Source organism: Acinetobacter genomosp. 33YU, assembly GCF_001990725.1.
Lineage (GTDB): Bacteria > Pseudomonadota > Gammaproteobacteria > Pseudomonadales > Moraxellaceae > Acinetobacter > Acinetobacter seifertii.
On sequence record NZ_LFZQ01000005.1, the window covers coordinates 57,672 to 288,357 of the forward strand.

A 230,686-nucleotide genomic window follows, 5' to 3' on the forward strand; every position below is an offset into this window, starting at 1 on the left:
TAGTTGTTCAAATAAATTCGTCTGTACAGAAAGATTTTCTATAAACGATGGACTCTGGTTAAGTAATGCTGCGTTGGTCGCCTGCTCTTGTAAAAAATATTCAATATCGGCTTGTAGATCTTTCTCTTGTTCTGACATAGCAACCTCGTCTTATCATTTATCTATATTTCATTTTTAAATAAGCAATTTCAGTGCCACTTATATATCTATAATACTTATTGGCTTTCATTGTTATAACTTTCTTCTAAATTTTAGCATTGATTGTAACGGTAGCCACAAACTGAATCTGACAAACTTGCTAAATGTGTAAAGTTTTTTTATTGTGGTGACACCAAAGCAATTGGATATAGATTTATTACGCTTATGTCTGTAATAGAAAAAGAAACTTCAAATAGTTTATATCGCCAATGGCAGATTTTATCTCGCCTCCCTACCGGTAAATGGATCGGAACTCGAGAATTACAAGAAATGCTTGAGCGTGAAGGTATTGAAATCAGTTTAAGGACAATTCAGCGTGATTTAAATCAAATTGCTCAGCGTTTTCCAATTGAAAGCAATAAAGCCGTACCTCAAGGCTGGCGTTGGCAATCAGATGCTCCAATTCAAAGCTTACCGCATATGACAAGCTCTCAAGCGGTGACCTTTATGATGGTTGAAGAACATCTCAAACATTTGCTTCCACCTAGCCTACTAGATGAAATGGGGCCTTGGTTTGACTTGGCAAAACGGAGTCTATCTACACAGAATAATGTAAGGCAATGGATTAATCGTGTACGCATTGTGCCAGCAAGTCAGCCGCTTATTCCACCTGTAGTCGATCGTGCTGCTCAACAAGCTATATACGAAGGCTTGCTACAAGACAAACAAATTGAATGTGTATATCAAGCTCGTGTAAACCAAGGAGAAGACAAAACTTATATTTTAAATCCACTTGCTTTGGTCCAAAAAGGTGCTGTCATTTATTTAATTTGCACCCGACATGACAAAACTGAAGTACAAACATTTGCTTTGCACCGTTTCAGATCAGCAAAAGTTTTAGAAAGTCGTGCGCTTCACCCCGTCAACTTTGATATTGATCACTATATTGACTCAGGTGCTTTAGGTTTTAGAGTAGATTACAACCAACCTACAGAGTCTATTCAACTCACATTAACAATGACTGAGCAAACCGCTAAAACTTTTTATGAAAGCCAGTTAAGTAAAGATCAAACAATTACTCCAATTGAAGAAAACATTGTCGAAGTTACAGCAACCGTTCCATTTACATCTCAACTCGTGTGGTGGTTACGAAGTTTTGGGAAAAAACTACTACGTATCGAACCTATTCAAGTAAACAATGCTGTACGAGAAATTGACTCTGAGAATAAATAGATATAAAAAAGAGAACCATAAGGTTCTCTTTAGATTTTGAATTATCATTTTCTTAATTTTATATTGGCTCTTATATTTATAGTTGTTTCAGATCAATCTGTCCCCCCGCCAAAACTGATCTGCCTCTTGTTTTGCGCTATTTTGAACATGAGTATTGGCATGCCATTTCATCTCTATTGTAACGAATCGATTTCATTGTCATATTTAAAGCCCTCTTGTTTGAACGTGAATTCAATATAACTTTCGTTTTGAAACCTGTGAAATAAGAAAAAAAGGAAGTGAAATCTTTTTTCTTCCTTAGGAAGTTTCCATATATTTTTTGATCAGAAAATAAAAAAGCCCAGTATAGACTGAGCTTTTTTACATACTAAAATAATTAAGCTGTTTTTCTCATCATGTTATTTTTACGAATCGTGATCATTACAAGCTGAACAGCAGCTGGGGTAACACCAGGAATACGACTCGCTTGAGCTAACGTTTCTGGAAGAACAGTTTTCAATTTCTGAGTAATTTCACGCGATAGACCAGAAACAACATCATAATCGAAATCGGCTGGAATTTTGGTTTCTTCAAGACGCTTTAATTGAGCTACATCTTCATGCTGACGGTTAATATAACCTTCGTATTTAACAGCAATTTCAATTTGATCACCAACTTGTTCAGAAACTTCCGAACCTGTAAGCTCTGCAATTTGAGCAAAACTAATATTAGGACGTTTGAGTAAATCAATCGCACTACATTCTTTGCTCAGGTCAGCACCAGTCATTTCGACAAATTTCTTACCCATTGGATTGTTAGGCGCCGCCCACAAATGTTGTAAACGCGATGTTTCGCGCTCAACTGCTTCCATTTTTTCACAATAAGCAGCCCAACGAACATCATCAACCAAACCAAGTTCACGACCAATTGTTGTTAAACGTTGATCGGCATTATCTTCACGTAACATCAAACGATATTCCGCACGGGAAGTGAACATACGGTATGGTTCTTTTGTACCCAAAGTAATCAAGTCATCAACCAATACGCCCATATAAGCTTGGTCACGTTTAGGTGTCCACTCTTCTTGTTCCCAAGCACGGCGTGCAGCATTTAAACCAGCAAGTAAACCTTGAGCACCCGCTTCTTCATAACCGGTAGTACCATTAATTTGCCCTGCAAAATACAAGCCGTTAATTGCTTTGGTTTCAAGGGTGAATTTCAAAGCTTGCGGATTGAAATAATCATATTCGATTGCATAACCCGGACGCAAAATATGGGCATTTTCCATACCACGAATTGATCGAACAAGTTCAAACTGAACATCAAATGGTAATGAAGTCGAAATACCATTTGGATAAAGCTCATGAGTATCGAGACCTTCTGGCTCTAAAAATACCTGATGTGAGTCTTTATCAGAGAAACGATGAATCTTGTCTTCAATTGAAGGACAGTAACGTGGACCTACACCTTCAATGACACCGGTATACATTGGTGAACGATCTAAACCACCACGAATAATGTCATGTGTTTTTTCGTTAGTATGCGTAATATAGCAGTTCACTTGTTCAGGATGCATCGAAGCATCACCCATGAATGACATCACTGGAGACGGAAAGTCACCCGGTTGTGGTGTCATAACAGAGAAATCAACTGAGCGCGCATCAATACGTGGTGGTGTCCCAGTTTTTAAACGACCTACTGGTAGTTTTAATTCACGTAAACGTTGAGCAAGTGCAATAGAAGGAGGATCTCCTGCACGACCACCGCTTGATTTTTCTAAACCAACGTGAATAACACCGCCTAAGAATGTACCTGTAGTTAACACAACAGTTTTTGTGTCAAAACGAATACCCATTTGGGTAACAACACCCTTAACGGTATCGCCTTCAACAATCAGGTCATCAGCCGCTTGTTGGAAAATATCAAGATTTGCTTGGTTTTCTAAAGTTTCACGAATTGCAGCTTTATAGCGAACACGGTCAGCCTGAGCACGCGTTGCACGTACTGCCGCACCTTTACGTGAGTTTAAAATACGGAATTGAATACCACCTTTATCGGCAGCCAAAGCCATCGCACCGCCAAGCGCATCAATTTCACGTACTAAATGTGATTTACCAATACCACCAATTGCTGGGTTACAGCTCATCTGACCCAAAGTCTCAATGTTATGGGTCAAAAGCAAAGTCTGTCGTCCCATACGCGCCGCAGCAAGTGCCGCTTCCGTACCTGCGTGACCGCCACCGATAACGATAACATCATAAACTTTAGGATAGTGCATGAGTACAAAAACACCAGAAAAAAAAGACGGAACATTATAGCAAAATTATCTGGTTATTGATGTACATAATTACAAAATTGTCATCACATGATTTACGCTACACCACATGTTTTGACATTTTGTTGCATGAATTCAATACAAAGTGAATGTTTTTTGAAATATTTCATTTTAGAATAAAAATTGTACAGCACTTATATGACTTTAAAACTAACGTAACTAGAAGGAACACAAAATGAAAAGTACCATGTTAAAAATCTTAACTGCATCTCTCCTTTGTTTTTCAGGCGTAACGTTGACCCACGCTGCGACCAATCATACTGCAAAGTCGACTCATACGGCTAAATCCAGCAAAGCAACTCATCATGCTGCCGACTCAAGCAAATCAGTGATGCAAAAAGAACTGAGAGCTTGTGCTAAAAAACGTCAGGGTGAATGGGTATCTTATAGCCATAATGGCGCAACTTTTAACGGTACTTGCCAACCAAATGAAAACGGCAAATTACAGTTTAAAGCCCCTGCTCCTTAATGTAATTTAAATTTAATATGTAGAATAACGTTTTAGTTTTTCTATAACACAGTATGATTTTCAAAAAGCGGTCCATTAAAGATGGGCCGTTTTCTTTTTTAAAATACTCCAGTCGGCTACAATAGACCTTTAAATAAAATTTTAGGTCCTTTTCGTGAAGTGGTTACAAATACACATTACCGTTGATCAAGAACAAGTTGAATTCACAGAAACACTATTAATGTCTCTAGGTGCGGTAAGCGTAACTCTGGATGATGCCGAAGATCAGGCTCTACTTGAACCATTACCAGGCGAAACACCTTTATGGAATAAAGTCATTGTTACAGGTATCTATCAACAAGACGAACAAGACCCAATTGATGTCGATACATTAGAAGCTTTCTTAAAAGCTCAACTTCCAGATGTGCCAATGCGTCATGAAGAACTTGAAGACCAAGTTTGGGAACGCGCATGGATGGATTATTATGAACCTATTCAAATTGGGGAAAAATTCTGGATCGTACCTGAATGGTTAGAGCCACCAGAAGCAGACGCGACCAATATTAAACTTGATCCAGGTCTAGCTTTCGGCACAGGTAACCATGCAAGTACATTCTTATGCTTACAATGGTTAGGCAAAACTGATGTTAAAGATAAAATCGTAATTGATTATGGTTGTGGTTCAGGCATTTTAGGTGTTGCAGCTTTATTATTAGGTGCTAAAAAAGTCTATGCGACAGATATTGACCCACAAGCTGTTTTAGCAACAAAACAAAATGCTGAGCTCAATGGCGTTCTAGATGGTTTATATGTTGGCCTCCCTGAAGAGTTTGATCAAGAATTCAAACCTCAACAAGCAGATGTTTTAGTTGCAAATATTTTAGCGGGACCATTAATGGCACTTGCGCCAGAGTTTGCAAAATTAGTTAAATCTGATGGTGAGTTCGCACTTGCTGGTGTAATTGAAGAGCAAGTTGCTGATGTTTCAGGTGTTTATTCTGAATTTTTTGATATATTAGATATCGAAAAGCGCGAAGAAAATTGGTGTCGCATTTCAGGAAAACGCAAAACAATAAACTGAGACTATTTAACTCATGAATGAAAAACAAACCCGCTGCCCTAAGTGTTTAACAGTTTATAAAGTTTCTCTTACCCAGTTAACTGTTGCTCAGGGTATGGTTTGTTGCCCTAAATGTAATTTAAATTTTAATGCTCTTACCAACTTGGTTAGTGTTGAACTGCCAGAACCAACAAACTCATCTGTTTTAGCCAATGGTTCTATTCAAACACGATATATGACTCACTCTCATGTATTAGATATCTTTGATCAAAAAGTTGAAAACTCTAATATTGATCTTCTGACATATTTAAATAATTTAAATTATTTTCATAATGAACCAATCAATGCACTACCGAATCTCAACTTAGCAGAGCAAGCAACCTCCCCCGAACAAGATCATGGTAAAAAACATAGTTGGTTATATTATACGCTTTGGAGTTCGGCAAATCTGATTCTGATTTTGGTTTTCACTTTTCAGATTCTCTGGTTTAACCCAAAACTCATGCAACAGAGTCCTGCTATTAGTCATGCATTTAATTATGTATGCAAAATTTTGCATTGCAGTAAGTCAGCTGAACAATACGAACTTCTTAATATAGAGAAAGTGAAACTACGTAGAATTGATTCAGAACACACTCAAGTTTCAGGTGTTTTGGTCAATCAAAATAATAAAAGTATTGAGCTACCAAGCCTAAAACTCAGTTTTGGTTCACAAACTGATCAAGAACAAATCATTTTTACACCTAATCAGTACTTGGTAGAAAATTTACGTGGAATTCAACGTATTCCAACCAATACACCTTTTAGATTCCAATTTGTCTTAAATAAAAGCAAAAAGAGCTTACTAAATTATCGATTAGAAATTGTCCACCCCTAAATTGTAAAAAAAGTGAAAAAAAAAATAAAAAAAATGCAGTTAATTTGCTCACTTTTTCCTAGACAATGGTATGATACGCGCCACGAAAGCTTTGACTCATATACTCCTCGCTCTCAATTCAAAAAATATACTGTTAAGCATGTGTGCTTTTCTAAATTAAGCGCATAGCCTAACTTTTTTTGTTTTTGAGGGGGCTGTAACAAATATTTAACTATTGTTACGCTTATTTTTTACTCAATACGAAGATTTATGGCAAGCTAATTGTTCTTATGTTTTAGAGTCACTGTTTTAGGATCTAAAACAGGACTCCGTATTTTAGACCACATTTATATACTACTTTACCCAAGCTAGTATTTGATTTTCGGATTAACTCGCATGAATAGCAAATCTCCTATTTTTACTGCACAATCTGATGTTGCTCTTCGCATCCACGTGGATCGCGCAGTTCGTCATTATTTTGCACAATTGCAAGGTGAGCAACCATCTCAGGTATATGACATGGTGCTAGCAGAAATGGAGAAACCTCTTTTATCTGTAGTTCTTGAATATACTCGTGGCAACCAGACACGTGCCGCAGAAATTCTTGGACTAAACCGCGGCACTTTACGCAAAAAGTTAAAAGCTCACGGTTTAATGAGTGAATAAATGATAAAATGCTCACGACGTCGTGGGCATTTTTTTATGCTTCTAATTGGTTTTAATCCGTAGACTTGAAATTGTTGACTTGAACATCATGACTATTAAACGTGCTTTGATTTCTGTATCAGACAAAACAGGAATTGTCGAATTTGCTCAAAACCTTGCAGCTTTAGGGGTAGAACTATTATCTACAGGCGGCACATATAAGTTGCTTAAAGATAATAACATTGCTGTTGTTGAAGTATCTGAACATACTGGTTTCCCAGAAATGATGGATGGCCGTGTAAAAACACTACATCCAAAAATTCATGGCGGCATTTTAGCTCGTCGTGGTCTAGACGAAGCAGTTATGCAAGAACACAACATTGATCCAATCGATCTAGTTGTAGTCAACCTTTATCCATTTGCAGCTACAGTTGCTAAACCAAACTGTTCACTTGCTGATGCTATCGAAAATATCGACATCGGCGGTCCAACAATGGTTCGTGCTGCTGCTAAAAACCACGCTTCTGTGGGTATTGTTGTAAATGCTTCAGATTACGATACAGTGATTAACGAATTAAAAGCTGCTGGTTCACTTTCTTATGAAACACGCTTCGATTTAGCTGTTAAAGCATTTGAACATACTGCTCAATATGACGGCATGATCGCTTCTTACTTAGGCGCTCGCGTTGGTAAGACCGAAGGTGAAGCTGATTTATTCCCTCGTACATTCAACACTCAATTAAATAAAGCACAAGATTTACGTTACGGTGAAAACCCACACCAATCTGCTGCTTTCTATGTTGAAGCAACCGCAAAAGAAGCATCTGTTTCTACAGCAAAACAATTACAAGGCAAAGAATTGTCTTATAACAACATTGCTGACACAGATGCTGCACTTGAATGTGTTAAATCATTTGCTAAACCAGCTTGTGTAATTGTAAAACATGCTAACCCTTGTGGTGTTGCGGTTTCTTTAGACGGCATTAAAGCTGCTTATGATTTAGCTTATGCAACAGATCCAGAATCTGCTTTTGGTGGCATTATTGCATTTAACCGCGAGTTAGATGTTGCAACTGCTCAAGCAATTGTTGACCGTCAATTCGTTGAAGTTATTATTGCTCCAAGTATTGCTGATGGCGTACTTGAAGTGACTGGTGCGAAGAAAAATGTTCGTGTTTTAGTATGTGGTGAATTACCTGCAATTGATGCACGTGCTCCACAACTTGACTATAAACGCGTTAACGGCGGCTTACTTGTTCAAGACCAAGACTTGGGCATGATCACTAAAGATGATCTTAAAGTTGTTACTAAAATCGCTCCAACTGAACAAGAAATTGATGACCTTATTTTCGCATGGAAAGTTGCGAAATATGTGAAATCAAATGCTATTGTTTATGCAAAAAACCGTCAAACTATTGGTGTAGGCGCGGGTCAAATGAGCCGTGTTAACTCAGCTCGTATTGCTGCAATTAAAGCAGAACATGCTGGTTTGGTTGTTGAAGGTGCTGTTATGGCTTCTGATGCATTCTTCCCGTTCCGTGACGGTATCGATAATGCAGCTAAAGCTGGCATCAAGTGCATTATTCAACCAGGTGGTTCTATGCGTGATGAAGAAGTTATTGCAGCAGCTGATGAAGCTGGAATTGCAATGGTTTTCACTGGTATGCGCCATTTCCGCCACTAATTTAAATTTAGTCCTCCCTAACCCTCCTTTTATTCAGGAGGGTTTTCCACAATAATGGAACTATCTCTCCACTTTGAGAAATAGAGGGGGATGAAAAAGGATTAAAGTTAAGGAACAAATTAAAAATGAATATTTTAGTTTTAGGTAGTGGTGGCCGTGAACATGCTTTAGCATGGAAAATCGCGCAAGATACCAAAGTTACTCAAGTTTTTGTTGCACCTGGTAATGCTGGTACTGCAACAGAAGAAAAATGCGTTAACGTTCAACTTGATATTTTAGACAACCCAGCAATTATTGCTTTTGCTAAAGAAAATAATGTTGAACTCGTTGTTGTTGGTCCAGAAGCACCATTAGTAAATGGTGTAGTAGATGCTGCACGTGAAGCTGGTGTAAAAATTTGGGGTCCAACTCAATATGCAGCACAACTTGAAGGCTCAAAAGCATTTGCTAAGCATTTTTTAAAACGCCATAACATTCCAACTGCTTTTTACGATGTATTTACTGAAGTTGATGCAGCGAAAGCTTACGTTGAAAAAAATGGTGCACCAATCGTTATTAAAGCTGACGGCCTTGCTGCTGGTAAGGGTGTAATCGTTGCAATGACCAACGAAGAAGCTTTTGCAGCGATTGATGACATGCTTGCAGGTAACAAATTTGGTGATGCTGGTTCACGCGTTGTAATTGAACAGTTCCTTGCTGGTGAAGAAGCTTCTTTCATTTGTATGATTGATGGTAAAAATATTTTACCAATGGCAACTTCACAAGATCACAAACGTATTTTTGAAGGTGATCAAGGTCCAAACACTGGTGGTATGGGCGCTTACTCTCCTGCTCCAGTTGTAACTCCAGATGTTTTTGAACGTGTAATGACTGAAATCATGCGTCCAACTATTGATGGTATGGCTGCTGACGGACATGTTTACACTGGATTCTTATATGCGGGTTTAATGATTGATGAACAAGGTCAACCACGCGTAATTGAATTTAACTGCCGTTTTGGTGACCCTGAAACTCAACCAATCATGATGCGCTTAAAGTCATCTCTTGTTGATTTGGTTGAAGCAGGTATTGCAGGTAATTTACCAAAAGAAGCTGAGTGGGATGAGCGTAAGTCAATCGGTGTTGTACTTGCAGCAGAAGGATACCCAGATAGCGTACGTAAAGGCGATGTGATTTCTGGTATCGGCCAATCACCTGAAGATACTAAAATCTTCCACGCTGGTACTGCAACTCGTGAAGATGGTCACATTGTGACTTCTGGTGGACGTGTGCTTTGCGTAACTGCTTTAGGTGACAGCGTTCTTGAAGCACAAATTAATGCTTTAGAAGTATGCGGCCAAGTAACTTTCACAGGTATGCAATACCGTAGTGACATCGGTTACCGCGCGATTGCTCGTGAAAAAGCTGAATAAAAGTTAGCATAAAAAAAGCTTCCTATTTAGGAAGCTTTTTTTATTTTGTGCACCAATAGAAGAAAATGATATAAATTTTTAGAAGATTTATTAAGATATCAACAAATAGAAAAAAGCCCTCTATATCAACTACATTTTTATTGCTATCATTAGTACATAGTTGTAACTGTCATCAGACACTGCTGTTTTAATAATTTCCATAAAGACTTGCTCTACAAATTATGCCTGTAGAGAGTTTTTTAATATTCTAAATTTATGAATGCTCGTTTGGCTACTGTTGGGGATGAACTGTTTGGGGAAACAGTTTTTGTTTATTAAACAATTACCCTCTGTTATAGCCAAAATATGCAAGCAAATTATGGAACCCCAGAAAAAGATCACAGAGTTTAGACTAGTTGTAATTCCAACTCCTCTCTTTTCATATTGATATAGATCAATCGTTATTGTTCTATATCTTAATCAGGACTTTTTTAAATGAAAAAGCTGATCAGCCTTTTTTTAAGCATGTCAGTAGTATTATTGACAGCATGTAGCAAACAAGAAAATGCTCAACAAGCCGAACAAAACAATGATAGTACCAAAGTACAAACGGTAGTAATTGCCTCTACAGGTTCGGATGCTGACATTTGGCGTTATATCGCATCTTTACCTGAAACCCAAGCTGCTGGACTCAAGTTAGAAGTAAAAAACTTCTCAGACTCCGTTTCAATGAATACAGCAGTTGCAAATAAAGAAGTAGATTTGAACGCATTCCAAGCTTATTCTTATCTTACTGTATTTAATAATTCAAACCCGGATAAGATTGCAGCGGTTTCTACCACTTATATTGAGCCAATGGGGATTTATTCAAGTAAATACAAAAAAATTGAAGAACTTCCTGAAGGTGCAATTATTTCAATCCCGGATGATGCTGCCAGCGAATCTCGTGCGCTACTCTTGTTACAAACTGCTGGCTTAATCAAGCTTAAAGCTGACTATAATCCTATTCAGGGCAGTCCAATTGATGTTATCGAAAATCCCAAAAAGATCAACATCAAACCAATCAAAATGGAAACTGCATTACGTCTTAAAAATGAATTTGATGCAGTTGTATTAAATAATACCATAGCACTCGAGGGAGGTTTAAACGTACTCAAAGATTCTATGTTCTATGAACCTATTGATCAAATCTCAAAAATTAGTGTAAACGTTCTAGCAACTGCTGAATCACGTAAAAATGATCCTGTCTTGCAAAAAGTTGGTAAGCTTTACCATAGTGCAGCTGTTAAAAAATACATTGAAGAACACTTTGGTGGAACAAAAGTTGACGTAGACAAACCAATCAGCTATCTCTCAGAAGCTAAATAGTAATATAATAGCCCAAACGTGAAACAGGCAAATTATCTTTGCCTGTTTTTTCTTTCAAGCATAGTTTCTGACGATATGATTCAATTTAAAAACATTTCAAAGCACTATCAGCTCAAAAGCCAAACCATACGCGCACTCGATCAAATCAATTTAGAGATTCCAGAGGGCAGTATTTTCGGCATTATTGGCTATAGTGGTGCAGGTAAAAGTACTTTAATTCGCCTGATTAATTTACTCGAACGACCAAATGAAGGTCAGATTATTATTAATCAAAAGGACTTCACTGCTTTAGATGCACGTTCATTACGTCAGGAGCGTGCAAATATTGGTATGATTTTTCAGCATTTCAATTTGCTTCAAACCAAAACAGTTGCTGAAAATATCGAAATGCCAATGCGCCTGCTAAATTACAAAAAAGCAGAACGTGAAAAGCGTTTAAATGAATTATTAGAGTTTATTGATCTTAAGCATAAAAAAGATGCCTATCCAGATGAACTGTCTGGCGGTCAAAAGCAACGTGTTGGTATTGCTCGTGCATTAGCAAATCATCCTAAAATTTTATTATGTGATGAAGCCACATCTGCACTAGATCCGCAAACCACTCAATCAGTTCTAGAGCTTTTAAAGAAAATCAATCAAGAACAGAAAATCACAATTGTTATGGTTACTCATGAAATGGATGTCATTGAATCTATTTGTGACCATGTTGCAGTTATGGAAGCTGGTAAAGTGATTGAGCAAGGCTCAACTATTGATATTTTTAGTAATCCTCAGCATCCAACAACTAAAAACTTTATACAAACTGTCTTACATCAGCAGTTACCAGTTAACATTCTAAATCAATTAGAAAATCAACATCACCACAGCATCTATTGCCTACAATTCTTAGGGCGTTCGGCTCAAGAACCTGTAATTCAGTCACTTATTAAACAATATGATATTAGTTTAAATATCTTATTTGCCAATATGACTGAAATTAATGGCACAGTGATTGGTCAAATGTTTGTACAGCTTTTAGGTGACCCGCAGTTGATCAGTCAAGCGATTGAGTTTTTAGAAAAAAATGAAGTGAGCGTAGTTCAATCAGGAGATCAAGTATGAGAGATTTAATCGTACAATGGTTAACTGAACTTACTCAGCCTTTCTGGCAAAGTTCCCTTTCTATGGACCAGTTTGTAACTGCATTACAAGAAACCTTTAATATGGTGTTCTTTGCGCTTATATTTGGTGGTATTTGGGGCTTCATCCAAGGCATTATTCTGCTTGTAACTCGCCCAGAAGGGATCTTACCAAACAGATTCATTTATCATTTGCTTAACCCAATTGTAAATGCATTGCGTTCTCTGCCATTTATTATTTTACTTATTGCAGTTATTCCACTCACCAAGTTCTTGGTAGGCACTTCAATTGGTACATGGGCGGCAATCGTTCCTTTAACGATTTATGTTGGACCATATATGGGCCGACTTATTGAAACTTCCCTACTTGAAGTAAATGAAGGAATTATCGAATCTGCTCAAGCAATGGGTGCAACACCTTGGCAGATTATTTCACGCTTTATTTTACCTGAAGCTCGTAGTTCTCTTATTTTGAACTTGACGACTGCTACGATTAGCCTTATTGGTGCAACCGCCATGGCTGGTGCAGTTGGTGCTGGTGGTATTGGTGACTTAGCCATTTCTTATGGCTATCAACGTTTTGATACAAGCGTTGTGATTTTAACAGTGATTATCCTCTTGCTTTTGGTACAGATTGTACAGACTTTAGGCAACTGGCTCTCTAAGATACGCTAAGTCATTTATATAGAAAGCTCCCTAAACGGGGGCTTTTTGTTTTTATAGTCTCCTGTTATTAAAAAGTTGAGTACATGGCTTAACACCTTTTTCTGTTATCATCAAAATTAGTGGTTACTCTTTGGATTTGGTTTCAGGATAAAACAATGCGTTATAGAATTCATTTTATTGATGTGCAAAATGCCCTACAAAACTATATCTGGATTTTAGAAGATACTGAAACTCATGAAGCCGTTGCAGTTGATCCAACAGAAGCTGAGTTAGTCACTCAATTTTGCAATGACCATCATTTAACCTTAAAGCAAATTTGGCTTACGCATTGGCATAAAGATCATATCGGTGGCGTTGCAGATTTAACGGCTAATTCCACTCTAACTGTATATGGTCCAAGAGATGAATTAGGTAAAATTCCCGGTATTACTCATCCCCTTCAACATGATGACCATCTAAAATTTAATGATTTAAAAGTAGAGATTATTGCAACACCAGGTCATACCTTAGGGCATATTGTGTATTTTATTGAGGAACTGAATGCCCTCTTTTGTGGTGATACTTTGTTTGCAATGGGGTGTGGCCGACTATTTGAAGGTACGGCAGAGCAAATGTATCACTCATTAAATCGACTCGCAGCTCTTCCAACCACAACCAAAGTCTATTGCACGCATGAATATACACTTTCTAATGCTGAGTTTGCTTTAAGCGTAGAACCTGAAAATCATGCCTTACAAGAACGTGCAGAACAAGTTCGTAAGCTTCGCACGGAAGGTAAAATTACCCTACCAAGTAGTATTGAACTTGAATTGGCAACTAATCCATTTTTACGTGCTGAAAGTGTAGATGAGTTCGCTCATTTACGTAGTTTAAAAGATAATTTCTAAATTTATGGGCTCTATAGAAAGATACAGTTTCATTTTAAGAACTGTATCTTTTTGAATAAAGCATGTTTCATGAAATTATTTTTTACATTTATTGATTTTAAATTAACTTGTTTTGATTAAATTTCACCCTAATCTTTTTATTTTAAAATAACTATAAAAATTAAATACTTAAATTTTATTAGTACAAAAATTGATTACATAAAAACTGAATAAATTTATAAAATGAAGAAGATTACTTTATCTCTTTTACTTTTTTTACAAGTTGCAAAATAAAACAAAGTTTTCCCCCTTTAAAAAATCTAGGTAAATCCCTATTAATAAATAAGGTGTAAGACACGGATAGAAGAAGGAGTTCTCACGTGAAAAAGGTTGTTAAAGCTAAAAATTTAATTGCGTTCCGTATTTGGTTAGAAAAATTAGGATATTCGGTTAAAAACTTGGCCGATGGAAAAGGTTTCACTTTCAGTTTTAAAAAAGAGTATGGCTTAGTCACGTGTGATTTGGCAGGTAATGCTTTAGCAATGCAATTAGGTGAAGAATTTGAGGATCACTTAAAAGCGTAAGCTTGAGCTGTTTTGCATATACTATTTTCAGTATTGGCAACTTAAAAGTTCTGTTTTCAAAGTAGATCTATATGAGAGTTTGTGAAAATTTTATATTGGCCTCCCATAATTAAGCATTTACATACAAGATAGTTTTTTTAAATTAAATTTTCGACTAGATATAATAAAACCTGTAGCATGGCGCCTCTCCCAAATTGCCAATTGCTACAGGTTTTTTATTTCGAATTAAAATTTTAAATAATTAATTCGTTTTAGATTTACCTAATGCTTTATCTAGAACGTCCTTGTCCAGAGCTTTGTCCCAACGAGCAACAACAATTGTTGCGCATGCATTACCAATTAAGTTAGTTAATGCGCGACACTCAGACATAAAACGGTCGATACCTAAAATGAGCGCCATACCTGCCACAGGTACAGATGGGACAACTGACAAAGTAGCAGCGAGTGTAATAAAGCCTGCACCCGTTACCCCTGCTGCACCTTTTGAACTCACCATTGCCACTAAAAGTAATGCAAGTTGTTCACTAATGGATAAGTCCACATTACATGCTTGTGCAATAAATAAAGCAGCCATGGTCATATAAATGTTAGTACCATCAAGGTTAAATGAATAACCTGTCGGAATGACTAGGCCCACTACAGATTTTTCACAGCCTGCTTTTTGCATTTTATCCATTAAAGACGGTAAAGCTGCTTCAGATGAACTTGTACCTAAGACTAACCAAAGCTCGTCTTTGATATAGCGAATTAAAGCAATAATTGAAAAGCCATTGTAACGTGCCACTGCACCTAAAATGATTAGTACGAACAGTACAGCTGTAATATAGAAAGTCATAATCAATAGTAATAAATTACCGATTGATTCGATTCCATAAGCACCAATAGTAAATGCCATAGCTCCAAAAGCACCAATTGGCGCAAGTTTCATTAACATTCCAACCAAGTAGAAAACTGGTGCCGTTAAGTTATTTAGGAAATCAGTGATTGGACGTGCACGATCGCCTAAAGCAGCTAAAGAAATACCAAATAGTACTGCCACAAATAGAACCTGCAAAATTTCACCACCAGCAAGCGGACTTACCAGTGTTTGCGGGATAATATTCATGAAGAAATCAGTAATATTGGTGGCATGAGCCTTCTCAACGTAAGTATTTACCTTATCGCTGACTAAGGTTGCTGGGTCAATGTTTAGACCTTTACCCGGTTGAATGATGTTTGCCACAATCATACCAACCACAAGTGCAAGACTTGAGAAAGTAATGAAATACAGCATTGCTTTACCAGTCACACGCCCGACACGACTCATGTTCGTCATGCTGGCAATACCAGTGACCACAGTCAAAAAGATTACGGGAGCAATAATCATTTTAACGATTTTGATGAATGCATCACCAAGCGGTTTTAAGCTCTGTCCAAGTTCAGGGTAAAAATGACCAATTAAAACGCCTAAAATAATTGCAAATATGACCTGTACATACAAAATTTGGTGAAATTTCTGTTTTTTCTGTACCGTTTCTTGGTCAAGGGTATTGAAATCCATTATCTAAATACCTGTTCGATGGGGATAAAAAAATAAAATATAAAGCGGGCACCACAAGCTGCTTTAAGGGAAGTGAAGCCATTGTAAAGAATAAAAAACACCCTGTGTCATAAATTTAAAAAATGTTAAAATCAAAAATCATGTAATTTATTGTATATAAAGTTCATGTTTTTCTGCACTATTTAACAATTAAATTTGATAAAAATTATTGTTAAATCTCATAAGAATATGTTTATTATTAAATTTATTCTGTTAGTGATTTAGCTAAAGACTTTTAAATCTAATTTTGGAACTAAGCGAACATACATTTCAATAATAAATGATTAAAACAACTTCATGTTTATTCTAAATTATGAGAATTTAATTTTTAAATAATAAGAAAAATTGATATATAATTATTTAATAAAAACAAAAACCTATATATTCCGCTATTTAAATTAGCCATTTTCATCTAAAAAAAACGAAGAGGCTTATATGCTTAAACAAATAGGCGTTTTAAAAGACTATGTACGTAATCCAAATTTAGTTCCTGATTGGTAAATAGAATCCGAAATAACATGGGTGCAATTACAGTTTCGATAATTTCTTGGTTTGGTATAGTGAACTCATTTCTTAATTTTGCACGATTTTGAATAATATCGAGTTGTTGAATAATTAAACTTTCACACATACGGGCATTAGAATCAGAATTTGATGTATAGAGCACATCTCGCAATAAATCTTGACCGACTTCGGAAGAATACTCTTCAAAATATTGTTCAACCCAAGCTGTGATATCTCGTTTAAATGAACCTAAATCTTTAGGTTCCATGTCTGGTTTGAGTTCATTTAAAGCTACATCTGAAAATAGCTGATTGATATCGCCCCATCGACGATAAATGGTTGAAGGCGTTACTCCTGCTTGTGCTGCAATCATTGGAATTGTAATTTGGCTTTGCTCGAAATCTTTTTGTAATTCTTTTACAGCATTATGTACCGCAGTTTGTATTCTCTCGCTGCGACCACCAGGGCGTAATCCAGTAACAACTTTTGCCATTTATAAACTCTGTAAAGGGATCAAAAAATTTATAAATATTTATATCTATATACAAAATACACTAAAGCTAAGGATTTGCTTTAGTGTCAAAATAATGTATAAAAGCTAAATATTCGCTTTTATGTTATTCATGTTCTATGAACAATTCAAGTTCAAAACGGTCAAGAGCTGTTTTTCAATTAGATGCTGCAAGCGCTTTGACACTCAACACAATTACGCTTATGACATTTATGGCTGCATCTAGTGCACCAACGCCGCTCTACCGCCTATACCAACAGATATGGCAATTTTCACCGGTCACATTAACTTTAATTTTTGCAACTTATGCTTTTACGCTGCTGGGATCATTACTGATTATTGGTTCTTTGTCTGACTATATTGGGCGTCGACCAGTCATTATTGCTGCCATTTCTCTGCAAATTATCTCAATGAGCTTCTTCTTGTTCGCTTCAGATGTTTCGATGTTATTTATTGCACGAGGCTTGCAAGGCATCGCAACTGGGCTTGCTGTTTCAGCTATAGGTGCAGCAATTTTAGATTTTGGTAAGCTTCATGGCTCACTGATTAATAGTATTGCACCAATGGTTGGTATGGCTGTCGGGATTTTTCTGACATGTTCTATCTTGCAGCTCTCCACTCACCCGTTACAGCTTGTGTTTGAGTTTCTATGCTTTCTTCTTATTTGTGAACTTATTTTAAGTTTTCTTACTCCAGAGACAGTCCAAAAAAGAACTGGTGCACTTGCTTCTTTGAAACCCGCGATGGCTATTCCTCCACAAACGAAAAGTGCTTTATTAAGTATTAGCCCAATTAATATTGCACTTTGGATGGTCAGTGGTTTCTTCTTGTCACTTATGCCATCTTTACTGGCAAAAATTTTCCATACTTCATCGGCATGGCTAAACGGTATTATGTTTATGGCGCTCGCCCTTTCTGGTGCGGCAGGTATATTAACGCTTAGAAAGTCGACAAATTTTCGTATTTTATTAACCGGTACTCTCTCGATTGCTATTGGTGCCATTGTCTTATTCATCGCCATTAACCTAACCAATGCTGTAGTTTTATTTTTAGGTTCTATTATTACTGGCGTTGGTTTTGGTACGGCTTTTATGGGAGCCATTCGTAGTGTAATGCCGCTGGCTCTTCCAGAAGAACGTGCTGGACTTATGGCAGCATTTTTCGTTGAAAGTTATTTGGCTTTTAGTATTCCTGCAATTTTAGCTGGCTATTTTGTGGGTAAGATTGGACTGATGCATACAGCAAATAGCTACATCTGTTTTATTGTCTTACTTTCGCTTGTTGCCCTTTTCATGATTTTTAAAAATTTTAAAAATAAATAACCATATAAAAAAGCCTCGAACTGAGGCTTTTTTTAACATTTACTGGTCACGCCAGCGTTTTAAAAAGCGTTTTATATACTTTTTAAATGGCCACGTAAACTGTTTTACAAAGCTATTTGGAATTTTATAGCCAACCGTTCCATAAACACTTGCCAAGTGATTCGGCATATATACAGTTTTAAATAAGACATCATAGAGCGGAATAAAAGCAGCGTAATTTTTATCAATCGCAGGTTTTTCTGAAGAATGATGCCAATGATGAAATTCCGGTGTTGCGATAAACCAACGTAGATATGGAAAGCGAAAACGTACATTGGAATGAATAAAAATCGCGTGAAACGAAATAAAAATTAAATAGGCAAAAACAGCAGAAGTATGAAAACCTAAAAGGAAAATCGGTAAGGTCGCAATAAAACGAGTCATTAAAACCTCAACAACGTGTAAACGTGACGAGGCTAACCAGTCCATATACTCAGTCGAATGATGAATCGCATGAAAACGCCATAAAAAGTTAACTTCATGCATAGCACGATGTAACCAATACACCGTAAAATCGACCACAATAAGCAATTCAATAAACTGTAGCCAAATTGGCTGAGCTTGAACGTATGGCACAATTGGATTATCAGGTAAATGCGTAATCCAATACTGAATTGGCATGACAGTTAAAAAGCTAAATAGTTGAATACCAATATGGCTGACCATAAAATATTTCATATCGGTCACCCAGCCTACTCTTAAGATCTTTTGTTCAGGATTTTTCGCAAAAAAACCTTCAAGGGGTATAAAAATAAAAGCCAAGATGACTAGGGTAAGTACAAAATAATCAATGCCTGCATAAAATGGTACGCTTGGAATGACTGGAGCATGAATAACACCACAGCCTAATACTGCTGCTATGAGTGCAAAACATAAACCATAAAAACCATATCGATTTTGTCGGATGATTGCGCTAAATGCTCCAAAACCAGCGCTAATAATAATGCCTGTAATTAGTCCATAATAAAAAAGATTATAGTGCTTTGCATAAAGTGGACGTAACTCTGGGGTTGTTAGCACACTGGGAAACAAAAAACATAAAGCTCCAAATAAGCAAAGTAAGCTTAATGCCATGGATATAAAGGCACTAATTTTTCCTAAACCCGCATTAAGCTCTAAATTTTCAAATCTTGCTCTTAATTGATCGGTCATAATTCATATCAACAATTCTTTTTATCTATACGGCGCATGCTAACAAAATTTAATTATTAATTGTAAAAAGAACCTTATTTAGCTCAGACTAAAAAATAGATATATAAATAAAACTAACCAATCAACCCAAAAACAAGATCAATTGGTTAGTTATTATAAATATTTATCTATTTCAGAACGTGGAAATAGGCTATTTATTTTTATATGGAGTCTCATAGGTTGTTTCACCAACAGGTGAAACACGCCAAATTGTATTACCAACATCATCTGCAACTAATACTGCACCCGAAAAATCTATTGCCACCCCAACTGGACGTCCATAAGCCTTACCTTTATCGCTGAGGAATCCAGTCAAAATATCTTGCGGTGGACCAGAAGGTTGACCACCTCTAAATGGTACAAAAATGACTTTATAACCACTGTGCGGCTTACGGTTCCAAGAACCATGCTGCCCGATCAATGCCCCACCTCTAAATTGTGGCATCAGCTCGGCTGCATAAAATGTAAGGCCTAAAGAAGCCGTATGGTTGCCTAGTGCATAGTCAGGTTTAATTGCACGCGCAACCATTGCTGGATTTTGTGGTTTTACTCGCACATCTACATGTTGACCATAGTAGCTATAAGGCCAGCCGTAAAAAGCGCCATCTTGTACCGATGTCATATAATCGGGTACTAGGTCACTACCAATTTCATCGCGCTCATTTACAACCGTCCATAATTTACCGCTTTGAGGTTGCCAAGCCATACCATTTGGATTACGCAGTCCTGTTGCAAATGGACGAGACTGACCGCTTGCAATATCAAACTCTGTAATTTGTGCACGGCCTTTTTCTTGATCTAAACCATTTTCGCCAACATTACTATTGGAACCGACGGTAATGTAGAGCTTTGTCCCGTCACGATTGGCAATTACATTTTTGGTCCAATGATGATTTAAAGGACCGCCCGGTAAGTCTAATACTTTAGTTCCGCTCGCAGTAATCTGTGTTTCTCCTTCTTGATAAGGGAAACGTATGAGTGCATCTGTATTGGCTATATATAAGTTATTACCTACTAAAGCCATACCAAATGGTGAGTTTAAGTTTTGAAGAAATACCGTTTTTTTATCAGCAACTCCATCTCCATTGGTGTCACGAAGTAAAGTAATACGGTTAGCACTTGGATGAGATGAGCCTGCCCGTCTCATCACAAACGTCATGATTTTACCTTTAATGCCTTTGCTGTCTTCTGGTTTAGGCGGAGCATCCGTTTCAGCGACCAATACATCACCATTCGGTAATACATAGAGCCAACGTGGATGTTCAAGTCCTTTAGCAAATGCTTTTACCTTTAAGCCTTCTGCTGGTGTTGGCATAACACCACTCGGCCAACCCTGTGCAGGTGCTATATTTACGGTTGGAATTAAACTTGTTTTTGGTTCAGGTAATTTCGGATCTGTTCCATAACTCTCTGTAATTGGATATTGAGAGGATGAAGCACATCCTGCAACAAGAACGACAACTGTTGTACCTAAAAGTGGCATTAAAAAACGTATAAGCATCCTTTATCTCCATTTATTATTTTTCGCAATAAGCATAGGGTAATGCTTTAGAAGAGAGACTTATAGTTTATTTATTTAACTATACTAAGGAATACCGTCCATATTTTTAAACTTTTAATACATAACTAGTGTTTTCTAGACACGCAGATCAATTTAACTATTAACTTCAAAAGCTTCAGACTAAAACTTGGCATACGGATTTTTACGTAAAGTATTTATGTTGGCTGATAATAACTTATTAGCTAATTTTGTCGATCTCGCCTATTTTTTAATTAAAAATTCCTTTACCCTGACCTACTTTAACTATTTTTAACTTTTACGTTAGCTCAGGCGTTTAATTAAGTTCATTTATTTTTATGTCAAAAAATTTAGCAACACTGATTGGTTTAAGTGCCATCCTGATGTGGGCCTCTATGGTGGGTTTTGTAAAACATATCACGACCGTCATCGGCCCAGATATTGGCATTACACTGATTTACTCCCTAAGTGCGTTGCTACTGCTTATTATTTTTAGAGTGCCAAACTTTAAGTTAATTTCTAAAAAATATTTAATTTTAGGTGCAATTTTATTCATTGCTTATGAACTCTGCTTTTCGTTTGCACTTGCCTATTCAAAAACCGCTCAACAAGCGATTGAAGTAAGCATTGTGAACTACCTTTGGCCAAGCTTGACGGTTTTAGCTTTTGTCATTTTTAAAGAGCTAAAATTTAATGTATTTATTATTTTAGGCTTAATTATTTCAATTTTTGGCATTATTTTTATTCAGACCGGAAATGGAGATTTTAGTCTAAGTCGAGTTATCGATAACTTTTATAGCAATCCTCTAAGTTATATTTTGGCATTTATAGGTGCCATTATTTGGGCTTTTTACTGTGTGTTGACTAAGAAAATAGGTAAAGGGCAAAATCCTATTTCTATTTTCTTTATTGGCGTTGCTGCGACTTTATGGCTAAAGTTATTGTTTAGTGGCCAAGCTGTTTTGCCATCACTCGATTTAAATACGACTTTATCTCTAGTCTTTGCGTCCACAGCAATTGGGCTAGGTTATGCAGCATGGAATATTGGCATTATTCATGGCAACACCACCATGCTAGTAGTTGCATCTTACTTTACGCCCATCATCTCTTCTCTGCTTGCCATGTTGGTTTTACAAACCGAGTTATCAATCAGCTTTTGGCAAGGAACAGCTATGGTTACAGCAGGTTCACTCATCTGCTGGCTTTCAACGAATTGGACAGTTATTCGTTCTTATTTTAAAAAGGATTAAAAGTTTAGGTCATACTGATACAGATTTATCAGCAACAGAATTAGCATTAGTTTTTTGCTCTAAAGCAAAATTGACAGCTTCTTTTGCATGAATGGTGGTGGTGTCAAATAACGGTACAGAAAATTTAACATCACCAATCAACATACAAATTTCAGTACAGCCTAAAATAATACCTTCGGCACCTTCCGCAATTAGCTCCTCTACCACGGTCATATACTTTTGTTGTGACTCTGGCTTAATTATGCCCAAGCATAATTCGTCATAAATAATGCGATGCACTGTTTTACGACTAGTTTCTTTTGGAATAATCACATCAATGCCATGGTTTTGTAATCTGGCTTTATAAAAGTCTTGCTCCATAGTGAAAGCTGTTCCCAATAGTGCAACTTTTCGGATATTTTGACTTAAAATTTCTTTCGCTGTGGCATCAGCAATATGTATAAAGGGAACCGCAATCGCCTCTTCAATTTGAGAAGCTACTTTATGCATAGTATTGGTACATAACACTATACAATCTACCCCAGCTTTCTCTAAATTCATTGCTTGCTGAGCTAAGTATTCGCCTGCCTCTTGCCATAAACCTTTCGATTGTAAAGCGGCTATTTCTTGAAAATCGACGCTACTTAAAATGACTTTAGCCGAATGTAACTTGCCTAATTTGTTCTGAACTGTTCTATTAATTTGTTGATAATAAAGCGATGTAGACTCCCAGCTCATTCCGCCTATCAAGCCAATCGTTTTCATTCGTTTCAGTCCTTTTATTTGATCTACTCTTTATAGCCATAAAAAACTAAACATGACTAGAAGGAAATTGCTCTCTTTATTAAATCTATAAACTGTTTTATAAAATATATTTTTAAAACTAATTAATAAAAACTTTATGTTAGAAACAGACCGCTTAATCTTAAAACCATTTGTTCAAGAAGATTTATCTACAGTCATTGAGATGTTACAAGACAAAGATTTTATGGCTTTTTCACCTTATGGTCACTTAGCACCTGAAGCTGCAACGACTCGTTTTTTTGAAATATTAGAGCATTATAAAAAGTATAATTTTGGCAAAATGGCTGTGGTCTTAAAAGATACTCATCAAATTATTGGTTATTGTGGGTTTGAAACTTGTGAAGTTGATGGCAAAACAGAAGCTGAACTAGGTTTTAGACTTATTAAAACTCAACGAAATAAAGGCTATATTGTTGAAGCTTCACTTAAGTTACTAGATGACATGAAAAATCGAAATTTTAAGCATGTGATCGCTTTTTCAGAAAAAGATAATTTACCTGCTCACAACCTATTAAATAAGCTTGGTTTTGAAAAAACCAACTCATCTAGTTATATGGATATGGATGTTATCTTCTTCAAAAAAGATCTATTATTTTCTTCATAAGTATTGTTCCTATAGAAAACTTTAAGTTAATGAAGATCTATTTACCTCAAAGAAGCCACCATTAAACGCACATCAAAAAATATAAGAATTCACGCAAATTTCACGACAGCCTCTTTAATTTAACCTTATAAAGTTGGCTAGGATTCATTCATGAAAATTATAACTACTGCCTTAGGGCTGATTACCTTAGTAGGTCTAACAGCATGCAAAAGTGTGCCTAGTTATTCAGGTGATTATGGCAAAGACGAACAACAAATTACTGGTGTTACATTAAATGACGAACAAGCACTAGAGATTGGTAATCACTTTGTTGCTGCGTTTAACACTTTGGGCACACCATCCTTTGTAAGTAATGCAAGTAATCTTTATGCAGATCAGCTCTATATCAACGATACACTCTCACAGTTCTCTCAGAAAAAAGATTTGATTAAACACTTTGAGGGTATGAACACACGCGTCAGTAATGTCACAGTCAAACTCATAAGTGCAACTCATCATCAAGATAGCGCTTATATCCATTGGTATATGACCTATGACTTTAAAATGCTAGGACGCTCTAAAACCATGGCTTCTTACGGAATTAGCCAAATCAAAATTAATGATCAACAGAAAATCATTTTCCAACAAGATTTCTGGGACCCAGCAAACGGTCTTTATCGTTCTTTACCTGTATTTGGAGGAGTTTATAAATGGATATTGCCGTTCAAAAAAGCCGAATCTTAATACTTTTGGGTATTTTAATTGCATCTCACACAAATGGGGCTGAACTAAAGAAATGTAGTTCAGCACCTTTAACGGTAACGAGTCAAAAAGTAGGAAATGTCAGTTACTTTGCTGAGGATTGCTTAAAAAGCTGGCAAAACCAAAGCATAAAAATGGATTTTAGCTATAACCGAGATATTCCCGAATGGGCATTTAAGCGGGCGGCAGCACACTATTTGAAGAAAAATATTAGTGGATTTGATGCAAAATCTCCACTTAATCATATTAATGAGCTTTATAGACCAATTAAGAGCGGAGATTTATATAGTCTTTATTACCAACATGAAAATCAAAAACTGGAGTTAAAATTAAATCAAAAACTATTGGGTTCTATAAATAATCCAAATGCAAATCAATATTTTAAAATCTGGTTTGGTAGCGAACCATTTAATGCTAAATTAAAACAACAACTATTAAATTAATGGCTTAATAAAATCTTATGGGTAATCACTTTATCCTCATGGTTGAGGACCATTTTGAACTGGCGGCAACAGTCTGTGAATTTCTTGAAGTGCATGGTTATGTCATCGATCATGCACGTAATTTAGATGCAGCCCGTTCTTTTCTAAAATCACAGCACTATCATCTTTTACTTCTTGATATAAACTTACCCGATGGTTCTGGTTATGACCTCTGTAATTGGCTACGTACCGAACAAGGGGTTGATATTCCAGTGCTGATGCTGACAGCCAGAGATACGTTAGACGACAAACTTAAAGGATTTACTGCTGGCACAGATGATTATTTAGTTAAGCCATTTGATTTTAATGAATTAGTGATGCGTATTCGTGCCTTAATTAAGAGAGCTGCGGGTGAAGTCGCGAATCATAAAATTCAGATTCATGATTTAATTCTTGATAGCGCAACACAAACTGTAATTCGCGCTGGAAATAATATTGAATTACCACCTATCCAATTTAAACTATTAAAAATTTTGATGCGCCAGTCTCCGAAAGTGGTTACCAAGCAAGAGCTTATGATGGAGCTGTGGGGAGACGAAGAACCTGAAAGTGATGCTTTACGCAGTCATATTTATAACTTAAGAAAAATGGTAGATAAACCATTTGACCCTAAACTATTACACACAGTAGCAGGTGTCGGTTTAAAGATTGCTTTGGAAAATTCGGCCGATTAACTTAGATATACCACAACAATTAAACCTGTTGCTTGTTCTAAGTCTAATTCAGGATGTGTAGCTAAATAGTATTGCCGATCAAACAGTTCGACTCGCCATCCTAATTGTTTGCAAAGCTTCTGTACCAGTTGCAACCCAATGCCATGACCTTTAACTTTTAAAGAAAGCTGTGAATCGCTAAGCTCTTGCACCTTCACATCATTAGGTAAAGAAATTCCTATACCATTATCAGCAATAATCAAACTGTTTTTTTGCTGAATAATATCAATTTGTGAGCCTTGAGAGTAATTGAGGGCATTGCGCAAAATATTACCTAAAACCATTTTGGTCATAGAAGGATATAACCAGCGCGGTTGTTCTGCTGAGTCTGGGTGAATATGAATATGTATACCCTTACTCTCACTCATGACTTGCAAGCTTTCGACTAAGTCTCGCACAATTTGTGATAGGAAATTTTTTTCCGATGGTAGGCTTTTTACTGTATTACGTGCAATTGCGAGTAAAGTGTCGACTAATAATTGCATATCTTCAATCGTATTATGAAGTCGAACTAAGGCTTTATCATCACCGTATCTAGCCTGACAAAGCTGAACATTGCCTTTTAAAATCGTAAGTGGGGTACGAAGTTCGTGACTCACATCTCCAGTGAACTCTCGCTCGCGTCGAATAAACTCACTTAAGACCTGATGATATTTTTCCAAGGCTTGTTTCAGATACTCTGCTTCCATATTGCCATTGGTATTTATATCTTTAAAAGGTGAAGCTTGTGTGTCTTGATGTGCCCAATCAATATTTTCTAATGCATTTGCCAAACGGGTAATTGGGGAAAAATAGCGTCTTGCTCTTCGGTTTGACCACCATAAAAAACTATATAAAACAGATAAACTGAACATCAGTGGAGCAAGTCCAAATAACCAAATCAGCTTATTGACGTTACTCTCACCAAATACCAAAAGTACATGCTGTCCATTACGCTCACCGTATACGGTCATACGTTCTTTACCATCAATAAAGATTCGATGTACCCCACTCTCTAAATGCATATCTTTAAAAGGTTGAGGTGCTATCTGGGTATTCCACCGATATCCATATAAGTTTTTAGTATCTGGCAAATCTGCATTCGGGTTACGATCTATACGTAACCAGTAATGTTCCATTTCCTGTTCTAAAGCGGTTTTAAGCAAAGAACCCTTAATTACCCAAGCACTACAAGCCAACCCGACCACAATCGATAATGCGATTAGAGCAATCTGCAACCAATAATATCGATTGAACATTTTGGCTAATGGATGGCTAGATTTACCATCGCGTCGAGTTCTTATCATATCGTTATCGCCGGGATAGGCTGTAGAAATTACAAAGGTATCTTTTTAAATAAAAAGTGACCAATGACCCATTCTTGTCCTTGCTCAAACCCAAAAAGTTCAGCACAAGCCATGAAAAAAATACGCCAGCGTTGCCACCAAATATTGGCATCTTTTCCATAGATTTTTTTAAATAGCGGTTTAAGTTCTTCCTCTTGATTGTCCATATTATCAAGCCAAGCATTCGCTGTTCTCATATAATGCTCACCTGACCACTGCCAGTGTTGAGCCAGTTCTAAATGCTCTTGAAAATGTAGAAATGTGGAAGTTGAAGGCATTAAACCGCCAGTAAAGAAATACTTGGACATCCAATCATAGTCTGATTTTACTTCAAAAGGATAATGCAAAAAGCGATGACAAAAAATATGACACCAGAGTAACCCATCTGGCTTTAACCATCCCTGAATTTTTTCAAATAGACGTTGATAGTTCCGCACATGTTCAAACATTTCGACCGATACAACACGATCAAATTGGCCCTTGTCTAATTCGAGTACATTTACATCACAAGTGAGTACTTCAACATTGGTAAGCCCTCTCAACTTTGCTTGCCCGAGAATATGTTTTTTCTGAGTCGCGGAGTTTGAAACAGCCGTAATTTGTGAGCGTGGATAATTTTCCGCCATCCATAAGGTTAAAGAACCCCAACCGCAACCTAACTCTAAAATGTGTTGACCGTTTTTGAGTTGTGCTCTTTCACAGTAAAGCTGAAGTGCCAACTCTTCTGCCTGATCTAAAGTTGTTGTTTTAGTTGGAAAGTAACATGCACTGTATTTAAGCCTTTTTCCAAGTACTGCCTGAAAAAACTCGGTCGGTAACTCATAGTGCTGTTCATTTGCTTTATCTGTTTCTACAGCAATTTCACTCTTTTTAAGTAAATTAAGAACGTCCATATAGCGCTGTGCCCCTTGCTCAGGGTCATAACGGCCTTCTTGAATTAAGCGCTTTTTACTTAAAGCACGAATTGCGGCTCTAATTGCATGATCTGGAATCACACCACTTTCAACAATTTTTAGAGACTGATGAACAATAAAATCCATATGAGCACCTATTTTTTTGGTCTTCGCGGAATAAACATTGAAGTTCTTTGTTGATAATCAAGATAATTTTGACCGCGGCTTTTGATTGCTTGTTTTTCACTAAATGGAATACCCGTGACGTAGTATAAAAATAGCCACATCAACACAGGATAAATCCACAATAAATATTCGTCTGCAGCTAAACCAATAATGGGATAGGCAAACCAATGTAACCATTCAAAAAAGTAATTTGGGTGTCGTGAATAACGCCATAATCCTTGATCCATGGTTTTGCCATGGTTTTGCGGATTTAACTTAAATCTGTATAACTGCTGATCGGCAAGCTGCTCACCTGTGAACGCAATCACCATAACTATAGCTGCAATCACTAAAGCGATTTTATATTCACTACTCCATAGGCCTGCTTCTACGTTCAGCAATGTCCACATCGGTAAAAAGAACAGAAACACTAAGAATGTTTGAAATATAAAGAATAATAAAAAGCCAAAATGCTGGAACTTACCCATGGCCTGACGCATATTTGCATATCGACCATCTTCTTTTTGTTCAGACTGATAACGTCTTAACAGGTGCCAAAATAGTCTTAAAAACCATAGACCGCTAAACACGCCGATAAACAGCCTTACTTCAACTGGAGCAACTGAAATGAGCAAAGAAGACACAATAATATTAATTGCCAGACAGAAACTCCAAGCAGCATCTACTATTCCAGCACGACCATTTAGAGTTGCAAGTAACCAGCTTATCAACATGATAACTAAGTCTAGAATGAGCAAATTCCATAACATGTGCTGTCTCCTTGCTAAAGGTGTTTGAACTAGTAACTGGTACTTTCAAACAACAAGTGAACATTGCTTATCACGCCTTCTTTAAAACCGCCCTCGCAATAACATAAATAGAAATCCCACATGCGAATGAAGTTTTCATCGAAACCTAGAGCCAATACCTCTTCCCTTGCAGCTAAAAAACGCTCTCGCCAATGATGAAGTGTTTGCGCATAACTTAGACCAATGTCATTTAAATACTTTAGCCTTAAACCACTCTCAGACGCGGTTTGAGTTAATACACTCACACTCGGAATGAAACTACCGGGAAAAATATAGCGTTTAATGTAGTCAACAGTATTGAGTGCTTTTTTATAGCGAAAATCTTCAATGGTGATGGCTTGAATAAGAGCCAAACCTTTAGGTTTTAAAAGTGCTCTACATTGATCAAAATATGTCGATAGATACTGTGCACCAACTGCTTCAACCATTTCAATTGAAACCAGCTTATCGAACTTACCTTCGAGCAAACGGTAGTCTTTTAATTGCACATCAATACGATGTGCTAAACCTGCTTCATTTACGCGGGTAATCGCTTCATCGTATTGGGCTTGCGAAATAGTAATGGTAGTCACTCGGCAGCCATAATGCTGAGCCGCATAAATTGCAAAACCACCCCAACCACTTCCAATTTCCACCAAGTGATCTAATGGTTTTAAATCCAACTTTTTACAGATAATTTCTTTTTTTAAATCTGATGCTTCTTCGAGTGTCATATTTTCATTTTCAAAAACGGCGCTCGAATACATTAAAGATGGATCTAAAAATAATTTAAAAAAATCATTGCTTAAGTCGTAGTGCTCGGCAATATTTTTACGGCTACCACTTATAGAATTCTTTCTATTTTTATACCAAGCTTTAAGAAAAAACTGGCTTGCTTGGGCAAACATATTTTGATTAAGCTGGTCTAATACATCTCGATTACGCGCCAAGATCTGAATCAACTCTACAAGTTGCTGGCTGCTCCAATCTCCACGGATATAACCTTCTGCTGCACCTAAAACGCCATTTTTTAAAATGAGATCCATCAACAAAGGATTATGTACTTCAACCACAGCATGCAAGTCTGACACTTCACCCACCGTACCATTCCATGCACCCTGAAAAGTAATCTGCCCATGACGTAATTTGAGAAGGCTTTTGAGTAGTAATGGTAGTGAGTCATCTTCACCATACAGAAATGTTTTTATCATGTCTTATCTACCTTGATCTTTTTAGGGTGACGATAAAATGGCACTTTTTTTCGCCACAACTTAAATGCCTCTAAATATATTGAAAACAGCATTTTAAAAGGCGCCAAGCTGTTATTAACAGCATATCGATATTGTTGTGAAGGAAATGTGATGGGTATAAGTTCAAAGCGCATAGTGGCGTCAAAGACTTGATTTTGTTTTTCAAAGAGCTGCATATGAATGACATTTTGTTGATCTGAAAAGCTAAACCGCCAACGGTAAATCAATTGCATAGGCATAAACGGCGAAACATGAAATGATTTTTCAAATTTAAAATCAAAACTTTCATAATCCTTTATGTGACTGTATTGGTTTGTACAATCATGAACATAAACTTTTCGTTCATTCCAAGGGGTGTTGGTAATTTCACTAACAATAAATACAGGTTTTCCAGTTTTAGTTAGAACAAAATAAAATACGACCGAGTTAAAACGAAAACCTAAACATCGAGGTAAAGCCAATACTCTGATTTGCCAGTCTGGTCGGAAATGTGAGTTGTTATTTTGAAGTATTGCTTTCTCTACTCTATCCCTTATAGAGCCACGATACATATTTAAAAAATCATTTTCAGATAGTTTTAGTACATTCCAATGATCGGTAGACCAAAGTGAGCAATCTTTTGAAATTTCATTTAATTGATCTGGATCGAACCACAAATAATTTAAAGTCGAAGTGAATTGGTGCTCTTTAGGGCTATAACGTCTATGACGAATAAGTGCAGGAGCTATAGCAAGTTTATTTAATAACATTTGAGAAGCCTCCTGCTTTTAATATTTATAACACTAAGATTTGCTCTACAACACGAGCTGCACTACGAGCACCATCTTCATGAAAGCCCCATCCCCAATACGCTCCACAAAATGAAGTACGATTATGTCCATTAATCTCTTGCCAGCGTGATTGGGCTTGAATTGCTTTTGCATCAAATACCGGATGACGATACTGACGTTCCACCAAAATATCCTCGGGTTTAATTTTCATATTTGGATTTAAGGTAGAGAAAATTTGAGTTTTGCAGGATAAGTTCTGCAAATTATTCATCCAATATGTAAACCCGTAATGTATAGCGGACGTATCATTTTCAACTTGTGATGTTGGCGTTACATGTACATGCCAACTTGCCCACTGCAAACGGCTTTTAGGCATAATCGAAAGATCACGGTGAACTACCATTCGATTATCTTGATAACCAAATTGGCTTAATATTTCTTGTTCCAGAGATGACGCATCTTTTAATAAACTTAGGCTATCATCAGCGTGGCTTGCAAAAATGACCCAGTCATATTGTGATTGTCCTTCAACGGTTTCAATCAACACCTTTTCTTGCGAACGGCTCACAGCTTTTACTTCTGCAAACTTCCATTCAAGAGATGGACAGTTCTTTTGAATCGCACGAATATAACTTGCCGAACCGTGTTTGACTGTTTGCCATTGAGGCCGTTCATTTAGCTGTAACATGCGGTGATGCTGAAAAAAGCTCACCACAAATCGATATGGAATTTGACCTACTTGCTCAACTGGAGCCGACCATAAGGCACCGCACATCGGATAAAGATGCTCATAACGGAACTCATGACTATATTTGTGTTGGTCTAAATATTCTTCTATGGTTAAAGTAGGCTCAATATCTGCCACATCAATATTTTTATTGTCATCATAAAAACGCAGCAAGTCTGACAACATTTGCAGAAATTTTCGGTTTAAAAAGTTTTGTGGACGTGCAAAGAGCGACCATTTTTTGGAAGGGTTATATTGAAGCCCACTCACCAGATTATTTACCGAAAAACTCATATCGCTACTTTGAGTTTCTACACCTAATTTTTTTAGCATATCGGTAAATAACGGGTAGTTATAATCATTAAACACAATAAAACCACTATCTACCGCGACTTTAGCACCATCTATATCCAGCTCATGCGTGTCAGTATGACCACCAAAATAGTTATTTTTTTCATATACCGCAACCTGATGTTGTTTTGACAATTTCCAAGCGGCATAAAGCCCAGATATACCTGAACCAATAATGGCAATCTTCATAACACTTCCCCATTTTCAATTTTTTCTATTGGTAGATCTTTAATTTTTTTATATTGGTAAACTTTATTCGGTACGGGTTTTAAACCCCATACCAAACCAAATAAAGACATGATTTTGAGAATATAAAAGGTGATATCAATCTGCCACCAATGAAAACCTTGTCGTACACTGCCCGCGTAAAAGTGATGGTTATTGTGCCAGCCTTCACCTAGCGTAATTAGAGAAAGTAGAAAGTTATTACGGCTATCATCTGGGGTATTAAACTCACGTGAACCATAGCGATGAGCAAGCGAGTTAATACATAAAGTTGCATGAATTAGAAGAACAGTAGAAATCACAAAACCCCACACCAAAAGCTGTAAGCCATTAGTACCTAACTCAGGAAAATGTTGTGCGAGCCATGAACCGAAACCATAAATTGCTAAAGCCGTCAAAATCACAATAGGCAGACAAAATCGATCAAGCAAAATTAGTTCTGGATACTTCAACCAGTCTTTAATGACTTTTTTTCGAGTGGCAAAATTTTGCTCATTTAAAAACCAGCCGACATGTGAATACCAAAAGCCTGCTTTCGCTGAATGAGGATCTTGATCGGTGTCGGTAAAGTGATGGTGATAACGGTGATGCGCTGCCCACCATAATGGTCCGCGCTGCGCGCTCATGGTTCCAATGAGTACAAATATGAATTGAACAATTCGTGAGGTTTGAAAAGTTTTATGCGAAAGATAGCGGTGAAAAAAAGCGGTAATCGCAAACATGCGTATAAAATAAAAACCGAGCATAAAGATCACAGCGAACCAAGACACGCCGACCCAAAACGCAGCCAAACAAGCGATATGTAATAAAATAAAAGGAATAATTCTTAACCATTGAATTTTCTTCTCAATGACATATTCGCTAGACGCATCCATTTGCGCATTTTCCGGATCTGACCAGCTATCGATCCAGCGTAGAAAAAATTTAGACATTGATTCGTCCTGATCTAAAGCATTTCTTTTCTGTTTTTAATTTAGAAAATGCGCAATGAATTTTATGTGAAGATCTTAAAATTACGAATAAAATTTAAGATCTTCTTCATCAGTTATTTTCTATTTAGACTGTGTAGTTTTAACAAGTTTAGAAACATCATAACCATACTGTTTCGCAGTTTGCAGATAAGACTGGTATGTCGCTTCATCAAGTTGAGGGCTACGAGAAAGAATCCATAAATATTTATGGCTAGGGCCACCCACTAAAGCAACCTTATAGTCCTGATCTACTCTTAAAACCCAATAATCACCCTTGGTAAAAGGAATCCATCTGAGGCCAGAAGGTAAAAAGCTCACCTTTAATTTACTGTTACCTTCATTTTGCGGATAAGCCACACCTTCAGATGAAATCATTTCACCTTTTTTATTGGTACAGCTATTTAATACACCTACGGTTTTGTCCGCGTTAATAGAATAGTTTGCTGTTGTATTGGCTACACAATTACGCTGAAAAAACATAGGTAAATGTGCAATTTCATACCACTTACCTGCGTATTTATTAATATCAATAGACTCAACCGCGACAGGTTTGGTGTTGTTGTCTGCATACGTACTAAAAGGAAGCGCTACACTAACCATAGCAAGGCCAGTACTCACAACAAGTGATTTAAATGATAATTTCACAATGATCCTCCTATATTTATTTAATATGGTTAACCATACTCCAGAATGCTGTGAACAAAGTGTGAATTTTAAAAATTAATGAGCGCTATTAAGTATTTAATTTAATATTTTTGAAGTGTCTAGAACTGGAAAATCAAGCTCAAAGCACACACCTTCAACCGTGTTATAAACACGGTATAGACCCTCATGTAAATCCATAATTGAAGCGACAATTGATAAACCTAATCCACCTGTCTGGTTCTCATCACTTCGACTTGAGTGGCATTGGTAGAATCTTTCAAAAAGATGCTCAAGTTGATTTTCAGCAATTGAAATACCACTGGTTATCACACTTAGACTCACCACTTTCTTGTGATCAAGTGTCTTATATTTACTTTTAATAAAAATAGTTCGCTTATTCCCACCATAAACTAGTGCATTTAAAATCAAGTTATAAACTGCTCTTTGAAATAGCTCAGGATCTGCAAATAACTTTTGGACTTCTAAATTTAAACTAAAATGGCAGTCTTGCTCCTCGGCTTGATATTCAAAAATTTGGCATAGGTTATCTATAACTTCTTGGACATTTATGTCTTGTTTATTTACAAGAACCATTCTCTGATCGGCTCTTGCCAAGAAAAGCATGCTATCAATCATGCGTTTTAATCTGTGGTAGTCATCTAAATGAGACACCAGCAAATCTTCATATTGCTCAACCGAACGTTCGCCAGTTAAAGCAATCTCGGTTTGCCCAATCAAATTATTTAAAGGCGTACGGAACTCATGAGCGATATCTTCAGAAAAACGGTTGAGCTGCATATAGCCTTTTTCAATACGCTCAAGCATGTGGTTTATATCTTTTGAAAGCAACTCAACTTCTAAAGGAGAATTTGAGAGATTTAACCGTTTCTGTAGCTGGTTTACGTTAATAGAGTGAGTTTGCTTGCGAAGCTCTTGTAACGACCGTAAACCTAAATGGCACGCTAAAATGCAAAGCACAAAGATTGCAAACACGCCCCCGATCACATACATCAAGAGACTTTCTTGAAAAGGTAAAAGGATATTGATGCGTTCCGACCATTGTTTACCTGCAATAAGCAAATAAGGCTCTTGATTAATCGTTATGGTTTTCCAAGCAATTCGAGTTGGATATGGATTATTGGCTAAATCTTGAAATTGAAGACTGTTGCGCTGTGCAAGCTCTGGTAAATGAATATGGAGCGGATTGATATTAATTAAAGTTTTGTCTTTATGGATGAGCAGAAACAAGTTGTCTTGATTGCCAAGCATGTTTTGATATAGTTTAGGCCGCGCAATAATTTGCTCTACATTTTCGCTGTCTTGTAGCAAAATTTCCAAACGGTTAATTCGCTCTGCTAAAGCTTTATCTTGTTGCTTCAATAAAATCTGGTTAATGCCTAAATAGGTCATAAAGCCGACGGAACATAAAATTAAGGCAGAACAAAGCGTGACCAGTAATGTAATACGGACTTCAAGCGAACGCAGAAATTTAAAGTTCATAAGCTAACCGATATTTTATAGCCCAAGCCACGTATGGTATGAATGAGTTTTAATTCATATCCCTCATCAATTTTGCTTCGTAACCGGCGTACAGCGACATCAATAAAATTGGTATCGGTGTCAAAGTTAATATTCCAAACTTCGGAACCAATTTGTCTGCGCGTCACGATTTGCTCTTTATTGATCAATAAATAACGTAATAAGTTAAATTCGGTTTTACTCAGTTCGATTAAGTTGCCACTACGCCATATTTTATGACCAACCAAATCCATTTTTAAATCGCTAATAGACAGCTCATTTTCTTGCAGATATTGCTGTCTTCTTAACAAACTTTTAATGCGTGCCAATAGTTCAATATAGGAAAACGGTTTAGCCAGATAATCATCTGCACCCAACTCTAACCCTTTCACTCTATCTATGACCTGATCTTTTGCCGTTAAGAAAATCACCGGAATTTTTGAAAACTGGCGTAGGACCTGTAATACGCTCCAGCCGTCTATGTCAGGCAACATCACATCAAGAATAAGCAAATCATATTGATCCCTTTTTAGCATTTCCAAACCTTGAAGCCCTAAGTGAACACACTCTGCTTGATATCCGGATTCTTTTAATCCTTTGACCAAATAAGTGGCGATCTTGATCTCGTCTTCAATAATAAGGATACGCATTTTTTAGAGACTCATTTGAAAGATGACAACTTTGTAATGTGATTGTCATGCTTGAAATTAAGCAATTTGTTTAAGATTTTCAAAGCGACATAGAGGCGATCATTATGAAAAAATTGAACTGGCTGATGTTAACAGCCGTGCTATTCGGTAATAGTACTTTTGCACAGCCCCCTGCTTTGAATCAAGTTTATTCGTTAGATCTAAAAACCGCCCACCTTTTAGCTGAAAGTGCTAAAGAGGCATGCAAAAAATTAAATCAAAACATTGCGGTTGTTGTTGTAGATCGCGGCGGTAATCCTTTAACTGCCGAACGGCATGAGCTGGTGGGTCCGCATAATTTAATGGCTGCCGAGAAAAAAGCCTATACCGCGTTATCTACCAAAACATCGACCTTAGTTTTAAGCCAAAACAGTAACCAAAACCCCGATGCAAAAAATTTAACCACCGTAGCGAATTTACTTTTGTTAGGCGGTGGCGTACCTGTCCGTTTTGAGAACCAAGTAATCGGAGCAATTGGCGTTGCGGGTGCTGGCGGTGCACAAAATGACAATCAATGTGCAAGCAAAGCCATTGAAACCGTTTTTAATTCATAAGGAGTTAGTTCAACATGACAAAATCATTTATTGCTTTATCTTCGTTATTTATAGCTTCGGCTACATTTGCACAAACTAATCCGCTGAGTGTGCATGTGTTAAATTTAGAAACGGGTTTACCCTCTTCTCAGGTTGAAGTCGTTTTAGAAAAAAACACCAATAACCAGTGGGTAAAACTCAACCAGCAAGTGACTGATTCAAATGGCCGTATTACTGCACTCTATCCAGAAAATAAAAAACTAGAGCAAGGGGTTTATAAAGTTACCTTTAAAACTGAAGACTGGTTTAAAAAGAACAAACAGCAAACGTTCTTTAGTGAAGTACCCGTGATTTTTAAAGTGGACGGCAGCGTAAACCACTACCATATTCCGTTACTACTTAGCCCTTACGGTTACTCAACCTATAGAGGCAACTAAAATAAAAAAGCCTTTATCTGTTTTTAAGCAGATAAAGGCTTGTGTTAGAAAATTTTACTACGAACAAACACCATTCGTGATCACTATTTTTTTATTTGAATCTAATGCCACAATTGAAGAAGAAACCGAATTAATAATCTGGCCCATCGCCTCACTTGAAGCACTTACAATTGCATCCATTTTCTTAGCTTTCTGATCAATTGGCTGTTTAAACGCAACTCTACAATTGAGCTGAGATCCTGCATTGGTAATGACTTTTGGATTAGATGACTCTAATTGAGTTGGGGGTATTTGACGCTTTACCACCCAAGACACCGCAATATTAATATAGCTTTTATCAACAATATCAAAATGAGAAAAGTCTGTAGAAACTCGATATAAAGGCTGATTGTTTCCAGCAAGCCCACTGCTATAACTGTCAATTGCGCCTAATTTTTGCTGTAAACCTGCCGACAGAGTATCGCGTAATTGTGTACTCATAGTCGATGTCCAGCGCTCATTGTTTAACACCGTAGACTTGCCACTACTGTCTTGTAGCACTAAAGGCGCACGGTCTAAACGGTCTGGAAGACCAACTGGTAGAACTTCAATAACTCGAATACTTGAGCTCACTGCCGGAGTTATTTTAGGACTAATCGTATAGTAGTTCGGCGTTGGTGAACTCGAACAGGCCGTCATAGCAACTACCGTAAAAAACAGACCGCTCCCAAGCAGCCATTTGGCTGCTTTAGGATGTTGAAAAGATAGAGTGTTTTTATTTTTCATCATCGGCCTCTGGTGTCTTACCACGAATAATTGATTCAGGATGTTGCTCAATATAATCTGCCATGAGCTGTAATGAAGCTGCTGCACGTGTCATTTGCTGCAATGCTTTACGTACGTCTTGTTGTAACGGCGCATCGCTCGACAAAATAGACTCAGACGATCTTACAGTTTTACGAACATCGTCCAAAGTTGCTTGTAAACCAGGTGCAACTTTACCATCTAACTGTTTAACCAGCTTGTCGGTAGACTCAATAGCTGTATTCATATTCTTAAGCGTTTTACGAACATCTTGCCCAATTTCAACTAATGGGAATTTAGTTAATTTATCGGCAATTTGAGAAACCTGTGCCTGTAAGCCACTCAACTCTGTTGGAGTGGTTGGAATCACCACACGGTTATCACTCAAAATTTGTAAGCTAGCTGGTTTCGCTTTAGGGAACTTATCTAAAGCAATATAGTTTTGGCCTGTTAAGAGGTTGCCCGTTCTCATTTGCGCACGCCATCCATGCTCAACAAAATCTTTGAAAATGTTGCTATTTGGATTGAGTGCCTGTCCATTTTCAACACGTGACGGATAAATGACCGCCTCAACGCGCATACGAATTTGCTTATAGTTATTATAGAACTCCGCATTAATCGATTTAACATTACCAATTTCAATACCCATGAAATCAATTGGCGCACCAGCAGCTAAACCGCGAAGTGAATGATCGAAGTACATAATCACGCCACGTGGCTGACCATCCGGTTCTTTGAGCGCATCGGATTTTGAGTCCCAAAGATTAAAGCTGCTCTTATTGGCCGCTACAGTCGCATTTGAGTTTTCAGGGAAACCAAAAGCAATACCGCCAGCAACAATACTTGCAAGCGACTGAGTATCTAAATTAAAGCCTGAAGCATTCAAACTCACATCTATACCACTTGCCTGCCAAAAGCGTGTGTCTGTTGTTACAAACTTATCGTATGGTGCACGAATAAAAGTCTGAAGCTGCACACTTTTACCGTCATCAGCTAGCTTATAAGCAGTAATTTGTCCGACGTTAATTCGACGGTAATAAATCGGCGACCCGATATCTAAAGATCCCAAGTCATCGGCTTTCAAAAAGAATTCTTTACCCGGCACATCGGAAGTAATCACTGGTGGTATTTCTAAACCCGTAAATTCAAGTTTTTTCTCGGGTGACTTACCGCCATCTACTTCAATATATGAACCTGACAATAAGGTGTCTATGCCTGAAACGCCACCTGTCCCAATACGTGGTCGTACTACCCAAAAACGTGAATCTTGCGCGGCAAAGTTGCTGGCATTTTTACGTAAATCAATTCGCGCAATAATATGCGAGCGGTCATCGGCTAGATCAATTTGCCGTACAACACCAATATCAACCTGCTTATAGCGCACAGTTGTTTTACCTGCAACTAAGCCTTCTGCTGTACGAAAAGATACTTCAATTGTTGGCCCATTAGAGAGCAACGCTTTCACTGCAAGTGAAAGTGCAATTAAAAGTGCAACCAATGGAACTATCCAAATTAATAGAGGTTTCCACCGATTTTTCTTTTCTTGCGGTTCTGGTAAATCATTCATGTTTTCCAGTTCAACATCAGTCTCATGATGATCTGATGTACCGCCGTTTGTTTTGTTTTCAGACATACTCATTTTTCTTTTATTGACTGGGATTAATGGAATCATTATTCAAGGACGAATGCTCTGCCTGAATAACTGTGGTTTTTTCCGAAGAAAAATCATTGGGTTTATTGGTATTTTGGGATGCGTAAAAATTATCCCAAATAATACGTGGGTCAAAACTTAAAGATGCAAACATGGTTAAGACTACAACTGCACCAAAAGCAATTGAACCTGGCCCTGCTAAAATAGTCGCAAGCGATTGAATCTGAATAAGTGCAGTTAATAAAGCGACCACAAAGACGTCAATCATAGACCAACGTCCGACAAACTCTACAATTCGGTAAAGTTTGATACATTGCTCTGGTGAAAATTTCCAAGCTGCCGATGACTGTATATATACAACCAATAATAGGAAATACAAAATAAATAGCTTAAGCATCGGAATAAAAATACTGGCCATGAAAATGACCACCGACACTAAATAGTCTCCATTTTGCCAAAAATAAATCACACCACTCATGATGGTGTCTTTCTGGCTGCCTAAAAGTGAATCGGTTATTGTCATCGGCAGTACGTTAGCCGGTATATACAAAATAGTCGCAGCAACAACTAAGGCAAAGGTCCGGTTTAAACTTCCCTGTTTGCGCTCATGCAGTACACTATGACATCTAACGCAGCGTAAAACTTTATTCTTTTTAGCAGCGACTACTTTATCTACTTTTGATGAGTTTAATAACCCACAGCAGTGACACAATATCAGCGATAGATCTTTGGCTCGTGGATATTGCTTTAGAACCATATCGGTATTTTCGGCCTTGAGTGCAGTCACTTTTTTTATCGTTTTCATAGTTGTGACCTATCAATTTCGTTCCATATATCGCTCACCTTTATGGACGTAATATAAACCATCAATAGGCTCAAGACCGCAAATGCCCACAAGGCAATTTCTGGAATAACAAGCACCATACCCATTAACTTTACAAGGGTGACCAAAATTCCAATCAGGAATACCTCAACCATTCCCCACACTCTCATAAAATAAAGCGTTCGTAAGGCAACTACTAAAAACTTTGGTCGTCTTTTAAATATACTGACCGTACCCAGTACATAGGCCATTAATAACAAATATGAAAGTGGCACAATAAACGTGGTAATTAAAATTAAGACACCGACAAAAGCCCGATCATAATGAAACATGACCCATACGGCACCCAATAAAGTGGTTTCAGATATATTCCCTTGCAGTTCAATCTTTACAATCGGAAAGCTGTTGGCAATAACAAATACGATTAAGGCCGTTAAAATGAGGGCCAATAAAGTCGTAAATGGCTTAGTATGCCGATAAAGCTCTGCACCACAGCAAACACAATAAGCTCTTTTTCCATAAGCAAGCGGAACTCTACGATAGACGGTATCGCACTCCTCGCAACCTGCTAATTCTTTAAGCTTCATAGGCATACTCTAAGGGTTATTCTTTAACTGTTTTACACAAACTCTTTTATTACTAAGTTAAATTAAAATATAAATCAATCTAAAAACTATACTGGGCAATACAGATTTGACAATAAAAAATTACCGCAGATGCTGTTCAATATATTGTTGAAACTGCTGAATAATATGTACTGATTGTGTGGTGGAATTGAAATAAAGACCAAAGTTTAAAGTCTCCAGTTCAGGCAGTACATCAGTTTCTATGGTCTGAATATCTAGTGGAATTTGAAAACATGATCTTAGACTAATGCCAATCCCCGCCCGTATAGCAGGCCATAGCCCTTGGACTGAGTTACACTCATAAGCAATATGCCAAGCAATACCCTTTTGCTCAAGTACCTCAATCGCCATTTGTCTTAAAATACAAGGTTGCTGTAATACCACAAGTGGTATGGAGGCTCTATTTTCAATGATTTGCAAGATATGGGGATGAGGACAGAATAACCATTTTGTCTCTACACTTTTAAGCTCATGAAAGTTTTCAATTACTGGTTTTTGCTGCCATATAAGTGCTAAATCAAGCTCTTGCTTTTGTACTTTATCAATCAAGTTAAGGTTGCGGTCAACCCGAATTTGAAACTGTACGTTTGGATGCTGCAACATAAACTGAGCGATAAGTTGCTGTAAGGTTCCTTCAGCAAAATCTTCTTGTAAACCAAAACGAATGACTCCACTCGCTTGAGTCTGATGCAGCTTTAAAAGCACAGTATCGTTCAAAGCCAACATGTTTTTTGCATGGCTCAACAATAATTCACCACTTGGGGTTAATTCTAATAGCCGCCCCTGTTTTCTAAGAAGCTGGCAACCTGTTTGTTGCTCTAGCTTTTTTAATTGCGCACTAATTGCGGCAGGTGAACGACATAAGTGTTGTGCTGCTAGCTGATAACTCCCAAGCTCGATTCCTTTAACGAATGCGCGTAAGGCATCTAAATCAAGATTGGTTGGGGGTTTAGTATAATCATTCATAAAAACCGAATTATTAGTTAGAAAAGTTTTGATTTTTTTAACTATACCAAAATGCCATATTAGCAACAACAGCATCAATGTTGAGTTCTAAAATGTTCAGAAAAATTGATATTCATAATTTGGAAATGATTTCGCCCAAACTTTATGAGTTCGGCAAAGACTATTTATTTGCGGATATCTGGCAAAGACAGATAGTTGATACTCAAACACGTTGTTTTATTACGATCACTGCGCTTGTTTTACAAGGGCGTTATTCACAGCTCGAATGGCATATAAAAAATGCCTTAACTAAAGGCATCACGAAAGAACAAATTATTGAAGCCATTACCCATATTGCTTTTTATGCAGGCTTACCTACGGCCATTTCAGCACTTGAACATATGCCAGAGGAGATATGGTCATGCCCATGATTCGCTTTACAACCAGTTATGCATATACAGATCATGAAAAAGCTCAGATATCGAAAATTGTGCAGACTTGTATGGAAAGTTATTTTGATACTCCCCCAAATGATTGCTTTCATTTCTTTGAGCACTTAGCTCAAGGCAATATATATGTTGATCCTGATTACTGGGTGGAATCTTCCCGCACTGAAAAATTCATGCTGCTATACATCACTTCTGGTAAAGCCAGAACAGCTCAGCAAAAATCAGATTTAATGCAGCATGTAACAGCACAGCTCCATCAAAAATTTAAGATTCCAGAGCAAGATATCATGTTTGTGATTGTGCAAAATAGCCCAGAAGATTGGTGCTTTGGTCATGCGCATCGAGCAGATATTTACTTAAAAATGTTAGCTTCGAAACAGTAATTTCAAAGTTTTAAATCGCTATAAACCACTATTTTTAAGGTAATAAATATTTTTAAATATCAAGCTTCCATAACACGAAGCTTTTTATTTAAAAATGAAAATTCCTCAAGTTGAGTTTATATTACTTCTTTAGAATAAGTCTTATTATGAAGATTTATTTAAATATATTCTAAATATATTAAACTTTAAATTATGCTATCTAGTTAACAGAAACTCATTTTTAAGTAGATTGTTTTTTAATTTGAATAAAAACCATTACTTAAATGACAGCAAAAATATTAAATCAATATATATCAATAAATTATAGAGAACATATGCAAAAAAAATTAATTCAAAGACAATTTTATTTCATAAAATATTCTTTATATTATTGTAAAAAAATTTTTACCTTGCATTCAAAATCAAAGCTGATTTAATCACTCAGAATTAGTGACATACATACATCACAAGTACTTTAAACGACTTATTTTCTATAACTAAACTTAAGAAAATCATTAGACTTGAAGGTTTGCTTAAGTAATTTTCATATAGTATTTTAAAAATGAAAAATAAATAAATTTATATATTAAAGATAGATCTAATAATAAAAGTGAGATCAAAATGATTGAATGGTTACAAGGTGTTTTAAAACATAGCCCCGAAATATTATTGTTCTTATCACTCGCAATTGGCTTCTGGATTGGACAGTTCCAGTTTGGAAAATTTCAGTTTGGTGGAGTCGCAGGCTCCCTACTTGTAGCAGTCGTTCTAAGTCTTATCGGTGTACCTGTTGATAACGGCGTTAAAGCAATTTTATTTGCACTCTTCATTTACGCGGTAGGCTTTGAAAGTGGACCCCAGTTTTTTAAATCACTCGGGCCACAGTCTATAAAAGAAATTCTTTTAGCCGTATTTATGGCCGTGTGTGGTTTAGTCACCGTTTTAGTTATGGCTAAAATATTCCATCTCGATAAAGGTTTGGCGGCCGGACTCGCGGCTGGTGGTATGACTCAATCTGCGATTATTGGTACTGCCGGAGATGCTATTTCCAGACTTGATCTGCCTCTGGCTGAGATTCAAAGACTTCAAGCAAATGTCGCGATTGGCTATGCGGTGACTTACATTTTCGGTTCTTTGGGCGCAATCATTGTATGTGTAAATATCTTGCCTAAATTTATGGGTAAAGAAATTCACGACGATGCTTTAAAAGCTCAAAGTGAACGACTTAAAGGTGCTTTTGAACTCGCACCGGGTCAGGAACTGGCAATGCCGGAAATTGTTGGCCGTATTTATAAAGTTAAACAAGCCAATGGGCGCACTATTGCGGAACTTGAAGCAAAAGAAGCAAGCATTACGATTGAACGGTTAAAACGTAAAGATCAGTTTATTGATGTTGCTCCTGAACTCACCTTACAAACAGACGATGTGGTATTGCTGGTCGGTCGCCGTGCCAGTGTCGTTTCCGTAGCCGAGCAAATCGGACCCGAATTGCAATCATCGCAGGGTATGGAAATGATTATGGATACCAGCGATGTCATCTTAAGAAATTCCAAATACATTAACCGCACCTTAGGTGATATTAAGTCCAATACTCCAGCCTATTTGAAGCACGGTATTTATGTACTTGCGATTAAACGTAACGATGAAACTCAACCTTTAAGTGACGACACCATTTTAAAACAAGGTGATGTCGTTACTGTCTATGGTACAAAAAGTGACCTCGATCGTTTAGTGAAAGAAGCTGGTAAAGCCTTACCTGAAAGCCTAAAAACAGACTGGATTTTTCATGGTGCAGGTCTTGTTGTTGGTTTAGTGATTGGTCTTTTTGTGATTCGTTTAGGCGATGTGCCATTAACGCTTGGCGCTGGCGGTGGCGCTTTACTATCGGGTCTTCTATTTGGTTGGATTCGTAGTCGAAATCAGGTACATGGCAATATGCCGTTAGCGGCTTCACAGCTTCTTAAAGACTTAGGTTTGGCAGGCTTTGTTGCAGCGGTTGGCTTACAATCAGGTTTACAGGCCATTCAAACCATTAAAGAAAGTGGTCTTTCACTCTTTATGATTGGAGTAGTTGTAACACTGGTTCCGTTGCTGCTTTCTATGCTGTTTGCTCGTTATGTTCTGCGTTATAGCAACGTTGCGGTAATGGCTGGAGCGCTATCTGGTTCACGTAGTGCAAACCCAGCTTTTGGTGCCATCTTAGACAAAGCAGGCAACTCAATTCCGACTGTTCCTTTCGCAATCACCTATGCCCTCGCAAATGTGTTCTTGACCTTACTCGGACCACTGATCGTAGGCTTAGCCTGATTTTATACATTGAATTAGAAATTTTATTCATCTCACTATAATTAAGGAGACGTCCCATGGGGAAAGTCGATTATTCTAAATACGCAAAACTCAGTCCGTTTGAACTGAAAGATAATTTAATAGAATTAGCTCAAAGCCGAACTGACCGCATGATGTTAAATGCTGGCCGAGGCAATCCGAACTTTCTTGCGACTATCCCACGCCGAGCATTCTTTCAACTAGGTCTGTTTTCGGCAACCGAATCCGAATTTTCGTTTTCTTATATGCCAGAAGGTCTAGGTGGCTTCCCTCGCCCTGTTGGACTCCAGTCACGTTTTGACAGCTTCATTTTGGAAAACCGCGATAAACCGGGCGTTGTCTTTTTAGGTAAAGCCGTATCTTATGTACGCGACCAATTAGGCTTAGACCCAGATCTTTTTTTACTTGAAATGGTTGAAGGTATTCTGGGCTGTAACTATCCCGTACCAGACCGCATGCTTCGAGTAAGTGAAACGATTATTAAAGAGTACGTCTTACGAGAAATGGGCGTACAAGGTATGCAAAAAAGAGACTTAGATTTGTTTGCTGTTGAAGGCGGAACAGCCGCAATGGCCTATATTTTTAACTCATTAAAAGAAAATAAAATTATTAAAAACGGCGACCGCATTGCCATTGGTAGTCCTATTTTTACACCATATCTGGAAATTCCGAAACTTAATGACTACCAACTTGAAGAAGTGCTCATTGAGGCAGACCCTAAACTCGGTTGGCAATATCCAGAGTCAGAGCTTAGAAAGTTAGAAGATCCGTCTATTAAAGCATTCTTCCTAGTCAACCCAAGTAACCCGCCATCGGTAAAAATGAGTGATGAAGGTCTTGCGATTTTGGCGGATATTGTCAAAAAACGCCCCGATCTGATCATTTTGACAGATGATGTTTATGGTACTTTTGCCGATAACTTCAAATCACTTTTTGCGATCTGTCCTGATAACACCATTTTGGTTTACTCATTCTCTAAATACTTTGGTGCAACTGGTTGGCGACTTGGGGTCATTGCACTTTCAAATAACAATGTGCTTGATAAACAAATTGCGAACTTATCGAAAAAAGAGAAGAAAGAGCTTGAAGAGCGCTATTCATCTTTAACTACAGACCCATCAAGTATTAAGTTTATTGACCGTTTAGTTGCAGACAGCCGTAATGTTGCCCTAAACCATACTGCGGGCCTGTCTACCCCACAACAAGTGCAAATGGTTTTATTTGCATTGTTTAATATGATGGACTCACGCCAAAGCTATAAAAAAGCGGTCAAATCTGTTGTACGTGAACGCGATGCAGCACTTTATAGACAGCTTGGTGTCGAGGTTCCAACAGATCCAAATGCTGTGGACTACTACACCCTTGTTAACCTTGAAAATACCTCACGCACTCTCTATGGAGATGAGTTTGCCGACTGGGTGATGAAAAATAAAAATCCGACCGAGCTATTATTTAGAGTAGCAGATGAAACAGGTGTGGTTTTATTGCCGGGTTCTGGCTTCGGTGTGCAGCATCCTTCTGCCCGTGCGTCATTGGCTAACCTAAATGAATATCAATATGCTGCTATTGGTGACTCTTTAAGACGCTTCGCAGATGAAGCTTATGCCGAATATTTAAAAACCAAAAAAGGAAAATAAGTACATATAAAAAGTGAGGCTCTAGCAGCCTCACTTTTTTACGACCTATTTATTCTTTATCTAGGTTTTACAAATAGTCACTCCACCATCGGCGAGTACAGCACTGCCTGTAATAAAGCTTGCATCATCACTTACTAAAAAGAGCGCCACCTTTGCAATTTCATCGGGTTCTGCTAAACGTTTCATCGCATGTATGCTTTTTACAAACTTTAGAACTTCTGGAGAAGGTGCCGCTTCTTGACCCATTGAAGTATTTGTTCCTCCGGGTAAAAGTGCATTTACTCGAATGCCTGACGTTGCATATTCTGCTGCCATCACTTTGGTTAGACCAATGAGTCCTGCTTTGCTTGCAGCATAAGCCGCCATTTGAGGAAACCCGATATGATGACCAACAAAAGATGATGTAAACAGTATTGAGCCATAGCCCTGCTTTAACATGACTTTAAGCTGCTCTCTGGCTGACTGAAACGCACTGGTTAAATTACTCTGAATCACATGATTCCAATTGTCATCGGTTGTGTCGTGAGTCAGTTGATATTCTCCCAACAGACCAGCATTATTAAATGCAATATCTAACCTGCCATAATATTGCGTAGCCATATCAATTGCTTTTTGCATGGTTGTGGGGTCATTAAGATCACCTGCGATAAAGTGCGCAACGGCGCCGTCTCGATTCAAACTATCGCAAAGCTCTTTTAAAACACGCTCACGGCGTGCAACCAGAATAACTTTCGCTCCTTCGGCTACAAATAGCGACGCCGCACTTAGACCTATACCTGAACTTGCACCCGTAATAATAGCCACTTTATCTTTTAATCTGCTCATACTCACAATTCCATCTTTATTAAATTGATGGATATATTTTGAGTAACCCGAAAAAAATAGACTCTCTGATTCTTGCTGTTTTGAAAAAATTAATTTTATAAAACAGCCTACTAAAACAATTTTAGTTTCGTGCCAGTTCTGCTTCTTTCTCTAATAATGCACGTTTACGCTCCACGCCCCAACGATAACCAGAAATAAAACCATCATTTCGAACAACACGATGGCATGGAATAGCAACAGCTAACATGTTTGCTGCACACGCTCCTGCAACGGCCCGAACCGCTTTAGGTGAACCTATTTTTTGGGCTATATCGGAATAACTAGCCGTCTGCCCCGCAGGAATTTCTTTCAAGGCTTGCCATACTCTTTGTTGAAATGCAGTCCCTTGAATATCTAGTGGTAAATCTAATCCAATTTGTGGCGCTTCAATAAACCCGACAATATGCGCAATCAGTTGCTCAAACTCATCATCACAGCCAATTAAATCGGCTTCAGGAAATTTATCTTGTAAATCATTTAAAAGCTTTTCAGGGTCATCGCCTAGCAAAATTGCACAAATTCCTTTCTGGCTTTGGGCAACTAAAATGTCTCCTAAAGAGCACGCTCCTATGGCGAAAAAAATGCGTACCCCCTTACCGCCAGATTTCCATTCTTTCGCGGTCATACCTAATAGCGAATTTGAATTTTCATAGAACTGACTATTTGAATTAAAACCTGCATTAAATATTGCATCAGTCACACTGATATTTTCGTCTAGGTTTTCTCTTAGCTTTTTACTTTTATGGGCATCGGCATAGCCTTTAGGTGTTAAGCCAGTAATTTGCTTAAAAACTCGGTGAAAATGATATGCACTCATTCCTACATGATCTGCCACATCTGATAAAGACAAGTTTTCTTCATGTAGTTCGATGTATCTACACGCTTTCTTGATTTTCTCTACAAGCTTTGGATCGTGTGCATTTGAGAGTCTGTTTTGTATTTTTTGGCTTGCGCGATAACCATTTTTCTCGGCTTGCGCGACGCTCTCAAAGAAAACTACATTTTCTTTTTTAGGCAGCCTTTTTGTACTTGATGGCAGACAATACATACCTGAGGTTTTCACGCCATAAACAAAATATGCATCAGCTTCTGCATTACGATCAACAATTGCTTGCCATCTATCTTCGTCTGTTATCCACTGATTTTTCATTTTGCTCACCTCAATTGCAATTTAATATTTAATGACTTATTTTCGCAACTTTGTTGATAAGCAAAACTCTTGGTATTGCTATTTTAATCTTTTCAACGCAAAAACATTCCAATGCAACTTTACTCCAAGCACACCCAATAAAATTAAAGCTGCACCTAAAATTTGAGTATGGGTCAGAACATGATCAAAGAAGAAATAATCAATTACTATGGTCGATATAGGATAGATAAAAGATAAGATCGCAATGTTATTTAAAGGTATTTTCTTAATTGCCGAGTACATTAAATAGTAAAGAAATGCTGTGTGTAAAACCCCTAACCCAAGTACAAACAGCCATTGTTGGCCTATCGGTGGATTTGCAAAAACCGAAATAAACGGAGTCATAACAATCGCTCCACTTAAGGTTTGTATAAGCACAATTAATAAAGGCGGCGTGTTAGTTAGTTTTTTAGTCATTAGAACCGATATTGAATACAGTGTAGTAGCTATAAGAACCAAGCCTAAACCTGCTAACTCACTGGAGTTGACCGAGGCACTACCTAAACCAATAATTACAATTAGCCCAGCAAAAGCAACTAGGGTCCATAGCACATCATTTTTATTTAGCTTTTCATGAAAGACCAAAGCCCCTAAAAATAAAATCACAAACGGGTTTACGTGATAAACAATCGTGGCTAAAGAGATAGAGGTTTTAGGGAAAGCAGCAAACAGCAGAACCCAGTTAAAAATAATAAGTAAGCCCGAAGTTACCATTAGAAATAGTTCATTTTTGCCAAAATATACTTTTTTAAAATGACCATAAAACAAACAGATGGGTATTAAGCATAAGGCTGATATAAGGCAGCGGAAAAATACGATGTTTATTGGTGATTGACCTGATTTAATCACAAATAGACCAATACTCCCTGAAAGCAGCATCGCTACGACCATTTCAAGTGTGCCGACTTTTGTTTTTAACTTGTGTTCATCCACAGCTTTCTCCAATAGTTTTATATCGTTAATTATTCGGCTCATTTATGTTCATCTAATTGAGTAGATTTTTTTAAGGTAAATCTTTCTAGTTTCAGATATATAAAATTTAAATTATTCAGTTATTTAATATAAAAAATAATATATCTTGCTCATTTAAACTTTAAGAAAAAATAACTATTTAAGAATTTATCTGGAAAATAGAGACATACCGAACGATGTGCCAAATGAAGCAAACATCTCTAAAATTTGATAAATCTCATTAAATTAAACATTACATTTTTATAGATTAGATCATAATCCAAGATATGTGATTAAATACATACAGTTCTGTCTTTCTTTTGTTTAAATTTCAACCATATCGACTAGTCTAACAGTCCCTCTATCAACTAAAATACCAAGCTTAATTCTTCAACAAAATGCAATAAGCCCTTATGAATGCACAAATAAAATTAAAAAAACCATCAAAACGAGAAATTATTCTAAGAACAGCAACTCAGCTCTTTATTCAGGAAAGTTATATTGCTGTCGGTATAGACCGAATTATTGCTGAATCTGATATTGCCAAAGCGACCTTTTATAAACATTTTCCATCTAAAGAAGAACTGGTGGCCGCTTGCCTACAGGAACTAAAACTTGATATCCAGATTGCGGTAGAAGAGCAAATATCTGCACGATCAGTTCCTTTGGAAAAATTAGAACAACTCTATATGTGGTATATCAATTGGGTAAATCAAAATGGTGCCAGAGGATGCCCATTTCATAAAGCACGAATGGATGTAGGAAGCTTATATCCAACTATTCATGTCGTGCTAGATGAATATCGGAATTGGTTATTTGACACTACTAGTTCTATTTTTAAAGAATTAGAAATAAAAGATCCTATAACGCTCACTCATTTATTCCTCTCTCTCCTCGATGGCTTGATTAATGCGTCTGTTTGCGAAGAAAATCCAATTGAACCAGAGAAAACGTGGAACTATATCAATACTTTAATTGAGCTAGAGACAACTTAACTGGAAATCTAACCCTGTATTTTCTAACGAATTGAATTTAAGTGAAAACTTAATCTCATAAATATAAAATTTAATTTATTCAGCTATTTAATATGCAAATTAATTTTGACGTTAAATTTGTTTCTGGTTTAGTAGGTTCATTAAATATTCAAGTGATACCTATGGACCTCGATAGAAATGAAAATTGTATCGACTCTATAGTTGTTGATGAAATTGCTTTTTCACTCGTTGAAAATTTATTTAACCGAGATAAAGAAAAGTTTTTTCATTGGGGAAATACTTTTATAGACTCTGAAAATATCAAAGAAATTATAAAAGATTTGTATAAGCTTCATTCATTTATAAATCAGTTAGATAAATACGATAAGACGTTAAAGCTCATTTTCGAAAAAGAAACAAAATGGTTTGCAAATCACTTCAATTTTTTTAAACCACAAGCTCTCAACATGATCATAGAAATTACCAAATTTCTTGAGAGAGTCGAAAACAAATATGATGGCATTACCGTAATAGGTATTTAGCAACCCAAGCTGAATAGCTTGGGCAGCAATGAGTTGTTAGATTACCTTCATCAAATAGTAATCTAACAACTTAGTTTGTTCTTCAATTTTACCTGAACTTAAAAGCCTCAAAATTGCTCCATCTATCATAAATACCAACAACTCAGCTTCTGTATATGAAGCCATTTTTTTAGTTTCTGCTATAAGGCAGAAAATCTCATTTTTTAGCCAACGTCTATAACGCACAGCACTTTGGTAAGCATGAGGATAAAGTAATTTAGTTTCAAAAACCGCTTTAAACAGTAGGTAATAAGCGCTATTTAAGTCGGCATGTAAAAGATAAATTTGTCTGAGTTTATTAGTCAAAGTGGAATATTGGGTTGTTTCTAGCACCTCTCTTACTTTTTCCATGAGCGTTTCTTTTTGCAGTAACAGGCATATTTCAATAAGGCCTGCTTTTGAGTGAAAATAGTTGTAAAGCGTACCTTTTGCAATTTTGGTTTCTTTAGCAATCAGGTCTACGCCTACATTATGGAACCCATGTATCGTCATGAGTTGAATGGTAGTTTGAATTACATGTAGTTTTTTGGAAGATGTTTCTAAATTTCGCATAGTTTTACCGCTTAAAATAATTTTTTGTTGTATATAAAAGAGATATAAATACCCTCACTCTTAAAATGAGTGCTAAATACAGGCATAAGAAAGCCGCACAATAATGGTGTGCTCGCCTATCTCAGTTTTATTGTGGCTATGATTTTCGGTCGTAACGATTCTTAAGGTGTAGAAAACCTAGAGTCGATTAAACCGTTTTATAGACGTCTTAAGCGGTATGGGCAGAGAGAATTTGGCAAAGGCCAATAAAGAAGAATTAGTACGCATAGAGGACTCCTCATGTCTAAAGAAGTTCTACCGAATCACTGTCAAACGATTATGGTGGCAGAACGAGAGAAGGTTGACAGACTGGTTAGACGCCAGCACACCCGAGGGTGTCCCTCTCCCGTCCTACCGCTACGGGAGGAGACGAGGAGCTTACACACAAGACTATTCCTCAGAAGGAATAATTCTGATGTGGTCTAAATCAGCCTGTCAAAGCCGGCTGGCAATGTAGGCCAGCAGGCAAAGGATAGTGCTCTACCCTATTACAGTCAAGCATACAAAATGACATTTGTTTTAAAATAGATCATTAAAAAGTAAAGATAAATAATTAAAATTTATTGTTAAATTGGGGTTTATAAAGTGATGATCTGTACCGAAAACTAAAAAATATCAGCAAGGAGATACTCAGTCTAAAATTTAAACAATATAAAATAGATTGTTAAATCAAAGGCTAAATAATACCCTTTAATGTTAAAAAACAAGGCCTCTATTAGTTTTTAAAATCAATAATATAGAATCAAATTACTTCAGACTTAGTCACAGAAATACTTTGGATGAAATTTGCCAACCACATAATATACTCATGTTCGTTATCTAAACTAGGCAGCAGACTTAAATCTATTTTGATAACACGTTCTTTCATTGATCGATTTAAGCAGTTTTCGAAATCAATATTACTATACATTAACCTTAATTGATGGATAGCAGCTTCTTTTTTTATCTCAATTAGTAGCTTATTAAGATAGTCGATTCTCCCTTTATTAGACTGATTTTTAAAACTAATATTCCTATAAACACCTTCAGCAACATCAAAATATTTTTTTATATTATCATCCATAATTTTCTCTTTTTAACTTTAATTTCATTAAGTATGCATTATTCATCTAGAAAAGCATACTTAAGTTGTTAAAATATATTTATCAGCAACTAGTTAGAGAATTTTAAACAAAAAAATCAAGCTTATAATTTATATCACTAAATAAATTAAAAACTTATAAATTTAAATAAATTTTTCAAAAAATATTAATTTTTAAAGCTTAAAAAATAAAATATTAATTTATATGTTACATCCTGTATTTAACTAAATGGTGTTTTTACATATATATCAACACTCAAATCAATTTATAGAAATATTATGTCGATAACTAGCCTATTTCTAGAACATAATACTACATAGTGTTCTCACAACTACAGCAATGTAACTAAATTAAAGGTCTAGTATAAAGCTTCCTTACTACTATTATTAAAGAAGTTTAAAATGTCTGATTTTAAAGATTTTTCAAAAAAAGCAACGCAAGAGCAAAATAATTTCAACCCTAAATCAAATTCGGATAAAATTGAAAAACCTATTCAACCCACTGAAATTGATACTCCTTTACCAGAAAATAACAAGAAGGAAAATATACATTAAAATTAATTAGATACACTCTTTAATTAATATAAAAGCCCTATTTAATATAGGGATTTTATATTAAATATTTAACAAAATTCATTGATTTATTATCATTTTTCACAATTTCTTTTCACTCATCTAAAATCTATCAACTATTTTCACAAAGATATAAACCTATAATTTAATTAAATATTTTATTTCTTCTAAATCCATTTCAAAATAAATGATTACTTTTAGCAATATTTACCACTTATTCAATTTGGAAACTGAGTTAAATCCTTTAAGTTAAACTCTGGCTCTATATGTGTTTGGATTAGTAAAATCAGCTCTTCATTGACTTGTCTAATCAGCAGAGCCTGTAATCGACTATCTTCAATTTCATCAAGCAACCGAATAATAATATTTCTAAGCCATTCACACTCTAACTCCTTCTCAGCATTTTTTTGAGTTAGATATTTTAAAAGTTTATCTCTTTCAATTAATTGATCACTCATACCCATACCTGCAACCTACTTTATTTTTTATATTACAATCCCAAAAAGACAAATTCATTAAATTTCATGTATAGAGAAATTTAAAAAATATTTTATATTAATCAATTTACTTTCTATCATGCATTTTTAATTTTAATATTTTCAATATTTATCAAATATAATTCAATTTTCTTTTGAGCTTCAAAAAAGTCTATTTCTTTACTAATCCAAAATGAAAAAATTTGACCATTTAAATGAAAATACTCTTTAGTATATTCGGAGAAACTATCACAATAGTGATTCTCTACTTTAAAAAAGCTTTGATTATCATGTCTTTTCTGACCATTTAGTAGGCCACCAATACAAATATCCATTTTATACCAAAAATTATTTAAAATTGACTATAACACACATACGCTTATTGTTTTAAAAGAGTTGTTATTTTTGATAATTAAACGTTAACCAAAATATTTAAAAAATTGTTATATCTAGTTAAATTTAAAAGGAATAAAAATTTATAGCATATGATTTTTAATAAATTAACTATGAATAATATTAATTTTTTAAAATATTTCTTTTTAACGAGTGTAAATCTCTATATGCTGTAATGAACCACTTATAGAAAATTATTCCAATGGCCCAGCAGACCCAGCTACATGAGCTAAACGCCCGAATTGAATATTACTCTACAAGAACAGACTATCCCTTACGTAGAATTTTGATTGGTTACCGGGCCTATGCAAAACTCATGCTATGCTCATCTTTCTCAGATGAAGTTATGAACTCCGCAATTGATCCAAACAAACGAAAATATAAAAAGTTAAAAATCAAAGTCACCAAAGATGATAACCAACTCGATCTTGAATAATGAAAGCAAAATCTATCAATAGAACTTTGCCTCACTGAAAGGATGAATTTTAAATTGTCTGTGCAACCACATGTATTGTGATTGAGGTAAATGGTATAAAATTAAGCTGATGAATCCGTCTATTTTAATTGATATCCCCATATTTCATTCATTACACACCGTCACTGACAAGTGCCAGCAAGCAAGAAATTACTCAACCTTATAACAATCAATTAGATAAAATAATATTTGTTTTAAATTAGAGCATTAAAAAATAAAGATAAATAATTAAAATTTTATAAAAATCATAAATTATATTAGTAAATTCAAATAACTACATAAATAATAAATTAATAAAAACACATCACTGGTGAGGTAAATATGTAAGTTTATCAGGGCATTTCTTCTTCAAGTGGTTTACGGGTATATGGTATAAATTCTTTTTTGATTGCTCCAAATAATTGAAAATTTTGCTTAGCCATATTTAAACTAATACCATTTGCTCCTCCCATATAATCAGGATCTTCGTTCTGAACATTGTCATCTTCCCAAAAACAAACTGCACAGATATCGAACGAACCATACGGCAACGCATCAAATGTAAGATAACCACAGCAAGGGCATGCGTAAGACATTATTTTCTCCTATCTTTATCTATGTAGACTTATTCAAATATGAACTTGCAAAAAAGCAGCTAAGGTAATATTTTAGAGTAATTACTCTAAAATGAGATTTAATAATGAAAAGTATAAAAATTGGTTCATATCAATGGATGCAAGCTACTAATGGTCAACTCAATTTCAAAGAAAAAATTAAATTAATTCAAAAAATTATGATGCCTAGCATCCTGAATTCTATAAAAATAAATTATTATAGATTTCAAACTAGCAATGATTTTGATATGGGAAAAATTGTAATACCAGATACTCAAATGATTAAAATCGCACTTGAAGAACTAGAATCAAAAGCAAGTCTATCTATCTACAATCATTCATGGCGAACATACTTTTGGGGAGCCGCGCTAGGCAATTTACAAAAAAGACACTTTGATCATGAATCACTCCTAATAGCTTCACTTTTTCATGATATTGGTCTAACTGAACAACATATTCATGATAAAGGTTGCCAATGTTTTACGTATGAAAGTGCTAAACAATTTGAGAAAAAGGCAAAAGAATATAACTTTGATGAGAAGAAAAGCGAAGTGATTAAAGATGCTATATGTCTTCACATGAATGGATATATAGATGAATCTGATCCAGCGGAGGTTATTCTATTACAGCAAGGAGCATCTTGTGATGTGATCAGTGACAATCAATATAGACTGCCCTTATCATTTAGAAATGAAATCTTAGAAAAATACCCTAGAAAGCAATTTAATAAAGAATTTATTGAACTTATTAATCTAGAAAGAAAACATATCCCTAATTCAAGGACAAGTTTATTGTCTAGACTGGGCTTACCAATCATGATTAAGTCAAATTTATATAAAGAATAATTAAAAGTTTAAGTCATGAGAAACTTCAAATTCTTAACTAGAAACTTCAATTCATGGCTGTCTTATCTTTCTAGTGCGAATAGATTTTAAATTTATGCCATTCCATAACTACATGTTAAAAATGGCTATCAAAACATGACTTAAACAATTCAAATCACTATACTTTTATAAGCAAAACTTGCTTAAAACAAAAAAGCCAATTCATTCGAATTAGCTTAATTACAACGGACCAGCTTTACTTGAAAATTGCTTTTTGATTTTGTTGTTCGCAACAATCTTCATCTTTTCTTTTTATAAGCTTAAATTAGCTGTTCATTATGACAAGATGATTAAAAAAAATCGCCCGAAGGCGATTAATGAAAAATTGTACCTATTAAAACAATTTTACTTTCCCATCTTTTTTGTAAAAGCTTGAGAGTTAAAGTATTCGGTTATTTCTTCACCCTGATTTTCAGTTTTTTCATCTGGCAAAGCCACTGAATCAAACTCTAGTCTTAAACTAATAAACTCAGGAATAAACTTCTTAATTGGAGGTGGAGTTTTAGGTCCGCCTTCAGTAATTTTTTCAATAAATCCCGCCAACCATAAAACATACTCATTTTCATGATTGAAATGCGGAATTAGGCTCACATCTATTTTTACATTACACTCGTTAAGTGGTTTGCTAAATAGTTCATTAAAATCAATATAGTTGTACTTAAGTTTAAATACAGTTCCAACGATTTCTTTGCGGATAAATGTCATCAGATGATTAAGATTTTCAATGGTATCTTCTGTGAAGAGATCATTGTCTTTAACTTTCCTATACACACTTTCTGCAATCATCAGATATTGAGGCATTAAAGTATCCTTATTTACTAAGTGGTATTTGGAGTGCTTTTTAGGTAAGTATGATTTATGTTATGTAACAATTTGTAAATATATGAAACATCATGTAAGTATTGTTTGTTTTAAGTTAATATGTATTTCCAATAATTTTCTATTTCTTGCACCATCTTTATTTAAATTATTTTTTGTTAATAAAATCAATTAGATAAATTTTATTTTTTAAATTTCATCATTTAAATGTAAATCTAAATGATTCAAAAAAAAATCTAAATTTTTATAGTTTTTTGGTCTTAGTAAAGCAAAACTAAGACTTAAACATTCTATCTAAAAATGAAAAAATTCATATATTTAATTAAAAATGAAAACTATATCACACTTCAAGCAAATTAGTATTTTGAGTACATATTCCACTAAGCCTGTAAGTCTATTATGCTTGAATTAACGAATTGTTAAATATGTATGATGGAACAGCAAACTTTATTACAAGAACTGAATTCTCTCATTGAATACTATTCAAAAAGAACTGATTGCCCACCTACGCGAATACGCATCGGCTATAGAGCATATGCAAAACTCATGCAGTGCCCGCCCTTTGCAGATGAAGTAATGAACTCGGCACTAGATCCAAATAAACGTAAATATAAAAAGATAAAGATTAAAATTACCAAAGATGATGATCAATTAGAGCTTGAGTAAATTTTTAAAAACTAATGACTTCATTCAAAGAAAAAAAGCCCATGAACTGAGCTTTTATCTTTTATACAAAACAGCTTTTAAAACTCGACTTGTACCGTAACAGCCGTTTAAGAATTTACCATACAAGCAGCAACTATTAATGCTGCAAGAAGTGATTTGTGCATGTTCTTTATATTCATAACCTACATATATTATGATTAGATTTGTAGAACAAAGTGAATCAAACTCGAAAAATAAAATGCGAACAATTTGTTTTATATATAAAACAAACTACTACTTACTGTTGTAATATTATTTTTATAATTTAATAAAAGGTATTTAACTTGTATACACATATTACAAAAAACCATATTGACTCATTTAAACTATTTTTATTTCCTGTAAAAATACCTAACTAAACATCCCCCCTACTTTATAAAAAACAAGGAAAAATACAAAGAAAATTAATATCAACAATCATATCAAGTCAGTCAATATGTTTTCAAATACAATTATTTATAATTCAGCTAAATCCCACAGTTGACATCCTTCATTTAAATAGGTCAGTTGACCCATTTAAACCAGAACCAAACAAAATAAAATAAGTCACCTGACCTATATTATTGTTTTTAATTAACTCATTTTACGTATATTAAAAAAATAATAGGTCACATGACCTAATTTTAGTTTAATAGAATTTAAATATTTTATTTATATTTTTCTAATTTCATGGTTTAGAATGCTTTTTTTTAAATAGTACTTACAGGCTGGATAATGATCAAAATTGATACCTTTGATACTATACAAATTAAGAAGTCCTTTACCACACTAAAAGGACAAGAAAGAATAAAGCAAATCTTAAAAAATGCTGAAATAGTTTTTCTAACCAAAGGTTATTCTGGCTTTAGTATGAGAGGAGTTGCTACACAATCAAATATTAGTTTAAGTACCTTGCAACATTATTTTCCCAATAAAGATATTTTATTACAGGCTTTACTTAATAAACTCATTTGTGACTACATACAAAGAATTGAAATTTTAATCAACTTAAATGCGAATGAACCACCTTTACATCGGTTTATGAATATTATTACCAATATAATATATGAAATAGAACAACCGATTATTACCAATACATTTAAGGAGTTTTTTTCAATTTCAGATCACTTACCTTATGTATATGAATCATTATCAACTATACAAAAGTATAATCTTGAACTTATATATAAGATTATTTTACCTATTCATAATGAAATATCATCAGAAGAATATAAAGAAAGAGCCATTATTATAATTACACAGCTCAATGGATATTTAGTTCAACATTCGAACAAGAATACAGATGAATGTTATAAAGAATTTCTAAGAAATATAGTTTTAAAGAATATATCAAGATTAGTGAGTGAACCATAAGATTAAAAACATAGGAGTCATTTCTCCTATGTTTTTAATATAAAATCAGAATATAACATTTCGATCACTTCTTGCATTACTTTAAAAATAAAAATGATTAAAAAACAGACTATAATTATTTTAGTTGAACAATAAATTAAATAGAAAGATAATAACTTTAGTAATGAAAATTTAACTTTTTAAAATTTTAGAGAACTTTAATGAATAATGCTAAAGCATTAAAACTTATAAACTTTGTGTTAGCCTTCCTGTGGATATATCAGGGACTTGTCCCTAAAATAATTTTTATTAATGTTGATGAAATTTTTGTGTGGCAATCAATAGGTCTTTCCTTTGAATATGCAAAACTTGCAGGCCGTGCAAGTGGTTTAGGCGAAATTATTTTTGGTTTATTGTTTGTATTTATAAACCAAAAATATATTCACTATTTAAGTATTTTGGGGTTGTTGGGTCTATTGCTTTTAATTGGTTCTCTCATACCTTCTACGCTTATCTCACCTTACAACCCTATCGTCATGAATATTTCGATGATAAGTTTATCAGTCATCTATCTGCTTTTATTAAAAGAGCAAACGACTTATTTGCATAAAACTGCTCAATAATGGCCTAAATTTTTTAAAATTATATAGAGATTTCAATGAGTTTATCAAACCGTGAAGTTGGATGTGTGGTGATTACCGGAGGCACTAAGGGTATTGGTTTAGCACTCGCCCACGCATTTTTAGAGCTTGGATGTTCGGTTGTGATCGCTGGCCGTAACTTAGAGTCTCTTAACCATGCACTTAGTTATTTAGAAACTCATTTCAATAAAGAAAAGTTCACTGGCCTATGCTGTGATGTCACACAAATATCAGACCTACAAAACCTATGGGATGTTGCCATACAGCATTTTGCTCAAGTAAATGTATGGATTAATAATGCAGGAAGCTGCCACCCTACCAAGGGCTTTGTTGACCTTCAATCTGATGAATTAAACGCAGCCATTTCTACCAATATTTTAGGCACAATGCTTGGTTCTCAAGTCGCTTTAAAAGGCATGCTCAAACAAGGTCATGGTCAAATCTTCAATATGGAAGGTTGGGGAAGCAACGGCGAATGGAGTGCTGGTATGACTGCCTACGCTACAACTAAAAGAGCGGTAAGTTATTTTAGTAAAGCACTTTATAAAGAGACTAAGTCGACCTCTATTTTAACTGGTACTCTCAGCCCAGGCATGGTGGCAACCGACTTGTTAGTTTCGTCTTGGACAAATGGCAACGTACAAAACTGGAAAAAGATGAAACGCTTATTTTTCTTTGTGATTGACCCACCTGAGGTTGTTTGTGCGTATTTAGCAAAACAAATTCTTCAAAACACAAAAACCAACCGACGCATCGCGTGGATGACCCCTTGGAAGCTTTTCCTTAGATTTTTACAGCCGTATTACTGGCGCAGAAACCCGGTTAAAGGCACGGCGTTAGAGCATCTATAGGTGGGTTTAATATGATTAACCAACTCACTTGATTAAATGACGGTTTGATTGGTAAACCCAGAGAATTTAGCAATTAGCTACTCTTTCCTCTAGAAAAGCCTCAGTAAGAGTACTTCTAAGAAGACTTATTACTGAGGCTTATCATTAATCAATACTCTCATTCTCCGAGACATTATCTTTATTTAAAATCTGTCCTTCTCGTTTTGGTCGAATCAATGGTGCAGTTGGTCTAGGGTGATGAGTATGGGTATATTGCATGCCCACTCCCGCATTTACATCATCTGCTGCAATTTCAGTTTCAAAACGCTCATTATCCAAATCTCGAATTTCTTCGGTAATTCTGTCTACTTCGTCTTCATCTACACCAAGCTCTTGCAAAATAACGCCACCAAACTTAATTGCAGACTCGAACGTTTCACGGATCATAAAGTCCACTTTTTGTTTGACTAAATGCAATGAATGCTCACGGTCATATGAGCGTACTAATAATTTTGCCAAAGGAAATTCGTGGGTCACGAGTTCTACGATTCTATTGGTTGTGTCCTTACTATCTACACAAACCACTATCGCTTGTGCAGTTGCAGCGCCAGAAGCATGTAAAATATCGAGGCGGCACCCATCGCCATAATAAATTTTAAAACCAAACTTTTCGGCGTTTCGAATCATGTCAGTATTATTATCAATAATGGTGACATCTACGCCTCTTGCCAAAAGTAATTGACTAGTTACCTGCCCAAAGCGCCCGAAACCAATCATTAAAACACTACCGCTTAGTCCATCCGCAATATTAATGTTTTCCAATGAAACTTTTTCTTTAGCTTGAGTAAACCGTTTAAAAATAATACCCACTATTGGAGTCAATACCATTGAAAGTACAACAATAGCAGTAAGGTTAGATTTAACGGTACTATCAATAACTTGAGCACTTAATGCAGCAGAGAAAAGTACAAAAGCAAACTCGCCACCTTGTGCCATAAGTAAAGCGCGATCTAAGGCTTCAGTATGAGGGCTTTTCGTTAATCGAGCGACGATATAAATCATGAGTGCTTTAGCAAACATCAGGGCAATTACACCACTCACAATGAGCTGCCAGTTTTGAACAACTACGGATAAGTCCAGTGACATACCAACCCCAAGGAAAAACAGACCCAGTAAAATTCCTCGGAATGGTTCAATATCGGCTTCAATTTGATGTCTAAATGTAGATTCAGATAGAAGTACACCCGCTAAGAAAGCGCCCATTGCCATTGTCAAACCACTGACTTGCATGAGCAATGCGGCACCCAATACAACCAATAATGCTGCAGCTGTCATGACTTCTCGGGCTTTTGCAGCGGCCAAGAGTCTAAATAATGGGTTAAGTAACCAATAGCCTGCCGCAATAAGTCCGGCAATTGCTAGCAAACCAATTCCAATGTTTTCTAAACGTGCCGATGTACTTTCGACAACATGATTTGGTGCCATAAAAGCAACAATAGCCAGCAATGGCACAATCAATAAATCTTCAAATAATAATATGGCTACAATTTTTTGACCGCGAGGTTGCGTCAAGTCGCCTCGATCGCCCAATAACTGCATGACTATGGCAGTCGACGTTAATACAAACCCTGCTGCACCAATAAATGCCACTTGCCATATAAAACCAAATAATAGTCCTACCCCAGTCAAAGCCAGTGCACAAATGATGATCTGTAGCGTACCAAGACCAAAAATTTCGCGCCTTAAGCTCCACAAATGTGATGGTTGCATTTCCAAGCCAATCACAAAGAGGTACATCACAATTCCCAATTCGGCAATATGAAGAATTGCAGTGGAATCTTGAAAAAAAGCAAAACCAAATGGACCAATAATTAAGCCCGCAATTAAATAACCTAATACAGAACCCAAACCAATACGTTTGAAAATAGGAACTGCGATTACAGCCGCTGCCAATAAAACCACTGGGGCAACCAGACTCATTGAATGTGCTTCTTCGCTCATACATTTCTCATTTTATTTATTTGCAATTCATTCTATGTGAAAAAGAGGTTTAGGGGCGATGCTTCGTGATGAGAAAACGTACCCATAAAAAAAAGCCCTTACGGGCTTTTTCTAATTAAGCAATAAATTTCAACATAAGCTGAATCACTGTTGCATTAATTAAGTCGACAAAGAAAGCACCACATAGTGGAACAATCAAAAATGCCTTATGCGAAGGGCCATACATGTTAGTAATAGCTTGCATGTTGGCAACAGCAGTTGGCGTTGCACCCATACCAAAACCACAATGACCTGCTGCCAAAACTGCCGCATCATAGTTTTTACCCATTACTCGGAAAGTCACGAAAGCTGCATATAAAGCCATGGTCAGTGTTTGCGCACCTAAAATAACCACAAGCGGACCAGCTAAGTCGGCAAGTTGCCAAAGCTTTAATGAAAGCAAAGCCATTGCTAAATAAAGAGATAAAGAAGCATTACCAAAAACATCAATCGCACGGTCGAAAATATCAATTTTCAACACGCTTTCTAAAATGTTTCTTAAAATTACACCGCCACCGAGCGCCCAAACGAAGGTTGGCAACTCAAACCATGTTCCCTTACTAAAGCCTGTCATAAATTCAGCAAACGCTAAACAGGCTGCAAACATACCCAATGTAGTAATTGCATTATCGGCTGTAATTAAACGAACTTGATGCGGATTTTCAAACGGCGCGAGATCATCCGAATTTTGTTCAACATGCGTATCACGATTTTGAATTTCCGCATTGGTTTTTGCTTGAGCTAAGCCATAACGATTAATCAGCAATTTAGCTAATGGACCACCAATCACACCACCAATGATCAAACCAAAAGTAGCGCTCGCCATACCTAGCGCTAATGCACCCTGTATACCATGCTGAGTTTCTAAAATTTCACCCCATGCACCTGCTGTACCATGACCACCCGTTAAAGTAATTGAACCGGCAATCAAACCAATAAGTGGGTCTAAACCCAACAAGGTGGCGAGGCTCATACCGACCGCATTTTGCACAACGATGAACGATGCAACACAGACTAAAAAGATAACCAAAGCCATACCGCCTTCTTTAAGCTTCATAAAATTGGCACTTAAACCAATAGAAGCAAAGAACACGAGCATAAAGCTGGTTTGCAACTCACTGCTGAAAACAACGCTATATCCCCACAATGTGTGGACAAGTAAAGACACTACAGCAGCAACCAAACCACCCGCTACAGGTTCGGGGATATTGTAACGTTTTAAAAAATCAATCCGATTGACAAGAAAGCGGCCCAACAGTAGAACAATGACCGCCGAAATTAGTGTATAAAAACCATTAAAAACAAATTCCATATATACTACTTTCTAATTACATTTCTAATCGATTGTAAAATAATTATATTTTATTTTTTCATATGTAAAAAAAACACAAATAAACTTTACAAAATTACCCTAGCAATGCGTTTTTTTACTATTCTTAAAAATAGCTTAAAATTTTTAATAATTTAGAAAAATTTATCTAAAAATTATTATTAACTTATTAATATCAAAAACTTATATTAAAAAATTCATATTTTTATAGTATTTGTGACTTGATATCTTAAGCAAAAAATACTGTCTTTTAAGTCACTGAACTCCCCTATTTTTATCGTTAATATGCCTCAAAACCAGCTCGTTATTGCTCTGGGCAACATCTTTACAGGTTTTATATTTAATGAGTTTATTGCTTAAAGTTCGTCAAAATGTGCCGCAGGTGCAATCGCTTAAAACATCTCTTAAAAAACATGCTGGTCAGAAACTACCGCACATGCTAGCCAATGCATCAGATCTGTTTTTTAGAGGTCAGCAAATTGCCTTGTCAGGAAAAACGCCTTTTGATGTGATTTATAAGCATGAAATTATGAGCTTACGTCACTATAGAAATGAGGCTGAAGTTCCTACGCATAAACACCGCGTACCCTTAGTGATTGTTCCGCCATTGGCAGTCAACATGCTCATTTACGATTTATTCCCTACACGCAGCCTTATACGTTACTTTTTAGCTCAAGGATTTGATGTTTATTTAATAGACTGGGGCGTACCAACACTACATCAGGCAAAATATAATTTCGGTACTTATGTAAAAGTTTTTATGCCTGAACTGTTAAAGCAAGTCCGTGCACATAGTGGACAACAGCAGCTTTCATTACATGGCTGGAGTTTGGGCGGTGCACTTTCACTCTGCTATACCGCGTTATTTAAAGATAAAGATATTAAAAATCTGATTATTCTTGCTTCACCGATCGACACTCACAAAGCAGGCTATATGGGCAAACTCTATGGAAGCCTAACCAAACCTGCCGAATGGGTTCGCAAACACACACCTTTTCGTATTCGCCAACATGTACCAAGTAAAGTGTTCCATATACATGGCTGGCAAAACACTCTAGGTTTTAAATTAACTGACCCGATTGGCAACTTAAAAACTTATTGGCAACTTTTTAAAAATTTAGATAACCGAGAATTTATAGTAGACCACGCCACCTCTAGTTCATTTATAGATAACATGCTGGCTTATCCCGGCGGCGTGATGCGAGACATTATTCTCCGTTTCTGGATAGATAATGAACTTTCAACGGGCGTAGTTAAATTTGGTGAACTCACTGCCAATCTTAAAGATATTGAATGCTCTGTGTTAGCTGTGGGTGGTAGTACCGATATTATTGTGACCAGTGATGCTGTGAAGCCACTTATGGATTTAATTAGCAGCCAAGATAAAAGGTTTAAAGTTGTCTCAGGTGGTCATATGGGTATAGTTTCTGGCAGCCAAGCACCTATTTCTGTTTGGCCAGAAATAAATAGCTGGTTAGCTACACGTTCAAGTTAATTTACCCGTACATCAACACCGGTGTAGCCAATCAAACCTACACTGGTGAATATCAAATTTTGCAAAATTATTCTTTTTAATCACATTTATATTTCAATATATTTTATTCCAAAATTTTAAACCACCTTTATATTTTAAATATATAAATCTACAACAAGATAATATTACTTAGTGTCAAAAAATTATCACAAACACAAAAATCATAAAATTTATTTATAAAAAGTTTATTTTAAGAATAAAATATTTTATCAAACGTTAAAAAATAATTAATCAAAAAACCACATAGCAAGTTAATGCTTTTCTTTCAGAATGAATACCTTCTTAAAGGGGATGTTACTTTTTGTTATTTTTGTAAAGCTTACAACAATAAAATTTTGCAATAAATATTTGAAAAAAAGTACTTTAAAAAATTAAGCTTTGTAAAATTTGATCATTATTTAAACAAATGTAGGCAATGTCTCACAAACATGTAAGCTAAAGCTTACAACACAAGCGATTGTTTTTCCTATAATTAATTTCAGTACATATAAGCACTCTTTACTATTAAATAGAAAGCTGAATATTAATAAAGAGATCTGGAGAAAATGATAAAGTCATCTTTATTAATATAAAAACTCTCAATAATAGAAAAAGAATCTCAAAAATTAATATGTACTATCTTTCCTCTGGAAACAGAGGAAAGATATCTTTTAATTCTTTAGATAGGATATAGAAAATGTTTATCGCAAAAAATATATTTGTATATTTACTATCAATGTTGGCTTTATGCTTAATGATTATTCTTTTTAACTATCTAGGAATGAATGAAACCTTAAACCTACTCATTTCTTCGGCTCTGTTTGGAATATTTATTACGTGGTATTACAAAGGTAGCGGTCTATGTATTGCTCTATTTAGTTTTTTCTATTGGGCAATGTTTGTGATTAGTCAAAGTTTAGAAGTGATATGGATGCTCGCGACTTCGGTTATTGTTTATCTCGTAATGACGAAACTAGTACCTAAGCTCAAGAACATTCATATCGGTATCGCATCTAATAGTTAAAATGGGTTTACTCCCCGATTGACCATTCCAACTTTCTTATCTGTATTAACCTTAGTTTGCTCTGCAACTAACAATTCATTTAAAAAGTTTTTAAGATTTTGTTGATCTAGCGAAATTGGGTTAAAGGTATTTTCTCCCATCTTAAGAAAGAAAGCCTCAATATTTGTATTACGTTGTACATATTTCATTGACCAACGTTGAAAAGCGTTTTGGTCGATGGAATATGTGCATAACCATTTAACATTGTAGTGTCTTTCATCTTTTTGGATCTTTTCAAATAATTGCTCTACCACCTCTTGTTCGCCTTCTAAACATTGAAAAAATGCATTATCGGCATAATAAAGTACCCCACAAATCTCGTTTAGATCATTGAAATCACGAGCTTCAGTCAGGATATCACGCAAATCTTGTAGCAAATCTTCATTTTTTTCGTTTCGTTGGCTGGCATAACACAGTCGAACGTTCATAAGACTTCCGTGAAATATAAAATTTCATTACTAATTGAATTTTTAAATTAACACACCTTTCTTAGAATTACTTTATATTTCTTTCTTATAAAAATCATAACTTTAGGTATTTTTATAAAAAGCCCAAATTTCGTTCAAACTCCCAAGACTAAAAAATGTATTAAATCCCTAGTACTAGATTTTTTGTTTTTCGTGCTAAATATAGAGTACGGTTGTTGAGTTGTTTGAACATTACAAGTCGCAGTTTAGTTATTTTTTAATAAAAAAAAACCACATCGGGTGATGTGGCAAAAGATGTAACGCAATGAACACTAAAACAATCGGTGTAACAGAGGATATATATTAAGAATAAAAAACAATTATTAAAATAAACTTAATAAAATTACCATAATTAAAGATTTTCTAAAAAATTTGATAAACCTTGAGGTGCTCTGCCTTCTAAGCGACTGCTGGTTGTTACACGCACTAAATTACTCCAAGTAATATTGCAGCAATGTCTGGTCAGTTTTTCGATAAATAGATTATCTGTGATCACATATGTGACACCAAAGTAGGAACTGTCGATCATCTAGAAAGTAAAAACCAGTTAAAACTTACTCGTGATGAAAATGATTAACATCATCTTATTTCTACTTCTTGGATTGGTAAGGTAAAAAGCTCCTTTTTCATTAAGGAGCTTTTTATTTATAGCATTAAAATTTTATTTAATATTTTTATAAATTACTCTGATTTATAGCAACCGAGCTAGTTACTTTACGCTTTCGGGTCACAACCAATCCGCAAACCACTACAGCCAAAGTCACACCTAAAGATAAAGTTGTTTCATAACTATATGCTGGTGATAAGAACATATAAGCGAGCACACTTAAAATAATGATAATCACAAACCAAGTCAGCCATGGAAATAACCACATTTTAAATGGAACTTCCGCTCCAACTGCCTCTAGCTTATGTCTTAAACGTAACTGTGAGAACGCAATAACCAAGTACACCAGCAACGCAATTGACCCTGTACTTGAGAGCAATAAGCTAAATACTTTTCCTGGAAATACATAGTTAATAACACAGCACACTAAACCAATAAATGTTGAGGAAAACACCGCAATTGCCGGTACACCCGCATAATTCACTTTAGTGACTGCCTGCGGTGCTTCATTGCGTGTTCCTAAGCGGAATAACATACGAGAAGATGTATAAATTGCCGCATTCATACAGCTTGCTACGGCGATAAACACAACCGTATCAATGATAAGTTTAGTACCCGGTACGTTTAAGCTCATTAAAACGTATTGGAATGTCCCGTACTTCTGTAAGTCCGGTGAACGCCAATCGACAAGTGAAACGGCAATAAACATTGAGACCACAAAGAAAAGAATAATACGGTACAGCACCAAATTGGTGGCACGTCTAATTTTCTGTTTAGGGTTGGATGACTCTGCTGCGGCAATCGAGACAATTTCTACCCCAAAAAATGAAAACGCCGTAATTAAGATGGCAGATAAAATACCTCCCATACCGTGCGGCATAAAACCAGCATTGTTATATAAATTGGCAACACCGCTAACATTTTTAGCTAAAGGCCAAACACCTGAAATTGCCAAAATACCAATAATAATGAAGCCAATAATGGCAACGACTTTGACTAATGAAAACCAGAACTCAAACTCGCCAAAACTTTTGGTACTAAAAAAGTTGGCTAAGCTTAAGAACACAATAAAGCAAAATGCATAAATAGAAACTGAAACACCCGGAAACCACGAATGTAAAATTTCAGCCCCTGCGATGGCTTCTACCGGAATCGCAAGCACCCAAAACCACCAATATAACCAACCAATCGTAAACCCTGCCCACGGGCCAATTGCTTTACGGGCATAGGTAGAAAATGAACCAGTGTCTGGCTCTAAAACGGCCATTTCACCTAACATTCGCATTACCAGAAATACCATAATGCTGGTAATCAGGTATGCAAGAATGACTGCAGGGCCTGCTTTGGCAATTGCCGAAGATGAACCGACAAATAAACCTGCACCAATAACACCGCCAATACTAATCATCGTGATATGGCGATTTGAAAGTCCTTCGCCTAATTTTTTTGTTGTATCATTATTCATATTTCATTCCTTAAAAATATATCCATAAAAACAATCTATTACATGTCAAAATCCTACAGTTATGAAAAAAGGGAAAACTGCTGTTTTCCCTGATAGTAAAAATTAATTTAAAGTTGGCATTGAGAACTGTTTTGCTTCACGGACTTGAGTCGATGGCCAACGTTGTGTAATGGTTTTACGGCGTGTGTAGAAACGGACACCATCTGGACCATACGCATGTAAATCACCAAACAACGAACGTTTCCAGCCACCAAAGCTGTGGTAAGCCACAGGTACTGGTAAAGGTACATTAATACCCACCATACCCACTTGAATGTGACTGCTAAAATAGCGTGCTGCCTCACCATCACGGGTATAGATACAAGTACCGTTGCCATATTCGTGGTCATTAATCAGCTGCATCGCTTCTTGCATGCTATTCACACGCATAACTTGCAACACAGGACCAAAAATCTCTTGCTGGTAACTGGTCATGTTTGGTGTGACTTGGTCAATTAAAGTTGGCCCAACAAAGAAACCTTTTTCATAGCCTGCCGGTTTTGCATCGCGCCCATCTACCACAATCTTTGCGCCTTGCTGCTCTGCACTTTGAATATAAGCCTGCACTTTGTCTTTGTGCGCTTGTGTAATGAGCGGACCAAAGTCATTGCTTGCATCTGCATAGTTACCGAACTTTAATTTTTTCATTTCCTGAGTCAGCTTATCAATTACGACATCGGCAACTTCATCGCCGATAGCAACCGCAACCGAAAGTGCCATACAGCGCTCGCCCGAAGAACCAAAAGCAGCACCTAACAATGAAGTCACCACGTTATCAATATCGGCATCCGGCATAATAATCGCGTGGTTTTTTGCACCGCCTAATGCTTGGCAACGTTTACCTGTTGAAGTTGCTGTGCGGTAAATATATTCAGCAATTGGTGTTGAACCTACAAAGCTGACTGCCTGAATACGTGGATGATGTAATAAGGCATCTACCGCCTCTTTGTCACCATTCACCACGTTAAATACGCCGTCAGGTAAACCCGCTTGTTTTAATAGTTCTGCAAGGTATAAAACCACAGAAGGCGCTTTTTCAGAAGGTTTTAAAATAAAGCAGTTACCACAAACCAGTGCCATTGGGAACATCCATAAAGCCACCATGGCTGGGAAGTTAAATGGCGTAATGCCAGCCACAACACCTAACGGTTGGAACTCGCTCCATGAATCGATATCTGGACCGACATTTTTTGAAAACTCCCCTTTTAAAAGCTCTGGTGCGCCGCAAGCATATTCAACATTTTCAATACCGCGTTGTAATTCACCTTGAGCATCATGAGAAATTTTACCGTGCTCTTGCCCAATCAAAGCGCAAATTTTTTCGGCATTTTGTTCTAATAATTGTTTGAACTTGAACATGACACGCGCACGTTTAATAACTGGTGTATCACGCCATGCAGGAAATGCTTGTTCGGCTGCCTGAACTGCTTCATTTACCGTTTGCACATCTGCAATTTCGACTTCTTTACTAATTTCACCCGTTGCAGGATTGTAAACTGGCTGTTTTCTTGCCGTTTTAGATACAATTCTTCCTTGAATGAAATGCCCTAGCACTTTTTTGGCTTGTTCACTATGCGTACTATTTTCAGTTGAAACTTCTTCATAGCTAAAATCTTCTAGGCCATTTGTCATTGTTGTTACTCCTTACTACAATTAGTTTTCAGATCAAACTGTATTTTTCATTTAGTTCTTAAAAAGCATCTATTCCTGTTATAGAAGCCCATGAAATGTCTCTAAGCCTTACTTCACTTGATAAAGCGCATCACCCACGGCATTCATTAAGCGGTCCATATCTGCTTCTGTACTGTTAAACATTGGACCGAACTGAAGCGTGTCGCCTCCAAAGCGAACATAGAATCCTTCCTTCCAGAGTTTCATACCAAGCTCAAAGCCTCGAATGGTGGCATCGCCATCACGCGGAGCTAACTGCAACGCACCAATCAAGCCACAGTTGCGAATATCTAAAATGTGCGGTGCGCCTTTTAAACCATGCAGCATTTTTTCAAAACTTGGAGCCAACGCCGCCGATTGAGCTAACAAGTTTTTCTTTTCTAAAACTTCAAGCGCAGCTAAAGCGGCAGCGCAAGCAACTGGATGTGCCGAATAGGTATAGCCGTGAGTAAATTCAATGGCATGCTCTGGTAAATCTTGCTGCATAAAGGCAGAGTAAATTTCATGGCTTGCCACCACGCCACCTAAAGGAATAGCACCATTGGTGACTTGTTTAGCAAAGTTCAAAATATCTGGTGTGACCCCAAAATACTCTGCCCCCGTCCACGTTCCTAAACGGCCAAACCCTGTAATCACCTCATCAAAAATTAACAAGATGTCATGCTGATCACAGATCTCTCTTAAACGCTGTAAATAACCCGTTGGCGGCACAATACAACCTGCCGAACCAGAAATAGGCTCTACAATGACGGCTGCAATATTTGAAGCATCGTGTAGCTCAATTAACTTAAGCATTTCATTGGCAAGTTCTATCCCACCTGTTTCTGCACAGCCTTTGGTAAAAGTTAAATTTGGCTGCAAAGTATGCGGTAAATGGTCTACATCCATAAGCTGCCCAAACATTTTACGGTTGCCGCCAATCCCACCTAGACTTGTTCCCGCAACGTTTACCCCATGGTAGCCACGGGCACGACCAATCAATTTGGTTTTGCTTGGTTTACCTTTAATACGCCAATACGCACGTGCCATTTTTATAGACGTATCTGCCGACTCTGAACCTGAGTTGGTAAAGAAAACGTGTTGTAGTTTTTCAGGCATATGCTGAACAATTTTATCTGCCAGCTTAAAAGACAACGGATGACCAAACTGAAAAGCTGGTGAATAGTCTAGCTGACCTAACTGAGCACTTACCGCTTGTTGAATTTCAGGCAAAGTATGCCCAGCACCACACGTCCATAAGCCCGAAAGTGAGTCATAAATTTCACGGCCTGAATCATCAATCAAGTATGACCCTTTTGCACCGACAATCATGCGCGGGTCTTTAGCAAAGTTTCGATTTGCAGAGAAAGGCATCCAGTGTGCCTGATAATTTATATGCATATTATTATTAGGTTGAACAGCATCCAAAGTATGCTCTGAGTCGCTAAATTTATCCGTATCAAACATAACCATTCCTGTTTATTTTCAAATTATGGTTTGAGTGTACATAGCGACATAAGTTTGATAAATTCAAATTATCTTGAGTTTAGATTTAAAAAAACAAAACTAAATGAAACCTAAAAAATTAAATCAAGTTACTGATTTTGATATAAAACTTCTCAAAATATTTAAAACGGTTTGCGACTGTCACAGCTTTACATCTGCCGAAAGTATTTTAGGTATTAGCCGCTCTGCAATTAGTTTGCATATGAGTGATTTAGAAAATCGTTTGGGCATTCGACTATGTCAGCGAGGCCGTGCTGGATTTGCCCTCACCGATGAAGGACGGGAAATTTTAGAATATATTGAAGTGCTCACAGCAGCGATTGAAGACTTCCGCTCTAAAGTCAACCAAATGCATAACCGCCTTAAGGGTGAGTTTAATATCGGGATTATTAACAACCTTGTGACTATGCCTAAAGGCTATATCACCAACACCTTGACTCAACTTGCCGAAGAGCATGCCGAAGTTATTATTAATATTAGTATGAGCACCTTGTCAGATATTGAGTGCCGTGTGCTCGATAACCGTTTGCATGCAGGCGTTATTCCCCTTGTAACGCCTTTGTCTGGTTTAGATTATTTCGACTTATATAGTGAAAGTTCATTTTTATACTGCGGCAAAAACCATCCTTTATTTAACCAATGTAGTAATATTAATTTAAATGAATTAAAAAAATGGCAAGCTATTCTTCCTAATTATGCCATTACCTCGGAAGCAGCAAAGTTGCATCAGCTTTTAGATTGTAAAGCGACAGCAAGTGACCGTGAAGGTATTGCCTTTCTGATTTTAACTGGCAAATTTTTAGGTTTTTTACCCGACCATTATGCAAAAAAATGGGTTGAAGACGGTGTGATGCAACCTGTTTTAAAAGACAAAATGCACTACACTACCCCTATATGCTTAATTACTCATAAGGGTAAGAACCACAATAATATTTTAAAAACATTTGTAGATATGCTTGAGAAAAGAATCAGCAGTAGTTAAAAATATTTATATATAGATGTAAGAATATAGATTATTTATAAATAACAAGCCTTTTTATTTATAAAAACTTCACAATAAAAATTTACAAAATTAAAGCTCCCTAGGGGCTTTTTAGGTAAAAATGACTATGCAGTATATTTAAATATATTTAATATTTAACAAATACAACTTAACAGTCTGTTTTTAATAAATAAAAAATATATAATCACGCCCGCAAAGTAAACATAAATACTTAAGGTTTATTCATGAAAAAAATTTCAACTTTAGCAGTTTCTATTTCATTTATTATGTTAACGGGGTGCGGTGGAGGTAGTTCAAGCTCTAATAATACTGAAAATGTATCATCACAAGCTCAGGAACAATCTACTCAAAATGTATCATCGCAAGCTCAAGGGCAATCTACTCAAAATGTAAATAGTCTAAAGTGTGATAGAGGTATTCTCTTAAATTCTACGCTTTCAACCAATACAATTTTTGATGAAACGCTATATTCTTTAAATTATAGATTTAAGGAAATTTCTTCAGGAAATCCTCCAACTTCAATTCCACAACTTTATGCATATGAAATTAAAAGAAATGATCAAATGTTATATGCTTATCCAAAAGCACTTTACAATATAACTGCTGATGAAATTGAAAGTAGTTTGGCTGAAGATATCGTCCAAAGTTATGACCTTAACTCTTTCGGTCTTTTCACTAAAAAGACCTATCAAAAGCAAAATAATGGTTGGCCTTTAGGTTATGTCGTTGCATCCCAAGGCTCACAAATTACGACTGCTCAATTTAATGATAGTTGTAGTTTAAATTCAGATAATGTGAGTTACGACTACGAAAAAATTGATGTTTCAGGTAAAAAAATATCTGACATTTTCCCATCAAATATTTTAACAAGTCGACCAGAAAATATAGACTACTTATATATGAGTAATCGCTTTGCTGGAACACTTAAAAATAATCAAACAGCTTTTACGAGCTTATTGAATAGTAATGCGACTTTCCCAAGTGGTTCTTTTGTTTATGTACCGAAGTCTGTTATTTATAACAATACCGAATTTTATTTCTTTGATAGCTCACTCACTAGTTTCAAAACCGTAGCTGAATGGCAACAAGCTCTTTATCCAAAGGCCAACTATAAATTTGATACTGTTGCTGGCTACAATGTGACTTACTCTGTAGACAGTGCAGGAAACGAAATTTATTCGGGTGGTAAAGACCCTGCTATTGAAATGAATGGCAAAATTTACGATGGTGAATGGCAAGTTAAAGGTAATGTTGTTTCTGAAACATACGGTGAACCAGCAATTATGTCGACCACTAACTATGAAACAAAAGGAAAATTTGCTTTATACAATAAAGCGAGTTATGACTTTCTTGTTGCCCAAATCCAAACTTACTATAAGTAAAATTTAAAACCTGTATATCCCAAAGTACCTTGCCCATGTACTTTGGGATATTTATCTAAACCACACCAAGCCTTAGTAAAAAGTAATCCAGTATCTTCTCTGTTTCAGCCACATTGCAGTTATCTAACAATTGAATAATCGTGCCTTCAATCACATATAAAAAGAGTCTGGCCTCATTAAATGTTGCATCGGTTTTTAACTGTCTGAGATGGCTATAAATTTCATTGATAAGCCACATTCTATATCTCACTGCGGTCTGAAAAGCATTTGGATAGCTAATTTTTGTTTCAAAAATGGCCTTAAATAATATGTAATATGGCCCTTCTATATCGCTATGTAAAAAGTACAGCTTCTTAAGTTTATCTAGTGTACTTGTAGCGTGGTCATATTCGACCATTTCAATCACTTGTTCTTGAAGACGTTCTTTTTGCACGATTAAACAGATTTCAATGAAGCGCTGTTTAGAGTGAAAATAGTTATAAAACGTCATTTTTGTGACTTCGGTTTCCCTCACAATTTTGTCAACGCCAACAGTGTGAAACCCACCGTGATGGAAAAGATGAATCCCTTTTTTTACAACATTTAAAGCACGTGGTGGGAATGTTAAATTTGGCATAGTTTTACCGTTATAAAATAAATTTTTGTTGTATATAAATGAGTTAAAAAAATCTGTGCCCTTTCTGGGAGAAAAAAAGGCACAGCAAAACCCATAAAGACTGTGCTTGGCACATCTCGAGTTTTATAGTTGCTAAGTTTTTAGTCGTGACGATTTAAAGCCTGATTAGCCTAGTGGCGATCAAACTTGTTAAAAAACTAAGTTGTGTTGTTATAGCTTTTGGCAAAGGCTGCCAAGAAATAATGAATGTGCAAAGCCGACTCCTTTTTATTGGGAGTTCTGCCAGACATTAAAATTATGGTGGCAGAACGAAGGGGGTTCGCAGACTGGTCAAACGAGGCCAGCACACCCAAAGGTGTCCCCCTCCGTTCCACCATAGAGGGGGCACGAGGGTGTACACACTAAAAGAAGAATCTTTTAATGCTCGTTTGATTCGGTCTGCGACAACCGACTGGCGATGTAGGCCAGCACGCAAAGAATAATAGTCACTCTATTTATCGTCAAGCACAAAAAGTGACAACTGTTTTAAAATAAAACAGACAAAGTATTTGATAAATCAGTGGGTTTTAAGATGAACTACAAAATCTATGGGTAAAATCAGATGTTGTTATTTCTATAGATTTTTTAAAAATAAGTGAGTTCAGCAATAAAAGATTGCGCTAAGTTATGTAGTAGTTCATGAGAATAAATTAAAAACTAAGCCTCGTACTCTCAGTTGGCTTGAGGCTTGGTAAATTCATCTCAATAGCACCTGTTTAAAGATGCTACACAAAATAATTAATGGTTCTTTTTAGAGAATTTATGACCTTTAGGAAGTGGAGCATCACATGGTTGATCCGTCTTTACATCGACCATTTTCACTGGCCCATCATTGTAGACCGTTACTTTACAGCCTTTTACAACATATTCCTGTTCAATACCACCGTACCTTTCATCATCAGAAACAGGAGCTACAGAAGTTACACCATAACAAGCTCCATCAGCACCACATTCAACCTCTACTCCACTAACTTCAGCTCCACCCGCTTCTGCCACTTCTGCTCCAGCAGCTTCCATTGCATCAACCTCTTCAACCTGTGCCTTTGCTGCATATGTATTTGAAAGACTCATCATTAGAAAAACTGCAAGAAAGAACTTACTACTGCGATTTATTGAATTCATGTTTTATCCATATCTATTGATTTGAAATTGGTGCATTCTGGGAAGGAAATCTTCAACTTCCCCATTTTTCAAAAATATTAAAAAATTTTAGAAGTCATACAATGTCATATAATTAGATTAATTTGGCAGCATTTTTTAAGCTATCTTAAATTTGATAGATAACTTCATACTGACCAGTTAACTCTTCTCTTAAGAGATCGAATAATTCACTTCCTAATAGTTTGAACTCCCTTTCATCCTGAATCGATTTAAAGGCAGAATTAATAGGATCATCTAAACATAAAGTTTCATCATACATATCAGACCATAACATAAGCTTATCTATTAGTATTTCTGATATTGGTAAATCTTTTGGATTTAAATTAGCTACTAAGCCAAATTCATCATATTCCCATAAAGGATAGCATTGATAATCTGGCATTAATTTAATTAATTTTTTCACATAATTTTCTCTAATCACATAAAAGACCTATCTAGTATTGATAGTTTTTTATAAATTAAAATTTTGCTATTTATAAAAATTCTAATAAACAACAAAATCATCAGGATGTGTATCTAAATCAAGCAATCTTTTTGATTCCTTTAAATAGATATCCAATATTTCCTTTGAAATATAAACTTTTAACCTTGAGTCATAATTATAAGAAAGCATAGCAATTGCTATAGCATTTAAAAATAAAAAAAATTCTTTATCTGCTACTCCTTCACTTTTGCTCAATATCTTTAAGCACAACATTACGTTCTTATTTCTTAAATTCAAATAATCAGTTAAACAGTCAAAAAAAGCATCAGCGCTATTACCACCAAAATAATATTTATTGCCGGGAAATATAGGATTATCATATGGATAATTCTTATAAACATGCTGACCGATATATTCAGTAATATCACCAATAAAATTTAATGATCTGTCAATTATAACTTCTATAATCGGTGTATTTATCTCTTGATCTTCTGCGCAAAAATAAGTGTACAACTTTAGTTCACTCATTTTATTTTCTCCAAGTATGTCTAATTCAATAAAAAGCCTATCAATATTAGATAGGCTTTTTAAAGGATTTTTTAAATTTTTCCATGGACTTAGGTCATAAATCTTTCAACCAATCTGGCTCTTCAACTTCAGCTACATGGCTATATTCTCTATTTTCAACTACTGGAAGCCATCCACTTCCTGATTCGAACATAGACAAGTTTTCAATAATATATAAATCTTTCTCAAGCTTAGATAAAGTAATTAATCCATATTTATAATGAAGATATTCCCCACCAGCACCTGCGGATACTCTTAAATCAATTTCTTTATACTTCCAACCTGTTACAAAACCTGTAACCTGAGGATAAGCGACTAAAAAATCGATTTCAAATTTTTCAGCAATCTTACATAAACACGGTATTTGTGATGTTTTAAGCATATTTTCTGTATGAAGATCATCTTCAAATTTAGCATGAACTTCTAACACTATTTATAACTCCTAGGTATTACAGCTTCACCAGTAAATGCCTTTTTAAAGCTTTCTATAGGAATATAACATATAAAAACTTTCATTATTTATGTAATTTACAACTTCAAAAGAAATAAGATTGCATTTAAATATATTATATATTTATTTTATTTAATTATATAGATAAAATTTAATAAATCACAAAATCTTCAGGTTCTGAGTTTAAATCAAGTAATCTTTTTGATTCCTTTAAATAGATATCTAATATTTCCTTTGAAACGAACACCCTTAATTTTGATTCACAATTATAATTCACCATATTGCTAAATAGAATATATAAAAATATATAAATATCATTATCAGAAATGCCTTCTCCTTTGCTTACTATTTCAATTCTCAGTGAATCACTATTAATTAACTGATGTAAAAATTCAGTTAAACAATCTGAAAAACCATCTGGACTTGCACCAAAATAAGATGTATTTTCAGGTAAAATAGTATTTATATAACGGTATTGATTATATATTTCCTTACCAAAATAGGAATAAATTTCATAAATATTTTTTAGTGTGCTATCAACTTTCAAAACTAACTCATTACTACATTCATATTCTTCAGTACCCAAAAGGCTATATAATTTTATCCTACTCAATTTCCACTCCACTTTAAAAAATTTTATTATGCTAATAGTTATCTAACCTATAAATGGGCTATCTATTCAGTATGATGAACCGATTCAATTTACAAACTCAGCTAGATAAATTTATTGAAGTATCGCGTAATAATACATCCAATAAATCCTCAACCTCATCTTTAGATAACTCAAATTCTTCGCCCATATCCATTGCGGCTAAAATCATAAGTTTTTCAGATGAAAAAGTTGATAATTGCAAAGCATATTCATTATAAATTTCCATAGCTTTAACAGATATTTGTACTGGATCATAATTCTGAAATACAAAATCTTTCAATTTAGATAGTTCATTCTTTAAATCGTAACTCAATTTATGTAAATTCCTTCTTTTTAGCTATGCATCAAAAAAAATGCAAACTCTCATTTCTAAAAAATTGCATAAGTACATATCCAAATTGTGAGCCAATGATATTTATTTATGAAACACTAGTAAAATATTTAAGGTACTAAAATGCAAAACGTTCTAAAGCTTGCAACGTAGAGCTTACTGTTCCTTTCGGTAAAACAACTTCAAAGTAGCTTTTTTCATAATCAAAAGTATAAAATAATCTTTCACTTTCTTTATTAAAACCTAGAACCATACCAAAGCCGAATTGAAATAGTTCGCCAGTATCTAACCATACTAGATCCTTATTATCAATTGAAGAAAAATCTATTTTTTCAATTATTATATCACCTATATCACTATCAAGCGCTTTAATATCTTCAATATTACTGATTAAAACATGAAAAAGAGAGTTTAATGTAATATTTATTCCCTTTGCTGGATAACACGTATCATTTATCCAAAAATTAAACATTCCAAGATTTAAATCATTTTTTAATGGATAAACAACATCCCACTGTATAAAAAAATCATCACTATATTTAACTATCATTTCAATTTACAACCTATTATTCACAACTTTCCAATTTACTATTCAGTAGAGATTTGAGAATCCATATATACCTTCTAATTAAAAGCTGCATGCTCAATTTTACAAACTATCTTTTCTAGTTCATTTTTCTTAATAAAGTACTCATTTATTTCATACTGTTTTAAATATTTTAGAGAGAAATATGTATTAGCTATTTTATAAGAAATTAATCTTACCTCGCCTTTATATCCAATACAAAATAAATCATATCTATCTTCCCCAAACAAACTACTTTCTAAATTAGCACTATAAATAAATTCATTATAATCATAATCGACCCACTCTTTATCCATATACTCAGCTTCACTCTCTGCCATAAAGTTCAAATATCGAATTGATAGCATTTCTTTAAAACACTCCTTTACGTCCATAAAGAAGTATTTTTCGGAATCAATGACATTACAAAGAGCTCCCACCTTTACTGACTCTTTTTGCGTATATAACATTTGAGTAGTCTCCGAACTATATTTATTCCCTTTTATATAAAACCCACAAAAACAATCATAATCTTGCATGCTTTCAATATATAAAATCGGCTCAATAAATAAAGCAAAGGTATCCTTATTTCCAAAAATCATTATTTCTCATCTAATTCCATTAATTTATGTAAATAATCTATAAATTAATAAATGCTTGTACACTTCTCATAGACTAAGCGAACTGCTTGTCCTAGTCCTTCGTCCGTTGCATCACATGGAAGAATAATTTCATCAGCTTTACTTAAGCCTGTGAAACTATAATCTAGCCCATCTTGATGAGAGGGAGAAATAGTATAATTTTCATTAAACTCCACACCTACTTTTCTCATATTTTTAAACAGTGTTTTTTTTGATTTATATCCAAATCCAGCTATTAATTTCTCAGTCCTTTCTTTCATAAATATATCTAATTCGGGAGAAAATAAAAAATCTTTGACACTTTCTGGTGGAATCTTTCTCCCTGCATCTAATGCTATTTTAATTGACTTTCCTAAAGTCGAATTATCAATATCGAATTTCAAAACTAAAGGAATAAAATTTATATTAAATACAGACATTCCACCATAATTCCATGAAATAATTTCAATATATTTGTCATTAAAGTATATTGCTGCTCGTTTCATATCATTTAACCTTTGTTACCTTGATTTTGATACCCTTTTCTATTTGTATATTCAATTGATTTTGTAAGAGTATCTTTATAAAATGTTTCGTCAAATTTGTGGACAACCCCAGACTTGTCCACATCTCTCGAGAATAGTAACCAAAGTAATCTATAAATTAATAAATACTTGTGCACTTTTCATAAGCTAGGCGAACTGCTTGCCCTAGTTCTTCATCCGTTGCATCATTTGGAAGAATAATTTCATCATCTTTACTTAAGCCTGTGAAACTATAATCTAGTCCATCTTGATGTGATGGTGAAATTTTATAGGTATCATTGATATATGTTATGCCAACATTTCTCATATGTTTGAATAATGCTTTTTTTGATTTGTAACCGAACTCTGCCATTAATTTTTTATCTCTTTCCGTCATTAGGCTGTCTAATTCCGGAGAAAATAAAATATTCTTAACATTCTCAGGAGGAATATTTTTCCCTGCATTTAAAGCAATTTGAATAGACTCACCCAAAATTTTATTTTTAACATTTGTTGATAGTTTGATTGGTTCAAAATCTAAATTTAAAAGCCAACATCCACCATCATTCCACGATGTCACTTCAATATATTGAGAATTAAAATATACATTTACATGTTTCATCTTATTTCACCTTAGTAACTTTAATTGTAATGCCTTTCGTATTAGCGTAATCAATTGACTTCTGGATTGCATTTCTTTTGATTTAATATTTTATTTTCTACCTTAAATTTATCTTTTCTTCCATCACTAACAAAATTATCTATCTAATCACTGAATATACTTGTTAAAAATTAAGTAGCATTAAAAAGTCTGCAGATACATTAAAAGTCAACCTAATATACATTATAAAAATTTCTCCAAAATAATTCTGACTGTAAACCCTCATTGCTGCCACAATTGTTTAAGATATGTCCGCTAAGGTTAAATAATCAAAAAGGTAAATTTTTTCAAAAATTACCTATTCATAGCTTAAATTCGTGTTATATTATTAAAATTTATATAAACTATTAATTTACACTCTCTAGGAAGCATCACGTTTGATTATTAATGCTAAAGCTGATACTAGTTTCAACTTTAAATAGTGCAACTCCCTTTATATCTCTATAAGTTTGCTATTATTGTACATAAAAAATGACATTTCCTTTAAAATAAATCAGTCAAAGCATTTGATAAATAAATGGTTTTTAAGCCAATTAACATGAATTATCCTATAAAAATAGGAGGCCAATCCCTCCTATTTTTTACGCATTTATTTACAGGTAAATATTGCTTGCCCTGAATAACGTTCGCCTTTTGCAGAAAGCTGATTTGTATAGCTTGCGATAAGTAGAACTTCTTTATTTAAACCTTGGCCCACTTGCACAAGAAATTGGCCATTTGAATTTATACTTGACGTAGGATCAATCGTTGTTGCGCCAGTAATAATGCCTGAATTTGTAGCAAAGTCAGCTTTTTGGCCTGGACTATACGTTGCAGTGTTTGTACTTCTGCCATTGGTTGTTGTAATACTGATTTTAAAACTAGCTTTTCCATCAGCTAAAAGTTCAAACTCTGCTGTACCAGCAGTAGAGGTTGCTAAATTTGGTAAAGTCGATGATGAACCGTCGCCCCAATTTGTAAGATAAGGTTTAGTAAATGCGCTAACCTCACAGGTCTTTTTACCCACAGAAGTCGCGCCTTGGGTATATGCGTTATAAACAGCATATGTCCAATATAAGTTTTGCGATTTCTGTAAAACGTCTTGGCTTGAAAGCGTTCCATCAGACTTATATTGATTGGCCGTTCCGTATGACCAACGCCCTAACGCAAAATTTTGATTACCCGCAATATCTTTAACTGCTATTTTATCTCCAGTTAATTCATAGTTCTCAAACTTGGTATAGCTTCCATCGTTATTTTGTACTGCTCTATTTGCATCCATTTTACCTAATGTGAAACCATTAAAAGGTATTAGCATCATGCTTGCCGTTGCTGTCGGAACAAATGCTGCAGTCACAGTACCTGAGCTATTACTTCTGTCCGTTTGCTCTTGGCTATCTGAACCCGTATTAGGTGTTTGCGGCGCACTCCAAGTTCCACCATCACTACCAGAACCACCACAAGCAGTTAATGCCAATCCTATTGCAATAGAGATCAATGTTTTATTAACTAAAGTCATTTTGTTTTCCTTTATAGTTACTTTTGAAGTATATAAATCTAGATATTTTAAAGTTCCTCAAATAAGCATTCGCAACTGAGAAAATCAATCGAGTCCACCTATACTGAGTAGTATATTTTATGATATTAAAGAAATATATCGAAAATGATGACTGTTAAATATAAACCTTTCTCAAAACTAATTAGACTGCCCTACTTAGTTTTTATCTGTAGAAAACTTTATTTAGAATTTTCATCTCAATTTAAAAATCAGAATAAATAACGACAAAATTGCTCTTTCACGATAATTGATTCTAATGGTAGATGGACCTCATTAGGATAATTTTTAATTCCATCAATCAAGAAAAAGCCTAACTCTAGAGCATATTTTTTCCAGTTTTCCTCTAAATAGCAAAACTCCACGTACTCAAACCAATTTTCTATTATCATGACTAGATCATGTCTAAAATTAATAAAATCATTTAAGGCATTACTTTTATCAGTTATAAATCCTTTAAAATAATAAAAGTCAGCTTCATCATTAACGTATTTGGAAACCACCTCTTCTAACTCGTTCAGTACATTACTAAACATTTTATTCACTACTTATATATCCTCCAGTTAATAATCAATCATATACTCATAGGCATTAATAGATTATAAAATATGCCTATCTAAAAATTGATAGGCATATTTTATAAAGTAATATTTCCTTTATAACTCTTACTATTTTATGAAAAATCCAACTTCTTTGGCATTCCATCAAGTCTTTGAACAGAACCGTCTAAGGTACTTTCTAATGTAACTTCAATTTCATATTTATGAACGTAATAGTCAATAACTTTATATAGTTCCTCATAACTATAATCTTCTGAAACAGAAATAGACCATACTAATTTGCTAGGATCTCGACTACACACGATAGTATTATATTTAAATTTATTACCTTTCTTTCCTTTTAATATAGCAATATTATTTACATCTTCCCATTTAAGGTTTCTTTTTCTTAAAAACAATGTTCTATAATGCCCACCACTCCCATCAATATAAATAGGAAATATTGAGGACAGCCCTGAAAGCATCATAAAGAACCATCCAACTAAAACCACTAATAAAAAGATTGTTTCAAAATTAAAATCAATGATTATATCAGAAAAACCTGTTAGATAGATTTTTCTTAAAACAAAAAACAAACCTACAAAACCAATTACTGAAGCAATCAGCACACTAACCCTATCAGAATCTTTATGAACATAAGAAGGTGCCGAGTAATCTAAATCATCCATTCTTCTTTCCTTCTTTATTATTTTGCCTAAGATCAAGTTAAGGCTCCGCTATTTTCCTTGGCGGTTTTTATACTGGTCGTGGTATAAATAAATATTAGACCTCTTGCATAATTGTACAAAATAAAATCAAGTCGATGATAAAAGCCTTTGTTTTACAAATCCTAGACTGATCATTTTTTTGATTTATCCAAGAGGTATCTTGACCTACTAAGCCAATATATTTATATAATCCTTTTCATTGCATTCTAGCTAAATGTAGTTCAAATTATAAATCTTTACCTAACAAAGCTCAGGTGTTACCTATACATTTTTGGGAAGTATTCACTTATTTTCTCGTTATCAAATAATCTATCCACAGTAAAATCAACTGTATCAGAGACAGCTATTCCATGATGTAATTCTGTTGGGAAATCATTAATTGATGCATACACTGTTGGCATTAAATATCTAAAATAATCTCCTATCTTCGTTTCTCGATTATAACCCACAGGGTAGTCTTTGCCAGCATTATCGCCCTCAAGACTATGATAAATAAAAAAACCTTTTTTAGAAGGCATATTAATTTCATTTAAATCTTCAGAATCTTGCTTACTTTTCACCCAAAACTCAACATCTTGTCTAGGGTAATTTTCCCCATAGAGTAAAGATGAATACAAATCTAGTATGGTTTCTCCATTTTTTTCTGCAGGATAACTCGCATACTTCTCTGATTCTTGCCATTTATATTCATTAAGATCATCTAATAAATTTTCACAGTTAGGTATAACCAACAATGCTTCCGGTAGCCATCCCCAACAATTATTCACCATTACAGCTATTTTTCCATTTTTATCCATAGCAAACCATGTAAATATTTCACCAAAACCTGGTTCCCAATCACTTCTTGAAATATGCATTATTTTGTTCCTTTCGGCCATGTAACTTGACAATTACTACATGTTTCAATAATTATCTTATGCTTCCTGACGGTTGGCATCAAAATTCTTCGTTACGTCCATCTGTAAATTAATTTCACTTTGAACTCTATCTTTATCAAAATTGTTTTGCAGTGCTACAATATTCTCACGTGTGGTATCTGTGGTTACAAACGTCAATATCTCAGATTTAATTTGTCAGGCAGTTTTACCTGTTAATGCTTGCTGACCTCGTTCATCTTGAATTGTAATGTTTTGGGTTTAATATCACTTTTGGTCACACTATAGGATAACCTTGATTAATTAACTAAGCTCTTACTTTCGATTTGGATTATTAGCTTCAAATGCATCTTTCCCCATCAAATTCTTTTAGTTTTTCTAGAAAAATTTGCCAAGACTCTGGAACACCTTCAACTATATCTATATATAAATCCCAATCCTCTTTTAATATATTATACAGAACAGGATGCATTTGACGAATATCGTTATATAAGGCAGCCTTAAACTCACATAACTCACATGAATCATTACTAGTTATATCTATTTCATTTTCAAAAAAAACCCTCAGCCCAATATAATTTTCTATCATTGACAAGTAGTGATATTTTCCATCAGTAAAATATATAGAACCTACCATCCCTTTCAATCCAGAGTCTTTCTCAATAAATCTCATTTTACTTACTCCAAGCTGGTTTAAGGGTTGTTCTTCATATCATATGCTTTATATGTATACTGATTATATTGATATGGCAAACCACATATTTTAGTGATTCATGCATAAGAATGGATTCGAATTTTTCCAAGCTGAAAATGGAGTTTGATTGGTTAAAGATGTACCATTAGAGTTTATAGCCTTTCAGTAAAATGAGAATTATGCTTCCACTCAGAGGTGGAAGCTTTTTTTCAACAATCCTATCTATATTAGTTTAGATTTTACCTAATTTTCCATTTTATTTAGCCTTTCTCTCAGATATTAAGTTTTGTAAATTAACTAATGTATTATTAATTATATTTATTTCCTCACTAGTGAGAATAAACTTTTTATCTAAACTTTCTTCTTGCCTATCTAAAGCTAAGGCATAAACTGTTTCAAGTGTAAACCATTCCTCATTAAAAGAATTTTCCAACTTTCAGGAACGGATTCCAGAGCATTACATAAGGATTTTAAACTTAAAATAAGTTGCTTAATACCAATCTTCTCATTTTTAAATTCGAAGATCATATCTAACATTAGATTATATTGCCTCTCATTATGTTCATTTCTCCATGAGTTCATCAAAAGATCTCCTCTATATTAATAATTCTCATTTTGGATTTCTTAATTTTATAAAAACCTGTCTAAAAATTGAGTTAGTAGCTCTATACCTGTAAATCTTAACTTCATTACATCACTTACAATAGCTCAGGCATTTTTTTATTCGTACTTCTATATTAATGAAACCTGAGCTATACTTTTTTGGAAGTTATTTATTTTAGGCGTGAAGCTACAACCCTATTCATAACATGACTCTTTTATCTATAAATATGGTAATACTAACCATATAATTTCCAGAAATTCATTCCATTAACAATCCAATATTGATATGAATCTGGAATTAATGACCAAAATTGACTGGATGCCTTTCCTTTCCAATTTTCTGGCAATTGATTTTCAAACTCACGTTGCCAATCTGTATAGAAAAATAAATTCCTATCAAGATTTAAGTAAAATTTTGGCAATCGAGATTCCATTACAGCCCATAATTCATTTTTTATATCTCCTTCCCCAGACATAAGATAGTCTTCCATATAAATATATAATTTTTCCAATTCATCCATATTAGTTTTATATTTAAAAAAATTCTTCATCCAATCAAGCGTTTTAATATTCATTTCAGACAAGCTTGACAAATATAGTGGTAAAGTTTCATTATTTAAAATTGATGCTCCCCCTCTAAATTCCTTTAAAGCAAAACTATAGCTATTTTCATCAAGTATACCTTTTTCTAAATATGAATCATAAAATTGTTTTATATCTATAGCAAAGTTTTCTTTATCATCAATAATGAAATAATGCTTTCTTTGTGAAACAATAATAGCTATTTCACAACTACCTTCAAATATAGAATTTAATAAAAATTCATATTGATTATTATTTTTAATAGTCATTTAAAAGTGCTCCCTAAACTATTTGGTAGTATACCATCTAGCCCCTGTAATCAATATTGTAAATAATAAATATATGATAGAAGATTCTTTTCTATAAGTTAATAAATAGTTATACACTCTTTATAAGCTAAGTCCCTATCCAAGACTCAGATAGGGCTTAGCTTAACAACTAAATTTATTCAAATATCATAAACTTTTTTAAGGTGCGGTATTAAATGAATAATTTGTCCCTTTTCCTCTGGATTATGCTCAGCATATGCTAATGCTATTAATTCTAAAACCGAAGCAAAAACTTTAAATGGCACTTTGCCATCAAATTCACCATTAAAATAAAACTCTACCGCATCAATAATATGTCCCTCATCAACTACATCATCCATGAGTAAATAAGCTGAAGTTTCCTGAATATTAGCCCCTTCACCTCTAATAGCTCTTTTAATAATATCAATAATAGGATTAACCCAAGCAACAGTATTAAAATAATCACTAAAATAATATAATAAAGGTTCTGCTTCCGGATAGCTTTTTAGAATTACACTCCAATTATTACTCAACCAATCACTCATTAATTCATTCATTTAAAAAATCTCCTATTTGATATTTTTAGATTTATATTTTGGTGGAACAACTGGTGATGGCGCATTTAGAATAATTGGAAGTACATTTGATATTTTCTAGTATTTCTCTCTATTTATATTAAATATTATGGTGAATAAAGGAATATTTTGTATGAAAAATTAACATAAAAATTTAATCTCTCTTTTTTTTCAAGCTAAGCGCCTATCTGAAATTTACAGATGGATGCTTAGCTTAACAACTATATTTATTCAAATATCACAAACTTTTTTAAGGCGCGGTATTAAATGAATAATTCGTTCCTTTTCCTCTGAATTATGCTCAGCATATGCTAATACTATTAATTCTAAAACCGAAGCAAAAACTTTAAATGGCACTTTGCTATCAAGTTCATCGTAAAAATAAAATTCCGCTGCATCAATAACATGTCCCTCATCTGTTACATCATTCATAAGTAAATAACTTGACGTTTCTTGGAGGCTAGAACCCTCACCTCGTATAGCATCTTTAAGGATGCTAATAAATGTATACCTTCCAGTAGATGTAACAAAATAGTCCATAAAAAAAATAATTCAGGCTCTGCTTCTGGATATTTTTTTAAATATCATTTCGATTAGTTCTCAACCACTCAATCATAGTGTTAATACTGTTTAGTAAATCTCTTAGTATTTTATTACTATAAGAAAAAAATATAATTATCTTCCTCCTCTTGTATTTCTAAGTTTTTTATTAATTCCCCATTTGATGAATAAAGAACAAAAGATCCCATATCCATATTATCCTCATCTGGAAGATAAAAATCTAAATGTTCCTCTTTTGCTTTATTCTTCAAATTTTCAACTATAAAATCATTATCTAGCTCATCTCCATCAATTATATTTATTAACAAAGAAACATCACCTTTACAAAATTGATAAGTACATATAACCTTAAACTTATTGAAATCGTAAACTGTATTTTCTGGTGTAAAATCCTCATAATGAATAAGACAAAAATCATCCACTCCTAAATTTAAAACATCTTTTAATATATTCCGCAAATTATCTTGATCTAAATTTTGCTTAATGTAAAAATCTATCATTTATTTATCTCTTTCAACGTTACTCGTTTCTCCCACTCCTCAAAAGGGATTGTATTTATCTAATTCATCTTCCCTCAAATCACTAATTGCTTTCATATATAATCCAGGCCAACGATCATCTTCTGGAATATAAGCAAACTCAATATTAAATTTACCTTACTCTGTTAAAGAAATTTTAAAATGTGTCCATTTTTCTTTAAATATTTCGCTACTGTTAATCTTTTCCATGAGATTAATTATTTCATCACCAATCTCATGTGGAATTGCATCAAAGTCGAACCAACCTATTCGATTATTAGATTCTATCCATTCAAAACTGTATGACGTAGCATCTGAATAAATATATCCCTCACAAAAAATTATGTGGGCATTTTCATTCATTATTGACCATAACAACTCACCTAGTTTTTGATAAATCGCTTGGATATTCATAATTATTTACCTGTAGATGTATTTCTTAATGTGTTAGTTATTGGTTTACCACTACCTATTACTTCAGTTATCTTAAGGCTATCATGACGTTTACTATTCCCCGAATATATTGGTTGAATACTTACTTTAACAGATTGATTATTTTCCAAAGCAGTTTTCCATTTAGTTTCTAACTCATAACATGCTCCACCTGAACCATTAAATTTAGCATTCATTGGAACAAGATTGATACCTTCACCTGGCCCGTTAAACATAGATGCAATTAGGTGGCCACCATGATCGTTGCGTATAAAAAAATCCTACCCAACATTGGGTAGGATTTTAAAACTCAAAGTTAATAACTAAAATCACTTATTTATCATAGATAAATTTAGTATGAGCTCTACCATTCTCCTGCCATGGCATTCACACGATCATTCTTGCTTTGACCAACCTGCTTAGCAGACTCCGCTACACTTTGTACAGCCGAGACTACGGGAACATTTACCGCAAGTGTTAAGCCTTTCTGTTGCATCTCATGCTTATAGTCACTTGTGCTTTGTTCTTTAGCTGCTTCAATATTGACCTGTTGCGCCAATATATTCACATCGCCTTTTTGTGATGAAACGGTACTTCCCGTTTGCTGATAGGTCTTACCCGCTACAATATTAGTATTACCGTTTAAGCTGCCTACTTGAGAAGCACTATTGGTGAGTTGTTGTTCGGTTTTTAAAGTAGTTTCTTGTTTTTTACCTAAACTAAAACCAATGCCACCCGTAGACATAAGACCAGAGTTTTTAACAACACTATTAGTTTGACTGTTGTATTGGTTCTGAGCTCCCTCAATATTTGCATTGTCTTTGGCTTGAATCTGCGTCAACTCATCAGAAACAATATTGCTGCCACGGACATTGATATTTCCTGCATCCAATAGCACTTTTTTGCCTTCAACAATGCTACCGACCGCAATATCTGAACTACGATGGCTAAAGTCACTGGTCGTAGAACTGCTCAGTTTACCTTTCTTACTAAAGCTTGACTGATCTTGTTGATCAAGTTTGTTTCGGCCCTCTTCAATCTGTAGTTGCTCTTTAGCCTGTAACGCAGTTAAGCCTTCTGAACTACTAATGTGTGAACCATGAATCTGAATATTATTGCCTTGTAAGCTTAAATCACCTTGGCTCTTAATCTGACTGCCGACCTCGACTTGTCGTGTATCTAAATGATAAGCTTTTGAGCTGCCCACCACATTGTTAGTCACTTCCGTATTCAGGCTACCGACTTTAAGATCACCGCCCGTACGAATAATCGTTTGTCCACCGCTATTATTCTGGATATTTGCAGCCAATATACGAGTATCACCACCCACGTTCATCACCAAGGTTGGCTGATCACTCAACGCTTGCTGTTCTGCTGAACCGACATAAAGGCCAGCAATACGATCTATTCCTATCCAGCTATAGTTGCTCTGACCTAATGCATTTTGACTACTCTGTGTGGTTGACTGAATATTCAGGTTACCTTTTACCTGCAAATTCATGGCTTGATCGGCCTGAATCATACCACCAATATTATTTAAATCTTTTTCAGTACCAAGGCTAACTACACCACCACGGATGTTTCCAGCAAGGTTGTTTAAATTCTGGCTATTAATTTGAACAACTTGTCGTCCAGCAATTGTTCCCGCGTTGGTCAAATCTTTACTTAAATTGAGCTGAATACTATCGGCACTAATTAAAGTTCCATCACCTTTTAAATCACCCACACGCGCTTTAACATAAACTTGCGGGACTAAAGCTTTGGTTTTTGTACCATCTGGTAGGGTAGTTTCTTTTTCTACCAACCAAACAATATCGCTGCTTAATTGAGCCATTTGTTCCGGAGTGAGTGCAATACCCGGACGTAAGTTGTACTGTTTTGCATAGCTCAGCCCATTGTTCATGAGCGCTTTATATTGTTCCTCATCGGAACCATATCCTTGTAAGAAACGGTAGCCTGTTAGTTGAGCAACTTGGTCTTGTACCATACGTTGTTCATAGTAACCATCACCCAATCTTTTTTGTTGAAGCGCTGGGTCAAGTCCCAATGCATTCAACATATAATCTGAAGATAACCAGTTGCGATAGTTACTAAACGCTGGATCTGTTTCAACAAGGTAGTTAGCACGGCTGTCTGGATTTTTACTATACAACGCATTATTCGGAACTTTAACGTTAACGTTGTTGGTGCGAATCTCAAAACCACTACCATCAATCTGTGTTGTTTGTCCCTGAACAGCTGAAGCCTTAGTATCAGTATTTTGAATTTGATCGACTGCGCTACTACTCAAGGCTTTATGATTGGTAGTGTTTGCCCCGACCACGCCTTCAAGCTGTGCCTGACCTATTTTAACTTCATTTGATTGAATACGATCTGTTTGAGCTGCAGTTTGTTGAACAGTTTCTGTTTGATTAACCTGTGTATTTTGCTGACCAACAATATTGGAGTCATGGTTTTGACTCAGCGCCTGTTCAGCCAAATTGTCTTTATTGACTTGCTGGGTTTGGTCTTGCACTTTAACAGGGGTCGCACTGGTTGGATTTTCATAGATAAATAAATCCATCCCTTTGGTAACATCTGCTGGGTTATAAGCCTGTTCAGCAGAAGCCCAGACTCTATCGTGCCCCTTGCCACCATAACTGCCATAACTCGGTGTTACCGTTCCTTCTTCATGTGTAATTTTGGGCCCTTTGGCATCGACATTGTGAATTGCTTTGGCATCTCCAATCAGCTTTTGACCCACCATAATTTGGCTTTTGTCATTATTAATTGTGCCAGTGAAACTTAAATTACCCCCTGCACTGATCACAGCAGGTGCTGACTCATCTGCTACAGTCGTGGTCGTAGTTTGCGTACTTTTCACATTTTCATAATGGTCAGTACTATAGAGCTGTCCGTTATAAACGACATAGCCCTTAAACATGTTGCCAGCAGAGCTATCGTCATAGTTATTTACAATGAAGAAATAACCATCAGGACGACTTAAATAATCCTGCATCGTTGCGTTGTCATAGGAAGTCACAAGTTGTTGTGCAGGCTTTAATTTAGTAAATAAATCTGGACTCTGGCTATAGATTTCCTGAGTAATTAAGGACTGAGGGCCAGGGTTATACCATCCGGCACGCGAATCTGAAATATACATATTCCAGTAATCCAGTTGCTCTGTGGTCTGCTGTTGTTTGGTTATAAAAAAGACGTTCTGGTTATTAACAATATCAGCATTCAAGTCGATATTGCCATTCGCATTAATTACAGAACTTCGGTTATTGACTTGCTGCGCAGTTCCTTGAGCATGCCACTGTGAGTCAAGTGAACCTCCTATGCGCAAGTCTCCCATGGCAATAATTTGCGAACCACTTTGATGATTTAGGTTATTTTCCAGATTATTCAAAACCTGTACGCCCAGATCCAGATCACCTCTTGAGGCAATGACTGGCGCTAAACCATTTAGGCTTTGGTTATTTAAAGTATTCGCCTGAATTGCAATATGGTCACCATAAATACGTCCGGCAATATTATTGAGTTGGCCTGCCTTAACATATGTATTTGAACCATTAATGAGTCCATAGTTATTGAGTACGCCTACAGCTTCAAGTTGAGTTTGCTGACTTTCCAAACTGCCATCTACAGCATTTTCAATTGTATTTGCTGAAATAGATAACTGTCCGTTGCTTTTGATTGCACCATGATTGGTAACTTTACCTTTAGAGCTAAGGCTTAAATTTCCCTGTGCCTGCAACTGACCTTGAGCATCTTGTACATAATCATCATTGAGCTGAAGATTTAGCTGTCCCTGACTTAAGACCTTACCGTCGCCTGTTAAACCTTTGGCCAGAATATTTAAACCTGCAGTTGATGAGCCTTCTTCACCTGCAATAATAGTCCCCTGCTGATTGTTTACAATTAGACGGTTATTATCTTGCTGACCTTGTATTGTTAATTGATCAAGACTACTAATTAAGCCTTTGCTATTATTTAAATTATCCGAAATATTTAAATTAAGTTGCTGCTCAGCAGAGATGCGCCCAGCACTATTATTTAAAGTACTAGCAGCTATTTCTATTTGCCCTGCCTGAATACCTTGGTTCTGGTCATTATTTGAATTATCAATATTTTGACTAACAATTTTGACTTGCTTTGCAGCACTAATGAGGCCCTGCTGACTATTATCGAGTTGGCTTCCGCTCATCAGGCCTGTATTTAGACTAATGTTCTGATTAGCACTGATTTTGCCTTTCTGATTATTAATCGTACCTGCTTGTCCAACACTGTCGATCAGTAAGTCTTGTCCACTGGCTAACAAGCCCGCATTACTGTTATTCACCTTAGGCGCTTGAATGGTTAATCCATTGCCAGCAATGACCTGACCTTGTTCATTATTTAATTCGGACGTTTGTAATAAGACTTGTCCTAAAGATTGAATACCTTGGGCCAACTCTGGCAAGGTAGCATTTAGATAGGTTTGTCGGTTATCAATCAGTTGCACGGCGTTTATACCAAGATCACCCTGTGCAGTGATTAGACCTTGCTGATTGTTCAGACTATTGGTACTAATCTGTAAGGTATTACCGCTATTAATCTGTCCATTTTGGTTATTTAGGCTCTGCTGGTGAGTATCAATCTGAATTTTGCTTTGGTCACTTTTAGTACTACTAATCAAGCCTTGTAGACTATTATCAAGGCCCTGTACATCGAGGTTAATCGCTTGATTCGCCTGAATCTTACCACTCTGATTATTCAATGCTTGCTGAGTCGTCTGGATATTTACGCCCGCATCTACCGACCCAATTTGACCCGCTTGGTTATTCAAAGCAGCACTTTGAATCATTAATTGTTGTTGTGCTGCGATTAATCCCGCTTGGTTACTTAAGGTGTTTTGGCTATTAAACTGAGCATTTTTGGCAGCAAGAATTTGTCCCTGATCATTCAAAATGTCTTGAGCTTTTATATTTAGATCACCACTGGAATGAATATTTCCAGACTGGTTATCGAGTCGTGATGCTGTGTTGAGATTAAGACCTGCTGCGCCTGCGGTCACAATACTACCCATATTGTTTTTTAAAGCACCAGCCTGAATTTCAAGATTATGATTTGTCTGAATCTTGCCATTACTATTGTTTAGAAGGTTTTTAACAATTAATTGGTTAACAATCTTGTCTTGTGTTCCAGCCTCAACAATTTGACCCGCTTGATTGTTAAGCTGCTGTGTATTGATGTTAAAACTATTGAAGCTAAGTAGCGTTCCAGCGTCATTGTTTAACTCGGAACTATTCGTTTGCAGACTACCAGCAGTTTTGATATTGCCCTGATTATTATTGAGGGTATTAGCTATAGCGAGTATAAGTTGGCTGTCTGCTGTACCAGATTGGATAAGACCATTCTGGTTATTTAAATTATTAGCATTTATTTGTAGTTTTTGGCCTAGACTGTCAATTTGCCCGTTTTGATTGCTTAAATTACCCGTCAACAAAATTTGAGTGTCATCTAAACCTGTTTGCTGGATATGTCCTGACTGGTTATTTAAGTCTTTTGCATTAATTTGAACTTTATTCGCCTTTAAATTGGCTTGTTGAGTATCTAGCGTATCTGGAGTGGTTAAATTAAGTTGCTGTGCGGCCTGAATCGTACTTTGTTGAGCGCTCAATTGACCAGATGTACTGTTGAGCGAAATATTTTTTGCTTGAACAAGGCTTTGGTTTAAGACATGACTCGCTGCCTGACTATTTAAATCACTGCTCGCGATCAGTTGCCCCTGCGCACTTATAGCACCTGTAGCATCAATGTTAAGATTACCCTGATTTGCTAATGAACCATCTGATTTTAAACCTGCAATAATGCTCCCTGCAGAAGTCTGGGTCAGAGTAGCCGTCTGTATATTTAAGTTATTTTGAGCAGCTAACTGTCCAGCATTTTTAAGATTTTGAGCAACTTTGAGTTGTTGATCTTGGCCGGCATAAATCAGACCACTATTGTCTAATAACCCAGTCTGAACATCTATATTTTGTGCTGCCTGAATAATACCAGCCGATTTACCCTGCTCAACACGACCATTAATCAACTGATTATTAATATTGAGTGATACATCACCAGTTTTAGCAGCAATTACTCCTGAACTATTATCTAAGTTTGATGCAGAGAGCTTGATATCCTTAGCTTGTATCTGCCCTGACTGGTTATTAATTGACTGATCTGTTTTAAGCTCAAGCGCATTAGAACTAATTATACTGCCTTGTTGGTTGCTTATTCCTTTTCCAGTTTTCAATGTAAGTTGGCCTTCACTCACAATGTTACCCAGATCATTTTGAATATCGTTTTGGCTGACAATATTTAACTGAACAGGTTGTGAAGATGAATCATTTTGAGTGACTAAGATATTCCCACTTTGGTTATTCAGCGAACCTGTTTGAATGTCTAAGCTATGATTACTTTGTAATACACTTCCTTGATGTTGGTAGTCACCATTTACACGAATTGAACTTTGTCCATTTACGGCACTAAACAGCATTTCACCATTACGGTCAGTAAATTGGTTGGCTTGAATATTGGCTTGAGTAGCAGACACTTTTGATTGGTCTAATAGTGCTTGATCGGTGGTAAGGTTAAGTACACCATTAGTTCTCAATTCAGCCTTTTGTGCATGAATATTTTGTATATCCATATTTAAGCCAGCTTGACCCGAATGCAAGATCACACCAGAGTCACTATTGAGTCCCTGTGCTTGAATATTTAGTTGATTTGCATTGGTGAGAATACGGCCTTGCTGGTTATTAATGACTCCTTGAACAGTTAAATTCAGATCATCTGTCGCAGTGTGCTGAATCAAACCTTGTTGGTTATTAATATCTTTCCCAATATTCAGATTCAATTTTTTCGCAAGAATTTGACCACTCTGGTTAATCAAACTTTGCTGGTTTTGTACTGTATTTAATTGAATAGAATCAGCCTGTAACACACCAGACTGATTATTTATGTCTCCATTACGAGCTGTAATATTTATATTTTGAGCTGCTGCCGTTCCTTGTGATAAATCTACATTTGCCCCATCTAAATCAATATTACGGCTTGCAAGTAGTTTCCCGTGATGCTCAAGTGCCTGCTCTGTTTTAATATTTAAATCCGCTTGAGCATTTTGATCTTGCTCACCTTGAGCATTGATACCGACCGCAATAACACTTTTTTCATCACTAACAAGACGCTGACTCGTTAAATCAATATTACCGTAGGCTGAAAGAACACCTCGTTGCTGCGTCATAACACCTGTATTATTAATTTTTAATTGTTGATCAGCACGAATATAACCCTGATTGGCAAGTTGCTGACTATCAATTTGCAGATTTTCATGACTAGATAGCGTACCATTGACTGCATTATTTAAAGATCCAGTTTGAATTTTTAAACTTTGGTCAGCGTAAATCGTTCCAGATCCGTTATTCAAAGCCTGATCTTTGTTTTGAATCGTAATATTTTTTGCAGAAATTTCACCTTGGTCGTTATCTAAACCAAAAAGCGAACTATCCAAGTTATTATTAGTGACTATTTTTCCTTTCTGGTTATTCAAATGACCTGAAAGATTAAGTTTTAATAATTGTTCAGCCTCTAGATCACCCCCACTATTATTTAGGCCCAATCCCTGTAAATAAAGTTCTGACGAACTCGCGATCTGCCCCGCTTGATTTAGAATGTTTCCGCTCGAGATCATACTAATATTATTTAAGGCATTAATTTTACCGCCTTGGTTATTAATCGACTGGCTATTTACATCTAAAGAAGTGAGGGATTGCAGTAATCCTTGCTGGTTACTAAAACTTGAGGTTTGGATATCAGCACTTTTAACCGTGAGCTCACCTTGGTTGTTATTAAAGCTATTCCCTTTAATATGAATAGCACCCAAATTAAGTTGACCGCCTTGGTTATCTAACCCATTTTGGCTGTCTAAATCTACACCACCATTGGCAATGATTGACCCTTGGTCATTATTCAGTTGTTCCTTAACATGGATATAACCTTGGTCATAAGTTTTTGGAGTGGTATCTATTGGAGTGGCAACTTCTAAACTTCCGCCATCTTTGGATGGATCAGTTGGAACTGTCGGAACACTGCCACCTGTCGACCCACCCGTACCACCACCTGTAGTACTTTTGGCAATTCCGATTTTACCGCCAAGGTTGGTCATTGAACCTGACTTTAAATCCAGCCCTTGCAAACCTGTTTGTTCGATAGAGCCACTATTTTTTAGACTACCCGCATCAATAACAACGCGAGCTGCATTCAATGTGCCACTATTACTTAAACTATTCTGTTGATTAAGATGTAACTCATCTGCACTACTGATTAAACCAGAGTTATCTAGACTTTGACTCTCAACTAAAATTTGTGAAGTTGCGCTACTGACATTACCAGTATTTTGAATATTTTGAGCCTTTAGCTGTACCTGATCTTTGTTCGCAATCAAGTTACCATTATTGACCAAATCACCATTTGCATTCAGTGTAAGCGTACTTTGATTACTATTTATCGTACCTGCGTTACGTACACCTAGCCCTTGCTCTGTTCCCACCAAAAAGATTTTTCCAGCATACATCCCGCCCAGTTGGCCTACATCTAAAGCAAAGTTTGGCGGAGGTGTGGTAGTAGCTGCTGTCGTTGCCGTGATTTGAGAAGCTACGTAGTCTTTGACTTGAATATCATTTTGTCCAAGTACCGTATTAAGCTCATTTGCATACAAGCCTGCATTCACTTTTAAAGCACGCGCATAAATATCTGTATAAGGGGTTAAACTTCCATTTAAACCTTTACCTTCAATCGTGACCTGCCCCTCGCGGACGCGGAATGATTCAAGATAACCTTGGTTCATCACCGCTTGACCTGTAGTTAAAGTAAAACGGTCTGCGTTAATCACACCACAGCCATCACAGATCAAACCAGATGGATTCGCAATAACAACTTGTGCTTGTTTTCCGGCAACCTCAATATAGCCTTTGAGTTGACTTGGATTATTACTATTCACTTCATTCAAAATAACTTTGGCTTCGCCTTTTGCGAGCCATGGGTTACCTTGTACCCAGCCTCCTAATTGGGTTTGGGTGTTATTACGAGAGTTATTTAAAATAGCGCCTTCTTGCCCAACATCAAACTGTGTATAAGTATTCCGTGACACACCACCAGCGCTTGGTGTCTGAATATTGACCTGAGTCGTCCCATTTGCGCTATTTAAAATGGTCGGTTGCAGCGATGTAGGTGCACCTTTATCGGCAATAATCTGAGTTTCAGCCACACTGCTCATTGGCAAGCTAATCACCAATGCGCCCAAACAACCAATTACAGCAAAATTAAGTGGATTTAGTTTTTTATAATGAATAGGTAGAACCGAATCTATGGTCGAATCTGTTCCGATTTGCCTCTGACTTTGCCCTGCTTGTTTGGTTTTACTTTTTACAATTTCAGCAACAGCAATAAACATACCACGAGCATGGCTAAAAATAATACGATAACGGTTCTTATTCATTCTAAAATCTCACTAAATCTTTTTTTAATAAAGTTGATTAAGTTGTGGGCCTTTAAACTTGAATTAATAGGTCCAATTCACGCTAAATCCAGTCGTATAATCATCTGTTTCGAAGTGATCTGGCTTTTTCAAAGGCGCACCCACAAAAGCGTCATAATTCAAACGCAAGGGAGCAATTTGTCCACGCAACCCAATAACTGCACCTAATAAACTCGTGCCTGGTAAAGGATTTGGATAATGTGCAGTTTTTCCACCAACCTCTCCGTAATCAATACCTGCATACCAAGAGTGTGGTTTATTCATAATTGAGCCACTCAGTTCATTGCGAACTAAAAAACCGTTATCAGCTAATAAAGTTTGCTCACCATCAAAACCTCTTACGGTATAACGGTTTCCAATTGAAAATCTGTCTTGAGGAGTTAAAGGTTGATTGCTGTGTTGAGTACGCCATTCAGCTAGATATTGCAGATTTTGCTGACCCACTTTAAAAGGAACTTGTAAACTGGCATTGGCTTGTAGAATCCCGACATGCGTATAAGCCTCGCCAAAGTCTTCTTCTGGTGCTCTCATTGCATTCAACCAGCCTGTACCACGCTTATAAGTCACATTGCCGTTTAAAGTGGCATTAGAAAAATATTCAGTATGATCAAGAGTGGCTTTCCAACCTGCAGTTTTACGGCGCTGTACTTCAATTTCTACATCATTAATATAATTTTGTGATTCACGGTACCACCCACCAAAACCTAAGGCTGTTTTACGGTGTGCATCTCGATAAATCACTCGAGATAAATCTGCATTAATGAGTTCGCTTTTACCGCTATATTGATAAGTTTCACTACTTCCAGCCACTGTTTGCAGGTAATTAGAGCGACTATAACTAGTTGAAAATAACCAGTAATCAAATGGAATGGTATAACTTGCATAAAAACCATCTGTACCATGTTTACCAGAGTTTCCACCACCTAAATCATGGTTATAGCTGATATAAAATAGATCATTTAAGGTCAGCAGATGATCAAGCGATAAAGTTGCTGTACCTTGATATTTTCCGGTCGCCTCACTCCCTGAATCATCAATTCCGAGGTGTAAGCGATAAGGTTTAGCTTGTTGCCAAGCCAAAACCACATCACTATAGCCTGGTTCTTTTTTTTGTTCTGCTGGCTGGATTTTAAAGTCAGTCTCAACTGTCGGCACTCGTTTGAGGTTTTCTAAACCTTGCTCCATATCACGAATATTTAACAGCTCACCCGACTTCATCGGTAAAGCATTCCATAAATGTGCACGTTTAGAAGTACCCTCAGCAAACTTAATCTGATCCACTCGTCCGGGAATAACACGAACACGCACCGTACCAGATGCAATATTTTGTTGAGGAAGCAAAACTCGTGTTGTGACATAACCGTTTGCTATAATTTTATTTTGTACAAGATCAAGGGCTTGGTTTAATCCATTTACCCCCAAACAGCGTCCAATAATATTGTTCTTGCCAGTCGTAATCACATGAAAATCTGATATGAATTGATGGGCTTCTTCGCCTTCTAAAAGTATTTTCTTAATTTCAAAACACGGGGTTTCACTGTTAGAGCGTAAATATTGTAATTGCTGAGCTGAAATCTTATTTTGTTCTTGCCCAAGATTTACGTTTACATCTGGTTGAATTTGTTTTTCTAAAGCACTATCGCGTTGTTGTTGTCGAATGGTTTGGTCAGCCTGAATTCTCTGACGAATCGGATCATCCGACTCCGCAGCAGAACTTATGCTCCCCATTACTGATAAACAGATAAATAAGACACTTTTATTAAATTTGTTATAGTTCAACATATATGATTAAACCGTGATTAATATCAACTTAATTTTATTTTAACGAAAACTTAACAAAGTGGAAGCATTTTTTATACAGATTCGTCTGTATGTAAAATAAATCTTATATTTTTAAATATTATTTTTTATAAATCGTTACGTTAAAAGCAAAATTTATTTATTAAAAATCAGCTAGACAAAAAAAAGCTCCCGTAATAGGAGCTTTTTTTGAATCTTGGCAGAGGATCAAGGACTCGAACCTTGACGAACGGTTTTGGAGACCGTCATGCTACCATTACACCAATCCTCTATATGTACAATTAAACCCTTTAGATTTAATCATAAAAAAAGCAAGATCATTGTCTTGCTTTTTTCAATGGTGGGGGCGAAGAGACTCGAACTCTTACACCTTGCGGCGCTGGAACCTAAATCCAGTGCGTCTACCAATTTCGCCACGCCCCCATCTGGGACATTTATTTAAAATAAATGTGGCAGAGGATCAAGGATTCGAACCTTGACGAACGGTTTTGGAGACCGTCATGCTACCATTACACCAATCCTCTTCCAAGATTTAAATGACTTATCATTCAAATCAACTTTAAGTTTTAACTTAAAGTGGTGGGGGCGAAGAGACTCGAACTCTTACACCTTGCGGCGCTGGAACCTAAATCCAGTGCGTCTACCAATTTCGCCACGCCCCCGATGGCTGTGTATATTAGCGATAAGATCTAACAGTGACAAGTGTTTTTTTTCTAAAAAAAACTGACCGTGTAAATTGTATACAGATACTAGATCAATGATTTTTATAAGTTTGAATGTACTTTTAAACAATTTATCGCTTCAAATGCATTTGAAAACCGATTTTTCTGTTGTTTTTGCAATAATCCCGCCAGTAAAGGATAAAAAACTTGAACTGAATCAGGCAACTGAATGTCTAAATTTTGACAATGCAATACAGCCCAATCATGATAACTATTTGCTTGTAAACGCATTTGGCTTAACCATTCATACAAAACAATTCCAAAAGCATATAAATCGCTTTGTATACTCTTACTTGCTCCATGGAACAATTCAGGAGCCATATATCTTGGGGTAGCATCAACGATTGAGTCAGGACTCGATATACGCCGTGTTTTTTCAAAATCAATTAAATAGAGCTGCTGTTCAAACTTTCGAAAGTGTTCCCTTTTTATATCTCCATGAATCCATCCCAACTCATGAAGTGCTGTTAAAGCCTTAAGTGCGCTAAAGACTGTCTCATAAATATCTTTTAAGTTTTGCTTTGCGATGGAACGATCAAACCAATCTTCTGTATCCGGCAAAATTAATATTTTCCCTTCATGTTGTTGTAGTTGAGAAACAGTGTCGGCATCAACTATTTTAAATGGTAAAAGCCAATTTGCGTTTTTATGCTGAATATCTTCATAAAATTGCAATTCATGCAAAAAATCTTGCTCATTTTGAGCATATACGTGCGGCACTTGATATTTTAGCCAGTAGTGATGGGCATCTATAGTACATGTCCATAGATGCCGTCCTAAATCTGCACTTTTAGGTTTTGTCACACTTTTTAGATTTTCTATATGAGAAGCAAAATCATGCTTCAGCATAATAAGACTCTGGTTGTTGTCTCTTTTCTTCAAAACGTAGAACTTCTAAACAATGCTGAATAGTTTTACCAATACGTGCATGAGTTTCTATAGAAGAAATTTTCGGCCAAGTCGCACGCTCACCCTCTCTTTGTAAACGCTTAAACAAATGCGGACGAGGGTTTTGCAATGTATAGGCATAATGTTTTAGGCCATATTTAGCAATAATATTGACATCGCCATAATAGCGCTGCCCTATTACACCATACCCATGATCAAGCAATCTTCTTACTGGAGAAATAGCACCGAGTCTTTGACGAGTAAAGTCCATTACTCCCATAGACAGGACTTTACCTTGGCGTCTTAAAATTCGTTCTGGCCAACTTAAAAGATCTTTACGGAAACGGTGTGCATCATCTTGCATAAATGGTACAACATGCGGATTCACTTGACTGGCAATGGTGTAGTTTAAATTATAAAGCCTTGCCATTCTTTCTTGTGGAAAGTCACTGCGCACACTGCCATCCACCCATTTTGTATTTGCCATATAAGGCGTATGTTCACCATCATAACGTTTACTGGTTAAACGCACAGGTGGAAATAAAACTGGCACAGCACAAGAAGCCAATACAGCACTCCAAACCAAAACGTTGGGTGTCATAATTGCATTCATAATTCGCGGGTTTTCTGTTGCATCATACGGTGCAACGGCCACATTAATATTTAAACCCGATTTTTTAAATGCTTCTTCAAAAGTCAAATTGCCTAAGTTTTCGATAAGGAATTTTTTCAAATAGTGGACATCCGCAATGCCCCCATTCCCTTTTATAAGTTCACGAAGCTTTCTAAAATGAAACGCATCACTAAAAAATTGCTCGCCATTTAACAAGTTTTGAACATCTTCACTGGCAGAAGTTCCTAGCATGCCTGTCATAATCGCGCCAGCACTTGAGCCGGATAGCACTTTTGGCATTAAGTCTTGTTCAATTAAAGCTTTACATACACCTGTATGAAAAAGACCTAAAGTTGCACCACCCGAAAACATAAGCGCGGGTTGCCCATATGCTTTTTCACAATTTTCAAAAAACTCGATTTTTTCTTTTCTTTGAAAGGTAATACATTCACTAGAAGCAATGTAAGCCAAGCTTTGGCTGACTTCTTCGATATAATCTTCAATTAACTTTTTTGTACCTACATGCGTTGCAGCAAACAACATAGGGTGACCAATATTTGCAATATCGTAGGTTAGCCCTTCTTTTAAAAGATAAATCAAATCTAAAGTACGATGTTGCTGACGATATCTTTTCAGTAAGGTGTAACGATAAGAAATGAGCTCAGCATCAAAATAAGGTGAACTATTATCGAACTTCCACTCTTGTGCACCTGTTTCTTCATCCAGTTTTAATGCAAAAGACTTCCACTCTTCATAAGATTCAGCCATGTCTAATTGACGTTGTAATTTTTTGATACGGTAAGCCTGATGCGGATTCATATCACTTCGTATTTTTTCAAACATATTTCGTCCTCATCTTCACAGATGATTTTACTGAATAGACATGACAACACTATGCGCGGTCTGAACATTTCAATCAATTGCAAAACAGATAAACTAGATTGGCAGTATCTTTTTTGTCAGCTTGCAAATTTCGGTGTTAGTATCCTAGTAAATTACTGTTTAACATGATTGATTAACCATGGCTACCATTGATTTACCCGACAATTTAGTTCAAACCTTATCACTTGTATTAAATCAGTTACAGCAGGTTTTACCTGAACCGAAACAAGAAACTGATTTCACTGCACCAGCTTTTAGATGGGAAAACCAGCAACTTAAAGCCATTTATACGCCTAAGAATATTTATCTTGATGACTTAAAAGGCATCGAACGTCAAAAAGAAAAAATCATTCAAAATACTTTGCAGTTTTTAAACGGCTTACCTGCAAATGATGTACTGTTAACGGGATCACGTGGTACTGGTAAATCCTCAATAGTGCGTGCTTTACTCACTGAATATGCGCCTCAAGGATTACGTTTAATTGAAATTGAGCGTGATGATTTAGCAGACCTACCTAAAATTCAAAAAATCATTCAAAACCGCTCTGAAAAGTATATCGTCTACTGTGATGACTTAGCTTTTAATGCTGAAGATGAAAATTATCGTAGTCTAAAAAGTGTATTAGATGGTTCATTACAATCTGGTTCAACAAATTTTATTATTTATGCGACCAGTAACCGCCGTCACTTGTTACCTGAGTTTATGCATGAAAATACGCCTGTAACTAAGGTTGATGTACCTCAATATACCGAACTACACCCTCAAGAAGCGATTGAAGAAAAGATTTCTTTGTCTGATCGTTTTGGTTTATGGTTATCTTTTTATCCAATGGATCAAAATTTATATTTAGAAATCGTAGAACATTATCTTGATAAAGCAAACATGCCTTTTAATGATGAAGTTCGTGCTGAGAGTTTACGTTGGTGTCAAATGCGTGGTCAGCGCTCTGGCCGTGCGGCTTATCAGTTTTCTAAGCATTGGATTGGTTTAAATGCTTTAAAAGAGTTGTCTAACAGTTAAATAAAATGTCCCACAAAGCCTTAGCTTTGGCCTGTAAACCGCTTAGCTTTGGCAGTTGTTTTTCATAACCTAAAACCAAGATCGCCCCCTTTTAGGTTTATATATGAAAAAACAATTGCCAAAATTTTCTACCGCAAGCAAAACTATTGCTAAAAGTTTGTTATTCGCACAAGGCTTTTTAGACCAAGCAAAAAAATATTCAACGCTTCCTTTTACTCAATCTCATATCATTCGCCCACGTGTTGACGAAAAATATTATAGCTGGACTCATTACGGCATCTTTTTCCCCTTTTGCCAGAACCGCATCGCTATTTAAATATTATGATTTTATTAGGCACACCTGGTGCGCTTGCTTTTGATCATGATGATATTATTGTTGGCAATCCCAGAAAAACAGCGACTTTTTTTTCAAGCACAGCCGCCCTTGAACAAGCCTTATTAAAAGCCTATATCATTCCTAAAGATACAAAAATTAATGAAGATGGAAGCTTAATCGAACTAGGTCAGGAAATTTCAATTCAAGGAAAATTTCCTAAAATTCATATTAATGGACATTATGAAAGTCTAGATTTTGACTTTGATATCGATGTGACCTCACATGTTTCATGGTTTATAAAAACGCCTGTTTATGATCATTTGAGTTTATTAGCCAAATTTAAAGGTTTTTTAAATTATCAAGATAAATACATTGAAAGCGAAGGACTTTGCACTTATGAATATGCTCAAGCAGTTGGCCCCCACTCATTCACAAATCAACTTATCCCTGAAAACCATAAATTACCGCTTGATTTTTTCACTTATCAAATCATTAATTTGAATGAAAATACTCAACTTCTGCTAACCAAAGCAGATATTGCGGGTCAAACAGTAACTTATACATTGCATATTAGACATCTTGATCGGCCAGCTGAAATTTATACAGATGTCAGCTTTGATATTATTTCATATCAAATTGATGACTTCATTTCACCAACGGGCAAGAACATGCGACTTCCCAAATACTTTTCTTGGATTGCTAGAAATGATGCAAAACAAATTATTTTAAATATTCAGGCAGAAATTGACTGCCCATTCCGCTATGGTCATGGGCAAGGTTATGCAAGTAGTTATATATTTACTGGTCATTATTTTGGCAATGAAGTGCAAGGCCGTGGTTATATCGAATATATAGATATTGAACACCAACAAGCCTTTGCAAATGAATAATTTTACTCAGGAATAGTAAGTTCAGTCATTGGCCAACGTGGTGTAGTCGTGACAGCCAAGCCATCATGTTGGCCGGCTTTTAAACGCTGATAACCTGCAAATGCAATCATTGCACCATTATCAGTACATAAAGCAGGCTCTGCATAGTAAACCTGCGCTTTAATTTTCGCTAAGGAAGTTTCTAACTGTTCGCGTAGTCGTAAATTTGCACTTACCCCACCAGCAATCACTAAACGCTTAAGCCCAGTTTGCTTTAAAGCTTTTACCGATTTTTTCACCAAGGTATCTACAATTGCTTCTTGGAATGAAGCAGCTATATCAGCATCTCTGTTTTCACCATTCAATTTTTTCAATTGAACAGATACTGCAGTTTTTAAGCCACTAAAAGAAAAATCTAGGCCTTGATGAAGCATTGGTCGTGGAAATTCAAATGCTAGCGGATCACCAGATAGCGCCAGTTTTGCGATATTTGGCCCACCCGGATATGGCAAGCTCATCATTTTCGCAACTTTATCGAAAGCTTCACCAGCAGCATCATCAATAGACTCACCTAAGAGTTCATATTGACCAATTGCATGGGCAGCCATCAATTGTGTATGACCCCCTGAAACAAGCAATGCTACAAATGGAAATTCGGGTGGCTGACTTGAAAGTAATGGAGCCAACATATGTCCTTCCATATGGTGAACACCAATCGCAGGCTTATTTAAAGAAAAAGCTAGAGTTCTTCCAAACAATGCACCTGTCATTAATGCTCCCATTAAACCTGGGCCACGCGTATAAGCAACTGCATCAATCTCTTGTTTCGTTACACCACTTTGTTCAAGCAATTGATTCATTAAAGGAATAAGCTTACGAACATGGTCACGAGAAGCCAACTCTGGAACCACCCCACCATACTCAGCATGAAGTTTTATCTGGCTATAAAGAACCTGTCCCCGCAAGCCGAGTTCGCTATCATAAAGTGCCAACCCTGTTTCATCACAAGAAGTTTCTAAGCCTAAAACAATCATCAAAACTGCCTTTTATATGAGTCAAAATATTGCAATCGCTATTATAGACTTGTGATATGAGTTGTAAATGAGTAAAATACTGACCTTCACTTGTGATCCGGCGCAATGGTGTGCCTGATCTTATCCATAATCTAGAGGATTTTACATGCCACAAGTTAAGTTGAAAGAAGGCGAACCAGTTGACGTAGCTATCCGTCGTTTCAAACGTTCATGCGAAAAAGCTGGTGTTTTAGCTGACGTTCGTAAGCGCGAATTCTACGAAAAACCAACTCAAGAACGTAAGCGCAAAAAAGCTGCTGCAGTTAAACGCTACCAAAAGAAATTGGCTCGCGAATCTGTACGTACTACTCGCCTTTACTAATTAATTTGTGATTGACTGCTGAAATTATGACTACTTTAAAAGACCAAATTACTGATGCATTAAAAACTTCTATGCGTGCCAAAGATATGGCAACAGTGACGGTTTTGCGTAGTCTACAAGCAGCAATTAAGCAAATCGAAGTTGATGAGCGCATAGAGCTTGGCGACGCTCAGGTTCTTGCGGTCATTGAAAAGCAAATTAAACAACGTAAAGAATCGATCAAAGCCTTTGAAGGTGCTGGTCGTGATGATTTAGCTAGTAAAGAACAAGCCGAAGCTGAGATTATTTCCCAGTTTCTACCAGAAGCTATGACTGAGGAAGAGCTTGATTCTATCATTGAGCAAACGATTGCTGCTCAAGAAGCAACTAGCATGAAAGATATGGGTAAGGTGATGAATTCTCTACGTCCGATCATAGCCGGGCGTGCCGATCCTGCTCAAGTTTCAGCAAAAATTAAAGCCAAGTTAGCTTAATTCCCTCCTCTTTCCTTATACATTCTTAGACCAAGCTTTCAGTTACTTGTCAGCTTAAGTAAATTCGTGTCTGCGAAAATCACAAGATTACTCTACACGTCCTAAATTTTCATTCGTCTTTCATCTTGCATTTGCTTTAAGCGGCTATCTATTTTAGCAGACATTGCATGATTGTCTTTTGCAAGTCGCTGTGCATGTAACATCGATTTAATTGCATTTTCTTCACTACCAGACCAAAATTGTGCCTCTGCTCGATAGCGCAACACATTCACCGCCCTTAAAGGCGACTCTTTATCTAAATTAGCGGCTTGCTGTAATAGTTGCCAGCCTTGAATATCTCTGGCATTTTTATTAATAAAACGCTGAACAAGTGTCTGTACTTGCGCATATTTCCCCTGACGTAACAAAACCTCAGCTAACTTATAGCTAAATGCTTTATTTTCAGGCATAGTCATTTGCAATGGCGCAATAGAATTATAGGCCTGATCAAGTTTATTTTGCCCCAAATAAATATCTGTTTGAATTAAAGAAACAAGTGGCTTACCACTAGATTTCACTTGATCTAAGGTTGTTTGAGCTTGCGTATAATCACCTTGTTTTAAATAAAATGCAGACAACGCTAATAGCCCTGCCAGATTTTTTTGCGAGGCTAGACTTTGAAGCTGATTTTCTGTAGCTTCTCCAGCAACCACCATGGTATACCATTTTAAAATTTCAAAATCGACATCATATATTCGACTTTTAACACGAGGCATTTGATTAGCTCTTAGACGAGCCTCACTCATACGCTCAGTCGTTAAAGGATGGGTAAGCCAAAAATCCGGCAGGAAACTTACATGGCTAGTTGCCCTATGCATTGTTTCAAAATAATCTGCCATACTTTGCGGGTTATAACCCGCGGCATACATGTATTGCATTCCAATCCGATCAGCTTCACGCTCTTGATTACGGCTATAGGTAAGCTGCTTATCCAAAAGTGCAGCTTGCGTACCCAACATGACTGCCGCCCCTGCATCTCCACCCGCCTGAGCAGCCAAAGCTACGCCTGCCAGCAAACCAGCCAAACTTAAGAGTGCTTGCCCTTTAAATGCTTCTTCTGAACGACTAAAGTGCCTTTGAGAAACGTGAGCAATTTCGTGTGCCATCACACCAGCAATCTCATCTATATTGCGAGCAGATGAAATAAGGCCAGTATTTAATGCAAATAGCCCACCTGGGACAGCAAATGCGTTAATTTGAGGGTCTTTAATTACAACTAGACCAATAGGTTGCCCAAGCTGGGTTTGACCCAAAATATTAGAGAAGACTTGAAAAAACTGATCTTCCAGCCATACATCCTGTATGACTGGCATTTGCTTATGAACTTCACGAAAAACTTTTTCACCAATAAATTTTTCTTTCTGTTGGTCAAGCAATCCTATTCCACTACCAATATTCGGAATTTCAACTTGCCCAGAAGCTGGTTTGGAATCAAAAGGATCGGCATAAGAGGCATTTGTTATAAAAGCCAAACTTAAAATAACTGGCAAAAATTTCAAAAGTTCTTCTCTATTAAAAATTAGACCAACAAAAAAGCCCATTCATACAATGCTTGAATTATCTTGCATCATATCAATAGGCTTTCACTATAACATTGAAAATAGACTATATTTGCAATGAAGTGTTATTCAATTTTTATTCAAAATTAGGGTTCACCAGATATCTTGGAGTTTTATCTTCCAATGCTTCTACCAAGTTTTTATAAGCTAAGTTTGCCATTTTTTTGCGAGTTTCAGCTGTAGCAGAACCTACATGAGGCAAGGTAACAACATTTGGTAATTTGAACAGTGCCGAATCTTGCAAAGGCTCTTTTTCATATACATCAAGACCAGCAGCAAAAATAACTTCATTCTGCAAAGCCTCAATAAGCGCCTGCTCATCGACCACTGAACCACGCGCAATATTGACAAAAATAGCGTGCTTTTGCATAAGTTCAAATTGAGCTTTACCCATTAAAGCTTTAGATTCAGTATTTAAATCAACTGCTGTGACTACAAAATCAGACTGTTGTAACAACTCATCCAAACTTAAATATTGAGCATTCAATGGCTCGGCCAATTCAGGCTTTTCTCGTCGATTATGGTAAACAATATTCATGTTAAAACCATAAAAACCACGACGTGCAATTGCAGCACCAATATTACCGAGCCCAATAATTCCTAGCGTCTTACCAAAAACATCTAGTCCAAACTGCCGTGGCCCAACTGTTCTTTTCCATTCACCTTGTTTAGTCCAATGGTCTAGAAATGGTACTTTTCTAGCTGCACTTAATAATAGTGTAAAAGCAAGATCTGCCGTAGTTTCAGTCAAAACATGCGGTGTATTTGATAACCAAATTTTCTTTTGGTTCAAATAAGCAACATCATAATTATCATAACCAACTGTCACAGATGAAATAATTTTTAGTTTTTGTGCAGGAGCAAGATTGCTCTCATTGAGCAAGCGTCCCGCGCCAATCATTCCATCAGCATCTACGACTTCTTTTCTTATCTGTTCATTAATATCACCCAGTTTAGGGTTTAATACGACAACATGATAATCCTGCTGTAACCGTGACAAAATTTCTTCATCAATTTGGCTAAAAACCACAACCTTTTTCATGTATATCCCTACTACTCATTGTTATCTTGCATAAGTTGCCACAGCCTTTTTTTAAGGAGAGGCTTATCTAACATTTCTTTTAAACTAGCTAAATGAATAATATTTGTATGTTGAATATAGGCACATTTCCCTAAACACAAAATCTTTTTTTCTGCCGCTACAGCATCTAAAAAACCTTGAATATATGAACCTACACCGCGTTGATCTTGATAAGCTGCTAACGGAAAAGGCCACCTTAATTCAGCATAATGCCCCACTTTGGCCTTTTGTATATTTGCCCAAAGTTGCTTTTCCTCTTTCTCTAATGCAGTTACATCAACAAAGATTACACACTTTTCAAGACAATAAGCCTGCAACTCAAATGGAGCAATTACCTCTCGCTCAACAACTATAGGTTTTTCTACAACCACTTCAGGCTGTGGAACATCTATAATGGCTATTGAAGGCTCCTCAACCACTTTAGCAACTTCAAGCAGTTCAGGATTAGATGGTACCTGTTCAAATGCAGGAATATCTACAACAATAGGTATATTAATTGGAAGATGAGGCTCAACAACCTGATCACGCCATAAAGTATGAGCATTATTTTTTTGGCACACTTGTGTTCTAGGAATCCACACATCGATTCCTAAAGTTGCCAGTATATTTCTTTGCTGCCCAATCATGTTTAAATCAGTACCTCTAATCTACTCACATTCTAACGGGCTTCTGATTTTTTTTCAGCGTTTTCTTTAAATGATCTCTTTTCAAAACCACATATGTTTCTTAAATAATCATAACGCTATTTTTCTTCTGCATTTGCTCTACAATTTCATCGGACTCAAAACCAAATCGCCAATAGAGCAACTCAAGCACATCCAGTTCATCTTGAGTAATAATTCGGTCACTCCATAAGCACATTTCAGCAATTGCCAAAATGCTTAAACGATCACGGAGTAAAAGCCCAGCAATGTCATTTAAAATTTCAGCCAAGTCCAAAGGCTCATCCGAAATTTCATCATAAATATTCATTTCATCTGGGTTTAGCAATGAACGTAAAATACGTTCACGGACTTCCAACTGGTTTGGACTATTAATTTGCTGCACATGAAGTAGTGCATCAATTAAACGAACTATTTGAGGTTTTACTTCTTCAAATGCCGTAGGTAAATGAAGTGGCATCAGATTCAATTCATACTTGACCCGCTCTAATAACAAGGCATCAAGCAATCCTATTTCGCCATCTTCCTGAATAATAAGTGCCAGTTTTGTCAAAAATTGACGCGCAATACTTGCAGGCATATGGCCAATATTTTTACATGCGTCGTGAAATATCTGAATATGAATACGACCATCCAAATTAAGCAAAGCATCAACAATAGAATGACTTACAGGAGCTTCTTGCGGAATAAATTCTCGATATTGACGAATCATTAAAATTGCAACCATCACCTCACGCGAACCAGTGGCTGTTTGCAATGCACGCTGAATGAGCTCCGGGCGTTTTTTATTACGCCGAATATCATTACTTAAAGGTTTAATCGCATCATTTAATGCAAAACTAATTGGAGAAAGGCGCAACAAAGGCAAAGGCTGTGGTGATGACCACGGAATATAAATTTCTGTTTCAGATTCTTCTAATGAACGAAAAAGACTAAATAACGGTCTATTACGAAGTTTCTTTAAATTTTCTAATTGTAAATCTTGCAATAGAGTTGGATTAAGTTCGTAAATACGCTCACGAATACTTGGGTGAATATTCATCCAACTTTGAGGACTAAGTGAGTTTGCAAAACACATATGTGCAATAGATTCAGAATAAGCACTATGAATTTGCGACCCTGAATGATGAACATAAATACGCAATAAAGTTTGGGTATTCGTACTATTTTTTAGCAACCGCATGGTTTTTTGGTCGTTGCGAAACGTACGACCACTTAATGTTAAATATTTAATAAAACGTGTGATTAATACACCCAAGCTTCCTGCTAGCCAGATTACACCTCCAACAGCTACAAAGACTGTTTCAAATTTATGCTTATAACCAGGACTGTAACGTTTAAAACCCTGTTTGGCGAGCTTGCTGCCCCATTGACTGAAAGTTGTTAAACCACTGTATAAAATTTTTAATTTAGTATTTTCTACAGCTTCACCGGATAAAATCTGGTTAAACTCATGACCCAATAGACCATACAGCTCTAGTTCATCTAGATTCTGTAAAGCTCCCCAAGTCAAAATAATGACAATATCGTTTGAGTGAAAACCTGCAGTTAATGCATTCACTCCTACTTCATCAGGCAAAACATAAAGTGTTGGAATATTCAGAGAAAATGTTTGAGCCAAATGTTCGGTAATTTTTAATGCAGCATGTTCTTCTGGTGTACTCTCACCTTTTACCAAACGGCGCGCTTTAAGCTGTTTAGCAAGAGAATGTCCTCCCTTACGCAAAATATAAAGCTCGGTCACTACAGACCAAACCATAATAAAAAGCAAAAGAGCAACAAAATATGGACTTAAGGCATGCCACCAAATTGGCTGGCTATAATCAAAGAAATGAACAAGTAAACCCAAAATGAGATTTAAAATAAAAATAGTTAAAAGCACAGCGACCAAACACATAGTGATGGACCATGCCATATTCTTATTTTCGATTAAATAGTGGCTTACTTCTTTCAATGTAAATAATCCCAATTACATTGTTAAGTTTCATCATAAAAGAAAAAAGCGGGAAACACCCGCTTTTTTCGGCTATTTCTATTCTTCTTTAATACCCGTCAAATCTACTGACGCTGCATCAATATTGACATCAATATAACCATCTTTTTTCTTTTTCGCAGAGTCATTACGCTTCTGCTCCAAATTATTCAGATAGTCAGCATCGATACCGCCAGTTACATAAATTCCATCAAAAACAGAGCAATCAAACTCAGTCAATGTAGGAACCTTACTTGTACGTACGGCGTTCTTCAAGTCTTCCAAATCTTGGAATACTAAACGGTCAGCACCAATAATTTCTTGGATTTCTTCTACACTACGTTCCGAAGCGATAAGCTCAGTCTTAGCAGGCATATCGATACCATAAACGTTTGGATACATTACCTTTGGTGCTGCTGAAGCAAAGTATACTTTTTTCGCACCTGAGTCACGCGCCATTTGAATAATCTCATTACACGTAGTACCACGTACAATAGAGTCATCCACCAATAAGACGTTCTTACCTTTAAACTCTAACTCAACAGGGTTTAATTTTTGACGTACAGATTTTTTACGCTGTTGTTGGCCCGGCATAATGAAGGTACGACCGATATAACGGTTTTTCATAAAGCCTTCGCGGAACTTCACACCAAGAATATTTGCAAGTTCTAGTGCAGAAGTACGGCTGGTATCTGGAATTGGGATAACCACATCAATATCATGGTCTTCACCCCAGTCACGCAAAATTTTATGCGCTAATTTTTCACCCATTTTTAAACGGGCTTTATAAACTGAAATACCATCAATAATTGCATCTGGACGAGCAAAATAAACATATTCAAAAATACATGGACGGTATTTTGGTTCTGCCGCACATTGTTTAGTGAATAATTGACCTTCTGAATCAATGAAAATTGCTTCACCTGGTGCAATATCACGCTCGATTTTAAAACCAAGTGCAGTAATCGCTACAGACTCTGATGCAATGATATATTCCATCTCACCTTGTTCAGTCTCACGCGAACCATAAATAAGCGGACGAATACCATTTGGATCACGGAAACCAACCAAACCATGACCAGTGATCATAGCTACCACGCCATAAGCACCTTGACAGCGCTCATGCACACGAGAAACTGTATGGAAAATATCTTCAGCTGTAGGGTTTAACGTTCCTTTCTTTTGCAACTCATGCGCAAAAACGTTTAAAAGAACTTCTGAGTCAGAATCAGTGTTCATGTGACGTAAATCTGTTTTAAACAGGTCATCATGAATTTCTTCTGCATTGGTTAAGTTACCATTATGTGCAAGTGTAATCCCATAAGGTGAGTTCACATAAAATGGTTGAGCTTCAGCACTGCTAGCAGAGCCAGCAGTTGGGTAGCGTACATGGCCAATACCATAATTACCAAGTAATGCTCTCATATGACGAGTATGAAAGACATCACGCACCATACCGTTATCCTTACGAAGGAAAAGACGGCCTTCATGGCAGGTTACTATTCCAGCTGCATCTTGCCCACGATGCTGCAACATCGTTAATGCATCAAACAACATTTGGTTCACTGGCGATTTACCGGCTATACCAACAACTCCACACATAGCAACCTCGCAGACAAGCTAGGAATTAATAAAAAGGATTCTTTGTTGAATGGTCGGATCGGGTTTCTGATTCATCCGATTCGTCCATTGTTTTTGAAGGGGTGCTTGATGCACTACCTCCAGATGTTATCTGATGATACGCCTCACTTGCTGCATCTTTAGACAATTCTGTTGCTAAAGGCGCATAAGGCAATAAAAACTGTATAAGTATGGACTGTTTCCAGTTTGCTGAACTTTCAACCCAAGGCCCTACGCCTTGCATGGTCACAAGAACAACTAGTAAACCTTTTAAGGAACCAAAAGCACCACCTGCTAAACGATTTAATGGCCCCAATTTCAAACTTTTCAAGAGGCCATTTAAAATTGCAGTGACGATCCAAGTTAAAACAATAATAATGAGTGCAATAAATGCAAAAGCCGCAATCTTTTGAACCACCGGATCCTGACTTAAACCCGACATTGACGGAGCTAGAAGAACAGCATATTTTGCACCCATAATTAATGCAAAAATCCATCCTACCAAGTTCGCAAAGGCTTTTATAAATCCTTGTCGCAAACCGTTTAGCCCCCCAATGAGCAAAAGTATTAGAATGATGATATCAATAGTGTTCATGTTCAATTAGGTCATAGCTTCAACACATTGCTTTACAAGTGTTGGTCCCGTATAGATTAGACCACTATAAATTTGAACAAGTGTTGCTCCAGCTTGTTGTTTCGCTAAAGCCTGCTCACCAGACAATATACCACCCACACCAATCAAAGGAATTTGTCCTTTTAATGATTGAGCAAATAAACGCAAACATTCTGTACTTTTCTCAAATACAGGAGCGCCTGACAAGCCACCTGACTCATTACCGTAAGGCAGGTTTTCAACCCCTTCTCTCGATAAAGTCGTATTAGTCACAATAAGACCATCAATTTTAAAATCAAGTAATTGTGCAGAGATAAATTCAACATCTTCAGCCGTAAGGTCAGGAGCGACTTTTAAAACCAAAGGAACATAATGATTATATTGCTCAGCCAACTCAAGTTGACGTGCTTTTAGTGTTTGCAACAATTCAGTTAACGCATCACCACTTTGTAAACTACGCAAGTTTTTAGTATTTGGAGATGAAATATTAACTGTAATATATGACGCGTAGTTATAAACTTTCTCAAGACAAATTAAGTAATCATCAACCGCCTTTTCAACAGGCGTATCGGCATTTTTACCAATATTGATACCTAAAATACCTCTAAACTTTGAAGCTTTAACATTTTCAATAAGCTTATCAACACCATCATTATTAAAACCCATACGGTTAATAATGGCTTTAGCTTCAGGAATACGGAATAAACGTGGTTTTGGATTACCTGATTGTGGGCGAGGTGTAATTGTACCAATTTCAATAAAACCGAAACCTAATCCGGCTAAGGCATCGATATGAGCACCATTTTTATCTAGCCCCGCAGCCAAACCTACAGGATTAGGGAACTCGATTCCCATACATTTGGTCGGCTTTGCTTGTACAGCCTGACGCATCATGCCTAGCTTATGTGCTTTATCAAGCATGGATAATGTTAATTCATGGGCACGCTCTGGTGCTAAACTAAACAACATCGGGCGAGCAAGTGAATATAACATACCAATCACAATCTACTGATTTTAGGTACGCATATTATAGGCACAGGTAGCACAAAAAACCATGCTTGACATAAGCATATTTTGATATGTTATTGAACTGTCGCTGTTAATTTAATCTGACCTTCACTGGAAACCATTTCCATCTTCTGAATACTAAGACCCATCTGTGCAAGTTGTGTTAAAAAGTTAGCTAAAATTGCATAATTTTGATGTGTTACAATAATTTGTAACTGCTCTCCATTTTGCTGAGAAGTCACAGTTAAGCCTTGTTGTTGAGCGACTCTTTGGATTTTTCCAGACTTATCAAGCTCAAGCTCATTTGCAGGCTTCATAGTAACAGCATTACTTTGCATCCACACCATCAGATCTTTTAAATCATTTAAGCGCTTTTGCTGTTGCTCTGCCAAAGAATGCATTTTCCAAAGCGAAGAGCCAATGATCGCCACCACCACAAAAATTGTAGTAAAGATGACCATAATACGTTCACGGACCGTTAAACGATCCAAATATTGAACAACTTGTTCAATCCACTGATCAAAGCGATTTTGCAATTGAGCTAACATTTTCATTATTGTATTTTCACCACCCCAATTGCACCACTACCATTTGCTTGGACGTTACCGAGCTCAGCCTTAAATCCTTGCTGATTCAATTGTTGTGTCAAAGCTTGTAAATCATCTGCCGATTTTGCTTTTAATGCCATTGTTAGGATTGAAGCATCATAATTAAGTTGCTGAGCCAAAATCTGTCTTTGCATTAAAATAGGCCCAACACGACTTAACAAAGAAAGCGCTTGAGTATCACCCTGCTGGCTCATTCTTAAATGGCTTTCAAATTGACCTTTAATATTTTGTTCGGTTACGCGACTAGATGGCCCAAACCAGTATTTATATTGTTCAATTGTTTGGTCAGAGGTTTGGTTCGCCACTTTTTTCAATTTAACCCAACGCAATAAATCATAGCTAAATTGCACCACAATAATTGCTAAAACAATAGCAGCACAAGCTTTCCAATAGTTAGAAAAAGTACGCTCTTGGCCTTTTGACTTTGGTAAAACATTAAAAGGATGTTGCTTAGTTTTATCTAAAGGCTGGAATTGATAAATAAACTCAGAACGTTCATCAGCACTTGAAGCCGCCACTAAACTTTCGAGCTGCTCTACGGTTAAACCGCTATATTGATAATGCGTTTCGGCTGCCTGAAATTCTAAAAAAAGCCCCAAATCATCAACTGAATTGCCCAACCACTTATTTTCACGTACCAAGAGCTGATGATCAATATTACACAGAATAACTTGCTGAGCTTGTGGTTCAGGTAAAATCAGAAAATCTGGTAGTAAGGCCGCAAGTTTAGTTGGTAACAATGCTAAAGAATGTTGCCATGTCTCAACCATCCCCTGAGCAACACCCAATATAGTTAACTGATCGCCATGAAAATGATGAACCACTTTCATATGATCAATCGGCAAAGTCACAAACTCTTCAAGTAGATATTTAACCCCATCAGCCCCAAGCTGTTTATAGTGGGACTTTGCCATAGTTTGCTGAAGCATTTGAGCATGACGACTCGGAAAAAAGACTGTAGCTTCTTTTCCTTGGTGTATTTGCAAGTCTTGTATTAATTGATCGAGACTTGTAGCCTGCAACCAGTTCTCTCCGTTAGACCAATGCCATGTTCCATTGGTTTCAGGCATCCTTATATACAGCATGTCGGCTAAATAACCTTTTTAATTATATTGTGGGTATAAAACTATTCTTTTGTGTTGATAAACCATTTGCAATAACAGCTTGATCATAAATTCTAGCTTCGGCAAGAGCAAATGGATTGAAGTTCTCATGAGTAAGTAACTCTGCGATATGACCGACAACATTCATATGGCAAACCACCACAATCGACTCATAAGGAATTTGAGACAACCACTCAACCGCTTCTCTTGCATCATCATCTGGCTTAATTTTATCGCATAACAATACAGGCACATCTTTAAAATATGTCTGGATATGCGCTAATGTTTCTTGAGCACGCAGTAAAGGGCTTACAACAAAAATATCTGGCTTAACAATATCTTTTAAAAATGTTGCTGTTTGCTCAGCCTGTGCATGTCCACGCGCAGTAAGTGGACGTTTAATATCATTACCATTTACTGGCGGAGCAGCTTCCCCATGACGAACTAATGTCAGTTGCATAAAATTTCCTTGTTAATAATTCCTGCATTATAACCACAATTTATGACATTTATTCGTCAGACTTCATGATGAGGTAAAACAAACTCAACATCACTACGGTGCCCATTTTTCATAAGTGAAAGCGCAATATTTAATGGTGGAGCACCCTCAAAAATTACTTCATATAAGGCATTGGTGATTGGCATATACACATCCAGTTCTTCTGCTTTACCACGCACTTGAACAATTGTATTAATACCTTCTGCAGTTTGACCCAACTCTTTACTTGCCTGATCAAGTGTCTTACCAGAACCTAATGCATAACCGATTTGATAATTACGACTCAATGGACTATTACAAGTCGCAAATAAGTCACCAACACCAGATAAACCTAAGAACGTAAGTGGATTTGCACCCTGCTTTACCGCAAAACGGCTCATTTCAGCCAAAGCACGCGTTAAGATCATACTCTTGGTATTTTCACCAATTTTATATGCTGCCCCAATTCCCATCGCGACTGCATAAATATTCTTAAGCGCACCGCCTAATTCAACGCCATGCACATCATCACTACCAAAAACACGGAATAACGCACTATGCAGTGCATGTTGTACAGCATAACGAACAAGTTCCGAATCACTTGCAATCACCGTACCAGATGGCATACCTGCCATAATTTCTTTGGCAAGGTTTGGACCCGATAATACACCGTATGGAACTTCTGGTAATTCTTCACGAATAATATCGCTCATGAAACTAAACGTTTTAGCTTCAACACCTTTGGTTAAAGACACGACTGCTTGCGCAGTAATATAAGGCGCGATTTGTTTTAAAACATCGCGGAAAGAATGACTAGGAATTGCGACCAAAATAATATCTCGATCACATACAGCTTGTTCCAAATCCGAAACAGCGCGCAATGAAGATTCTAAAGTGAAGTCTGGCAAATAACGCTTATTAATATGAGTTTTATTAATTTCTTCTGCTGTTTCGGAATCACGAATCCAAATCATGGTATCGCAGCCATTACGAGCAGCCAAATTAGCCATGGCCGTACCAAAGCTACCACCGCCTAAAACAGTAATGCGTAATGCCGTTTTTTTATCGACCGCAACAGGTTCCACCAAATCTGTAAACTTAAATTCAGCCATGCTTTATTATCCTATTTCTTACTTTTACAGACGTTTAAGCCTGCCAAACTTTTACGAATTCTTTACTTTCAATATCTGCACGTGGTGCAATTGCTTTAGCTGCTGTGCCAACGTAAATAATACCTGATATTAAATCATGGGGTTGCAAACCTAAATGCTGTTTTAACCAATTTGATTCGACAACAGCACCACTACGCCACATGGTTGAAAACCCTTGAACTTGCAAAGATAACAAAAGATTTTGTACTGCCGCACCTGTACTTAAGATTTGCTCAAAATGTGGCACTTTGGGATGATCTTGCAACTGAGTAAGCGCTAAAATAAGTAGCGGAGCGCGAAAAGGATGTTGCTTAACGCGTTCAAGTTGAGCAGGATCAGTTTCACCTAAATCTGCTAAAGCTTTTGCTAGAACCTCACCAAAAGCTCCACGTTGTTCGCCAGAAACAATTACAAAACGTGTTGGCTTAAGTCTATGATGATCTGGAGCTGTTAAAGCAGCCTGAAAAGCCAACTCTAATTGATCTGAGTTTGGAGCGGGTTCAATTAATTGGCCAATAGACTGACGCTGATGAATATTTTGGTGAATTATTTGTATTGCTGAATCCGTCATTAATATTGATCTAACTCAAAAATTCGAAATAGATTAGCATAATCTACCGTTAATCCACCATGGAATCTAGCTTATAAACATAGCGAACTCATAGTTTGACATTTTTTAATACAAAACTTCAAAACTCATACAACGTCTTCAAAATCAATTAGAAAACTTATGTTCAAATAGCCCTATCTTTTGGCGGTTAACTTAGGTGAATCATGAAAAAAATAATTTTAGCGAGTGCAATGAGTAGCGTTATTTTATTACTAGGTGCTTGTGCAACTACTCCTAAAAACACTTTAGCAATTCAAAAAGAAAATAATCAGTTTGAAGTAACTGGTATTGGTAAAACTAATTTAATTGCAAAAAACAATGCAGTGACTGCCGCACAAAAAACCTGCTCTAAGAGCACAACCCCAGTTATTGTTGATGAAAAAACTACTTATCACGGTGTATTAAAAGATGTAGTCAGTGAAAAAACTGGTCAAATGGTAGAAGCTGCTGCAGGTGTCATTGGTAGTTTAACTGGTAAAAATGCATCTTTAGCAAAAGATGATGATTACCAAACCACTCTTACTTTTTACTGTAAAATTAATTAAGTGAAAAAAATCCCAATCAACTGATTGGGATTTTTTTATTAGCAATACCCATCTAATCGTGTGAGCGGTAGTTTTTTACCAATTGCTTTTTCAATTTCTGGTAAATAGAAAGCATCATCTTCAGACAAGAAACTAATACTTACACCTTGCGCCCCTGCACGACCAGTACGACCAATACGGTGTACATAATCATCGGACTGTTCAGGCAAAGTAAAGTTGATTACATGCGATACGCCATCCACATGAATACCACGACCAGCAACATCGGTTGCAATCATGATGTTGTGTTTACCTTGCTTAAACTGCTCTAACATTTTCATACGTTTGTCTTGAGCAATTTCACCCGAGAGCATTCCCACTTTATATCCATCTTTTTTCAAATGGTCATATAGGCGGCGCACTTGATCACGGCGATTTGCAAAGATCATGACCTTATCAATCGGTTCTTCACGCAAAATATCTTGTAAAAGACGATATTTATCTTGTTTAGCTACAACATAAACACGTTGTTCGACATCGTTATTGGTCTTTTGTTCAGGTTCAATTTCAACTGTTACAGGTTCAAATAACCACTGTCTTGCCAAATTTAAGACATCGTAGCTAAATGTCGCTGAAAACATGAGGGTTTGTCGTTGTTCCTTACGCGGTGAATAACGAACAATACGCTTTACCGAAGGAATAAAACCCATATCTAATAAACGGTCAGCTTCATCAATCACTAAAAATTCAATTTGATCGAGCCAGACTTCTTTTTGTTCTACGAAATCAATTAAACGGCCAGGTGTAGCAACAATGATATCAACAAAATTAGCATCAAGTTGCTTCTTCTGCTTATCAAAATCGACACCACCCAATAGGGTTACGACATGTAAATTAGAGAATTTTGTGAGAAATTTCGCATCACTTTCAATTTGCAATGCCAACTCACGAGTAGGTGCCAAGATTAAAGCACGAGGCTCGCCACGGAAACGTTGCTCTTTAATTGGATTATTGAGTAAATCATTGATTACACTAATCAGAAAGGCAGCTGTCTTACCTGTTCCTGTTTGTGCTCGCCCAATTGCATCATGCCCGGCTAATGTATATTTTAAAACCTTTTGCTGAATTGGGGTCATTTGAGTAAACCCTAAAGCATCAATCGCCTTTTTAAGTTGCGGATGTAAATTCAAGGTTTCAAAACCAGATGTCATAAATACGTGCTCTAACAAACAATCTCTCGAATGAGAAGATCATTATAAACAAAAACGCTCCAATTCAAAAATTGGAGCGTCCATGATTCATCAAAAAGATGAATTTAGTCTTAGTCTAAAGGCTGAACGTTTTCAGCTTGAAAACCTTTTTGACCTTGTACAACGCTAAACTCTACGCGTTGACCGTCACGTAGAGAACGGTGACCGTCACCTACGATTGCACGGAAGTGAACGAATACATCGTCGCCGCCGTTACGTTGAATAAAACCAAAGCCTTTAGTGTCATTAAACCACTTTACTACGCCTTGTTCACGAGCTGTCATAAGTCAATCCTCAGATGATGAAAAAAGGACCTTCCGGTGTTGCAAACAGCAGAGTAAACAAGGATTTAAAATTTTTATAATCTTAAAGCTTGTAATCATTCTGTAAAACTATCAACAATTTCCGGTTACATCCATTTGTTATAGGTTATTAAAACAATTTAACTGTGTGGTAATCCCTAAAACGGTTCGAGCTTAACACGGGTTTATGACAATTAATAGAATTTTTTTCAAATATTTCCCCTATTTTTTAGCTCTTTTTTTAAACACCTTATGACTAGAATTTTTATAAGAATCCGTGACCTCATAATTTTATAAAACAGCTAGAGTTCATAAAAAAATTTGTTAGAATATTTTTTTTAGTTGTTTTTATGATGAATGAGCACTACCTCTTCTGCTATTACCCCCATTGAAATTAATGCGCTTGGTCAACCATGTCCAATGCCCTTATTAATGTTAAAACGTGAGCTTAAAAAAGTATCTGGAAAGCAACTGTTTTTATTAAAGTCATCTGACCCACATAGTGAAATTGATGTAACCCGTTACTGCAATTTACATCATTTTATGTGTCAAACCATGCAGATTTCGGAAAGAGAATTTCACTATTTAATTGAAACTCAATGATTCTTTGATAAAATAAAAGATTAGAAACTGCATAAAATTTTACATTTTTCTACCCAATTTTCCTTAATTATGAAGACAATTCAAATTAAGATGAATTTATTGGTTAATCCATCCTATCCTATAAGGAGAACTCATGAGTGACAGCAGCAATCAATTGATGCCCCTGTCATTGTCTGCGCCCGGTGTAAACCTTGGTGCATATATCAGTACTGTCAATCAGATTCCTATTTTAACGGCCGAGCAAGAAAAAGAACTTGCTGAACGTTATTATTATGACCAAGATCTTGATGCCGCAAAAATGCTGGTAATGTCGCATTTACGTTTTGTCGTTCATATTGCGCGCAGCTATGCAGGTTATGGCCTACCACAAGGCGACCTTATTCAAGAAGGTAACTTAGGCTTAATGAAAGCCGTAAAACGTTTCGACCCAAATATGGGCGTACGTCTTGTCTCTTTTGCCGTCCACTGGATTAAGGCAGAAATTCACGAATACGTTATTCGCAACTGGCGTATTGTCAAAATTGCAACGACAAAAGCTCAACGTAAATTATTTTTCAATTTACGTAGCCTAAAAAAATCGAGTAAAAAATTAACGCTCGAAGAAGCTCAATCGATTGCTAATGACTTAAATGTAACTCCAGAACAAGTTCTGGAAATGGAAGGTCGTTTAACTGCTTATGATGCTGCCTTTGAGGCACAAGGCGATGACGACGATGACACACCACACACAGCGCCTGCGTTGTATCTTGAAGATAACCGCTACGACCCTGCTCGTTTAGTTGAAAATGAAGACTGGGAAGAACAAAGCACATCTGCTTTACATGATGCCATGGATCAGTTAGATGATCGTTCGCGTAATATTTTGCAGCGTCGTTGGTTAGATGATGATAAATCTACCCTACACGAGCTTGCTGCTGAATATAATGTTTCTGCGGAACGTATTCGTCAGCTTGAAAAAAATGCGATGGAAAAAATTAAAGTCGCAATGTCAGCAAGCTAAATTAAATGAAAAAAATAAAAGGGCGATAAGCCCTTTTGTTTTATCTGGCTATGTTTAGCCAACCTATTCTATGGTAACGTTGCCTTTCATTATTCAGTAGCGTTTTTTGTTATGTGGATTGCCATTTCAGCCCTTAATCTTGCTTTTGCAGTCATGTTGGGTGCTTTTGGAGCACATGGTCTTAAAGCTCACGCGGGTCCTGAGCAACTTGCTTGGTGGCAGACTGCAACCGATTACTTTTTTTATCATGCTTTAGGCCTACTAGCACTTGGTATTTTAAGTAAGGCTCTTCCTCTCTTTCCAATCAAGTTATCTTTCTTGCTTATTCAAATTGGTATTCTATTTTTCTGTGGTTCGCTTTATATCATGGCACTAGGTTTACCACGAATATTAGGCGCAATTACACCAATCGGTGGAGCCTTAATGATTGCTGGATGGCTGATCTTGGCTTGGAATGCTTTCAAATACGCTAAATAATCGGAATGTGATCATGCAAATTTATTTAAATGGCGAATTAACGGACACGCCTAGCCAAAACCTGTTGCAACTCATTCAGGAACTGGCACTTGAAGGAAAACGTTTTGCTGTTGAACACAATCAGCAAATCGTTTCTAAAAGCAAATTAGAGCAAATTACGATTGCTCAACATGACCGTATCGAAATTATTCACGCTGTTGGCGGCGGCTAAGTCGGAGTTATCCATGCAAGACACCCCTCTCATTATTGGTTCACGTTCTTTTCAATCTCGTTTATTGGTAGGAACTGGCAAATATAAAGACTTAAATGAAACGGATTTAGCTATTCAAGCCAGTGGTGCAGAAATTGTAACTGTCGCAATTCGTCGTGTGAATATTGGACAAAATCCAGATCAACCGAATTTACTTTCAGTCATTCCACCAGAAAAATATACAATTTTGCCAAATACCGCAGGTTGTTTTGATGCTGATAGCGCAGTACGCACATGTATGTTAGCGCGTGAACTTCTAGACGGTCACAACTTGGTAAAACTCGAAGTTTTAGGTGATGAAAAAACCTTATATCCAAATGTAACCGAGACTTTAAAAGCCGCTCGTACTTTGATTGATGACGGTTTTGAGATTATGGTCTACACGTCTGATGACCCAATCATTGCTCAAGAACTTGAAAGTATGGGCTGTGTTGCGATTATGCCATTAGGCAGTCTGATTGGTTCAGGTTTAGGTATCTTAAATCCGCACACTATTTCAATTATTAAAGAAAATGCGAAAGTACCCGTGCTAGTCGATGCAGGCGTTGGTACAGCAAGTGATGCCGCTATTGCAATGGAACTCGGTTGTGACGGCGTGCTCATGAATACTGCAATTGCAGCTGCCCAAAATCCTATTTTGATGGCTTCTGCAATGAAAAAAGCTGTTGAAGCAGGACGTGAAGCATTTTTAGCGGGACGTATGCCACGTAAACGCATGGCAAATGCAAGCTCACCAGAAACAGGTTATTTCTTTAAATAATCTATTTCTATGGAATCACTGCTTTCTCAGTGGTTCCTTTACTTTTAGAGATTTTTTTAAATTTTCCACCGAGCCCCTAAGAAAAATTTACTCAATTTTATGATTAGCTATTTAAAATTTATCTATTAATTATACATCTAGGCTGAAGATGGCCTGTCTTTAAACCAAGTTTAGGAGCATTATATAAATTTAATAAAAACTGAATATTGATTAATCTTTCATCTAAGCCCGCTTGCAACATATCCTCTGCCAGTCTATTGATTGAAAGATAATTAGATCGATCTAAAAATTGTTCAGTAGTCAATTTTTTATTTTTAGCAAAATCTTTAATATTAGTTCTAGCTTTTTCCATTACATCAGGAAAATCAGCCCTATCACAAACCTCCTCAATTTTTGTAATTTTAGGATGGTATCTCTTATCTTCACCTTTGGAGTAATCTACAACACGTTCATAATTATCATTATTACTATACTCACTCATAGCCAAAAGTGATGCGCATTTATTATAAACCCCATCAAGATATTCCTCCGAATTCTTAAGGTGACCAGAGAATACACCTTTTCTAATAACTGAGCTTTGTTCAACTAGAAACTGATAATTAAAAGGTAAAGGAATATCTTGTTCAACAATAGTTTTTATTGCATTCACTGCTTCAAAATGTGCATTTTCATCAGCTTTTTTCAATGATTGTTGACCATTGTAAGCTCTTCGATAATGGCTTGCAGTATTTTGGGCAAAATCCCGTAAAGCTCTACATTGAGGGTTATTATATTTTTGCACATGTAACGCACCCAACTCTTGAAAACGCGCCATATCATGACTTGGCTCTGCATGAGCAAAAGGAGACAGAAGTATAAATATATATAAATTTATTTTTTTCATAGCTTTAATGTATATTAATCAACCACCCCATTATAAAGATAAGCAATTAAAAAACTAGCATATTATTATAATCGACAAATCTAAATTCTTATATTTAGCTTAGGCTAAACCTAATGTGCTCTTTAAATTTTGCTTGGCATTTAGCTCAAAATTTTTTTGGAAATATGCAGTTTGATAAAGTGGCTCAGACTGATAAAAATGCATTAAAACTTCTTTTCTTTTGATTGAATATACTTCTGGTTCAACCCACGCATACTCCTGCTGAATTTGCTGTTCATATTGTATGAAACGTTCAGGTGGTGCTGCCAAAATAGCTAAATCGATGTCCAACAAAAATTGCAAATCTGTTTCATCGGTTAATGCATGCTTTTGAGTCGCAAGAATCCAGCGCTTTATTTTCGCTAGAGTATCGGGCAATAAATCTTGAGCCATCAATTGTTCAAATAACTCAGCACTTTTAAGCTCATTATCTGGTGCTTGAGGGTTATAGATCGCATCATGAAACCAAAGAGCCAATGCGACAGCAGAAGGATCATTTAATTCGGACTGAATCGATAGGTGCAAACTCAAACATTCATATAAATGCTGCACGCTATGGTAGGCTCGCTGCTTTTCACCATAAGCCGCAATGAGTTCATCCAAGATTTTTTGAGGCTCAGAAAAGTGATAGTGCTGATGCAGCTCAAACCAAACATGTTCTAGTTTTGATAAATAAAGCTGCATCATCATATTTTAACCATACACAGGATTATTGTTCATCACGTTTAAATACCAACTCTTTTGCAGATGAGTTATCAGCATCAAAGTAGTAACCCTCAGTATTAAACGCTTTGATATCTTCAGCTTTATTTAATTGGTTTTCAATAATAAAACGAGCCATTAAACCGCGTGCTTTTTTTGCATAGAAACTAATGACTTTATATTTGCCATTTTTCTGGTCAAGGAAAACAGGCTTCACAATTTCAGCCTTAATTTTCTTTTCATTGACAGACTTGTAATATTCATCTGAAGCTAGATTTACCAACAATTCAGATTTAATTGCAGCCAAGTCTTCATTAATCTGGTTAGTGATGATATCACCCCAAAATTCATACAAATTATGGCCACGCGTATTTTTTAATTTAGTGCCCATCTCAAGACGATAAGGCATCATTAAATCTAAAGGACGCAATAAACCATATAGACCAGAGAGCATACGCAAATGCTGCTGTGCAAAATTAATATCTTTGTCTTTTAAATGGTAAGCATCTAAACCAGTATAAACATCACCTTTAAATGCATAGATTGCTTGGCGAGCATTTGAGAAATTAAATTCGGGATTCCAATCTCTAAAACGATCTGCATTGAGTGTGGCAATTTTTTCACTAACACTCATTAAAGTCGCAATTTCCGAAGCGGAAAGTTTGCGGCAAACATCAATTAATTGTGCTGAGTTTTCTAATAAGCGCGGCTGAGTAAACTCATCTGTAGGTAACGCTGTTTCATAATCTAAAGTTTTTGCAGGAGAAATTAAAGCAAGCATAGACAACCTGAAAAAATTATTCTTAATACCAACTATAACAGTAGATATTTTTTAATGCTAACTCGTGTTTTCAATGACGACTATCGGTAAAATAGGAATACGTATTGTTATTTATCGATTCTTATATGTCTGAGCAAATTTTCATTCAGGGTCCAGTTGGTAAAATTGAACTTTTTGTAGACCGCCCTGAAGGTGAAATCAAAGGCTTTGCGGTCGTTTGCCATCCGCATCCATTGCAAGGTGGAACTCCTCAACATAAAGTCCCTGCTCTTTTAACTCAAATCTTTAATGAATATGGTTGTATTGTTTACCGTCCTAGTTTCCGTGGTTTAGGCGGTAGTGAAGGTGTTCATGATGAAGGTCATGGCGAAACCGAAGATATTTTAGCTGTGATTGAGCATGTTCGTAAGCTTCATGAAGGCTTACCATTCTATGCAGGCGGTTTTAGCTTCGGTTCACACGTTTTGGCAAAATGTTATGCGCAGCTTAGTCCAGAATTACAACCAGTACAGTTAATTTTGTGTGGCTTGCCAACAGCGACTGTAGTTGGCTTGCGTCACTATAAAACTCCTGAAATTCAAGGTGATATTCTACTCATTCATGGTGAGCAAGATGACATTACCTTACTTTCAGATGCAATTGCATGGGCAAAACCACAGAAGCATCCAATTACGATTTTACCGGGCGCTAATCACTTCTTTACAGGTTATTTAAAACAGCTTCGTCAAATCATTACACGCTTTATTATCATGAAATAAAGTATATTTGATGGGCATAGATTGAGTCTATGTCCATCATTTCAGAAGCACAGTAACTGCTAAAAATTATTCCAACTTAACCCAAAACGCGCTAAATATTTTTTCACTCGGTCGCTATCATTTGTTGTATTACGTTGTTGGCGAGATACCGAAAAGAGTTGTCTTCCCGCCTCTGCCATTGATTTTGAATTTTCACAGACTTTGAGCACACCTCGTAATTGAATCTGATCAAATTCATCTATTTGCTCTATTTGTTCAGAAGCCAAATAGTTCAACAAAATATCTGTATTTTTATCATTGTAAGATTCACCCTGAATAAGCCAAAGTTGCTTTAGGCGCTCAATTTCTTTTTCTACAGCCTCACGACGTATTAACTCACCTTGAGATAAAGTTGCCAAACGAGTTACGCTCGCGGCTAAATCTCTAAAATTTCCTTGCCATGATGCATCTGCCGATTTAGCAAACTTTAAATATGTTTCTAATGCATCACGTTGAAAACGTAATTGTCTTTGATGAATTGCAGCAAAACGCTGTAACTCAAAATCAATATTGGGTGCAATATCTTCTACACGGTCTTTTAAATTTGGTAAAAAGAATGTCCACGTATTCAAACGAGCCCATAGATCTTCACGAAAACGGCCCGCTTGAACTTCATTGCGCAAATCACGATTAGTACCCGCTATTAGCTGAAAATCGGCTTGAATTTCCTTATCACTTCCAACAGGAAAAAAGCTTTTGTCTTCTAGTGCTTTTAGCAGCATAGCTTGTTCATCAAGTCCCAATTCACCAATTTCATCTAAAAATAAAATGCCTTGATCAGCACTTTTTAATAAACCAGCACGAGATGCAGCTGCTCCTGTAAATGCACCTTTTATATGACCAAATAAGGTCGACATGGCACTATCACCACGCAAGGTTGCACAGTTAACATCAATAAAACGGCCGCTTAATTGAAATTTATCTTTCTTTAACTGAAAAATTTGTTTTGCCAAATGGGACTTACCAACCCCTGTTGCACCCATTATTAAAATAGGCGCACTAGAACGAGTTGCAACTAATTCAACTTCCTCAATAAGCTGATTAAACGCTTTATTATGAGTAGAAATATTGGCTTTAAGTTGTTGCCAATTCTGCTTTTGCTCATCATCGAAGCGCTGTTTTAAAACATCGTATCGAGATAAGTCTAGATCAATAATTCTATATTCACCTTCTGATGTCTTGTGTTGGTTAGGTGAACTTTGAATGAGTTGAGCTGGCAAATAATGTGCATCTACCAATAAGTACCAACAAATTTGAGCAACATGCGTTCCTGTCGTGATATGCAGTAAATAGTTATTTTTTTCGACATCAAACGGATAGGTTTTTACAAAGTCATAGAGTGCACCATAAACTTCAGCAAAATCCCAAGGATCTTTTATACTGACCTTATGTCCAGAAACTTCAGTTTGTGGAGAAATCTCTTTAGCATCTGCTGCTATAGATTTAACTAAATTATGATGCTGTCGATCATGTAGAAGTACCAATTCATCTACAAGCAAATCTTCATGCATTAACAGACTAAGTGTAGGACGCCAACGCTGCCAGCGATCTGGCCTTCTCCCCTGATCAAGTGTAGAACCGACAAAGCCAATAACAACTGTTTTCTTTGCATCCGCCATAATTTCTATAAAATTTTATAAGTGTCTATAATATACAATACGCATTTGACCAAAAAATTCCAAGAATATGCTTCATTTTACTTTTTTAGGCACATCTTCAGGTGTACCGACCCTGACACGTAATGTTTCAGGATTAGCAGTTCGTAATAGCAAAAATAAGGACTGGATTTTAATTGATGCTGGCGAAGGGACACAGCACCGTATTCAACAAGCTAAACTTTCACTACAAAACCTAGTTGCCATTTGTATTACACATGTTCACGGCGACCATTGTTATGGTCTAGTTGGTTTATTAGCAAGTGCAGGCATGAATGCCCGTAGCAAACCCTTAATCGTGATTGCACCGAAAGAAATTCAGCAATGGTTTGAAATCACTGCCGAACTTACAGATTTACATTTACCCTATTCCCTTCAATTTATTGATGTGAATGAAGCAACGCAGCCACAACAAATCACTGACGAATTCATTGTTCAAGCACATCCACTAAGCCATCGTGTTCCAAGTTTTGCTTTTAGCATTTATATCAAATCTATTGAGAAGAAGTTAGATACCCAAGCTCTAACTCAGCTTGGCGTACCTCAAGGCGATATGTGGGGCCATTTGAAACGAGGCTACAATATTGAATTTAAAGGACAAACCTTAAAAGCTGAAGACTTTATCAAAATTCAAAATCAACAAGTTCATGCAATTATAGGTGGTGATAATGATCAACCAGAACTATTAGCTGACGCTTGCAAAGATGCTCAACTCCTTATTCATGAGTCCACATACTTACAAACGGTTTTAGATAAAGTCGGCAAAGGTCCAATGCATAGCTCAGCAAAAATGGTGGCTGAATTTGCAGAACAGCAATCTTTAAGCAATTTAATTCTGACGCATTTTAGCCCCCGACATCAGGATAAAGCTGGGCAACAAGCTATTACTGACGAAGTTCGCCAGTTTTATGAAGGTCATTTTTATTTAGCCAATGATTTTGATGAATTTACTTTAAATGAAGCTGGACAGCTTTTAAAAGTCGATAAAAACGGGAAGGCTCATTAAATACATATATCCAAAAATATATTTAAATATCTTTTTGGATATATTTTTAACATCAGAAACCATCAATAAAATTTACTAGATATAGATTAAAATTATTTTTATTTATTATTTTCAATATCTTGGATTTTAATTTACTAGTTTTAAAAAAAGTTGGCACACTCAGTGCAATAGTACAAAGCACACAACATCATTCGGATATTGTGAATAACACCTGCCTGCAAACGCTTGGCAGGCAGGCTTTGAAAGGAAAAGAAAATGTCTGTCATTGAAGAAATTAAACAACAAGCTCAATTTGAACAAAAGCAGCAACAACGTTCTTATGAAGTTCTGCAAAATGAAAAAAGTATGCCAGTCAAAATGTGGACTAAAGGCGTGCTTGTTGATGACAACTCAAAACAACAATTATTACAAACAGCACAAATGCCTTTTATTTATAAATGGATGGCTGTAATGCCAGATGTACACTTCGGTTTAGGAGCAACTATTGGTAGCGTAATTCCAACCAAAGGGGCAATTATTCCTGCTGCTGTGGGTGTAGATATTGGTTGTGGAATGATGGCAACCCGTACAAGCTTAACTGCTTCAGATTTACCAGATAACTTACATGCTCTACGTACTGAACTAGAACGATTAATTCCACATGGAGTGACTAAGCGCGGACGTGATCGTGGTTCATGGGAGACTCCACCAGAAATGGTAGATCAAGCTTGGGCTGATCTTGTTGCAGATTTTGAATACATTTGTGCAAAACATCCACGTTTAAAAAACACCAATAATCGCAAGCACTTGGGAACTTTAGGTACTGGAAACCACTTTGTTGAAATCTGTTTAGATGAGCATGATCATGTTTGGATTATGTTGCACTCAGGTTCTCGTGGTGTAGGAAATGCTATAGGTAATCATTTTATCGAACTTGCCCGTAAAGACATGCAGAAGCATTTCATTAATTTGCCAAATAAAGATTTAGCATACCTAGTAGAAGGAACTGAACACTTTGATGATTACTGGTTTGCTGTAGGTTGGGCTCAACGCTTTGCGATGAAGAACCGAGAAATCATGATGCAATCTGCGATTAAAGCCTTGGCTACTATTGTACCAAAGCCTTTTCAGGCACGTTTGGAAGCAGTGAACTGTCACCATAACTATGTGGAAAAAGAAGAACATTACGGTAAAGAAGTAATGGTCACTCGTAAAGGTGCAGTCCGTGCGCGCTTAGGTGAATATGGAATTATTCCAGGTTCAATGGGTGCGAAGTCGTTTATTGTCCGTGGACTTGGAAATCAGGAGGCTTTCTGTTCATGTTCGCATGGTGCAGGCCGTGTTATGAGCCGTACTGAAGCAAAACGACGTTTTACTGTAGAAGATCAAATTGCCCAAACTGAAGGTGTGGAATGCCGTAAAGATGCTGCTGTTATTGATGAAATTCCATCGGCATATAAACCGATTGAGGATGTAATGAAAGCACAAAGCGATTTGGTTGAAGTGGTTTATACATTAAGACAAGTGGTGTGTGTTAAGGGTTAATCATGGAAAAATATTGTTTAGATATTCGAAGTTATAGAATCAAAGCAAATGAAGAAAAGCATCTGATTCTACCTGAGCAACCCTATTACATAATTTTGGTGGTGAAAACCGATCAAATTCTGCCTGAATGGCGTAATTGGATTTGTAAGCAGATTGTCTATTCCAAACATTGTATTCAAGCGATGGTTACAGGATATGAGTGTTCTATTTGGGATGATGTCCTAGATGAAACATATCTAGTTTTTTATAACTATCAACCACCAGCCGATCATTGTTTTATGACAACTTGGCATGAAGATGAAACGTTAGAAGACATTACTGAATGTGCAAAAATTACTATGCAATTAGAAGATATTTCGAACTTAGTAATTGTACATATTGAATAAAAGGTAAATAAAATGAAACTCGCAGAAGCACTTTTACTTCGAAGCGATCAACAAAAAAAGCTTGCTTCGTTAAAACAACGAATTAATGCCAATGTATTGGTACAAGACGGTGATGAACCTAGTGAAGATCCAAATGAACTGATCAAACAGATATTTGCTTTAACTCAGGAAAGCAATCAATTGATTTGTCGTATTCATTTGACCAATGCACAAGCAAAACTGGAAGATGGAAAAGTATTGTTGTCCCTATTAAGCTTACGCGATAATTATGCTGAACAGCATAAGATTTTAATAGATGCGATTGCCAATACACATCGAGAACCTGATCGTTATAGCTCACGTGAAATTAAGTGGAAGAAAGTCATTCCTGTTTCTAACTTACAAAAGCAGGCGGATGATATCAGTGCGAAACTACGTGACTTAAACGTAAAAATTCAGGCTGCTAATTGGCAAATTGATCTTATCGATTAAACAATAAATTTTGTGAAATCATTTTCACAATCAAAGTTTGGACATACTGGGCGAGTACAAGATCCTGCATTACTCCGATCTGAGGGATTGAAAATAATTCAGGCGGCTATGGCAGCATGTGAGCCGTGCATCGATATTCACTTATCAGGCTCAGCACTATGCACCTAGCAAACCTTTGTCAAAAGCAAAGTCACGCGTTACTTAGCATTACCATGTACTGACAGTATGTTCATTAAATTAGAAAATAAGGAAAATAGAAGTGAATACAGTTTTGGCAAATATGCCAAAAGCCATTCAAATTGATGGTTCACAAGGTGAAGGCGGTGGACAGATTTTAAGAACTGTCCTTGCGCTTTCAATGATTACAGGCCAACCGTTTGAATTAATTAATATACGTGCAGGACGTAAAAAACCAGGTTTAATGCGCCAGCATTTAGTTTGCGTACAGGCATCTCAACAAATTAGCCAAGCTTATGTGGAAGGCGCTGAATTACATAGCCAGCGTTTATATTTCGCACCTCAGCATGTTCAAAGTGGTAAATATCAATTTCAAATTGGTTCAGCGGGTAGTACAACACTGGTTTTACAAACGCTTCTACCTGTTTTGTTATTACAAAATGAAGCTAGCGAACTCACCATTTCAGGCGGTACACATAATCCACTTGCACCAACAGCAGATTTTATTGAACATTGCTTTTTACCTGCTCTAGCGAAGATTGGAATTAACGTAAATTTTAAATTAAATAAAGCTGGCTTCTTTCCAATTGGTGCGGGTGAAATTCAAGTTACCATTCAGCCATGGCAAAATCGAAACAAGCTAAATTTATTAGATCGTGGTGTTTTACAAAGCAATGAGGCTTTTGCAGCAGTATTAAATCTTTCAGAAGAAGCACAAATTGCACAACGCGAATTAACCACATTAAGTAAAAAGCAAAACTTAAGCTCTCAGCAGCAATTTCATTTAAATGGAATTAGCCAAGGCAATACAGTATATGTGAAAGTTACTCATCAATATCACAGCCAACTATTTACAGCTTTAGGTGAGAAGAGCAAAAGTGCAGAGCAAATAGCTGATCATTTAGCAAAAGATGTAAAGCTATATTTATCTTCGCAGGCTGTTGTAGATGAATATTTGGCAGACCAGTTACTGCTACCTTTGACATTAGGTCAAGGGGGTGAATTCACCGCACAATGTATTAGCGAACACACTCGTACTCAAGCGGCCATGATTGAAAAATTTATTGATTGTGAAATCGAGTTTGTTGAGTTAAATCCAGATCATTTTCATGTAAAGGTCAAAATTTAAGAAGCTCATAACTGAGCTTCTTAAACCTAAAAATTACTCTATAGATGCCAAAGCGGTTACCAGTAGCTTCCAGCATTTCTCTACAGTATCTACTTTTACTCGTTCGCCCGGCGCATGCGCCCCTTGAATATCCGGGCCAAAAGAAACCATCTGTAAATCTGGATAATGCTCGGCAATAATTCCACACTCCAAGCCCGCATGAATCACTTTAAGATTTGGCTCAATATTAAATGCATTTTGATAGGCTTGTTGTAGGCACTTTAAAGCCGCCGAGTCAGGATTTGGTGTCCAACCTGAAACTAATGGTGTGAGTATAGAGGCGATATAAAATTGACTAAAATGTGCCTGAATTTTTTCTGCAAAATCTTGAGCTTCTTGGTTCACCATTGAGCGAACCATCAAAACAGCTTTTCCGCCTTCTCTATTTAGTCTCACCACTCCAATATTATTTGAAGTTTCAACTACGTCTGGTAAAGCTTGACTCATACTTGCAACGCCATAAGGACTTGTTGCTAAAGCTTGTAACCACTCGTTTTGCTGTTGTTGGGCAATCACTTCGGTCACTTCAACGCTAGTAGGTTGAATAGTTAATCGCAGGTTGTCATCAATACCCTGCAGTTGGTTTTTCCATACTGCTTGATATTCAGCGAGTAATTTTTCTAATTCGGGTAACTGATTAGATGAAATTGCAATGGTTGCTACTGCTTCTCTCGGTAAAGCATTACGGGCCGTACCACCTGTAAATTCAACAAGGTGTCCACCAAGCTTTGCTAAATACTCATTTAAAAAGCGGGCCAGAATAACGTTGGCATTGCCACGTCCTAAATGAATATCTACACCAGAGTGACCACCTTTAAGGCCAGCAATCTGAATATTTACAACCGTCAAATTTTCAGAAATTGGTTCATACGTGAGTGATTGTTCTACTTCAACATCAATACTGCCAGCACATCCGAGATATAACTCGCCCCACTCTTCTGTATCAATATTAAATAACCATTTTCCCTTTAGTACACCTGCCTGTAAAAGCCGTGCACCACTCATGCCTGCTTCTTCATCGACTGTTAAGAGAACTTCAATTGGCCCATGAGCAATATCATTTGAATCTAATACAGCTAAAGCTAGGGCTACACCAATGCCATTATCGGCACCTAAAGTAGTATCTTTAGCAATTAACCAGCCATCTTCAAAGACTGGACAAATCGGGTCTTTAAGGAAATCGTGTACTGTGCCAGTGTTAGCTTGTGTGACCATATCTAAGTGGCCTTGAAGAATAACGCCAGACACATGTTCTTTACCCGTGGTCGCATTCTTACGGATAATTAAATTACCAACTTCATCTACGTAAGTTTCTAAATTTCGACTTTCAGCCCAGTTTTTTAAAAACTCACGAAGCTGCTGTTCGTGCTTTGAGGGACGTGGAATAGTGCAAAGTGTTTGAAAATGCTGCCAAACCACTTGAGGAGATAAGTTCGAAAAATCAAATGGCACCATATATTTATACTCTCACAAATATTCTTAATAAACGTAGGTTTATTGAAAGATAAGAATTTATCAGCGCAGTTTTAGCTTTTTATTAAAATCGACGCTGATAAATTAAAAAAATGACTTTAAATGTAGAATATATTAGGTATAAAAATCAAAGCTAAATTTCGCGAACCAAACGGAATCCCCACATAATTGAACGAGCTTGTGAAGTTACATATGCATTACGATAAGCAGTTCGCACATTATAAGTGTTATATATCCATGCCCCTCCACGTAAAACAGGGAAATTACACTGTCCATTATTTTCTTCACCCCAGCGACGATTCACACTAGGAGCATTTTCATAATTTGAATGCCAGCAGTCATCCACCCATTCTCGTGCGTTGGCACTCATATCATATAAACCAAAATTGTTTGGTAAAAACTTCCCGACTGGTGACGTAAATGCATAACCATCCGTACAATTAAATAGACTCCAACCACTGGTTTGGGGTATTGCCGCGGCTGTAGTTGGATCTAACACATTTGCATATTTACAAGCTTGATCAAGATTAAGGTCATCTCCCCAATAGTACGCTGTTGTCGTTCCAGCACGCGCCGCATATTCCCACTCAACTTCTGTTGGTAAACGGTAGGTCTGACCTGTTTTTTTAGATAACCATTTCGCAAATTCTCTTCCATCTTCACGGCGTACACATACAACAGGATCCTGAGGTGTTTGATTCATACCCGAATTATTCGGATTTAAATCATCTCGATACCACATATTGAAGACACCATTGCGTGTTTCCCAATTACGACATCCCTCGACTTCCCAGCCAGTTTCTTTTTGGAAAGCCTGAAACTCAGCAATTGTTGTTTCATAAGTTGACATTGCAAATGGTTTTTCGACTTGTACTAAGTGCTGAGGTAATTCGTATGGTCGAGATTGAGCCGGTACATTTTGTTGCTCTTGCTCATTTATATTTCCACCCATTAAAAAGCTACCAGCTGGAATAACCGTCATTTCTGGACAAAAACTATCTGAACAATCTTTGAATTTAGACTTTGCTAGTGTTGATTGATTAATATTGGTGTTGGTTAATGACGCTAATTTAATTTCAGGATTCATATTTGGCGGGTTATTGATTTGACGAATTAATAAATTAATTGTTCCTTGCCATTCACTTAACATTTCCCTTAGCATGGCAGGTCGTTCAATACTTACGCCTGTTCCATCATAGTCTGGAGCATTACACCTCGCTCTTAATACAGTTGACTCATCAGTAAGCTGAGCTAGTTTCGGAATAATTTGATTATCAAGAAAAACTCCTAAATTATTTGAACTAGCGATATTGGCTCTTAGTTCTGCCGCTGATTTTTGAGCAATTGCTGCCTCACTGATCACTTTAGAATAGACACTATCACACTGATTTTCTTGCCATACTAGATTTTGCTTAAGATTCTCTAAAGAAGTAATTGTTCCTTCTAGCAACTTCTGGTTTGTTGAGTTTATGGTCGTATCTTTATCATCACTATTACACGCTGATAATAAGGAGATAATCAATATACCAAAGCCTTTTGAATAATTACTGGAAATTATGTTCATGTTAATTCTCTGTAAAATAATATAAATAAGAAGAGGAAATTGAGTAGTTCTTTGTTAAAAAGCATTTTTAAATTAATAGAAAATTAGTTCAAAATTCAAACAATATTATTTTTTCGTTTGTTAATTTTTATTAAATAATGTCACTACAAAAATAAATAATTCTTATCAATATTAATAAATAAAAAGGGTGAACAAATATGTTCACCCTTACTTCATAAAATATATTTAATTGATCAAGACTTCCAAACAAATTGGGAAAAACTCTGATCGGCTTTCAAACTATTTTCAACGGCCTGTGCAAGCTGGCGAATAATGCTTTGTGTTTCAATTTTCTCAAACCAGTCTTGTTCTTCATCTGGATTGGCAGAAATTTCACACATCAGGTGTCCATCATGGTCTGTTTTTTGACAAGTAATAGACAAAGGTAAAAGATGATTATCAATACTCACTTCTACCTTTTCATGTTCATGCACAATATGCTGTGCATCGAAACCATAATGCCCCAATTGTTTAAATAATAAAGCCGCTACATATTCTTGAGTGATATGGCATTCATTTGGTGGATGATCAAGCACCCCATGTTGTGGGCAACTGGCAATAAATTGTAATTTTTTCATCCTTTGTCCTAACACTATTATCATTATCTGCACTTAGCATAAGCAATAAACAAACAGCAGCCAAGCTTTTAGCTCGCTGCTGCCGTTGCTATTGTGTTAGCAATTATAAAATGTGTTAGGTAAAAAGTTATTGGCTAACTTCGATTGTTAAACCTGCACGATTCGCCAACTCAGTGAAAGTTGGGAAACTTGTAGCAACGGTTTCAGTACCATGAATTGTAATCGGACCAGAATTACGAAGACCTGCCATACTAAAACTCATAGCAATACGGTGGTCGTGGTGTGATTCAATTTCACCGCCAGCGAAGATTGGTGACCAATCGCCAGATTTGCCTTTACCTTCGATAATGATGCCATCTTCAGTTGGCGTGCAGTCAATACCCATGATTTTTAAGCCATCTGCCATCACCTGAATACGGTCAGACTCTTTCACGCGAAGTTCTGCCGCACCAGTTAATACTGTTTGACCTTCGGCACAAGCCGCTGCAATAAATAAAGCTGGGAATTCATCGATTGCTAAAGGTACTTGGTCTTCAGGCATATGAATGCCTTTAAGCGTGCGTGAACCTTTAATATGAATATCAGCAATAGGTTCGCCACCAGCAATACGTTCATTTTGAACAGTCAGATCTGCACCCATCTGTTTCAAAATTTCAATTACACCAGTACGTGTTGGGTTAATACCTACAGCTTCCAAAACAACATCAGAACCTTCAGTAATTGCAGCACCCACCATAAAGAAAGCAGCAGATGAAATATCAGATGGAACCTGAATATCAGTACCTACTAATTTTCCGCCACCAACAAGAGAAATCTTGTTGCCTTCAGTTTTAACTTCATAACCAAATGCACGAAGCATGCGCTCTGTATGGTCACGAGTTGGCTCTGGCTCAGTTACCGAAGTTTCACCTTCAGCCCACAAACCAGCAAGTAAAATACCTGATTTCACCTGAGCAGATGCCATAGGTAAATCGTATTGAATGCCTTTTAATTGCTGACTACCCGTAATGCTTACAGGTGGTGTACCTTTCTCACCTGTAGTCTGAATTTGCGCACCCATTAAGCGTAATGGTTTAGCAATACGTTCCATTGGACGCTTAGAAAGTGAAGCGTCACCCGTCATTACTGAATCAAACTTTTGCGCTGATAACATGCCTGAAAGTAAACGCATGCTTGTACCAGAGTTACCCATATACAATGCACTTGCTGGCGCTTTTAAACCATGCATGCCTACGCCATGAATGGTCACTTCACCATTTTTAGGGCCTTCAATGCTTACACCCATATCACGGAAAGCTTGCAAAGTTGCCAAAGCATCTTCACCTTCGAGGAAGCCAGTTACATGGGTAGTGCCTTCAGCAATAGCACCAAACATAATGGAGCGATGTGACACAGATTTGTCACCCGGTACGGTAAATTTACCTTTAAAAGCCTTATTTCCCGGTAAGATACTGAATTGCTGTGTCACCTTATTTTTCTCCATTAAAGGTTTTTTGGCTAACATATGATTGAAATGCTGACGTGCTGCCTGAGCATGACCGAGTAAACCCATTAATGCATTAGAGTCTTCGCTTTCAATCAATTGTCTAAGTACTGTAAGTTGCTTTTCGAAGCCATCTACAGCATTTAATATTGCTGTTTTATTGGCAAAGAAAATGTCATGCCACATTTGAGGATCACTGGCTGCAATCCGTGAGAAATCACGAAAGCCACCAGCTGCATAACGGAAAATATCAAGATTATCTTCACGGTTTGCAAGTTGCTCAACCAAATTAAATGCCATTAAGTGCGGTAAATGACTCGTATGTGCCAAAACCTCATCGTGCTTGGCAACATCCATACAAATCACTTCAGCTTTAGCAGCCGACCATAGTTGAATCAGTTTATCAACAGCCCATTCTGCACTTGTTGGCAACGGCGTTAAAATCACTTTATGATTTGCAAATAGATCAACCTTACCTGCATGAACACCTGTGTGCTCACTACCAGCAATAGGATGTCCCGGCACAAAACCTACAGGTAAGTCTTCACCAAATACAGCTTTTGCTGCATCAACGACATTACCTTTTGTACTACCCACGTCAGTTACAATCGTAGTTTCTGACAAATACGGTTTAATTTGCTCAAGCACTTTTTGTGTAGCACGCACTGGCAAGGCTAAAACAACTAAATCGGCCCCTTTCACAGCTTCTACAGGATCGGAAAAACCTTCTTGTATTAAGCCAAGTGATTTTGCATCTTCTAAAGTTTTCTGTGAGCGTGTGGATGCAACAACTGTTGTCGCCAATTTTTCTGCAAAAATAATACGCGCCAAACTCGACCCGATGAGTCCTAAACCAATAAATGCAACTTTTTTAAATAGGGGTTGTGACATAACTTCAACTTTGTTTTTGCTCAAAGTGATTTAAACCTCTGAGCAATTTATTTTTAAGCATAATGACATGCTCTATTTGGATACATGCCATTATTCCAACATGAGTGATTAGAGAACAGCAGCAGGATAAGAACCTAGAATACGAAGCTCTTTTACCATTGGACGAATATCATTGATTGCCGCAGCAACGTTCTCTTGATCAATATGACCTTCTAAATCGATAAAGAATACATAGGCCCATTTTTCAGGTAGCGCTGGGCGAGTCTCAATACTCGTTAAGCTGATATTATGTTTTGCAAACGGTGCTAAAATTTCTAATAAAGCACCTGCACGGTCATGTGCTGAGATCAATAACGATGTTTTATCATTACCGCTTTGTGGAATTTTTTCACGACCAATGACTAAGAAACGAGTGGTATTTTCCGGGTTATCTTCAATATTGCTATGTAAGATTTCAAGGTTATACATACCTGCTGCAATATCAGATGCAATCGCTGCTGAATGCCATTCGTTGCGAATACGGCGTGCAGCTTCTGCATTTGAGTTTAAGGCAACACGTTCAACACCCGGATAATGCGCGTCTAACCACTGACGACATTGGGCTAAAGTTTGCTGGTGAGCATAAATCTGTTTAATGCTGTCTTTACGTGTATTTTCAGAGACCAAGAATTGATGATGAATACGCAATTCAACTTCACCAATCACATTTAAGTTAGATGTTTTAAAACAATCTAAAGTATGGTTCACAATACCTTCAGATGAGTTTTCAACTGGAACTACACCGTAATGTGCACTACCCGCTTCCACTTCACGGAACACTTCATCAATAGTTGGTAATGGACGAACAACTGCATCTTTACCAAAATGCTTAAGTACAGCAGATTGAGTAAAAGTACCTTCTGGTCCTAAAAATGCAATACTTTGCGGAGCTTCTAAAGCAAGGCAAGCAGACATAATTTCACGGAACAAACGCGCCATAGTAACGTCAGATAAAGGACCTTGGTTACGCTCCATCACTTTACGTAAGACTTGCGCTTCACGTTCAGGACGATAAAACAAAGGATTCTCTTCGGAAGCAAATTTAGCTTTAGCAACAGCTTCAGCAAGGCTTGCGCGGCGATTTAATAATTCTTGAATCTGTTGATCAACACTATCAATATCTTCGCGAATTTGTTCTAAACTAAGAGAAGTCGTTTTGTTTTGATCATCGTTGATCATTGGAATGCAGCCTCAGTAAAATCATCTTTTAAACGAGAGTATAACAATAGTCTGCTTTGATTTGTTAGGCAATATGGCTGTAAGAGCTTTTTTCATTAACCTTTTTGCGGACATTCTTTTGATAGCTTTATTTGATAATGATTTTCATTTATGATTTGAGTAATAAATTTTATTCTCATCTGTTATGCATAAATCATTTTTCTTTTTTTCTTCTAGTTTTATCTTGAGTACTTTAATAAGCAGTAATGTTCTAGCTGAAACGTCTATACAAAATCAATCAAAAATCGTTTTTCAAAATAATCAGGCACAATTCCAAATCAAATCTAAAAATACAGGCCATGATTATCTCATTCAAATTTATAAACCACCTGTCGCCCCGCCCCAACATGGGTATCCAGTACTTTATATATTAGATGGAAATGCTACATTTCCAAGTGCTGCCAATATTGCTCAGTCGATTGGCGCTGGTTCTACCAAATTAGGACTTGATCCACTTATGATTGTAGCGGTTGGTTATCCTCAGCAAAAAACTTTTGATGTGCAAAAGCGTGCTTACGATTACACACCAAAACCTTCTTCTGAATTTCAGGCTCAAGGTAAATATAAATATGGCGGTGCTGATCAATTTATTGCATTTTTAAATAACGAACTCAAACCTGAAATTGCACAACAGTTTCCAATTAATAGCCAGCAACAAAGTATCTATGGGCACTCTTTTGGAGGCTTGTTTGTACTTTATCATTTTTTTCAAAAGCCAGATGCATTTCAACGTTACTTCGCTGCAAGCCCTTCTCTGTGGTTTGACCAAGGTATGTTATTTCAACAGTTAAAGCATTGGCAAAGTCAAAAATCAAATCATCCCTTACTCATGACCACAGTCGGTACACATGAGCAAGGTGGGCCTCGTACTCAATCTAATAATAAGTTTAATGAAACAGATTTCTTTAAAGCTTTAGAAAACAAACGTTCAAACCAATTTAATTATTGGCATTTTTATAATCCTGCTGAGCAACACATTACAAATTTGTATGCGAGCTTGCCTAAAGCCCTTATGTTTGCTTCGTGCAAAGATCTAGAAAGCTGCAAATCTTTATTTGATGAGCAGAGTGAGAAGGCAACGGAATAAGAAATTACTCAAATTTCAAAATGCTGAACTCATCTTAAAGCCTAGATTAGCTATACTGCTTAAAGATGTTAAAAGAACAGTAAAATAGAATGAATAAAATTATTGTCTTAAGTCTACTGAGTCTTGCAAGTTATAGTTTAACGGCTTGTAGCGGTTGTCCGATAATAGCAGGATGTAATGGTACTGATAATTCTCCGTACTATATGACAACTACCAGCAATCAAGTTCGTGGTATTCAAATCCCAGCCCAAACAAAACTGACCTATCGGTCGCAACACTTCCGGCAGAAATTTGAGCAAAAACATGCTTTAAATGAGAAAAATCTATCAGGTATATACTTGCCAGCAGATACAGCAATTATTTGGGGTGGTATGCCAGTAGACATGTTTATACAATTTTCCAATCCTGAAATAAAAGGATTTTCTGTCTATCCAGCACGAGGATTTAAAACAGAATTATCAAATGAGTTTTTACGTTTATGGAAAAGCTGTGAAAGTGATTTAGACATTAACTTAAAGAATCCAAATGACTGGTCATTTAATCCTGAAAATATGGAAATAACGGGTTGTGGCATCAATCAAAAACGTAGCAAATATACCGAAGACTCTTTTCGTCAAGATGAAGCCGATGCATTTTTAAGAAAGATCAATCAGGCCTTACACAAGTTACCCAAGCAACAAGACTATCCTGTCATTTATCGAACTAACAAATAGCTAATATAAAGAAGCCTACTCAAAGGTAGGCTTCTTTTAAAACTATTTAATTAGGCTTTACCAATTAAACCACGCGCTACGATTTCTTTCATAATTTCATTTGTACCACCGTAAATACGCTGAATACGAGCATCTACAAAGAAACGTGAAATTGGATATTCAGTCATATAACCATAACCACCAAAGAGTTGCAGCAAGTTGTCTGCGACTTTCATTTGCATATCTGTACTGAAGCTTTTTAGTGCTGCTGCTGTTTCCACATCTAGCTTACCTTCTTGATATAGAGCAACGTTTCTCTCGTAAAAAGCAGCCGTAGCAAGCTCATCAATTTTTGCTTGAGCTAAAACAAAACGCGTATTTTGGAACTGAGAAATAGGTTGACCAAATGCATGACGCTCTTTTACATAAGCCGTTGCCAAATCAATTGCACCACGAATAGCGCCAATAGCGGTAGATGCGATGGCTGTACGTTCACGTGGTAACTCTTGCATTAAGTAAGCAAACCCCTGCCCAGCTTGACCGAGTAACTGGTTTTTAGGAACCTTAACATTGTCAAAAAATAGCTCAGATGTGTCTTGAGAATGCAGACCGATTTTGTAGAGGTTGGTACCTTTTTTAAAACCTTCTAGATGAGTATCTGCCAATAATAATGACACGCCTTTTGCACGCGCTTGAGGATCGGTTTTTACTGCAAGCACCACAAGGTCAGCATGTTGACCATTTGAAATAAAGGTTTTTGAACCATTTAACAAATAATCGTCATCTTGCAAAATGGCGCTTGTACGCATTGATTGTAAGTCTGAACCAGCACCTGGTTCAGTCATACCAATTGCACCAACCACTTCACCAGTAACCATTTTTGGTAACCAGTATTGTTTTTGCTCTTCAGTTCCAATATGTAAAATATATGGTGCAGCAATTTCAGAGTGACAAGAAATAGCAGTTGATAATGCGCAAAAACCAGCTCGAGCAGATTCTTCAACCAACATTAATGAATAGTAAGTTGGAACGCCATAACCCCCGTATTCTTCTGGAACATCTACACATAAAAAGCCATTTTCGCCCAGTTGATTCCAAACTGAACGCGGCATAATTCCTTCGTGTTCCCATTGGTCATAATGTGGAGCGATATGCTCATTCATAAAACGTTTAAAATTATCACGAAATAATTCTAAATCTGCATCGTATGCCAACATAATATTTTCCTTCAGCTTTATTGTTTTATCAATTCTCATTGCTGAGCATGCTAATCATTTTTTTAGTTACTGTCATGGCATAGCTACTCATTAAAGCTGTACTTTTCAGTCAGCCAATAAAAAAGGAAGCCGAAGCTCCCTTTTTATCAATCATAATTTTTAGTGAGATGCTTCAGCAACAACACTTTTTGGCTCAAGCATTTTTCTATCCACTTCCTCTGGATTATTTAATGCATCATTTAATTTATCTTTGTCTAAAGCACCTACCCATTTAGCAACCACAATTGTTGCTAGAGAGTTACCAACAAGGTTGGTTAAAGCACGTGCTTCTGACATGAAACGGTCAATACCTAAAATTAATGCCAAACCTGCAACTGGAATATGACCAACAGCAGATAAAGTTGCCGCCATAACAATAAAGCCAGAACCTGTTACACCTGCTGCACCTTTAGATGAAATTAAAAGTACCAAAAGCAAAGTAATTTGATGCTGGATATCAAGCTGTGTATTTGTGGCTTGAGCAATAAAAATTGCAGCCATGGTCAAATAAATTGAAGTGCCGTCAAGGTTAAACGAGTAACCCGTCGGAATAACTAAACCGACGACAGACTTTTCACAACCTGCAATCTCAAGTTTACGCAGCATACGTGGTAAGACTGATTCTGAAGAAGAAGTACCAAGCACAATTAAGAGTTCTTCACGAATTAGACGAATCATCTTAAGGATGCTAAAACCGCTGATACGGCTGATTGTACCCAAAATCAAGAAGATAAAGAGCAGACACGTAATATAGAAGCAAATAATAAGTTGCCCTAATTGTACGAGTGACCCCACACCATATTTACCAATAGTAAATGCCATTGCTCCAAATGCACCTAATGGAGCAAGCTTCATGATCATATTTACAATGTTAAAAAATACATGTGCAATTTGATCAATTAACTTTAAAACTGGACGTCCTGCATCACCTAACTTATGAAGTGCAAAGCCAAATAGAATTGCAAAAAGAAGGACCTGTAAGATTTCACCATTTGCAAATGCACCTACAACCGTGTCAGGAATAATGTGCATTAAGAAATCAACGGTAGATTGTGACTCACCAGAAGTAACGTATTTTTGGATACCTGAAGTGTCTAGGGTTGTAGGATCAATATTCATTCCTACACCTGGCTTTGCAATGTTAATCACCACAAGGCCAATCAGAAGTGCGATTGTTGAAACGATCTCGAAGTATAACAATGCAACACCGCCAGTTTTACCAACTGACTTCATGCTTTCCATACCAGCGATACCACTGACCACTGTACAGAAAATAACAGGTGCGATGATCATTTTAATCAAACGAATAAAAGCATCACCTAATGGCTTGAGTTGCTCACCTAAACCTGGAATATGATGTTCAACACCATTCACTATTTGCGTTGTACTTGGAGAGAAATGCCCTACCAAAACACCCGCAATAATCGCAATAATCACCTGAAAATAAAGTGATTTATAAATCGGTTTTTTAGCCATAACTTTACTTCAATCTATATTTCCAAGTCCGTTGGAAATATCAAAATGAAACGTCTATTCTTTACGAATACACAGCCCTAACCTTTCACATGGACACCGCAAAAGGGAAATGGTTTTTTAATAACAAAAACCTTCCTACTACCTCAACGAAAACAAAAAAGCTGTTTTCTAAAACAGGAGAATACCTGAAGTTTCCAACCACTTTGAGTAGCCAGAAATAACCTCTTACTTTTTCAATAAAAAGCTGAAGATATAGGAGAATCACAGAAAATTATGATATGAGTGCTCAAAAAAGCACATGAAAGTTTACTCGAATTAAATCACGATTCGGTTAAATTTTTGGCTAATACGTATAAAAAACACCCATGCGGCCTTAAGACTTTAGTATGAGAAACGCTTTTGATATTTTTTCAGCAGATTTTTATGTCATATTGATAAGCACTTGCAGACATTTCATTTTGAGCTGCATACCCCTTATTTTTACTGTTTTGAACTGCCATGAATACTAAACGTAATATCTATAAAGATGCTGAACATCCCTTTGCGCAATATGTCCGTATTTTAGGTAAGGGGAAAACCGGATCTCGATCACTGACTTTCGAAGAAGCCTATCAAGCTTTTACCATGATTTTAAAAGGCGAAGTTCTTGATGTTCAGTTGGGTGCTTTTTTAATGCTACTACGTGTTAAAGAAGAATCTATTGATGAGCTTGCGGGATTTGTACAAGCCACCAAAGACCAACTTAATTTTCAACCTTTAGACGTTGACCTAGACTGGTCATCTTATGCAGGCAAGCGTAAACATTATCCTTGGTTTTTATTGGCTGCTCTGACACTTGCGCATCACGGCTACAAAATCGTCATGCATGGCGCTTCTGGGCATACGATTAACCGAGTCTATACTGAACAAGTTTTGGAATATTTAGATTATAAAATTTGCCATTCTGAACAAGAAGTCCGCACACAATTAGCCGAACAGAATTTTGCTTACTTACCATTAGATGTAATTTCACCTGTTTTAAGCGATTTAATTTCTTTGAGAAATGTGATGGGCTTACGCTCACCTATTCACACTTTGGCTCGTCTCATTAACCCATTTAATGCGAAAGCCACCTTACAAGCGATATTCCATCCCGCGTATAGAACCTCTCATCAACATAGTGCGCTTCGCTTAGGCTATCAAAATAGTGCCGTCATTAAAGGTGAAGGCGGTGAGTTTGAGCGAAACCCCGATGCTAAAACTCTCATTTGCGGCATTAAAAATGGTGAACTCTATGAACATGAGTTACCAAAGCTTACGCCTGAACGTAGCCCAATTGAAGAAGAGTTAGATTTAGCAACGTTTAAAGCGGTCTGGCTTGGTCAGCAGCATCATGAATATGGTGAAATGGCAGTAACAGAAACCATGGGTATTGCTTTATATACAATGGGCGTTGTTGCTAGCTTTGAAGAAGCGATGCAAAAAGCAAAAGTGCTATGGGAAACACGAAATTTAAGCAATCTTAATTCGTAGTTAACAGATGCTATCGTGAAGGTCGACATGGATGTCGACCGTATCACTGCGATACAGGAAGTATCGTCAGTGATACAGAGGATTTTTGGTTACTTTTGATCCTTCAAAAGTAATAAAAGCCTATATGCTATGAGTTATGAAAAACATGCTATATAAGGGCTGTATGGAATAACCAAAAATAATTTTTCTGTCTTATTAAGTTTTAAACAAAACGAATCGGTTTAAACTCAGGCTCATGCTTGTGATGATCATCATCACACTCTTCACCCTCTTCTTTCGTTCCGCGGTCAATATAACCACTACGCTGATCTTCCGGTAAGTTCTTTAACTCCCAAGCAATCACAGCTTGCATACATGTTTCGCGCTGTTCTTTTGTCAAGACAACACCATTTGGCCATTTACCAATCTCTACGGCTGTTCTTAAACGCTCGACAATTTCAGGGTTTAAAACAGATAGCATTTGTTCAATATTCATGATTCATCTCTTTGAAAAGATTCAAAATCTTGGTTCCAACCCAGTTTGGTACGACAAGCCATATAGAAATCATAACCTGGTGGGTGTAATAAACTTAATTTAAATGGGTGTTTGCGGATGTGCAAACTATCACCGACATTGAGCGATACACTGTGCTGTCCGTCTGCACTCACCATCGGTAATACCCGGTTTTCGCGAATGACAATTTTAATTTCACTTTGCCCACCGACTACGATTGGGCGTGAAGATAATGTATGGGGATGCATAGGAACTAATGCAATCGCATCCATACTTGGATGTAAAATTGGGCCACCACCAGACAATGCATAAGCAGTTGATCCTGTTGGTGTCGAAACAATTAAACCATCGCTATGCTGACGGTAAACATATTGACCATCAATATTGAGTTCAAAGTCGATCATATGTACCGACTTACCTGAGTGTAGTACGACATCATTTAAAGCAATTGCGTCGTAAATGACTTCGCCATTGGTGCGTACTTCCATTTCAAGCAAGAAACGGCGATCAAGTTGAAAATGACCTTGTAATACCTGATCAAGTTTAAAAATAGCTTCCGCAGGCTTAATATCGGTTAAAAATCCTAAACGCCCACGGTTAATGCCAATAACAGGTGTATTGTAGCGAACTAAAGCTCTGGCTGCATGAAGCAAAGAACCATCTCCACCTACTACAATGACCAGATCAGCGACTTCACCTAATAAGTGACGACTAACAACTTGCGCATGATCATAGGGCACTAATTCGGCAGTTTCCTGATCAAAAATGGGGTTTAGGCCTAAACTTAGCAAATGGTCATGAATTAAACATAGTGTTTCTACAACTGATGATTTATCCGGTCGACCAATTAACCCGACGTTTCTGAAGGACTTATGTGAAATTTGCACGAATGAGTAAGCTCCGCTGCGATTCTACGCTATCATAACATTATCCTGATTAATTTAAAAAAACATAACAACAAGATGCAGTAAAATTCAATTTAAGTTTTCAATTTATTCACAGTTTTATCATTGCAAATTGATGACAAGCTATCGCATCATTAGCGTATTGTTTAGGGTTTTATCTCATTTATATGAAGTTTGAACGTGGTATCGGTTTCTTCGCGCTAATTTTTTCAATTTTGGTGATTGGTGCTTTTATTGCTCTTAGTATCTATCTGATTCGTTTAGATAATATTATTCGTGAAAAATTTGAAGGACAGCGCTGGGACATTCCGGCCAAAGTGTTTGCTCGGCCTTTGGAAATTTATAATAATGCACCCATTACCCAAGCAAATTTCACTCAAGAATTAAAATTATTAGGTTACAAAACTTCAAGTAATTATGACAAGTCAGGAACCTTTGTTGCTCAAGGTAGCAACATGTATGTGCATACACGTGGTTTCGACTATGGTGATAGCGTAGAACCTGAACAGGTTTTAGAGCTCAGCTTTGCAAACGACCAGGTTGCAGATGTACGTAGTACAAAACCATCATCAACAGGTGTGGCCCGTTTAGAACCTTTACTCATTGGGGGCATTTATACCCAGCATAATGAAGACCGTGTCCTGATTAAACTTAATAGTGTTCCTAAACCACTGATTGAAGCTTTAATTTCTACCGAAGACCGCAACTTCTATCATCACCACGGTATCTCGATTCGTGGTACAGCACGTGCTTTGGTGAGTAATGTCACTGGAGGACGTCGCCAAGGTGGTTCAACACTCACACAACAGTTAGTTAAAAACTTCTATTTAACACCTGAACGCACCTTAAAACGTAAAGTGAATGAAGCATTAATGGCTTTACTTATTGAGTTGCATTACAGCAAAGATGAAATTTTAGAAGCCTATTTAAACGAAGTAAATTTAGGCCAAAATGGTAACTATTCAATCAATGGTTATGGCTTAGCTTCACAATTTTATTTTGGTTTACCACTTCGTGAACTGAATGTCGCACAACAAGCTTATTTAGTTGGTTTAGTTCAAGGGCCATCGCTATATAACCCTTGGAAAAACCCTGAAGGAGCAAAAAATCGTCGCGATACAGTGCTCAATAACATGCGTGTAATGGGTTATTTAACTCAAGCAGAATATGAAACTGAAATTGCACGTCCTTTAGGTATTCTAAGTAAACCAAGCCTAGGGCCTGCAAAATTCCCTGACTTTTTAGATATTGTACGTCGTCAGTTACGTACCGAATATCAAGAAAGTGATTTAACCAATCAAGGACTACGTATTTTTACGACCTTGGACCCAATTGCTCAAACTCAAGTTCAAGATGCATTTAAAGCATCTGTAGAACGTCTTAGTCAAAGCAACCCTGCTCGTTTGAAAAACTTGCAAGGTGCTGTGCTCATTGCACATCCAGAAAACGGTGAATTGATTGCAGCTGTCGGTTCGACTCAAGACTTTACTGGATTCAACCGTACTTTAGATGCAAAACGTCAAGTCGGTTCCCTATTGAAGCCAGTGATTTATTTAAGCGCAATGGAGTCTGGACGTTATAACTGGGCAAGCAAGATCGAAGATGCGCCAATTAGCATTCCTGTAGATGGTGGTAAAAGCTGGACACCGAAAAACTATAGTGGCGGTGGTCATGGCGTTGTAAGTTTAAGTGAAGCCTTAGCAAACTCTTATAACCTTTCTGCTGTGCGTTTAGGTCAAGAATTTGGGTTATCTACATTTACCAACAACTTAAAGAAATTTGGTGTCGAATCACCAATTCCGGCCTACCCTTCTATTTTCCTTGGTGCAGTTAATATGTCGCCAATGGAAGTACTCGGTATTTATGAAAACTTTGCTACAGGTGGTTTTAAATATCCAACTCGTGCAATTCGTTCTATAGTAGATGCCAAGGGTCGTTTACTTGATCGTTATGGTTTAAACGTACAACAAACAATTGATCCATCTGTTGGTTATATCATGAACTATGGTCTACAACAGGTTATGTCTTCAGGTACTGGTCGTGCAGCTTATAACAGCTTATCACCTACTTTAAAATTGGCTGGTAAATCAGGTACAACCAACGATACACGTGATTCATGGTTCGCAGGATATTCTGGCAACCATGTTGCTGTAGTGTGGTTAGGTCTAGATGACAATAAAGTAACTGGCTTAACTGGTTCATCTGGAGCATTACCTGTGTGGATTAATGTGATGAAACAATTACGTCAAACCCCAGTAAATCTACGTCAACCAGACACTGTACAGTGGCAATGGATTGATCATGCAACAGGTGATTTGTCTGCACAGGCTTGTGCTGGAGCAATGTATATTCCTATGCTGACGCATACAGTGCCACATCGTGCTACGCCATGTGCAGCACCTTATTATCAAGTTGATCCAACATACGCACCACAAAGTGATAACACAGCACCAGCATCTCAACCGGATAATAGCGATAGCTATATTCGTGATAGTGAAAGTCAGATGGAACAAGATCTGTCGAATAACACACGAGTGATTTCTAGTGGTAGTTATAACAACTAAGTGTTAACAGGAAACAGGATATGTTAAAGAAGGGTGTTTTTTATATTGGTGCTGTACTTATGGTCGGCTGTACAACTTTACCAGATCATTCAGTCCCAAAAGAGAAAACACCACCTGTTGCCGAAAAAAAGAGTACTGAGACACCATCTGGTGTAAAAATTACACCTTATGATCATTCAGATATTCAACGTAAAAGTTTACAGGTGATTGTTCCTCAGCAGAAAAAGCCCCAACGCTTTAATGATGATGGAAGCCAATTACCTGCTTTTAAAACGTTAATGCAAAAAACTGAGCAAGCTTACAAAAACCAGCAATGGTCGGAGGCTGAGCGCTACGCCCTTCAAGCGCAGCGTTTAGCACCACAAGCCGCCGAGACTTATTTATTTTTAGCACTCAGTGCAAATCATAAACAGCAATATGCTAATGCTGAGTCTCTTGCAAGACGTGGTTTAAGCTTTGCTCAGAGCCAAGCGATGAAAAAACAGCTTTGGCTAACCATTTTAAAAGCTGGGCAACAACGCAATAACCAAAAAACTATTCAAGAAGCTCAGCAAGCATTAAAAGCGCTCTAGCTTTTAATGCTTTTATGTCTTTTTAAAAATTACGAATACCTGCCAAGCCATACGCACCGTGTTGCTGTGCTGTGGCTAAATCATCAGGACTCATCCCCCCCAAAGCAAAGACGGGAATCTGGCATTTCTCAATCAAGTCAGCAAAACGATCCCACCCAAGTGCTCTCGCTTCTGGGTGAGTTTCAGTTACTTTGACAGGACTTACAAAAACAGCATCACAGCCGATTTGCTGTGCGTGTTGTAAAGAAACTGCATCGTGGCAAGCTGCAATAAAACGCACTCCCACCTCTAAATCACCTTTATGCAAACTCATTAATTGGGACTGTTTAAGATGAACTGTTTTTATGTGGCTTTTTAACTCAGGTTTTAGTTTGCGCCAAATATCGATATTTATGATTAATTTTGAAAGCTGCTCTGTATTTAACAGCACTAATTTTTCTATATCTTCTGGTTTAAAACTATCTTTTTCACTACGCCAATACACTAAAGTGTCCTTATTTTCGGTTAGTACGAGCGTAGAATTAATTTTAATGAAATGTGGCCAATACAATCTTTTTATGATGTCTTTATTGGCTTTCGGGAAGTTTAAGTTAACTAGCTGATCACGCGTATACCATGTCCAAGGCTGGTGAATAAGATTTAATAACTCATCAGGTACATAGCTATGGAATAAATGAAGATTGACAATAATGTCATCATATTCATGGTGAATATAATCAAATTGATGCCATTCTTTTAAACCGATACCGACTTCTTCATAAATTTCACGGCGGCAGGCTTCTTCTGGTGTTTCACCTTGCTCGACCTTTCCTCCTGGAAACTCATGCTTGCCACCTTGATGCTGCTGCTCCCCACGCCATCCAACTAATATTTTCCCACGATGAATTAAGATAGCTATTGCAACATCGACGATCGGTTTAGGCATTTTTCTACTCACTCAAGTTTTTCACAAGTGTAAGCAAATTTTATCAATTTATAAATTCTTTAAAATCTCATTGACAGATCTATTCGATAATGATTATCATTTAAATCGTTCAAGAATATACCACGGAGCACAACAAATGAACGCACCTTTTAGCTTATTTACTCGTAACACTGATTCAGCTCATGCCTTACCAATGCTGCATTCTAACAACCTATTTGCATTAGGTCGTGAAATTCGAATTATGCATGCTGGCGAGGAATATCGTTTACGCCTTACACGCAATAACCGTCTCATTTTAACTAAATAAGAACGATCCTCGCGTTTCAATAATATTCGTGGGAAAACAAAAAATGGATAGCATGGGCAACCATGCTATTTTTGTATTTCCTGATTAAAAGGCATTATCACTTCAACTTTTAAACCACCTTGGCTTGCATGCATAAATTGTAGTTCTCCACTATGGAGTTGAATAATTTTTTTAGTAATTGAGAGCCCTAGTCCTGACCCTTGCTGCTGCGTACCTAATACCCGAAAAAAACGCTGTCCTAGACGTCTTAAAACTTCATCATCTACCCCATTTCCAGCGTCTTCTATAGAAATTTTCAGTTGTTGCTGGGACTGACTCAGTTCAACATGAATAAATCCTAAAGTAGGACTATAGCGAATCGCGTTATCAAATAGATTTCGAAAAGCAATAAAGAGTAACTCTTCATTCGCAAATACTTTAGTTTCATTTGACAAAATATTGGTCTCAATCATCATTTGTTTGGCTTGCGCATCAATATTTACGGTTTCAATGACTCGAGCCAATATATGGTTTAAATCAATCACACTCTTAAACAGATCTGGCTGTTCTGTTTCATTAGGCTCTAAACGAGCAAGTAGTAGTAAATTTTCAAGAATCTTTGTACTTCTTGAAACGTCTTGTTGGATGCGTTCGAAGTCTTGGTCAAGCTCTGGAACATGCTGGTATTTACGCTGTAAAACTTGAAGTCGCATTTGTATTGCTGATAAAGGTGAACGTAACTCATGTGAGGCATCTGCGGTAAAGCGTTGTTCAGCAACAAGCGCCCGCTGGAGTCTTGCAAGTAACTGATTTAAAGCATCTATGACTGGTTGAATTTCTGTAATGACATCCGGGTCTTGAATTGGTTCTAAATTTGATGCAGTTTTTTGAGCAATACGCTTAGAAAGTAGATTTAAAGCCGCCAATTGTTGTTCTGTACGCCAGCTTACAATCACCCATTGTAATAGCCAGAACAGAACCATAAGACCGCTATATCCAGCGAGTGCTTTGAGTACCTCTTCAACACGTGTACTCATGGGCTGAAAGACTTCAACTTGCAGCTCTGAATCTTTTTGTTGTGTGGCCAGACTACGCCATAATTGACCATCAAACCAAAAGTATGAAAACCCTTTAGATAAATTACCCTGCTCAAAAAGCTCATGTTGATAAGTATGAGAATGGGTAAGCAATTGACCAGAGTCTAATAATTCATATTGAATATCAAATTCATCACTGAGCTCATCAAACTGCTTCATAGGATGGTTAGAAAGATCAGAAACCAACAAAGTATCTGAAATTTCATCCATAATTTGATCTTGCACGGACATGTTGTGGTAAATCGAGAATATAGTCAGTAAACCTAAAGCCAACAGCCCGACCACTACACTGCTCCACATGGTGGTCTTAACCAGTTGAGACTGTAAAGATGAACGGTTCAGTTTCATTTTAAATCTCCCATACGGTAGCCTAGTCCCCGTATGGTTTTAATGCTGCTACTGCCGATTTTTTTTCGAAGCTGGTAAATAAAAACTTCTATTGCATTACTTTCAATCTCGTCACCCCATGCATAGAGCGCTTCTTCTAACTGATCACGCGTAATAATATGTTCAGGATGAACCATGAGCTTACGTAAGATTTGGAACTCTTTAGCTGTTAAATCAATAGAGATTCCCGCCAATAATACAACTTTTGCTTGAGTATCGAGGTGTAAATCTCCCCAAGTTAAAACCGATTGCTGACTCAAAGTTTGTTTGCGCAATTGAGCTCGGATACGGGCAGATAACTCTTCTAAGCTAAAAGGTTTAACCAAGTAGTCATTTGCACCTAAATCTAGCCCCTCTACTCGGTCATGAATGCTGTCACGCGCTGTAATAAAAATGACTGGTACATTTTTTTGTTTATAACGTATTGTTGTTAAGACTTTTTCACCCGCCAATTCAGGCAAACCTCGATCAAGTAGAATACAGTCATAGTCATGCTGTTCAATCGCAGTAAGCGCGTAATCACCTCTTTCAACCCAGTCGACTTGATAGCCATCTAACTCTAACCAAGATTGAATGCTTTCCGCTTGAGAGCGATCATCTTCTGCAAGCAAAATTCTCATCTATTTATCCTGTTATATTCTGACTTGATCTTGCCAAGCATTTATTAAAAAAGCAAAGCCGCATCATTCGTGCGGCTATAAATGGTATAAGCAAAGTCCAATGCTTAAAATTGGACTTGCTCTACATCAATTTCTACATGTTTTGAGGGTTTAAAGTCTATATCGACTTCACCAACCAGACCAATATTAGTCGTTGGAGAAATAGGATGACCCTGCCAAAGTTCATCATCTACATTAATAATAATAGTGCCTGTTTTATCTCGGAACTGATATTTCTCATCGCCTATAGACTTCACCACTTGCCCATGTAATTTTACAGGCGTATTGTCTTTTGCCTTTAATGCTTGCTTAACAGTAGTGACTGTTGCAGGTATAGCTGCTGCCTGACTCGTAGATAGATGTGCTATGGCTATACCAGTAATAGCTGTCATCAAGATCACTTTAAATGTTTTCATAAAATCACCTATTTGATTACATCTTGGAATGACATCAGTAAAACAAGCATAAATGAGGTGAATCTTAAGAAAAATTTAATTTAAAGGCACAACACGTAATACCTCTTCCAAAGTAGTAAGTCCTTCAATGACTTTATGCGCTCCAGCAATTCGCAAAGGCTCCACACTTTCTTTTTTAGTTTGGCTTCTTAGTTCATTTAAAGTTGCGTGACTACCAATCAGATGCTTAAGCTCAAGACTAACAGGCATAAATTCATAAATACCGACTCGCCCTTTATAGCCTGTATGACGGCATTGTTCACAGCCTACTGCTTGATACACTTTTTCTGGCATTTCCATAATGTAGTCGAACGTTAGGTGCTGCCATTCATCCTCATTAATATGAGTTTGTTGCTTACAGTGCGGGCAAAGCTGTCGCACTAAACGCTGTGCCAATACGCCTAAAATAGTTGCTGCTGTCAGAAATGGTTGTACACCTAAATCATGCAAACGAGTCAAACTAGACGGCGCATCATTGGTATGTAAAGTTGACAGTACCAAATGCCCTGTAAGTGCCGCCTGAATGGCCATGTTCGCAGTGTCTTGGTCACGAATTTCCCCAATCATAATAATGTCGGGGTCTTGACGCATTAAAGCACGTACACCATCAGCAAAGCCCAGATCAATTGCATTATTGACCTGCATTTGGTTAAAACTAGGCTCTAACATTTCAATCGGGTCTTCAATGGTACAGACATTGACTTGATCGGTTGCGAGTTGCTTTAAAGAAGAATATAGCGTTGTGGTTTTACCAGAACCTGTTGGACCAGTAACCAAAATAATGCCGTGACTATTTTGTGTAATGCGCTGCCATTGTTGCAGCAATGACTGATCAAAACCCAGTTGCTGAAAAGAGCGTACCAATACATCTGGGTCAAAAATACGCATAACCAGTTTTTCACCAAACGCTGTTGGTAAGGTAGATAAACGGAGTTCGGTTTCTTGCCCTTTCGGTGTCCGTGTTTTTAATCGACCATCTTGCGGTTTACGCTTTTCCGCTACATTTAACCGCCCTAAAATTTTAATTCGGGAAATCACGGCGGTCAGTGTATTTGAAGGCATGTTATAAATGGTGTGTAAAACGCCATCAATACGAAACCGAACTTTACCATTGTCTTTGCGTGGTTCCATGTGAATATCACTGGCGCTTTGTTCAAATGCAAACTGTAAAATCCAGTCGACCAATTTCACAATGTGTTGATCATTGGCATCAGGGTTTTGGCTATCACCAAGTTGTAAAAGCGCTTCTACTCCTTTGTTATCACGGTCATGCGCAGCATCTTTTTGAGCTGAATTTACAGCACGACTAACCTGATAATACTCTCGTAAATAACGTTGCAACTGTTCGGGATTAAGCAATACCCGTTCAATTTTTTTCGGTGCCAAACTGCGTTCCAGATTATTTAACCAATCTATTTTAAAAGGCTGGTCGGTACCAATCACAATTCGGTCCGCATGGACTTCTACAGCTAAAATGTGGTTTCGAATCGCAAACTCTTGTGACATGACTTGAGTTAAAGCGCTGACATCTGCCTTTAAAGGATCAATCACAAATAATGGTAATTGCGCCCGATCGGCAAACCATTGGCACAGGCGGTTTAAACTTAAATGTGCCTGTACGTGGTGTTGATCTTTTAAATTAAAATGGGCAATCCACTGTAATGGATGCCATTTCAATTGATCTTTTTGTCTATTTGTCGTTTGTACCAGTAATTTATCACGCTCAGTAATACGGCCTTCTTGTAATAGTTGTTCTAGGCACCAATGTGCGTCTATTTCTACATGTGCATTCATGTGTTATCCCCAATATATTTTTATAATATAGCAGAGATGTTTTAGATTTAACTGGTATGAAAATTTCCAAATTCAGCTTTTAAATACCTTTTAACTTCAATTAATTAAACCAATTCTCAACTTATTATTGTTTTGTGGCATAGATCATATTTATAAAGATATTTATTGTGATAGTTTGATTAAAAAAGAGACTAGGCTCAATACAATAAAAAGCATACACTGCATATGAATACATGATTTAAATATGATTAACACCTGTATATAACAATAAACCAAAGAGGAAGTATTATGAATCTTCCAATGACAATGTCATTACAAACTGCATCTTTTGAAGAATTTATCACCATTATTGCAGCGGCATTGGGCTGCGGGTTATTAATTGGTTTGGAACGTGAAAGAAGCAAGCTCAAACATGAATACAAAACGTTTGCAGGTTTTCGATCTTTTGCAATTAGCTCCCTACTTGGTGCAATCTGCTTTTTATTTGGTACTGAAATTGGAATTGTAGGCGCTCTACTTATTGGCGCAATCAGCATAGTCTCCCTTAAAAACCAGCCGAATGACCCAGGTGTTACTACAGAACTCGCTTTTATTATGACTTATTTTATAGGAGCGCTTTGTATCTGGAATATTTCGTTAGCTGCGGGTCTCGCAGTCATCATGACGATTATTTTATTAGCAAAACAATCCATGCATGGTATTGCCAGTCAGTGGATTACCGAATCAGAATTACGTGATGGGATTTTTTTACTGGCATTACTTTTAATTGCCTTACCCTTAGTTCCCAATAAACCATTTTGGGGACCTGTTTTAAACCCACATGTGATTTTAAAATTACTGACTTTGATTTTATTTGTGCAAGCGCTCGCACATATTGCAAAACGGCTTTTGTCATCGAAAAATGCTCTATTACTTTCTTCTTTAGCATCTGGTTTTGTATCGAGTACAGCGACTATTGCAACTCTAGGTTTAGAAGTTCGTTCTGGTCGTGCGAACGCCACCACAAATGCTGGTGCTGCATTGATGTCGTGTGTTTCTACACTCATTCAGACCTTAATAATTGTGATTGGAATTAGCTTAGCATGGTTCAAAGTCATTATATTTCCAATGCTGATTGCATTGGTTTTTTTAGCGGTGTGGGCCTTTATTTTATTGCGTAAGGCGGAACCAAGTTCGACTTCAGCCGAATTAGACTCCAGAATGTTCAGCTTAAAAGAAGCCGTGATTATTGCGGGAACACTCACACTCATTCAGATTGGTGTTTATGGCCTAAGTCTATATTTAGGAGATGCAGGCTTAATCGCTGGGACTCTACTCGCTTCTTTGTTTGAAATACATGCAGCTATTGCAGCAGTAATTGTACAAGGAGAACCAAATAACGCTCACACATCGCTACTAATCGCTTTTATGAGTGGTTTTGCAGTGCATGCAATTGCCAAGAGCATTAATTCGGCTATTTCAGGTGGAATGCGCTATGCCCTTGCTTTTATTCCCGCACAACTCACTCACATGGCGATATTAATTTGTCTGCTATGGATGAACATACATTGGTTTTAAAATGAGATGCTTAAGCGAACAAAACATCCTCTACCATATCAATTACTGTAATTACATTATCATTCACTTTAAAATGAATATCAAAATTCGAAAATTTCATTTTATAGACTCGTTCAGGGTCTTCTTGATAGGCAGGCCTTGGGTCTAAAGCTAGAACTTGCTCTAATTCATCCAGATATTGCCCGTTAATTTTTTTATTTTTTAGAAAATTTTGCTGAGTAGTCATGGCACTTTCCGACCAGATGACTTGCTTTCGTTCTGGTTCAGCTTGTGCATAGCCACTTTGAGCATCAACAATGGCATCTGAGTATTGAATATAAGGTTTAATATCTAAAATTGGCGTGCCATTTAGTAAATCACTGCCCGTAACATACACTCTTAAAGACTTACCGACTTTTTCAACCTTTTTTAAACGTACTACAGATAAACCTACAGGCGCTGGACGATACATACTGCGTGTTGCAAATACACCAATTTTTTCATTACCCCCTAAACGTGGTGGGCGAACCTGAGGTCGAAACTTAGTTGCATTCTCCTGATTTTTATTGTCATGAAACTGCCAGATGAGCCAGAGATGAGTAAATTGCTCAATTCCCTCAAAAGCCAATAAGTCATTATAAGGTTCTACCATTTCGATATAAGACTCGATATTGACCAAGTTGGGCTGACGTGGAATACCAAATTTTTCTCGAAAAGGTGAGCACATGTGCCCGACTATTGGGAGGGTGACAGAGTTCATCATCACTTTTTCTTATAAACACAATTAAATATATTCAGTTTATCGGGAATGAAATTAGATTAGAATAGCAATCTGTTTTCTTTTAATCGTGATCGAGACCTTTAATGGCTGCTTTTAACGTTGAACGCATTACTCATGTGCACCACTGGAATGACACCCTTTTCAGTTTTAAAACTACACGCGACACTAGCTTACGTTTTAAAAATGGTCAGTTCGTGATGATCGGACTTGAAGTGAATGGCAAACCGTTAATGCGTGCGTATTCGATTGCAAGTGCGAACTACGAAGAAGAGTTAGAATTCTTCTCAATTAAAGTACAAGACGGTCCTTTAACTTCGATTTTGCAAAAAGTACAAGTTGGTGACGAAATTTTAGTTTCTAAAAAACCAACAGGTACATTGGTTCATGATGACCTTTTACCAGGTAAAAACTTGTACCTTTTATCTTCTGGTACTGGTCTTGCTCCATTCTTATCAATTATTCGTGACCCAGAAACTTACGAACGCTTTGAAAAAGTAATCGTTGTTCATGGTACACGCTATATTTCTGAATTAGCTTATCAAGACCTGATTTTGAACGAATTACCAAACCATGAATTCTTTGAAGAATTAGGTATTAAAGACAAACTTGTTTACTACCCTACTGTTACTCGTGAACCTTTCCACACTCAAGGTCGTGTAACAACTGCAATTGAAACTGGTGCTTTATTTGAAAAAATTGGTTTACCACGTTTTAACCGCGAAACTGACCGTGCAATGCTTTGCGGTAGCCCTGCATTCTTAAAAGATGTTGCTGCATTACTTGACCAACATGGTTTAGTTGAATCACCTCGTATGGGTGAAATGGGCGACTACGTAATTGAACGTGCGTTCGTAGAAAAATAAGCTTTTTCTAAATAAAAAAACCGAGGCTAAGTCCTCGGTTTTTTTATATCTCTTTTTATAAGGTGATACTGCCATCAATACAGGTAACAGCGGTTCCACCCACTAAAATTTTATCTTGATGCAATTCAAGTTGAAGGTGTCCATCACGGCCTAAAGCCCGACCTTGTGAAGAAAGCACCACATCATTTTGTGCTGGCAAAATTCCGTGGTAACGAATAAATGAAGCTACGCTACCATTCCCACTCCCACAAACTGGATCTTCATTTATTCCAATAGAAGGGGCAAATGAGCGGACTTCTATATGTTTCTGCTCATCATTATTTTCATAAAAACCATAAACCGTCGCGCCCGTAACTTTCATTTCTAAATCATGTTGTTTCAAGGCTGCAAAGTCTGGTTGAGTCGCTAAAACAGCCTTAGCGTTTACAGCTTGTAAGACAATCCAGCGCGCACCCACATCAACCAATGCTGCATTCCATTGAGTATCAATCTGACATTTTAAAATTTCAGCCAGTTTTTCAGTGTGCATTGTGTCAAGTGGAGTAATTTTAGGCTTAGGTAGTTCAAATGAAATATGCTTTGAGTCACTTACGGTCAGAGTCACCAAACCCGCAGCACATTGCTGTACCAGTTTACCATCTTTAGGTGTCACGAGGCCTGCTTCAAGCAAAGCATAGGCAGTACCAATTGTAGGATGTCCAGCAAAGGGCAACTCACTTTGTGGAGTAAAAATTCGAACCTGATAGTCAGCTTGAGAATCGGTCGCAGCGAGCACAAAAGTCGTTTCAGAAAGATTAGTCCAATTCGCAATTTCCTGCATCTGTTCAGATGTTAAGGCACTGGCGTCCATAATGACTGCAACAGGATTACCTTTAAATGCTTGTGAAGTAAAAACATCAACTTGTTTAAATGCAACAACAGACATAGACCACTCCTACTGATTTTGTAATTAAAAATTATGGCTTTTAAATCCTTACCATTTTTTGATCTTACTGATTTATTTTTAATGGTCACAGTATCAGTTCATATGAAAAATAATAGACACAGTTTTTAAGTTAGATTTGTGTTAGATGAACTAATCAAAAGCAATCACAATATTTGAGTTAAATAAAAGATCACTATAAAGTGTATCCATTGCTTTGGCTTTTTAATGAATTGACATGTACAAATATAAAAAAGTGAGTGATGACCTAACCCTGCAAATTCAGAATGGCAGGCAGCCTATTGGTTCACGCTTACCATCAATTCGCGACTGCGCAAATCATTATCAGGTCAGCATTAACACCGTAAAAGAAGCTTATCGTCAGCTTGAAGACCAAGGTTTAATTTCAGTTCGCCCACAGTCTGGCTACTATGTTTGTCATGCGCCTTCAAACCTATTAGAACTTGAAGAGCGTTATGTCAGTGAAGAAAAAGTATCTCTTTCAGGAATTAGCTGTTTTCTAGCACAAATCGTTAAAAAGCAGATGGATCCTGACTATGTTAATTTAGCCTTAGCTTGTCCTACAGGTGAAAACTTCTATCCAATTGAACGCTTAAAACGCTTAACTGCTCAAGTTTTACGGACGCAGCCAGACATTTTTAAAAACTATACTTTACCACCCGGCTCTATACGTTTACGTACACAAATTGCGAGGCGAAGTTTACAGCTTGGTATGTTTCTTTCAGCAGACGATATTGTACTCACTCATGGCACTATGGAGGCTTTAAGTCTCGCGATTATGGCAACAACTCAAGCGGGTGACAGCATTGCTCTTGAGATTCCTACTTTTCATAACCTGTACCCGCTTCTTCATAATTTAGGCCGAAAAATTGTAGAAGTACCGACTTCACCGCATACAGGTATGTGCCTAGATGCTCTTGAAGAACTGTTAAAATCTCAAAATGTACAAGCTATATTAACCATTCCAACAGGTCACAATCCTCTCGGTTTTAGCATGCCTGAAACTAACCGTCGTCGCTTGGCAGAGTTAGCTAATCAGTTTCAAGTTCCTGTCATTGAAGATGCAATGTACGCCGAATTGCAACTGACAGAACCGCTTTTACCCAACATTAAGGCGTTTGATCAAAATGGATGGGTTTTGGTGTGTGGTAGCTATACAAAAACCGTAGCACCCGACTATCGAATTGGTTGGCTAGAAGCTGGGCGCTTTCGTAATATTGTACAGCAACTTAAATTTACGACCACTGTTGCTGAACCGGCTTTGCTCACGGAAACGTTGGGACTTTTCTTAGAGAATGGCGGTTATGACCTGCATTTACGGCAGCTCAAAAAACGCTATCAACAGCAAATTGACACCATCAAATCTTATATTTGCCGTTATTTTCCACTCGGTACTCGAGTCAGTCGACCGCAAGCAGGATTTATTTTATGGTTAGAACTACCCGAATCAATTGATACCCTAGAACTGTTTCATCAGGCAATGGATGAAAAGATCTTATGTATGCCGGGAATTTTATGTTCGGCTGATAAACGTTTTAGTCATTGTTTACGCATAGCAGCTTGTTTTGAGCTAAATCCCAAAATGTTAAATGCTTTGATCCGCTTAGGTGAGTTAGCAAAAAATATGCTACCCGCGCAAAAAGATTTAGATCAAATCCCTACTAATTCAGTAGGTTGAATCCAAAATGTGGAGTTAATAAAATAAAACCATATATTTTTTATGCCTTTTATTTTATGAAAACTGAACTCCTCTCTCCCGCAGGTTCACTAAAAAACATGCGCTATGCATTTGCCTATGGTGCAGATGCCGTATATGCAGGCCAACCACGTTACAGTTTACGTGTCCGTAATAATGCTTTTGATCATGACAACTTAAAAATCGGAATTGATGAAGCTCATGCTTTAGGTAAAAAGTTTTATGTTGTGGTGAATATTCAGCCTCATAACAGCAAATTAAAGAACTTTATTCGTGACCTTGAACCGATTGTAGCGATGCAGCCAGATGCACTTATTATGTCTGATCCGGGTTTAATTATGATGGTGCGTGAGCATTTCCCAGAAGTGCAAATTCATCTATCGGTTCAAGCCAACGCCATTAACTGGGCCACTGTTAAATTTTGGAAAGACTACGGTCTAAGCCGCGTGATTTTATCGCGTGAGTTGTCATTAGAAGAAATCGAAGAAATCCAGCAACACGTCCCAGATATTGAACTCGAAGTTTTTGTACATGGCGCACTATGCATGGCCTACTCAGGTCGCTGCTTACTTTCTGGTTATATGAATAAACGTGATGCCAACCAAGGTGCTTGTACTAATGCTTGTCGTTGGGACTATAAGTTGCATGAAGCCCAAGAAGATGCAAACGGCGATGTAATTCCAGTCACTCAGCTCAACACGTCAGAGAAGTCTTGCTGCTCATCAGCACAATCAGAAACAACTTCAGCTCAAACTTTGCTTGTACAACGTAATGATGAAGAAATGTTTGCTGCTGAAGAAGATGAACACGGCACCTATTTTATGAACTCCAAAGATTTACGTGCGGTACAACATGTAGATCGTTTAACCAAAATGGGCATTGCCTCACTGAAAATTGAAGGCCGTACTAAATCATATTTTTATTGTGCCCGTACTGCTCAAATTTATCGTAAAGCCATTGATGATGCATTAGCAGGTAAACCATTTGACTCAAGCTTAATGGCTCAGCTCGAAGGATTGGCAAACCGTGGTTACACAGAAGGTTTTTTAAGACGTCATGTGCATAGCGAATATCAAAACTATACCGATGGTTCATCACATTTTGACTATCAACAATTTTGTGGAGAGGTTTTAGAACGTCGCGGTGATTATATTCGTATTGAAGTTAAAAATCGTTTTGTGGTTGGCGACTCACTTGAACTCATGACACCTCAAGGCAATATCACCTTTACCTTAACCGAAATGCGTGATTTAAAAGGTAACCCTATTACAGATGCCAAAGGTTCTGGGCATTTCGTTGAAATTCCACTCTCACAAGATGTTGATATCAGTTATGCCCTACTCGTACGTAATTTGCCGCATGCCAAAGAAAGTATTACTGCATCTACATTGGCTTATTCAGCGAGTTAAACATGGCACTTTTGATTACGAGTGACTGCATTAACTGCGATATGTGCTTACCTGAATGTCCCAACATTGCTATTTTTGAAGGGAAGAAAGTTTATGAAATTGATCCAGTTCGTTGTACCGAGTGTGTAGGCTTTTATGATGCACCCACATGTAAGGCGGTTTGCCCTATCGATTGCATAAAAACAGACCCTGCGCATATTGAGAATAAAGAGAAACTGCTAGAGAAATTTAAAGGGTTAAATTTACTCGGCGAATCTATTTCTTAAAAGACTATCGAGGATCAGGCTAAAATTACTGATCCTCTTTTTATGACTATGCAGCTCAATGATTAAATAAATGAATAAATAGCTGAGAACACTTTGCTAGTGATAAAATCAATTTATCAGTTCAGTTTGATTTACTGGTAATTTTGTACCAAAAAAATTAAACAATCGTTAAAACTGGCAAACCATTTCAACATTTCATATAGATTGATTAAAACTCTTTCTGGCGCAGTCCCCCATGTCTTATCTTTATTTAGCAATTGCGATTGCTTGTGAAGTCATTGCAACTTCAGCTTTAAAAGCATCTCAAGGTTTTACTGTTCCCATTCCATCCATCGTTACAGTTGTGGGCTATGCGATTGCTTTTTATTTATTGTCCCTGACGCTAAAAACAATCCCAATTGGAATTGCATACGCCATTTGGTCGGGCGCGGGTATTATTTTAATTTCTGCAATTGGCTGGATATTTTACAAACAGCATTTAGACTTGGCGGCCTGTATTGGTCTTACTTTAATGATTGCAGGTATTATCATTATTAATGTGTTTTCTAAAAATACTCATCTATAAAATATAATTAAAAAGCAACCGAGTAAGATGCGAATTCTTTTTAAAAAAATTTCACTTTACTCGGTATAAACAACTTATTTTAAACTGCCCGTCAAAAATTGTTTTAAACGCTCACTTTTCGGATTATTGAGTACTTCATCAGGATGGCCCTGTTCCTCAATTTTCCCTTGATGTAAGAAAATCACTTGATTAGACACATGACGTGCAAAGCCCATTTCATGTGTCACCACAATCATGGTACGGCCTTCTTCAGCCAAACTCTGCATAACCTTTAGCACTTCACCCACCAACTCTGGGTCAAGCGCACTGGTTGGTTCATCAAACAACATCACTTCTGGTTCCATTGCCAAAGCACGAGCAATTGCTACCCGTTGCTGCTGACCACCAGATAAAAATGCTGGATATTTATTCTCAACACTTTCAGGTAATCCAACTTTGCGTAGATATTTGCGTGCACGCTCTTCTGCTTCAGCACGTTTTATCCCAAGAACATGAATTGGCCCTTCAATGACATTTTCAAGCACTGTCATATGTGACCATAAATTAAAGTGCTGAAATACCATCATGAGCTGAGTACGCATTTTTTGTAGTTGCTTTGGATCAACCACTTTTAAATTGCCTTTTTTATCAAAGACTGTGCGTAGTTTTTCACCATTGAGTTTAATGGTGCCATTGCTCGGTTGTTCTAAAAAATTGATACAACGCAGCAAGGTACTTTTACCCGAACCAGATGAACCAATAATACTAATCACATCGCCAGCATTTGCATCAAGTGATATCCCCTTAAGTACTTCATGATCGCCAAATGTTTTGTGTAAATCACGAATCACTAGTTTTGCAACGTGTTCCATTTATGTCTCCTAATGATTCGATGGCTTTAAAAATGCCAACCAACGTTTTTCCAACTTACGGAATATCCAAATCAAAATAAATGCCAACACTGCATACAACACAGCAGCAATTCCAAAAGCATTGAAAGTGTCATAGGTTGCGGCATTCACATCGCGAGCAATCTTTAAAATGTCGGGAACTGTTGCTGTAAATGCAATGGTTGTCGCATGCAACATCAAAATGACTTCGTTACCGTAAAATGGCAAAGCACGGCGTAACATCGACGGAATGATAATACGTGTGTAGAGTTTCCATTTTGACATACCGAAAGCTTGGGCAGCTTCAATCTCGCCATGTGGAATAGAACGAATCGCTCCTGCGAAGATTTCAGTCGTATATGCACCAGTATTGAGCGCGAACGCCAAAATGGTGCAATTTATGCCCTCTCGAAAAAATGCATCGAGCGTTTGATGTTCATGGACGTAATCAAAGCTGTAAATACCTGAATAAATAATCAACAGTTGGATGTACAGGGGCGTGCCACGAAAAACGTAGGTAAACAACCAAACTGGACTACGTAACCAGTTATTTTCTGATACTCGTGCAAGTGATAAAGGCACAGCAAGCACAAACCCAATACCGATTGAAAGCACCAATAACCAAGCAGTCATCGCGACACCGGTCATTTGTAGGCCATCGGTCCAAAGGTATGCCTTCCAATATTGTTGAAGGATTTCAATCATAATTACCCCTTCCTTACACCAGCAGAATAACGACGTTCAAGCCACATTAAAATCAGGTTTGACACGGTAGTAATTGCCAAATAAATCGCAGCAGCGACGATGCTGAAAAAGAACAATTGCATGGTACTTCTACCTGCATCTTGCGTAATTTTTACAATGTCAGTTAAGCCAATAATGGAAACCAGTGCGGTCGCTTTAATCAAAACTTGCCAGTTGTTACCAATACCAGGCAATGCAAAACGCATCATTTGAGGGAATAAAACACGTCGAAAAACCTGCCACGGCGTCATCCCATAGGCCATTGCTGCTTCAATTTGTCCCGTTGGAACCGATTGAAATGCACCACGAAAGGTCTCTGTAAAATATGCACCATAAATGAACGCTAAGGTAATCACACCAGCCACAAATGGGTTGATATCAATCTGGTCCATTTGCAGTGCTTCAGTAATTTGGTTTAAACCCAACTGCAAGCTATAAAATAACAGCAGCATAATCACTAAGTCAGGCACACTACGAATGAGCGTGGTATAGCCGGTCGCAATATAACGTAAGGCTTTAATATTAGAGAGTTTTGAACTCGCACCAATTAAGCCAATAATGACAGAAAGCAAGAGTGACAACAGCGCAAGCTGTATAGTCATCCATGTTCCGCTGAGAAGGAGTGGCCCATAGCCAGAAAAAGACATGACTCATCTTCTCCTTAAAAACAATATCTAATATTGATGAGATGAGAATAGATTTAAAAATGTCGGCACTTAGCCGACATTTTTTACATCATTAGTAAATGTTAAAGGAGAAGTATTTTTTCTCGAGTTTCTTGTATGTGCCATCAGCAATGATTGCAGCCAAAGCTTTGTCAATATTTGCTTTCAAATCTGCATCTTCTTTGCGTAAACCAATAGCCGCACCTACGCCCAATGTTTTCACATCAACCACATTGCCACCAGCAAAAGCGAAGTTTTTGCCTTTTGGTTGTTTTAAGAAAGCGCCATCAACCATGATCGCATCTTGTAAAGTTGCATCCAAACGACCAGACATCATGTCTTGGTAAATCAAGTCTTGAGTTGGATAAGGAACAACACTCACACCTTTTGGAGCCCAATAGGTTTTAGCGTATGTTTCTTGAATTGTGCCCTGTTGTACCCCTACACGCTTACCTTTCAATGAAGTAGGCGTTGGCAATAAAGGTGAGCCTTTTTTTGCAACCATACGCGTTGGCGTATTGTAGATTTTGCTACTAAATAAAATTTGTTTCGCACGTTCATCAGTAACGGTCATTGATGAAAGAATGCCATCAAATTTTTTCGCTTTAAGTGCGGGAATCATCCCGTCAAAAGAGTTTTCAACCCAAACACATTTGGCTTTAAGCTTTGCACAAATGGCATTACCTAAATCAACATCAAAACCAGTTAACTTGCCATCTGGTGTTTTATATTCAAATGGAGCATAAGACGACTCAGTACCAAAACGAATCACCTTCCAATCCTTTGCTTGAACATTCGTTGCAACAGCAGCCAAAACTAAGGTTGTCGAAACGAACATTTTTTTCATAAAGCTTGCCATCTTGAAGCTTCTCCTTAAAATCCAAATAAGGTGATAAAAACTTGAGCAATTTCTAAATTACTCTTCTGCCGAAATAATTGCAATTTCTATACCAGTAAATTAAGGATTTATGAATATGTCTAAACAATGGATTGGATCAACTATCTAAATGTTGAAAAATCACTCAAATTTTAAATTAGTTTTTGAGTGTATAGGCTTCTGCCATATTTTCATTTTCAACCAATGTCCGAATGGTATATTCATGGTTATTTTCTTTGGCGCTGGCAAATTCACATTTCGAATCCCATGCCATTGAACAACCACTCAACAATGGACAACTTGCAAATAATTCAGCTACCCAGTCTACAAATACACGAACTTTAGGCGATAAATGACGGTTTTGTAGATAAACGACTGATATTGGCATCGGTGCAGGTAACCATTCAGTCAATACCTCCCTAAGCGCACCAGATTCTAAATGTTTTGCCGCCATATAATATGGACATTGAATTAAGCCGAAACCTTGCACTGCCAAATCAATATATGAATCGCTATCATTGACAGAAACACGCCCTTTCACACCGACGCTATGAATCTCGCCATCCACCATAAAATCCCAGTCAATATTGCGTCCGGTACGGCTATTAAAATAATGCACGACTTGATGTTTTTGTAAATCTTCAATGGTTTTTGGTTCGCCATGTTCCATCAAATAACGAGGCGCAGCAACAGTGACACACTGAATTGTTCCGATACGACGTGCAACTAAACTTGAATCTTTCAATTGACCAATACGAATAACACAGTCCACTGCATCTTGAACCAAATCGACTGGACGATCACTCATTCCAATCACCAAATCAATATCGGGGTACTTGGCATGAAAATCACAAAGCATTGGAATAAGGATGAGTCGTCCGATTGACGCTTTAACATCAATGCGCAGTCGACCTCGTGGTCCACGTTCAGAATCATGGAAATTCGATTCTACATCTTCTACGTCGGCTAAAATTCGTGCAGTCCGTTCATAATAAACTGCACCATCTGGTGTCAAACTCAGTTTACGAGTGGTTCGGTTCAATAAACGAACTTGTAAATGTTTTTCTAAACCTTGAATGGTTGTCGTCACAGAAGCACGCGGTAGTCCTAAACTGTCAGCCGCTAAACTGAAACTATTTGTTTCGACAACTTTGTTAAATACTTTCATCGCATGAAATAGATCCACACGCACACTCCTATCAATGCATTTATTTAATCAAACACATCAATTGTTATAAAAATACGAATAGTGTTATCGAATTTAATATATTTATTCGTGATTGACAAACTTTTATGCTCCGTCCATCCCATAAACCCTGTTTCTCCCATACGGACCACAACTAAAAGTCTGAAAACAGGTATCCAAATAACTAGGAGCACCTTATGTCATTTTCCCGCAAACAGTTCGCACTGTCTGCCATCTTTGTCGCCATTTTGGCTACAGGGGGTAGTTTTATGTTTTTACATGAAAATGCCGATGCAAAAGCTGCACCGACCAGTGCCCAACAAGCTGCAACAGTTGATATTTCTAATGTTATTAGCAAAACGATTACCGATTGGCAAGAATATTCCGGTCGCTTAGAAGCGATTGATCAAGTCGATATTCGGCCACAGGTTTCAGGTAAACTCATTTCCGTACACTTCAAAGATGGCAGTCTTGTAAAAAAAGGCGATTTACTTTTTACAATCGACCCACGTCCTTTCCAAGCAGAACTGAATCGTGCTCAAGCTCAACTTGCTTCGGCTGAGGCACAAGTCACTTATACGGGATCTAACCTTTCTCGTATTCAACGTTTAATTCAGAGTAATGCTGTATCACGCCAAGAGCTGGATCTAGCTGAAAATGATGCACGTTCAGCGAATGCCAACCTACAAGCTGCTAGAGCCGCTGTTCAGTCTGCACGTTTAAATCTTGAGTACACTCGTATTACTGCACCAGTCAGCGGCCGAATTTCCCGTGCCGAAGTAACCGTTGGTAATGTGGTGTCTGCCGGTAATGGCGCACAGGTCTTAACAAGCTTGGTGTCTGTATCTCGCCTTTACGCCTCTTTCGACGTTGATGAACAAACTTATCTCAAATACATCAGTAATCAGCGTAATTCAGCTCAAGTTCCTGTCTATATGGGACTTGCCAATGAAACAGGTTTCTCTCGTGAAGGAACCATCAACTCAATTGACAATAACTTAAATACCACCTCAGGTACGATTCGCGTTCGAGCAACTTTTGATAATCCTAACGGCGTTTTATTACCAGGCTTATATGCACGAATCCGTTTAGGTGGAGGTCAACCTCGTTCAGCAATTTTGATTAGCCCAACTGCAATTAGTGTCGATCAAGATAAACGTTTTGTTGTGGTAGTCGACGCTAAAAATCAAACTGCTTACCGTGAGGTAAAACTCGGTGCACAACAAGATGGCTTGCAAATCGTAAATAGCGGATTACAAGCGGGTGATCGTATTGTGGTGAATGGTTTACAGCGGATTCGTCCGGGTGACCCTGTTACACCTCATCTTGTACCTATGCCAAACGCGCAAATCACTGCGAACAGCACTACCCCTCAACCTCAGCCAACAGAAAAAACTTCAACTCCGGCAAAAGGTTAATCACATATGAATATCTCTAAATTTTTTATTGATCGGCCGATCTTTGCTGGCGTGTTATCCGTACTGATTTTACTTGCCGGTCTTCTTTCGGTATTTAAATTACCGATTTCAGAATACCCCGAAGTTGTTCCACCCTCTGTGGTGGTACGTGCTCAATATCCGGGTGCAAACCCAAAAGTGATTGCTGAAACTGTTGCTTCTCCGCTTGAAGAATCCATCAACGGCGTTGAAGACATGCTGTATATGCAATCTCAGGCAAACAGCGACGGTAATTTAACCATTACGGTGAATTTTAAGCTCGGTATCGACCCAGATAAAGCACAGCAATTGGTTCAAAACCGTGTATCTCAAGCCCTGCCTCGTTTACCTGAAGACGTACAGCGTTTAGGCGTTACTACTTTAAAAAGCTCACCGACTTTAACCATGGTTGTGCATCTGACCTCACCAGATAATCGCTATGACATGACTTACTTACGTAACTACGCGGTGCTCAACGTAAAAGACCGTTTGGCACGCTTACAAGGTGTAGGTGAAGTCGGTTTATTTGGTTCTGGTGACTACGCGATGCGTGTGTGGCTCGACCCACAAAAAGTAGCGCAACGTAATCTCACCGCCACTGAAATTGTCAGTGCAATCCGCGAACAAAACATTCAAGTTGCAGCAGGAACCATTGGTGCATCACCAAGTAATTCCCCTTTACAACTTTCGGTAAACGCTCAAGGTCGTTTAACCACTGAGCAAGAATTTTCCGATATTATTTTAAAAACGGCTCCTGATGGCGCGGTTACTCGATTGGGTGATGTTGCACGCGTTGAACTTGCAGCTTCACAATATGGCTTGCGTTCATTACTCGATAATAAACAAGCGGTAGCCATTCCAATTTTCCAAGCACCAGGCGCGAATGCTTTGCAAGTTTCTGATCAAGTGCGTAGCACAATGAAAGAACTTTCAAAAGATTTCCCATCTTCAATTAAATACGACATTGTGTACGATCCGACTCAATTTGTACGTGCCAGTATTAAAGCAGTCGTTCATACCTTACTTGAAGCAATTGCACTGGTTGTTGTGGTCGTTATTTTATTCTTACAAACATGGCGTGCTTCAATCATTCCATTACTTGCCGTACCTGTTTCAATTATTGGTACATTCGCGCTCATGCTTGCTTTTGGTTACTCAATCAATGCGCTTTCGCTATTCGGGATGGTGCTTGCCATCGGGATTGTAGTCGATGACGCGATTGTGGTCGTCGAAAACGTCGAGAGGAATATTGAAGCTGGCCTAAACCCAAGGGAAGCGACGTACCGTGCCATGCGAGAAGTAAGCGGCCCGATTATTGCCATTGCCTTAACGCTGGTTGCAGTATTCGTACCTCTTGCCTTTATGACAGGCTTAACAGGGCAATTTTATAAACAATTTGCCATGACCATTGCCATTTCAACGGTTATTTCGGCATTTAACTCCCTTACGCTATCTCCTGCTTTAGCAGCCATGTTACTGAAAGGACATGATGCTAAACCTGATGCATTAACACGTCTTATGAACCGTGTATTCGGACGTTTCTTTGCGCTGTTTAACCGTGTGTTTACCCGTGCGTCAGACAACTATGGTAAAGGCGTAAGTCGTGTTATCTCCCATAAAGCATCGGCAATGGGTGTATATGTAGCTCTTCTAGGTTTAACCGTTGGTATTTCTTATATTGTTCCGGGTGGCTTTGTTCCCGCTCAAGACAAACAATATTTGATTAGTTTTGCGCAGCTACCAAACGGCGCATCATTAGATCGTACCGAAGCTGTCATTCGTAAAATGAGTGACACCGCACTTAAACAGCCCGGTGTAGAAAGCGCGGTTGCCTTCCCTGGTCTCTCAATTAACGGTTTCACCAATAGCTCAAGTGCCGGTATTGTCTTTGTGACCTTAAAGCCATTCGATGAACGTAAGGCCAAAGACTTATCTGCAAATGCTATTGCAGGTGCATTAAACCAGAAATACTCAGCTATTCAAGATGCTTATATTGCGGTTTTCCCACCACCACCTGTGATGGGCTTAGGGACTATGGGCGGCTTTAAACTTCAACTTGAAGACCGAGGTGCCTTAGGCTATTCAGCCTTGAATGATGCTGCACAAAACTTTATGAAAGCAGCTCAATCAGCTCCTGAGCTTGGTCCAATGTTCTCAAGTTATCAAATTAACGTACCTCAACTAAACGTAGATTTGGATCGTGTAAAAGCCAAACAGCAAGGTGTTGCTGTGACAGATGTTTTCAACACTATGCAGATTTATTTAGGTTCGCAGTATGTTAACGACTTTAACCGCTTTGGACGTGTTTATCAGGTTCGTGCACAAGCCGATGCGCCTTTCCGTGCAAATCCTGAAGATATTTTGCAGCTTAAAACCCGTAATAGTGCCGGACAAATGGTGCCATTATCTTCATTGGTGAATGTAACTCAAACCTACGGTCCAGAAATGGTGGTGCGTTATAACGGCTACACTTCAGCCGATATTAACGGCGGCCCTGCACCAGGTTATTCATCTAGCCAAGCAGAAGCTGCTGTTGAACGTATTGCTGCTCAAACTTTGCCGCGTGGTATCAAGTTTGAATGGACAGATTTAACTTACCAAAAAATCTTGGCTGGTAATGCAGGACTTTGGGTATTCCCAATTAGCGTATTGCTCGTGTTCTTAGTTTTAGCCGCTCAATATGAAAGTCTGACTTTACCATTAGCAGTCATCTTAATTGTACCGATGGGAATCTTGGCGGCTCTGACAGGTGTTTGGCTCACCAGTGGAGATAACAATATCTTTACCCAAATCGGTTTGATGGTACTGGTCGGGCTGGCCTGTAAAAATGCCATCTTAATTGTCGAATTTGCGCGGGAACTCGAAATGCAAGGTGCAACTGCCTTTAAAGCAGCAGTTGAAGCAAGTCGTCTACGTTTACGCCCAATTTTAATGACGTCTATTGCATTCATTATGGGTGTCGTCCCACTGGTTACTTCAACTGGTGCAGGTTCTGAAATGCGTCATGCTATGGGTGTTGCAGTGTTCTTCGGAATGATCGGGGTAACTTTCTTTGGTTTATTCCTGACCCCTGCCTTTTACGTCCTGATTCGTACATTGAATAGCAAACATAAATTGCATTCCGCAGCAGTTCATGAAGCGCCATTAGCTAACCCACACGATCATTAAGGAGGATTAATGACTACAGCAAAACAAAGCTTGTTATTGTCCTCACTGATGGGGAGCCTGCTTCTTGCAGGCTGCTCTTTGGCTCCGGAATATCAACCTGCAAAAGTTATAGTTCCTGTCAAATTCAAGGAGTCAGACCCTAAACTTGAAGACAATAATTGGAAAATTGCCCAGCCTGCCGATCAGCAAGTTCGAGGTGAATGGTGGCGTGTTTTTAATGATGCTCAATTGAATGAGCTAGAACAACAAGCGATTGCCGGCAACCAAAATCTTAAAGCGGTAGCAGCTAATATTCAGGCTTCACGTGCAATACGTTCGGCAGCACAAGCCGAACGTTTGCCAAGTATTGGTGCTGGCTTTGGCCCAACTCGTCAAAAACCCTCTCCTGCTTCATTGGGTTTAGATGACAATGCTCATACATCTGCACAAACCTTATGGCGCGCTCAAGCGAATGTTTCATATGAACTCGATTTATTTGGTCGTATCGCTAGTAGTGTCAATGCAGCAACAGCGGATCTACAACAGCAAGAAGCGTTATATCAGTCGGCACTTTTAGCGTTACAGGCCGATGTTGCACAAGGTTATTTTCTCATTCGCCAGCTTGATGCTGAACAAGCAATTTATACTCGTACTATTAAATTACTTGGTGAGACACGAGATCTCGTTCAAACCCGATTTAAAAATGGTTTAGTCAGTGAATTAGATGTTTCTCGTGCACAAACTGAACTTGCTACAGCTCAAACCAATGCACTGAGCATTGCTCGTAACAGAGCCAATGCCGAACATGCACTTGCAGTATTGTTAGGCAAAACACCAGCTGACTTTAGCTTGGCTGTCCAACCTTTAACTATAAATAGTCTTCGTCTTCCAGCAGGATTACCATCAAGTTTACTTGAAAGGCGACCTGACATTGCTGCTGCTGAACGTGCTATGGCAGCAGATAATGCACGTATTGGAATTGCCCGTGCAGCTTTTTTCCCGAAAGTTAATCTAACGGGTGCCTTAGGTTATGAATCTTCAAGTTTAAGCGAGTTAGGTAAATGGTCGAGCCGTACCTTCTTGCTTGGTCCAGTCGCAGGTACTATTTTATCTTTACCATTATTTGATGGCGGACAACGTAAAGCCGGTGTTGCTCAAGCACGAGCAGCTTATGAAGAAAGTGTTGCCAACTATAGACAAACTGTACTAAACGCCTTTCGTGAAGTTGAAAATGGTTTGTCTGATCAACGTATTCTTGATCAGCAAATTCAAGCTCAAAACCAAGCACTCTCATCGTCTCGTCATGCAAATCAATTGTCTCATCTACGCTATCGAGAAGGTGCGATTAGCTATCTTGATGTGATTGACTCCGACCGGACTATTTTGCAACAAGAACAATTGGCAGCTCAGCTTAAAGGTGGCCAAATCATTGCAAGTGTAAACTTAATCCGTGCTTTAGGTGGGGGTTGGAATAACTGATATAAAAAAAAGCGCCTTACGGCGCTTTTTTTTATACACACAAATTATTTTGCATATACAGGGAATTTTGCACAAACAGCTTCAACTTTCGCTTTTACATCAGCAATAACTTTTTCGTCACCTTTGCTGTCAATCACGTCAGCGATCCAACCAGCAAGCTCACGAACTTCAGCTTCACCAAAACCACGAGTTGTTACTGCTGGAGTACCAATACGGATACCAGAAGTTACAAATGGAGAACGTGGGTCATTTGGAACTGAGTTTTTGTTCACAGTAATGTGAGCAGCACCTAACCAAGCGTCAGCATCTTTACCAGTTACGTCTTGTTTGATTAAAGATAACAAGAATAAGTGGTTGTCTGTACCGCCAGAAACAACATCATAACCACGTGCGATTAATACTTCAGCCATTGCTTGAGCATTTTTCACAACTTGTTGTTGGTAAGCTTTAAAGTCATCAGACATTGCTTCTTTGAAGCAGATTGCTTTAGCAGCAATCGCATGCATTAATGGACCACCTTGGTTACCAGGGAATACAGCTGATTGAAGTTTTTTCTCGATTTCTTCATTCGCTTTCGCAAGGATTAAACCAGAACGTGGGCCACGAAGTGTTTTGTGAGTCGTCGTTGTAGTTACGTCAGCAATTTGAACTGGGTTTGGATATACGCCAGCAGCAACAAGACCTGCAACGTGAGCCATATCAACAAAAAGGTAAGCACCAACTTTGTCCGCGATGTCACGGAAACGTTGCCAATCTACAACACGGCTATAAGCAGAGAAACCAGCAACGATCATACGTGGCTTGTGCTCTAACGCTAAACGTTCAACTTCTTCGTAATCGATCTCGCCAGTTTCAGAGTTTAAACCATACTGAACAGCGTTATAAGTTTTACCAGAGAAGCTTACTTTTGCACCGTGAGTCAAGTGACCACCGTGAGCCAAGCTCATACCCAAAACTGTGTCGCCTGGGTTAAGAAGTGCTAAATAAACAGCAGAGTTAGCTTGTGAACCAGCATGTGGTTGAACGTTTGCGTAATCAGCACCAAAAAGTTCTTTAGCACGGTCGATCGCCATTTGCTCAATAACATCTACATACTCGCAACCGCCATAATAGCGTTTGCCTGGATAACCTTCTGCGTATTTGTTCGTAAGTTTTGATCCTTGCGCTTCCATCACAGCAGGAGAGCAATAGTTTTCAGATGCAATTAACTCGATATGTGCTTCTTGACGCTCATCTTCAGAAGCAATAGCTTGAGCTAATTCTGGATCAAATTCAGAAATGGAAATATTGGCAAACATTAGCGGGGGTCCTATAAATTAGGGCTTTTAAGCCGTGCTAAGATTGCGGCATATTGTAGCATGAACTTTATAATTAAACAGAATCAAGTTAGCTCAGTTTTAAATAAAAATGGCTCAATTTTTATAAAAAATGAGCCATCAAATCTAAAATAATTTATAAACACTTAAAAAGCATTTATTTAATAATTTTCTAAAGTTAAATTTAGCTTTTCATAGCAACAAAAAAACTTTAAATATCATTACCCTTATTGAGCTGACAATAGGTTTTGTACATTTCCAACAATGTTATCTACATTACTACTCATTGCTGAATCGTGATCCCAGTTACCCGTCACATAGCTATTAATTTTTGTACCTACCACAGTGGCATTAGATATCAAAATATCAGTCGCTACTTTCGGAACTGTTGTATCTGCTAAGCCCTGATAAATAATAATCGGGGTAGTGACTTTTGCCTGTAAAGGTTGAGAATCTTTATCTAAGAATGTTTTAACTAAAGGTACTGCCATAAAATTAGGTTGAGTACGCGTATATCCATCCAGTGTTCCATTATGCTCTGTAGCATACTTAGTCATACCTGCACCAAAGGCTTGACCCAATGGCCCTGCACAAATTGTTTCCGCCTGCTGTGCAGTACTTGCGGTTTGTGAAGTAAATACCTGCGAATAATCAAAGCTTGGTTGTGTATTTCGAATGCCAGCTGTAACTAAAGCAGTATATGTATCAAGCTGTGCATACATTGGGATCTTTTTATCCAAAGTTGCATTGGCAACGGCTTGTTCACCTGCAATTAAAATAAATCCTAGATTTGAAGCTGGTGCTACCGCTACTGTACCTTTATAGTTTAGCTGTGCACGACTTGCATATTGTGCAGCACCCAATGCAGCATGCCCACCCTGAGAGTGACCTACAGTGACCCATTTATTCGAAGTCAATAAATTACGCTGAGATAAATAATTGCGTGTTGCAACCACGGCGTCAGTAATTGAATAAGCTTCACTTTTAACATTTAAGAATGGATGTATACCTGGGGTTCCTAAACCCTCATAATCAGGTGCGACAACGACATAACCCGCCGCAAGAAGTTTACTAATTAAATCTTTAGTACTATCTGTTAATGCCGATTTACTTGGTGCGCATGCATCTGCAACCCCTGTCGTACCATGAGCCCAAACCACAATTGGCCAACCGCCTGCTGGTGGTGGTGTCGTCGGTGTAAATACTAAACTTGTTGCCTGAACCTCTTGTCCACTTTGGCCTAACATTTTATAAGTCAAAATACTACTTTCAGCAGCAACCGCTCCTAAGTTAGTACTTGTATAAGCATCGACTTTAACCACTGGATTTTGAATATTATTGGCTGGTGTACCAGATGGATCAGTAGTTGCTGGACTGTCATCACTACTTCCACCACCACATGCCGTCAACAATAAACTTGTGCTAAGAACACTGGTCATGAACAGTTTCATTTTCATTGGTATATCTTCCCTTAAATTCGATTTTTGTTGTGCTTTAGTTTTTAATGAACATTTTAAATGTCTTACAAACAATTACGCCTAATCTTCATTTTTCGCAAGTGATATTTAATCAAAATAAGTAGCGAGATTTTCTACTTTTCAACATAAATTAAATTTCATAGCTATATCTATCTTATTCTATGTTTTAAAGTCGCTAGTCAACTGTTAACATTGACGGTTACTTGTGATTGTTTAAAGGTTCAAAAGATGCAAGCCATTATTTTAGATACAGAAACTCATACACTAAATGGTTTGCCTATTGAAATTGCATACGCTCCCATTGAACTTAATGCAGGTAAACTGACTTTAGATAAAAGCAAATTATTTGATCAGCTCTATCAGGTTGGAACGCCGATCTCTTATGCTGCGATGGCGGTGCATCACATCTTGGAGTCTGACCTAGAAAACCAGCCTCACTATAAAACATTTAAATTACCTGATAGCACAACTTATATTATTGGTCACAACATTGATTATGATATTGCAGCTATTGCTCGTTGTGGCGTTGATGTATCTCATATAAAACCAATTTGTACTTTAGCTTTAGCACGCAAAGCTTGGCCAGATGCAGAAGCTCATAATATTTCTGCACTCATTTATATGATTTCTCAAGGCAGCAGTAAAGCACGAGAATTACTCAAAGGTGCACACCGTGCCGATGCCGATATTATTTTAACTGCCAATATTTTGATGCATATTATCTTTCATTTAAATATTCAAGATATTGAAGAGCTTTACCAAGTTTCTGAAGAAGCCCGTATCCCCACGACTATTAACTTTGGTAAGCATAAAGGTACAGCAATTGCTGAACTGCCTAAAGATTATATTCAATGGCTTCTACGTCAAGACGAACTTGATGCCTATTTACGTAAGGCATTAGAAAGTGCATTTTAAAGACTTAACTTAAATAGATGATATTCATAAATTCTTCATCATATTGTCATTTTTGAGTTTTATCTTTAACCCCATTTATATTTTATTAAGAACAGTACTGTTTGATAAAAATTAAACAGTCTGCTTCATTTTTATATTGGGGAAATACAATGTCTGGTTTTTATCGAACCAATTTGGGAAGAGTTGCGCTTCAACAACGTAATATTACGTTAAATGCAAAACAAAGACGTTTACTTCTACTCATTGATCATGAAGATTTTCAAAGCCTTAATAGTGAGTTTAAAAAGCGTATTGCTCCTCCAGAGCTGATTCAACAACTGATTGATTTAAAACTCATTGCTACTTCTAACGAAAGTTACTCAGAGTTGACCGAGCAAATATCTATGCAAGAGTCATCTATATCATCAAATGAAGTACATCCGAAAAATATTGATGAGAACAAAAGTAACGACTTAGTTGGAGAGATTCAGGTTCCTCAATCAACGTCTGTAACTTCTTCAAATATACAAAATGACCAGCCATCTATTCCAGTTCAGCAACTGTCTTTTGAAGAAATACAATTATTAATGAAACAAAGCTTAGGTCAGTTCTGTGGCCTTATGGCAAAACCCCTTATTCAAAAAATAGAGCAAATCAAAACACTTCAAGAACTTAAAATGTGTCAAATGCAATGGATTACACACTTACAAGAGTCACGTATTCCCCCTCATGAGCTAGCAAAGACACTTCAATCTATTAACTATTCAATTCAGCTTATTCAACAACGCATCTAAAAATAGAACAAGCTGCTGTTTAAATAAGCATTAAACTCACTTGGTATGTATTTCGTGCTTTACCTACCGGTGTTTTTTTCCTATGATGTGCCCCACACATGTGCGCTCGTAGCTCAGTTGGATAGAGTACAGGTTTCCGAAGCCTGGGGTCGTGGGTTCGATCCCCGCCGGGCGCACCAATTTATATATAATAACTTCATAAATTTATTCCAATTTCATAAAATTCCGACTATTTTACTTGGTTTATTAATCATTATCGCTCAAAATATACCCCTCTTTCATAATGTGAGAATTTCATGACTGATGCTTTGGTATTAAAAGATTTGTCCAAAACATATCGTAATGGTTTTCAGGCGTTAAAAGGTATTAACCTCACTGTGCCTGAAGGTGAATTTTATGCGTTGTTAGGCCCAAATGGTGCCGGCAAATCAACAACCATTGGTATTATCAGCTCCCTCACAAAAAAAACCGAAGGAACAGTTGAGATTTTTGGGCACAATCTCGACACTCATCCATCTTTAGCAAAACAACAGCTTGGCGTTGTCCCTCAAGAATTTAACTTTGGGCAGTTTGAAAAAGCATTCGATATTTTAGTCACTCAAGCTGGCTATTACGGCATTCACAAAAAGATTGCCGAAAAACGTGCCGAACATTATTTAGAAAAACTAGGCCTTTGGGAAAAGCGTAATATACAAGCACGCATGCTGTCTGGTGGTATGAAGCGCCGTCTAATGATAGCCCGTGCCATGATGCATGAGCCTAAACTTCTTATTTTAGATGAACCTACTGCGGGTGTAGATATTGAGTTACGCCGTTCTATGTGGGATTTTCTAACCGAAATGAACGAAAGTGGCACTTCTATTATTTTAACGACACACTATTTAGAAGAAGCGGAAATGCTCTGTCGTCAAATTGCCATCATTGACCGCGGTGTCATCAAAGAAGACACCAGTATGAAAAGTTTCTTAAACCAGTTGAGTGAAGAATCTTTTATTTTCGATTTGGCAGAACCGATTGCCCCACTCCAGTTAAACATTATTGGAGTGAAATTCAACTTAATTGATAGCAGCACTTTAGAAGTAACCATGGATAAGGCTCATACATTAAATGACTTATTCCAACTTTTAGAGTCACAAGGTATTCGTGTTCGTAGTATGCGTAACAAATCAAATCGCCTCGAAGAACTATTTGTCAAAATGGTTGAGAAAAATCTTGAAGGAGAGGCAAAATGAACTTTAACCAACTGCAAATTGCCCTCTGGACTTTAGTTCGTAAAGAAGTACGCCGATTTCTTCGCATTTGGCCACAAACCTTATTACCACCTGCGATTACCATGAGCTTGTATTTTGTCATCTTTGGTAATTTGGTTGGCTCACGTATTGGACAAATGGGCGGCGTAAGCTATATGCAGTTTATTGTGCCTGGTCTAATCATGATGGCTGTTATTACCAACAGTTATGCAAACGTTTCTTCTAGTTTCTTTAGTGTGAAATTCCAAAAAAGCATTGAAGAACTTATTATGAGTCCTGTGCCATTACATATTATTTTATGGGGCTATGTGATTGGTGGTATCTGTCGTGGTGTTCTGGTTGGAGCCATTGTTACTGCAATGAGTATGTTCTTTACTGACCTTTTTATACATAACTGGTTCGTAACTATATATACAGTCTTAATTACATCTGTTTTATTTTCCTTAGGCGGCTTTATTAATGCAGTCTATGCAAAATCTTTTGATGATATTTCTATTATTCCAACATTTGTACTTACTCCTCTCACCTACTTAGGTGGTGTATTTTATGCCATTAGTGCACTTGGTCCTTTTTGGCAAAAACTTTCTTTAATTAATCCTATTGTGTATATGGTTAATGCTTTCCGTTTCGGCATTTTAGGTCACAGTGACGTGAACGTTACGTTCTCTTTAACCATTGTGACATTATGTTGTGTTGTACTTTACGGAGTTGCTTACTATTTACTTGCTCGTGGTTCAGGAATGCGTGAATGAGTGTCGAACAGTCTTTATTGGGTAAAGAAACCCAGTATCCAACTAGCTATCAACCCGATGTGTTATTTCCAATCGCACGTGCTCAATCTCGTGAAAATTATTCACATATTGAAGGTATTACCCAAGGTAAAGATTGGTGGCATGTTTTTGAAATCTCTTGGTTAAATTCGCACGGTATTCCACAGGTTGCTATTGGCAGAATTACACTGCCAGCGTCTTCACCAAATTTGATTGAATCAAAGTCATTAAAACTTTACTTCAATAGTCTTAACTTCACTCAGTTTGACTCTAAAGCGTTATTCATTGAAACAGTTGAAAAAGATTTATCAGCTGCGGCAGGTGCAAAAGTTGAGCTAACGCTATTTCAAGTAGATGATCTCGATATTTCCAAGCCACAAGGCATTTGTATTGATGATCTAACACCTGAACGTTTAGGACAACATCCCGATGCATCGCTTTTAAAACTAGATGAGTCTGACGAAGAAGTCGAAATTGAGCTGTATTCTCATCTTTTGAGAAGTAACTGCCCAGTCACGGGACAACCAGATTGGGGGACAGTTTTTATCCGTTTTAAGGGCAAAAAACCTTGTTATCGTAGTGTTTTAGCTTATATTATCTCGTACCGTCAGCATAACGGTTTCCACGAACAGTGTGTTGAGCAAATCTTTGCAGATGTTTGGCAAAATTTGCAGCCTGAAAAGCTGATGGTTTATGCAACTTATACTCGCCGCGGTGGACTTGATATCAATCCTTGCCGAGTATCGGATCTATCATGGATGCCAAAACCGATTCGATTGGCACGACAATAAAACGAATAATTTGAGGATACACCATGCCGTTTTTTGGTTTTACCCCTTCTGAAGGCTTATTGAACGATATGCAGACTGGAATTGCGAATAAAAATTCTAGTGAACCGCTATATCCACTTCGAGACAAAATTGCTTTACAACTCAATGAAGAAATTATTGATAATGTACTGATTCAGTTAGTACAACATTTCCCAGCGAGTGAAAAAAGAGATACTGCCGAAAAACTTGCTGGTTATGTCAAATCTACAGTTGCCGTACTTTTAAAGCAATTACTCAGTAAAGCACCAAATGATGTTGTTAAACAGTCAGTTGAATTTTCAGAGAAAAGCTTATTTAAAGATCCACAAGGTCAATATAAAGTTGGCGTAGCTTTAGATGCTAGCTTAGTGACTAATTTGAAGCATAATTTTGCTGAGCTTCAAGCAGGTAATGACATTAATAAAGCAGCATTAGCAGAACTCTATAAACAGTTTGGCGATGCTATGGTTAGACACTTTATGTCTGATTTTAACAAGACATTAGATTTAGGCATGATTAAGCGTAAAGCAGCCGATATTGGCGCTGCTGCTGTGACTAAAGCGGTTCATATCGCGATCGATAAACTCATTCCAAGTTTAAATCGCACTGAATTGAAAGCGATGGCTGAATATCATGATGGTCTATTCTTTAACTAATAAAAAATAGACTATCGGAAACCTGGCAAACGCCAGGTTTTTTTATTGCAAAATATTGATATACATTGCCATAAATCACGTTTATGTTAGCATGCGCCAAGCACTGATTGACCTAGTTAAAGCCGCATGTCTCCTAGTCCACAATATAAATTTTTACGCCAAGCTCCTCGAGATGGTCTTAGTACTGCCATGCAACCATCACGCTGGCAGCAACTTCATATTGACCCTTGGTTATGCCTATTTTTATTCCTAAATGCTCTGTTAGGTTTAACGGTACTATATAGTGCATCTGCACAAGATGTCGGCTTAGTCAGTAAACAGGCTATGAGCTTTGGTATTGGCTTTTTAGTCATGATTGGTCTAGCTCAAATTCCTCCAAAGGTTTATCAAGCTTTTTCACCCTACTTTTATTTATTTGCACTATTTTCCTTAATTGGAGTTATGGTCTTTGGTGAAGTTCGTATGGGGGCTAAACGCTGGATTGATATTCCCGGTTTCGGAAGTGTGCAACCCAGTGAGTTCATGAAAATTGGCATGCCAATGATGATTTCATGGTTCTTAGCACGCAAACCACTTCCCCCTAGCTTTTCTCAAGTTGTTTTATCATTAATGTTAATTGGTGTTCCTTTTTTACTAATTGCAGAACAACCTGACTTAGGAACATCTCTACTCGTATTAGCCAGTGGTATTTTCGTACTATTTTTAAGTGGTCTGTCTTGGCGTATGATCGGCGCAGCTGCAGCCTGTGCCGCTATTGTTATTCCAATTGCATGGGAATTCCTTTTACACGACTATCAACGTCAACGTGTTCTAACGCTACTTGACCCAGAAGCAGATGCATTAGGAACAGGCTGGAACATTATTCAATCTAAAACAGCTATTGGTTCTGGTGGTTTCTCTGGTAAAGGTTTTCTTGAAGGGACACAGTCACATTTACACTTTTTGCCAGAAGGTCATACTGACTTTATTATTGCGGCTTATTCCGAAGAATTTGGCCTGATTGGCGTACTTATATTAGTTATTCTTTATTCAGCTATTATTTTTAGAACATTCCAAATTGGTTTACAAAGCTTTCATAATTATGGCCGTTTGGTTGCTGGCGCCTTTGGTTTGTCTTTTTTTGTTTATGTATTTGTAAACGCAGGAATGGTCAGTGGTATTTTACCTGTAGTGGGTGTTCCTTTGCCTTTTATGAGTTATGGCGGTACCGCTATTATTACTTTAATGGCCACTTTTGGTTTAGTCATGTCTATTCATACACATCGATAATTTGGAATTTAAAAAAGATATGTTGTCTCAATTTGTTAATAAAACTTTAAAAGTACTCGCTTTGTGTACTGGTCTAGTGAGCACAAGTCATTTTGCTCAGGCCAATGATTTTGTAAATGATCCTAATTATTTAAATTTTAAACAAAAAGCCATGAATACTTATGGTTTAAGCAGTGTACAAGTAGATGCCGCGATGAGCGGTGCAAAAAATTTACCAAACATTATAAATATTATGACTCGCCCAGGTGAAAGTAAGCCTTGGTACGACTATCGCTCTATGTTTTTAGTTGAAGGTACTATTCAGCGTGGTGTCCGCTTTAAAAACCAATATGCAGATGCACTTAACCGAGCTGAGCAGCAATTTGGTGTCTCCCAAGCTGTCATTTTAGGTATTTTAGGTGTTGAAACAGGATATGGAGCCAATAAAGGTTCTTTCATCACTCGTGACGCGCTTGCGACATTAGCATTTGGTTACCCGCGTCGTGCTGATTATTTCAGTGATGAGTTAGCTGCTCTGATTGCATGGACCTATAAAGAAGGCTATCCAACCAATAGTATTGTTGGCTCTTATGCTGGAGCAATTGGCTACCCACAGTTTATGCCAAGCAATATCAGTAAGTATGGAGTCGATTTTGACGGTAATGGGCATATTGATCTTCGTAATTCTGCGGAAGATGCTATTGGGTCAATCGCAAACTACTTAGCAAAACAAGGATGGCAACGCGATCAACCGATTGGCTTCATGGCTCGTTATGTCGGCTCAAATCCAGAAAATATCATTGCCAAAGACCTAACTCAGCCCTCTCCATATGGCGTACTCAAAACTCAAGGGATTTCACCATTAAACCCTTTAGTTAAAATTGATGACCTAGATATGGTAAATGTTATTCAATTACAAGACTATAACGGTCCGATTTACTATTTAACCTATCCAAATTTTCAAGTGATTACCACTTACAACAAAAGCCGAATGTATGCGACTGCAGTATGGTTGTTAGGCACAGAAGTAGCTAGCCGATAGGCTAGCTTTTTGATGAGTTTTTGTAAAAGTCAATAAATATTTTTGTTAAATCGATCACAATACACACATTTTAAATACCTTGTTACATATTTGGTTATTTTTTAATCTAAAACTGTAAGTTTTTGCCCTTTTTGTAACTATTTCTCGTTAAAGACTAGACACTCTCCGTAAGCGATGAATATTATCCACCCCAATCAAGCAATTGCAAAAGTGAATAATTAGGCATGTTCACTTCAATTTTTAGTCTGTCGGCTAAAAGAAAAAGAGCATGTTCTCAGGAGTTTATATAAATGCAGTTATCGCTGAAATACATTCTTGCACTGACGGCTAGTTTAAGTATGGCCCCGCTGCACGCTGAAATGATGCAGTCATCATCATTAAACAGTGATGTAGATGGTCCAAATGCAAATTTAGCTGCACGTGTATTGAGTAAAGATACTCAAAGCTTTAATTCTCGTTTTTCTAACATTAACAGTCTTTCAATCACTGAACGTTCTGGCGATCAAATTCGTCGTCAAGCTATCGCAGCTAAAATTGAAATCCCTGAAGATGAGCCTTCAGTGATTGAAAAACTTAACACAGTAGCTTCAAATACTGTTCGTAAGTTTAGCCAAACTGGTATGGCATCTTGGTATGGTCGTCAATTTCATGGCCGTAAAACTGCAAGTGGTGAAACATTCGACATGAATGCACTTACTGCTGCTCATCGCAGTCTGCCATTGAACTGTTATATCCGTGTGACAAACAAAGACAATGGTAAAAGTGTGGTAGTAAAAGTAAACGACCGTGGTCCATTCCATGCAAATCGTGTACTTGATTTATCATACGGTGCAGCAAAACGCCTTGGTATTACCAATGCTGGTACTGCAAAAGTAAGTATTGAACGTGTAGACGGTCCTACTTCATAAGCGATTACTCCTAGAGTTCATGAAAAAGCCACAATTTAATTTGTGGCTTTTTAATTTTTGGAGTTCATCATAAGAAATTATGTTCAAAAATTTTATGTTTCTACTCATTTTCCAATTACAAAATTGATTATTTTTTAACCCAAAAATACATCATTTTATTACCCATCTTTTTTTGCTTATATTTTCCGATTACAGCCATTTTAAAAAAATTACGCTACCCTAGTACCACTTTAGTCTAAAAAGAGCTATTTATCGCGTTTTAAGGCAAGTTGAGTTGAGCCTTTTTCTATTATTTTCCCACTTCTCATAAAAAAGTGCTTTTTTGGGTCATTTCCTGACTTCAAAACCCGCAAATAAGTAGTTCGAGTTTTTTTAAGTACATCTCACTCTTTCTAAGTTCATCTTTTAATTTTTCAAACCTATTTTTATAGATGGTTAGATCTTAAATTTATGCTTATACGAATATTCAGAGTAAATGAATAAACGATAAGGAACATGTACAACTTTTCTTGTCTACTCAGATAACAACAGGCTAAAATATAGGCATAAAAAGAATGATTCAAAATTAGACATGGAGAAAAAGGTCTATGAAATCTATTGGTGAATGGTTTGATGAATACAGTGAAAGCCATCAAAATCCAACGAATAAGAAAATCCACTGGGTATGCGTCCCAGCTATTTTATTTTCTATTATCGGAATCATTGCCCACTTTAGCGCCTTACTCACTGCTTTACTCATTGTACTGACTCTAATTTTCTATGCTCGACTCGATCTTGTACTTGCAGTAGCAATGGCTGCACTTCTCGTTGTGATGGCTTGGCTTATTTATGTCTTACCTGTAGGTGTCGGGTTTTATATTGCTCTTTTTGTTATTGCTTGGATTGGACAATTTTACGGACATAAAGTTGAAGGGAAAAAACCTTCCTTCTTTAAAGATTTACAATTTCTATTGATTGGTCCAGTTTGGTGTATGGATGCCTATCTTGCAAAAATATTACCTAAGTGGAAAAGTCGGCAGAACAAACTGATTACTCAATAATTTATTAAAAAGCTGAATCTTTTAGATTCAGCTTAAATTTACTGATTTATTAGAAAATTTATAAAATAGAAAAATGCTAAGCTGAGTAGCACACTGGGCAAAACTTTTTTTAAATAGAAAGCTATTACAATACAAAATATTGTCGCGTATAAGTAAGGATTATCAAAAATACCTCTTAGTTCATTTCCCTCAAAAAAGATTACTGGTATACAAATAGCAGTTAATAAGCAAGGCGCTGAATAATTCAGCATTTTATTCATCAATACGGGTAATTTTACTTTTACATTGGGTTCTAAAAAATAATAACGATTAAAAAATACAATAGCAGCCAATCCTAAAATCATAAGCCATGACATATTATTTTTCTCCTGTTCTATTTTCTGCAAAAACCGCAATAAGCATTCCCAATAAGCCAGAAATTAGAATACCTCCTTCCAAGTTTAAAAATTTGAAAAAAAAGCCAGTAATGCAAGTTGTTAAAACTCCAGCTATGACAGGCTTTTCCTTACACATAGGAATAATCATGGCCACAAAAATAGCAATAATCGAAAAATCTAAATGGTAGGACAATAAATCTGGAATCGCCGTAGCCAATAAAATTCCAGCTAAACTAAAAACCGCCCAGAATAAATAAAAACATATACCCGCCCCTAACAAATAATGAGGATGCTTTTTTTCGTTCGGAGCACTTAAAGCAAACAATTCATCTGTTAGCAAAAAACCTAAACTTAATCGCTTTGGCAAAGACAAAATAGAAATGTTATTTCTTAAAGTTAATGCATAAATAAAATGCTGTGCAGTAAGAAAGAAAATCGTGATATAGATCGTTAATAATGATGCATCTTCCATCACCATACTCAAACTGACCAATTGTGCAGCGCCAGCAAAAACAATTCCTGACATTGCTAATGCTTTATAAAATGATAAACCTGCATGAATTGCCATTGAACCAGCCAAAATAGCCCACGGAATAACCGAAATAGACAATGGCAATATATCTACCGCCCCTCGTAAAAAAAGATACGGAGGTTGGCCTTTAGAAAATCTTACAGATTGATTTAAGTGAGCATTCATCTCTAGACATCTATAACATTAAATATTTATAGATTTTCTTCTATGCAGGTTAGCTTCTCTTGAACTAAATTGCGTTTAGAAATGAAAATAAATTTTAGAGATTAAGGCTTGCTACATACTGGGTAGGTGTAACACCCATCGCCTTTTTAAAGTGACGGTTAAAATGACTTTGATCAGAAAATCCACATTGCTGTGCAACCATCACAATTTGATCACCTTGCTTTAATAACTGTCTCGCTTTTTGCAAACGTGCCTGTACCAACCACGCATGAGGTGGTAAACCCACATATTTTTTAAATTGTCTTAAAAAATGCCAAGCGCTTAATCCAACCATATCAGCCAATTCCTGCAAAGAAAAATTCTTTTCAGGCATATCTGCCAACAAATCTTTAACTTTTAAGATTTTCGAATAAGCTTCTGGTAGCTCACAAAAGGTATGCCGTGATTTACCATGACGCATCATTAAACAAGCCAATGTCGACAGATACATGGTTTCTTTCAGCAAAAAATTATCTTTTTGTTCTAATAAATCAAATAACAAGCAAAGTTGTTGAGACAAACCTAAGTCCTGAATAACTGCTTGAGGAAACCAAGGTGCGCCATGACCATTCTCAAAAAAATCCTGGCTCACTTCAGCAAGCATTTCTGGTGTAGGATAAATTGCTCGATAACGCCAACCCGATTCGACAGCAGATGAACCTGTGTGAATTTCATCTGCATTCACCAAAATAATGTCGCCTTTAGGGGCTACATGTAGTTGTCCCGTCCTAAAAAAAGACTGTGCACCCTCTTCAATCACACCAATACAATACCCTTCGTGGGTATGCTTTGAAAATTGCGTTTGGTGGTAATGTGCTTTTAATAGTTCTAAACCGCCCAACTCTCGCAAATGCAAGTAGTCAGCCTGTTCGCGGTACATATATACATCTCATCTATTTATCTAGAAAAAACATAGCATGTTTTAAAAAGATGCATAGAACAAAATTGCTGTTAGATAGAAATGTATACCCGTTTTCTATTGGTAAATACGCCCATTATGTTTTAGCCAACCATTTTCATGTCGATTTTGTGGATCATGATGCGTCCAATGCAATACACCACCTTTTTCGTTATATTCATATTCGCCATTAAATTCGACAATATCCCCTTTGTGCAAATCTTCAATTTTTGGTGCTAAATCAATATTATGTGCGACCAAAATTGACAGACCATTTTTTAATACAAGAATAAATTTCTGGTGTCTTGTCCCATCATTATCTTCTCTTAAAATTGCTTTTACTCGACCACTTCCCTGCACTTGAACATTACTTTGTTTACGATCATAAGCAGTTTTTATGGTATCCGCACCATCATTTGAAAGCGCCGTTTCAGTATGCTGAGTGATCGGAGTGGGTGATGATGTTTGATTGTTCTTATGTCCAGATGAATCTAGACCGAAATATGCAGCAATCAATAAGACAATAATGCCGCCAATACTTAGATTTTTTTTATTTGTCATTCTGTAACCTTAATTTAACTGAGATAAAAAAAGCCCCAATGGGGCTTTTTTTATTGTGATACGAATTACTTCGCAGCAGCTTGAGCAGCAGCAACTTCTTCAGCGAAGCTCATTTCTGCTTTTTTCTCGATACCTTCACCAACTTCGAAACGTACGAAGTTAGCAACAGTTGTACCAGTTGCTTTTAATACATCAGCAACTTTTTTGTCGTTGTCGATAACGTACATTTGACGGTCAAGAGCAACTTCGTTTAAGTATTTCTCAACAGAACCAGTTACCATTTTCTCAACGATGTTTGCTGGCTTACCAGATTCTAACGCTTTCGCTTCAGCAATTTCTTTCTCTTTAGCGATAAGGTCAGCTGGAACAGCTTCAGCGCTTACTGCTACTGGGTTGAATGCAGCAACGTGCATTGCAATACCTTTACCAGTGTCAGCATCACCTGTGTAAGAAACTACAACACCGATTTTTAAACCGTGTTTGTAGATAGCCAAGTTTTCGCCTTCAACGATTTTCGCGCGACGAACTTGGATGTTTTCACCGATTTTTTGAACAAGCGCAATACGAGCTTCTTCAACTGATTGGCCATCAGCCAATTTTAATTCAGCGATTTTAGCAGCATCAGTTTCGCCAGCAGCTAAAGCAGCAGCAGCAACTGCGTGTGCAAAGTTAGAGAAGTTTTCGTCTTTAGCAACGAAGTCAGTTTGACAGTTTACTTCAACTAAGATCGCTTTCTTACCGTCTTGAACGATAGTGATTGCACCGTCAGCAGCAATGTTGCCAGCTTTTTTAGCAGCTTTAGCTTGACCAGATTTACGAAGGTTATCAATAGCAAGTTCGATGTCACCGTTCGCTTCTGTTAATGCTTTTTTGCATTCCATCATTGCAAGACCAGTACGGTCACGTAATTCTTTTACCATGCTTGCAGTAATTGCAGTCATGTTGATCTCCTAAAATCGGTAGAAAATAAATCTTTTCAACAAAAACGGCCCAAAGAAACTCTGGGCCGTTTGCACTCTCGACGCTTAATTTGCCACCATTACATGTCGCAAAAATGACAAGCCTGCGTCAAAACGCATTAAGCCTCAGAAGCGTCTTTCGCAGCGTCATCGCCTTTTGCTTGAGCGTTCGCTTGAGATTGAGCGTATTCTTTACCAGCAAGAATTGCGTCAGCCATAGCTGAAGCATATAAAGTTACTGCACGGATCGCATCGTCGTTACCAGGAATAACGTAATCAACGTTGTCTGGGTTAGAGTTTGTATCAACGATACCGATAACAGGAATACCTAAGTTCTTAGCTTCTTTAATTGCAATCGCTTCGTGATCAACGTCGATTACAAATAATGCGTCAGGTAAACCACCCATGTTTTTAACGCCGCCTAAAGAACGCTCAAGTTTTTCCATCTCACGAGTACGTTCTAAAGCTTCACGTTTAGTAAGCTTAGCAAAAGTACCATCTTGAGATTGAGTTTGAAGATCTTTTAAACGGTTGATAGATTGGCGAAGTGTTTTCCAGTTCGTCAACATACCACCTAACCAACGGTGGTCTACATATGGTTGACCAGCGCGTTGAGCTTGTTCACGGATGATGTTAGAAGCAGCACGTTTTGTACCAACGAACAAAACTTTATTCTTTTTGCTTGCTAATTGGTTAGCGAAGTTCAAAGCATCATTTAACGCAGGAACAGTGTGCTCAAGGTTGATGATGTGAATTTTGTTGCGCGCGCCAAAAATGTATTGACGCATTTTTGGGTTCCAGAAACGAGTTTGGTGACCAAAGTGCGCACCTGCTTGAAGAAGGTCGCGCATGCTTACGTTGTAATCTGCCATTTTCTTTACCTTAAAAGTTGGGTTAGGCCTCCATATATCCGCATTCTCCACCTTTTTACGGGCACCCAGAGTAATGTGACGATATATGTGCGGATTTTTTACTCCACCTATCAAAAATCTTCGTAAAAGATATTCACGAAAAGCATTTGATAAAATGGGCGGCTATTTATACCATAGACGCTTGTAAATTACCAAAAGTTTTTAGAGATCATGAACAGTACTTATACAGCTCCACGTCGATTAATCAAAACTCCAGATGAAATTAAAAAAATGCGCATTGCAGGACGACTGGCGGCTGAAGTTCTAGAGATGATCAAGCCGTATATTAAGGCCGGTGTAAGCACCCTCGAACTTGATACGATTTGCCGTAATCATATTGAAAATGTACAACACGCTATCCCAGCTTGTGTGGGTTATGGTGGTGCTCCAGGACGCCCTGCTTTTCAACATTCTATTTGTACTTCGGTTAACCATGTCGTGTGTCATGGTATTCCTTCTGAAAATAAAATCTTAAAAAACGGCGATATCCTTAACATTGATGTGACCGTAATTAAAGATGGTTATCATGGCGACACCAACATGATGTATGTCGTAGGAGGTGAAACTTCTATTTTGGCAAACCGTTTATGTAAAGTTGCTCAAGAAGCAATGTACCGTGGAATGGCAACAGTTAAAGACGGTTCATACCTAGGTGACATTGGCCATGCTATCCAAAAATATGTTGAGTCAGAACGTTTTAGCGTAGTACGTGAATATTGTGGTCATGGTATTGGTACTGTTTTCCATGACGAACCTCAAGTACTGCATTATGGCCAAGCTGGCACTGGTATGCGCTTAGAAGCAGGTATGACCTTTACGATTGAGCCAATGGTCAATGCTGGTGTTTGGCAAACTAAATTGCTTGGTGACAAATGGACTGTTGTAACGAAAGACCATAAACTTTCTGCTCAATATGAACACACTATTTTAGTGACTCAAACAGGTATCGAAGTATTGACAGCTCGTCCTGAAGAAGACCTTTCTCGCTTCAACTAATAATTTAATAAACATTAACAAAAGGCTACTTTGAGTAGCCTTTTGTTTTTTATTTTGTATTTTTTATTAATAATTCTTTCCAAATATAAACAAATATTTCAAAAACATTACAATTATTAATTTTTATTACACAATCATTTTAATAAACCGCGTTATGGTGGGCTCAATAAAAATCAGTAAACAAATGTCTGGACATGGAGTCCTTTATGATGAAAAAGTCATTATTTTGTATGACAGCTGCCTTTTTTGCTCTGCCTACAGTCACTTTCGCTGCTTCACCATATTTTAGTTTAAAAGATGGTGATGGTTTCAAACGTTTTTCGGTCTCAGCTGGTTGGCTCCATGCTATGCCTCAAGGCTCAGGAAATCCTGTTAATATCAATACTAGCGTTGCAGAAGGTACAACATCTAAAGTTGGAGATGTATCTACAAAAGCCGTTTTAGATGCAATCGACCAAAGCAAAACTTCAGGAAAATTCTGGTATAGCACTATTGGTCTTCTTGATAAGTTTACAGATACTCTTCCCTCTTCACTTGCAGGTACAGCAGAAGTTAATGGTCTTTCTCAATGGGAACAACAAGGTTCTGGCTTAGAAGCCAGTGATGTTGATACTGTTGGTCTTATGTTTAACTACAACTTTACGGACAATTTATCTTTAGAAATTAAAGGTGGCATTCCCCCTAAAGTAGATATTAATGGAAAAGGTAATATTTACGCTCCCCTTTCTGGAAAAGCGACTCCACTAAAAGATGGGTCTTCGATTGGAGAAATCATAGGAGGGGGAATTTCCGGGGCGGGTGGAGATATTCCTTTAAAACAAGACCTTCATATTACTGATCTTTCTCAGGGAGGCAAGGCTGCGACCGCACGCGCATGGTTACCAGCCGTTGAACTACATTATCAATTTGGTAAAACAGGTGTAAATAAGTTCCGTCCTTACATTGGTGCAGGTGTGATGTATGCATACTTTAATGATTTAAAAATGAATTCTGGTATTGAGGCTGATTTAATTCAAGCAGGACACATGATCCAGAATATCCATGATGGTAAAGCTGGTGCCGCATTAGATCGCAAGACATCATCAGCAAATCCTATCGTAAAACTTGAAGCGACAGATACGTTCGCACCGATTGTTACGGTTGGAGCGACATATGACTTCAATCCGAACTGGTTCGCCGTCGGCTCAGTTTCTTATTCAAAAATGAATAATGAAGCAAAAATCTATGTAACTGATCAAAATACAGGTAAAGAGCTAATTAAAGCGAATACCAAAATTGATATCGACCCACTTATTACCTATGTAGGTGTAGGCTACCGTTTCTAATTTTTTAAAACACTCAAGCTATAAAAGCCTTACTGAAGCTTTTATAGCTTTTTACTGGTAAGTTGAATCCTGCTTCTTTTTAAACCAATATGCTAAAAAAATGAGCATTTCTTATTAAATTATTAGGAAAAACTCATGTCCTACCTCCGTAGTTTCCTTTTTTCTTAATCTTATTTTGTTAATTAATTTTATTAAATTCCAACTAACTGAATAAAATTAAAAACTAACATTTTCCTTTTAGTAAAAATTATTTTTTGGCACAGCCTTTGCTTTATCTACAACATGATGAATCAATGGCGATTCAATGGATAAACCAAGACGGCCAAAGACGTCCGCTCTGATCGGTATGCAAATAGACAATTTATTTTGTCGTGCAAATTAAAAATTCGTTCAGTTCAGAGGGACGGCGTATGTCTTCAAATATCAATCTAGATGCAAAAAAAGCAACTGAGATTAAATTATTCAGCTTCTCAACTCCAGCAATGCGTGCCTTTCACATGTCTTGGCTCGCTTTCTTTGTCTGCTTCTTCGCATGGTTTGCCTGTGCTCCTTTAATGCCTGTTATTAAAGGTGAGTTCGGTTTAACTAAAGACCAGATTGCCAATATTAATATTGCCGCCGTTGCAATTACGATTTTAGTGCGACTCGCTGTCGGTCCCCTTTGCGATAAATATGGTCCACGTATTACCTACACAGCCCTTCTCTTACTAGGCAGTATTCCAGTATTTGGTGTTGCTGCTGCCAACAGTTATGAATCATTTCTATTCTTCCGCTTACTGATTGGTGCAATTGGCGCAAGCTTCGTTATTACGCAATATCATACAAGTATTATGTTTGCACCTAATGTTGTAGGTACAGCAAACGCAGCGGCGGCTGGTTGGGGTAATGCTGGCGGCGGTGCAACTCAAGCCTTAATGCCTTTATTACTCGGTGCAATTGTCATGTTCGGTGTTGAGCAAACTATGGGCTGGCGTATTGCTCTTATCGTACCGGGTGTGATGATGGTGATTGTGGGAGCCCTTTACTGGAAGTTAACTCAAGATTGTCCTCAAGGTGATTTTAAAGAAGTTCGTGCACAAGGCATTGATGTTGGCAGCGGCAAAAAAGGCGGTATGGCAATTTTAATGCAGGCTGCGCGTAACTACCGTGTCTGGATTTTATTTCTGGCTTATGGTGCATGCTTTGGTATCGAAATTTTTATTCATAACGTAGCAGCCATGTACTATGTTGATCAATTCAAAATGGATTTAAAAACTGCGGGTTTAACGGCAGGAATATTTGGTCTTCTTGCATTATTTGCACGTGCACTAGGGGGCATTATTTCCGATAAAGTCGCACTTACTAAAGGACTAGATGGACGCACGAAAGTACTTGTACTCATGATTTTAGGCGAAGGTTTATTCTTAGTCCTTTTCTCTCAAATGAATGGTGTCGCTCTCGCTATTCTTTCAATGACTATTTTTGCACTATTTACACACATGGCCTGCGGCGCAACATATGCTCTTGTGCCATTTATTGACCGTAACGCATTAGGCGGTGTAGCAGGAATTATTGGTGCGGGTGGTAATGCAGGTGCAGTTGCAGCTGGCTTTTTATTAAAAGGTGTACTTGATATTCAAACTTGCTTATTTATTTTAGGTGGACTGGTTATGGTTGCGGGTTGTAGCGTGATTTTGATTCGCTTCACAACCGAACACAAAGAAAAAGAACAAGTCCTTTTTGAACAAGCGCTACTTGAGCGTAATTCTGCAACTTAATTTTTTATAATCAGCAGAAATTAAAATGATTTCTGCTGATTTGCTTTTGTTATAAAGAGACTAGCGTTGTTACCTTTTAATTTTTCTTAAATATTCCACCATCTATATCGATATCTTTCGATGCATCTTCTACAATAACTCATCACTTTCCTATAATTTTCCAATCACAATGACTAAAACAGGCAATCAGTTCTCACAGCCACTTATATACATGTTAATTGGTAGCGCTCTTATCTTGGCTCTTTCATTAGGTGTTCGTCATGGTTTTGGACTTTATTTAGTTCCAATGAGTCATGATTTTGGTTGGGGGCAACATGTTTTTAGTCTTGCAATCGCGATGCAAAATTTAATATGGGGAGCCGTTCAACCTTTTACAGGTGCAATTGCAGATAAATATGGCAGTAAAATTGTGGTTGCTGTTGGTGGGCTGCTTTATACCCTTGGTTTACTCCTAATGGCTTTTAGTTCAAGTGTACTCATTTTGAATTTAAGCTTAGGTCTTATTATTGGTTTAGCTTTATCAGCAACTTCTTTCACAGTTTTACTCAGTGCCGTAGGGCGAGCCGCTCCTCCAGAAAAAAGAAGTATGGCAATGGGTATTGCCAGTGCAGCAGGCTCTTTCGGTCAGTTTATTATGCTGCCTTCCACCCTTCTCTTACTTAAAACAGTAGGATGGTCCGCAGCTTTAATGGTGAGTGCTCTCCTTATTGCTCTAATTATTCCTCTGGCATTGATGCTTAAAGCTCCAGCTTATCAACCACCTAAGGCACTCATTCAACCTCAACTCACATTTAAACAAGTACTGAATATTGCCAGAAAACACAAACCTTTTTGGTGGTTAGCTTTAGGGTTTTTAGTATGCGGGTTCCAAGTTGTATTTTTAGGGGTACATTTGCCAGGCTATTTAATCGATCACGGCTTTGATGCGGCGACAGGTACAGTGTTTCTAGCTTTAATCGGCTTATTTAATATTGTGGGAACTTATGGGGCGGGTTGGCTGGGAGATCGTTTCTCAAAACCTAAATTATTAATGGCGCTTTATGGTAGCCGTGGCATCGCAATCATTGCCTTTCTACTATTACCTTTAAGCACTTATACAGTATATGCTTTTGGCGTCGTTATGGGGCTTCTATGGCTCTCTACTGTTCCACTCACCAATGGCATTGTCGCAAATATGTTTGGCGTTAAATACCTTTCAATGCTGAGCGGTATTGTGTTTTTCACCCATCAAGTTGGTTCTTTCTTTGGCGGTTGGCTTGGCGGCGTTAACCATGACTTAACAGGTAATTACAATGCGATTTGGCTATGTTCAATAGCTTTGAGTATATTAGGGGTAATTGTACATTTCTTTGTAAATGAGGAGGCTGTTATTCATGACGCATAATGCCTTACTTTTGAAAACAATTATGAGTTTCTTCATTGTAGCTTTTCTGGTTCTTTCCATCATTTTATGGAGACAGACGCCTGATTTATTTGAATATTTTAATCAAGCATTTTGTGCACACTAGAAAGATGACGCGCTGAAATCACTCTGTACATTGTCATAAAAATATAAAAAACGTATGGTCTAATGAAAATAAAAAAGCCCGCAAATTTGCGGGCTTTTTTATTGAAAAAATTATTTAAAATCAAAACAAGCGATTCATACCGTTAAGTGCAGCTACACGGTAAGCTTCGGCCATGGTTGGATAGTTAAACGTTGTTTCGACAAAATATTTCAAAGTATTGTTTGGGCTGTGCATAACTGCTTGCCCAATGTGGATAATTTCGGCAGCGTTATTACCAAAACAATGAATACCTAAAATTTCTAAAGTGTCACGATGGAAAAGAATCTTCAATTCACCCACTGTATCACCCGTAATTTGTGCACGAGCCAAATGACGGAAAGAAGCTTGACCTACTTCATACGGAATTTTCTCTTCCGTTAATTCCTGTTCATTTTTACCAATAGATGAAATTTCCGGAATGGTGTAAATACCCGTTGGGATATCACGTACTGGCTTCGCATCTTCACCACTCATGTTTGCACCAGCACAGCGCCCTTGGTCATAAGCAGCAGAAGCAAGTGATGGCCAACCGATTACGTCACCAGCAGCATAGATATTTTCAACTTCAGTTTGGTATTGATCATTTACAGAAAGCTGACCACGGTTATTTGGTACTAACCCAACATTCTCAAGACCTAAGCCTTCTGTATTACCTGAACGGCCATTACACCAAAGGATCGCATCGGCTTTGATTTTTTTACCACTTTGTAAGTGTAATACAACGTGGTCATCAAATGTCTCAAGATGATCCATTTGTTCGTTGTGACGAATTAACACACCTTGTTCACGTAAGTGATAAGACAAAGCATCAGCAATTTCATCATCTAAATAGCTTAAGAGTTTTTGCTGAGTATTAATCAAGTCAACTTTATGATCTAAACCAATAAAGATCGAAGCATATTCACAGCCAATAACGCCTGCACCGTAAATAATGATTTTTTGAATTGAGTAATCAAGATCAAGAATTTTATCTGAATCAAATACACGAGGATGGTCAAAGTCGAGACCTTGTGGATGATAAGGACGACTACCTGTCGCAATCACGATTTGCTTACAGATGATTGTTTCTTTAATGCCTTCATGGCTAAAAACTAAAACTGTATTTTTATCTTGAATATATGCACGGCCATGAAATACGCCGATTTTGTTGCGGTCATAAAAGCGTGTATGTGTATCAACCTGTTGTTGAATCACTTTGTGAGCATTACGCAACACCTGTTTCATAGTGAACTGTTTCCATTCACCTACTTTTTGAAACATCGGGTCACGTTGATAGCGAATAATACTAGAAACTGTTTGACGTAATGCTTTACTTGGAATAGTCCCTACGTGAGCACAGTTACCACCCAGTTGATCACGCACATCTACAATTGCAACACGCTTACCCGCTTTTGCAAGCTTCATTGCCGCGCCTTCACCTGCAGGTCCAGAACCGAGAACTACCGCATCGTACTTAACGAAATTCCCACTAACGACCTCTTTTTTACGTGGCATTGAAAGCTCCTTCCTCTCTTGAATGACCATATTTTATAATAGATTATGACTAATATGCGGTGAATTTATGTATTTCTCAACCCTATATTTCTGAATAACCACATTTATTATATGAATAGTTATTTTCCGCTATTAACCAAAGAACTCGGCTATAATACAATGTCAATGTCTCTATAAACGAGTGGAAAAGTTAAATATGTCAGAACACCGTAAACCTGAACAGGGTGTAAAACTTCGTGGCGCAGAAAAAGTCGCAAGAATTCCTGTAAAAGTTGTACCTACGGTTGAAGTGCCGCGTAAACCTGACTGGATTCGTGTCAAGATGACGGCACCAGAAGAAGTTCAGCGTATTAAAACCACTTTACGTGCTCAAAAACTCCATACCGTTTGTGAAGAAGCAGCTTGTCCTAACTTACCAGAATGTTTTGGTGGTGGTACAGCAACATTCATGATTATGGGTGATATTTGTACACGTCGTTGCCCGTTCTGTGATGTCGCACATGGTCGTCCAAATGCACTAGACCCTGATGAACCTCGTCACATGGCAGAGACTATTGCCAATCTTAAACTCAAATATGCAGTAATTACTTCGGTTGACCGTGATGACTTACTTGACGGCGGTGCACAACATTTTGTGGACTGTATTAAGGAAGCTCGTGCGCTTAGTCCAAGCACACTACTTGAAATTTTAGTTCCAGACTTCCGTGGACGTATGGATATTGCTTTACGCATTATGACTGAATGTCCGCCAGATGTTTTCAACCATAATATTGAGACAGTACCTCGTCTCTATAAAGCGATGCGTCCAGGTTCAGATTACCAACATTCTTTAAACTTATTGAAAATGTTTAAAGAATACTGCCCTGACATCCCGACAAAATGTGGTTTGATGGTAGGTATTGGTGAAACTGAAGAAGAAGTCATTGCATTACTTGATGACTTACGTGCTCACGATGTCGACTATGTGACTATTGGTCAATACTTGCAACCTTCAAAACAGCACGCACCAATTGACCGCTTTGTAACACCAGAAGAGTTTGAGCGTTATGCAGAGCATGGCCGTAAACTTGGTTTTAGAAATATCTGGTCTGCGCCAATGGTTCGTTCAAGTTACTTTGCTGACCGTCAATACCACGGTGAGCCAGTACCAGAAGTTCGTCGTAAAGTAGATCCAGCTAAAAAAATCGCTGTTCAAGTCGTCGAAGCTTAAAAATTAAATTTCTATAAAAAGCCCTCTAATACTGAGGGCTTTTTATTTGTATAACAAAATCAATAACATTTCTTGACAAATAGATAAAACAAGCTATTACACTTTCACTCAAAAATATCTTATACCTAAAAGTACGATATATCCCTGCTCTAGCATATAGATCAATTGCGACATAAAAAATCAAATTTAAACAGCATTAAAAATGAGCTAGTTAAGCCTTAAATCTCTCCTCGCCATTTGTAACGTCTAACTTGAGGGCTTATCTAGCAAGGAGCAAGTATGATTTTCCTACTCTTTGTTTTAAGTATTGTCATTCAGCTTATTGCAATATGGGCAATTTTCTTTTTTAACCTAAATAGAGTCATTGGTAGTGTTATTACGATTGCTGTAGCCATCCTTACTGCACTCATTTTAACGCCATGGTCACTGCTTTTAGGGATTCCTCTTATTGCTCTTAGCATTATTATTTTATTTAAGCCTTTACGGTTTAGCTTAATTACAAAACCTGCATATAAAACTTTGGCAAACTCAATGCCGAGCATCAGTACCACTGAGCAAGAGGCTTTAGAAGCAGGAACAAGTTGGTGGGAAAAAGAATTATTTATGGGTGCTCCAGATTGGTCGCAATTTGAAAAGTATCCTTACCCGACACTTTCATCAGAAGAACAAAGTTTTATTGATAATGAAGTTGAAGTGCTATGTAGCATGCTCGATGAATGGGAAATTCATCATCAATTAAAAGACCTTCCACCTGAAGTTTGGCAGTTCATTAAAGATAAAGGTTTTTTAGGCCTGATTATTCCAAAATCATTTGGTGGTAAAGAGTTTAGCTCATTTGCTCAAAGCCGTATTATGAGCAAAATTGCATCACGCTCTTTAACTGCAGCAGTGAGCTGTATGGTTCCTAACTCACTGGGACCCGGTGAGCTACTCATGCACTACGGTACGGATGCACAAAAGCAGCAATATCTACCAGGTCTTGCCAAAGGTGAAGAAATTCCATGTTTTGGTTTAACAAGTCCTGAAGCTGGTTCAGATGCTGGTGCCATTCCAGATTCGGGTGTGGTGTGCTACGGCGAATATGAAGGTGCTCAAGTCCTTGGCCTGCGTATGAATTTCTCTAAACGCTGGATTACACTTGCTCCGATTGCCACAGTAGTTGGCTTAGCATTTAAGCTTTATGATCCTAAAGGTCTACTCGGCGATAAAAATAAAACCGAATACGGTATTACCTGTGCACTTATTCCTGCAAGCCATGCGGGTGTAAAAATAGGTGCACGCCATTATCCAGGCTCTCCATTTATGAATGGAACAGTTGAGGGTGAAGATGTTTTCATTCCTATCGACTGGATTATCGGTGGACAAGAAAATGCGGGTAAAGGCTGGCGTATGCTGATGGAGTGTTTAGGTGTTGGGCGTGGTATTTCCCTTCCAGCATTAGCTACAGCCGCAGGTGAAATGAGCTATTTAACTGTAGGTGCTTTTGCGAGAATTCGTCAACAGTTCAATATTTCTGTTGGTAAATTTGAAGGTGTGCAAGAAGCAAGCAGTGAAATTGCCAGTGATGCCTATATGCTTGAAGCATTTCGTTATTTAGTAACATGTGGCCTAAATCAAGGCGGAACTCCTGCCGTGATGACTGCCATGGCAAAATACTATGCAACAGAAACCATGCGTAAAGTCATTAATCACGGTATGGATATTGCCGGTGGACGTGGTATTCAGCTTGGGCCTCGTAACTTCCTTGCGCTCACCTATCAAGCCATCCCGATTGCAATTACAGTCGAAGGTGCAAACATTTTAACCCGCTCACTCATGATCTTTGGTCAGGGTTCGATGCGCTGTCACCCTTATCTTTTTGAAGAGCTACAATTACTTCAGTCTGAAGACAAAGCTGATGCAGTTCAAAAATTCGATGACCTGTTATTTAAACACTTAGCGTATACCTTTAATCGCGGTGCAAAGTCATTTGCTTATGGTTGGACAGGTGGTTCAAGTGATGCACCGCAATCATCAGATCAATTCACGGCAAGTTACTATAAAACCATTAACCGTTTTAGTGCCAACTTCGCCCTTGTTTCTGATATGTCACTAGGTTTACTTGCAGGAGATTTGAAACGCAAAGAAATGCTCTCAGGACGTTTAGCTGATATTCATGCACACTTGTTTATTGCCACTGCAATTTTAAAGTTTTATGAGGCTGGACAAAAAACTGAAGCTGAACAACTGCATGCAAAACTAGCATTACAAAAAGCGTTCTTAAATATTCAGGAAGCATTTTGGGGGCTATTTGACAACTTCCCAGCCAAGCTTCCAGCAGCATTTGTAAAATGGATATGTTTCCCGCTAGGTCGTGTGATTGCAAAACCTGATGATGAGTTAAAACAGCAAGTTGCTGAACTCATGATGGAAGAACATCCGTTTAGAGAGCAACTCAAACGCCATGTGTACTATTCAACTGAACCTAATGATGTCACTGGCCGTCTAGAGCATACATTCCAGATTTTAAGAACCATTGAACCGCTTTGGGATAAGTTTAAGAAAGCTGAATCCAAAGGCAAGTTTACGGGTCTTACTTTTGAAGAGAATATTGCACAAGCGATAAAAGAAGGCTTTATTTCTGAAAGTGAAGCTCAACAATTATTGCAGTACAACGCAATTCGATTTGACAGCATGCTTACCGATGTTTTTGATGAAAAACTCGATAAGGATCTACCTTTGTCAAACCCTCATCAAATAGTGTGACTGGTGCCTCCACCAATTCACTATTGCAATCATTTTTGATTCGCATTAATTAATAAATAGCCATAAAAGCGTCACTCGACGCTTTTATTTTTAGGAGAAATTAATGTCTAAGCAAGATTACGAAAATGGATTAAAAGTACGCACAGAAGTGATGGGAGAAGCTTTTGTAAAACGTGCCCAAGAAAATACCGTACCCTTTACCCAACCTTTACAAGACTGGATTAATGAACATGCATGGGGATCAACTTGGCAACGTAAAGGTGTACTTCCACGTAAATATCGCTCATTAATTACTTTAGCAATGCTCACAGCACTTAAATCGCCAACTGAACTTAAAGGCCATGTTCGTGGCGCACTCAACAATGGTTGTACAGTTGAAGAGATTCAAGAAACTTTATTGCATAGTCTGCCATATTGCGGCGCGCCTGCTACTCAAGAAGCTTTTCGTGCTGCTTTAGAAGTCATTCAAGAATATCAACAACAATAACTTTAATCTGAGCCAGAACTCTACTGGCTCACTTTGACCTAATTTAATGTAGTCGAATAAATATTTAAATTACGATCACCAATTATAATAGCCTGACGACAAATCCCTTCTGCTTTACGCAGGTTCTCAAAAACTGCAGCTGACATTGGTTCGAAACTATCAAAAAAGCAAATTTCTTTTGGATCTATAGAATAAACAAGAGACTGATTACCGACCCCATCCAAAGTGTCATAGTACACGATTACCATTTGCCCATTTTGAATTGCGCCTTGAATGTCTTGATAGCTCAAAGCAGGCCCTGTCGGTATTTTCAACACCTTTGCCTCTTTATAACTCATACGTTCGCTGGGGCTAATGTTAGGGTCTTTATCTGAGTAAAATGAAACATCAAAACCAAACTTTTTTAAAGCAACAGCTAAAGCAATGGTATAGGTACCATCTTGCTCATATCGGCAAACTTTAATCAATTCAGCAATATCAACTTGAACCCCATAATGCTTTAGCACCATCCAAACTGCAAAAACACCACTGTTTGCCTCGAGGTTTGCCAAAGATTCGGGAATATTTAAGGCCATAATTTAAGTCTAAAGTCGTAATTAAGCAGATAATAAACAAAACTGGATTGGCACTAAAAGCTTTTCCAAGTACAATGTTTCGCTAGTCGAGGGATGCTGCGACAAATGATCGGCACTAAAGATCATTTTGCCAGGCTCGACGATCGGTTAAACAATCGTTTTAACCAACAACGGCATCCGCGAACAGAATGATCAATACTATTTTTTCCTAGGAGATCCTGATGAACGCGGTTAATGCTTCATTTACAGATTACAAAGTTGCTGACATCTCACTTGCTGACTACGGTCGTAAAGAAATCAAACTTGCTGAAGCAGAAATGCCAGCTTTGATTGGCTTACGTAAACGTTATGCAGCATCTAAACCACTTGCTGGCGCAAAAATTCTTGGTTGTATTCACATGACCATTCAAACAGCTGTTCTTATTGAAACGCTTGTTGAATTAGGTGCTGAAGTTCGCTGGACATCATGTAACATTTTCTCTACTCAAGACCACGCTGCTGCTGCAATTGCTGCTCGCGGTATTCCAGTTTTTGCTTGGAAAGGTGAAACTGAAGAAGAATATGTATGGTGCTTAGAACAACAAATCAATGTTAATGGCCAACCTTGGGATGCCAACATGATTTTGGACGATGGCGGTGACTTAACTGCTCTTGTTCATGAAAAATACCCTGCTCTTTTAGAACGTATTCACGGTATTACCGAAGAAACAACTACAGGTGTTCAACGTCTTATCGAAATGTGGAAAGACGGTTCTTTGAAAGTACCAGCAATTAACGTAAATGACTCAGTTACTAAGTCTAAAAACGACAACAAATATGGCTGCCGTCATTCATTAAATGATGCAATCAAACGTGCTACAGATATGTTGTTATCTGGCCGCCGTGCACTTGTGATTGGTTACGGTGACGTAGGTAAAGGTTCTGCTCAATCTTTACGTCAAGAAGGCATGATTGTTCGTGTAACAGAAGTTGACCCGATTTGTGCAATGCAAGCATGTATGGACGGCTATGAAGTTGTATCTCCATACAAAAATGGCGTACAAACAGGTAAAAAAGAAGATGTTAACCAAGACTTACTTGGCACCACTGACCTTGTTGTAACGACTACTGGTAACTACCACGTATGTGATGCTGCAATGTTAGATAGCTTAAAAGCTGGTGCAGTTGTATGTAACATCGGTCACTTCGATACAGAAATCGACACAGCTTATTTACGTGGTTACAAGTGGGTTGAAGTTAAGCCACAAGTTCACCAAGTTTATCGTTCAGAAGACGAAAACAACTACCTTATCCTTCTTTCTGAAGGTCGCCTTGTAAACCTAGGTAATGCAACTGGTCACCCGTCACGCGTGATGGACGGTTCTTTTGCTAACCAAGTTTTAGGTCAAATTCACTTATTCCAAGAGAAATTTGCTGACCTTCCTGCAAACGAAAAAGCTGCAAAAATCCGTGTAGAAGTTCTTCCTAAGAAACTTGACGAAGAAGTTGCTGCGGCAATGGTTGCAGGTTTCGGTGGTGTACTTACCCAGTTAACTCAAAAGCAAGCCGATTACTTAGGTGTTGCTGTTGAGGGACCGTTCAAGTCTGACGCTTACAAATACTAAGAACTTAAGGGCAGACGGTGAACCGACTGCCCTTTTTTCTAAAATGTTTCGCTGTTTACAAGGATTTGACATGACTAAACGTACACCAATTTCTTTTGAGTTTTTCCCGCCAAAAACTGATGCCGGTGCTGAAAAACTGCGTATTGTTCACCAAGAACTACAGCTATTAAACCCTGAGTTTTTCTCGATTACTTATGGAGCTGGTGGCTCTACTCGTGAACGCACGCTTGCGGCTATTGATGATTTCAATGGCAAAGGTACACCTGTTGCCCCTCACCTTTCTTGTATTGGTGATGATAAAGCGCGTATTGCTGAACTACTCGATTTATACAAGGCACAAGGTATTGACCGTATTGTCGCTTTACGTGGCGACTTACCATCTGGTCAGGTTGGACTTGGCGAGCTTCCTTATGCTCAAGATTTAGTACGTTTTATTCGTGAGCACTCAGGTGATTATTTTCATATTGAAGTTGCAGCTTATCCAGAAATGCATCCTCAAGCTGAAAATCTTGATTCAGATATTCAACGTTTTATTGAAAAAGTACAAGCTGGCGCTAATGCAGGAATTACCCAATTCTTTTTTAATCCAGATTCGTACTTTTATTTTATAGAGCGTTTGGAGAGTGCAGGAATTAACCTTCCAGTGGCTCCTGGTATTATGCCAATTACCAATGCAAGTAACTTAATTCGCTTTGCAGATGGTACTGGTGCTGAAATTCCTCGTTGGATTCGTAAGCAATTACAAGCCTATGGCGATGACAGTGAAAGTATTAAAGCTTTTGGTCATGAAGTTGTTGTTAAGCTATGCGAGCGCCTGATTGCAGGTGGTGCACCAAGCTTACACTTCTATTCAATGAATCAAGTTGAACCAACCCGTCAACTTGTTGTTGATCTTGGTTTAAATTAATTTTGTAAGGCGTACCCAATGAATCGTTTTTTTATCGAAACTGAACTTACAGTTGGCTCAACAATTCAACTGACTGAATCGGTATTTCATCATTGGGTGCGTGTTTTACGCGCACAACTACAAGAACAAGCGACTCTATTTAATGGACAAGGTGGCGAATATCTCGCAACTCTGACCGAAATTAATAAAAAAAATGCATTTGTCGCCATTGAGAATTTTAATCCTGTCAACCGTAATGCCCCTTTTAAAGCTGTTCTTGGTCAGGTCATGAGTAAAGGTGACCGAATGGATTATGCCATTCAAAAAGCCACCGAACTTGGTGTAAGCAAAATTCAACTTTTAACCAGTGAACGCTGTGAAATGCGTTTAAAATACGACCGTGATCAAAAAAAATTAGACCATTGGCAAGCTGTTGCAATTGCAGCCTGTGAACAATGCGGGCTTAACTTTGTCCCAGAAGTTTTAGCACCTATTTCTCTGAGTGAATGGCTAAAATCTTCTGATCTTCCTGCATCTAAATTTGTTTTGGCTCCTGAAAAAGAACAAAAAGATGTATTAGCAGGGATCCAACCAGAACTCGCTCTCTTAATTGGTCCTGAGGGTGGTTTAAGTGAAAATGAAATTACACAAGCCAATCAAGCAGGATTTATGAACTGGTGTATTGGAGATCGTGTTTTACGCACCGAAACTGCGCCTGTTGTTGCATTATCTATTTTAAATTATCGGTTTTTATCCATATAAGCTAATTGAACATTGATTAAATCAACAATTAAAGTTAACTTACTTTTAATGTATGAATATTAATTTAAATTCTTTTCCACTGATAAATCAGATTCTTTCTGTATAAATGTAAAAAAATAGGATAGAAAAATCTTATGTCTGGCCTTCAGGAAGAATATTTACAGCATCAAACAAGGATTGAGCAGCTCCGACTCTCAATTCAATATATTCGCTTGTATCTGATTAGCTTAATATTACTTTGCTTAATTTCGGCCATTATTTTCACTTGTTACTTTACTTCTTACATCACAAATTTTATTTGGTCAATTGGTTTCACTATTTTATGTCTTGGTTGTCTATTATTTATCCCAAAGTTTTTAACACGTTATCGTGACATTAATTTCATTAGAAAAACTGATTTAACACTACAAGCTATTTGTTTGGTATCAGGGATATTAATGGGATTAAATATAATTGTTCTGCATTTCTCTCTTCCTTCTACAATTATATCTATCTCTGATGTTCATATTCTAATTGGATTATTTATTAGTTCATCTCATATTATCGGTCTTACCTTTCTAACTCAGCAACCCCGATATTTTTATTTACTTTTTATTCCAAGTACTGTTCCACTTATTATTAGCCAGTTTACACATGTACAGACATCGCAACTCCCCTTTTACTTTGCGTATAATTTAGCCTTCTTAGCTACCCTACTTTGTGCTTACGCAACTCAACGCAACTACCAAAAAATTTCTCAGCTCCTATTTAAAAATAAACAACTCGTACAAGTTGCGGAACAACATACACAATGGGCTGAAGAGTTATGTATACAACTTCAACAAGAAGTAAATAAATCAAAAGATATTGAAGCACAGCTTCAATTTAATAATCATTTGCTCGAACAGAAAGTACGTGAAAGGACCTATGATTTAACCAAAATGAATGAGAAGCTTGAAAGCCATCATCATAATTTAGCATTTGCTCATGAAACTGCTGGTATTCGTCCGTGGGATTGGGACATTGAAAAACAAAAATTAGAAATTACTTTTTTTGATCGACAAAAGCAGACTCAAAGTACATCTTTACACCTCAATACAATTTTAGAACGTATCCATCCTAATGATCGAAAGTTATTTGATGAGCGTTTAAAAGAGCATTTAGATGGAAAATCTGATCACTTCAATATTACCTTTCGTATTCTACGCCGTAATGGTTCTTGGCGCTGGATACATGATGTAGGTCGTGTTATTAGCCGTGATCCTAAAACCAATAAAGCTTTACGCATGGTGGGAATGACCAGAGATATTCATCAAGAAAAAAAAGATCAAGAACATTTGAGACTTTGCGCTATTGTGCTTGAACAAGCAGCAGAAGGAATTTTTATTTTAGATGATAAACTGAATTATATTGATGTTAATCCCTATTATGAAAAATTAACTGGTTTCTCGAAATCTGAATTGTTAAATCAACAACTATTCAATATCACAATAAATCAGAAATTACAGCAACAAGAGTTTCATGACTCCATTACCCAGCAACTACTTAAAACTGGCGAATATATGGGGCAATTTGATGAAAAGTTTGTATCGGGTAAAAGTGTTCACTTATGGCTCCATATTAATGCTGTGAAAGATGAACATAATCAAGTTATTAATTATATTGGCTTTGCACGTGATTTAACCGAACAAAAGCGGCAAGAGCAACATTTATCTTATTTAAAAAATTATGACAGCTTAACTCATCTTCCTAATCGTTTTTATTATTACAATCAATTACACCAGTATTTAATTAATCCATCTTATAGCTTTAAAAATCTTGCATTAATACGTATTAATATTGATAGGTTTAGAGCGTTTAATGAGTTTTTAAATAATGATAGTGGTGATGAATTACTAAAACAGTTTGCACAGCGTCTACGCCTCACCAACATTAATGCCATTTTAGTGGCTTACTTAAATGGTGATGATTTTGCAATTATTTATGAAATATCACCAATTCATCCTAATATTGAGCAATATTGCCAAAATATTTTACAAGCATTAAATGCTCCATTTTATATTGATCAACAAGAGTATTTTATTACCGCCTCTATTGGAGTTGCCTGCTTTCCAGAGCATGGTAGACAAATTGACCATCTCAATAACCATGCCGAACAAGCACTATCTGAAGCAAAACGTTTAGGTGGTAACACCATTTGCTACTATTTCAATAAAGCAAGCAATCCGTATAAAACCGCAGATTTAGAGCAAGAATTACGCAAAGCCATCCAAAATGATGAATTTATTGTTTATTACCAACCAAAAATTAATTTAAATGACAAATCTGTTAAAGGTTTTGAAGCCTTAATTCGCTGGCAACATCCTGACAAGGAATTAGTCATGCCGAATATGTTCATTCCTTTTGCCGAACGTAGTAGCCTTATTTCCGATATTGGTAAAGTGGTTTTAGATAAGGTTGGCAAACAATTACAAGAGTGGAAAAACTCAGGTTATTCAGATATTCAAGTCTCTGTAAATATTGTTGCCCAACAAATTCATCGTGGACTTTTACTGAATGATTTAGATGAAGTTTTAGAGAAATATCAACTCGATGGATCAAATCTGGAACTCGAAATTACTGAATCGGCTTTATTAGACAATACTGATAATGTGAAAAAATTATTGCATTCAATTAAAGAACGCAATATTTCGATTGCACTCGATGACTTTGGTACAGGCTATTCATCTTTAGCTTACCTGACAGAATATCCAATCGATGTTTTAAAAATTGATCGAGCCTTTATTTCGAAAATCGGCGATCAAAAACAAGAAGCTATTGTCAATGCCATGATTGCGATGGGCAAAAGTATGGGGTTAAAACTGGTGGCTGAAGGTGTTGAAACCGAAGAGCAAGTTATTTATCTACAAAAACAACAATGTGATTTTTTACAAGGCTATTTCTTTAGTCGCCCACTTCATCCAAATCAGATTAAGCAATATCTTCAATCAAATACACATATTTCATAATTGTTTTAACAGTCTATTTTACATGCACTGGTTTTTCCAAAAATGAGCGTTTTTGACTGTGAGAAATAGAGAAGTAGTGTTATATTCTTTAGCATTTAGCTCACTATGGGGCTATTGGCAATTCGTCTACTATTCTCTTAATTGGTAAAAATTAAAGCATAGTAAGAGCATCACATTGCCTCCCCCTAAATGAGTGATTTGACTAGTTTGCTTTTTTGTATCAAATAGAGACTCAGATGGACGATCAATCTTTAAAACAGGCCGCTTTAAATTACCACGAATATCCAAATCCAGGGAAAATCAGCGTCACGCCTAGTAAGCAACTCGTCAACCAACGAGATTTAGCTCTAGCTTATTCACCAGGGGTTGCTGCTCCATGTTTAGAGATTGAACGTGATCCTTCAGCTGCTGCAAAATATACTGCACGTGGCAACTTAGTTGCTGTTGTAAGTAACGGTACTGCGGTTCTTGGTTTAGGTAATATTGGTCCATTAGCTTCTAAACCAGTAATGGAAGGTAAAGGCGTTCTTTTCAAAAAGTTCGCTGGTGTTGACGTATTTGATATTGAAATTGCTGAAAACGATCCAGATAAAATCGTTGATATTGTTGCTTCATTAGAACCAACTTTCGGCGGTATTAACCTTGAAGATATCAAAGCGCCAGAATGTTTCTATATCGAGAAGAAACTTCGTGAACGCATGAAAATTCCTGTGTTCCATGATGACCAACACGGTACAAGTATTATTGTAGGTTCAGCATTATTAAATGCTCTACAACTGGTTAACAAGAAAATTGAAGAAATCAAAATTGTTGCTTCAGGTGCAGGTGCTGCAGCCCTTTCTTGTTTAGATTTACTTTGCGCTTTGGGCGTAAATAAAGAAAATATCATTGTAGCCGACTCTCGTGGTCTTCTTACGACTTCACGTGAAGGCTTAGATGAATCTAAAAAACGTTATGTACAAGACATTAAAGCGACTCAATTACATGAAGTGATGGCTGGCGCAGATATGTTCTTGGGCCTTTCAGCTGCTGGCATTCTCACCAAAGACATGGTGAAACTAATGGCTGAAAATCCAATTATCTTTGCTTTGGCAAACCCAGATCCAGAAATTTTACCTGAACACGCGCATGAAGTACGCCCTGATGTCATCATGGCAACTGGTCGTTCGGACTACCCGAACCAAGTAAACAACGCTTTATGTTTCCCTTATATCTTCCGTGGTGCACTTGACGTAGGTGCTACAACAATTAATGAAGATATGAAAATTGCTTGTGTACATGCAATTGCACGTATGGCTCACGTAGAAGCTGATGCTGCTACTTATGGCGAAAAATCTGCTTCATTTGGTCGTGACTACTTAATTCCACGTCCACTTGATCAACGCTTAATTTTAGAAATCGCGCCTGCTGTTGCTAAAGCTGCAATGGATTCAGGTGTGGCAACTCGTCCTATCGAAGACTTTGCTGCATATCGTCAAAAACTGTCTGAGTTTGTTTATAACTCTGCATTCTTGATGAAACCAATCTTCGCTCAAGCAAAAACAGATCCTAAACGTATTGCATACGCTGAAGGTGAAGATGAACGCGTATTACGTGCTGTTCAAATTGCAGTTGATGAAGATTTAGCTAAACCAATTTTAGTTGGTCGTACTGCTGTCATTGAAGCAAACATCAAAAAATTAGGTCTACGTTTACAACATGGCGTGAACATTGAGATTGTAGATCAAGAACAAAACCCGATGTACGAAGAGTTTTGGAAAGACTACTACCAAACAATGCAACGTAAAGGCATTACTGTTGAATATGCTCAACGTGAAGCTCGCCGTCGCTCAACTTTAATCGCATCGCTTCTGGTTAAATTTGGTAAAGCTGATGGTATGTTATGTGGTACTTACAGTAGCTATAACATTCACCTAGACTTCGTACGCAACGTTATTGGCCTTAAAGAAGGTATGAACAACTTCTTCACGCTCAATGCATTAATGCTTGAAGACCGTAACTTGTTTATTGCTGATACCTATGTAAACACTAACCCGACTGCTGAACAACTTGCTGAAATGACAATTTTAGCAGCTGAAGAAGTACGTCGCTTTGGTATTACACCACGTGTAGCTTTACTTTCTCACTCAAGTTTCGGTAGCGACCAGACTGATTCAAGCGCTCAAAAAATGCGTGAAGTTTATCGTATTTTATCTGAGCAAGCTCCAGAGCTTGAAGTTGAAGGTGAAATGCATGGTGATGCAGCATTAGACGAAAGCATTCGTCAATTTGCATTCCCAGGTTCACGCTTCAAAGGCTCAGCAAACTTGCTCATTATGCCGAACCTAGATGCAGCAAACATTTCATTTAACTTGCTAAAAGCAACTTCTGGTAACAACGTTACTATTGGTCCAATTTTGCTAGGTGCTGCTAAACCAGTTCATATTTTGACACCTACAGCGACGACTCGCCGCCTTATCAATATGACTGCTTTAACTGTTGCTGAAATTCAACAACAAGAAAAGTAATTTAGAAACTGCTTTTTACGAAAAGCGTTTCTAATGACTTGAGAAAACCTCTATTCTGTAGCATGATTGCTTGAAGAATAGAGGTTTTTTCATGCAAGTGTATTTAGTAGGCGGTGCTGTTCGAGATTATTTACTTGGGCATCCCTATCAAGAAAAAGACTATGTTGTGGTCGGTGCAACGCCGGAACACATGCTCGCCCAAGGTTTCCAACCTGTAGGCAAAGATTTCCCTGTGTTTCTTCATCCCCAAACCAAAGAAGAATACGCACTTGCACGAACCGAACGGAAGTCAGGTCAGGGCTATCACGGATTTCAATTCTTTACTGATACCACTGTAAGCTTAGAAGATGACTTAATTCGTCGTGATTTAACCATTAATGCAATAGCCATGGATCAAGACGGCAAAATATATGATCCATATGGTGGGCAAAGCGACTTAGAGAATAAAACTCTACGCCATGTTTCAGAAGCTTTTGCTGAAGACCCTTTAAGAGTTTTACGTGTGGCTCGTTTTGCAGCACGATATTTCCCATATGGTTTTCAAATTGCTACTGAGACTTTGCAACTTATGCAAACTATGGCGGAGTCAGGTGAACTAGATGCATTAACGCCAGAACGTGTTTGGAAGGAAACTTCTCGTGCTTTAATGGAAACTCATGCAGACATTTACTTCCAAACTCTGCGTGATTGTGGGGCGTTAAAACATCTTTTCCCTGAAATTGATGCTTTATTTGGTGTACCTCAGCGTCCTGAATATCATCCAGAAGTAGATTGTGGTATTCATACTCTTATGTCATTACAACAAGCTTGTAAATCCAATTATTCACTCGACGTGCGTTTTGCTGTTTTAGTGCATGATCTTGGTAAAGCATTGACCCCTGCTGATGAGCTTCCTCGCCATATCATGCATGAAGAGCGTGGCATTAAACCAGTTACTGAGTTGTGTGAACGTTTACGAGTTCCAACTCAGACCAAGCAGTTGGCATTATCAGTGTGCAAAGAACATTTAAAATGCCACCAGATTATGTCCTTAAAACCAGGCACTTTATGGCGTCTATTACAACGTCTAGATGTTTTACGTCGTCCTGAAAGAGTAGAAGCTTTTGTACAAGCGTGTGAATGTGATGCAAAAGGAAGATTAGGATTAGAAGATCGTCCTTATCCTCAAGCTCAATATATGCTTGAAGCCATGCAAATCGTTCGCTCAATCAAAGTTCAGAATTTACCTGAAAATATTAAAGGTGCTGAAATTGGTGAAATGCTCATTCAATATCGAATTGAAGCTTTAACTGAATTTAAAAATCAGCATCAAAGTGTTAGTCATTCCTAATGAGTAATCATAAAAAAAGCCTCTTTACGAGGCTTTTTTTATTTAGATTTTAACGTTTTGGAAGTGGAATATACTGAGATTGGGTGTTTTGCGCTTTACGCTCCCCTACAGTCACAACAAAGTTTTGTTGTTTACCATCTCGTTCAACCAGTACATTAATTTCGCTATTTGGTGCTTGTAAAGCCACATAGTTAATTAAGTGAGAAGCTGAAGTGATCTGTTCATTATTTACTTGAACAATCTTATCGCCAACTTTAATACCAGCTGAAGCTGCTGGACCATTTTTCAATACATCAGCAACTACAACTCCGACCTGTTGTTTTGGTGCTAATACATCATCTTGCGTAGGTGGAAGTAAACTAATACCTAACCAACCACGGACTACACGACCATCTTTTAAAATAGAGTTGAGTACTTGTTGGCAAACTTTAGCAGGAATCGCAAAACCAATACCTAATGAACCACCAGATTGCGAGAAAATAGCAGTATTTACACCAATCAAGTTACCTGCGACATCAATTAACGCACCACCCGAGTTACCTGGGTTAATTGCAGCATCTGTTTGAATAAAGTCTTCGTAAGTATTGATTCCTAAATCTGAGCGACCAGTTGCGGAAACAATTCCCTGAGTTACTGTTTGACCCACACCAAATGGATTACCAATTGCTAAGACAACATCACCAACCTCATTACCACTCAATTTAAATGGCAATACTGGTAACTTATCTAAATCAATTTTAATCACTGCCAAATCTGTATCAGGATCTGTCCCGACAATTGTAGCTACGGCACGACGTCCGTCATGTAAAGCAACTACAATCTGGTCAGCTTGAGCAATCACATGATTATTCGTCAAGATATAACCATCGGCACGAACAATAACACCAGATCCTAAGCTATTTTCATTTTGCTGTTGTTGTTCAGGAACCTGATTTCCAAAAAATTCACGGAAGACAGGGTCACTCAATAAAGGATGATTTTGTTTAACTTTCTGGGTCGTAAAAATATTCACAACTGCCGGCGCTGCAACTTTTACAGCAGCGCTATAGGACACTACTCCGCCCGGTCGAGAAGTATCCACCAGTGGTTCAACTTTCTCAGCAGGCATTTGCACACCATCAACTGCAACAGTTGGCTTCGGCCGATGGTATTTCTGCCATGCGATAAAACTGGCAATTACAATAATAAGTAACACCCAAGGTAACCATGTAAAGGTGCGGCGCACGTTCATATCCTCTACGAAAAGAAGTTTTTAATTAAATTAATATATTGAACAAAAAGAGTTTTCAATTACGCATTTTAAATTAAATATGTCGATATACATAAAAAAGTCAAAAAAGATTTGTCTAGCTTTAGTTACACAACAAAATATGTTTCTATAGCTTTAGCAATTATTTACTACTCAATTCAGGAAATATCATGGCGAATTTGCATGAAATTATTCAGTGGTGTGATCAAACCTTAAAAGCGGCAGAATTTAAAGATTACGCACCAAATGGCCTGCAAATTGAAGGTTCAACTGAAGTAAAACGTATCGTTTGTGCCGTTACTGCTTCCGAAGATGCTATTGATGCAGCAATTGCTCAAAATGCAGACTTATTACTCGTGCACCACGGTTATTTTTGGAAAGGCGAACCGTACCCAATTACAGGAATGCGAGGTAAACGCATTAAAAAACTCATTCAAAATAATATTTCATTAGTCGCTTACCATCTGCCGTTAGATGCGCACCCAACTTTGGGCAACAATGTAGCGATTGCAGAAAAATTAAATTTACAGAATTTAGAACCTCTTGATTTAACCGAAAAACATCCGATTGGTAATATCGGTTATTTAGAACAAGCCCTTTCTGTAGAGGAATTTAAAACAAAACTACAAAATAGCTTTGATTTTAAGGTTATTCACTTACCGGCAGAAAAACAAACTATTCAAAAAATAGGCTTCTGTACAGGTGGTGCTCAAGATTATATTTCTAAAGCGGCGTTACAAAACTGTGATGCTTATATTTCTGGTGAAGTGAGTGAACGAACTTTTTACGAAGCTAAAGAATTAGGTGTTCATTATTTTGCCTGTGGTCACCATGCAACCGAACGTTATGGTGTTCAACGTTTGGCCCAAGCCATTTCAAAACAATTTGCAATTGAAGCTGAATATTTTGAATTGAATAATCCGATTTAATTAAGTCTTTTTTTCAATCTGTGTTATGCGTATTAATTAGATCTTTATTGTGTATAGTTCTTTAAAACGATGCCCTATTGTTACCAGAATCATTTACAATAGAGCCACTTAATTGTATAACCCAGCAAATGCAAGGAATAGGAACATGACAACCATTACTTTACCTGCACTTCCATATGGCTATGATGATTTAGCGCCACATATCAGTAAAGAAACTTTAGAATACCATCATGACAAACACCACAATACCTATGTTGTTAACTTAAACAACTTAATTAAAGGCACTGACCTTGAAGGTAAAACTTTAGAAGAAATCATTAAAGCAACTGCTGGTGATGCTTCTAAAGCTGGTATTTTCAACAATGCTGCTCAAGTTTGGAACCACACTTTCTACTGGAACAGCATGAAACCAAATGGTGGTGGTAAGCCTACTGGCGCAATCGCTGCTAAAATTGACGAAGCTTTCGGTAGCTACGAAAAATTTGCAGAAGAATTCGCTGCTGCTGCAACAACTCAGTTCGGTTCAGGTTGGGCTTGGTTAGTTGCTGATGAAGTAAACGGTAAACTTTCTATTACTAAAACTTCTAATGCAGACACTCCACTTGCTCATGGCCAAATTGCTGTATTAACAATTGACGTATGGGAACATGCTTACTACATCGATTTCCGTAACTTACGTCCTAAATACATTTCAACTTTCTTAGAAAGCCTTGTGAACTGGGACTATGCAAATGCAAAACTTGCAGGTCAACCCGCTGGTGTAGAGAAATAATTTTATTTCTTTATAAAAAACCACCCTTTTTAGGGTGGTTTTTTGTTTTTAGTGCAGTAAAAGCATATTAATCAAGCAAACGATTCATTTTCTTTAATATTCTTATTGACGCATTTAGATTTCATCCATAAAATGCGCATCAGATTCTCCAATAGCTCAGTCGGTAGAGCGACGGACTGTTAATCCGCAGGTCCCTGGTTCGAGCCCAGGTTGGAGAGCCATCTACTAATCTCCCATAGCTCAGTCGGTAGAGCGACGGACTGTTAATCCGCAGGTCCCTGGTTCGAGCCCAGGTGGGAGAGCCAAGATTCTAAAAGCCCACATTTATTGTGGGCTTTTTCTTTTCTAATGATTTAATAATTTTCCATTATTTTGAATAAAATCAATGTTTCGTGTATTTTTAAGCCAAACGATTAGATATTCCCTTTAATTCTCTTATTAACCCTTGACCTAGCTCCCTTTCCTCCCTAAAATCCTTTTCCAGATTCTCCCATAGCTCAGTCGGTAGAGCGACGGACTGTTAATCCGCAGGTCCCTGGTTCGAGCCCAGGTGGGAGAGCCAAGATTCTTAAAAACCCACTCATTACGAGTGGGTTTTTATTTGTATGATGTTGTCACATGTTCGAATCGAGTCATTTATTTTTTATTATTTTAGGCTGCTTAAGCACCTGCATTTTTCTTGTCGTTTGTTTACGTCCCTATTTATTTCAAAAACAAAAATTCTTTGCCCGCCCTGTCATTACCAATTTTGAAACTCAGATGTTTATCCGTTTGAAACAGAGTTTCCCTAGTTACCATGTTTTAGCTCAAGTGGCTTTTAGTGCTTTGATTACCAGTAATGATTATAAAGTTCGTAGTCAGTTCAACCGTAAAGTTACCGACTTTGTTGTGCTAAACGACAAAATGGAAGTCATCGCAATCATTGAGTTAGACGACCCTACCCATCTTGAGAAAGTAGAAGAAGACCGTATGCGTGATCAAATGCTTACAGAAGCAGGATATATCGTAAAACGTTATACAAGCATCCCTAGCGTACGCCAGCTACAAAAGGATATTCATTAACAGCACTGCTATTATTTCTTTTCAGAACCTGCAGCTTCTTTCTCCGCTATTCTTTTTTCCATTTCTAGACGTTGCTGCTCATACTGCTTTTTATTCTTAGCATCACTCTTTGCAGCAAAGAAAAGTATCCCAATAATCAAAAAAGGAATAAGCAAACCTAATCCCATTAATAACCAAGGAACAGACTTTTTTTCAACAGGTTGCTGGCTCATAAGTGTTTTAAACTCGAACGGTATCAATTTTCAGAATGCGTAACAATATAACAAAAAGGGCCCACTTTTGGACCCTTTTAATTTGAATATTTTAAATACACACTTATTGTGCTAATCCTGTACATTCAACATTTTTACTAGCATCTATTACCGATGGATCAAGCACTATATTTGTTTTAGCTGGCATCTTAGATTGAACAAATTGATAAATTTCAGCATTTCTACATACAATCGCTTGAGTGTGAGCAGCTCCTAGAACAGGTACAAATGTCACATCAGTTCCCATTTTTTTAAGACCATTTTGCAAGGCATCTGTAACTGGATATGGTACAGCCATATCAGCAGTACCTTGAACGATCATGACAGGTGAATTAATTTTTTTAGTCGCAGGCTGGTTATCAGCCAAGAATTTTTTCACAGTTGGGTTTTCTTGGAAATTACCCGCTAAACCTGGATAATCTGTAACTATTTTACCAGCATTAGTCGCAAGATAATCACGAATATCAGCCGCAAATTTATTATGTAAATCGGTTAAGCACATACCATTTTCGCCTGTGGTTCCCTCTGCGAACTCAGCAATACTTTGTGAACGTTGTTGGAAAATCTCACGATAATTAAATTTAGGCTCATAAGCCGTAATACCTACTGTGGTATATGCAGCATATGCAAGTAGCTCAGCATAAACTTCGACAGCCGTACCAATAGGTGCTGTACCAGCTTGCTCTTTTTTAAGAATATCTTGAATTGCTTGTGGTGCAACTACAGAAATAATATAGCCAAGACTAGAAGCTGGTGCCGTTGCAACTGCACCTTTATAGTTGGTGTCGTTATTTGCAAATTCCGCAGTACCTAGTGAAGCATGCCCACCTTGAGACTGCCCAATCGACATCCATGCGCCGTTTAGCTGATTACCATAGTGATCTTTTGCCGCTTTAACTGCTGCAATTGCAGATTTAGCTTCACTTCCCAAATTAAGGTATGGATGCATTCCACGCGTACCTAAACCTTCATAATCTGGGGCAATCACAACATAGCCTGCCGCCAATAATGTATCCGCTAAAATTTTGAAACGTGGATTAATTGTATTATTGCTTGGTGCACAGCCATCTCCTACACCTACTGTTCCATGCTCCCATACCACCACCCGATAGCCATCTTTAGGTTGTGCAATTTTAGGGAACATAACAAGAGCTGTTGCTTGAGCAGTTTTGCCTTGTACATTCTCCATGTTATAAGTCATAACTTTAATAGATGCGGCACCGCTTAAACTATCTTGAGAATAAGTTTTCTCAGAAATATACGTTTGATCAGGATTTACACCAATATAGTCATCATTATTGTCATTACACGCTGTAAGAAATAATGCTGAAACTGATAATGTTATAGCTAAAGCAATGTTTGACCGTTTCATAAAATATCCTTTTTATGTGTTATTTATTCCGCATATTTTTTATGCACAAATATTAAGACATAAAAAAAGTGCTCTGCATAGAACACTTTTCAACCTTACGGTCATTTTTACTATATGAAATTTAAAAATATTCCTAGAAAAATGATTAATCCAACCCAGCGATTGTGACGGAATGCCCAGAAACAAACCTGAGGATTGCGGTCTTTGGTTTTAATTGTTTGATATACAAAATCGAATGCCACTAAAACCAAAGCAATGATAGCCCATGGAAATAAAATATTTTCTAAATATAATGCGCTTCCAATCAAAACAAGGCTGGTTACTTGTAAAAGTGCAATAATTTGGATGTCATAACGCCCAAAAAGAATAGCGGTAGATTTCACGCCAATTTTTAAATCATATTCACGGTCTGTAATTGCGTATTGAGTGTCATAAGCCACTGTCCAAGCCAAATTTCCAAAATAGAGCAACCAACAAGTTAGATCTGGAGTTTTACCTACAGCAGTAAAAGCCATAGGAATCGACCATGAAAATGCCGCTCCTAAAAATACCTGTGGCAAGTTGGTATAGCGTTTCATAAATGGATAAATAAACGCTAAAAATAATGCTCCAAATGACCAGTAGAAAGTTTCTATAGGTAAAAAAAACAAAAGACATGCGCTTGCTAAAACAAGGCCCAAGAAGACATATACTGCTTCCCTTGCACGGATAACACCCGTTGCTAAAGGACGTGTTTTTGTACGCTCTACATGACCATCTACTTTACGATCAGCAAAGTCATTAATAGCACATCCAGCGGCGCGCATAAAAATGACGCCTAAAATCATGACGAATAGAATATCTAAATGAGGTATTCCTTTTGATGCAACCCAAAGTGCCCACATGGTTGGCCAAAACACCAGTTCGGTTCCAATTGGCTTATCAAATCGACATAGATAATAATAAGCTTCTAAACGCTGACGCCATGTTGTACCTGTTGCAGTCGTCATAGTAATTCCTTGTCGTGCTGCTGATATAAAAAAGCTTCAAAAGCTGGTAAGAATGTTTCTTGAACAATAAATTTACACCCATGCCAAGTATAGCAACTTTGTCGCGTCCAGCCTTCTGGTAAGCGAATAACACGGCGATCACACAGTGGGGTTGTTCTTTGAAATAAAAACCGGCCTATCGGTTTAGAACCAATATGCTGAAATATACGGGCTTTTTTTTGTAAGCTTTGAATTGGAAAAATACTTTTTGCTTTAACCCACGGCTCTACTTCACAACCATATAAATAAGTTTCCCTCACCCATGAAGTGTGGGTATGAGGCATATTCATCCATTGACTGTCTGCAAAAGTTAACCGTTGAAAATGTTCTTTGAAAGGTTTTACGCTGAACTGTCCACCGCCAAGTTCAGTCAATTGTTGTGTCAGAGAACCAGACGCATACAACCATGTTTTCAATGCAGGATTTAAAACTTGTTCCTGTTTAAGTACTGGTTGACGTTTACGCATAATCTGCTCACATGAAAACTCGCACCTAGTTTACCCCAATTTTTTGATAAAAAACGTAGAGAATTCAATCAACATTCCAAGCAATAAAAAAGCCTGCATAAGCAGGCTTTTTTACGAAATACGTATTACAAGCTGTAGTACATATCGAATTCAACTGGGTGAGTAGTCGTGTTAAGACGACGTACATCTTCAGTTTTAAGTTCGATGTATGCATCAAGCATTTCTTTAGTGAACACGCCGCCTTTTAACAAGAATTCGTGATCTGCTTGAAGTGCTTCAAGAGCCATATCTAAGCTATGAGCAACTGTTGGGATTTTTGCTTCTTCTTCTGGAGGAAGATCATACAAGTTCTTGTCAGCAGCTTCGCCCGGATGGATCTTGTTTTGGATACCGTCGATACCAGCCATTAATAATGCAGCGAAACCTAAGTACGGGTTCATCATTGGGTCTGGGAAACGAGCTTCGATACGCTTACCTTTAGGGCTAGAAACGTATGGAATACGGATAGACGCAGAACGGTTACGTGCTGAGTAAGCAAGCATAATTGGTGCTTCGAAGTGAGGAACCAAACGCTTGTACGAGTTTGTAGATGGGTTTGTGATTGCATTCAATGCACGAGCGTGCTTGATGATACCACCGATGAAGTACAATGCCATTTCTGAAAGGCCTGCATATTCATCACCAGCAAACAAGTTCTTGCCATCTTTAGAGATAGACATGTGAACGTGCATACCAGAACCGTTATCACCTACCATTGGTTTAGGCATAAACGTAGCTGTTTTTGCATATTGATGTGCAACGTTCCAAACAGCATATTTGAACTGTTGAACTTCGTCAGCTTTACGAACAAGAGTATTGAAGCTCACACCAATTTCTAACTGGCAAGAAGCAACTTCGTGGTGATGTACTTCTACACGACCTGGACCCATGATGTCTTCGATTTTTGCACACATTTCTGCACGCATATCTTGTGAAGAATCAACTGGAGGAACTGGGAAGTAACCGCCTTTCACACGTGGACGGTGACCAGAGTTACCAGACTCATAGCTGTTACCAGTAGACCAAGCAGCTTCTTCAGCGATTAATGTATGACGAGCGCCAGACATATCGATGTCCCATTTCACTTCGTCAAATACAAAGAATTCTGGTTCTGGACCGAAGAATGCAGTATCACCGATACCTGTAGATTTTAAATATTCTTCTGCACGGCGAGCAATCGAACGTGGGTCACGCTCATAACCTTGACCAGTTGAAGGTTCAATAACGTCACAAGTCACAACTACAGTTGGTTCAGCAAAGAACGGGTCGATGAAACCAGTTTCTGCATCTGGACGTAAGATCATGTCAGACGCTTCAATGCCTTTCCAACCAGCGATTGAAGAACCATCAAACATTTTACCGTCTTCAAAAGTATCTTCATCAATAGAATCAGCTGGGTAAGTTACATGCTGTTCTTTACCCTTAGTATCAGTAAAGCGAAAATCGACCCATTTTGCGCCACTTTCTTGTATGAGTTGAAGGACCTTGTTCGCCATGCTCATTTTGCTCCAATGAAATTTTGTTGCACTTGTTGAGTGCGTGTTAGTTGCTGGTATTTATAAAGCAATTCTCATACCAACTTTATAAGACTTACCTAAAACATTGAATTACTTATATCTATTCATGATTTAGGCCCCTTGTCTTGAACCCATTATACTGTTTGAATGTGCAAATGCACCATATTCACACATTTTCAAATTATGGCATATTTAAACAGCTCATTATTGCCCTAATTTAGTGCAAAATTGTTGCACTGATATAACCCACTGCATCAATTTCTAACAGTCATTCCTGATCATAATACTTTCTTATATATAATGTTGAGATTGTCATCAGATTACACAAAAAATTTTACGGGTCTTAAAGTCACAGATCTCACTCATTTTTACGATGCTTAAATGAGTCAAGCTAACTCATTAAACGACCCAAATAAGCTTTTTGCTGTTTACTAACAATCTAATAAATAGTTTTCATTTTTATGAATTCTTATCTTTCATTTTAGCACTATGCAATTCTTTGATTCAGCAAATGAACACTGATCATAATTAATCCCTACTCCCTAACCACACTATTCATGTTCTTTTTCATTCACTTTTTTTATACAAGGTAAATTTGCTTTTATTATTAAAAATAACTAAAAAATAAAATATAAATTTTGGTTATAAATAATCAAACTAAAAGTTATGTTTATAAAAAAACAGAAAATCATTCAAGGATTTGAATAATGAAACATGAACTTAAACAGCCAGATAAAGCATTTTTTGGTCATCCTAAACCGCTACAAGGCTTATTTTTTACAGAGCTTTGGGAAAGGTTTTCTTATTATGGTATCCAGCCTTTACTTATTCTCTACATGATTGCTATGGTCAATGAGGGTGGCCTAGCACTCGACCGACCAACGGCTGCCGCTATTGTTGGGTTATTTGCAGGTTCAATGTATTTAATGACCGTCTTTGGTGGATGGGTTGCAGATAACTGGTTAGGGCAAGCACGTGCTGTCTGGTATGGATCAATTATTATTGCCTTAGGTCATTTATCAATTGCCCTTAGCTCTCTGTTTAATCAGTCTTTCTTTTACTTAGGTTTAGTATTGATTGTTTTAGGTACCGGATTATTTAAAACCTGTATTTCAGTGATTGTAGGAACACTATATAAAACTCATGACGCAAGGCGTGATGCAGGTTTTTCTATTTTTTACATGGGAATTAACATGGGGTCTTTTATTGCCCCACTCATAACGGGACTGTTGGTACAAAATCATGGCTGGCATTTAGGCTTTGGTATTGGTGGCATCGGGATGTTAATTGCTTTATTAATTTTCCGCTTTTTTGCACTCCCGCAACTTCAAACTTTTAATGAGTTACGTCAGGAAACCAACACCTGTAATAAACCTGTTGTAGATAATAAAAATGCACCCAAAATTGTATTTAGTTTTTTATTCGTAGTTGCGATGATTATTGCGTTAACTTTGTTTGGGATTATCCACATTAACCCAGTCGTGGTAGCAACCTACTTAACCATAGGAATTGGCCTAGGAATTATTGCTTACTTTGCTTATTTATTGCTTTTCCTTAATTTAGATCAAAACGACAAATTTAAAATTATTATTTGTTTTGTGCTATTGATCACTTCCGCTCTTTTTTGGTCTGCTTTTGAACAAAAACCAACATCTTTTAATTTATTTGCTCAGGACTATACAAACCGCAATGTTTTAGGCTTTGAAATTCCAACCGTATGGTTCCAGTCTATTAATGCCTTTTTTATCATTATTTTTGCCCCAATTGCAGCATGGCTATGGGCAAAACTAGGCAAATCGAATAAAGACCCCAATTACATTTCAAAATTTATTATTGCGCTTTTACTTGCGGCAGGCGGATTTTTAGTAATGTCATTTGCTAGCCGTTTTGCGATAAGTGATGGTTTGGTTTCGCCATTTTGGATTGTAGGCAGTTTATTTTTACTTACGCTAGGAGAACTCTGCCTAAGTCCGATTGGTTTATCGACCATGACCAAACTTGCACCAAATGTAATTCGTGGGCAAATTATGGGACTATGGTTTACAGGTACTGCTTTAGGTAATCTCATGGCAGGCCTAATTGGCGGACAAGTTTCAGCAGATGCGATCGAACATTTACCTAGTTTATTTATGCGCTGCGTATTGGCGTTGGTTATTGGCGCAATCGTGTTATTTTTATTAAAGAAACCCCTGAATAAATTAATGAATAAAACTAGCAACAAAGTTCAACCTAATTTGGAAACGATATGACCGACTTAACTGTTCCAGAAAAACTAGCAAAACTTCGTGAACTCATGACCACTCAACACGTTGATGCTTTGATTGTTATGAGTGCAGATCCTCATATGTCAGAGTATTTACCTGACTACTGGAAAGCAAGGCAGTGGTTAAGCGGTTTTAATGGTTCGGTTGGTACACTCGTCGTGACTCAAAACTTTGCTGGCCTCTGGGCAGATGGCCGCTATTGGGTGCAAGCCGAACAACAACTTGCTGGAACTGGATTTCAATTACAAAAGCTGACCAGTGATGAGTCTTCAACACATCTCGCGTGGATTGAGAAAAATTTATCAACTGATTCAGTTATTTCAGTAAACGGTCAAACGCTTTCAATCCAGCAATTTAAGGCTTTAGAAGCTACAGCAAAACAACGCGGTTTTAAACTTGAAACACAGCAAGATTTAATCGGTTCAATCTGGTCCAACCGCCCTGAACTTCCTTCAGAGCAGATTCATTTAATGTCCGAAGGCTTAAATGCACTATCTCGTAAAGAAAAAATTCAGGCGCTTCGTGAGACATTAGCTAACAAGAATATTACGGGTCATTTTATTTCATCTTTAGATGATATTGCATGGCTCCTAAATGCACGTGGGCAAGATGTAGAATATAACCCAGTATTCCTTTCGCATTTATATATCAGTGCTCAACAAGCTGTTTTATTCATTGATAGCAACAAAGTCGATTCAATCACTCAGCAGGCTTTCAAAGCAGATGGCATTGAGATCCGTGACTATCAAAATTCAGCTCAATTTTTAGCAAATATTTCTGATGCTTCAGTGCTTTTAGATCCAGCGAAAGTATCGGTTTTTCATGAACAAGCGATCGCAAAAGATATTCGGATTGTCTACGACATCAACCCAAGTACACTTTTTAAATCGCGTAAACATGAAAGTGAGATAGCTCATATCCGTCACGCCATGGTGAAAGATGGGGTTGCACTATGTCACTTTTTTCACTGGTTGGAAAAAGCACTTCATCATGGTGAAAGCATTTCAGAGTTGACTATTGATGAGAAAATTACAGCTTTCCGTGCTGAGCAAGAGGGTTTTATAGGCCCAAGTTTTTCAACGATTGCTGGCTTTAATGCCAATGGTGCTCTACCCCATTACCGTGCAACTGAAGAACACTACTCATTTATTCAAGGCGATGGCCTATTACTAATTGACTCTGGCGGGCAATATAGTGATGGAACAACGGATATTACCCGTGTTGTTCCCATCGGGATACCAACAGAGCAACAAAAACGTGACTATACTCTGGTTTTAAAGTGTCATATTGCTTTGGCAAAAACCATTTATCCAGAAGGTTTAGCTGCTCCTCTACTCGATTCAATTTGTCGTCATACTTTATGGCAACATGGTTTAGATTATCGCCATGGAACAGGCCACGGCGTAGGCTTTGCGCTTAACGTTCATGAAGGTCCGCAAGTTCTTTCTTATTACGCGCCTATACATGCCCATAGCAAACTACGCGCGGGAATGATTATTTCTAACGAGCCAGGTCTTTACCATGAGGGACAATACGGTATCCGTATTGAAAATCTCGTTGCAAACCGTCTCCACTCTGGATTTGAAAAAACTTACGGTGAATTTTTAGAGTTTGAAACGCTAACCCTTTGCCCGATTCATTTAGATTGTATCGTTATTGATCTGCTAACGAATGAAGAAAAAGATTGGTTAAATGGTTACCATCAAACTGTTCAAGAAAGATTAGCTGAACACGTGTCTGGCGATGTTTTAGATTGGCTGATTTATAACACACGTAAGATTTAATCTTCTTTTATGAATAAGGCAGAATAATTTTTATTTCCAATACAAGTTTATTTTGCCTTATTTCTACTTACTGTAATTTTAAAAAGCACCCATTCCCAAAGCTTTTTTTGGCAAATTTCTAACGAATGAAATAGTTAAACTGGTTACTTCTTTTTTTGCTATATTAGCCCATTAGAAAGCGGCTTCTTATTTTATATATCTAGAAAGCCCTTTCTAAAAACGGGTATCAATATGGGTAACTATTTTAGTCACTTATTAAATATATATTAATTATCATGAGGTTAAGTTCATCATGCTTCTAATGATCGACAATTACGACTCTTTTACCTACAACATCGTCCAGTATTTTGGCGAGTTGAATCAGGAAGTAAAAGTAGTTCGCAATGATCAAGTCACATTAGAGGATATTGAACGATGGCAACCTAAATATCTGGTTATTGGTCCTGGTCCTTGCTCCCCAAGTGAAGCTGGTATTTCAATTCCTGCAATTAACCACTTTGCCGGAAAAATTCCTTTGCTTGGCGTGTGTTTAGGACATCAAAGTATTGGGCAAGCTTTTGGCGGAAACATTGTAAGAGCCAAAACAGTGATGCACGGACGTTTATCTGATATGTACCATAGCAATAAAGGTATTTTCAGTAATCTCCCTAGCCCATTCTCGGCAACTCGTTATCATTCGTTGGTGATCGATCAGCAAACTCTGCCTGACTGCCTTGAAGTAACGTGCTGGACTAATGAAGCAGATGGCTCAATGGAAGAAATCATGGGTGTTAAACATAAGACATTGCCTGTTGAAGGCGTGCAGTTCCATCCTGAATCAATCTTGAGTCAACATGGCCATCAAATCTTTAAAAACTTTTTAGATATTTATGCATAAGTGATCCCTATGAATATTCAACAAGCACTTAACCATATAACAAAAAATATTCACCTGACTCAGCCGCAAATGGAAGACATTATGCGTAGCATCATGCAAGGTGAGGCAACCGAAGCACAAATTGGTGCTTTGATGATGGGCCTTCGCATGAAAGGTGAAAGTATTGACGAAATTACTGCTGCTGCACGTGTCATGCGTGAATTTGCGATCAAAATTGATGTCAGTGATATCAAATATTTAGTTGACATTGTCGGCACGGGTGGCGATGGTCAAAACTTATTTAATGTCTCTACCGCTTCAAGCTTTGTAATTGCGGCGGCAGGTGCAACCATTGCCAAACATGGTAACCGTGGCGTTTCAAGCAAATCAGGTTCATCTGATTTACTTGAGCAAGCAGGTATTAATCTTGATTTAGACATGCAACAAACTGAACGCTGTATCCGTGAGATGGGTGTAGGGTTTTTATTTGCTCCAAACCACCACAAAGCAATGAAATATGCTGTTGGACCACGTAGAGAGCTTGGTGTTCGCAGTATCTTTAATTTACTTGGCCCGCTTACGAATCCGGCTGGTGTAAAACGTTTTGTGATTGGGGTATTTTCAGATGAACTTTGTCGTCCAATTGCCGAAGTAATGAAGCAACTTGGTGCTGAACATGTGATGGTGGTTCATTCAAGAGATGGGCTTGATGAAATTAGCCTTGCAGCTCCTACAACTGTTGCTGAACTCAAAGACGGTGAAATTACTGAATGGACACTTACCCCTGAAGATGTCGGGATTGAGTCACAAACTTTAAACGGTTTAGTGGTTGCGGATGCTGCTTCCAGCTTAAAGCTGATTAAAGATGCATTAGGTAAAAATAAAACTGATATTGGTGAAAAAGCAGCAAATATGATCGCGCTTAATGCGGGTGCTGGTATTTATGTGGCGGGTATTACCAAAACTTATGCTCAGGCTGTTACCTTCGCTCAAGATATTATTTACGGCGGACAAGCTTTAGAAAAAATGAGTGTTTTGGCTGAATTTACCAAAACATTAAAACAATGCCAGGCAGATTAAGGACTTCTCATGATTAATATTCAAAATACCATTTTAGGTAAAATTGTTGACCGTAAACATGAGGAACTTGCTGCGCGTTTAAAACAACGTAATTTGCAAGATGTTGAAGAATTAGCAAAAGCTGCAACACCAGTGCGTGGCTTTGCAAATGCTTTAAAACATAAACGTCCGGGTGTAATTGCTGAAATTAAAAAAGCGTCTCCATCAAAAGGAGTTATTCGCGCGGATTTTAATCCTGCTGAAATTGCCCAGCAATATGAACAAGCTGGAGCAGCCTGTTTATCGGTACTGACTGATGTTGATTTCTTTCAGGGTGCAGATGAAAATATTGCGATTGCTCGCAATCATTGTGCCCTGCCTGCTTTGCGTAAAGATTTCTTGGTCGATCCATACAATGTAGTTGAAGCACGTG

General features: G+C 37.3%; 214 protein-coding genes, 8 tRNA genes and 8 pseudogenes (2 of these 230 only partly in view). 105 read left to right on the forward strand and 125 right to left on the reverse strand.

The annotated features are described in order from the left end of the window. A protein-coding gene (locus tag AC056_RS04915; RefSeq protein ID WP_049066017.1) for a circularly permuted type 2 ATP-grasp protein crosses the window boundary here: on the reverse strand, positions 1-138 show its 5' portion. 1,419 nt of this gene lie to the left of the window's left edge; only the first 138 of its 1,557 coding nucleotides appear in the window; it begins with the start codon at positions 136-138; its stop codon lies off the left edge, out of view. A gap of 225 nt (positions 139-363) precedes the next feature. On the opposite strand from AC056_RS04915, the gene AC056_RS19675 reads away from it, so the two are divergent. Beyond that, complete coding sequence (locus AC056_RS19675) at positions 364-1,371, forward strand: helix-turn-helix transcriptional regulator (RefSeq protein ID WP_004700816.1); 1,008 nt, start codon at positions 364-366, stop codon at positions 1,369-1,371. 376 nt (positions 1,372-1,747) lie between these two features. Here the strand turns inward: AC056_RS19675 and mnmG are convergent, their stop codons facing one another. Continuing rightward, positions 1,748-3,628, reverse strand: a complete 1,881-nt coding sequence (gene mnmG, locus AC056_RS04925) for a tRNA uridine-5-carboxymethylaminomethyl(34) synthesis enzyme MnmG (RefSeq protein WP_019458350.1) — start codon at positions 3,626-3,628, stop codon at positions 1,748-1,750. A gap of 232 nt (positions 3,629-3,860) precedes the next feature. Between mnmG and AC056_RS04930 the strand changes: the two genes are divergently transcribed. The 11 genes from AC056_RS04930 (at position 3,861) to AC056_RS04980 (ending at position 14,371) form a co-directional block, all read left to right on the forward strand. Further along, the gene (locus AC056_RS04930) at positions 3,861-4,154 is read left to right on the forward strand and encodes a hypothetical protein (protein WP_039251515.1); all 294 of its coding nucleotides are present in this window, start codon (positions 3,861-3,863) and stop codon (positions 4,152-4,154) included. Between the two features lie 154 nt (positions 4,155-4,308). Next, positions 4,309-5,214: a 50S ribosomal protein L11 methyltransferase gene (prmA, locus tag AC056_RS04935; RefSeq protein ID WP_039251517.1), complete on the forward strand. Its 906-nt coding sequence runs from the start codon at positions 4,309-4,311 to the stop codon at positions 5,212-5,214. Between the two features lie 13 nt (positions 5,215-5,227). Then, positions 5,228-6,070 carry a zinc-ribbon and DUF3426 domain-containing protein gene (locus AC056_RS04940; protein ID WP_077162900.1) on the forward strand — a complete coding sequence of 281 codons (843 nt, stop codon included), beginning with the start codon at positions 5,228-5,230 and terminating at the stop codon, positions 6,068-6,070. 375 nt (positions 6,071-6,445) lie between these two features. Then, positions 6,446-6,715, forward strand: a complete 270-nt coding sequence (gene fis / locus AC056_RS04945) for a DNA-binding transcriptional regulator Fis (protein WP_001086304.1) — start codon at positions 6,446-6,448, stop codon at positions 6,713-6,715. A gap of 88 nt (positions 6,716-6,803) precedes the next feature. Continuing rightward, positions 6,804-8,378, forward strand: coding sequence for a bifunctional phosphoribosylaminoimidazolecarboxamide formyltransferase/IMP cyclohydrolase (gene purH / locus AC056_RS04950; RefSeq protein ID WP_004700806.1), 1,575 nt, complete (start codon positions 6,804-6,806; stop codon positions 8,376-8,378). A 125-nt stretch (positions 8,379-8,503) separates the two neighbouring features. Next, entirely contained in the window at positions 8,504-9,790 is a 1,287-nt protein-coding gene (gene purD / locus AC056_RS04955; protein WP_077162901.1) for a phosphoribosylamine--glycine ligase, read from the forward strand. Between the two features lie 474 nt (positions 9,791-10,264). Further along, on the forward strand, positions 10,265-11,137 hold the full coding sequence (locus tag AC056_RS04960) for a MetQ/NlpA family ABC transporter substrate-binding protein (protein ID WP_077162902.1): 873 nt from the start codon (positions 10,265-10,267) through the stop codon (positions 11,135-11,137). A gap of 75 nt (positions 11,138-11,212) precedes the next feature. Continuing rightward, positions 11,213-12,238 carry a methionine ABC transporter ATP-binding protein gene (locus AC056_RS04965; protein ID WP_004708029.1) on the forward strand — a complete coding sequence of 342 codons (1,026 nt, stop codon included), beginning with the start codon at positions 11,213-11,215 and terminating at the stop codon, positions 12,236-12,238. After that, a complete protein-coding gene (locus AC056_RS04970) occupies positions 12,235-12,930 on the forward strand; it encodes a methionine ABC transporter permease (protein WP_004700797.1) in 696 nt (231 codons plus the stop codon). The genes AC056_RS04965 and AC056_RS04970 overlap by 4 nt, the downstream gene beginning before the upstream one ends. Positions 12,931-13,076: 146 nt before the next feature. Further along, positions 13,077-13,808 (forward strand): hydroxyacylglutathione hydrolase, encoded by a 732-nt coding sequence (gloB, locus tag AC056_RS04975; protein WP_077162903.1) that lies wholly within the window; start codon positions 13,077-13,079, stop codon positions 13,806-13,808. A 359-nt stretch (positions 13,809-14,167) separates the two neighbouring features. Then, a complete protein-coding gene (locus AC056_RS04980) occupies positions 14,168-14,371 on the forward strand; it encodes a hypothetical protein (protein WP_000758190.1) in 204 nt (67 codons plus the stop codon). Between the two features lie 241 nt (positions 14,372-14,612). On the opposite strand, the gene AC056_RS04985 is transcribed toward AC056_RS04980, so the two are convergent. Together AC056_RS04985 and AC056_RS04990 are read right to left on the reverse strand one after the other, a co-directional pair. Next, positions 14,613-15,911: a dicarboxylate/amino acid:cation symporter gene (locus AC056_RS04985; RefSeq protein ID WP_019458359.1), complete on the reverse strand. Its 1,299-nt coding sequence runs from the start codon at positions 15,909-15,911 to the stop codon at positions 14,613-14,615. Positions 15,912-16,389: 478 nt separating this feature from the next. Continuing rightward, entirely contained in the window at positions 16,390-16,947 is a 558-nt protein-coding gene (locus tag AC056_RS04990) for a TetR/AcrR family transcriptional regulator (RefSeq protein ID WP_077162904.1), read from the reverse strand. Between the two features lie 137 nt (positions 16,948-17,084). Here AC056_RS04990 and AC056_RS04995 point away from each other — a divergent pair, with 137 nt between their 5' ends. Next, positions 17,085-18,287 carry an MFS transporter gene (locus AC056_RS04995; protein ID WP_077162905.1) on the forward strand — a complete coding sequence of 401 codons (1,203 nt, stop codon included), beginning with the start codon at positions 17,085-17,087 and terminating at the stop codon, positions 18,285-18,287. A 39-nt stretch (positions 18,288-18,326) separates the two neighbouring features. Here AC056_RS04995 and AC056_RS05000 read toward each other — a convergent pair whose 3' ends face one another. Both AC056_RS05000 and AC056_RS05005 read right to left on the reverse strand, forming a co-directional pair. Beyond that, positions 18,327-19,478, reverse strand: coding sequence for a sterol desaturase family protein (locus tag AC056_RS05000; RefSeq protein WP_077162906.1), 1,152 nt, complete (start codon positions 19,476-19,478; stop codon positions 18,327-18,329). A gap of 190 nt (positions 19,479-19,668) precedes the next feature. Further along, complete coding sequence (locus AC056_RS05005) at positions 19,669-21,018, reverse strand: PQQ-dependent sugar dehydrogenase (RefSeq protein WP_077162907.1); 1,350 nt, start codon at positions 21,016-21,018, stop codon at positions 19,669-19,671. 356 nt (positions 21,019-21,374) lie between these two features. Between AC056_RS05005 and yddG the strand changes: the two genes are divergently transcribed. Next, complete coding sequence (gene yddG, locus AC056_RS05010) at positions 21,375-22,286, forward strand: aromatic amino acid DMT transporter YddG (protein ID WP_039251533.1); 912 nt, start codon at positions 21,375-21,377, stop codon at positions 22,284-22,286. Positions 22,287-22,295: 9 nt separating this feature from the next. Here yddG and AC056_RS05015 read toward each other — a convergent pair whose 3' ends face one another. Continuing rightward, positions 22,296-23,030 (reverse strand): aspartate/glutamate racemase family protein, encoded by a 735-nt coding sequence (locus AC056_RS05015; protein WP_077162908.1) that lies wholly within the window; start codon positions 23,028-23,030, stop codon positions 22,296-22,298. A 136-nt stretch (positions 23,031-23,166) separates the two neighbouring features. Here AC056_RS05015 and AC056_RS05020 point away from each other — a divergent pair, with 136 nt between their 5' ends. The 4 genes from AC056_RS05020 to AC056_RS05035 all read left to right on the forward strand — a co-directional run bounded on the left by AC056_RS05020 (position 23,167) and on the right by AC056_RS05035 (position 25,570). Next, a complete protein-coding gene (locus tag AC056_RS05020) occupies positions 23,167-23,673 on the forward strand; it encodes a GNAT family N-acetyltransferase (protein ID WP_077162909.1) in 507 nt (168 codons plus the stop codon). Between the two features lie 150 nt (positions 23,674-23,823). Next, on the forward strand, positions 23,824-24,396 hold the full coding sequence (locus AC056_RS05025; RefSeq protein WP_213033472.1) for a nuclear transport factor 2 family protein: 573 nt from the start codon (positions 23,824-23,826) through the stop codon (positions 24,394-24,396). Next, a complete protein-coding gene (locus AC056_RS05030; RefSeq protein ID WP_077162910.1) occupies positions 24,363-24,857 on the forward strand; it encodes a chalcone isomerase family protein in 495 nt (164 codons plus the stop codon). Before AC056_RS05025 ends, AC056_RS05030 begins: the two co-directional genes overlap by 34 nt. 17 nt (positions 24,858-24,874) lie before the next feature. Then, the gene (locus AC056_RS05035) at positions 24,875-25,570 is read left to right on the forward strand and encodes a response regulator transcription factor (protein WP_077162911.1); all 696 of its coding nucleotides are present in this window, start codon (positions 24,875-24,877) and stop codon (positions 25,568-25,570) included. On the opposite strand, the gene AC056_RS05040 is transcribed toward AC056_RS05035, so the two are convergent. The 10 genes from AC056_RS05040 to AC056_RS05085 all read right to left on the reverse strand — a co-directional run bounded on the left by AC056_RS05040 (position 25,567) and on the right by AC056_RS05085 (position 35,887). Then, on the reverse strand, positions 25,567-26,895 hold the full coding sequence (locus AC056_RS05040; RefSeq protein ID WP_004700750.1) for a sensor histidine kinase: 1,329 nt from the start codon (positions 26,893-26,895) through the stop codon (positions 25,567-25,569). The genes AC056_RS05035 and AC056_RS05040 overlap by 4 nt on opposite strands. Before the next feature lie 29 nt (positions 26,896-26,924). Then, positions 26,925-27,974: an SAM-dependent methyltransferase gene (locus AC056_RS05045; RefSeq protein WP_039251541.1), complete on the reverse strand. Its 1,050-nt coding sequence runs from the start codon at positions 27,972-27,974 to the stop codon at positions 26,925-26,927. A gap of 8 nt (positions 27,975-27,982) precedes the next feature. Continuing rightward, positions 27,983-28,762, reverse strand: coding sequence for a DUF1295 domain-containing protein (locus tag AC056_RS05050; RefSeq protein ID WP_077162912.1), 780 nt, complete (start codon positions 28,760-28,762; stop codon positions 27,983-27,985). 29 nt (positions 28,763-28,791) lie between these two features. Beyond that, positions 28,792-29,991 (reverse strand): SAM-dependent methyltransferase, encoded by a 1,200-nt coding sequence (locus tag AC056_RS05055; RefSeq protein WP_077162913.1) that lies wholly within the window; start codon positions 29,989-29,991, stop codon positions 28,792-28,794. Beyond that, on the reverse strand, positions 29,988-30,779 hold the full coding sequence (locus tag AC056_RS05060) for a DUF1365 domain-containing protein (RefSeq protein WP_077162914.1): 792 nt from the start codon (positions 30,777-30,779) through the stop codon (positions 29,988-29,990). Before AC056_RS05060 ends, AC056_RS05055 begins: the two co-directional genes overlap by 4 nt. A gap of 25 nt (positions 30,780-30,804) precedes the next feature. Beyond that, positions 30,805-32,067: an NAD(P)/FAD-dependent oxidoreductase gene (locus AC056_RS05065; protein ID WP_077162915.1), complete on the reverse strand. Its 1,263-nt coding sequence runs from the start codon at positions 32,065-32,067 to the stop codon at positions 30,805-30,807. Further along, complete coding sequence (locus tag AC056_RS05070) at positions 32,064-33,035, reverse strand: acyl-CoA desaturase (RefSeq protein WP_077162916.1); 972 nt, start codon at positions 33,033-33,035, stop codon at positions 32,064-32,066. Before AC056_RS05070 ends, AC056_RS05065 begins: the two co-directional genes overlap by 4 nt. Before the next feature lie 120 nt (positions 33,036-33,155). Then, entirely contained in the window at positions 33,156-33,719 is a 564-nt protein-coding gene (locus AC056_RS05075; RefSeq protein WP_049063239.1) for a lipocalin family protein, read from the reverse strand. A gap of 96 nt (positions 33,720-33,815) precedes the next feature. Next, positions 33,816-35,219 carry a heavy metal sensor histidine kinase gene (locus tag AC056_RS05080; RefSeq protein ID WP_077162917.1) on the reverse strand — a complete coding sequence of 468 codons (1,404 nt, stop codon included), beginning with the start codon at positions 35,217-35,219 and terminating at the stop codon, positions 33,816-33,818. Then, positions 35,216-35,887, reverse strand: a complete 672-nt coding sequence (locus AC056_RS05085) for a heavy metal response regulator transcription factor (RefSeq protein WP_077162918.1) — start codon at positions 35,885-35,887, stop codon at positions 35,216-35,218. The genes AC056_RS05080 and AC056_RS05085 overlap by 4 nt, the downstream gene beginning before the upstream one ends. A 125-nt stretch (positions 35,888-36,012) precedes the next feature. On the opposite strand from AC056_RS05085, the gene AC056_RS05090 reads away from it, so the two are divergent. Further along, positions 36,013-36,480, forward strand: coding sequence for a GlcG/HbpS family heme-binding protein (locus tag AC056_RS05090; protein ID WP_077163068.1), 468 nt, complete (start codon positions 36,013-36,015; stop codon positions 36,478-36,480). A 14-nt stretch (positions 36,481-36,494) separates the two neighbouring features. Continuing rightward, the gene (gene uraH, locus AC056_RS05095) at positions 36,495-36,896 is read left to right on the forward strand and encodes a hydroxyisourate hydrolase (RefSeq protein WP_005068395.1); all 402 of its coding nucleotides are present in this window, start codon (positions 36,495-36,497) and stop codon (positions 36,894-36,896) included. 57 nt (positions 36,897-36,953) lie between these two features. Here the strand turns inward: uraH and AC056_RS05100 are convergent, their stop codons facing one another. The 5 genes from AC056_RS05100 to AC056_RS05120 form a co-directional block, all read right to left on the reverse strand. Next, complete coding sequence (locus AC056_RS05100; RefSeq protein ID WP_213033473.1) at positions 36,954-37,661, reverse strand: PqiC family protein; 708 nt, start codon at positions 37,659-37,661, stop codon at positions 36,954-36,956. Beyond that, the gene (locus AC056_RS05105) at positions 37,651-39,318 is read right to left on the reverse strand and encodes an intermembrane transport protein PqiB (RefSeq protein ID WP_077163069.1); all 1,668 of its coding nucleotides are present in this window, start codon (positions 39,316-39,318) and stop codon (positions 37,651-37,653) included. The genes AC056_RS05100 and AC056_RS05105 overlap by 11 nt, the downstream gene beginning before the upstream one ends. A gap of 7 nt (positions 39,319-39,325) precedes the next feature. Next, on the reverse strand, positions 39,326-40,135 hold the full coding sequence (locus AC056_RS05110; protein ID WP_077162919.1) for a paraquat-inducible protein A: 810 nt from the start codon (positions 40,133-40,135) through the stop codon (positions 39,326-39,328). Continuing rightward, positions 40,132-40,740 carry a paraquat-inducible protein A gene (locus AC056_RS05115; protein WP_077162920.1) on the reverse strand — a complete coding sequence of 203 codons (609 nt, stop codon included), beginning with the start codon at positions 40,738-40,740 and terminating at the stop codon, positions 40,132-40,134. Before AC056_RS05115 ends, AC056_RS05110 begins: the two co-directional genes overlap by 4 nt. Before the next feature lie 120 nt (positions 40,741-40,860). Beyond that, the gene (locus AC056_RS05120; protein WP_049063275.1) at positions 40,861-41,745 is read right to left on the reverse strand and encodes a LysR substrate-binding domain-containing protein; all 885 of its coding nucleotides are present in this window, start codon (positions 41,743-41,745) and stop codon (positions 40,861-40,863) included. Positions 41,746-41,837: 92 nt separating this feature from the next. Between AC056_RS05120 and AC056_RS05125 the strand changes: the two genes are divergently transcribed. From AC056_RS05125 to AC056_RS05140, 4 genes are all read left to right on the forward strand, one after another. Beyond that, complete coding sequence (locus AC056_RS05125) at positions 41,838-42,155, forward strand: carboxymuconolactone decarboxylase family protein (RefSeq protein WP_077162921.1); 318 nt, start codon at positions 41,838-41,840, stop codon at positions 42,153-42,155. Further along, a complete protein-coding gene (locus AC056_RS05130; RefSeq protein ID WP_004700716.1) occupies positions 42,146-42,556 on the forward strand; it encodes a tautomerase family protein in 411 nt (136 codons plus the stop codon). The genes AC056_RS05125 and AC056_RS05130 overlap by 10 nt, the downstream gene beginning before the upstream one ends. Positions 42,557-43,156: 600 nt before the next feature. After that, on the forward strand, positions 43,157-44,842 hold the full coding sequence (gene aspT / locus AC056_RS05135) for an aspartate-alanine antiporter (RefSeq protein WP_077162922.1): 1,686 nt from the start codon (positions 43,157-43,159) through the stop codon (positions 44,840-44,842). A gap of 56 nt (positions 44,843-44,898) precedes the next feature. Further along, positions 44,899-46,497 (forward strand): bifunctional aspartate transaminase/aspartate 4-decarboxylase, encoded by a 1,599-nt coding sequence (locus tag AC056_RS05140; protein WP_019458396.1) that lies wholly within the window; start codon positions 44,899-44,901, stop codon positions 46,495-46,497. Between the two features lie 60 nt (positions 46,498-46,557). Here the strand turns inward: AC056_RS05140 and AC056_RS05145 are convergent, their stop codons facing one another. The 3 genes from AC056_RS05145 to AC056_RS05155 all read right to left on the reverse strand — a co-directional run bounded on the left by AC056_RS05145 (position 46,558) and on the right by AC056_RS05155 (position 49,483). Beyond that, positions 46,558-47,322, reverse strand: coding sequence for an SDR family oxidoreductase (locus tag AC056_RS05145; RefSeq protein WP_077162923.1), 765 nt, complete (start codon positions 47,320-47,322; stop codon positions 46,558-46,560). Positions 47,323-47,443: 121 nt separating this feature from the next. Continuing rightward, a complete protein-coding gene (gene ada, locus AC056_RS05150) occupies positions 47,444-48,511 on the reverse strand; it encodes a bifunctional DNA-binding transcriptional regulator/O6-methylguanine-DNA methyltransferase Ada (protein WP_077162924.1) in 1,068 nt (355 codons plus the stop codon). 78 nt (positions 48,512-48,589) lie between these two features. Then, positions 48,590-49,483, reverse strand: a complete 894-nt coding sequence (locus AC056_RS05155; RefSeq protein WP_077162925.1) for a DMT family transporter — start codon at positions 49,481-49,483, stop codon at positions 48,590-48,592. A gap of 431 nt (positions 49,484-49,914) precedes the next feature. On the opposite strand from AC056_RS05155, the gene AC056_RS05160 reads away from it, so the two are divergent. After that, a complete protein-coding gene (locus tag AC056_RS05160) occupies positions 49,915-50,496 on the forward strand; it encodes a TetR/AcrR family transcriptional regulator (protein ID WP_004700706.1) in 582 nt (193 codons plus the stop codon). 92 nt (positions 50,497-50,588) lie between these two features. Next, positions 50,589-51,017: a hypothetical protein gene (locus AC056_RS05165; RefSeq protein ID WP_077162926.1), complete on the forward strand. Its 429-nt coding sequence runs from the start codon at positions 50,589-50,591 to the stop codon at positions 51,015-51,017. A 36-nt stretch (positions 51,018-51,053) separates the two neighbouring features. Here the strand turns inward: AC056_RS05165 and AC056_RS05170 are convergent, their stop codons facing one another. Continuing rightward, positions 51,054-51,608 (reverse strand): TetR/AcrR family transcriptional regulator, encoded by a 555-nt coding sequence (locus AC056_RS05170; protein WP_077162927.1) that lies wholly within the window; start codon positions 51,606-51,608, stop codon positions 51,054-51,056. Positions 51,609-52,389: 781 nt separating this feature from the next. Further along, positions 52,390-52,710, reverse strand: coding sequence for a hypothetical protein (locus AC056_RS05185; protein WP_077162928.1), 321 nt, complete (start codon positions 52,708-52,710; stop codon positions 52,390-52,392). 420 nt (positions 52,711-53,130) lie between these two features. On the opposite strand from AC056_RS05185, the gene AC056_RS19535 reads away from it, so the two are divergent. After that, positions 53,131-53,283 carry a hypothetical protein gene (locus tag AC056_RS19535; RefSeq protein WP_077162929.1) on the forward strand — a complete coding sequence of 51 codons (153 nt, stop codon included), beginning with the start codon at positions 53,131-53,133 and terminating at the stop codon, positions 53,281-53,283. 236 nt (positions 53,284-53,519) lie between these two features. Here AC056_RS19535 and AC056_RS05195 read toward each other — a convergent pair whose 3' ends face one another. Beyond that, a complete protein-coding gene (locus tag AC056_RS05195) occupies positions 53,520-53,759 on the reverse strand; it encodes a hypothetical protein (protein ID WP_025469103.1) in 240 nt (79 codons plus the stop codon). A 116-nt stretch (positions 53,760-53,875) separates the two neighbouring features. Beyond that, the gene (locus tag AC056_RS05200; protein ID WP_077162930.1) at positions 53,876-54,112 is read right to left on the reverse strand and encodes a hypothetical protein; all 237 of its coding nucleotides are present in this window, start codon (positions 54,110-54,112) and stop codon (positions 53,876-53,878) included. A gap of 260 nt (positions 54,113-54,372) precedes the next feature. Between AC056_RS05200 and AC056_RS19680 the strand changes: the two genes are divergently transcribed. Further along, a complete protein-coding gene (locus AC056_RS19680; protein ID WP_139344621.1) occupies positions 54,373-54,606 on the forward strand; it encodes a hypothetical protein in 234 nt (77 codons plus the stop codon). A gap of 371 nt (positions 54,607-54,977) precedes the next feature. Here the strand turns inward: AC056_RS19680 and AC056_RS05210 are convergent, their stop codons facing one another. Beyond that, positions 54,978-55,220: a CPCC family cysteine-rich protein gene (locus tag AC056_RS05210; RefSeq protein WP_077162931.1), complete on the reverse strand. Its 243-nt coding sequence runs from the start codon at positions 55,218-55,220 to the stop codon at positions 54,978-54,980. A 104-nt stretch (positions 55,221-55,324) separates the two neighbouring features. Between AC056_RS05210 and AC056_RS05215 the strand changes: the two genes are divergently transcribed. Then, positions 55,325-56,083 carry an HD domain-containing protein gene (locus AC056_RS05215; RefSeq protein WP_077162932.1) on the forward strand — a complete coding sequence of 253 codons (759 nt, stop codon included), beginning with the start codon at positions 55,325-55,327 and terminating at the stop codon, positions 56,081-56,083. Between the two features lie 384 nt (positions 56,084-56,467). Here the strand turns inward: AC056_RS05215 and AC056_RS05220 are convergent, their stop codons facing one another. Beyond that, a complete protein-coding gene (locus tag AC056_RS05220; protein ID WP_039253659.1) occupies positions 56,468-56,923 on the reverse strand; it encodes a hypothetical protein in 456 nt (151 codons plus the stop codon). Between the two features lie 450 nt (positions 56,924-57,373). Between AC056_RS05220 and AC056_RS19685 the strand changes: the two genes are divergently transcribed. From AC056_RS19685 to AC056_RS05240, 4 genes are all read left to right on the forward strand, one after another. Beyond that, on the forward strand, positions 57,374-57,607 hold the full coding sequence (locus tag AC056_RS19685) for a hypothetical protein (protein WP_025469101.1): 234 nt from the start codon (positions 57,374-57,376) through the stop codon (positions 57,605-57,607). Between the two features lie 753 nt (positions 57,608-58,360). Then, positions 58,361-58,999: a TetR/AcrR family transcriptional regulator gene (locus AC056_RS05230; RefSeq protein ID WP_077162933.1), complete on the forward strand. Its 639-nt coding sequence runs from the start codon at positions 58,361-58,363 to the stop codon at positions 58,997-58,999. Positions 59,000-59,199: 200 nt separating this feature from the next. Next, positions 59,200-59,601, forward strand: a complete 402-nt coding sequence (locus AC056_RS05235) for a DoxX-like family protein (protein WP_077162934.1) — start codon at positions 59,200-59,202, stop codon at positions 59,599-59,601. A gap of 35 nt (positions 59,602-59,636) precedes the next feature. Beyond that, positions 59,637-60,470 carry an SDR family NAD(P)-dependent oxidoreductase gene (locus AC056_RS05240; RefSeq protein ID WP_077162935.1) on the forward strand — a complete coding sequence of 278 codons (834 nt, stop codon included), beginning with the start codon at positions 59,637-59,639 and terminating at the stop codon, positions 60,468-60,470. A 144-nt stretch (positions 60,471-60,614) separates the two neighbouring features. Here AC056_RS05240 and AC056_RS05245 read toward each other — a convergent pair whose 3' ends face one another. Continuing rightward, complete coding sequence (locus tag AC056_RS05245) at positions 60,615-62,450, reverse strand: monovalent cation:proton antiporter-2 (CPA2) family protein (RefSeq protein WP_077162936.1); 1,836 nt, start codon at positions 62,448-62,450, stop codon at positions 60,615-60,617. 115 nt (positions 62,451-62,565) lie between these two features. Beyond that, a complete protein-coding gene (gene gltS, locus AC056_RS05250; protein WP_077162937.1) occupies positions 62,566-63,801 on the reverse strand; it encodes a sodium/glutamate symporter in 1,236 nt (411 codons plus the stop codon). Between the two features lie 361 nt (positions 63,802-64,162). On the opposite strand from gltS, the gene AC056_RS05255 reads away from it, so the two are divergent. After that, positions 64,163-65,314, forward strand: coding sequence for an alpha/beta fold hydrolase (locus AC056_RS05255; RefSeq protein ID WP_077162938.1), 1,152 nt, complete (start codon positions 64,163-64,165; stop codon positions 65,312-65,314). 715 nt (positions 65,315-66,029) lie between these two features. After that, positions 66,030-66,356, forward strand: a complete 327-nt coding sequence (locus AC056_RS19310) for a hypothetical protein (protein WP_004700649.1) — start codon at positions 66,030-66,032, stop codon at positions 66,354-66,356. On the opposite strand, the gene AC056_RS05265 is transcribed toward AC056_RS19310, so the two are convergent. Together AC056_RS05265 and AC056_RS19315 are read right to left on the reverse strand one after the other, a co-directional pair. Continuing rightward, entirely contained in the window at positions 66,353-66,823 is a 471-nt protein-coding gene (locus AC056_RS05265; RefSeq protein ID WP_004700647.1) for an AnBLUF65 family BLUF photoreceptors, read from the reverse strand. The two genes, AC056_RS19310 and AC056_RS05265, sit on opposite strands and share 4 nt — an antisense overlap. Before the next feature lie 391 nt (positions 66,824-67,214). Next, positions 67,215-67,349: pseudogene (locus tag AC056_RS19315) on the reverse strand (glycosyltransferase family 2 protein); the annotation flags it as partial. Between AC056_RS19315 and AC056_RS19805 the strand changes: the two are divergent. After that, positions 67,344-67,436 (forward strand): annotated as a pseudogene (locus AC056_RS19805) (DUF2171 domain-containing protein); the annotation flags it as partial. The pseudogenes AC056_RS19315 and AC056_RS19805 sit on opposite strands and share 6 nt — an antisense overlap. 100 nt (positions 67,437-67,536) lie before the next feature. On the opposite strand, the gene AC056_RS05270 reads toward AC056_RS19805, so the two are convergent. The 3 genes from AC056_RS05270 to AC056_RS05280 form a co-directional block, all read right to left on the reverse strand. After that, on the reverse strand, positions 67,537-68,934 hold the full coding sequence (locus tag AC056_RS05270) for an amino acid permease (protein WP_077162939.1): 1,398 nt from the start codon (positions 68,932-68,934) through the stop codon (positions 67,537-67,539). A 102-nt stretch (positions 68,935-69,036) separates the two neighbouring features. Beyond that, positions 69,037-70,605: a CoA-acylating methylmalonate-semialdehyde dehydrogenase gene (locus tag AC056_RS05275; protein ID WP_077162940.1), complete on the reverse strand. Its 1,569-nt coding sequence runs from the start codon at positions 70,603-70,605 to the stop codon at positions 69,037-69,039. A 108-nt stretch (positions 70,606-70,713) separates the two neighbouring features. Then, positions 70,714-72,096, reverse strand: a complete 1,383-nt coding sequence (locus AC056_RS05280; protein ID WP_077162941.1) for an aspartate aminotransferase family protein — start codon at positions 72,094-72,096, stop codon at positions 70,714-70,716. A 97-nt stretch (positions 72,097-72,193) separates the two neighbouring features. Here AC056_RS05280 and AC056_RS05285 point away from each other — a divergent pair, with 97 nt between their 5' ends. Both AC056_RS05285 and AC056_RS05290 read left to right on the forward strand, forming a co-directional pair. Next, on the forward strand, positions 72,194-73,111 hold the full coding sequence (locus AC056_RS05285; protein WP_077162942.1) for a LysR family transcriptional regulator: 918 nt from the start codon (positions 72,194-72,196) through the stop codon (positions 73,109-73,111). A gap of 245 nt (positions 73,112-73,356) precedes the next feature. Further along, positions 73,357-74,514 (forward strand): hypothetical protein, encoded by a 1,158-nt coding sequence (locus tag AC056_RS05290; RefSeq protein WP_077162943.1) that lies wholly within the window; start codon positions 73,357-73,359, stop codon positions 74,512-74,514. A gap of 55 nt (positions 74,515-74,569) precedes the next feature. On the opposite strand, the gene AC056_RS05295 is transcribed toward AC056_RS05290, so the two are convergent. From AC056_RS05295 to AC056_RS05445, 31 genes and pseudogenes are all read right to left on the reverse strand, one after another. Next, entirely contained in the window at positions 74,570-75,130 is a 561-nt protein-coding gene (locus tag AC056_RS05295) for a TetR/AcrR family transcriptional regulator (RefSeq protein ID WP_077162944.1), read from the reverse strand. Between the two features lie 777 nt (positions 75,131-75,907). Next, positions 75,908-76,291 (reverse strand): hypothetical protein, encoded by a 384-nt coding sequence (locus tag AC056_RS05305; protein ID WP_077162945.1) that lies wholly within the window; start codon positions 76,289-76,291, stop codon positions 75,908-75,910. 145 nt (positions 76,292-76,436) lie between these two features. Further along, entirely contained in the window at positions 76,437-76,733 is a 297-nt protein-coding gene (locus tag AC056_RS05310) for a hypothetical protein (RefSeq protein ID WP_139344622.1), read from the reverse strand. Between the two features lie 81 nt (positions 76,734-76,814). After that, the gene (locus AC056_RS05315; protein ID WP_077162946.1) at positions 76,815-77,282 is read right to left on the reverse strand and encodes a hypothetical protein; all 468 of its coding nucleotides are present in this window, start codon (positions 77,280-77,282) and stop codon (positions 76,815-76,817) included. Positions 77,283-77,376: 94 nt separating this feature from the next. Continuing rightward, complete coding sequence (locus AC056_RS05320) at positions 77,377-77,751, reverse strand: hypothetical protein (protein WP_077162947.1); 375 nt, start codon at positions 77,749-77,751, stop codon at positions 77,377-77,379. Positions 77,752-77,923: 172 nt separating this feature from the next. Continuing rightward, positions 77,924-78,385, reverse strand: a complete 462-nt coding sequence (locus tag AC056_RS05325; RefSeq protein ID WP_077162948.1) for a hypothetical protein — start codon at positions 78,383-78,385, stop codon at positions 77,924-77,926. A 97-nt stretch (positions 78,386-78,482) separates the two neighbouring features. Beyond that, positions 78,483-78,737, reverse strand: a complete 255-nt coding sequence (locus tag AC056_RS05330) for a hypothetical protein (protein WP_039255615.1) — start codon at positions 78,735-78,737, stop codon at positions 78,483-78,485. 136 nt (positions 78,738-78,873) lie between these two features. Beyond that, positions 78,874-79,305 (reverse strand): Imm42 family immunity protein, encoded by a 432-nt coding sequence (locus AC056_RS05335; RefSeq protein WP_039255616.1) that lies wholly within the window; start codon positions 79,303-79,305, stop codon positions 78,874-78,876. Positions 79,306-79,379: 74 nt separating this feature from the next. Then, a complete protein-coding gene (locus AC056_RS05340) occupies positions 79,380-79,922 on the reverse strand; it encodes an Imm42 family immunity protein (RefSeq protein WP_077162949.1) in 543 nt (180 codons plus the stop codon). Positions 79,923-79,966: 44 nt separating this feature from the next. Beyond that, positions 79,967-80,446 carry a contact-dependent growth inhibition system immunity protein gene (locus AC056_RS05345; protein WP_077162950.1) on the reverse strand — a complete coding sequence of 160 codons (480 nt, stop codon included), beginning with the start codon at positions 80,444-80,446 and terminating at the stop codon, positions 79,967-79,969. Between the two features lie 157 nt (positions 80,447-80,603). After that, entirely contained in the window at positions 80,604-81,086 is a 483-nt protein-coding gene (locus AC056_RS05350) for a contact-dependent growth inhibition system immunity protein (RefSeq protein ID WP_077162951.1), read from the reverse strand. A gap of 628 nt (positions 81,087-81,714) precedes the next feature. Continuing rightward, entirely contained in the window at positions 81,715-82,623 is a 909-nt protein-coding gene (locus AC056_RS05355) for a hypothetical protein (protein WP_077162952.1), read from the reverse strand. A 248-nt stretch (positions 82,624-82,871) separates the two neighbouring features. After that, a complete protein-coding gene (locus AC056_RS19810) occupies positions 82,872-83,195 on the reverse strand; it encodes a hypothetical protein (protein WP_228144355.1) in 324 nt (107 codons plus the stop codon). 137 nt (positions 83,196-83,332) lie between these two features. Next, positions 83,333-83,887 carry a hypothetical protein gene (locus AC056_RS05365; protein ID WP_077162953.1) on the reverse strand — a complete coding sequence of 185 codons (555 nt, stop codon included), beginning with the start codon at positions 83,885-83,887 and terminating at the stop codon, positions 83,333-83,335. Positions 83,888-84,183: 296 nt separating this feature from the next. Then, complete coding sequence (locus tag AC056_RS05370; protein WP_077162954.1) at positions 84,184-84,783, reverse strand: hypothetical protein; 600 nt, start codon at positions 84,781-84,783, stop codon at positions 84,184-84,186. Between the two features lie 60 nt (positions 84,784-84,843). After that, positions 84,844-85,085, reverse strand: a pseudogene (locus tag AC056_RS20065) (hypothetical protein); the annotation flags it as partial. A gap of 56 nt (positions 85,086-85,141) precedes the next feature. Continuing rightward, entirely contained in the window at positions 85,142-85,474 is a 333-nt protein-coding gene (locus tag AC056_RS19550) for a hypothetical protein (RefSeq protein ID WP_167370368.1), read from the reverse strand. A gap of 860 nt (positions 85,475-86,334) precedes the next feature. Further along, complete coding sequence (locus AC056_RS05380; RefSeq protein ID WP_077162955.1) at positions 86,335-86,949, reverse strand: hypothetical protein; 615 nt, start codon at positions 86,947-86,949, stop codon at positions 86,335-86,337. Positions 86,950-87,128: 179 nt separating this feature from the next. Continuing rightward, positions 87,129-87,527: a hypothetical protein gene (locus tag AC056_RS05385; protein WP_077162956.1), complete on the reverse strand. Its 399-nt coding sequence runs from the start codon at positions 87,525-87,527 to the stop codon at positions 87,129-87,131. 249 nt (positions 87,528-87,776) lie between these two features. Further along, positions 87,777-88,161, reverse strand: a pseudogene (locus AC056_RS05390) (hypothetical protein). A 40-nt stretch (positions 88,162-88,201) separates the two neighbouring features. Beyond that, complete coding sequence (locus tag AC056_RS05395) at positions 88,202-88,606, reverse strand: hypothetical protein (RefSeq protein WP_077162957.1); 405 nt, start codon at positions 88,604-88,606, stop codon at positions 88,202-88,204. 156 nt (positions 88,607-88,762) lie between these two features. Next, the gene (locus AC056_RS19815) at positions 88,763-89,038 is read right to left on the reverse strand and encodes a hypothetical protein (RefSeq protein WP_228144352.1); all 276 of its coding nucleotides are present in this window, start codon (positions 89,036-89,038) and stop codon (positions 88,763-88,765) included. Positions 89,039-89,040: 2 nt separating this feature from the next. Next, on the reverse strand, positions 89,041-89,328 hold the full coding sequence (locus AC056_RS05405) for a DNA/RNA non-specific endonuclease (protein WP_228144356.1): 288 nt from the start codon (positions 89,326-89,328) through the stop codon (positions 89,041-89,043). 104 nt (positions 89,329-89,432) lie between these two features. Then, positions 89,433-98,561 (reverse strand): annotated as a pseudogene (locus AC056_RS05410) (filamentous hemagglutinin N-terminal domain-containing protein); the annotation flags it as partial. A 63-nt stretch (positions 98,562-98,624) separates the two neighbouring features. Further along, positions 98,625-100,382: a ShlB/FhaC/HecB family hemolysin secretion/activation protein gene (locus AC056_RS05415; RefSeq protein WP_077162959.1), complete on the reverse strand. Its 1,758-nt coding sequence runs from the start codon at positions 100,380-100,382 to the stop codon at positions 98,625-98,627. A 215-nt stretch (positions 100,383-100,597) separates the two neighbouring features. Next, a tRNA-Trp gene (locus AC056_RS05420) sits at positions 100,598-100,671 on the reverse strand. 67 nt (positions 100,672-100,738) lie between these two features. After that, positions 100,739-100,823 (reverse strand) — tRNA-Leu (locus tag AC056_RS05425). Positions 100,824-100,850: 27 nt separating this feature from the next. Then, positions 100,851-100,924: transfer RNA gene (locus AC056_RS05430), tRNA-Trp, on the reverse strand. A gap of 53 nt (positions 100,925-100,977) precedes the next feature. Further along, positions 100,978-101,062: transfer RNA gene (locus AC056_RS05435), tRNA-Leu, on the reverse strand. 102 nt (positions 101,063-101,164) lie between these two features. Beyond that, positions 101,165-101,971 (reverse strand): protein kinase domain-containing protein, encoded by an 807-nt coding sequence (locus AC056_RS05440; protein ID WP_039254789.1) that lies wholly within the window; start codon positions 101,969-101,971, stop codon positions 101,165-101,167. Next, entirely contained in the window at positions 101,958-103,466 is a 1,509-nt protein-coding gene (locus AC056_RS05445; protein WP_077162960.1) for a DUF3336 domain-containing protein, read from the reverse strand. Before AC056_RS05445 ends, AC056_RS05440 begins: the two co-directional genes overlap by 14 nt. A gap of 178 nt (positions 103,467-103,644) precedes the next feature. Between AC056_RS05445 and AC056_RS05450 the strand changes: the two genes are divergently transcribed. Both AC056_RS05450 and AC056_RS05460 read left to right on the forward strand, forming a co-directional pair. Next, positions 103,645-104,526 carry an ATP-binding protein gene (locus AC056_RS05450; protein WP_004700597.1) on the forward strand — a complete coding sequence of 294 codons (882 nt, stop codon included), beginning with the start codon at positions 103,645-103,647 and terminating at the stop codon, positions 104,524-104,526. Between the two features lie 103 nt (positions 104,527-104,629). Continuing rightward, positions 104,630-105,732 (forward strand): annotated as a pseudogene (locus AC056_RS05460) (DUF6670 family protein). A gap of 2 nt (positions 105,733-105,734) precedes the next feature. Here AC056_RS05460 and tsaD read toward each other — a convergent pair. After that, positions 105,735-106,745, reverse strand: coding sequence for a tRNA (adenosine(37)-N6)-threonylcarbamoyltransferase complex transferase subunit TsaD (gene tsaD, locus AC056_RS05465; protein ID WP_005068344.1), 1,011 nt, complete (start codon positions 106,743-106,745; stop codon positions 105,735-105,737). 145 nt (positions 106,746-106,890) lie between these two features. On the opposite strand from tsaD, the gene rpsU reads away from it, so the two are divergent. Both rpsU and AC056_RS05475 read left to right on the forward strand, forming a co-directional pair. Beyond that, the gene (gene rpsU, locus AC056_RS05470) at positions 106,891-107,106 is read left to right on the forward strand and encodes a 30S ribosomal protein S21 (RefSeq protein ID WP_001136722.1); all 216 of its coding nucleotides are present in this window, start codon (positions 106,891-106,893) and stop codon (positions 107,104-107,106) included. 26 nt (positions 107,107-107,132) lie between these two features. Then, positions 107,133-107,579 (forward strand): GatB/YqeY domain-containing protein, encoded by a 447-nt coding sequence (locus AC056_RS05475; RefSeq protein WP_004700591.1) that lies wholly within the window; start codon positions 107,133-107,135, stop codon positions 107,577-107,579. Between the two features lie 101 nt (positions 107,580-107,680). On the opposite strand, the gene AC056_RS05480 is transcribed toward AC056_RS05475, so the two are convergent. From AC056_RS05480 to AC056_RS05535, 12 genes are all read right to left on the reverse strand, one after another. Then, on the reverse strand, positions 107,681-109,108 hold the full coding sequence (locus AC056_RS05480; RefSeq protein WP_077163076.1) for a M48 family metalloprotease: 1,428 nt from the start codon (positions 109,106-109,108) through the stop codon (positions 107,681-107,683). A 145-nt stretch (positions 109,109-109,253) separates the two neighbouring features. Next, positions 109,254-110,219, reverse strand: a complete 966-nt coding sequence (locus AC056_RS05485; protein WP_077162963.1) for a 2-hydroxyacid dehydrogenase — start codon at positions 110,217-110,219, stop codon at positions 109,254-109,256. An 11-nt stretch (positions 110,220-110,230) separates the two neighbouring features. Next, a complete protein-coding gene (locus AC056_RS05490) occupies positions 110,231-110,884 on the reverse strand; it encodes a hypothetical protein (RefSeq protein ID WP_077162964.1) in 654 nt (217 codons plus the stop codon). A gap of 100 nt (positions 110,885-110,984) precedes the next feature. Then, complete coding sequence (locus AC056_RS05495) at positions 110,985-112,874, reverse strand: M48 family metalloprotease (protein ID WP_039254776.1); 1,890 nt, start codon at positions 112,872-112,874, stop codon at positions 110,985-110,987. 78 nt (positions 112,875-112,952) lie between these two features. Continuing rightward, a complete protein-coding gene (purF, locus tag AC056_RS05500) occupies positions 112,953-114,494 on the reverse strand; it encodes an amidophosphoribosyltransferase (RefSeq protein WP_019457102.1) in 1,542 nt (513 codons plus the stop codon). Between the two features lie 25 nt (positions 114,495-114,519). Next, entirely contained in the window at positions 114,520-115,107 is a 588-nt protein-coding gene (locus AC056_RS05505; protein ID WP_004700582.1) for a CvpA family protein, read from the reverse strand. Positions 115,108-115,113: 6 nt separating this feature from the next. After that, on the reverse strand, positions 115,114-116,118 hold the full coding sequence (locus AC056_RS05510; protein ID WP_019457103.1) for a quinone-dependent dihydroorotate dehydrogenase: 1,005 nt from the start codon (positions 116,116-116,118) through the stop codon (positions 115,114-115,116). An 89-nt stretch (positions 116,119-116,207) separates the two neighbouring features. Next, a complete protein-coding gene (gene gspM / locus AC056_RS05515; protein ID WP_077162965.1) occupies positions 116,208-116,687 on the reverse strand; it encodes a type II secretion system protein GspM in 480 nt (159 codons plus the stop codon). Continuing rightward, a complete protein-coding gene (gene gspL, locus AC056_RS05520; protein ID WP_077162966.1) occupies positions 116,687-117,826 on the reverse strand; it encodes a type II secretion system protein GspL in 1,140 nt (379 codons plus the stop codon). The genes gspM and gspL overlap by 1 nt, the downstream gene beginning before the upstream one ends. Before the next feature lie 22 nt (positions 117,827-117,848). Further along, positions 117,849-118,304: a SixA phosphatase family protein gene (locus tag AC056_RS05525; RefSeq protein ID WP_039254772.1), complete on the reverse strand. Its 456-nt coding sequence runs from the start codon at positions 118,302-118,304 to the stop codon at positions 117,849-117,851. 56 nt (positions 118,305-118,360) lie between these two features. After that, positions 118,361-119,434: an NAD(P)H-dependent glycerol-3-phosphate dehydrogenase gene (locus AC056_RS05530; protein WP_077162967.1), complete on the reverse strand. Its 1,074-nt coding sequence runs from the start codon at positions 119,432-119,434 to the stop codon at positions 118,361-118,363. A 34-nt stretch (positions 119,435-119,468) separates the two neighbouring features. Continuing rightward, entirely contained in the window at positions 119,469-120,044 is a 576-nt protein-coding gene (locus AC056_RS05535; RefSeq protein WP_004700574.1) for a nitroreductase, read from the reverse strand. Between the two features lie 203 nt (positions 120,045-120,247). On the opposite strand from AC056_RS05535, the gene AC056_RS05540 reads away from it, so the two are divergent. Continuing rightward, positions 120,248-120,628, forward strand: a complete 381-nt coding sequence (locus tag AC056_RS05540; protein WP_019457108.1) for a hypothetical protein — start codon at positions 120,248-120,250, stop codon at positions 120,626-120,628. Between the two features lie 38 nt (positions 120,629-120,666). Here the strand turns inward: AC056_RS05540 and rhlB are convergent, their stop codons facing one another. Both rhlB and AC056_RS05550 read right to left on the reverse strand, forming a co-directional pair. After that, a complete protein-coding gene (gene rhlB, locus AC056_RS05545) occupies positions 120,667-121,818 on the reverse strand; it encodes an ATP-dependent RNA helicase RhlB (protein ID WP_004700570.1) in 1,152 nt (383 codons plus the stop codon). A gap of 110 nt (positions 121,819-121,928) precedes the next feature. Then, a complete protein-coding gene (locus AC056_RS05550; protein WP_000126912.1) occupies positions 121,929-122,141 on the reverse strand; it encodes a cold-shock protein in 213 nt (70 codons plus the stop codon). Positions 122,142-122,516: 375 nt separating this feature from the next. Here AC056_RS05550 and AC056_RS05555 point away from each other — a divergent pair, with 375 nt between their 5' ends. From AC056_RS05555 to AC056_RS05575, 5 genes are all read left to right on the forward strand, one after another. Further along, complete coding sequence (locus AC056_RS05555; protein WP_039254768.1) at positions 122,517-122,762, forward strand: sulfurtransferase TusA family protein; 246 nt, start codon at positions 122,517-122,519, stop codon at positions 122,760-122,762. Between the two features lie 133 nt (positions 122,763-122,895). After that, positions 122,896-123,762: an RNA polymerase sigma factor RpoH gene (gene rpoH, locus AC056_RS05560; RefSeq protein WP_002049311.1), complete on the forward strand. Its 867-nt coding sequence runs from the start codon at positions 122,896-122,898 to the stop codon at positions 123,760-123,762. 111 nt (positions 123,763-123,873) lie between these two features. Then, positions 123,874-124,239 carry a DUF423 domain-containing protein gene (locus AC056_RS05565; RefSeq protein ID WP_077162969.1) on the forward strand — a complete coding sequence of 122 codons (366 nt, stop codon included), beginning with the start codon at positions 123,874-123,876 and terminating at the stop codon, positions 124,237-124,239. 13 nt (positions 124,240-124,252) lie between these two features. Further along, the gene (gene thiS, locus AC056_RS05570; protein ID WP_004700562.1) at positions 124,253-124,450 is read left to right on the forward strand and encodes a sulfur carrier protein ThiS; all 198 of its coding nucleotides are present in this window, start codon (positions 124,253-124,255) and stop codon (positions 124,448-124,450) included. A gap of 13 nt (positions 124,451-124,463) precedes the next feature. After that, positions 124,464-125,249 carry a thiazole synthase gene (locus AC056_RS05575; RefSeq protein ID WP_001154366.1) on the forward strand — a complete coding sequence of 262 codons (786 nt, stop codon included), beginning with the start codon at positions 124,464-124,466 and terminating at the stop codon, positions 125,247-125,249. A gap of 118 nt (positions 125,250-125,367) precedes the next feature. Here the strand turns inward: AC056_RS05575 and AC056_RS05580 are convergent, their stop codons facing one another. From AC056_RS05580 to yaaA, 3 genes are all read right to left on the reverse strand, one after another. Next, entirely contained in the window at positions 125,368-126,132 is a 765-nt protein-coding gene (locus AC056_RS05580; protein ID WP_077162970.1) for a hypothetical protein, read from the reverse strand. Positions 126,133-126,231: 99 nt separating this feature from the next. After that, the gene (locus AC056_RS05585; RefSeq protein ID WP_077162971.1) at positions 126,232-126,861 is read right to left on the reverse strand and encodes a metal-dependent hydrolase; all 630 of its coding nucleotides are present in this window, start codon (positions 126,859-126,861) and stop codon (positions 126,232-126,234) included. 19 nt (positions 126,862-126,880) lie between these two features. After that, entirely contained in the window at positions 126,881-127,654 is a 774-nt protein-coding gene (gene yaaA, locus AC056_RS05590) for a peroxide stress protein YaaA (RefSeq protein WP_077162972.1), read from the reverse strand. Positions 127,655-127,779: 125 nt separating this feature from the next. Between yaaA and AC056_RS05595 the strand changes: the two genes are divergently transcribed. Continuing rightward, entirely contained in the window at positions 127,780-128,412 is a 633-nt protein-coding gene (locus AC056_RS05595) for an alpha/beta hydrolase (protein WP_019457113.1), read from the forward strand. Positions 128,413-128,471: 59 nt separating this feature from the next. On the opposite strand, the gene rtcR is transcribed toward AC056_RS05595, so the two are convergent. After that, entirely contained in the window at positions 128,472-130,070 is a 1,599-nt protein-coding gene (gene rtcR, locus AC056_RS05600; protein WP_077162973.1) for an RNA repair transcriptional activator RtcR, read from the reverse strand. 67 nt (positions 130,071-130,137) lie between these two features. Here rtcR and AC056_RS05605 point away from each other — a divergent pair, with 67 nt between their 5' ends. From AC056_RS05605 to rtcA, 5 genes are all read left to right on the forward strand, one after another. Continuing rightward, positions 130,138-131,112 (forward strand): ribonuclease Z, encoded by a 975-nt coding sequence (locus AC056_RS05605; RefSeq protein WP_077162974.1) that lies wholly within the window; start codon positions 130,138-130,140, stop codon positions 131,110-131,112. A gap of 255 nt (positions 131,113-131,367) precedes the next feature. Continuing rightward, positions 131,368-132,636 (forward strand): RtcB family protein, encoded by a 1,269-nt coding sequence (locus AC056_RS05610; RefSeq protein ID WP_077162975.1) that lies wholly within the window; start codon positions 131,368-131,370, stop codon positions 132,634-132,636. 2 nt (positions 132,637-132,638) lie between these two features. Then, positions 132,639-133,022, forward strand: coding sequence for a hypothetical protein (locus AC056_RS05615; RefSeq protein WP_077162976.1), 384 nt, complete (start codon positions 132,639-132,641; stop codon positions 133,020-133,022). Positions 133,023-133,034: 12 nt separating this feature from the next. Continuing rightward, entirely contained in the window at positions 133,035-133,493 is a 459-nt protein-coding gene (locus AC056_RS05620; protein ID WP_019457118.1) for a DIP1984 family protein, read from the forward strand. Positions 133,494-133,752: 259 nt separating this feature from the next. Beyond that, positions 133,753-134,799 carry an RNA 3'-terminal phosphate cyclase gene (gene rtcA / locus AC056_RS05625; protein WP_077162977.1) on the forward strand — a complete coding sequence of 349 codons (1,047 nt, stop codon included), beginning with the start codon at positions 133,753-133,755 and terminating at the stop codon, positions 134,797-134,799. 33 nt (positions 134,800-134,832) lie between these two features. Here the strand turns inward: rtcA and AC056_RS05630 are convergent, their stop codons facing one another. From AC056_RS05630 to pheA, 5 genes are all read right to left on the reverse strand, one after another. Beyond that, a complete protein-coding gene (locus AC056_RS05630; RefSeq protein WP_077162978.1) occupies positions 134,833-136,293 on the reverse strand; it encodes an aminoacyl-histidine dipeptidase in 1,461 nt (486 codons plus the stop codon). A 151-nt stretch (positions 136,294-136,444) separates the two neighbouring features. After that, on the reverse strand, positions 136,445-137,875 hold the full coding sequence (locus tag AC056_RS05635) for a formylglycine-generating enzyme family protein (protein ID WP_171262121.1): 1,431 nt from the start codon (positions 137,873-137,875) through the stop codon (positions 136,445-136,447). 233 nt (positions 137,876-138,108) lie between these two features. Next, positions 138,109-138,492, reverse strand: coding sequence for a hypothetical protein (locus AC056_RS05640; RefSeq protein WP_004700537.1), 384 nt, complete (start codon positions 138,490-138,492; stop codon positions 138,109-138,111). Between the two features lie 127 nt (positions 138,493-138,619). Beyond that, entirely contained in the window at positions 138,620-140,866 is a 2,247-nt protein-coding gene (locus AC056_RS05645; protein WP_191010207.1) for a bifunctional prephenate dehydrogenase/3-phosphoshikimate 1-carboxyvinyltransferase, read from the reverse strand. Positions 140,867-140,974: 108 nt separating this feature from the next. Then, a complete protein-coding gene (gene pheA, locus AC056_RS05650; protein ID WP_002049199.1) occupies positions 140,975-142,084 on the reverse strand; it encodes a prephenate dehydratase in 1,110 nt (369 codons plus the stop codon). Between the two features lie 184 nt (positions 142,085-142,268). On the opposite strand from pheA, the gene AC056_RS05655 reads away from it, so the two are divergent. Together AC056_RS05655 and AC056_RS05660 are read left to right on the forward strand one after the other, a co-directional pair. Further along, entirely contained in the window at positions 142,269-143,210 is a 942-nt protein-coding gene (locus tag AC056_RS05655; RefSeq protein ID WP_077162980.1) for an alpha/beta hydrolase, read from the forward strand. Positions 143,211-143,299: 89 nt separating this feature from the next. After that, entirely contained in the window at positions 143,300-143,923 is a 624-nt protein-coding gene (locus AC056_RS05660) for a hypothetical protein (protein ID WP_077162981.1), read from the forward strand. 50 nt (positions 143,924-143,973) lie between these two features. Here the strand turns inward: AC056_RS05660 and AC056_RS05665 are convergent, their stop codons facing one another. Together AC056_RS05665 and AC056_RS05670 are read right to left on the reverse strand one after the other, a co-directional pair. After that, positions 143,974-145,119 (reverse strand): acyl-CoA dehydrogenase family protein, encoded by a 1,146-nt coding sequence (locus tag AC056_RS05665; protein WP_077162982.1) that lies wholly within the window; start codon positions 145,117-145,119, stop codon positions 143,974-143,976. Positions 145,120-145,278: 159 nt separating this feature from the next. After that, positions 145,279-146,634, reverse strand: a complete 1,356-nt coding sequence (locus tag AC056_RS05670) for a dicarboxylate/amino acid:cation symporter (protein ID WP_049064365.1) — start codon at positions 146,632-146,634, stop codon at positions 145,279-145,281. Between the two features lie 498 nt (positions 146,635-147,132). On the opposite strand from AC056_RS05670, the gene AC056_RS05680 reads away from it, so the two are divergent. Continuing rightward, complete coding sequence (locus AC056_RS05680) at positions 147,133-148,146, forward strand: glycosyl transferase family protein (protein WP_077162983.1); 1,014 nt, start codon at positions 147,133-147,135, stop codon at positions 148,144-148,146. 202 nt (positions 148,147-148,348) lie between these two features. On the opposite strand, the gene AC056_RS05685 is transcribed toward AC056_RS05680, so the two are convergent. Further along, entirely contained in the window at positions 148,349-148,621 is a 273-nt protein-coding gene (locus AC056_RS05685; RefSeq protein ID WP_049064370.1) for a YeaC family protein, read from the reverse strand. Continuing rightward, complete coding sequence (locus tag AC056_RS05690; protein ID WP_002049094.1) at positions 148,618-149,526, reverse strand: NAD(+) kinase; 909 nt, start codon at positions 149,524-149,526, stop codon at positions 148,618-148,620. Before AC056_RS05690 ends, AC056_RS05685 begins: the two co-directional genes overlap by 4 nt. A gap of 185 nt (positions 149,527-149,711) precedes the next feature. On the opposite strand from AC056_RS05690, the gene mrcB reads away from it, so the two are divergent. Together mrcB and AC056_RS05700 are read left to right on the forward strand one after the other, a co-directional pair. Beyond that, positions 149,712-152,108, forward strand: a complete 2,397-nt coding sequence (mrcB, locus tag AC056_RS05695; protein WP_077162984.1) for a penicillin-binding protein 1B — start codon at positions 149,712-149,714, stop codon at positions 152,106-152,108. Between the two features lie 20 nt (positions 152,109-152,128). Further along, positions 152,129-152,680, forward strand: a complete 552-nt coding sequence (locus AC056_RS05700) for a tetratricopeptide repeat protein (protein WP_077162985.1) — start codon at positions 152,129-152,131, stop codon at positions 152,678-152,680. A gap of 22 nt (positions 152,681-152,702) precedes the next feature. Here AC056_RS05700 and AC056_RS05705 read toward each other — a convergent pair whose 3' ends face one another. Then, positions 152,703-153,605, reverse strand: a complete 903-nt coding sequence (locus AC056_RS05705; protein ID WP_077162986.1) for an NUDIX domain-containing protein — start codon at positions 153,603-153,605, stop codon at positions 152,703-152,705. Between the two features lie 136 nt (positions 153,606-153,741). Between AC056_RS05705 and hemP the strand changes: the two genes are divergently transcribed. Next, entirely contained in the window at positions 153,742-153,912 is a 171-nt protein-coding gene (gene hemP / locus AC056_RS05710; RefSeq protein ID WP_000993415.1) for a hemin uptake protein HemP, read from the forward strand. A gap of 65 nt (positions 153,913-153,977) precedes the next feature. On the opposite strand, the gene AC056_RS05715 is transcribed toward hemP, so the two are convergent. The 4 genes from AC056_RS05715 to AC056_RS05730 form a co-directional block, all read right to left on the reverse strand. Further along, positions 153,978-155,336, reverse strand: a complete 1,359-nt coding sequence (locus AC056_RS05715; protein WP_004700515.1) for an ATP-binding protein — start codon at positions 155,334-155,336, stop codon at positions 153,978-153,980. Beyond that, entirely contained in the window at positions 155,333-155,995 is a 663-nt protein-coding gene (locus tag AC056_RS05720) for a response regulator transcription factor (RefSeq protein ID WP_077162987.1), read from the reverse strand. Before AC056_RS05720 ends, AC056_RS05715 begins: the two co-directional genes overlap by 4 nt. 104 nt (positions 155,996-156,099) lie before the next feature. Beyond that, complete coding sequence (locus tag AC056_RS05725; RefSeq protein WP_004700511.1) at positions 156,100-156,450, reverse strand: NirD/YgiW/YdeI family stress tolerance protein; 351 nt, start codon at positions 156,448-156,450, stop codon at positions 156,100-156,102. A 75-nt stretch (positions 156,451-156,525) separates the two neighbouring features. After that, complete coding sequence (locus AC056_RS05730) at positions 156,526-158,283, reverse strand: GspE/PulE family protein (protein WP_019457134.1); 1,758 nt, start codon at positions 158,281-158,283, stop codon at positions 156,526-156,528. Between the two features lie 288 nt (positions 158,284-158,571). On the opposite strand from AC056_RS05730, the gene AC056_RS05735 reads away from it, so the two are divergent. After that, complete coding sequence (locus AC056_RS05735) at positions 158,572-159,840, forward strand: MgtC/SapB family protein (RefSeq protein WP_039250909.1); 1,269 nt, start codon at positions 158,572-158,574, stop codon at positions 159,838-159,840. 10 nt (positions 159,841-159,850) lie between these two features. On the opposite strand, the gene tsaA is transcribed toward AC056_RS05735, so the two are convergent. Beyond that, positions 159,851-160,579, reverse strand: coding sequence for a tRNA (N6-threonylcarbamoyladenosine(37)-N6)-methyltransferase TrmO (gene tsaA, locus AC056_RS05740; protein ID WP_077163078.1), 729 nt, complete (start codon positions 160,577-160,579; stop codon positions 159,851-159,853). Between the two features lie 104 nt (positions 160,580-160,683). Here tsaA and AC056_RS05745 point away from each other — a divergent pair, with 104 nt between their 5' ends. Continuing rightward, the gene (locus AC056_RS05745; RefSeq protein ID WP_002118187.1) at positions 160,684-161,463 is read left to right on the forward strand and encodes a ferredoxin--NADP reductase; all 780 of its coding nucleotides are present in this window, start codon (positions 160,684-160,686) and stop codon (positions 161,461-161,463) included. 55 nt (positions 161,464-161,518) lie between these two features. On the opposite strand, the gene AC056_RS05750 is transcribed toward AC056_RS05745, so the two are convergent. Beyond that, positions 161,519-162,388, reverse strand: a complete 870-nt coding sequence (locus AC056_RS05750) for a PhzF family phenazine biosynthesis protein (RefSeq protein WP_077162988.1) — start codon at positions 162,386-162,388, stop codon at positions 161,519-161,521. Positions 162,389-162,617: 229 nt separating this feature from the next. Between AC056_RS05750 and AC056_RS05755 the strand changes: the two genes are divergently transcribed. The 4 genes from AC056_RS05755 to abeS all read left to right on the forward strand — a co-directional run bounded on the left by AC056_RS05755 (position 162,618) and on the right by abeS (position 166,342). Further along, entirely contained in the window at positions 162,618-164,084 is a 1,467-nt protein-coding gene (locus AC056_RS05755; protein WP_077162989.1) for a PLP-dependent aminotransferase family protein, read from the forward strand. 56 nt (positions 164,085-164,140) lie between these two features. After that, positions 164,141-165,511 (forward strand): tRNA 5-hydroxyuridine modification protein YegQ, encoded by a 1,371-nt coding sequence (gene yegQ / locus AC056_RS05760; protein ID WP_077162990.1) that lies wholly within the window; start codon positions 164,141-164,143, stop codon positions 165,509-165,511. A 2-nt stretch (positions 165,512-165,513) separates the two neighbouring features. Next, a complete protein-coding gene (locus tag AC056_RS05765; RefSeq protein WP_077162991.1) occupies positions 165,514-165,777 on the forward strand; it encodes a YfhL family 4Fe-4S dicluster ferredoxin in 264 nt (87 codons plus the stop codon). 235 nt (positions 165,778-166,012) lie between these two features. Next, positions 166,013-166,342 carry a multidrug efflux SMR transporter AbeS gene (gene abeS, locus AC056_RS05770; RefSeq protein ID WP_004700493.1) on the forward strand — a complete coding sequence of 110 codons (330 nt, stop codon included), beginning with the start codon at positions 166,013-166,015 and terminating at the stop codon, positions 166,340-166,342. A 74-nt stretch (positions 166,343-166,416) separates the two neighbouring features. Here the strand turns inward: abeS and AC056_RS05775 are convergent, their stop codons facing one another. The 5 genes from AC056_RS05775 to AC056_RS05795 all read right to left on the reverse strand — a co-directional run bounded on the left by AC056_RS05775 (position 166,417) and on the right by AC056_RS05795 (position 170,683). Further along, a complete protein-coding gene (locus AC056_RS05775; protein WP_077162992.1) occupies positions 166,417-167,193 on the reverse strand; it encodes an ABC transporter ATP-binding protein in 777 nt (258 codons plus the stop codon). Between the two features lie 9 nt (positions 167,194-167,202). Then, positions 167,203-167,916 (reverse strand): ABC transporter permease, encoded by a 714-nt coding sequence (locus AC056_RS05780; RefSeq protein ID WP_077162993.1) that lies wholly within the window; start codon positions 167,914-167,916, stop codon positions 167,203-167,205. A gap of 2 nt (positions 167,917-167,918) precedes the next feature. Beyond that, entirely contained in the window at positions 167,919-168,602 is a 684-nt protein-coding gene (locus AC056_RS05785) for an ABC transporter permease (protein WP_077162994.1), read from the reverse strand. Positions 168,603-168,693: 91 nt separating this feature from the next. Then, positions 168,694-169,479, reverse strand: coding sequence for an ABC transporter substrate-binding protein (locus AC056_RS05790; protein WP_077162995.1), 786 nt, complete (start codon positions 169,477-169,479; stop codon positions 168,694-168,696). A gap of 175 nt (positions 169,480-169,654) precedes the next feature. Further along, positions 169,655-170,683, reverse strand: a complete 1,029-nt coding sequence (locus AC056_RS05795; RefSeq protein WP_004700483.1) for a LysR family transcriptional regulator — start codon at positions 170,681-170,683, stop codon at positions 169,655-169,657. A 197-nt stretch (positions 170,684-170,880) separates the two neighbouring features. On the opposite strand from AC056_RS05795, the gene adeF reads away from it, so the two are divergent. Genes adeF through adeH form a run of 3 tightly spaced genes read left to right on the forward strand, consistent with a single transcriptional unit; the run spans position 170,881 to position 176,745 of the window. Then, on the forward strand, positions 170,881-172,101 hold the full coding sequence (adeF, locus tag AC056_RS05800; RefSeq protein ID WP_004700481.1) for a multidrug efflux RND transporter periplasmic adaptor subunit AdeF: 1,221 nt from the start codon (positions 170,881-170,883) through the stop codon (positions 172,099-172,101). A 6-nt stretch (positions 172,102-172,107) separates the two neighbouring features. Beyond that, positions 172,108-175,287: a multidrug efflux RND transporter permease subunit AdeG gene (adeG, locus tag AC056_RS05805; RefSeq protein WP_077162996.1), complete on the forward strand. Its 3,180-nt coding sequence runs from the start codon at positions 172,108-172,110 to the stop codon at positions 175,285-175,287. Positions 175,288-175,296: 9 nt separating this feature from the next. Beyond that, positions 175,297-176,745, forward strand: a complete 1,449-nt coding sequence (adeH, locus tag AC056_RS05810; RefSeq protein WP_077162997.1) for a multidrug efflux RND transporter outer membrane subunit AdeH — start codon at positions 175,297-175,299, stop codon at positions 176,743-176,745. A gap of 44 nt (positions 176,746-176,789) precedes the next feature. On the opposite strand, the gene glyA is transcribed toward adeH, so the two are convergent. Further along, on the reverse strand, positions 176,790-178,043 hold the full coding sequence (gene glyA, locus AC056_RS05815) for a serine hydroxymethyltransferase (protein ID WP_004700476.1): 1,254 nt from the start codon (positions 178,041-178,043) through the stop codon (positions 176,790-176,792). Between the two features lie 60 nt (positions 178,044-178,103). Here glyA and AC056_RS19820 point away from each other — a divergent pair. Continuing rightward, positions 178,104-178,181, forward strand: a pseudogene (locus tag AC056_RS19820) (hypothetical protein); the annotation flags it as partial. Positions 178,182-178,288: 107 nt separating this feature from the next. On the opposite strand, the gene AC056_RS05820 reads toward AC056_RS19820, so the two are convergent. Beyond that, entirely contained in the window at positions 178,289-179,518 is a 1,230-nt protein-coding gene (locus AC056_RS05820) for an alpha/beta hydrolase (protein WP_019457150.1), read from the reverse strand. Between the two features lie 249 nt (positions 179,519-179,767). Here AC056_RS05820 and AC056_RS05825 point away from each other — a divergent pair, with 249 nt between their 5' ends. The 11 genes from AC056_RS05825 to AC056_RS05875 all read left to right on the forward strand — a co-directional run bounded on the left by AC056_RS05825 (position 179,768) and on the right by AC056_RS05875 (position 188,950). Continuing rightward, on the forward strand, positions 179,768-180,454 hold the full coding sequence (locus tag AC056_RS05825) for a putative quorum-sensing-regulated virulence factor (RefSeq protein ID WP_049066082.1): 687 nt from the start codon (positions 179,768-179,770) through the stop codon (positions 180,452-180,454). A 149-nt stretch (positions 180,455-180,603) separates the two neighbouring features. Beyond that, a complete protein-coding gene (locus AC056_RS05830) occupies positions 180,604-181,227 on the forward strand; it encodes a hypothetical protein (RefSeq protein ID WP_077162998.1) in 624 nt (207 codons plus the stop codon). 102 nt (positions 181,228-181,329) lie between these two features. Beyond that, positions 181,330-181,406: transfer RNA gene (locus tag AC056_RS05835), tRNA-Arg, on the forward strand. A 117-nt stretch (positions 181,407-181,523) separates the two neighbouring features. After that, positions 181,524-182,459 carry an ABC transporter ATP-binding protein gene (locus tag AC056_RS05840; protein WP_068933489.1) on the forward strand — a complete coding sequence of 312 codons (936 nt, stop codon included), beginning with the start codon at positions 181,524-181,526 and terminating at the stop codon, positions 182,457-182,459. Further along, positions 182,456-183,229, forward strand: a complete 774-nt coding sequence (locus AC056_RS05845) for an ABC transporter permease (RefSeq protein ID WP_039250823.1) — start codon at positions 182,456-182,458, stop codon at positions 183,227-183,229. The genes AC056_RS05840 and AC056_RS05845 overlap by 4 nt, the downstream gene beginning before the upstream one ends. Beyond that, positions 183,226-184,038, forward strand: coding sequence for an NADPH-dependent 7-cyano-7-deazaguanine reductase QueF (gene queF / locus AC056_RS05850; protein ID WP_077162999.1), 813 nt, complete (start codon positions 183,226-183,228; stop codon positions 184,036-184,038). The genes AC056_RS05845 and queF overlap by 4 nt, the downstream gene beginning before the upstream one ends. Positions 184,039-184,061: 23 nt before the next feature. Then, positions 184,062-184,712, forward strand: a complete 651-nt coding sequence (locus AC056_RS05855) for a hypothetical protein (RefSeq protein WP_004700442.1) — start codon at positions 184,062-184,064, stop codon at positions 184,710-184,712. A 126-nt stretch (positions 184,713-184,838) separates the two neighbouring features. Continuing rightward, complete coding sequence (gene rodA / locus AC056_RS05860; protein ID WP_019457155.1) at positions 184,839-185,981, forward strand: rod shape-determining protein RodA; 1,143 nt, start codon at positions 184,839-184,841, stop codon at positions 185,979-185,981. Positions 185,982-186,000: 19 nt separating this feature from the next. Continuing rightward, complete coding sequence (gene mltB / locus AC056_RS05865) at positions 186,001-187,002, forward strand: lytic murein transglycosylase B (protein WP_019457156.1); 1,002 nt, start codon at positions 186,001-186,003, stop codon at positions 187,000-187,002. 290 nt (positions 187,003-187,292) lie between these two features. Then, a complete protein-coding gene (locus AC056_RS05870; protein ID WP_002052473.1) occupies positions 187,293-187,910 on the forward strand; it encodes a septal ring lytic transglycosylase RlpA family protein in 618 nt (205 codons plus the stop codon). A gap of 587 nt (positions 187,911-188,497) precedes the next feature. After that, the gene (locus AC056_RS05875) at positions 188,498-188,950 is read left to right on the forward strand and encodes a DUF962 domain-containing protein (protein ID WP_077163000.1); all 453 of its coding nucleotides are present in this window, start codon (positions 188,498-188,500) and stop codon (positions 188,948-188,950) included. A gap of 38 nt (positions 188,951-188,988) precedes the next feature. On the opposite strand, the gene AC056_RS05880 is transcribed toward AC056_RS05875, so the two are convergent. The 6 genes from AC056_RS05880 to rpsB form a co-directional block, all read right to left on the reverse strand. After that, entirely contained in the window at positions 188,989-189,306 is a 318-nt protein-coding gene (locus tag AC056_RS05880) for an AzlD domain-containing protein (RefSeq protein WP_019457158.1), read from the reverse strand. A gap of 1 nt (position 189,307) precedes the next feature. After that, positions 189,308-190,024: an AzlC family ABC transporter permease gene (locus AC056_RS05885; RefSeq protein ID WP_077163001.1), complete on the reverse strand. Its 717-nt coding sequence runs from the start codon at positions 190,022-190,024 to the stop codon at positions 189,308-189,310. A 94-nt stretch (positions 190,025-190,118) separates the two neighbouring features. Further along, complete coding sequence (locus AC056_RS05890; protein WP_039250811.1) at positions 190,119-190,943, reverse strand: AraC family transcriptional regulator; 825 nt, start codon at positions 190,941-190,943, stop codon at positions 190,119-190,121. A gap of 96 nt (positions 190,944-191,039) precedes the next feature. After that, a complete protein-coding gene (locus tag AC056_RS05895; protein WP_077163002.1) occupies positions 191,040-191,522 on the reverse strand; it encodes a DUF3465 domain-containing protein in 483 nt (160 codons plus the stop codon). 65 nt (positions 191,523-191,587) lie between these two features. After that, the gene (gene tsf / locus AC056_RS05900; RefSeq protein ID WP_019457162.1) at positions 191,588-192,463 is read right to left on the reverse strand and encodes a translation elongation factor Ts; all 876 of its coding nucleotides are present in this window, start codon (positions 192,461-192,463) and stop codon (positions 191,588-191,590) included. A gap of 137 nt (positions 192,464-192,600) precedes the next feature. Continuing rightward, positions 192,601-193,353 (reverse strand): 30S ribosomal protein S2, encoded by a 753-nt coding sequence (gene rpsB / locus AC056_RS05905; RefSeq protein WP_001982118.1) that lies wholly within the window; start codon positions 193,351-193,353, stop codon positions 192,601-192,603. 210 nt (positions 193,354-193,563) lie between these two features. Here rpsB and map point away from each other — a divergent pair, with 210 nt between their 5' ends. The 4 genes from map (at position 193,564) to AC056_RS05925 (ending at position 198,854) form a co-directional block, all read left to right on the forward strand. After that, on the forward strand, positions 193,564-194,388 hold the full coding sequence (map, locus tag AC056_RS05910) for a type I methionyl aminopeptidase (protein ID WP_077163003.1): 825 nt from the start codon (positions 193,564-193,566) through the stop codon (positions 194,386-194,388). A gap of 206 nt (positions 194,389-194,594) precedes the next feature. Further along, positions 194,595-195,713, forward strand: a complete 1,119-nt coding sequence (locus AC056_RS05915) for an OmpW/AlkL family protein (RefSeq protein WP_077163004.1) — start codon at positions 194,595-194,597, stop codon at positions 195,711-195,713. A gap of 410 nt (positions 195,714-196,123) precedes the next feature. Then, positions 196,124-197,470, forward strand: a complete 1,347-nt coding sequence (locus AC056_RS05920) for an MFS transporter (RefSeq protein ID WP_039250806.1) — start codon at positions 196,124-196,126, stop codon at positions 197,468-197,470. Positions 197,471-197,639: 169 nt separating this feature from the next. After that, a complete protein-coding gene (locus AC056_RS05925) occupies positions 197,640-198,854 on the forward strand; it encodes an MFS transporter (protein ID WP_077163005.1) in 1,215 nt (404 codons plus the stop codon). 244 nt (positions 198,855-199,098) lie between these two features. Here the strand turns inward: AC056_RS05925 and sthA are convergent, their stop codons facing one another. Continuing rightward, complete coding sequence (gene sthA / locus AC056_RS05930; protein WP_004700414.1) at positions 199,099-200,511, reverse strand: Si-specific NAD(P)(+) transhydrogenase; 1,413 nt, start codon at positions 200,509-200,511, stop codon at positions 199,099-199,101. 196 nt (positions 200,512-200,707) lie between these two features. On the opposite strand from sthA, the gene lipA reads away from it, so the two are divergent. From lipA to AC056_RS05945, 3 genes are all read left to right on the forward strand, one after another. Further along, complete coding sequence (lipA, locus tag AC056_RS05935) at positions 200,708-201,721, forward strand: lipoyl synthase (protein WP_004700412.1); 1,014 nt, start codon at positions 200,708-200,710, stop codon at positions 201,719-201,721. Positions 201,722-202,000: 279 nt separating this feature from the next. Further along, positions 202,001-204,466, forward strand: coding sequence for an acyl-CoA dehydrogenase (locus AC056_RS05940; protein ID WP_077163006.1), 2,466 nt, complete (start codon positions 202,001-202,003; stop codon positions 204,464-204,466). Positions 204,467-204,569: 103 nt separating this feature from the next. Then, complete coding sequence (locus AC056_RS05945) at positions 204,570-204,953, forward strand: carboxymuconolactone decarboxylase family protein (RefSeq protein ID WP_077163007.1); 384 nt, start codon at positions 204,570-204,572, stop codon at positions 204,951-204,953. A gap of 38 nt (positions 204,954-204,991) precedes the next feature. Here AC056_RS05945 and AC056_RS05950 read toward each other — a convergent pair whose 3' ends face one another. Next, the gene (locus AC056_RS05950; RefSeq protein WP_077163008.1) at positions 204,992-205,528 is read right to left on the reverse strand and encodes a cysteine peptidase family C39 domain-containing protein; all 537 of its coding nucleotides are present in this window, start codon (positions 205,526-205,528) and stop codon (positions 204,992-204,994) included. Positions 205,529-205,749: 221 nt separating this feature from the next. Here AC056_RS05950 and ahcY point away from each other — a divergent pair, with 221 nt between their 5' ends. The 6 genes from ahcY to AC056_RS05980 all read left to right on the forward strand — a co-directional run bounded on the left by ahcY (position 205,750) and on the right by AC056_RS05980 (position 215,604). After that, positions 205,750-207,132: an adenosylhomocysteinase gene (gene ahcY, locus AC056_RS05955; protein WP_039250795.1), complete on the forward strand. Its 1,383-nt coding sequence runs from the start codon at positions 205,750-205,752 to the stop codon at positions 207,130-207,132. A 70-nt stretch (positions 207,133-207,202) separates the two neighbouring features. Further along, positions 207,203-208,039, forward strand: coding sequence for a methylenetetrahydrofolate reductase [NAD(P)H] (metF, locus tag AC056_RS05960; RefSeq protein ID WP_077163009.1), 837 nt, complete (start codon positions 207,203-207,205; stop codon positions 208,037-208,039). 18 nt (positions 208,040-208,057) lie between these two features. Further along, positions 208,058-208,780, forward strand: a complete 723-nt coding sequence (locus tag AC056_RS05965; protein WP_049065826.1) for a 16S rRNA (uracil(1498)-N(3))-methyltransferase — start codon at positions 208,058-208,060, stop codon at positions 208,778-208,780. A 134-nt stretch (positions 208,781-208,914) separates the two neighbouring features. Then, positions 208,915-211,767 carry a putative bifunctional diguanylate cyclase/phosphodiesterase gene (locus AC056_RS05970; RefSeq protein WP_077163010.1) on the forward strand — a complete coding sequence of 951 codons (2,853 nt, stop codon included), beginning with the start codon at positions 208,915-208,917 and terminating at the stop codon, positions 211,765-211,767. A 236-nt stretch (positions 211,768-212,003) separates the two neighbouring features. Further along, complete coding sequence (locus AC056_RS05975; RefSeq protein ID WP_004700400.1) at positions 212,004-214,274, forward strand: NADP-dependent malic enzyme; 2,271 nt, start codon at positions 212,004-212,006, stop codon at positions 214,272-214,274. Between the two features lie 91 nt (positions 214,275-214,365). Next, positions 214,366-215,604: a multifunctional CCA addition/repair protein gene (locus tag AC056_RS05980; RefSeq protein ID WP_077163011.1), complete on the forward strand. Its 1,239-nt coding sequence runs from the start codon at positions 214,366-214,368 to the stop codon at positions 215,602-215,604. A gap of 49 nt (positions 215,605-215,653) precedes the next feature. Here the strand turns inward: AC056_RS05980 and AC056_RS05985 are convergent, their stop codons facing one another. Then, positions 215,654-216,829, reverse strand: a complete 1,176-nt coding sequence (locus AC056_RS05985; protein ID WP_039250788.1) for a S1C family serine protease — start codon at positions 216,827-216,829, stop codon at positions 215,654-215,656. Positions 216,830-217,023: 194 nt separating this feature from the next. On the opposite strand from AC056_RS05985, the gene AC056_RS05990 reads away from it, so the two are divergent. From AC056_RS05990 to AC056_RS06015, 6 genes are all read left to right on the forward strand, one after another. After that, entirely contained in the window at positions 217,024-217,782 is a 759-nt protein-coding gene (locus AC056_RS05990; RefSeq protein WP_077163012.1) for a Nif3-like dinuclear metal center hexameric protein, read from the forward strand. Positions 217,783-217,927: 145 nt separating this feature from the next. Continuing rightward, complete coding sequence (locus tag AC056_RS05995; RefSeq protein ID WP_004700390.1) at positions 217,928-218,554, forward strand: superoxide dismutase; 627 nt, start codon at positions 217,928-217,930, stop codon at positions 218,552-218,554. A gap of 145 nt (positions 218,555-218,699) precedes the next feature. Further along, a tRNA-Asn gene (locus AC056_RS06000) sits at positions 218,700-218,775 on the forward strand. A gap of 8 nt (positions 218,776-218,783) precedes the next feature. Beyond that, positions 218,784-218,859: transfer RNA gene (locus tag AC056_RS06005), tRNA-Asn, on the forward strand. Between the two features lie 181 nt (positions 218,860-219,040). Next, positions 219,041-219,116: transfer RNA gene (locus AC056_RS06010), tRNA-Asn, on the forward strand. A gap of 56 nt (positions 219,117-219,172) precedes the next feature. Beyond that, complete coding sequence (locus tag AC056_RS06015) at positions 219,173-219,616, forward strand: DUF2726 domain-containing protein (RefSeq protein WP_004700388.1); 444 nt, start codon at positions 219,173-219,175, stop codon at positions 219,614-219,616. Positions 219,617-219,627: 11 nt separating this feature from the next. On the opposite strand, the gene AC056_RS06020 is transcribed toward AC056_RS06015, so the two are convergent. The 5 genes from AC056_RS06020 to glnA form a co-directional block, all read right to left on the reverse strand. Continuing rightward, positions 219,628-219,828 (reverse strand): hypothetical protein, encoded by a 201-nt coding sequence (locus AC056_RS06020; RefSeq protein ID WP_025465164.1) that lies wholly within the window; start codon positions 219,826-219,828, stop codon positions 219,628-219,630. Between the two features lie 103 nt (positions 219,829-219,931). After that, positions 219,932-221,239, reverse strand: a complete 1,308-nt coding sequence (locus AC056_RS06025; protein ID WP_019457769.1) for an alpha/beta hydrolase family protein — start codon at positions 221,237-221,239, stop codon at positions 219,932-219,934. 110 nt (positions 221,240-221,349) lie between these two features. After that, positions 221,350-222,228: a 4-hydroxybenzoate octaprenyltransferase gene (ubiA, locus tag AC056_RS06030; RefSeq protein WP_077163013.1), complete on the reverse strand. Its 879-nt coding sequence runs from the start codon at positions 222,226-222,228 to the stop codon at positions 221,350-221,352. Further along, positions 222,225-222,734 (reverse strand): chorismate--pyruvate lyase family protein, encoded by a 510-nt coding sequence (locus AC056_RS06035; protein ID WP_049066535.1) that lies wholly within the window; start codon positions 222,732-222,734, stop codon positions 222,225-222,227. Before AC056_RS06035 ends, ubiA begins: the two co-directional genes overlap by 4 nt. A gap of 125 nt (positions 222,735-222,859) precedes the next feature. Next, complete coding sequence (gene glnA / locus AC056_RS06040) at positions 222,860-224,275, reverse strand: type I glutamate--ammonia ligase (protein ID WP_171057781.1); 1,416 nt, start codon at positions 224,273-224,275, stop codon at positions 222,860-222,862. Positions 224,276-224,977: 702 nt separating this feature from the next. Between glnA and AC056_RS06045 the strand changes: the two are divergent. From AC056_RS06045 to trpC, 5 genes and pseudogenes are all read left to right on the forward strand, one after another. Beyond that, positions 224,978-226,539: pseudogene (locus AC056_RS06045) on the forward strand (peptide MFS transporter). Next, positions 226,536-228,338 carry an aminopeptidase P family protein gene (locus AC056_RS06050; protein WP_077163015.1) on the forward strand — a complete coding sequence of 601 codons (1,803 nt, stop codon included), beginning with the start codon at positions 226,536-226,538 and terminating at the stop codon, positions 228,336-228,338. The pseudogene AC056_RS06045 and the gene AC056_RS06050 overlap by 4 nt, the downstream one beginning before the upstream one ends. Positions 228,339-228,630: 292 nt before the next feature. Beyond that, positions 228,631-229,215, forward strand: a complete 585-nt coding sequence (locus AC056_RS06055) for an anthranilate synthase component II (RefSeq protein WP_039250772.1) — start codon at positions 228,631-228,633, stop codon at positions 229,213-229,215. 9 nt (positions 229,216-229,224) lie between these two features. Continuing rightward, positions 229,225-230,274 carry an anthranilate phosphoribosyltransferase gene (gene trpD, locus AC056_RS06060; protein ID WP_049064964.1) on the forward strand — a complete coding sequence of 350 codons (1,050 nt, stop codon included), beginning with the start codon at positions 229,225-229,227 and terminating at the stop codon, positions 230,272-230,274. Positions 230,275-230,283: 9 nt separating this feature from the next. Next, positions 230,284-230,686, forward strand: the 5' end (the start) of a protein-coding gene (gene trpC / locus AC056_RS06065; protein WP_077163016.1) for an indole-3-glycerol phosphate synthase TrpC. Its footprint extends 404 nt past the window's final position; 403 of the gene's 807 nt are visible here — the first part of the coding sequence; the start codon lies at positions 230,284-230,286; the stop codon falls past the right edge of the window.

What these genes read in the sequence shown, in the direction of transcription:
- AC056_RS19675 (WP_004700816.1), top strand. Translation starts at nt 364, where the DNA reads ATGTCTGTAATAGAAAAAGAAACTTCAAATAGTTTATATCGCCAATGG.
- mnmG (WP_019458350.1), bottom strand. Translation starts at nt 3,628, where the DNA reads ATGCACTATCCTAAAGTTTATGATGTTATCGTTATCGGTGGCGGTCAC.
- AC056_RS04930 (WP_039251515.1), top strand. Translation starts at nt 3,861, where the DNA reads ATGAAAAGTACCATGTTAAAAATCTTAACTGCATCTCTCCTTTGTTTT.
- AC056_RS04940 (WP_077162900.1), top strand. Translation starts at nt 5,228, where the DNA reads ATGAATGAAAAACAAACCCGCTGCCCTAAGTGTTTAACAGTTTATAAA.
- fis (WP_001086304.1), top strand. Translation starts at nt 6,446, where the DNA reads ATGAATAGCAAATCTCCTATTTTTACTGCACAATCTGATGTTGCTCTT.
- purH (WP_004700806.1), top strand. Translation starts at nt 6,804, where the DNA reads ATGACTATTAAACGTGCTTTGATTTCTGTATCAGACAAAACAGGAATT.
- purD (WP_077162901.1), top strand. Translation starts at nt 8,504, where the DNA reads ATGAATATTTTAGTTTTAGGTAGTGGTGGCCGTGAACATGCTTTAGCA.
- AC056_RS04960 (WP_077162902.1), top strand. Translation starts at nt 10,265, where the DNA reads ATGAAAAAGCTGATCAGCCTTTTTTTAAGCATGTCAGTAGTATTATTG.
- AC056_RS04965 (WP_004708029.1), top strand. Translation starts at nt 11,213, where the DNA reads ATGATTCAATTTAAAAACATTTCAAAGCACTATCAGCTCAAAAGCCAA.
- AC056_RS04970 (WP_004700797.1), top strand. Translation starts at nt 12,235, where the DNA reads ATGAGAGATTTAATCGTACAATGGTTAACTGAACTTACTCAGCCTTTC.
- gloB (WP_077162903.1), top strand. Translation starts at nt 13,077, where the DNA reads ATGCGTTATAGAATTCATTTTATTGATGTGCAAAATGCCCTACAAAAC.
- AC056_RS04985 (WP_019458359.1), bottom strand. Translation starts at nt 15,911, where the DNA reads ATGGATTTCAATACCCTTGACCAAGAAACGGTACAGAAAAAACAGAAA.
- AC056_RS04990 (WP_077162904.1), bottom strand. Translation starts at nt 16,947, where the DNA reads ATGGCAAAAGTTGTTACTGGATTACGCCCTGGTGGTCGCAGCGAGAGA.
- AC056_RS04995 (WP_077162905.1), top strand. Translation starts at nt 17,085, where the DNA reads ATGAACAATTCAAGTTCAAAACGGTCAAGAGCTGTTTTTCAATTAGAT.
- AC056_RS05000 (WP_077162906.1), bottom strand. Translation starts at nt 19,478, where the DNA reads ATGACCGATCAATTAAGAGCAAGATTTGAAAATTTAGAGCTTAATGCG.
- AC056_RS05005 (WP_077162907.1), bottom strand. Translation starts at nt 21,018, where the DNA reads ATGCTTATACGTTTTTTAATGCCACTTTTAGGTACAACAGTTGTCGTT.
- yddG (WP_039251533.1), top strand. Translation starts at nt 21,375, where the DNA reads ATGTCAAAAAATTTAGCAACACTGATTGGTTTAAGTGCCATCCTGATG.
- AC056_RS05015 (WP_077162908.1), bottom strand. Translation starts at nt 23,030, where the DNA reads ATGAAAACGATTGGCTTGATAGGCGGAATGAGCTGGGAGTCTACATCG.
- AC056_RS05020 (WP_077162909.1), top strand. Translation starts at nt 23,167, where the DNA reads ATGTTAGAAACAGACCGCTTAATCTTAAAACCATTTGTTCAAGAAGAT.
- AC056_RS05025 (WP_213033472.1), top strand. Translation starts at nt 23,824, where the DNA reads ATGAAAATTATAACTACTGCCTTAGGGCTGATTACCTTAGTAGGTCTA.
- AC056_RS05030 (WP_077162910.1), top strand. Translation starts at nt 24,363, where the DNA reads ATGGATATTGCCGTTCAAAAAAGCCGAATCTTAATACTTTTGGGTATT.
- AC056_RS05035 (WP_077162911.1), top strand. Translation starts at nt 24,875, where the DNA reads ATGGGTAATCACTTTATCCTCATGGTTGAGGACCATTTTGAACTGGCG.
- AC056_RS05040 (WP_004700750.1), bottom strand. Translation starts at nt 26,895, where the DNA reads ATGATAAGAACTCGACGCGATGGTAAATCTAGCCATCCATTAGCCAAA.
- AC056_RS05045 (WP_039251541.1), bottom strand. Translation starts at nt 27,974, where the DNA reads ATGGATTTTATTGTTCATCAGTCTCTAAAAATTGTTGAAAGTGGTGTG.
- AC056_RS05050 (WP_077162912.1), bottom strand. Translation starts at nt 28,762, where the DNA reads ATGTTATGGAATTTGCTCATTCTAGACTTAGTTATCATGTTGATAAGC.
- AC056_RS05055 (WP_077162913.1), bottom strand. Translation starts at nt 29,991, where the DNA reads ATGATAAAAACATTTCTGTATGGTGAAGATGACTCACTACCATTACTA.
- AC056_RS05060 (WP_077162914.1), bottom strand. Translation starts at nt 30,779, where the DNA reads ATGTTATTAAATAAACTTGCTATAGCTCCTGCACTTATTCGTCATAGA.
- AC056_RS05065 (WP_077162915.1), bottom strand. Translation starts at nt 32,067, where the DNA reads ATGAAGATTGCCATTATTGGTTCAGGTATATCTGGGCTTTATGCCGCT.
- AC056_RS05070 (WP_077162916.1), bottom strand. Translation starts at nt 33,035, where the DNA reads ATGTCTAAATTTTTTCTACGCTGGATCGATAGCTGGTCAGATCCGGAA.
- AC056_RS05080 (WP_077162917.1), bottom strand. Translation starts at nt 35,219, where the DNA reads ATGAACTTTAAATTTCTGCGTTCGCTTGAAGTCCGTATTACATTACTG.
- AC056_RS05085 (WP_077162918.1), bottom strand. Translation starts at nt 35,887, where the DNA reads ATGCGTATCCTTATTATTGAAGACGAGATCAAGATCGCCACTTATTTG.
- AC056_RS05090 (WP_077163068.1), top strand. Translation starts at nt 36,013, where the DNA reads ATGTTAACAGCCGTGCTATTCGGTAATAGTACTTTTGCACAGCCCCCT.
- uraH (WP_005068395.1), top strand. Translation starts at nt 36,495, where the DNA reads ATGACAAAATCATTTATTGCTTTATCTTCGTTATTTATAGCTTCGGCT.
- AC056_RS05100 (WP_213033473.1), bottom strand. Translation starts at nt 37,661, where the DNA reads ATGAAAAATAAAAACACTCTATCTTTTCAACATCCTAAAGCAGCCAAA.
- AC056_RS05105 (WP_077163069.1), bottom strand. Translation starts at nt 39,318, where the DNA reads ATGAGTATGTCTGAAAACAAAACAAACGGCGGTACATCAGATCATCAT.
- AC056_RS05110 (WP_077162919.1), bottom strand. Translation starts at nt 40,135, where the DNA reads ATGAAAACGATAAAAAAAGTGACTGCACTCAAGGCCGAAAATACCGAT.
- AC056_RS05115 (WP_077162920.1), bottom strand. Translation starts at nt 40,740, where the DNA reads ATGAAGCTTAAAGAATTAGCAGGTTGCGAGGAGTGCGATACCGTCTAT.
- AC056_RS05120 (WP_049063275.1), bottom strand. Translation starts at nt 41,745, where the DNA reads ATGAATGATTATACTAAACCCCCAACCAATCTTGATTTAGATGCCTTA.
- AC056_RS05125 (WP_077162921.1), top strand. Translation starts at nt 41,838, where the DNA reads ATGTTCAGAAAAATTGATATTCATAATTTGGAAATGATTTCGCCCAAA.
- AC056_RS05130 (WP_004700716.1), top strand. Translation starts at nt 42,146, where the DNA reads ATGCCCATGATTCGCTTTACAACCAGTTATGCATATACAGATCATGAA.
- aspT (WP_077162922.1), top strand. Translation starts at nt 43,157, where the DNA reads ATGATTGAATGGTTACAAGGTGTTTTAAAACATAGCCCCGAAATATTA.
- AC056_RS05140 (WP_019458396.1), top strand. Translation starts at nt 44,899, where the DNA reads ATGGGGAAAGTCGATTATTCTAAATACGCAAAACTCAGTCCGTTTGAA.
- AC056_RS05145 (WP_077162923.1), bottom strand. Translation starts at nt 47,322, where the DNA reads ATGAGCAGATTAAAAGATAAAGTGGCTATTATTACGGGTGCAAGTTCA.
- ada (WP_077162924.1), bottom strand. Translation starts at nt 48,511, where the DNA reads ATGAAAAATCAGTGGATAACAGACGAAGATAGATGGCAAGCAATTGTT.
- AC056_RS05160 (WP_004700706.1), top strand. Translation starts at nt 49,915, where the DNA reads ATGAATGCACAAATAAAATTAAAAAAACCATCAAAACGAGAAATTATT.
- AC056_RS05165 (WP_077162926.1), top strand. Translation starts at nt 50,589, where the DNA reads ATGCAAATTAATTTTGACGTTAAATTTGTTTCTGGTTTAGTAGGTTCA.
- AC056_RS05170 (WP_077162927.1), bottom strand. Translation starts at nt 51,608, where the DNA reads ATGCGAAATTTAGAAACATCTTCCAAAAAACTACATGTAATTCAAACT.
- AC056_RS05185 (WP_077162928.1), bottom strand. Translation starts at nt 52,710, where the DNA reads ATGGATGATAATATAAAAAAATATTTTGATGTTGCTGAAGGTGTTTAT.
- AC056_RS19535 (WP_077162929.1), top strand. Translation starts at nt 53,131, where the DNA reads ATGTCTGATTTTAAAGATTTTTCAAAAAAAGCAACGCAAGAGCAAAAT.
- AC056_RS05195 (WP_025469103.1), bottom strand. Translation starts at nt 53,759, where the DNA reads ATGAGTGATCAATTAATTGAAAGAGATAAACTTTTAAAATATCTAACT.
- AC056_RS05200 (WP_077162930.1), bottom strand. Translation starts at nt 54,112, where the DNA reads ATGGATATTTGTATTGGTGGCCTACTAAATGGTCAGAAAAGACATGAT.
- AC056_RS19680 (WP_139344621.1), top strand. Translation starts at nt 54,373, where the DNA reads ATGGCCCAGCAGACCCAGCTACATGAGCTAAACGCCCGAATTGAATAT.
- AC056_RS05210 (WP_077162931.1), bottom strand. Translation starts at nt 55,220, where the DNA reads ATGTCTTACGCATGCCCTTGCTGTGGTTATCTTACATTTGATGCGTTG.
- AC056_RS05215 (WP_077162932.1), top strand. Translation starts at nt 55,325, where the DNA reads ATGAAAAGTATAAAAATTGGTTCATATCAATGGATGCAAGCTACTAAT.
- AC056_RS05220 (WP_039253659.1), bottom strand. Translation starts at nt 56,923, where the DNA reads ATGCCTCAATATCTGATGATTGCAGAAAGTGTGTATAGGAAAGTTAAA.
- AC056_RS19685 (WP_025469101.1), top strand. Translation starts at nt 57,374, where the DNA reads ATGGAACAGCAAACTTTATTACAAGAACTGAATTCTCTCATTGAATAC.
- AC056_RS05230 (WP_077162933.1), top strand. Translation starts at nt 58,361, where the DNA reads ATGATCAAAATTGATACCTTTGATACTATACAAATTAAGAAGTCCTTT.
- AC056_RS05235 (WP_077162934.1), top strand. Translation starts at nt 59,200, where the DNA reads ATGAATAATGCTAAAGCATTAAAACTTATAAACTTTGTGTTAGCCTTC.
- AC056_RS05240 (WP_077162935.1), top strand. Translation starts at nt 59,637, where the DNA reads ATGAGTTTATCAAACCGTGAAGTTGGATGTGTGGTGATTACCGGAGGC.
- AC056_RS05245 (WP_077162936.1), bottom strand. Translation starts at nt 62,450, where the DNA reads ATGAGCGAAGAAGCACATTCAATGAGTCTGGTTGCCCCAGTGGTTTTA.
- gltS (WP_077162937.1), bottom strand. Translation starts at nt 63,801, where the DNA reads ATGGAATTTGTTTTTAATGGTTTTTATACACTAATTTCGGCGGTCATT.
- AC056_RS05255 (WP_077162938.1), top strand. Translation starts at nt 64,163, where the DNA reads ATGAGTTTATTGCTTAAAGTTCGTCAAAATGTGCCGCAGGTGCAATCG.
- AC056_RS19310 (WP_004700649.1), top strand. Translation starts at nt 66,030, where the DNA reads ATGTTTATCGCAAAAAATATATTTGTATATTTACTATCAATGTTGGCT.
- AC056_RS05265 (WP_004700647.1), bottom strand. Translation starts at nt 66,823, where the DNA reads ATGAACGTTCGACTGTGTTATGCCAGCCAACGAAACGAAAAAAATGAA.
- AC056_RS05270 (WP_077162939.1), bottom strand. Translation starts at nt 68,934, where the DNA reads ATGAATAATGATACAACAAAAAAATTAGGCGAAGGACTTTCAAATCGC.
- AC056_RS05275 (WP_077162940.1), bottom strand. Translation starts at nt 70,605, where the DNA reads ATGACAAATGGCCTAGAAGATTTTAGCTATGAAGAAGTTTCAACTGAA.
- AC056_RS05280 (WP_077162941.1), bottom strand. Translation starts at nt 72,096, where the DNA reads ATGGTTATGTTTGATACGGATAAATTTAGCGACTCAGAGCATACTTTG.
- AC056_RS05285 (WP_077162942.1), top strand. Translation starts at nt 72,194, where the DNA reads ATGAAACCTAAAAAATTAAATCAAGTTACTGATTTTGATATAAAACTT.
- AC056_RS05290 (WP_077162943.1), top strand. Translation starts at nt 73,357, where the DNA reads ATGAAAAAAATTTCAACTTTAGCAGTTTCTATTTCATTTATTATGTTA.
- AC056_RS05295 (WP_077162944.1), bottom strand. Translation starts at nt 75,130, where the DNA reads ATGCCAAATTTAACATTCCCACCACGTGCTTTAAATGTTGTAAAAAAA.
- AC056_RS05305 (WP_077162945.1), bottom strand. Translation starts at nt 76,291, where the DNA reads ATGAATTCAATAAATCGCAGTAGTAAGTTCTTTCTTGCAGTTTTTCTA.
- AC056_RS05315 (WP_077162946.1), bottom strand. Translation starts at nt 77,282, where the DNA reads ATGAGTGAACTAAAGTTGTACACTTATTTTTGCGCAGAAGATCAAGAG.
- AC056_RS05335 (WP_039255616.1), bottom strand. Translation starts at nt 79,305, where the DNA reads ATGATAGTTAAATATAGTGATGATTTTTTTATACAGTGGGATGTTGTT.
- AC056_RS05340 (WP_077162949.1), bottom strand. Translation starts at nt 79,922, where the DNA reads ATGATTTTTGGAAATAAGGATACCTTTGCTTTATTTATTGAGCCGATT.
- AC056_RS05345 (WP_077162950.1), bottom strand. Translation starts at nt 80,446, where the DNA reads ATGAAACGAGCAGCAATATACTTTAATGACAAATATATTGAAATTATT.
- AC056_RS05350 (WP_077162951.1), bottom strand. Translation starts at nt 81,086, where the DNA reads ATGAAACATGTAAATGTATATTTTAATTCTCAATATATTGAAGTGACA.
- AC056_RS05355 (WP_077162952.1), bottom strand. Translation starts at nt 82,623, where the DNA reads ATGACTTTAGTTAATAAAACATTGATCTCTATTGCAATAGGATTGGCA.
- AC056_RS19810 (WP_228144355.1), bottom strand. Translation starts at nt 83,195, where the DNA reads ATGTTTAGTAATGTACTGAACGAGTTAGAAGAGGTGGTTTCCAAATAC.
- AC056_RS05365 (WP_077162953.1), bottom strand. Translation starts at nt 83,887, where the DNA reads ATGGATGATTTAGATTACTCGGCACCTTCTTATGTTCATAAAGATTCT.
- AC056_RS05370 (WP_077162954.1), bottom strand. Translation starts at nt 84,783, where the DNA reads ATGCATATTTCAAGAAGTGATTGGGAACCAGGTTTTGGTGAAATATTT.
- AC056_RS19550 (WP_167370368.1), bottom strand. Translation starts at nt 85,474, where the DNA reads ATGAGATTTATTGAGAAAGACTCTGGATTGAAAGGGATGGTAGGTTCT.
- AC056_RS05380 (WP_077162955.1), bottom strand. Translation starts at nt 86,949, where the DNA reads ATGACTATTAAAAATAATAATCAATATGAATTTTTATTAAATTCTATA.
- AC056_RS05385 (WP_077162956.1), bottom strand. Translation starts at nt 87,527, where the DNA reads ATGAATGAATTAATGAGTGATTGGTTGAGTAATAATTGGAGTGTAATT.
- AC056_RS05395 (WP_077162957.1), bottom strand. Translation starts at nt 88,606, where the DNA reads ATGATAGATTTTTACATTAAGCAAAATTTAGATCAAGATAATTTGCGG.
- AC056_RS19815 (WP_228144352.1), bottom strand. Translation starts at nt 89,038, where the DNA reads ATGAATATCCAAGCGATTTATCAAAAACTAGGTGAGTTGTTATGGTCA.
- AC056_RS05415 (WP_077162959.1), bottom strand. Translation starts at nt 100,382, where the DNA reads ATGTTGAACTATAACAAATTTAATAAAAGTGTCTTATTTATCTGTTTA.
- AC056_RS05440 (WP_039254789.1), bottom strand. Translation starts at nt 101,971, where the DNA reads ATGCTGAAGCATGATTTTGCTTCTCATATAGAAAATCTAAAAAGTGTG.
- AC056_RS05445 (WP_077162960.1), bottom strand. Translation starts at nt 103,466, where the DNA reads ATGTTTGAAAAAATACGAAGTGATATGAATCCGCATCAGGCTTACCGT.
- AC056_RS05450 (WP_004700597.1), top strand. Translation starts at nt 103,645, where the DNA reads ATGGCTACCATTGATTTACCCGACAATTTAGTTCAAACCTTATCACTT.
- tsaD (WP_005068344.1), bottom strand. Translation starts at nt 106,745, where the DNA reads ATGATTGTTTTAGGCTTAGAAACTTCTTGTGATGAAACAGGGTTGGCA.
- rpsU (WP_001136722.1), top strand. Translation starts at nt 106,891, where the DNA reads ATGCCACAAGTTAAGTTGAAAGAAGGCGAACCAGTTGACGTAGCTATC.
- AC056_RS05475 (WP_004700591.1), top strand. Translation starts at nt 107,133, where the DNA reads ATGACTACTTTAAAAGACCAAATTACTGATGCATTAAAAACTTCTATG.
- AC056_RS05485 (WP_077162963.1), bottom strand. Translation starts at nt 110,219, where the DNA reads ATGAAAAAGGTTGTGGTTTTTAGCCAAATTGATGAAGAAATTTTGTCA.
- AC056_RS05490 (WP_077162964.1), bottom strand. Translation starts at nt 110,884, where the DNA reads ATGATTGGGCAGCAAAGAAATATACTGGCAACTTTAGGAATCGATGTG.
- purF (WP_019457102.1), bottom strand. Translation starts at nt 114,494, where the DNA reads ATGTGTGGAGTTGTTGGTATAGCCGGTAAATCGCCAGTGAACCAAATG.
- AC056_RS05505 (WP_004700582.1), bottom strand. Translation starts at nt 115,107, where the DNA reads ATGAACACTATTGATATCATCATTCTAATACTTTTGCTCATTGGGGGG.
- AC056_RS05510 (WP_019457103.1), bottom strand. Translation starts at nt 116,118, where the DNA reads ATGTTATATTCACTTGCTCGCCCGATGTTGTTTAGTTTAGCACCAGAG.
- gspM (WP_077162965.1), bottom strand. Translation starts at nt 116,687, where the DNA reads ATGAAAATGTTAGCTCAATTGCAAAATCGCTTTGATCAGTGGATTGAA.
- gspL (WP_077162966.1), bottom strand. Translation starts at nt 117,826, where the DNA reads ATGCTGTATATAAGGATGCCTGAAACCAATGGAACATGGCATTGGTCT.
- AC056_RS05525 (WP_039254772.1), bottom strand. Translation starts at nt 118,304, where the DNA reads ATGCAACTGACATTAGTTCGTCATGGGGAAGCTGCTCCGCCAGTAAAT.
- AC056_RS05530 (WP_077162967.1), bottom strand. Translation starts at nt 119,434, where the DNA reads ATGGCTGAATTTAAGTTTACAGATTTGGTGGAACCTGTTGCGGTCGAT.
- AC056_RS05535 (WP_004700574.1), bottom strand. Translation starts at nt 120,044, where the DNA reads ATGACGGATTCAGCAATACAAATAATTCACCAAAATATTCATCAGCGT.
- AC056_RS05540 (WP_019457108.1), top strand. Translation starts at nt 120,248, where the DNA reads ATGAAAAAAATAATTTTAGCGAGTGCAATGAGTAGCGTTATTTTATTA.
- rhlB (WP_004700570.1), bottom strand. Translation starts at nt 121,818, where the DNA reads ATGACATCTGGTTTTGAAACCTTGAATTTACATCCGCAACTTAAAAAG.
- AC056_RS05550 (WP_000126912.1), bottom strand. Translation starts at nt 122,141, where the DNA reads ATGACAGCTCGTGAACAAGGCGTAGTAAAGTGGTTTAATGACACTAAA.
- AC056_RS05555 (WP_039254768.1), top strand. Translation starts at nt 122,517, where the DNA reads ATGAGCACTACCTCTTCTGCTATTACCCCCATTGAAATTAATGCGCTT.
- rpoH (WP_002049311.1), top strand. Translation starts at nt 122,896, where the DNA reads ATGAGTGACAGCAGCAATCAATTGATGCCCCTGTCATTGTCTGCGCCC.
- AC056_RS05565 (WP_077162969.1), top strand. Translation starts at nt 123,874, where the DNA reads ATGTGGATTGCCATTTCAGCCCTTAATCTTGCTTTTGCAGTCATGTTG.
- thiS (WP_004700562.1), top strand. Translation starts at nt 124,253, where the DNA reads ATGCAAATTTATTTAAATGGCGAATTAACGGACACGCCTAGCCAAAAC.
- AC056_RS05575 (WP_001154366.1), top strand. Translation starts at nt 124,464, where the DNA reads ATGCAAGACACCCCTCTCATTATTGGTTCACGTTCTTTTCAATCTCGT.
- AC056_RS05580 (WP_077162970.1), bottom strand. Translation starts at nt 126,132, where the DNA reads ATGAAAAAAATAAATTTATATATATTTATACTTCTGTCTCCTTTTGCT.
- AC056_RS05585 (WP_077162971.1), bottom strand. Translation starts at nt 126,861, where the DNA reads ATGATGATGCAGCTTTATTTATCAAAACTAGAACATGTTTGGTTTGAG.
- yaaA (WP_077162972.1), bottom strand. Translation starts at nt 127,654, where the DNA reads ATGCTTGCTTTAATTTCTCCTGCAAAAACTTTAGATTATGAAACAGCG.
- AC056_RS05595 (WP_019457113.1), top strand. Translation starts at nt 127,780, where the DNA reads ATGTCTGAGCAAATTTTCATTCAGGGTCCAGTTGGTAAAATTGAACTT.
- rtcR (WP_077162973.1), bottom strand. Translation starts at nt 130,070, where the DNA reads ATGGCGGATGCAAAGAAAACAGTTGTTATTGGCTTTGTCGGTTCTACA.
- AC056_RS05605 (WP_077162974.1), top strand. Translation starts at nt 130,138, where the DNA reads ATGCTTCATTTTACTTTTTTAGGCACATCTTCAGGTGTACCGACCCTG.
- AC056_RS05610 (WP_077162975.1), top strand. Translation starts at nt 131,368, where the DNA reads ATGTCTGTCATTGAAGAAATTAAACAACAAGCTCAATTTGAACAAAAG.
- AC056_RS05615 (WP_077162976.1), top strand. Translation starts at nt 132,639, where the DNA reads ATGGAAAAATATTGTTTAGATATTCGAAGTTATAGAATCAAAGCAAAT.
- AC056_RS05620 (WP_019457118.1), top strand. Translation starts at nt 133,035, where the DNA reads ATGAAACTCGCAGAAGCACTTTTACTTCGAAGCGATCAACAAAAAAAG.
- AC056_RS05630 (WP_077162978.1), bottom strand. Translation starts at nt 136,293, where the DNA reads ATGGTGCCATTTGATTTTTCGAACTTATCTCCTCAAGTGGTTTGGCAG.
- AC056_RS05635 (WP_171262121.1), bottom strand. Translation starts at nt 137,875, where the DNA reads ATGAACATAATTTCCAGTAATTATTCAAAAGGCTTTGGTATATTGATT.
- AC056_RS05640 (WP_004700537.1), bottom strand. Translation starts at nt 138,492, where the DNA reads ATGAAAAAATTACAATTTATTGCCAGTTGCCCACAACATGGGGTGCTT.
- AC056_RS05645 (WP_191010207.1), bottom strand. Translation starts at nt 140,866, where the DNA reads ATGTCACAACCCCTATTTAAAAAAGTTGCATTTATTGGTTTAGGACTC.
- pheA (WP_002049199.1), bottom strand. Translation starts at nt 142,084, where the DNA reads ATGATCAACGATGATCAAAACAAAACGACTTCTCTTAGTTTAGAACAA.
- AC056_RS05655 (WP_077162980.1), top strand. Translation starts at nt 142,269, where the DNA reads ATGCATAAATCATTTTTCTTTTTTTCTTCTAGTTTTATCTTGAGTACT.
- AC056_RS05660 (WP_077162981.1), top strand. Translation starts at nt 143,300, where the DNA reads ATGAATAAAATTATTGTCTTAAGTCTACTGAGTCTTGCAAGTTATAGT.
- AC056_RS05665 (WP_077162982.1), bottom strand. Translation starts at nt 145,119, where the DNA reads ATGTTGGCATACGATGCAGATTTAGAATTATTTCGTGATAATTTTAAA.
- AC056_RS05670 (WP_049064365.1), bottom strand. Translation starts at nt 146,634, where the DNA reads ATGGCTAAAAAACCGATTTATAAATCACTTTATTTTCAGGTGATTATT.
- AC056_RS05680 (WP_077162983.1), top strand. Translation starts at nt 147,133, where the DNA reads ATGAATACTAAACGTAATATCTATAAAGATGCTGAACATCCCTTTGCG.
- AC056_RS05685 (WP_049064370.1), bottom strand. Translation starts at nt 148,621, where the DNA reads ATGAATATTGAACAAATGCTATCTGTTTTAAACCCTGAAATTGTCGAG.
- mrcB (WP_077162984.1), top strand. Translation starts at nt 149,712, where the DNA reads ATGAAGTTTGAACGTGGTATCGGTTTCTTCGCGCTAATTTTTTCAATT.
- AC056_RS05700 (WP_077162985.1), top strand. Translation starts at nt 152,129, where the DNA reads ATGTTAAAGAAGGGTGTTTTTTATATTGGTGCTGTACTTATGGTCGGC.
- AC056_RS05705 (WP_077162986.1), bottom strand. Translation starts at nt 153,605, where the DNA reads ATGCCTAAACCGATCGTCGATGTTGCAATAGCTATCTTAATTCATCGT.
- hemP (WP_000993415.1), top strand. Translation starts at nt 153,742, where the DNA reads ATGAACGCACCTTTTAGCTTATTTACTCGTAACACTGATTCAGCTCAT.
- AC056_RS05715 (WP_004700515.1), bottom strand. Translation starts at nt 155,336, where the DNA reads ATGAAACTGAACCGTTCATCTTTACAGTCTCAACTGGTTAAGACCACC.
- AC056_RS05720 (WP_077162987.1), bottom strand. Translation starts at nt 155,995, where the DNA reads ATGAGAATTTTGCTTGCAGAAGATGATCGCTCTCAAGCGGAAAGCATT.
- AC056_RS05725 (WP_004700511.1), bottom strand. Translation starts at nt 156,450, where the DNA reads ATGAAAACATTTAAAGTGATCTTGATGACAGCTATTACTGGTATAGCC.
- AC056_RS05730 (WP_019457134.1), bottom strand. Translation starts at nt 158,283, where the DNA reads ATGAATGCACATGTAGAAATAGACGCACATTGGTGCCTAGAACAACTA.
- AC056_RS05735 (WP_039250909.1), top strand. Translation starts at nt 158,572, where the DNA reads ATGAATCTTCCAATGACAATGTCATTACAAACTGCATCTTTTGAAGAA.
- tsaA (WP_077163078.1), bottom strand. Translation starts at nt 160,579, where the DNA reads ATGAACTCTGTCACCCTCCCAATAGTCGGGCACATGTGCTCACCTTTT.
- AC056_RS05745 (WP_002118187.1), top strand. Translation starts at nt 160,684, where the DNA reads ATGGCTGCTTTTAACGTTGAACGCATTACTCATGTGCACCACTGGAAT.
- AC056_RS05750 (WP_077162988.1), bottom strand. Translation starts at nt 162,388, where the DNA reads ATGTCTGTTGTTGCATTTAAACAAGTTGATGTTTTTACTTCACAAGCA.
- yegQ (WP_077162990.1), top strand. Translation starts at nt 164,141, where the DNA reads ATGAAAACTGAACTCCTCTCTCCCGCAGGTTCACTAAAAAACATGCGC.
- AC056_RS05765 (WP_077162991.1), top strand. Translation starts at nt 165,514, where the DNA reads ATGGCACTTTTGATTACGAGTGACTGCATTAACTGCGATATGTGCTTA.
- abeS (WP_004700493.1), top strand. Translation starts at nt 166,013, where the DNA reads ATGTCTTATCTTTATTTAGCAATTGCGATTGCTTGTGAAGTCATTGCA.
- AC056_RS05775 (WP_077162992.1), bottom strand. Translation starts at nt 167,193, where the DNA reads ATGGAACACGTTGCAAAACTAGTGATTCGTGATTTACACAAAACATTT.
- AC056_RS05780 (WP_077162993.1), bottom strand. Translation starts at nt 167,916, where the DNA reads ATGATTGAAATCCTTCAACAATATTGGAAGGCATACCTTTGGACCGAT.
- AC056_RS05785 (WP_077162994.1), bottom strand. Translation starts at nt 168,602, where the DNA reads ATGTCTTTTTCTGGCTATGGGCCACTCCTTCTCAGCGGAACATGGATG.
- AC056_RS05790 (WP_077162995.1), bottom strand. Translation starts at nt 169,479, where the DNA reads ATGGCAAGCTTTATGAAAAAAATGTTCGTTTCGACAACCTTAGTTTTG.
- adeF (WP_004700481.1), top strand. Translation starts at nt 170,881, where the DNA reads ATGTCATTTTCCCGCAAACAGTTCGCACTGTCTGCCATCTTTGTCGCC.
- adeG (WP_077162996.1), top strand. Translation starts at nt 172,108, where the DNA reads ATGAATATCTCTAAATTTTTTATTGATCGGCCGATCTTTGCTGGCGTG.
- adeH (WP_077162997.1), top strand. Translation starts at nt 175,297, where the DNA reads ATGACTACAGCAAAACAAAGCTTGTTATTGTCCTCACTGATGGGGAGC.
- glyA (WP_004700476.1), bottom strand. Translation starts at nt 178,043, where the DNA reads ATGTTTGCCAATATTTCCATTTCTGAATTTGATCCAGAATTAGCTCAA.
- AC056_RS05820 (WP_019457150.1), bottom strand. Translation starts at nt 179,518, where the DNA reads ATGAAAATGAAACTGTTCATGACCAGTGTTCTTAGCACAAGTTTATTG.
- AC056_RS05825 (WP_049066082.1), top strand. Translation starts at nt 179,768, where the DNA reads ATGCAAGCCATTATTTTAGATACAGAAACTCATACACTAAATGGTTTG.
- AC056_RS05830 (WP_077162998.1), top strand. Translation starts at nt 180,604, where the DNA reads ATGTCTGGTTTTTATCGAACCAATTTGGGAAGAGTTGCGCTTCAACAA.
- AC056_RS05840 (WP_068933489.1), top strand. Translation starts at nt 181,524, where the DNA reads ATGACTGATGCTTTGGTATTAAAAGATTTGTCCAAAACATATCGTAAT.
- AC056_RS05845 (WP_039250823.1), top strand. Translation starts at nt 182,456, where the DNA reads ATGAACTTTAACCAACTGCAAATTGCCCTCTGGACTTTAGTTCGTAAA.
- queF (WP_077162999.1), top strand. Translation starts at nt 183,226, where the DNA reads ATGAGTGTCGAACAGTCTTTATTGGGTAAAGAAACCCAGTATCCAACT.
- AC056_RS05855 (WP_004700442.1), top strand. Translation starts at nt 184,062, where the DNA reads ATGCCGTTTTTTGGTTTTACCCCTTCTGAAGGCTTATTGAACGATATG.
- rodA (WP_019457155.1), top strand. Translation starts at nt 184,839, where the DNA reads ATGTCTCCTAGTCCACAATATAAATTTTTACGCCAAGCTCCTCGAGAT.
- mltB (WP_019457156.1), top strand. Translation starts at nt 186,001, where the DNA reads ATGTTGTCTCAATTTGTTAATAAAACTTTAAAAGTACTCGCTTTGTGT.
- AC056_RS05870 (WP_002052473.1), top strand. Translation starts at nt 187,293, where the DNA reads ATGCAGTTATCGCTGAAATACATTCTTGCACTGACGGCTAGTTTAAGT.
- AC056_RS05875 (WP_077163000.1), top strand. Translation starts at nt 188,498, where the DNA reads ATGAAATCTATTGGTGAATGGTTTGATGAATACAGTGAAAGCCATCAA.
- AC056_RS05880 (WP_019457158.1), bottom strand. Translation starts at nt 189,306, where the DNA reads ATGTCATGGCTTATGATTTTAGGATTGGCTGCTATTGTATTTTTTAAT.
- AC056_RS05885 (WP_077163001.1), bottom strand. Translation starts at nt 190,024, where the DNA reads ATGAATGCTCACTTAAATCAATCTGTAAGATTTTCTAAAGGCCAACCT.
- AC056_RS05890 (WP_039250811.1), bottom strand. Translation starts at nt 190,943, where the DNA reads ATGTACCGCGAACAGGCTGACTACTTGCATTTGCGAGAGTTGGGCGGT.
- AC056_RS05895 (WP_077163002.1), bottom strand. Translation starts at nt 191,522, where the DNA reads ATGACAAATAAAAAAAATCTAAGTATTGGCGGCATTATTGTCTTATTG.
- tsf (WP_019457162.1), bottom strand. Translation starts at nt 192,463, where the DNA reads ATGACTGCAATTACTGCAAGCATGGTAAAAGAATTACGTGACCGTACT.
- rpsB (WP_001982118.1), bottom strand. Translation starts at nt 193,353, where the DNA reads ATGGCAGATTACAACGTAAGCATGCGCGACCTTCTTCAAGCAGGTGCG.
- map (WP_077163003.1), top strand. Translation starts at nt 193,564, where the DNA reads ATGAACAGTACTTATACAGCTCCACGTCGATTAATCAAAACTCCAGAT.
- AC056_RS05915 (WP_077163004.1), top strand. Translation starts at nt 194,595, where the DNA reads ATGATGAAAAAGTCATTATTTTGTATGACAGCTGCCTTTTTTGCTCTG.
- AC056_RS05920 (WP_039250806.1), top strand. Translation starts at nt 196,124, where the DNA reads ATGTCTTCAAATATCAATCTAGATGCAAAAAAAGCAACTGAGATTAAA.
- AC056_RS05925 (WP_077163005.1), top strand. Translation starts at nt 197,640, where the DNA reads ATGACTAAAACAGGCAATCAGTTCTCACAGCCACTTATATACATGTTA.
- sthA (WP_004700414.1), bottom strand. Translation starts at nt 200,511, where the DNA reads ATGCCACGTAAAAAAGAGGTCGTTAGTGGGAATTTCGTTAAGTACGAT.
- lipA (WP_004700412.1), top strand. Translation starts at nt 200,708, where the DNA reads ATGTCAGAACACCGTAAACCTGAACAGGGTGTAAAACTTCGTGGCGCA.
- AC056_RS05940 (WP_077163006.1), top strand. Translation starts at nt 202,001, where the DNA reads ATGATTTTCCTACTCTTTGTTTTAAGTATTGTCATTCAGCTTATTGCA.
- AC056_RS05945 (WP_077163007.1), top strand. Translation starts at nt 204,570, where the DNA reads ATGTCTAAGCAAGATTACGAAAATGGATTAAAAGTACGCACAGAAGTG.
- AC056_RS05950 (WP_077163008.1), bottom strand. Translation starts at nt 205,528, where the DNA reads ATGGCCTTAAATATTCCCGAATCTTTGGCAAACCTCGAGGCAAACAGT.
- ahcY (WP_039250795.1), top strand. Translation starts at nt 205,750, where the DNA reads ATGAACGCGGTTAATGCTTCATTTACAGATTACAAAGTTGCTGACATC.
- metF (WP_077163009.1), top strand. Translation starts at nt 207,203, where the DNA reads ATGACTAAACGTACACCAATTTCTTTTGAGTTTTTCCCGCCAAAAACT.
- AC056_RS05965 (WP_049065826.1), top strand. Translation starts at nt 208,058, where the DNA reads ATGAATCGTTTTTTTATCGAAACTGAACTTACAGTTGGCTCAACAATT.
- AC056_RS05970 (WP_077163010.1), top strand. Translation starts at nt 208,915, where the DNA reads ATGTCTGGCCTTCAGGAAGAATATTTACAGCATCAAACAAGGATTGAG.
- AC056_RS05975 (WP_004700400.1), top strand. Translation starts at nt 212,004, where the DNA reads ATGGACGATCAATCTTTAAAACAGGCCGCTTTAAATTACCACGAATAT.
- AC056_RS05980 (WP_077163011.1), top strand. Translation starts at nt 214,366, where the DNA reads ATGCAAGTGTATTTAGTAGGCGGTGCTGTTCGAGATTATTTACTTGGG.
- AC056_RS05990 (WP_077163012.1), top strand. Translation starts at nt 217,024, where the DNA reads ATGGCGAATTTGCATGAAATTATTCAGTGGTGTGATCAAACCTTAAAA.
- AC056_RS05995 (WP_004700390.1), top strand. Translation starts at nt 217,928, where the DNA reads ATGACAACCATTACTTTACCTGCACTTCCATATGGCTATGATGATTTA.
- AC056_RS06015 (WP_004700388.1), top strand. Translation starts at nt 219,173, where the DNA reads ATGTTCGAATCGAGTCATTTATTTTTTATTATTTTAGGCTGCTTAAGC.
- AC056_RS06020 (WP_025465164.1), bottom strand. Translation starts at nt 219,828, where the DNA reads ATGAGCCAGCAACCTGTTGAAAAAAAGTCTGTTCCTTGGTTATTAATG.
- AC056_RS06025 (WP_019457769.1), bottom strand. Translation starts at nt 221,239, where the DNA reads ATGAAACGGTCAAACATTGCTTTAGCTATAACATTATCAGTTTCAGCA.
- ubiA (WP_077163013.1), bottom strand. Translation starts at nt 222,228, where the DNA reads ATGACGACTGCAACAGGTACAACATGGCGTCAGCGTTTAGAAGCTTAT.
- AC056_RS06035 (WP_049066535.1), bottom strand. Translation starts at nt 222,734, where the DNA reads ATGCGTAAACGTCAACCAGTACTTAAACAGGAACAAGTTTTAAATCCT.
- glnA (WP_171057781.1), bottom strand. Translation starts at nt 224,275, where the DNA reads ATGAGCATGGCGAACAAGGTCCTTCAACTCATACAAGAAAGTGGCGCA.
- AC056_RS06050 (WP_077163015.1), top strand. Translation starts at nt 226,536, where the DNA reads ATGACCGACTTAACTGTTCCAGAAAAACTAGCAAAACTTCGTGAACTC.
- AC056_RS06055 (WP_039250772.1), top strand. Translation starts at nt 228,631, where the DNA reads ATGCTTCTAATGATCGACAATTACGACTCTTTTACCTACAACATCGTC.
- trpD (WP_049064964.1), top strand. Translation starts at nt 229,225, where the DNA reads ATGAATATTCAACAAGCACTTAACCATATAACAAAAAATATTCACCTG.